Origin of the sequence: Pseudomonas sp. LAMO17WK12:I10, assembly GCF_900215185.1 — a bacterium.
Classification (GTDB): domain Bacteria; phylum Pseudomonadota; class Gammaproteobacteria; order Pseudomonadales; family Pseudomonadaceae; genus Aquipseudomonas; species Aquipseudomonas chlororaphis.
In genome coordinates, this window is the sequence record NZ_OBDX01000003.1 from 168,957 (window position 1) to 336,923 (window position 167,967).

Below are 167,967 nucleotides of genomic sequence, written 5' to 3' on the forward strand. Positions count from 1 at the left end.
AAACGCCTATTGTTTGTTTCCAGCAGCAGCGTATACGGGCAGAAAGACGGCGAGTGGATCGACGAGACCTCGCCGGCCCAGGCCGACGGCTATTCCGGGCGGCTGATGCTCGAGGCCGAGCAAGTGGCCTTGCAGAGTGGCATTCCAGCCAGCCTGGTGCGGTTGACCGGGATTTACGGCCCGGGGCGGGAATGGCTGTTGAATCAGGTGCGTCAGGGTTATCGCGTCGCCATCGATCCACCGCTGTATGGCAACCGCATTCATGCCGACGATGCCGCGGGGTTGCTGGCCTTCCTGTTGCAGGCCGATCGGCGCGGCGTGGTGCTTGAGGATTGCTATATCGGGGTCGACGATGCACCGGTGCCTTTGGCCGAGGTGGTGGGCTGGCTACGGGAGTACCTGGGCGTGACCGAGTGGGCGGACAGCTCGAGTGTGCGGCGTTCCGGCAGCAAGCGCTGCAGCAATGCCCGCGCCAGGGCCCTGGGCTGGGAGCCGCGTTATCCGAGTTTTCGCGAGGGGTATGCGCAGATTATCGAAGGGCAGGGCTGAGCCGCATCATGGATAAAGAAAAAGGAGCCTTTCGGCTCCTTTTTGCTGGGTCACTGTTTTTCCAGTAGCCACTGGCGCGTACCCGGGGTGAGGGAAGGTACCTCGTTCGCCTGGGAGGCGTTGATGGGCTGGAAGATCTCCAGTTGCTTGCCGTTGCGCGCAAAGATCCACGGGTTGCCCTGGCCGTTGAGCTGCAGCCACAGGTTGTCGTAGCCGCCGCTCATCGAAGCGCAGTCGCCGGCGAGGCACAATGCGTAGCGATCGGCGCCCGGCAGGCCCATGACCTGGCCGTTGGACTGGAACAGCACGGTGCCGCCTTCGCCCGGGCCGTTGACGATTTTCCATTCGCCGCCCAGGTAAGCCGAGTACAGGGCGCGCTCGAAGTTGGCGCCCAGTGGCGCGCCTTCCGGGGCCGGGTCCTTGGGACGATCGAAGACCTGCTCCGGTTCGTTGTCGTTGGCTTCTTGCAGCAGCTGTTTGCCGTCGCGTTTCAATTCGCTGGCGGAGCTGCCGTAGAAATCGATTTTCCAGGCGCCGGATTCTTCAGCCAGCACCTTGCCTTCGACGTTTTCGAAGCCGTTGGTGTAGCGCGCCTGGCTGGCCTTGGTGTTGACGTCCCATTCCAGGTTCGGGCCGTAGCCTTGCAGGGCTTCGCGCAGCGGTCCGCCTTTGGCGGCGGCGTCGATGGCGACCTGGTTGATCCAGGTACCACTGATGTCACGGTCGGCGGGATCGCTGGCGCAGCCACCGAGGAACAGGGCGCACAACGAGAGGGCTAGCGCTTTGCGCATGAGGAAATCCTTTCAGAACGGAGACGGCGCGGCCTGGGTAGCCGCGCCGGACGTGTTACTCGATGACCAGGATGGCATCCATTTCAACCTGCGCGCCTTTTGGCAGGGCGGCAACGCCGATGGCGGCGCGGGCAGGGTAAGGCTGCTGGAAGTACTTGCCCATGATCTCGTTGACCTTGGCGAAGTGGCTCAGGTCGGTGAGGAAAATGTTCAGTTTGACGATGTCCTTGAACGAACCACCGGCGGCCTCGGCCACGGACTTGAGGTTCTCGAATACCTGGACGGTCTGGGCTTCGAAGCCTTCCACCAGTTCCATGGTCTTTGGATCGAGCGGGATCTGGCCGGACATGTAGACGGTGTTGCCTGCCTTGATTGCCTGGGAGTAAGTGCCGATCGCGGCGGGTGCCTTGTCGCTGGTGATAACGGTCTTGGTCATGAATGACTCCTTGTAATGGGCGGGCTATATAGCGAGCTATGCACGCATGCGAGTGATGCGAATGACCCCGGTCAGGGCGCGCAGTTTCTTGATCACGCGGGCCAGGTGCACGCGGTCGTGCACGCTGACCACCAGTTGGACCACGCTGATGCGACCATCCCGTTCGTCCATGCTGATTTTCTCGATATTGCCGTCGGCCGCGTTGACGCTGCTGGCCAGCAGGGCGATCAGGCCGCGCTGGTGCTCCAGCTCAACGCGTAGCTCGACGTTGAATTCGCCGGTGACATCCTTGGCCCACGAAAGCTGGATGCATTTTTCCGGGTTGTGGCGGATTTCGCTGATGTTGCGGCAGTTGTCCAGGTGCACCACCATCCCTTTGCCCGCGGACAGGTGGCCGACAATCGGGTCGCCCGGGATCGGCGTGCAGCACTTGGCGTAGCTCAGGACCAGGCCTTCGGTGCCGCGAATGGCCAGCGGACCTTCCGGGCTTGGCAGCTGTTCACCTTCGCCGAGCAGGCGGCGGGCGACCACATAAGCCATGCGATTGCCCAGGCCGATGTCTTCCAGCAGGTCTTCGATCAGATCCAGGCGGTACTCGGTGAGCATCGCTTGCACGCGTTCGGCGGGGATCTTTTCCAGCGAGCTGTCGAAACCGTTGAGCACCTTGTTCAGCAGGCGTTCGCCCAGGCTGATGGACTCGGAGCGGCGTTGCAGTTTCAGTGCGTGGCGGATGTGGGTGCGAGCCTTGCCGGTGACCACGAAGTTGAGCCAGGCCGGGTTGGGGCGTGCGCCCGGGGCACTGACGATTTCCACGGTGGAGCCGCTTTGCAGCGGTTCGGACAGCGGCGCGAGGCGGCGATTGATCCGACAGGCGATGCAGCTGTTGCCGACGTCGGTATGCACCGCGTAGGCGAAGTCCACTGCGGTGGAGCCTTTGGGCAGCTCCATGATCCGGCCTTTCGGCGTGAACACGTAGACCTCGTCCGGGAACAGGTCGATCTTCACGCTTTCGATGAATTCCAGGGAGTTGCCGGCGCGTTGCTGCATCTCCAGCACGCCCTTGACCCATTGGCGAGCCCGGGCGTGGGTGCCCTTCGGCTGCTCGTCGCCGCTGGATTTGTAAAGCCAGTGGGCGGCGATGCCGTTGTTGGCCATCTCTTCCATTTCGCGGGTGCGGATCTGGATCTCGATCGGCACGCCGTGCATGCCGAACAGCGTGGTGTGCAGCGACTGGTAGCCGTTGGCCTTGGGAATCGCGATGTAATCCTTGAAGCGACCCGGCAGCGGCTTGTACAGGTTGTGTACGGCGCCGAGCACGCGGTAGCAGGTGTCGACCTTGTCGACGATGATCCGGAACGCGTAGACGTCCATGATCTCGTTGAAGGCCCGGCGTTTGCCGCGCATCTTTTTATAGATGCCATACAGGTGCTTCTGGCGGCCGCTGACCTCGCCCTGGATGCCATCGATGGCCAGGCAGTGGCTCAGGGATTCTTCGATCTTGTTGACGATTTCCTTGCGGTTGCCCCGGGCGCGCTTGACCGCCTGGTAGATCCGCGCGGAACGCATCGGGTGCATGGCCTTGAAACCGAGGTCTTCGAATTCGATGCGGATGCTGTGCATGCCCAGGCGGTTGGCGATGGGTGCATAGATCTCCAGGGTTTCCTTGGCGATCCGCCGGCGTTTTTCGCCGGACAGCACTTCCAGGGTGCGCATGTTGTGCAGGCGGTCGGCCAGCTTGACCAGGATCACGCGAATGTCGCGCGCCATGGCCATGGCCATCTTCTGGAAGTTTTCCGCTTGGGCTTCGGCCTTGGTCTCGAAATTCATCTGGGTCAGTTTGCTGACCCCGTCGACCAGTTCGGCCACGGTTTCACCAAACTGCGCTTGCAGCGCTTCTTTGGCGATACCGGTGTCTTCGATCACGTCATGCAGCATGGCTGCCATCAGGCTCTGATGGTCCATATGCATGTCGGCGAGAATGTTTGCGACCGCTAACGGGTGCGTGACGTACGCCTCGCCGCTGCGACGGCGCTGACCGTCATGGGCTTGTTCGGCGTAGAAATACGCTCGGCGGACCAGATTGACCTGGTCCGTGCCGAGATAGGTCGATAAGCGATCGGCGAGGGCGTCTATGCTCGGCATGATGACTCCTGCCGTAAGCTGTGATCCCGCGCCGTGCTACGTCGACCAGGCATAGGCTTAGACGGCCTCGTTGGACTCGTCCTCGAATGCAGCAAAAAGCGGTTCATCTTCAACGATTTCGGCTTCGGCGATAGCTGCGTAGTCGATCAGGCCTTCAGCGATTTCGCGCAGGGCGACGACGGTAGGCTTGTCGTTTTCCCATGCTACTTTCGGCTCTTTGCCGCCGGTTGCCAGTTGACGGGCACGCTTGGTAGAGAGCATGACCAGCTCAAAGCGGTTATCCACGTGTTCTAGACAGTCTTCAACGGTTACGCGGGCCATGGTCTTCCTCGTAGCAAATGCAATATGCGCGCTGCCCGGATGGGCGAGCGGACTCAACAGTTTAAAAAATCACCAGCGATTAGGGAAGCGCTGATTTTTTAACCAAGCTTTCCGACCCGCTACAAGTGCCAATGTAAAGCCCTTGCAGCGGTTTTGGGAAGTGCTATTCAGCCCAGCAATTCGGCGAGCAATTTGCCGAAACGCTGTTGCTGGCGCTTCTGATGCAGCTGGTTGGTGCGGAAAATCGCCTTCAGATCGTCCAGCGCGTGGGCGAAATCGTCGTTGATGATCAGGTAGTCGTAGTCGACGTAGTGGCTCATCTCGCTGACCGCTTCGCGCATCCGGCCTTCGATGATCTCGTCGCTGTCCTGGCCGCGGTTGGTCAGGCGCTGGCGCAAGGCCTGCTGGGACGGCGGCAGGATGAAGATCGAACGAGCCTGGGGCATCAGCTTGCGCACCTGCTCGGCGCCTTGCCAGTCGATCTCCAGGATCAGGTCGTGACCTTCGTCCAGGGTCTGCTGCAAGTGGCTTTGGGAGGTGCCATAGAGATTGCCGAAGACTTCGGCGCGCTCGAGGAAGTCGCCGTGTTCACCCATCTTCACGAACGCTTCGCGCGAGACGAAGTGGTAGTTCACGCCGTCCACTTCGCCCGGGCGCATGGCGCGGGTGGTGTGGGACACGGAAACGCGGATCGACGGATCGGCGTCGATCAGGGCCTTGACCAGGCTGGTCTTGCCCGCGCCCGAAGGGGCGGAAATGATGTAGAGGGTGCCGGTGCTGTGGTTCATGTCGGGGTAGCCTTACTCAATATTCTGTACTTGTTCGCGCATCTGCTCGATCAACACCTTGAGGTTGACCGCAGCCTGGGTACTGCGCGGGTCGAAGGCCTTGGAGCCCAGTGTGTTGGCTTCGCGGTTGAGTTCCTGCATCAGGAAGTCCAGGCGCCGGCCGGCGGCGCCGCCGGACTTGAGCACGCGGCGCACTTCGATGATGTGGGTGCTCAGGCGGTCCAGTTCTTCGGCGACGTCGCTCTTCTGGGCGAGCAGCACCATTTCCTGTTCCAGGCGCGTGGGGTCCAGCTCGGCCTGCATGTCGGCGAAGCGGTCGAGAACCTTCTGGCGCTGGGTGGCGAGCATCTGCGGGACCAGCTCGCGCAGGGTCACGACGTCTTCCTCAATGGAGGTCAGGCGGTCGTTGATCAGGCGGGCCAGCTCCGCGCCTTCGCGCTCGCGGCCGCTCTTCAATTCTTTCAGCCCCTGGTTGAACAGGCTCAGGGCCTCGTTGTTCAGCGCCTGTGGGTCGCTGGCATCGGCTACCAGGACGCCGGGCCAGGCCAGCACTTCCAATGGGTTCAGCGCTGCCGGCTGCTTGATCAGGCTGGCAACGGACTCGGCTGCCGCCACCAGTTGCGCGGCGCGCTCCCGGTCGACCTGCAGTGGTTTGCCGGTGGTTTCTTCGGTGAAGCGCAAGGTGCATTCGAGCTTGCCGCGCGACAGTCCCTGGCGCAGCGCCTCACGGACCGCGCCTTCCAGGTCGCGAAAGGATTCCGGCAAGCGCAGGTGCGGTTCCAGGTAACGGCTGTTGACCGAGCGCAGTTCCCAACTCAGGGTGCCCTGGGTGCCGGCCCGTTCTACCCGGGCGAAGGCGGTCATGCTGTGCACCATGGAGGTACCTCCGATACAGGTCCGCCGCCAACCGCGGAGGGTTGCACGGGCCCGATATGAATGAATTGAAGCCGACAGGCTGCGAAGGCGCAGGATTGTAGCGCAGTGCGGTGGATGCTCCCAAACTGCGGGTGTGACAAAGCGCTGCGGGGCGACCGGAGGGCCGTTCCAGAGGCGTCGCCGACGGGCCGGGGTTTTTAGAACTGCCCAGGCAGGGCCGCGGGCTCTATAATGATCGGCAGTTTTCCGTCCCCGTACAGGTATTTCCCTATGAAACGTCCAAGTGGTCGCGCTGCCGATCAGCTCCGCTCGATCCGCATCACCCGCAACTACACCAAACACGCCGAGGGATCTGTACTGGTCGAGTTCGGTGATACCAAAGTGATCTGCACGGTCAGCGTCGAGAACGGCGTGCCCCGCTTCCTCAAGGGCCAGGGCCAGGGTTGGTTGACCGCCGAATACGGCATGCTGCCGCGCGCCACCGGCGAGCGTAACCAGCGTGAAGCCAGTCGCGGCAAGCAAGGCGGCCGCACCCTGGAGATCCAGCGTCTGATCGGCCGTTCCCTGCGCGCTGCGCTGGACATGACCAAGCTGGGCGACGTCACCCTGTATGTCGACTGCGATGTGATCCAGGCCGATGGCGGTACCCGTACCGCGTCGATCACCGGTGCCATGGTGGCTCTGGTGGATGCGCTGAAAGTGATCAAGAAGCGTGGCGGCCTGAAGGGTGGCGACCCGATCAAGCAAATGATCGCGGCGGTGTCCGTGGGCATGTACCAGGGCGAGCCGGTGCTGGATCTGGATTACCTGGAAGACTCGGCGGCCGAGACCGACCTCAACGTGGTCATGACCAGCACTGGCGGTTTCATCGAAGTCCAGGGCACTGCCGAAGGCGCGCCGTTCCAGCCGGAAGAACTGAACGCCATGCTGGCGCTGGCCAAGAAAGGCATGAGCGAGATCTTTGAATTGCAACAGGCAGCCCTGGCTGACTGATTGCCCGGTAGCTTTCAGCAAGGAGAGCCGCATGAACGACGACCAGCTTCCGCAACCTGTCCCGAGCCATGAGGTGCGTCAGTGGGCGATGTTCTGTCACCTGTCGGCCTTGCTGGGCATCTGGATTCCGTTCGGCACCCTGATCGGTCCGTTGGTGCTCTGGCAGATGAAGCGCGAGACCGATCCATTCATCGATGCCCAGGGCAAGGAAGCGCTGAACTTTCAGATCACGGTGGCCCTTGCCTCGCTGGTCTGCTTCCTGCTGATGGTGGTGCTGGTGGGTTTCCTGCTTTTCGGTCTGCTGGCGATCGGCGCCCTGGTGCTGACCATCATCGCCGGGGTCAAGGCCAATGAAGGGGTGGCGTACCGTTACCCGTTCACCTGGCGATTGATCAAGTAGGCCGAGCGTCCACAAAAAAGCCGACACTGATGTCGGCTTTTTTGTGGCTGCGAAAAGACGCTTAGATGGTCAGCGTCCAGTCGTAGTCCACGATCAGCGGCGCGTGCTGCGAGAAGCGCGGCTGTCGTGGCAGGCGTGCGCTGCGCACGAAGCGACGCAGGCCCGGGGTCAGCAACTGATAGTCGAAGCGCCAGCCCAGGTTGAGCATCTCGGCCTGTTCGTTGTCCGGCCACCAGCTGTATTGATCGCCTTCGCGGCTGACTTCGCGCAGGGCGTCGACATAACCCATGTTGCCGACAATCTCGTCCATCCAGGCACGCTCAGGCGCCAGGAAACCCGGAGATTGTTGGCTGTCACGCCAGTTCTTGATATCCAGCTTCTGTTGCGCCACGTACAGCGAGCCACAATAAATGTACTCGCGACGTTTGCGCCGCTGTTTATCCAGGTAACGGGCGAAGTCGTCCATAAGCTTGAACTTCTGGTTCAAGTCTTCATCGCCGTTCTGCCCGGAAGGAAGCAGCAAGGTCGCGATGCTGACCTTGTCGAAATCGGCTTGCAGGTAGCGCCCGTAGCGGTCGGCCGTCTCGAAGCCGAGACCGCTGATGACAGCCTTCGGTTGCAACCGCGAATACAAAGCCACACCGCCTTGGGCGGGAACTTCGGCATCGCAGGCATAAAGGAAGTAGCCATCCAGTTGGAAGGCTGGATCGTCCAGTTCAAAGGCGGAGGCGCGGGTGTCCTGCAGGCAGATGACGTCGGCATTCTGTGCTTGCAGCCAACTGAGCAAACCTCGCTCCACTGCAGCCTGAATACCATTGACGTTCACACTGATGATCCGCATAAATGGCCCCAAAAATCACGTGCGTGTATGATACCCGAGGTCTACCTAATTAGCTAAATCCGTGGTATTTGGGGCTTTTTCATGCAGGCGTATCAGCGCGATTTCATTCGTTTTGCCATCGATCGCGGGGTTTTGCGCTTCGGTGAGTTCACCCTGAAGTCCGGGCGTACCAGTCCTTACTTCTTTAACGCCGGCCTGTTCAACAGCGGCTCGGCCCTGGCGCAGCTGGGGCGTTTTTATGCCGCGGCGATCGTCGACAGCGGCATTCCCTTCGATGTGCTTTTCGGCCCGGCGTACAAAGGTATTCCTTTGGCGGCGGCGACGGCCGTGGCCCTGGCCGAGCATCATCAGCGCGATCTGCCATGGTGTTTCAACCGCAAGGAAGCCAAGGCTCACGGCGAAGGTGGCAGCCTGGTTGGCGCGCCATTGACTGGCGACGTGCTGATCATCGACGACGTGATCACCGCGGGCACCGCGATCCGCGAAGTGATGCAGATCATCGGATCCCAGGAAGGCGCCAAGGCCGCGGGTGTGCTGATTGCCCTGAACCGTCAGGAGCGTGGCAACGGCGAGTTGTCGGCGATCCAGGAAGTCGAGCGCGACTTCGGCATTCCGGTGGTGAGCATCGTTTCCCTGACCCAGGTCCTGCAGTTCCTGGCGGACGATCCGGCGCTCAAGCAGCATCTGCCGGCGGTGGAAGCCTACCGCGCGCAATTCGGCGTCTGATACCGACCTGTAGAGATCGCACAGGCAAAAAAAGACCCCGCTCAGCCAGGCTGAACGGGGTCTTTTTATTTGCAGAGCTTAAGGACGCTTGCGATTGCTGATCAGGGTGCCGACACCGGTATCGGTGAAGATCTCCAGCAGAATCGCATTGGGTACGCGACCGTCGATGATCAACGAGCTGCCCACGCCACCCTGTACCGCTTCCAGCGCGCAACGAATCTTCGGCAGCATGCCGCCGTAGATGGTGCCGTCTTCGATCAGGGCATCGACCTGCTGGGTAGTCAGGCCGGTCAGGACCTTGCCCGACTTGTCCATCAGGCCGGCGATGTTGGTCAGCAGCATCAGCTTCTCGGCTTTCAGCGCCTCGGCCACCTTGCCGGCCACCAGGTCGGCGTTGATGTTGTACGACTCGCCGTTGGCGCCGACGCCGATCGGCGCGATCACCGGGATGAAATCACCTTTGACCAGCAGGTTCAGCAGGTCGGTGTTGATGCCGACCACTTCGCCTACGTGGCCGATGTCGATGATTTCCGGGGTGGTCATTTCCGGCGTCTTGCGGGTGACGGTGAGCTTCTTCGCGCGAATCAGCTCCGCGTCCTTGCCGGTCAGGCCGATGGCGCTGCCGCCATGACGGTTGATCAGGTTGACGATGTCCTTGTTCACCTGGCCGCCGAGGACCATCTCCACCACGTCCATGGTCGCCGCGTCGGTGACGCGCATGCCATCGATGAAGTGGCTTTCGATGGACAGGCGCTTGAGCAGGTCACCGATTTGCGGGCCGCCGCCATGCACGACCACCGGGTTGATCCCGACAGCCTTCATCAGCACGATGTCGCGGGCGAAGCCGGTCTTCAGCTCCTCGCTTTCCATCGCGTTGCCGCCGTATTTGATCACCAGGGTCTTGCCGACATAGCGGCGAATATAAGGCAGCGCTTCGGACAGGACCTTGGCGGTATTGGCGGCGGCATCGCGTTCGAGGGTCATTCAGGGCTCCGGCACTTCAATAAAGGCGCTTGAAGAAAATCAAAACGGTAGTTGGAGGTCAGGTGCAACACGTTTCAGCTGGGTGTGGAACACATCCTTGATGCGCTGCAGTTCGGCTTCGTCATCGGCTTCGAAGCGCAGTACCAGCACCGGCGTGGTGTTGGAGGCGCGAACCAGGCCCCAGCCTTTGGGGTAGTCGACTCGTACGCCGTCGATGGTGGTCAGGTCGGCGCCTTCACCCCATTGCGCGTCGTGCAGCGCATCAATGATGCTGAATTTGCTCTCTTCGGTCACATGGATATTGATTTCCGGCGTAGAAATATCGTTCGGGAAGGTGGCAAACAGCTCTTCCGCGTTGGATTTTTCCTTGCTGAGGATCTCCAGCAGCCGCGCGGCGCTGTAGATACCGTCGTCGAAACCGAACCAGCGTTCCTTGAAGAACACATGCCCGCTCATTTCACCGGCCAGCAACGCACCGGTCTGCTTCATTTTCTTTTTGATCAGCGAGTGACCGGTCTTCCACATGAGTGGGCGACCGCCATATTCCTTGATCAGCGGGATCAGGCGGCGGGTGCATTTGACGTCGAAGATGATCTCCGCGCCCGGGTTGCGCGCTACGACATCCTTGGCGAACAGCATCAACAGGCGATCGGGGAAGACGATGCTGCCGGTGTTGGTCACGACGCCAACGCGGTCGCCGTCACCGTCGAAGGCCAGGCCGATATCGGCGTTGGTCTCGGCGACCTTGGCGATCAGGTCTTCCAGGTTCTCCGGCTTGCCCGGGTCCGGGTGGTGGTTGGGGAAGTTGCCGTCCACTTCGCAGAACAGCGGGATGACTTCGCAGTTCAGCGCTTCGATCAGCTGAGGCGCGATGACGCCGGCCGCGCCGTTGCCGCAATCGACCACGACTTTCAGGCGGCGGGCGAGTTTGATGTCCTGAACGATTTCAGTGTTGTAGCGATCGAGGATGTCGACCTTGGTGATGCTGCCCTGGCCACTGCTCAGGTTGTTGGTCTTGAGGCGATCGTGCAGGGCCTGGATCTGTTCGTTGGCCAGGGTGTCGCCGGCAATGACGATCTTGAAGCCGTTGTAGTTCGACGGGTTGTGGCTACCGGTCAGCATCACCCCGGATTTGCCGGCCAGCACATTGGCCGCGTAATACAGTGCCGGTGTCGGTACCAGGCCGACATCGCTGACGTGGCAACCACTGTCGTGCAGGCCCTGGATCAGTTGCGCCACCAGCTCGGGGCCGGACAGGCGACCGTCACGGCCTACGCAAACATTGGGTTCGCCCTGGGCCAGGCTCTCGGAGCCAATGGCGCGACCGATCCAATAGGCGGTTTCAGCGTTCAGGGTTTCCGGAACGGTTCCGCGAATGTCATAAGCGCGAAAGATGCTTTCAGGGAACTTGGGTACGACTTGGGCTGCGTTGCTCATCACTGGGGGTGCTCCGTCTAAAAGGGGGCAGGACAGGCCGGAATACTGACCGGAAGGCTCAAACTGAAGGGTATGACGGCGTTTTTGCCCTTGGGTTCATGGTGCAAAAATGCCATCTGATGAGCGTCAGCTCTTTTTCGATCACCTTGTGCCGTGATTCCGGGTGGTCAAGTCCGCGAATAAACCTGCTGAGTTTTCGTGCTGAAACACAGCCTACCAATCTTAGGCGAGCCGCTGGCGCGGCCCGCTTTTTTTGTTCAATGGCTGCCGGAGTGACCGAAACCGCCCGCGCCGCGCTGGCTTTCGTCGAAGGCTTCGACCACTTCGAAGTGCGCCTGGACCACGGGTACCAGAACCAACTGGGCAATGCGTTCGCCCACCGCAATGTTGAAGGCGGTCTGACCGCGGTTCCAGCAGGAGACCATGAGTTCGCCCTGGTAATCGGAGTCGATCAGGCCGACCAGGTTGCCCAGGACGATGCCGTGTTTGTGACCCAGGCCGGAGCGCGGCAGGATCAGCGCGGCGAGGCCGGGGTCGCCGATGTAGACGGATAGGCCGGTAGGAATCAGCAGGGTCTGGCCCGGTTCCAGGAGGGTGTCCTGCTTGAGCATGGCACGCAGGTCGAGGCCGGCGGAGCCTGGCGTGGCGTACTGCGGCAGGGGGAATTCGTTGCCGATGCGTGGGTCGAGGATCTTGGCTTGTAAAGCGTGCATGCGAGTTAAACCTGGTTCAGCCGTTCGGCGATGAAAGAGATCAGTTGGCGGGCAATCTTGCCCTTGCTGGTCTGGGCGAAGAGAGTTGCGTGCAACTCCCGGTCAATCACGCTGCAGGCGTTTTCCTCGCTGTTGAAGCCAATGCTCGGGTTGGCCACGTCGTTGGCGACGATCAGGTCGAGGTTCTTGTCTTTGAGTTTGCGTGCAGCGTAGTCGAGCAAGTGTTCGGTTTCAGCGGCGAAGCCGACGCTGAACGGACGGTCGGGCCGGGTGGCGATGGTGGCCAGGATGTCCGGATTGCGCACCATCTGCAGTAGCAGGCCGTCACCGTTCGTAGGGTCTTTCTTCAACTTCTGTGGGGCGACGACTTCCGGGCGGTAGTCCGCGACCGCGGCCGAGGCGATGAACAGGTCGCACGGGATGGCGGCCTCGCAGGCAGCGAGCATGTCGCGGGCGCTGACCACGTCGATCCGTGTCACGCGATCCGGGGTCGGCAGGTGCACGGGACCGGTAATCAGGGTGACCCGGGCACCGGCTTCGACCGCGGCTTCGGCCAGGGCAAAGCCCATTTTTCCGGAGCTGTGGTTGGTGATGTAGCGCACCGGGTCAATGTTTTCCTGGGTCGGGCCGGCGGTGATCAGTACGTGTTTGCCGGTCAGTGCCAGGTGCTGGAAGCAGTCGGCGGCGCACAGCGCCAGATCGTTGGCTTCGAGCATGCGGCCCAAGCCGACGTCGCCACAGGCCTGGCTGCCGGAAGCCGGGCCGAAGACCTTCAGGCCACGGCTTTGCAGCAGCTGGGTGTTGGCCTGGGTGGCAGGGTCGCGCCACATGGCCTGGTTCATGGCCGGGGCGATGGCGACGGTGGCATCGGTGGCCAGGACCAGGGTGGTCAGCAGGTCGTCGGCGATGCCTTGGGCCAGGCGGGCGATCAGGTCGGCGGTGGCCGGGGCGATCAGCACCAGGTCGGCCCATTTGGCCAGTTCGATATGGCCCATGGCGGCTTCGGCCGCGGGGTCGAGCAGGTCCAGGTGGACCGGGTGCCCGGACAGGGCCTGCATGGTCAGCGGGGTGATGAACTCACTGCCGCCACGGGTCATGACCACACGTACTTCCGCGCCGTGGTCGAGGAGTCGGCGAACCAGCTCGGCGCTCTTATAGGCAGCGATGCCGCCGCCGACGCCGAGAACGATGCGTTTCCGATACAGCCGCTGCATAGGCCTGCCTTTCAGTTCAATGATTGCTGCGTGTAACACCCCCTCCCCAGGGGAAATTCCACGCAAAAAGATGGGCTAAGATAGCACAGCGACCGCTATGGAACAGCGGCGCCCACACACATGGAGGTGCTATGAGCATTCGCGACTGGCCTGCGGCGGAGCGCCCGCGGGAGAAGCTTCTCGAGCAGGGCGCGCTGGCCCTTTCCGACGCCGAATTGCTGGCGATTTTCCTGCGCACCGGGGTCGCCGGAAAAAGCGCGGTCGACCTGGCGCGACACCTGTTGCATCAGTTTGGCAGCCTGCGTGGTCTGCTCGAGGCGGACCAATTGACCTTCAGTCGGCAGCTTGGCCTGGGCCCGGCCAAGTTCGCGCAATTGCAGGCGGTGCTGGAAATGGCGCGCCGGCATCTGGCGGAAAAACTCAGTCGCAATTCGGTGCTGGAAAGCCCGGTGGCGGTCCGCGACTACCTCAAGGCGATGTTGCGCCATGAACCGCATGAGGTCTTCGGTTGCCTGTTCCTCGACTCCAAGCACCGGGTGCTGGCGTTCGAAGCGTTGTTCCAGGGCTCCATCAACACCACCAGCGTCTATCCGCGGCAGGTGGTCAAGCGTGCCCTGGCGCACAACGCGGCGGCGCTGATCCTGTGTCACAACCATCCTTCGGGCGTGTCCGAGCCGAGCCAGGCGGATCGGGTGCTGACCCGCAGGCTCACGGAGGCGCTGGACCTGGTGGATGTGCGCGTACTCGACCATTTCATCGTCGGCGAGGGTGAGCCGCTGTCGATGGCCGAGTACGGTTGGATGTAGCCGGGGTCAGGGCTTGAGGCTGACCTTCGAGTAGTCCTGGCGACCGAACGGGCTGACCTGATACCCATGGACATCCTTGCGCGTCAGGGCGAAGGCTGTCGGGTGGGCAAGCGGCAGCCACAGGGCCTGCTGCTGGATCTGGGTTTGCGCCTGCTGGTAAAGCTTGCTGCGCACGCCCTGCTCGGTGGTGGTCTTGCCGGCGGTGATCAGCTTGTCCAGGCCGGGGTCACAGTAGCGGGCGAAGTTGGTCCCGGACTTCACCGCCGCGCAGGTGAACTGCGGGGTGAGGAAGTTATCCGGGTCGCCGTTGTCGCCGGCCCAGCCCATGAACAGCAGGTCGTGCTCGCCGGCCTTGGCCCGACGGATCAGCTCGCCCCATTCGATCACGCGGATCTCCGCCTGGATCCCGACCTCCGCCAGGTCCGCTTGCAGCTGTTGCGCGCCCAGGCTCGGGTTGGGGTTCAGCAAGCTGCCGGAAGGGCGGGTCCAGATCGTGGTCTGGAAACCGTCTTTCAGGCCGGCCTTGGCCAGCAGCTGGCGGGCTTTCGCCGGATCGTGGGCGTACCCCGGTAACTCCTTGGCGTAGCTCCAGGTGTTGGGCGGGAAGGGGCCGTTGGCGGGTTCGGCGGTATTTTCGAAGACCGCTTTCAGGTAGTTGGCCTTGTCGAAGGCGAGGTTGATGGCCTGGCGCACTTCAGGTTTGTCCAGCGGTGGGTGCTGGCTGTTGATGGCGACGAATGCGGTCATGAAGGCTGCGGTTTTCTCGACCTTGAGCGCAGGCTCCTCAAGCGCGGCGCTCACGTCCAGCGGCTTGGGCGACAGGGCGATCTGGCATTCGTTGCGACGCAGCTTCTGCAGGCGCACGTTGGCGTCGGGGGTGATGGCGAAGATCAGCGAGTCCACCGCCGGCTTGCCAGCAAAGTAGTCGGGGTTGGCCTTGTAGCGGATCGATGCGTCCTTCTGGAAACGGCCGAAAACGAAGGGGCCGGTGCCGATCGGCTGGCTGTTGAGCTTGTCCTGGGTGCCGGTCTTGAGCAACTGGTCGGCGTATTCGGCGGAGTAGATCGACGCAAACCCCATGCTCAGGGTGGCGAGGAAGGTCGAATCGGCATGGTCAAGGGTGAAGCGCACGGTCAGTGGATCCAGGGCGTCGATCTTCTTGATCAGCGCCGGCAACTGCAGCGACTGGGCATGGGGATAGCCGCTCTGCGCCACTTTATGCCAGGGGTTGGCCGGGTCGAGCATGCGGTCGAAGCTGAACTTCACGTCTTCGGCGGTCAGCTCGCGGCTCGGATTGAAATACGCGGTGCGATGAAACTTCACTTTCGGGTGCAGCTTGAACACATAGGTCAGGCCGTCGGCCGAGACTTCCCAGCTGTCGGCCAGGCTCGATACCACCTTGCCGCTGCTGGCGTCGAACTCCACCAGGCGATTCATCAGCACGTCGGCCGAGGCGTTGGTGGTGGTCAGCGAGTTGTACTGCACTACGTCGAAACCTTCCGGGCTGGCCTCGGTGCACACGCTTAATGCGGCGGCGTGGGCCAGCGGGCTCAGAAGAAGAGGGGCGAACAGGAGCGGGAGGGCAGCGAGGCGCATGTTTGGCTTCCTTTGCAGATCGAAGGCCCATCTGCGAGTGCAGTCTGGAAAAAGGCTTACCCTAGTGGCCCCGTTGAAAAATGACTATCCCCTTTTTTCGCTCGTGGGCCGGATACGTTGGTATTTATTGCAGCGTCGAGCCTGTTGGCGGTCGGCAGTCATGGCCACATTAGGCATAAATTGACAGAGGTTTTTTCCATATATCGACGTGGAACGAGCGGTGCGGCGGCTGTGCATAGTGATTTTGCCGCCTGTTTCACCCTCGCAGAATTTATTCTGCGACGAGCGGTTAGCCATGGCGCCAGCCTTTGGTGCAGGCATCCGGAGCAAGAAAACAGGGACTTTTCGAAATCCAAAGCACACCGGCTGTTGTTGCTACGGGGTCTTTCTGGTATAAAGCAGCGCTCTTTTCTAGGGGCCCGGTTCCTTCGCTTGTAGGTGTAGCCGGTAAGACCCTAAAGAAACGCGGCGCCTGGCGCCAAATGACTGAGAGATTAAGCGGCCAACCCATGCCGGGTTGGGCATGTGGTTTTAGAGGGCTGAGGCATGTCGAGAGTCTGTCAAGTTACCGGTAAGGGTCCGGTGACTGGGAATAACATTTCCCACGCAAACAACAAAACCCGTCGTCGTTTCCTGCCGAACCTGCAGCATCACCGCTTCTGGGTTGAGTCCGAGAAACGTTTTGTGCGTCTGCGCGTATCTGCCAAAGGCATGCGTATCATCGACAAGCGTGGCATTGATGTCGTGCTGGCCGAACTTCGTCGCGATGGCAAGGTTTAAGGGAGCTAATCATGCGTGAATTGATTCGTTTGATTTCGAGCGCTGGTACTGGTCACTTCTACACTACCGACAAGAACAAGCGCACTACTCCGGACAAAATCGAGATCAAGAAATATGATCCGGTTGTTCGTAAGCACGTGATCTACAAGGAAGGCAAAATCAAGTAATTGATTTTTCTTCTGACATAAAAACCCGCCTTCAAGCGGGTTTTTTTGTGCCTGCGATTCAGGCTTTCGGTTCGAAGATCACATAGATCTTGCGGCACGGCTCCAGCACCTCCCAGGTGCCGCGAAAGCCCGCGGGAATGACGAAGCGATCGCCGGCACGCAAGGTCTTGGCATTGCCTTCGCCGTCACGCAGGACCGAAACCCCCTGCACGATCTCGCAGTATTCATGTTCGGTGTAGTTCACCGTCCACTGGCCGATCGCGCCTTCCCACACCCCCGCGTTCATCTGGCCGCACGGGCTGTTGTAGTGGTTGAAGACGGTCTGCTCAGGGTCGCCCTTGAGGACTTTTTCCTGGGCGGGGCGATACCGTTCGGGCGCAGTGTTGGCCTGATTGAAGTCGACGATGTCCTGGATGCTCATGCTGGTATTCCCCCCTGATTGCGCTGCGAATGGCTGGAAAGCCCAAAGTCTATGTTTATTAAAATGAACATAGCAATGGCGTTTGCCTGGCCACTGTCAAATATATTGAAACTTCGGGTGCCGCTGGTTTAGGGTGGCGAATGCCATGGGCCGAAGCAGGCTGGCCGGGCAGAATTCCTGAAGGTGCCGGCATCGATCGCGTGGCGCCTGTATCCAACAAGAGGAGGACACTCGCATGACCACCCTGACTCGAGCCGATTGGGAACAACGCGCCCGCGAGCTGAAAATCGAAGGCCGCGCCTACATCAATGGCGAATACACCGCCGCCGTTTCCAACGAAACCTTCGAATGCATCAGCCCGGTCGATGGCCGTCTGCTGGCGAGTATTGCCAGCTGTGACGCCGCCGACGCGCAACGCGCCGTGGAAAACGCCCGCGCCACTTTCAATTCCGGTGTCTGGTCGCGCCTGGCGCCGGCCAAGCGCAAAGCCACCATGATTCGTTTTGCCGGCCTGCTGAAGAAGCATGCCGAAGAACTGGCCCTGCTCGAAACCCTGGACATGGGCAAGCCGATCAGCGACTCGCTGGGTATCGATGTTCCCGGCGCGGCGCAAGCGCTGAGCTGGAGCGGCGAAGCCATCGACAAAATTTACGACGAAGTCGCCGCCACGCCCCACGACCAACTGGGCCTGGTGACTCGCGAGCCGGTGGGCGTGGTCGGCGCCATCGTGCCGTGGAACTTCCCGTTGATGATGGCCTGCTGGAAACTCGGTCCGGCGCTGACCACCGGTAACTCGGTGATCCTCAAACCGTCGGAAAAATCGCCGCTGACCGCTATCCGCATCGCCGCGCTGGCCGTCGAAGCCGGGATCCCGGCTGGCGTGCTCAATGTGCTGCCAGGTTATGGCCACACCGTGGGCAAGGCCCTGGCCCTGCACATGGACGTCGATACCCTGGTGTTCACCGGTTCGACCAAGATCGCCAAGCAGCTGATGGTCTACTCCGGCGAATCGAACATGAAGCGCGTCTGGCTGGAGGCGGGCGGCAAGAGCCCGAACATCGTGTTCGCCGACGCGCCGGACCTGCAGGCCGCGGCCGAGTCCGCGGCCAGCGCCATCGCCTTCAACCAGGGCGAAGTCTGCACCGCCGGTTCGCGCCTGCTGGTGGAGCGTTCGATCAAGGATAAATTCCTGCCGCTGGTGATCGAGGCCCTCAAGGCCTGGAAACCGGGCAACCCGCTGGACCCGGCCACCAACGTCGGCGCGCTGGTGGATACCCAGCAGATGAACACCGTGCTGTCGTACATCGAGTCCGGTCATGCCGACGGCGCCAAGCTGGTGGTGGGCGGCAAGCGCACCCTGCAGGAAACCGGCGGGACCTACGTTGAGCCGACCATCTTCGATGGCGTCAGCAACGCAATGAAGATCGCCCAGGAAGAGATCTTCGGCCCGGTGCTCTCGGTCATCGCCTTCGACACCGTGGAAGAAGCCATCCAGATTGCCAACGACACGCCTTATGGCCTGGCCGCGGCGGTATGGACGGCCAATATCTCCAAGGCTCACCTGACCGCCAAGGCGCTGCGGGCCGGCAGTGTCTGGGTCAACCAGTATGACGGCGGCGACATGACCGCACCGTTCGGCGGCTTCAAGCAGTCGGGCAACGGTCGCGACAAGTCGCTGCATGCGTTCGACAAGTACACCGAACTGAAGGCGACCTGGATCAAGCTGTAATTCAAGGGGCGCGGATGCCGGGCGTCTGAACAGACGCCATCGCGCGCACCGTTAGCCGATCCATATCGCAGCCGGACTTTCCGCAAGGGAGGTCCGGCTGCGTTGTCTCTGTATTAAAAAAATCCACAGGAGCGTGGAAATGCGCTGGGCAACGTATTTTGCCGTTTTGGCGGCTGTCCTGAGTGTGGGTCTGGCCTTGGGCGTGAGCATGCCGCTGGTGTCGTTCCGCCTGGAGAGCTGGGGTTATGGGCCCTTTGCAATCGGCGTGATGGCCTCGATGCCGGCGATTGGCGTCTTGCTCGGGGCGAAGGTTTCCAGCCGCCTGGCGGCACGCTTCGGCACGGCGGGGCTGATGCGCCTGTGCCTGTGGGGCGGGGCGATCTCCATCGGCCTGCTGGCGCTGTTGCCGAGTTATCCCCTGTGGCTGGTGCTGCGGCTGATGATCGGCGTGGTGCTGACCATCGTCTTCATTCTTGGCGAAAGCTGGATCAACCAGTTGGTGGTGGAGCAGTGGCGCGGTCGCCTGGTGGCGCTGTATGGCAGTAGCTATGCCTTGAGCCAATTGGCTGGCCCGCTGCTGCTGGGTGCCTTGGGTACCGAGCATGACTACGGTTTCTGGGTGGGCGTCGTGCTGCTGGTGGTGTCGCCTCTGTTGCTGATGGGCCGCGGCGGCGCGCCGAGCAGCGAGTCTTGCAGCGTGACCTTCGGTGACCTGTGGCGCTTCTGTCGTGGCCTGCCGGCCATTGGCTGGGCGGTGGCGCTGTTCGCAGCGTTTGAGGCGATGATCCTGACCCTGCTGCCGGTCTATTGCCTGCGCCAGGGGTTTACCGAGGACATCGCCCTGGCGATGGTCAGCACCGTTGTAGTGGGCGATGCCTTGTTGCAGCTGCCCATCGGCGCCCTGGCCGATCGCGTATCGCGGCGCGCCTTGTTCGCCGGTTGCGCGGTGATCCTGCTGCTGTCGAGCCTGGCCATTCCATTGCTGCTCGACACCCTGCTGATCTGGCCATTGTGGGTGCTGTTCGGCGCCAGCGCCGGTGGCCTGTTCACCTTGTCGCTGATTCTGATCGGCGAGCGCTACCGCGACGACGCGCTGGTGCGTGCCAATGCCCACGTCGCTCAGTTGTGGGGCATCGGCTGCCTGATCGGGCCGCTGGTGGCGGGGGCGGGCAGCCAGTGGGTCAGCGGGCATGCCTTGCTGTTGCTGATGGCGGCCGGGGCCCTGGGGCTGATTGTGCTGTTGTTACGCGAAGGCGCGTTTGGCGCGGCCCAGGCACAAACCCTGTAGCAGCGAGGTTTGCCCGCGACAAGGGGCTGACAGTCAACAGCCTGGCTGAGTGTGATTCCTCTATCGCGAGCCAGCTCGCTCCTGCGGGCGCTCAGAGCATCCGTTCGAGGCCGATGGTATTGCTCATCCAGGCATTGAAGCGCCGCCACCAGCTGCCTGGCTCGCGGGTCAGGGTGTGCAGTTGCTGGTTGTCTTCGGTGACCCAGACCAGCTTGCCGTCCTGCAGCTTCGCCTCGTAGCTCAGGGCCGGCGCCATGCCTTGCAGCGCCAGGCTGCGAACGCGCTCGGCCAGCTCGGGGCTGTCCACCAGCACCCCGACTTCGGTGTTCCACAGTACCGAGCGTGGGTCGAAATTGAAGGAGCCGATAAAGGACTTCTGGCGGTCGAAGATGATTGCCTTGCTGTGCAGGCTGGAGTCCGAGCCGGGATACGACGCGCTATGGAACAGATGAGGACCGCTGCCGCCGCCGTTACCGGGTTGGCGCCGCAGTTCATAGAGTTTCACGCCGTGTTGCAGCAGCGCCTTGCGATACGGCGCGTAGCCGCCGTGGACCGCTGGCACGTCGGTGGCTTCCAGGGAGTTGGTCAGCAGGCTCACCGCAACCCCGGCGTCGGCGCGTCCGGTGAGGTAGACCAGGCCTGGCTGGCCGGGGACGAAATAGGCCGAAACCATCATCAACTCTTTACTGACGCTTTGTAGCTCCGGCGCCAGCTGGGTGGTCAACAGCAGGTGCGGGTCGGGCTCGCCGTTGGACAGGACCTTGCTCGGGGCATCCCACAGCGCCTGGTTCCAGGCCCAGATCAGCTCTTTGCGCCAGACGTCCATGCGCGGCTGGGTCCGATAGGCCTTGAGCTCCTGGAACAGGGCGTGGTTCTGCTGCTGGGCGTCGTCCAGCGATTGCTGCAGGCGCAGCCGGGTGTTGGCCAGCTCCCTGGCCGATGGCAGGCGCGACAGAAACTCGCCGATGGGTTTGCTCAGGGCGCTGTTCCAGTACTGGTCGAAGCTGTGCCCGAGCTGTTCGGCCACCGGGCCGATACCAAGGATGTCGATGTCGGTGAAGTTCAGGTTGGGTTCGGCGTCGAAGTACTCGTCCCCCAGGTTGCGCCCGCCAACGATGGCCGCGCTGTTGTCCGCCAGCCACAGCTTGTTGTGCATGCGCCGGTGTTGCAGCGACAGGTTGAACAGGCGCCCCATGGTACGGGTCACGCCGGTGCTGCGCCCCAGGTGCAGGGGGTTGAACAGGCGGATCTGTATCCGCGGATGGGCGGCGAGGGTGGCCATGATCTGGTCCAGGCCGTCGCTGGTGGTGTCGTCCAGCAGAATACGGATGCGCACGCCGCGGTCAGCGGCCTTGAGCAGTTCGTCCACCAGCATCCGGGTGCTGATGCCGTCATGGACGATGTAGTACTGCAGGTCGAGGCTGCTTTGGGCGTTGCGGATCAGCTCGGCGCGGGCCATGAAGGCTTCGCTGCTGTCGGACAGCAGGCGAAAGCCCGAGCGTCCCTGGTAGGGGGTGGCCTGGGCGTGGATCGAACGACCGAAGGCCGAGTCGGCGGCCGGTAGTGCCTGGCTGGGCTCGTGAGGCACATCGAGGCTGACGCAGCCGCTCAGGCACAGCGCGATCAGCATAAGGAAGGCCAGGGCCTGTCTGGATCTCAAGTCAGCTCATCTCGAATCGCTGCGATGGTCTAGCTGTGACGCCGCTCCACTGGCAAAGGTCAGTCCGTTGCGCAATCTTCAGCCAGCAGCTTGATGGCGGCTGCGCCGACTTTGCGCACGGCTTCTTCGATCTGTGCCGTTGGCTTGGCAGCGTAGTTCATCCGCAGGCAGTTGCGGTACTTGCCCGAGGCCGAAAAGATGCTGCCCACGGCAATCTGCACGCCCTGGCCGAGCAGCGCGCGGTTCAGGCGCAGGGTATCGAAACCTTCCGGCAGTTCGACCCACAGCATGAACCCGCCCTGTGGCCGACTGGCGCGGGTACCGGTGGGGAAATAGCGGCTGACCCAGTCGATCATCAGGTCGCGATTGCGCTGGTACTGGGTGCGCATGCGCCGCAGGTGCGGCTCGAAATTGCCGCTCTTGAGGAACTCGGCGATGGCGATCTGCGGCTGTGGCGCGGTGGAACCGGTGCTGATGTATTTCATGTGCAGCACTCGTTCCAGATAGCGCCCGGGAGCGACCCAGCCGATGCGCAGGCCCGGCGCGAGGGTCTTGGAGAAGGAGCTGCACAGCAGCACCCGGCCATCGTCGTCGAACGACTTGATGGTCCGCGGGCGCGGGTAGGTGTAGGACAGCTCGCCATACACATCGTCTTCGATGATCGCCACGTCGAAGCGCTGGGCCAGGGTCAGCAGGGCCCGCTTGCGCGACTCCGGCATGATATAGCCCAGCGGGTTGTTGCAGTTTGGGGTCAACTGTATGGCCTTGATCGGCCATTGCTCCAGGGCCAGTTCCAGGGCGTCGAGGCTGATGCCGGTGATCGGGTCGGTGGGGATTTCCAGGGCCTTCATGCCCAGGCCCTTGAGGGTCTGCATGGCGCCATGGAAGCTCGGCGAGTCGACGGCGACGATATCCCCGGGCTCGCAGGTGGCACGGATGCTGGTGGACAAGGCTTCATGGCAGCCGGTGGTGATCACCAGGTCGTTGGCGCCGAGCTGGCAGCCGGAATCGAGCATCAGCCGCGCCAGCTGTTCACGCAGTTCGTGCACGCCGTAGATGGTGTCGTAATACAGACCGGGCATGTCCTGGCGCCGGCTGATGCGGGCGAGCCCGCGCAGCAGGGGCTTGAGGGTCGGGCTGGTGACGTCGGGCATGCCGCGGCCCAGCTGGACGATGTCCTTGCGCGGCACGCTGCGGATCAGTTCCAGCACCTGGTCCCACTGCGAAATCTCCACCGGCCGCTGCGCCGGGCGACCTACCGCGGGCAATGCCGGCAGCTCACGGCTGACCGGCACGAAATAGCCGGACTTGGGCTTGGGCGTCGCCAGGCCGCTGTCTTCCAGCACCCGATAAGCCTGCTGCACGGTACTCAGGCTGACCCCGTGTTCGACACTCAAGGCCCGTACCGACGGCAGTCGGTCGCCGGGGCGATAGAAGCCTTGTTCGATACGTGTGCCCAGCAGTTCGGCGAGATTGACATACAGGGTCATGGCGCAGCCTCGGGGTGATTGAATCGGGTAACCAGTACAGATGGCGCAAAATTACAGGATTCAGCCCGGATAGGGGAAATTCTGTATGGAAATAATAGCAGTGCTTTGAATCTGTAATGGTTTCTGGCGCCCGCGCATGATGTCTGCTCATAGCGACCCAAGTAAACAGGAGCAGCAAAAATGAACGGCTTGAGCGATGTGCGTCTGTCGTTACACAGTCAGGAACTGGCGGCTGGGCAGGAGCGGGCAGCAGGGGCGACGTCCGTCCACAATGCGCCGTCCGGCCTCGGTCTCTGGGGCTTGTACTGGCATCGACTGCGTACACGCAAGGCACTGCTTGAGCTGACCACCGAACAGTTGCGCGATATCGGCCTGAGTCGCGAACAGGCGCGGCAGGAAGGGCTCAAGCCGTTCTGGCGGCTGTAGCCGCTGGCGCAGCCTGCGATCGGTTGCGTAGCAATCGCAAAAAGGCCGCATCCGATTTCCCCGGATGCGGCCTTTTTCATACCTGTCGTGCGACGGCTACAAACGCCTTCAGACCAGTTCTTTCAACCGATGCCAGAGCATCCCCAGCGCCAGCAGCGGCGAACGCAGGTGCTTGCCGCCCGGGAAGGTGATGTGCGGGACCTGGGCGAACAGATCGAAACCACCGCCCTGCTGGCCGCTGATGGCTTCGGCCAGCAACTTGCCGGCCAGGTGCGTGGCATTCACGCCGTGGCCCGAGTAGGCCTGGGCGTAATACACATTGGGCTGGTCTTTTAGACGGCCGATCTGCGGCAGGCGGTTGGCGCCGATGCCGATCATGCCGCCCCATTGATAGTCGATCTTCACCGCCGCCAGCTGCGGGAACACCTGCAGCATCTTCGGTCGCATATAAGCGGCGATGTCCCGCGGGTCGCGGCCGGAATAGTGGCAGGCGCCGCCGAACAGCAAGCGCCGGTCGGCCGAAAGGCGGTAATAGTCCAGGGCCACCCGCTGGTCGCAGACCGCCATGTTCTGCGGCAACAGGGCGTGGGCCAGCTCTTCGCTCAAGGGTTCGGTGGCGATGATGTAACTGCCGGCGGGCAGCACCTTGCCACCCAGTTGCGGGTTGAGATCGTTGAGGTAGGCGTTGCAGCCCAGCACCAGGGCGTTGGCGCGCACCGAACCCTGGGCGGTATGGACTTTGACCTGCGGCCCGTAATCGATGCGGGTCACGGCCGAGTGTTCGAACAGGCGCACACCCAGTTGCTGCGCGACCGCGGCTTCGCCCAGGGCCAGGTTCAGCGGATGCAGGTGCCCCGAACCCATGTCGATCAGGCCGCCGACGTAACGGTCGGAGCCCACTACGCTGTGCATTTCATGGGCTTGCAGCAGGCGGGTTGCATGGCGATAGCCCAGATCGTGCAGCTCCTGGGCATCTTCGGCGAAACCTTCGAGGTCGCGCGGTTTGTTGGCCAGGTCGCAATAGCCCCAGGTCAGGTCGCAGGGAATCTGGAAACGCTCGATGCGCTGGCGGACGATTTCCACCGCTTCCAGGCCCATCAGTTTCATCTGGCGTACGCCGTCTTCGCCGATGACTGGGGCGAACTGCTCGAGGCCGTGACCCACCCCGCGAATCAGTTGCCCGCCGTTGCGCCCGCTGGCGCCCCAGCCGATCTTGCGCGCCTCCAGCAAAATGACGCTGAGCCCGCGCTCGGCCAGCTCGATCGCGGTATTGAGCCCGGAGAAGCCGCCGCCGACCACGCATACGTCCGCCTGATGCTCGCCGGCCAGCGCCGGATAGTCGGGCTGGGGCAGGCTGCTGGCGGCGTAGTAGGAGGCGGGGTGCGAATGGCCTGGCCCCGACGGCTGAACACGGGTGTTCATGTGGATCATCCTGATTCGTGTGTTTGGAAAATTTGACGGAGCATAAGCCGGACCTTTCCGGCGCGGCAACATTGGTCGGCCAGTGCTGTCTGCCATAGGGCTTTTAGGGCAAAATCGCGGCCTCTCCAGACTCCCGGTAAGCGCTTCGATGAGCTGCAACAGCCAGAAAATCCGCACGCTCCGACAGCAGATCCCCTCGTTCGAGTGTGTGCCCGGCTGTCACGACTGCTGTGGTCCGGTCACCACTTCGACCGAAGAGATGTCGCGCCTGCCGCGCAAGACCCGGGCCGAGCAGGACGCGGCGATGGAAGAGCTGAACTGTGTGCACCTGGGGCCCAATGGCTGCACGGTGTATGACGAGCGGCCGCTGATCTGTCGCCTGTTCGGCACCACGCCGAGCCTGCCATGCCCCAATGGCCGGCGCCCGGTGGAGCTGATCCACCCGCGGGTGGAGAAGCAGATCCATGAATACATGGCGAGCACCCGGCAGGTGCTGGTCTGACCCGAGGCCATCGCGGGCCTGTAGGCGCGAGGCTTGCCCGCGACAGCGATTGCCCTGACGACGGGGCCTGCGGGCCGTTGTGATCAATCCGGAATCGGCAGGCTCAGGCTCTCTTTCACCTCTTCCATCACGATATAGCTCTTGGATTCGCGCACGTGGGGCAGCTTGAGCAGGATGTCGCCCAGCAGTTTGCGGTACGAGGCCATTTCGGAAATCCGCGCCTTCACCAGGTAGTCGAAGTCCCCCGACACCAGGTGGCATTCCAGTACATGCGGCAGTTTCAGCACGGCGCGGCGGAACTCCTCGAAGGTGTCGCCGGACTTGTAGTCCAGGCTGATTTCGACGAACACCAGCAGGCTACCCTTGAGGTGCTGCGGGTTGAGCCGGGCGTTGTAGCCCATGATGATGCCTTCGCGCTCCAGGCGGCGGACCCGCTCGGTGCACGGTGTGGTCGACAGCCCGACCTTTTCCCCCAGCTCGGTAAAGGAGATGCGTCCATCGGCCTGCAGGATGCGCAGGATATTGCGATCTATCTTGTCCAGCTCACGCTTTGTCTGATGGTTGGTACGCATAGGGGATGCGCCTCCGTGAAAAGGGTTTTTGCCGAGAATTCTCGCCAAATATAGGCGTTTATATAGTGAAAAGCACTGGTCATTGCTTTTTATACTGCGCACATCTTCGCTCTGAATAACAAACGTCAGCGGTTATCCGCGATGAGGGATATGAAAATGCGCGTTCTGGTCTTGGGTAGCGGCGTGATCGGTACCACCAGTGCCTACTATCTGGCCCGTGCCGGTTTCGAAGTGACCGTCGTCGACCGTCAGCCGGCCGTCGCCATGGAAACCAGCTTCGCCAACGCCGGCCAGGTTTCTCCGGGTTACGCCTCGCCCTGGGCCGCGCCGGGCGTGCCGCTCAAGGCCATCAAGTGGTTGCTGCAGCGTCACGCGCCGCTGGCGATCAAGGCCACCGCCGACATCAATCAATACCTGTGGATGGCGCAGATGCTGCGCAACTGCACCGCTGCCCGCTATGCGGTGAACAAGGAGCGCATGGTCCGCCTGTCCGAGTACAGCCGCGACTGCCTCGACGAACTGCGCGCGGAAACCGGCATCGCCTATGAAGGCCGCAGCCTGGGGACCACCCAGCTGTTCCGCACCCAGGCGCAACTGGATGGCGCGGCCAAGGATATCGCCGTGCTCAAGGAATCCGGCGTGCCTTTTGAAGTGCTGGACCGCGAGGGCATCGCCCGCGTCGAGCCGGCCCTGGCCAGCGTGACCGACATCCTGGCCGGCGCCCTGCGCCTGCCGAACGACCAGACTGGCGACTGCCAGATGTTCACCACGCGCCTGGCGCAAATGTGCACCCAGCTGGGTGTGGAGTTCCGCTTCGACCAGGACATCCAGCGCCTGGACTTCGCCGGCGACCGCATCAACGGCGTCTGGATCGACGGCAAGCTGGAAACCGCCGACCGCTACGTGCTGGCCCTCGGCAGCTACTCGCCGCAACTGCTCAAGCCGCTGGGCATCAAGGCCCCGGTGTATCCGCTCAAGGGCTACTCGCTGACCGTGCCGATCACCAACCCGGCCATGGCCCCGACTTCGACCATTCTCGACGAAACCTACAAGGTGGCGATCACCCGTTTCGACAACCGTATTCGCGTTGGCGGCATGGCTGAAATCGCCGGTTTTGACCTCTCGCTCAACCCGCGTCGGCGCGAAACGCTGGAGATGATCGTCAACGATCTTTATCCTCAGGGCGGTGATCTGTCCCAGGCCAGTTTCTGGACCGGCCTGCGTCCCACCACCCCGGACGGCACGCCGATCGTTGGCGCCACGCCCATGCGCAACCTGTTCTTGAACACCGGCCATGGCACGCTCGGCTGGACCATGGCCTGTGGTTCCGGTCGTCTGCTGGCCGATCTGATGGCGAAGAAAAAGCCGCAGATCAGCGCCGAAGGTCTCGATATTTCTCGTTACGGTAATCCTCAGGAGCCTGCAAAACATGTCAATCCAGCGCCAGCTCACCAATGAGCGCATGAGTCAGATCGTCGCCCACAGCGGTACCGTGTATCTGGCCGGGCAAGTCGGCGACGACCTGAACGCGGGGATTGAGCAGCAGACCCGTGAAACCCTCGCCAACATCGAGCGTTTGCTGGACCTGGCCGGCACTGACAAGTCGCGCCTGCTGTCGGTGACCATCTACCTGAAGGACATCGATGCACACTTCGCCGGGATGAACAGCGTATGGGACCAGTGGCTGCCAAAAGGCGTCGCCCCGGCCCGCGCAACCGTCGAAGCCAAGCTCTGCGAACCGGAAATCCTGGTCGAGCTGTCCGTCGTGGCCGCTCTGCCTTAAGCAAGATCCCTCTCCCGGTGCTGTTAATGGATGGCTCACGCCATCCGCCAGCGCCGGTTTTTTCTTCCCACATGACCGCCTAGAAGTCTGCCGCCATGCGTCCTGCCCGTGCCCTGATCGATCTTCAAGCCCTGCGTCACAACTACCAACTGGCCCGCGAAGCCTCGCCGGGCGCCCGTGCGCTCGCGGTGATCAAGGCCGATGCCTATGGCCATGGCGCGGTGCGCTGTGCCCAGGCGCTGGAAGCCGAGGCCGACGGCTTTGCCGTGGCCTGTATCGAAGAAGCCCTGGAGCTGCGGGCGGCGGGGATTCGTGCGCCGATATTGCTGCTTGAAGGTTTTTTCGAGGCTGATGAGCTGGACCTGATCGTCGAACATGATTTCTGGTGCGTGGTGCATTCGCTGTGGCAGCTGGAGGCCATCGAACAGGCCACCGTCGCCAAGCCACTGACGGTATGGCTCAAGCTGGATTCGGGCATGCACCGCGTCGGCCTGCATCCCAAGGATTACCAGCCGGCCTATCAGCGGCTGCTGGCCAGTGGCAAGGTGGCGAAGATCGTATTGATGAGCCACTTCGCCCGCGCCGACGAGCTCAGCTGCAGCAGCAGCGACGAGCAGGTCGCGGTGTTCGAGGCGGCGCGCCAGGGCTTGTCCGCCGAGATCAGCCTGCGCAACTCGCCAGCCGTGCTCGGCTGGCCGCACATCCCCAGCGACTGGGTGCGTCCCGGCATCATGCTGTATGGCTCGACCCCGTTCGAAGAGCCGCATCCACTGGCCGCGCGCCTGCAACCGGTGATGACCCTGGAGTCGAAGGTGATCTGCGTGCGCGAACTGCCGGCCGGCGAGCCGGTGGGGTACGGCGCCAAATTCGTCACGCCACGGCCGATGCGGATCGGCGTGGTGGCCATGGGGTACGCCGACGGTTATCCGCGGCATGCGCCGACCGGTGCGCCGGTGCTGGTGGCGGGGCAGCGTACCCAACTGCTCGGCCGGGTTTCCATGGACATGCTGTGCATCGACCTGAGCGACGTGCCAGAGGCCGGGCTGGGTTCTACCGTCGAGCTGTGGGGCAAGAACATCCTCGCCAGCGAGCTGGCGGCCGCGGCTGACACCATCCCTTATCAGCTGTTCTGCAACCTGCGCCGGGTGCCACGCGTCTATTCCGGGGACTGAGCGGCACAGCGCACTGCCGAAAGTCGCCTTGCCCCCTGGGATTGGGGCCCAAGTGTTGTAAATACTGAACGCTATCGCCATGATAACGCTCAACTACAACAACGCCTGATCCCTAGGAGGCTGCCGCATTGGACGTCGGTGAACGACTGCAATCCATCCGTAAACTCAAAGGCCTTTCCCAGCGTGAACTCGCCAAGCGCGCGGGCGTCACCAACAGCACCATTTCGATGATCGAGAAGAACAGCGTCAGCCCCTCGATCAGTTCGCTGAGAAAGGTTCTTGGCGGCATTCCCATGTCGATGGTCGAGTTTTTCTCGGAAGAAATCCTCCAGGAAAAACCCACCCAGATCGTCTACAAAGCCAACGAGTTGATCGATATTTCCGATGGCGCGGTGACCATGAAGCTGGTGGGCCGGGCGCATCCGAGCCGGGCGATCGCTTTTCTCAACGAGATCTATCCGCCGGGCGCCGATACCGGTGAAGAGATGCTCACCCATGAAGGCGAGGAAACCGGGATTCTCGTGGAAGGACGCCTGGAGCTGGTGGTGGGGCATGAGACATTCGTGCTCGAAGCCGGTGACAGCTACTATTTCGAAAGCACCAAACCGCACCGTTTCCGTAATCCTTTCGATGCACCCGCGCGACTAATCAGCGCAGCCACGCCCGCGAACTTCTAATAGAAGAGGCGTCCTGCAAGGATTGCAGCGGTGCCCGAAGCCGCATTTCGCCTCTCTCTAATCCCCCTTTGAATCTAGGGTTGTTTCAGAGTGGCGGGCTAACCGCTATACTTGCGCCCGCCCGCGAAACCGTGGCCGTGGGCGTGACTAGCCACCATTGAGGGTGTACGCGTGAACCTAATTATGAAAATGCTGGCTGCACCAGCAACCGTATTGGCCCTCTGGGCTGTCAGCGCTCAAGCTGCGACCAACGACGACATTGCCAAGCGCCTCGAGCCGGTTGGCCAGGTCTGCGTCCAGGGTCAGGAATGCAAGGGTATGGAAGTCGCTGTTGCCGCCGGTGGCGGTGGTGCGAAGACTCCAGACGAAGTGATTGCCAAGCATTGCAATGCTTGCCACGGCTCCGGCCTGCTGGGTGCGCCGAAAATCGGCGACGCCGCTGCCTGGAAAGAGCGCGCGGATCACCAGGGTGGCCTCGACGGCATCCTGGCCAAGGCCATTACCGGTATCAACGCGATGCCGCCTAAAGGCACCTGCGCCGACTGCTCCGACGAAGAGCTCAAAGGCGCCATCCAGAAGATGTCCGGCTTGAAATAAGCACGGATCTTGCGCAAAAAAGCCGCTTACGAGCGGCTTTTTTCATGCCTGCGATTCGGCCGCTACTGTTCATTGCAGCAAAGACCCGGCAAGCTCGGTCCAACCTCAAATTCATGGAAGGTCCTGGAGGATCGGATGGTGCAGTCATGTTCTATCGAGCGGGCGGTCGATGAGGTCCTGGCACGCTTGCCGGCGCATATTCACATGGGTATGCCGCTGGGGCTGGGCAAACCCAACCGTTTCGCCAATGCCCTGTATCGTCGCATCGCGCAGCTGCCCGAGCGCCAGTTGACCCTCTATACCGCCCTGAGCCTGGGCCGCCCGCCGCTGGGCGATGGCCTGCAACGGCGCTTCCTCGAGCCTTTCATCGAGCAGGTCTTCGGCGACTACCCCGAGCTGGACTTCCTCGCCGACCTGCACCGCAACCAGGTGCCGGCCAATATTCATATCGAACAGTTCTTCATGCAGCCCGGCAGCCTGCTCAACAGCCCGGCGGCGCAGCAGGATTATGTCTGCAGCAACTACAGCCACGCCGCGCGCGACATCAATGCCGCCGGCCTGAACCTGGTCGCGCAACTGGTGGCCCGGGACCCGCAGCAAACCGACCGCCTGAGCCTGAGTTGCAACCCGGACATCACCCTCGACCTGTTGCCGATGATCGCCGAGCGACGTGCCGCCGGCGAAACCATCCTGCTGCTGGGCCAGGTGCATCGCGACCTGCCTTACATGCCGGGCGACGCCGAAATCGACTCCGCCACCTTCGACCTGTTGATCGACGAAGAGGAGAGCAGCACGCTGTTTTCCACGCCGAACATGCCGGTGGGGTTCCAGGATCACTTTATCGGCCTGCACGCCAGCACCCTGGTGCGCGACGGCGGCACCCTGCAGATCGGCATCGGCTCCATGGGCGACGCATTGACGGCGGCGTTGCTGGCACGCCAGGCGGACAACGACGGTTATCGGGCGCTGCTGGCGGACCTGGAGATCCAGTGCTGGAAGCCGCTGATCGAGCGCGAAGGCGGGGTGGAGCCTTTCGCCAAGGGCCTTTATGGCTGCAGCGAGATGTTCGTCAATGGCCTGCTGGCCCTGGCCGATGCCGGCATCGTACGGCGCAAGGTCTACCCTTCGGTGGCCCTGCAGCAACAGGCCAACGCCGGGACGCTGGATAAAGACCAGGCGCTGGGCGGAGTGTCGGTGCATGGCGGCTTTTTCCTCGGACCGCGCAGCTTCTACCAGCGCCTCAGGGACCTGCCCAAGAGCAAGCTCGGCGAGTTCAACATGACCGCCATCAGCTACATCAACGAGCTGTACGGCGACGAAGAACTCAAGCGCCTGCAGCGCCTGGACGCGCGCTTTATCAACAGCTCGATCATGGTCACCCTGCTGGGCGCCGGGGTGGCGGATCAGCTGGAAGACGGCCGGGTGCTCAGCGGCGTCGGCGGGCAATACAACTTCGTCGCCCAGGGCCATGCGCTGCGAGGCGCGCGCTCGATCCTGATCCTGCGCAGCTGGCGCGAATCCGCGGGCCTGGTCAGCTCCAACATCGTCTGGGAATACAGCCACTGCACCATCCCGCGGCACCTGCGGGACATCGTGGTCACCGAGTACGGCATCGCCGATCTGCGCGGCAAGACCGATGCGAAGGTCATCGAAGCGCTGCTCAATATCAGCGACTCGCGGTTCCAGCCGGGCCTGATCGAACAGGCGCAGAAGGCCGGCAAGTTGCCCAAGGATTTCCGCCTCGATCCGCGTTTTACCGACAACCACCCGCAACGCCTGCTGGCGATCCAGGCACGGCACCGGCACCTGTTCCCGGAATATCCGTTGGGCAGCGATTTCAGCGCAGAGGAGCGGGATTTGCTGCGGGCGCTGAACTGGCTGAAGAGCAAGTTCAAGCTCAGCGAGATTCTCGAATTGGGCAAGGCGGCGCTGGATGCGCCACCGCCCGAAGCCTTCCCGGCGCATCTGCAACGGATGCAACTGGTGAAGCCCGATGGCTGGCGCGAGGAGATCTATCAGCGTTTGCTGCTGGCCGCCTTACGCGAGACAGCGCAGGCATAAGGTAGACGCCTGGCAGCGTCATCGCGGGCAATCGAGCGTCGACCGGCTGCTCCTACAGAAGCGAGCGGCGTCTGTAGGTGCGAGGCTGGCTTGCGATTGAAGAGGCAACGCCTCTTTAGATAAAGCTCACCACGCCACCGGCCAGGGACTTGACCCGGGCCAGGGATTCCACGCGATAGCCTTGCGCGTCCAGTTCGGCGCGGCCGCCCTGGAACGATTTCTCGATCACGATGCCCAGGCCAGCCACGGTGGCGCCCGCCTGCTTGATGATCGAGATCAGCGCCTGGGACGCCTTACCGTTGGCCAGGAAGTCATCGATGATCAGCACGCGGTCGCTGCTGGTCAGGTGACGCGGGGAAATCGCCACGGTGCTTTCGGTCTGCTTGGTGAACGAGTACACGGTCGCCGACAGCAGGTTCTCGGTCAGGGTCAGGGACTGGTGCTTGCGCGCGAAGATCACCGGTACGCCCAGGTTCAGGCCGGTCATGATCGCCGGAGCGATGCCCGAGGCTTCGATGGTGACGATCTTGGTGATGCCCGAATCCTTGAACAGCGTGGCGAATTCGTCGCCGATCAGCTTCATCAAGGCCGGGTCGATCTGGTGGTTCAGAAAGGCGTCGACTTTCAGGACCTGGTCGGAAAGCACGATGCCTTCTTCGCGAATTTTCTTGTGCAGTGCTTCCATGAAGCTTTCCTCTGTTGACGCCTTGTGCGCCTGAGCTCTGATAAAAGGTGTTCGGTTAAAAATGCTGCGATTAAAAAATGGCCAATTCTAGCGCTTTAACATCGCCCGTATATCCGCCAGTGCGTTGTTGCCGCGCACGGCTTTGACTTCGGTCGGGGTGTCGTCGTTGCCTTCCCACGCCAGGTCGTCCGGCGGCAGTTCGTCGAGGAAACGGCTGGGGGCACAGTCGATGATTTCACCGTACTGCTTGCGCTTGGCGGCGAAGGTGAAGGCCAGGGTCTGGCGCGCGCGGGTGATGCCCACGTAGGCCAGGCGGCGCTCTTCCTCGATGGTGTCGGCTTCGATACTGGAGCGGTGGGGGAGGATTTCCTCCTCCATGCCCATGATGAACACATAGGGGAATTCCAGGCCCTTGGAGGCATGCAGGGTCATCATCTGCACGCCTTCGGCGCCGTCTTCCTCTTCCTGCTGACGCTCCAGCATGTCGCGCAGCACCAGCTTGCCGATGGCGTCTTCGACGGTCATTTCGCCGTCTTCGTCTTTTTCCAGGGTGTTCTTCAGCGCCTCGATCAGGAACCACACGTTACCCATGCGGTAATCGGCGGCCTTGTCGCTGGAGCTGTTGGTGCGCAGCCAGTTCTCGTAGTCGATGTCCATGACCATGCTGCGCAAGGCGGAGATCGGGTCTTCGCCGGCGCACTGCTCGCGCACCTTGTCCATGAAGCGCTTGAAGCGCGCCAGGCGGTCGGTGAAGCGGCTGTCCAGGTGTTCGCCCAGGCCGATTTCGTCGGTGGCGGCGTACATCGAGATCTTGCGTTCGGTGGCGTAGTTGCCGAGTTTTTCCAGGGTGGTCGAGCCGATTTCCCGGCGCGGCACGTTGATCACCCGCAGGAAGGCGTTGTCGTCGTCCGGGTTCACGATCAGGCGGAAGTAGGCCATCAGGTCCTTCACTTCCTGGCGCCCGAAGAAGCTGTTGCCGCCCGACAGGCGATAGGGAATCTGGTGATGCTGCAGCTTCAGCTCGATCAGCTTGGCCTGGTAGTTGCCGCGATAGAGGATCGCGAAATCGCTGTAGGGCCGGTCGGTGCGCAGGTGCAGGCTGAGGATTTCCATGGCCACCCGCTCGGCCTCGGCGTCCTCGTTGCGGCAGCGGATCACGCGGATCTCGTCGCCATGGCCCATCTCGCTCCACAGCTGTTTCTCGAACTCGTGGGGGTTGTTGGAGATCAGCACGTTGGCGCAGCGCAGGATGCGGCTGGTGGAGCGGTAGTTCTGCTCGAGCATCACCACCTTCAAGGACGGGTAGTCTTCCTTGAGCAGCATCAGGTTTTCCGGGCGGGCGCCGCGCCAGGCGTAGATCGACTGGTCGTCGTCGCCCACCACGGTGAACTGGTTGCGCTTGCCGATGAGCATTTTCACCAGCAGGTACTGGCTGGCGTTGGTGTCCTGGTATTCGTCCACCAGCAGGTAGCGCACTTTGTTCTGCCACTTCTCCAGGATGTCGGCGTGTTCCTCGAACAGCTTCACCGGCAGCAGGATCAGGTCGTCGAAGTCCACCGCGTTGAACGCCTTGAGCGTGCGCTGGTAGTGGGTGTAGACGATGGCCGCGGTCTGTTCCTTGGGGTTGCGCGCGTTTTCCAGGGCCTGGGCCGGCAGGATCAGGTCGTTCTTCCAGGCGCCGATCATGTTCTTGATCTCGTCGACGCCGTCGTCGCCCGAGTATTCCTTTTGCATGATGTCGGTCATCAGGGCCTTGACGTCGGTCTCGTCGAAGATCGAGAAGCCCGGCTTGTAGCCCAGCCGCACATGCTCCTTGCGGATGATGTTCAGCCCCAGGTTGTGGAAGGTCGACACGGTCAGGCCGCGGCCCTCGCCACTGCGCAGCAGGGTGCCGACCCGTTCCTTCATCTCCCGCGCGGCCTTGTTGGTGAAGGTCATGGCGACGATGTACTGCGCGCGAATGCCGCAGTTCTGGATCAGGTGGGCGATCTTGCGCGTGATTACACTGGTCTTGCCGGAGCCAGCACCGGCGAGCACCAAAAGAGGGCCGCCGACGTAGTTCACGGCTTCTTGCTGCCGGGGATTGAGTCGGGACATGACGAAAAAAGGGGTCTGTAGCGAAATGGGCGGGCATTTTAACAGGCTGGACGGATTCTGCTGCTCTCTCCGACTTGTGACGCAGCACGCTATCTAAATTTGCCGGTTTTGATACTTTCCCTCAGGATGCGCGCTGAATATGCGTCTAATGTTCGAGTTAGAGCGGTACAAGAAATTGCGCTTGATAATCAATATCATTTGTCATTGTTTATCTGCGCGTCATAATGCCCGCCGCCAACTTCTATTACAGAGTCTAGGGAGCTAGCTTGTCCAAGCCTGTCGAACCCTTGCGCTTGCTGCTGCTGGCCGAAGAGCCGGCGTGGGCAGCGTTGTTGCGCGAGTGTCTCGCTCCGTTGGGAGACTCGGTGGTGCTGATCAGTGCGCCGACCTGGGAATCTGTCAGCCGTCTGTTCGATGAAGACCGCTCTGCGATTCTGTTAACCGTTCCCCAACTGCAACCGGCTCCCGGTCGTTGCAGCCTGCCCACGGTATTGCTGCTGGAGCAGGAGCCGCTGAACACGCCCGCCGGCGCCAGCGACTGGCTGGTGAATAAAAACCTCACCACCGATACGGTGCGCCGTTGCCTGCGCCATGTGCGCGAGCGCGGGGTACTGGAAAGCACCCTGTTGCGCCTGGCCGAGCAGGACCCTTTGACCGGCATCGCCAACCGCCAGGGTTTCCAGACCCTGCTGGCGGCGCGCCTGGCGGAAAACGAAGGACGCGGGCTGGCGTTGGGGCACCTGGACCTGGACAACTTCCGCCATGCCAACGATGCGCTGGGCCACCAGGCCGGCGACCGGTTGATCCTGCAAGTGGTCTCGCGGCTCAAGAGCCAGCTTGAGGCCGGCGACCAGCTGGCGCGCCTGGGCAGCGACGAATTCGCCCTGCTGATCGATACCCGCCGGGCGCCGCAACGCGCCGAGTGGATGGCCGAACGCATCGCCGAAGTCATGGCCGAGCCGTACTGGATCGATGGCGAAAGCCTGCTGATCGGCTGCAGCCTGGGCATCGCCCACGCCAGGGCGAATGCCGGCGCCGACCCGCTGATGTGGCACGCGCACATCGCCATGCAGCAGGCCAAAAGTACCCAGGGCTGTACCTTTCACATCTTCAACGAACGCATCAACCGCAATGCCCGCAGCCTCGCCGACCTGGAAAGCGAACTGCGCCGGGCCTTGCGCCGCGACGAGCTGGAGTTGCACTACCAGCCGCGCCTGAATCTGCATGACGGGCAGATCGTCGGCCTCGAGGCCCTGGTGCGCTGGCGCCACGGCGAGCGCGGGCTGTTGCCGCCGAGCGAGTTCGTGCCCCTGGCCGAGCAGAGCGGCTTGATTGTGCCGCTGGGCTACTGGGTGATTTCCCGGGCGCTGCGCGACATGCAGGCCCTGCGCGAACGTGGCCTGGCGCCGCTGCACATGGCGGTCAACCTGTCGTTCCGCCAGTTCCAGGACAGCCAGCTGCTGTCGACCCTCAGCCGGCTGATTGCCGAGCGGGGTGTCGAGGCGCAATGGCTGGAATTCGAGCTGACCGAAACCGCGGTGATGCGCCGCAGCGACCTGGTCAAGCAGACCATGGATGCGTTGGGTCGGCTGGGGGTGCGGTTTTCCCTGGACGATTTCGGCACCGGGTTCTCGTCCTTCGTGCACCTCAACAGCCTGCCGATTGCCTTGTTGAAGATCGACAAAAGCTTTGTCGGCGGCATGGAGCAGCGCGAAGAGAACCGCAAGCTGGTGCACGCCATGATCAACCTGGCCCACAACCTCCATCTCGAGGTGGTGGCCGAGGGCGTGGAAACCCCCGAGCAACTGGCCTTGCTGCGCAGCTTCGGCTGCGACCAGGCGCAGGGCTACCTGATCAGCAAGCCGCTGCCGCTGGCGGAACTGGTGGAGTACCTGACGTTCGGCGCAAGCCAGCAGGTCCTGGTCGGCGAGGTCAGCTGACGGCACCCCGCTGTAGCGGCAGGAGCCCTCAAGCTCCTGCCGCTACAGGGAATCCCGGGCGGCCTGGAAGCTATCCTGCGGAGCAGGCTCCGCACCTTCCCGGCGAATCATCCGGCGCATCTTCCATTCGAAAGCCAGGGTCAGGCTGATGGCGGCGCACGCCAGCCCCGATGCCAGGCCCCACCACACGCCGGTCGCGCCCCAGCCCAGGGTGAAGGCCATCAGCCAGGCCGCCGGCGCACCGATCAGCCAATAGCAGCCCAGGCCCACGAGGAAGGTGGTCTTGGCGTCCTTGAGCCCGCGAATCGCGCCCATGGCGATGGTCTGCGTGCCATCGAACAGCTCGAACCAGGCTGCGACCGCCAGCAGGCTGACCGCGAGGTTGATCACCTCGCGAAAGGCCGGGTCGTCATGGTCGAGGAACAGCCCGATCAACTGGTTCGGCAGCAGCCAGAAGACCATGGCGAAACCCAGCATGGCCGCGCCGCCAAAGGCGATCCCGACCCGGCCGGCCATGCGCGCGTGCAACAGCTGCCCGGCACCGTAGTGCTGGCCGATGCGCATGGTGATCGCGTAGGAGATCCCGGCCGGCACCATGAAGGCCACGGAAACGATCTGCAGGGCGATCTGGTGCGCCGCCAGCTGGGTGCTGCCCATGGTGCCCATGCACAGCGCGGCGAAGGCGAACAGCCCGACTTCCACCGCGTAGGTGCCGCCGATGGGCAGGCCCAGGCGCCAGAGTTCCCGCAGGTAGTGGCGATTGGGCCGCGCCAGGCCCTGGCGCAGCGGGTAGGCGGCATAGGCCGGGTGGCGCTTGATGTGCCAGGCCAGCGCCAGGGCCATGCAGTTGGCGACGATCGCGGTGACCAGGCCGATCCCCACCAGCCCCAGCTTCGGCAGGCCGAACATGCCGGTGATCAAGGCGTAGTTGAGCAGGAAGTTGGCCACGGTGCCGGCCAGGCTGATGACCATCACCGGCGTGGCGCGGCCGATGGCGCTGGTGAAGCCGCGCAGGGCCATGAAGCTCAGGTAGCCGGGCAGGGCGAACGGCAGGATCAGCAGGAACTGGCCGGCTGACTGCACGTTGGTTTCGGTCTGGCCGAACAGCAGCAACACCGGCTTGAGGTTCCACAGCAGCAGGCCGGCGACCAGCGCCATCAGCCACGCCAGCCAGAGGCCGGCCTGGGTCAGGCGCGCGGCGCCTTCGATGTCGCCGGCGCCCTGGCGAATCGCGACCAGGGTGCCGACCGCCGCGATCACGCCGATGCAGAAGATCGACACGAACGAATAGGTGGCCGCGCCCAGGCCACCGCCGGCCAGGGCTTCCGGGCTGAGGCGGGCCATCATCAGGGTGTCGGTCAGCACCATCAGCATGTGCGCCAACTGTGAGGCGATCAGCGGCCCGGCCAGCCGCAGGATGGCCCAGAGTTCGGTGCGTGCTGGATGCTGCATGGTCATCGGTCTCGATAGGGGGAAGGGAGTCAAGAGGGTTGATTCTCGGCGCTCTCGTCGACTTTCACAAAGGGATAAAAACGATTGGTGGCATGATTAAAACTCATGCTTGCGGATTCTGGTAACTTGGCGCCATTGCGCCTGTGGAGTGCTGCCATGCCCCGTCGTCTTCCGCCCCTGTATGCCTTGCGCGCCTTTGAAGCCGCGGCGCGATACAGCTCGTTCACCCGCGCGGCCGAAGAGCTGTCGATCACCCAGAGTGCGGTCAGCCGGCATATCCGCACCCTGGAAGACCACTTCGCCTGCCGGCTGTTCCAGCGCAGCGGGCGCAACCTGCAACTGACCGAAGCCGCGCGCCTGCTGCTGCCAGGCATTCGCGAGGGCTTCACCGCCCTCGAGCGCGCCTGCGATACCTTGCGCGCCGAGGACGGCATCTTGCGCATGAAGGCACCCTCGACCCTGACCATGCGCTGGCTGCTGGCGCGCCTGAGCCGGTTCCGCCATCTGCAACCGGGCAACGAAGTGCAACTGACCAGCGCCTGGATGGACGTCGATTCGGTGGACTTCAACCAGGAGCCCTTCGACTGCGCGGTGCTGCTGAGCAACGGCCACTTTCCGCCGGACTGGGAAGCCAGCTACCTGTTTCCGGAACTGCTGATCCCGGTGGGCGCGCCGAACCTGCTCAACGACCAGCCATGGGATGTGGCGCGGCTGGCGGCCACCGAGCTGCTGCACCCGACGCCAGATCGCCGCGACTGGCGCAACTGGCTGGAGCGCATGGGCCTGTCCGAGCAGGTCTCGCTCAAGGGCGGGCAGGTGTTCGACACCCTGGAGCTGGGCATGATCGCCGCGGCCCGCGGCTACGGGGTTTCCATGGGCGACCTGCTGATGGTGGCCGAGGATGTGGCCCAGGGACGCCTGAGCCTGCCCTGGCCGACGGCGGTGGCCAGTGGCGAGAATTACTACCTGGTCTGGCCCAAGACCCGGCCTGGAGGTGAACGTTTGCGCCGCCTCAGCGATTTTCTCCAGAACGAGGTCCGCGCCATGCAATTGCCCGACGTAGAGCGTCTCGGCTGAAACGATGAAGGCCCCGTGACCAGGGGCCTGCGCGATACCCGTCCAGCGCGCTCAAGTATTGATCGGTGCCGCCGAATCCTTGGAAGTGGAACCTTCGTTCTGAGAGGTTCCGACACCTCATTCTTATTAGAACCATTGCCGAGCGTGTGACGCGATCAGGACGATCCGGTCTCTCGGCCAGGAGCTGTCATGCCTCAACCTCGTGCCCGGATCGCCTCGCAGCTTGGTCTCGCACTCGCCGTGGTACTGGCGATCGTGATCAGCGGCAGTACTGTCTTCGCCCTGCGCTCGCTGGACGCCGCCAACCTCGCCACCCGGGAAGAACACCTGGCCAGTGAGGCACGGCTGCTGGCCGACCAGCTCAATACCTTCCACGGCACCCTGCGCGAAAGCACCCAGCGCCTGAGCGGGCTGTTCGAAAAGCGTTTCAGCGGCGGCCTGAGCCTGCACCCGGACCAGCCGGTGACTGTGGCCGGTACCCAGACTCCGGGCCTGCACCTGGGCGACGTGGTGCTGAACAACAATTTCGAGGAGGTCGACGAGTTCAAGCAGATGACCGCCGGCGTGGCGACGGTGTTCGTGCGCAGCGGCGACGACTTCATCCGCGTCAGCACCTCGCTGAGCAAGCAGGACGGCAGCCGCGCCATCGGCACCCTGCTGGACCATGGGCACCCGGCTTACCAGAAACTCATGGCGGGGCAGAGCTATGTCGGCCGCGCGCTGCTCTTCGAGCGCCTGTACATGACCCAATACACGCCGGTGCGGGACAGCGCCGGCCAGGTGATTGCGGTGCTGTTCGTCGGCTTCGACTACACCGATGCGCAGAACGCCCAGTTCGACAACCTCAAGCGCTTCCGCATCGGCCAGACCGGTTCCCTGGCGTTGCTCGACGAACAGCAAAAGTGGCTGGTGCCGCCGGCCGGCGTGCAGGCCCTGGAGCCGGCGGGGGCGACCATCGCTGAACTGGCCAGGCAGCCGGGCAAGGGCCACTTCTGGAGCGACAAGAACGAGGACTTCTACAGTGTCGCCGTGCCCTTCGAAGGCGGGCCCTGGTCGGTGGTGGCGAGCATGCCGAAGGCCGAGATTCGCGCGGTGACCTGGAGCGTCGGTCTGCGGCTGGTCATTGGCAGCCTGTTGGCAATGCTGCTGGCGGTGGGCGCCACGGTCTGGCTGCTGCGCAGCAAGCTTGCGCCGCTGGGCGATCTGGTGCGCCAGGCCGATGCCTTGGGTAAAGGCGACCTGAGTGCGCGCCTGAATGTCTCCAGCCAGGATGAGATCGGCCAATTGGCAGGCAGTTTCAACCAGATGGGCCAGGCCCTGTCGACCATGGTCGAGCACATCCGCAAGGCCGCCGCGGAGGTCAACGGCCGGGCCCAGGCGTTGTCCGGGTTGTCGGGCGGGGCGTACGAGGGCATGGAACAGCAGTCGGGCGAGATCAGCAGCATGGCCGGGGCGGTGGAGGAGTTCAGCGCCACCTCGCTGAACATTGCCGACAACATGGGCAACACCGAGCGCCTGGCCCAGGAAAATGCCCAGCAGACGCGGATCGGCCGCACCTCGATGGAGGAAGCCTCGGCGTCGCTGGAGCAGATCGCCGGCGCCTTGAACAGCACAGCCAATGTGATCAATACCCTGGGCCAGCGCTCCGAGGAAATCGGCGGCATCGTCGGGGTGATCACCGCGATTGCCGACCAGACCAACCTGCTGGCGCTGAACGCCGCCATCGAGGCCGCGCGTGCCGGCGAGCAAGGCCGCGGCTTTGCCGTGGTCGCCGACGAGGTACGCAACCTGGCCTCGCGCACCCGCGAAGCCACCGATGAAATCTCTGGGATGATCAACAGCATCCAGCAGGAAACCGGCAACGCCATCGCCACCATGGAGCAGGGCAATGTGCTGATGCAGGAAGGCCTGTCGCGCAACGCCAATGTCGCCTCGGCCCTGGCGCGCATCGACGAGCAGAGCCGCTCGGCCGGCCAGCAGTTCGCCGCGATCACCACCGCGACCCAGGAGCAGAGCAGCACGGCGACCCTGCTCAGCAGCAACCTGCAAAGCATTGCCCTGGCCAACAGCGAACAACGCGAAGTGGTGTCGAACCTGGCGATCACCGCCAAGGAGCTGGAGAAGCTGGCGGCGGACTTGCGCCAGGAGGTCGATCGCTTCCGTTGATAGCGGTTGCGTGGTCGTTGACCGCGACTGGGGAGGCCGATTGCAAATGCGCGGGGCTGGGCTAAACCATAGGGGCGATTTCCCTACAGGATGCCTTCCCGGCAGGAGCTGACATGTCCCGTCTCACTCGCTTTGCCCTCCGTACCGCCGTGCTGCCCCTGGTGCTGGCCAGCCAGATGGCGTCCAGCCAGGAGGCTGTGGGATTCATTTCCCCGGCTTCCTGGTACACCGCCTTCAACGCTATCGCCCAGGTGGCGTGCCATAACTGCTACGAAAAACAGTACGCCGGCACCTTCACCAGCGTGCTCGACAGCGTGCGCACCCTGGAGCTGGACTTCTGGGACCAACGCGATGCGGTCACCGGAGGTTCGCCCCGCCACTGGTTCGTGCGGCACAACCCCGGCAGCCTGTTCCAGTCCGGCAATGACAACAATTGCACCGGCGACGGCAACGGCACCAACGATCTCGAGGCCTGCCTCAACGACATCAAGCTCTGGAGCGACAGCCATCCCGGGCACTTCCCGATTACCCTGATCCTCGACAAGAAGCAGGGCTGGTCGAAGGAAAGCTCCGGGCGTACGCCGAAAGACTTCGATGACCTGGTCAGCCGGATTTTCCAGGGCAAGCTCTACACCCCGGGCGACCTGGCCCAGCACCTGGGTGTCAGCAGCAGTGCCTTGCAGGGCTCGCTCAAGGGCAAGTCCTGGCCGACCGCCAGCCAACTGCAGGGCAAGGTGCTGTTGGTGCTCAACCACTCGGAGAACCAGAAGCTCTCGCAATACGCCGAGGCCCGCACCACCAGCGCCAAGGTGTTCATTTCCCCGGTCACCAACGGCCAGAACGATGTCAGTGGCGAGGTCAGCGGCATGTCGAGGACGTCGTCCGGCTACGTGGCCATGAACAACATGGGCAAGGGCGACAAGCAGTGGGCCGCGCAAGCCTTTGCCTACAGCCACATCGGTCGCGTGTGGGGCGATGACGGCGTGTCGTTCACCCAGCACATCGCCGAGAAGGTCAATCTGTCGGCGTATTACAAGTTCGCCGAAGCCAAGGATGGCAACGGCTATCGCATCCGGCCGTTCTGAGGTTTCAGCGGGGCTCGGCCGGTTCGGCGAGGCCCGGGTCCACCCGCTTGCCGATATCCCGCAGGCGCGCCAGTTGATCGACCATGGTCGGCGCTTCATCCAGGCTGCTGACAAAGGTCCACAGGTAGGTCATCACCGCGTACACATGGCCGGCCTTGACCCCCTCGGTCAGCGCTAGCTGGCTGATGGCGATCACGAACAGCAGCGCGGCCGCCGAGCCAAGCAGCAGATAGGCCGCGGCCTCGCGGTCCGATAACCAGATCCGCAGCCGCGACAGTAGCCGGTAGTGCCGTTGCAGGGAGGTGGCGCCGACCTTGGCCACCAGGCCGATTTCCTTTTCCAGCCGGTCGTTGAGGCGCTCATGCAGCTCCTGATTGCGTCGGGCGAAGCGCGGCAGCAGGGTGACGCACAGCAGCAAGGTCAGCAGGCAGGCCAGGCCGACCCAGGGTTCGATCACCAGCAGCATCACCGCCGCGCCGACAATCGAGACCAGCGCGGTGGCGATGGTCGGAACGTGTTTCTCGAAGAAGTCGACGAACTCCCGGGCCAGCACCACCCGCGCCGCAGCGGTGGAGGTGCTCTGGTTCTGCAGGCGCTGGTTGAGAATCACCGGCACCGCGAGGTCGGCGTAGATCCGCGTGAAGGTGCGGGTATCCACCGCCCGCCGCGCGGCCCCGACCACCCAGAACGCCAGCACCACCAGGGCGTAGACCAGGGCGCTGCCGGCGTCGCCGCGAATGATCGAGTCCACGGCGAACCCGGCAAACAGCGGGTAGGCCAACAGCAACGCGTTCTCCAGCGCCACCAGCGACAAGGTGCAGAACAGCTTGCCGGGGTAGGCGCGGGCGATGGCTTTCAGGGTCTGGCTGGCGGATTGCTGACCGATTTTTTTGCTTTCATCGATCAGGACTTGCGGGGTAACGGCTGGCATGAGTGCACCGGATGGAAGATAAACGCTATTATTGAGCGATCGCTCAATGATATTTGAGCGACCGCTCAAAATGCAAGCGCCATCCATCCACCGGCGCCCTGAGGTAATGCCCGCATGTCCCGTACCGACCGCAAAGACCAGATCATCGCCGCCGCCCTGGAGCTGTTTCTCAGCAAGGGCTTCGCCGCCGTTTCCACCCGCGACCTGGCGGACCACGCCGGCCTGTCCCGTAGCCACATCTATCACTATTTCAGCGATTGGAATGAATTGCGTCGTGAAGCCTTCGTGCGCTTCGCCACCGAGCAACTGGACGCCGTAGGCGCGCCCCTGGTTGGCTTGCCGCCGCTGGAGGCCCTGCATGGATTCCTGCGCGATTGCCTGCCGGTGTCTGCCGAAGACAGCTGGGCGCTGTGGCTCGATGCCTGGGATGAAGCCATGCACGACACCGCGCTGGCGGAGGCCTACCAGAGGGTGGATGAGCAGTGGCAGGCCCTGCTCGCCAGCATCATCGAAGCCGGCGTGCAGGCCCAGGTTTTCCAATGCGCATCACCCGCACGCGCAGCCCGGCAGATCTTCGCCCAGATCATGGGCCATGCCGACGGCCTGTTGCTGCGACCCTCGGCCGAGGCCGCCGCAGCGGCGATGGACGAGGTGATGGAAGTGGTTGAGCTGTTATTGAAGATTCGCTGAGCCCTGGAGAGGCGTTCGAGTGTGCCGGCCTGTTGCGGAAATTAGGTTGCTGAAACGTTTCATCAGCGCTATAAAAATCCCACAACTCCAATAAAGGCATACGCCCATGACTCCGCTCCGACTGCTGGTCGCTCTTTCCGCGTTCACCGCTGCTTCCCATGCCATGGCCTGGGACTATGTCCTGCTCGATACCGACAAGGCCGCCCAGGATTTCCATATCACCAGCCAACAGCTGGGAGTAAAGACCGAACAACCCTTTTCCGTGACCCTGCGCACCCTGCATGGCGGGCGGCAGGAAGGGGTAAGCATTGTCGACATCGACAACGGTGCGATGAAGCTCTCGGTGGTGCCGACCCGTGGCATGAACGTGCTGCAGGCTTCCGTCGGCAAGGTGCGCATGGGCTGGGATTCGCCGGTCAAGGAAGTGGTCAACCCGGCGTTCATCGAGCTTAACGGTCGCGGCGGCCTGGGCTGGCTGGAGGGTTTCAACGAACTGGTGACCCGCTGCGGCTACGAGTGGGTCGGGCACCCGGGGATGGATAACGGTGAGTTGATGACCCTGCACGGTCGCGCGGCGAACATCCCGGCGAACAAGGTCACCCTGCATATCGACGAGAAGCCGCCATACGCCATCAGCCTGCGCGGCGAGCTCAAGGAACAGGCGTTCAAGAAGGTCGATTTCTCGGTGGCCACCGAGCTGGTGACCGAGCCGGGCAGCGTCAGTTTCGCCCTCAACGACACCCTGACCAACAACGGCGACTATCCGAAGGAATACCAGGCGCTGTATCACAGCAACTTCAGCACGCCGTTCCTCGAAGAGGGGGCGAAGTTCGCCGCTGCGGTGAAGCAGGTGTCGCCGTTCAATGACAAGGCCAAGGCCGACCTTGCCGATTGGCAGACCTACCGCGGCCCGACCCGGGATTACGACGAGACTGTCTACAACGTGGTGCCGTACGCCGATGCCCAGGGCGATACCCTGACGGTGCTGCACAACAAGGCCGGCAGCCTCGGTGTGGCGGTGGGCTTCAATACCCGGCAGTTGCCGGTGTTCTCCCTGTGGAAAAACACCGATACCCAGGGCCAGGGCTACGTGACCGGCCTGGAACCGGGCACCAGTTTCTCCTACAACCGTCGCTACCAGCGTCCGCTGGGCCTGGTGCCGACCATCGAGGCCGGGCAGAGCAAGCAATTCCAGATCCACTACAGCCTGCTGGCCGACAAGGCGGCTGTGGATAAGTCCCTGGCCGAGATCAGCCAGATCCAGAACGGTCGGAAGACCGAAGTACAGCCGACGCCGCTGGTGGACCTGAGCAAGGAGTGATTCTCCTCAACTCGCGGCCGGCCGGTATTGCAGCGCTTCGGCCAGGTGCTCGCGGCTGATCTGCTCGGCCTGCTCGAGGTCCGCCAGGGTACGGGCGACCTTGAGCAGGCGGTGGGCGGCGCGCAGGGACAGGGTCAGGCGTTCGCAGGCGATTTCCAGCCAGCGCTCGTCGGCTGTGGATAACTGGCAATGCCGGCGCAGGCCCGGCAGGTCGAGAAAAGCATTGGCGCAACCCTGGCGCCGTTGTTGCCGCTCCCTGGCGCGGGCCACCAGGGCCGCGGCTTGCGCGGTGTTATCCCCAGCCTGGGGCTTGGGGTTGAGGGCGGTGCTTTCCCGGGCCACGGTCAGGTGCAGGTCAATGCGGTCGAGCAGCGGCCCGGAGAGTTTGTTGCGATAACGCTGGATCTGCTCCGGGGTGCAGCGGCAGCGGCCACTGGGCTCGCCAAGATATCCACAGGGGCAAGGGTTCATCGCCGCCACCAGCTGGAAACGCGCCGGAAAATGCACCCGGTCGCGAGCCCGGGCGATGACGATCTGCCCAGACTCCAGCGGCTCGCGCAGCACCTCCAATACCTTGCGATCGAATTCCGGCAACTCGTCGAGAAACAGCACACCGTGGTGGGCCAGGGTAATTTCCCCGGGTTGTGGTTTCGAGCCTCCACCCACCAGGGCTGGCCCTGACGCAGAGTGGTGCGGCTGGCGAAACGGTCGCTGCGGCCAATGGCTCAGCGGAGTATGGCTGGTGACCGACTGGATGGCGGCCACTTCCAGGGCTTCCTGCTCCTCCAGCGGCGGCAACAGGCCGGGCAGGCGGCTGGCCAGCAAGGTCTTGCCGGTGCCCGGCGGACCACTGAACAGCAGGTTGTGCGCACCGGCCGCGGCCACCAGCAGCGCGCGTTTGGCGGCCAGCTGGCCCTGTACTTCATTCAGGTCGGGGTAGGGCCGGTTCTGGTAGAGCAGGCCGTCCGAAACATAGGGTTCGATCGGTGTATGGCCGTTGAAATGCGCAACGGCTTCCAGCAAGTGCTCGACGGCAATCACCTTCAGTCCCGACGCCAGGCAGGCTTCCTCGGCATTCGCGCGCGGCACCATCAGCGTGCGTCCGGCCTGGCGCGCGGCCAGGGCCGCCGGCAGCACACCGCGCACCGGACGAACCGCGCCGGAAAGCGCCAGCTCGCCCAGGCATTCGACGTCCTCCAGGGCCAGGGTCGGCACCTGCACGCTGGCGGCGAGAATGCCCAGGGCAATGGCCAGATCGAAGCGCCCGCCGTCCTTGGGCAGGTCGGCCGGGGCGAGGTTGAGGGTGATGCGCCGGGCTGGAAAATCGAAGCCGGCATTGAGAATGGCGCTGCGCACCCGGTCCTTGCTTTCCTTGACCGCCGCTTCGGGCAGGCCCACCAGGGTCAGGGCCGGCAGGCCGTTGGCCAGATGGACTTCGACCGACACGGCCGGCGCTTGCACGCCGGTCTGGGCACGGCTGTGGACAATGGCCAGAGACATGACTCGTTCCTTGAGGCTGGGAAACCGCGTCCTGCGGTTGTGCAAGCCTAGCCCCGGCCGGAGCATCGCCGCGCCGGAAAATCGGCTCAGGATGTTGCGGCGAGTGGCTCAGCTGCGCCAGTCGTGGGACCAGCCCGGTTGGGCGATGCGCTGTTCGTACAGGGCGATGTCCGACTGATTGTCGACTTCCACCCAACCGCCACGAATGGCCACGGTGGCGATAGCGGTTCCGGCCTGGAGCAGGGCGCGCAGCAGGCTGGTCATGTCCAGTTTGTCGATCTGCTGCTCGCTCATGCCGGCCAGCAGCGCCCGGACCTGGCTCCAGCCCGCGGGGGTGAATTTCAGCAGGCCCATGTACTGGCCTTCGATTTCCTCGTGGCTGGCGACCCTTTCACCGATACCCAGCAGTTGGCCGGCCTGTTGGCGGAAGCTTTCGGCATCGCTGAGGGGGTCATCGAAACGCGTCGACCACAAGTCCCACCAGTCGAGATCGTAGGTGATGCTCAGGGGCGCCTGGGAGGCCATCAGGTCGCGGACGATGTCCGGTCGATAGACGATGTCGCCGTAGCACACCAGGGTCGGTTCGCTGGACAGCAGGGCGTCGGCGCGTATCAGGCTGCGCACCATGTTGCTGCTGGCCCAATGCGGGTTGTACAGCCGGCTCTGGCCGTAGCCTTCAAGGGCTTCGCTGCAATAACCGCTGACCAGATGCACCTCGTCGACCCCGGCGTTTTCCAGGGCCTGCAACTGCCATTCGAGCAGCGGCTTGCCAGCCAGGCGGGCCAGGGGCTTGGGTTGCGCGGCGGTCAGGTGTTTCAGGCGGGAGCCGCGGCCGGCGGCGAGAATTACGGCTTTCATGTCAGGTCACTCAAAGAGCCATTGGCACAGTTGTCGATCGGCTTTGTCCAGCGCTGCTTCGCGCTCGGGATGCCACATGATGCCGGCCACCTTGAGGTGGGTATGCACCAGGGCCTCGCAGGTCCCGGCAGCGTCCAGGGCCCAGGGGCGCAGGGCGGCGGGCAACGGGTCGAGCAACTGTTTGCCGTGGAAGGAATTGACCGATCGCGAAGCCGCCTGGCCTTGTAGCCAGGGCAGCTCGTCGGCGGCCAGCACGGTGATGAGGTGGCGTTGCGCGACGTGCACGTCACGATCGGCATCGGCCAGCCGGCCGCCGAAAAAGCTGTGGATCAGTTGCAACCCGCGGCAGACCCCCAGCACCGGCAGCCGCTCGGCCACGCAGTGGGCCAGCAGCGTCTGCTCGCTCTGATCGCGCAACGGGTCGCTGCCGAGATCGTCGCCGCCGCTGAAGATCACGCCTTGCACGCCCTGGGCCCGGGCATAGGCCACGGTGTCTTCGCCCAGGTTGGGCAGCAGCAGCCATTGGTGGCCGCAGCCGAGCTCGGTGAAAAAGCGGTACCAGTCCCTGGCCAGGCCATCGCGCGGTTCGTCGTAGGCCTGCGGGTTGCAGGTTCTCAGGGTGATGCCGAGACGTTTCATGGCTGCACCGGGCTCAGGGTCTTGTCGCGACAATTGAGGGCGATGCGCGGGCTGCGCAGGATCCGGTTGAACAGCTGTTCGCCGCAGCCGATGGCCGCCGGAATGCCGAACTCGGCGCAGCGGATGGCCATGTGCGAGTTGGCCCCGCCGTACTGGGTGACCAGCCCGGCGATGCCGCGGGTGAAGACCCAATCGTAGCCGGGGTCGGCATTCTCGATGCAGACGATCTTGCCCTTGAGCGGCGCCGAGGCCGGGGTGTCCTGGCGCAGTTCCATGCCGATGGCTTCGACGTTCTGCCGGGTGATGAAGTTGGGCAGGCTGCGATGCAGCGGCGCGACGAACACATCGTCGACCGCGCTGATCAGGTGCCCGAGCTTCAGCGAGATGCCCTGTTCATAACTGCGCCGGGCCTGGCTGGCCGACTCCAGCAGGACCCGATCAGTGTCATCCATCAGTGGCGCGGTGAGGCTGTCGAGCAGCGGGTGGATATCGAGAAAGGACAAGTCTTCCCTGGCCAGGCCGACGTCGGCGCCCCAGCTCACCAGCAATTGCAGGGCATCGGACAGGTCCCGGGTGAACACCAGCTTGGCGTATTCCCGGGCCTGGATGGCCTGGCTGGCGTAGTCCAGCAGGTGTTCGGTCGACAGCGGCCAGCCCTGCTCGTCAATCAGCCGTTGCAGGGCCTGGCGTTCTTCGGGTTGCAGCTGGAATGCCGTCTGCGGGCTCTCGCCGTGACCCAGCTCGACGGTCGCGGCAGCGAACAGGTCGTGGCGCTCGTCGTAGCGCAGTGAGGTGATGTCGTAGGTGCCGGGGCGCAGATGACCGAACTTGGCGACGAACGCCGGCAGGGTACGGGCATCGGCGCAGACCTGGGCGTATTCGCGCGTCAATTCGGTGGTTACGGTGTGGATCGATTGCTTCCAGGCCAGCAGGCGCTCGTTGCTCAGGGCGCCCCGGCGGCAGGCCGAACGCAGCAGGGCCTCGGCGATGAACGCATGCCGGGCAAGCATGGCGAACGGCAGCGTGCCTTGCTCGCGACAGTCCAGCAGCAGGCGGTGGATGCTGTCGAGGTCGGCCGGCAGGGCGTCGAGGCGCCGGCTTTGCTGCCGGCGCTCATGGGTGCGCACCCGATCGAGCAAGGGCGGCAGCGCGCCGGCTCCCTCACTGCTCAGCGCCCGCAGCGTCAGTTGGTCGAGGGCCGTGCGATAGGCCCGTTGTTCGACGGCGCTGAGGCTGTCGCCATAACGCTCGGCGAAGTCGGCGTCGAAGGTGAAGTCCAGGCAGGTCTGGACGACTTCGAACTCGACCTTGTCGTGCCATTGCGGATGGGTCTGCAGGCGCTGCAGCCAGGCATTGACCAGGCGAGTGCACAACCCCGGTTCCAGGCCCGCCGGCAGGAATGAGTTGAAGCTGCAGCGCACGTCGATATACGGGTGATGGCCGAGCATCACCATCAGGGCCTGGTGTCGCGGGTGGTGGTAACCCATCAGGGCGCGGGCTTCGCGCCAGGTCGAATCCGTCACCAGGCGCCGATACAGCGAGGCCGCCAACGGGCGCGGGGTGGTGCCGATGATTTCCGCCGGATTCCAGTCAGGCATCACCCCCAGCAGGGTGCTATCGCCATACAGGCCGGCCTGGGGCGCCAGGCGTTTGGCCAGGAAGCGCTGGATGTGCTCCAGCTGGCGCGCCACCCGCCGTTCGGTGACCGGGTGCCAGGTGTTGCACAGGGTGATGCGCCGCACCTGCAGGACATAGACCTGCTGGTGGTGGTCGACGGCGAACTCGATGTCCAGCGGCACGTTACCGCAGAGCGTTTCCAGCTCCCGGCAGGCATCGATCACTGCCTGCAAGCGCGGGGAGCGCAGCTGGGCGCTCTCGGTGTCGCGGTACACCAGCACGGTTTTCTGGATGCCCTGGCCGCCGGTAATGGTATCGGTCAGGCCGCTCTCGTCGTCGTAGTTCACCACGTAATAAGGGGCGCCATGCTCCAGGTCGTGGGTCATCACCACGCCGCTCATCTGGATCGAGGTCAGCATCGGCTGGATCAGGATCTGGTTGTCCTCGCAGCGGTGCTCGGCAAAAGACGCGATCACCTGTTCGATGGCGACGCTCAAGGCCCGAGGGTCGGTGATACTGACATTCAGGCAACTGGTGAACAGGCCGGCCATGGAACTGTTGACGCTGTCTTCGTTCTGCGCGCTGCTGCGCACGATCACGAAAAAGCCGTCAGGCTCCAGTCGGGCAATGTTCTGCAGCACGTCAGCGGGATCGTCCCGCCATTGCCGGGCGGTGAAAAAGTACAGCGGCAGGATGTGCGAACGGGTGACCCGCGGCTGCAGGCGCTCCAGGGTTTCGGACTTGGTCCCGAAACGAACGATGTTTTCGGCGACCGGGTTCATGGCGCGTCCTTGTGTTTGTCCACCGCCAGCAGGGCCAGGTGTTTGAGCAACGGGTGAATGATGAAGTAAGGCGGCTTTTCGGCTTCGGCCGGCAGGGGCCGCAGGGCTTGGGCGCCTTCGCGTCGCCAGTGGCCGAGGACTTCCACCAGCAGGTCGGCGCGGATCGCATTGTCATACAGGTAGTCGACATCCATGCCCGGCGGGGGCAGGGGATAGGTCTTGCGCGCCAGCACCGGGCCGGTGTCGATCTGCTCGTCGAGCAGCAGGGCGCTGGCGGCGCACTCACGCTGCTCGATGATCTGGTAGTACAGGGTGGTGCTGCCGCGATAGTCCGGCAGCCAGCCGGAGTGGATATGCAGCACCGGGTAGCGACTCAGCAGGGCCGCCGGCACCAGTTGCCCGCCGTAGCCGGAGTAGACGACCAGGTCCGGCGCCTGGCGGGCGATCAGCGCGAGCAGTTGTGGATCGTCGAGAGCCTGGGCCGGGCACACCTCGTGGGGCCAGTCCAGGGCCGCCAGGCAGGTGTCGAGGTCCTGGCTCAGGTCCGGGCAGAACAGCTCTGCGAGAGACTGTACCTGCAACTCGCGGGTGGTCTGTAACGAGCCGCCGCCCTGACCGTAGACAATCACCGCTTCAGGTTCGATCCCGGCTGCCGCCAAGCCTTGCAGGTAGGCGACCGAGCGTGCGGTGCGGGCGCAGAGGATCAGCAGGCGAGCGCGGTTCATAGGCCGGCCTCCCGGGCGACTGTGGCCAGCACCTGTTGTTCCTGGGTCAGCAGCCAGGCCAGGTAGGCGCCCTGGTCCGGGGCGAGGCGGCCCTGCTGCGACACCAGGGTATCCGTCAGCTTGAGCAGGCCGCTGAGGTAGTAGGCCGCGCCGCTTGCCTGCCAGCCGTGCAGCATGCACTCGGCCAGCAACAGGTAAGGCTGTGCGGACCCATAGCTGCCATGGGGCAGCGGACGGTGCGGAGCCGCGGCTTCGTAGCCGGCATACAGACGTTTGCTCACTTCGAATTTCTTCAGCAGGCGCGGCAGCCAGTAGGTCGCCAGCGGGCCGGAGACGCCAGCGCCCGCGCGCATTTCCAGGCACAGGTGGCCCAGCAGCGCCGTGCTGTCCCCGGCGTGCGCCGGGCCTTGCGGATATAGCGCAGGCAAGGCTGGCGCCGGCAGGTGGGCGCATGCAGCCAGGCGCGAGGCGCGCCAGGCGTCGACGAAGGCTTCACCCTGGAAACTGCTGTAGCGATAGGTCTGCGGGGTTTCCAGCAGGTCCCCGTCGCTGTAGGCGTAGTTCAGCATGATGGTGGATACCCACAGAGCTGGCGAATGCGTTCCACATAGCCCGGGATGTCGTCGGGCTCGTGACGGTTATGCAGCACCAGGTCCGGGCGTTGCGGCGGCGGATACTCGATGTCCACGCCCACCACGTTGCTCTGTTCGCCCCGCAGGGCGGATTGATACAAACCCTTGTTGTCACGGCTGATCAGGGTGCTCAGCGGCACCTCGACGAACACTTCACGGTAGCTGGAGAAACGCTGGCGGTTGTCGTCGCTGATGTCCTGGAACATCGATAGGATGCAGCAGACCACATCGATGCCCTGGCTATCGAGCCAGCCGCACAGGGCCTGGATCCGCTCGGCGTTGACCCGGCGTCCGGCGACGCTGTAGGCGTCCGCCTGCTGGTCATGGCGGAACAGCGCGCGAATCTCGTCGCCGTCGACGAATACGGTCTGCGGCCGTTGCGCTTTCAGGCTGGCATACAGGGCCCGGCCAATCGTGGTTTTGCCCGCGCCCGACATGCCGACCAGCCAGATCACCATGCTTTCACCCCTGCTTGAGTATGTTTTCGATGTTGCGCAGCGCCAGTACCGCCAGCTCCGCCGAGAAACCATAGCTGGGGGCGAAGTAATGGCGACGCAGGCGCTGACGGACCGCGGCCTGCCGTTGCCAGAGGCTCTCGTCCCCCAGCAGGTCGGCCAATTGCCAGCGCGCCTCGGGGTCGAGGTTGACGATGTCGTTGCGCAGCAGCACATCGGGCGATTCCTCGCCGGTCAGCGCGTCCTGCTCGGCGTCCGGTACGTTCAACAGCAGCAGGTTCTTGTCCAGGTACAGGGCGCCGAACGCGGTTCCGCCGTAGTCCGAAACCACATAGTCGGCGCAACGGAACAGGCTGAGGTTGTCGTAGACGCGGGTAATCACCGCAGTGAACGCGTATTGCTCGAGCAGTTTCAGCGCCTCGGGATCGGTTTCAACCGACAGCGGATGGGTCTTTACGATGACGTTGTAGCGATCGCACAACCCGGCCATGGCGTCGGCGAAGCGGCTGATCGACGACAGCTCCAGCCAGGTCGGCAGCCACAGCACGGTCTTTTTCGTCGGGTCCAGGGCCAGGTCCGCCGGATGCTGGCCTTGCAGCGAGGTTTCGCGGAAGTAGGCGTCGTAGCGCGGGTAGCCCATCTGGAAGGTCACGGCGTCGCAGCATTCGCGCAGGCGCTCGGCCTGCCAGGGGCCGAAGCACAGGATCAGGTCGTAATACCGGTTCCAGCTGGAGAAGTTGTGTTTGTACTTGCCCAGGGCGTACATGAAGCGCACCTGTCGATGGCCCAGCGCCTTGATCATCGGCTGCGAGCCGTGGTCGTACATGCTGTGGTTAGAGACCACCACGTCATAGCGGTGATTGGCCTTGATCACATCCAGGCTGCCGTGACAGCTGTAACCGAGGCCGCCGATGAGTTCGCGGCTTTGCGCGCGCTCTTCATGGGTGCCATGCAGGACCACATCGAAAGCGTCGGCCCCGAGCAGGCTCCAGACCGCCTGATAGTGATTGAGCATCTCGGCGGTATGAACGAAGAAGGCCAAGCGGCTGAAGGGTTTTGGCGCGGTCATAGGGCTACCTGGTGCACAACGAAGAATAAGTCGAGGCAAGCGTTGGCGTTGCTTGGCGGTGTCGTAGGGCATGGCTCGCCCAGAGGGTGGCCAGGATCGCAAACGCTGGACATGTTATCGGCGGAGCAGGCGGGAAATGAACGGGCAGGGCGGAAAATCTTTACTGGCGGGGCCGGCTCGACCGGCGGCAGGCACTGCACGGTCGAGCCTATGCACAAGGGCGCGGTCGAGGTGGTTATTGCTCGCTCGGGTTGAGCTTGGCTTCCAGCTCGGCGACCTTCGCCTCCAGGCTCTCCAGGCGGGCCCGGGTGCGGGCCAGGACGACCATCTGGCTGTCGAATTCTTCCCGGCTGACCAGGTCCAGCTTGCTGAAGCCGCTTTGCAGCAGGGCCTTGAACTGGCTTTCGATTTCGGCGCGGGGCAGTGGGGTATCGCCGCTGAACAGGCGGGCGGCATGGCCGCTCAGGGCATCGAGGAGGTCTTTGGGCGCGAGCATGGGAAGTGTCCTGAAAACAATGGCGGGCAGTGTATCACGCACTGTCTATAGTCAATTGGCAGGCGGGGACGCACGCTTTTCGCGCATCGCGCCGGGCAGTGGCGCACCGTTGTTGTGCGTATCCGTGGCGATGATGGTGAAGTGGTTTCTGTCGTGGCGGCCAAGGGACTGAAATCAGTGGGTTTTCGCGAGATGGCAAGGTTTCTGCTTAGTCCCCGATGACCCATGCACTGATGCAGTCGCTGTGACGAATGCAGTGCGGCAGGCGGAGCGGGGAAGTGTTTCGTCAGCAGCGGTTAGCTGGCGTCGGTCTGGTCGAGGAAGGCCGACGATGCGTTACAAAGCCAGGCACTGCGCTTAGACTTGAGTCGGGTTTGTTTTCCTGGGGCAAGTCCACCAATTCGGGAGAAAGTTTCATGAAGCTAGTCACTGCCATCATCAAGCCGTTCAAGTTGGACGACGTGCGCGAGTCGCTGTCCGAGATCGGCGTGCAGGGCATTACCGTTACTGAGGTCAAAGGCTTCGGCCGGCAGAAGGGGCACACCGAGCTGTATCGCGGCGCGGAGTACGTAGTCGACTTCCTGCCCAAGGTGAAGATCGACGTCGCCATCGACGACAAGGATCTTGATCGGGTCATCGAGGCGATAACCAAGGCCGCCAACACCGGCAAGATCGGTGACGGCAAGATCTTCGTGGTCAATCTGGAACAGGCTATTCGCATCCGTACCGGCGAAACCGATACCGACGCCATCTAAGCCGCCCCAAACCCAACGCCCCAGGAGAAAACAATATGACTCTGCGTAAAATCGCAGGGCTAGGAGCCCTGTTGTCCCTCGTAATGCCTGGCCTGGCCATGGCGGCGGACGAAGTGGCAGCCCCAGTCCTCAACTCCGGCGACACCGCCTGGATGCTGACCTCGACGGCCCTGGTGCTGTTCATGACCATTCCCGGCCTGGCGCTGTTCTACGGCGGCATGGTGCGCTCGAAAAACATTCTTTCCGTGATGATGCAGTGCTTCGCCATTACCGGTCTGATCAGCATCCTGTGGGTCATTTATGGCTACAGCATCGCGTTCGACACCACCGGCATGGAGCAGGGCGTCGTCAACTTCAACTCCTTCGTCGGCGGCCTGGGCAAGGCGTTCCTGGCCGGCGTCACCCCCGCGAGCCTGACCGGCCCGGCGGCGCTGTTCCCCGAGGCGGTGTTCATCACCTTCCAGATGACCTTCGCCATCATCACCCCGGCGCTGATCGTCGGTGCCTTCGCCGAGCGGATGAAGTTCTCCGCCATGCTGATCTTCATGGCCATCTGGTTCACCCTGGTCTACGCGCCGATCGCGCACATGGTCTGGTCCGGCAACGGTGGCCTGATGTGGGACTGGGGCGTGCTGGACTTCGCCGGCGGCACCGTGGTGCACATCAATGCCGGTGTCGCCGGCCTGGTGGCCTGCCTGGTGCTGGGCAAGCGTAAAGGCTTCCCGACCACCCCGATGGCGCCGCACAACCTGGGTTACACCCTGATGGGCGCGGCCATGCTGTGGATCGGCTGGTTCGGCTTCAACGCCGGTTCCGCCGCCGCCGCCAACGGCACCGCCGGCATGGCGATGCTGGTAACCCAGATCGCCACCGCCGCCGCGGCGTTGGGCTGGATGTTCGCCGAATGGCTGACCCACGGTAAGCCAAGCGCTCTGGGCATCGCCTCGGGTGTGGTTGCCGGCCTGGTGGCGATCACGCCTGCCGCTGGCACCGTAGGTCCGATGGGCGCCCTGGTGATTGGCCTGGCAGCGGGCGTGGTGTGCTTCTTCTGCGCCACCACCCTGAAACGCAAGCTGGGCTACGACGACTCCCTGGACGCCTTCGGTGTGCACGGTATCGGCGGCATCCTCGGCGCGATCCTCACCGGCGTGTTCGCCGCGCCATCGCTGGGCGGCTTCGGCACCGTGACCGACATCGCTGCGCAAGTGTGGATCCAGTGCAAAGGCGTGGGCTTCACGGTGATCTACACCGCGATCGTGACCTTTATCATCCTCAAGGTGCTGGATGTGGTCATCGGGCTGCGTGTCACCGAGGAAGAAGAGTCGGTCGGCCTCGACCTGGCGCAACACAACGAGCGCGGTTACAACCTGTAATCTCGCCCGAAAAAATGCCCGGCTTGCCGGGCATTTTTTTGTCTGCGTTTTGTCATTGAGAGACAGCTGAAAGGTTTTTTCCAGAGCGTGTCAGCCAGTTTGATGACTGCTTTTTTTTCGGGTCAATGACTTACAGCATTGGAGGAATATTCGGCACTTTGTTTTTTTCCAGAGCGCGCTAGAATGCGCGCCGAATGTGCGGAGAACTGTATGTGGCAACAGACTCTGATTACCCTGCGGGCAAGGTCCCGGGGCTTTCATCTGGTAACGGACGAGTTGCTCGCCGGCCTGCCTGAACTGAAGGCATGTCGGGTCGGTCTGTTGCATTTGTGGCTGCAGCATACCTCGGCCTCGTTGACCATCAACGAAAATGCCGACCCTGCGGTTCGTCGTGACTTCGAGCGTTTCTTCAACTCCCTGGTGCCTCAAGGCATGGCCGGGTATGAACATGACGACGAAGGGCCCGATGATCTGCCGGCGCACTTCAAGGCCAGTTTGCTAGGCTGTCAATTGAGCTTGCCGGTATCGGCGGGTCGCTTGGCGTTAGGCAGCTGGCAAGGCGTTTATCTGGGCGAGCATCGCGATCATGGCGGTGCCCGCAAAGTCCTTGCCACCTTGCACGGTGATAAGGCATAAGCCGCTGGTTATCAGTGGATGTTGATTTTTTTCCAGCGGCCTTCGACAGTCGGCTCAGCTGGGCTATAACTAATCTGCTTTTCGCAAGTCATGAGGTAGAACATGAGCGACGATGATCTGGAAAACGACGACCTCGAAGTAGGCGACGAAGACGAAACCGAAGAAGGTCTTGAAGCGGCCGCCGACGATGTGGCGGAAGACGACGGCAGTGATGTTCCTGCCCCGACCGCCAAAGGCAAGGCCAAGGCTGCCGTCTCGGTAGACGAGCTGCCGAGTGTCGAAGCCAAGAACAAAGAGCGTGATGCACTGGCGCGCGCCATGGAGGAGTTCCTGGCCCGTGGCGGTAAAGTGCAGGAAGTCGAGGCCAATGTGGTTGCCGATCCGCCCAAGAAGCCTGATAACAAGTACGGTAGCCGGCCTATCTGAGTGCCTGCTACTTGCTTGCTGAAAAAGCCCGCCGTCGCTGCGGGCTTTTTCATGGGCGTTTGTTGGCGAGATGCGGTGTTGCAGTGATTGCGACAGCGTCCGATCAGGCGCCGTTGTGCCAGCGCGCCAGCAGTTTCGGCAGCTCGGTCAGGCTGCGGATTTCCGCATCCGGCAACCGATCCGCTTCCCAGGTCTTGCCGGCCGGGTTGAACCAGATGGCCCGCAGGCCGGCCTGCTGCGCCCCGGCGATGTCGTCGCCCGGGTGATCGCCGATGTGCACGGCGGTGTCCGGCGTGGCTTCGCCCCGTTGCAGGGCCTCGTGAAACAGCCGTGCATCGGGCTTGGCGATGCCGATGTCTTCGGCGCACAGGGCGAACTTGAAATAATCCGCCAGCCCCAGGCGGCGCACGTCGGCGTTGCCATTGGTGACCACGCCCAGCGCGAAGTGGTTGGCCAGCGCCTCCAGGGTCGGCAGCACCTCGGGAAAGATATCCAGCTGGTGCCGCGCATGCAGGAACACTTCAAAACTCTGGTCGGCCAGGGCATTGGCCTGGCCCTGGTCGTAGCCGGCTTCCTCCAGCGCATGAAACAGCACCCGCCGGCGCAGCGCGCTGATGCGGTACTTGAGCCCCGGCTCGTTGTTCAGCACCCGCTCACGGATGGCCCAGAGATGCTCCACCGGTACGCCGCCCAGTTGCGGGGCATGGTCGGTCAGCCACTGGCGCAGCACGGCTTCGGCACTGACGATCACGGGCGCGGTATCCCACAGCGTGTCGTCGAGGTCGAAGGTGATCAGCTTGATCGTCATTACTCACCGCCTTTGTTGCGTTTGGCCCGTGGGTGGGCGCTGTCGTAGACCGCTGCCAGGTGCTGGAAGTCCAGATGGGTATAGATCTGGGTGGTCTTGATATCCGAGTGCCCCAGAAGTTCCTGTACGGCGCGCAGGTCCTGGGAGGATTCCAGCATGTGGCTGGCGAAGGAGTGTCGCAGCATATGCGGATGCAGGTTCTGTCCCAGCTCGCGCTCGCCGGCGGCCTTGACCCGCAGCTGGATCGCCCGGGGGCCCAGGCGTCGGCCCTGCTGACTGACGAACACCGCGTCGTCCGGTGGATTGCTCAGCGCCCGCAGCGGCAGCCACAGCTGCAGCGCCTCGCGGGCCTTCTTGCCAATCGGCAGGACCCGGGTCTTGCTGCCTTTGCCGTGGACCTGCACCAGGCCATCGGCCAGGTCCAATTGTTCGAGGTCGAGGCTGGTCAGCTCCGACAGGCGCAGCCCGGAGGAATAGAACAGCTCGAGAATCGCCTGGTCGCGGTGCGCGAGGAAATCATCCTCCACCGCGCCATCGAGCAATTGCAGCGCGCGATCGGTGTCCAGGGTCTTGGGCAGGCGGCGCTCGCCCTTGGGTGGCGCCAGGCCGTTGGCCGGGTCGTGATTGCACAGGCCTTCGCGGTTCAGGTAGTGGTACAGGCCGCGTACGGCGGAGAGCAGGCGCGCCAGGCTGCGAGAGGATTGGCCCTGCTGGTGCAGGCGCGCAATCATGCTGCGCAGGCCCTGGATGTCCAGGTCGGACCAGCTGCAAACCTGCTGCTTGGCGCAGAAGGCCAGCACTTTTTCCAGGTCGCGGCGGTAGGCTTGCAGCGTATGGGGCGACACTTGGCGCTCACTGCGCAGGTGCTCGCAGTAGGCGTCCAGTTGTCGTTCCATGGTCAGCGAACCGAGCGTAGCGAGTGAGTGAAACGCGGCAGCACGCGGCCCATGACTTCGGCGATATAGCTGAGGAACAGCGTCCCCACCGAGCTTTTGTAGTGCTGCGGATCGCGGCTGGCGATGGCCAGCACGCCGTGAATGCCCTGATGGGCGATGGCGACCACGGCGCTCGAGCCGATCTGCTGGCGCTGTTCTTCGCCGAACAGGAAGTCCAGCTCATGCTCGCGCAGGCTGCCGCTGATGCTCTTGCCTTCGGTCAACAAGCCGCCGATGGCGGTCTGGGCATCGGCCGCGGTGACCCAGCGGCCCACCGGCATGGCACTGTCGCTGAACAGGATCAGGCTCACGAAAGGCACCTGGAAGTCCTGGCGCAGGCTGTCTTCGACGCTCATCACCACGTCTTCCAGGCTGTTGGCATCCATCAGCGCGAGAATCAGGCGGCGGGTCTTCTCGAAGAGCCGGTCGTTGTCCCGGGCCACGTCCATCAACTGCGAAAGCCGGTGGCGCATCTCGATGTTGCGCTCGCGCAGGATCTTCATCTGCCGCTCCACCAGCGAGATGGTGTCACCGCGCTGATGGGGAATGCGCAACGCCGGGAGCAGTTCTTCATGCTCGACGAAGAAGTCCGGATGAGCCTCCAGGTACGCGGCAATCGCCGCCGCCTCGAGGTTTTCGGCAGGAGATTCGTCGCGCTTTTCGGCTGGAACCTGAGGCTGATCAGTCATGGTTTTCGCTCATTCAAAGACGCACCTGTCCTTCGTATACGCGCACTGCCGGGCCGGTCATCTTCACCGGTTGGCCAGGGCCTGCCCATTCGATGGACAGGCGCCCGCCCGGCAGGTCGATCAATAGCGGCGAATCCATCCACCCCTGGCTGATCGCGGCCACTGCGGCAGCGCAGGCGCCGGTACCGCAGGCCTGGGTTTCCCCGGCGCCACGTTCCCAGACCCGCAGCTGCGCGCGCTGACGGTCGATGACCTGGATGAAGCCGACATTGACCCGGGCCGGGAAGCGCGGGTGAAGTTCGATCTTCGGCCCCAGCTCATGCACCGGCGCGCTGTTGATGTCGTTGACCCGCAGCACCGCATGGGGGTTGCCCATGGACACCGCGGCCAATTCGACGGTCTGGCCATCGACTTCGACCTGGTAACTCAGGGCCTGGGCCGGCGCCACGAACGGAATCTGCTCGGGCACCAGGCGTGGCGCGCCCATGTCGACGCTGATCTGACCGTCGTCGCGCACATCCAGTTCGATGATGCCGCTTTTGGTCTCGACGCGGATCTGGCGCTTGGTGGTCAGGCGCTTGTCCAGCACGAAACGGGCGAAACAGCGCGCACCGTTGCCGCATTGCTCCACTTCGGAGCCGTCGGAATTGAAGATCCGGTAGCGGAAATCCACGTCCGGATTACTCGGCGCCTCGACGATCAGCAATTGGTCGAAACCGACTCCGGTGTTGCGATCGCCCCATTGCTTGGCATGTTTGGGCAGGATGTGCGCGTGCTGGCTGACCAGGTCGAGGACCATGAAGTCATTGCCCAGGCCGTGCATCTTGGTAAAACGCAGCAGCATGGTTTTACTCCGGCAGCAGGCTTTCGCCAGCAAACAACTCGGCTACCGTCTCGCGGCGACGCACTTCAACAGCCTGTTCACCATCGACCAGCACTTCAGCAGCGCGACCGCGGGTGTTGTAGTTGGAGCTCATGACGAAACCGTAGGCACCGGCCGAATGCACGGCCAGCAGGTCGCCTTCTTCCAGGGCCAGCTGACGTTCCTTGGCCAGGAAGTCGCCGGTTTCGCAGATCGGGCCGACGATGTCGTAGGTACGTGCCTGGCCATCGCGCGGGCGCACGGCGCTGACGTCCATCCAGGCCTGGTACAGGGCCGGGCGGATCAGGTCGTTCATGGCCGCGTCGACGATGGCGAAGTCCTTGTGTTCGGTGTGCTTGAGGTACTCGACCCGGGTCAGCAGTACCCCGGCGTTGGCGACGATGAAACGGCCGGGTTCGAAGACCAGTTCCAGGTCGCGGCCATCGAGGCGTTCGCGCACGGCCTTGACGTAGTCGGCGGCCAGCGGTGGCTCTTCATCGCGATAACGCACACCCAGGCCGCCACCGAGGTCGATGTGGCGCAGGTAGATGCCGCACTCGCCCAGGCGGTCGACCAGGTCCAGCAGACGGTCGAGGGCATCGATGAAGGGCGCTAGGGTGGTCAGTTGCGAGCCGATATGGCAATCGACGCCGACCACTTCCAGGTTCGGCAGCTGTGCCGCGCGGATGTACACGTCTTCGGCATCGGCGATGGCGATACCGAACTTGTTTTCTTTCAGGCCGGTGGAAATGTACGGGTGGGTGCCAGCATCGACATCCGGGTTGACCCGCAGCGAAACCGGCGCGCGAACGTTCAGTTCGGCGGCGACCTGTTGCAGGCGTTCCAGCTCGTCGCTGGACTCGACGTTGAAGCAGTGCACGCCGACTTCCAGGGCGCGACGCATGTCGTCACGGGTCTTGCCGACACCGGAGAAGACAATCTTGTCGGCCGCGCCGCCAGCGGCCAGGACGCGTTCCAGCTCGCCCCGGGAGACGATGTCGAAACCGGCGCCCAGACGCGCCAGGACATTCAGTACACCCAGGTTGGAGTTGGCCTTTACCGCGAAGCAGACCAGGTGCGGCATGCCGGCGAGGGCATCGGCGTACGCGCGGTACTGCGCTTCGATATGCGCTCGGGAATAGACGTAGGTCGGCGTGCCAAAGCGCTCGGCAATGGCGGACAACGCTACACCTTCCGCGAACAGCTGCCCGCCGCGGTAGTTAAAAGCGTCCATGGGGTTCCCTTAGTTGGTGTCGTGCTTATGCGACTGCGAGTGACCTTGGTCTTCAGGGGATTTGCTGTCATCGGGAAGATACAGCGGGCCTTTTTGACCGCAGGCAGTGACAAGGCAGGCAACCGCGACGAGCGCAGCAAGGGAAGAGATCAGGCGCTTCATGGCGAAATCCTTGAGAATGCGTTAATTGCGCCCGAGTATACCGGCCACCCGACGGCTTGCCTATGCGCTGGAACACCCGTCTGGCGGGCCTTTGCCCCGGGCGCAGGGGCTGGGCGTGGCGGCCGCGGGGATATTTTCTCTGCCGCCCGCGCCCTTGGACGGTATCCTTTGCATTCGCCCGGATGCGCCCGTATCTTGCGGCGCTTGAGCGTGAGTAGACACTTTTCGAGGTTCCCGCAATGAGTTTGACTGAAGCCCGTTTCCACGACCTGGTCGATGCCACCCAGCAGACGCTGGAGGACATTTTCGAGGAGAGTGACCTGGATATCGATCTGGAGAGCTCCGCCGGTGTGCTCACCGTCAAGTTCGAAAACGGCAGCCAGGTGATCTTCAGCCGCCAGGAACCGCTGCGCCAGCTGTGGCTGGCCGCGCGCTCCGGTGGTTTCCACTTCGACTACGACGAAGAAAGCGAGCGCTGGATGTGCGACAAGAGCGAAGAGCAGCTGGGCGAAATGCTCGAGCGCATCGTCCTCGAGCAGGCCGATATCAAGCTCGAGTTCGAAGGGCTCTGAAACCGTGACGCCAACCGCCCCGGCGCGCCCGCCCAAGCCGTTGTACAGCAATGTCAGCCCGGCCGTAGCCTCGCCCTGCATCAGCCTGTGCCGGCTGGATGAGGAAAAAGTCTGCAAGGGCTGTTTCCGGCATGTCGAAGACATTCGCGAATGGCGCTCGGCGGACGATGAGCGACGTCGAGTCATCTGTCGCCAGGCGCTGGAGCGCAAGCGGGCGGCGGCGCCCGGTATGGGCTAGCCCGGGCACAAAAGCCCGGCGGCTTGTTTATTTGTGCTGCTGTGGTAGTGTCCGGTTACGCCTCGCCACATCGAGGCCAGTGAAAACCCCGTCTTATCTGGACGGGGTTTTGCTTTTTTGTGCCGAAAAAAGGAGTCTGCCTGGATCATGAGCACCGCACCTTCCATCATTCTCACCCGCCTCGACGTGCAGCGTCTGGAGCGCCTGATCGACAGCCTGGACGACACGCTGCCTGGCGTCATTGCGTTGCAGACCGAGCTGGATCGCGCCGAAACCCTGGTGGGCCACGATGAAGTCCCGCCTGGTGTCGTGACCATGAATTCGCGTGTGCATTGCCGCGAAGAGGGCAGCGGCAAGGACTATCACCTGACCCTGGTGTATCCGCAGGACGCCAACGCCGACGAGGGCCGGATTTCTATCCTGGCGCCGGTGGGCAGCGCCTTGCTCGGTTTGCAGGTCGGGCAGTACATCGACTGGCCGGCGCCCGGCGGCAAGACCCTGAAGCTGACCCTGCTGGAAGTGGAATACCAACCCGAAGCGGCTGGCGACTTTCACCTCTGAAGGGCGCCGCTGACCGGCTAGACCTGCTCGAGTGCGTCGTTCAAGGCGCGCTCCAGGTCGGCCTTGTAGCGCAGGTAGAGATTGCTTGAGCCATGGTGGTCACCGAGCAGGCCGGACAGGTCCAGGTCGGTGATATAGCAGCGATAGCGCTCGGTTTCGCGACGCTGGCCGACAATCTCCTGGGCGACCGCGGCGAACAGCTGGTCGCCATGCTCCAGCTCGGAAAACTCCCGTTGATTGCAATACAGAGTGACCTGCACCTGCCCCGGTGCGGCTTTGCCGATGATGCCCTGCACGTCATAAAAGGCTTTGTTCGCTGGTGTCTGTGGTGCCGGGCGTGGCTCGATTCGACGGGCCCTGGTGCTGCCTGAGGGCAATATCTGGTAATACAAAATATCCAGCGGCACCAGAACCTGGGAGGCCTCCATTGGCAGTTGGGCATCGCGCCGGTAGAGGATCGACTGCAGGAAGCGTTGCAGGGGAACCAGCAGGCTCTGTTCGTCGTGGTAGGGCAGGCGTTGCTGCCAGAGCGCATCGAATTCATCCAGCACGTACAGCTCGGCCTGAGCCTCGACGACACGGTAGAACACCTGGATGCAGTCGGGCTGGCCCATCGGCAGGATCAGCGCCAGGTCGTGTTCTTCCAGAGCCATTGGGTCCAGGTGCAGCGGGCTGTAGCTCGACTGTTCTTCGCCGAGGTAGTCGATCAACGCTGGCAGGCTTGCCAGTGCCACATGATTGACCTGGCCCGGCACCAGCTCCAGCACGTGGTAATGCTGTTGGACCTGGATCAGGTAGCGGTGGTTGAGCTGGCTGAGCAACAGGTTCTGCGCCGTGTCGAACAGCTCTTCGACCCGTTGGGCAATGAACTGCGCGCGGTTGTGGCAGAAGCAGCGCACTCGCAGCTTCGGTTGCTCAGGGCCGCGCGGCAGGTTGTTGAGGTAGTCGCGCAGGCAGTCGAGCAGGGCATGGGCGCCGTCGTAACGGCCGACTAATACCTCGTTCCAGCTGTTGAGCGTCACCTGGTCGAGGGTCAGCACCAGGTTTTCCCGCACCCCGGCGTAGCTCAAAGAGTCGGTGCGCTCGGTGGTCATCAGGATGTTCAGGTCGCGGTGATGCTTGAGCGGGTCGCGGCCGACATTCACCAGGATCAGCACTTCGCTGGGCGCGCTGCTGTGCAGCAGGCGTTCTTCGCTGACGGTGCCCAGGGGCAGGGCGATGGTCTGTTGCAGGCTGCCCAGCAGATTGAACAGCTCGAACTCGCTCAAGTCGCTGCTGCCCGGGTGCAGTGCCAGGCGCGTGCTGCTGTCGATCACGCCGTTGCGATGGCACCAGGTCAGCAGCTCCAGGAGTTCGCGGCTGCGCTTGATCGGCGCGAAGTGTTCCCACTCCAGGGCAGTCAGGCTGCCGTTGTACAGGCCCCAGTGGGTTTGCCCCGGTTCTTTCTTGTTGGGCGACTGCACCAGGGTCAGGGTGTCTTCGGCCAGGTCCGGGGCAATGCCGGGGTTGATGAACTCGATCTTGCCGGCCTTGCGTTCAAAGGCCGCGTACAGGCGGCGGCCGAGGATATTCAGGTCGCGCTTGTTGACCAGGCCGAGGGTCTGCTCGCTACGGGCGAACTGCGTCAGGAAGCGGTAGCTGTAGTTCAGTTCGTTGACCAGGGCCCGGCGTTCGGCGCTGACCTGGCGGACTTTCCACTGGCTGCGGCTGTCGAGCATTGCCAGCTGGCGTTGATCCCAGCCCCATTCGTGGGCCAGCCGTTCGAGCAGCGAGCGCTGCCAGCTGGGGTTGCGCGCGCCGTTGTTGCCGGTGAGCTTGCGGTTGACCTTCAGATACAGGCTACGCCGTACCAGCTCCAGGCGCTCCGGTTCGCCACGGGCCTTGAGGTATTCCTCGATGCGCCGGTAGACCACGATGTACGGGTCCAGCTCGTCGAGGTCCAGGCGATTGGCGAACACCGCCTGTTTGAAGCGCAGGCTCAGGCATTCCACACGCGGGTGTTCGCTGGCGTAGACCTCGGTCAGCAGCAGCTTGAGCACCGACTTGTACGGCGACTCGATGCCCTTGAACAACTGCCAGAGCCCGGCGCCGATGAATTCGCCCGGCGGAATATGGGCCAGATGGCCAAGGTCGAGGTTTTCGTCGGCAGGGATGAAACGCTTGGACAAAAGCGTATGGGTGTACTGCTGGTAGCGGGCTTCTTCGTACACCGGCACCAGCCACCACAGTGGCGTACGCCCGGCCAGCCAGATGGCGGTGCGATAGAACTCGTCCAGCAGCAGATAGTGCTGAGTGGTGCCGCAATCGTCCGAGCTCAGTTGGGTGTCGCGATCGCCACGGACAAAGCGGCTGGGATCGATCAGGAAGAAGTGCGCCTCAGCGCCCTGGCTGGCAGCCCAGGTTTCCAGCAGCAGGCATTTCTTGCGCAGTTCGGCGAGTTCGTTTTCGCCGAGATCGGGCGCATGGCAGACCCATACATCCATATCGCTCTGGTCAGCCTGGGCCAGGGTACCCAGGCTGCCCATCAGGAACAGGCCATGGATAGGGCGTGGTGCGTTGCCGGGCCGGGCTTTATAGGAAAACGAACGGGTCAGGCGCTGGGCTTCGTTGAGCGTCGGCGTGTCGGGTTCGTAGTTCGACAGCCCGGCGGGCGTGCCGCCCGACACATAACCCGGCAATAACGGGTGGTTGACGTGAAAGAACAGCGGCAACAGGTTGAGCACCAGTTGCTGGCGCGGCGACAACCCCTCCATGGCCCGGCCCAGGCGCCCTTCGTTGAGCTTCAGAAAGCGCGCGCGCAGCTGGCTGAGAACCTTGCGATCGATTCCCTCGTCCAGATCTGGGCGGATTTCATGGGTGCGGGTCATTCAAACAGGCTCGAGAAGCTTGAACGTGGGAAGTCTTATAGGCGGAGGAGTTTACAGCCAGTCGAGGGCGAGCTTTAAGCTGAATTTTATTTTTGACGTCAGAGTTCCAGCGGGCAACTGGAGCTTGCCCGCGGAATCCGACAGGCGGGGATTCCGAGGGCCGTAGGGGAGAGCGTTCAGGCGGCTTCTTTGACCGTCAAAATGGTCAGCAGGCCTTGGGCATGCTCAGCGGCATCGCGGCCCAGGCTGGTCAGGTAACCACCATCGGGCTGGGTAATGAGCTCTTTTTCGAACAGGCGTCGTGCGGCGGCGATAGCTTGGGGGGCAGCGGTCTGATGGATTTTCAGGCCTTCCTGGGAACTGTCCAGGTTGAAGAGTGCAAGGATTTCCAGTTCGGCAACCAACTCAGGGGTATACGACATAAGGACTCCAGACTTTCTAGGAATTAGACGACAGCGTCCTTAAGGTGACCGCAGTTGGGCAGCCTGTCCAGTGTCCGCTGCGGACTTTTACGCCCCTGGGCGGCGGTATTTGGCCGCAGGGCGCGTACCAGTGTAGTCAAGGCTCGCCATCGCGCCGGCTAGGGGCGGACGCGAGGCGTGGCGGGCTTATTTCTTCTCGGGCGGCAGCTCGGGCAGGGCGCGCAGCGCGGCTTCGTACCATTGGGTGTCGAACGCGCGGTCTTCTTCGAGGATCGCGTCGATTTCCACCGCCAGGACGTGAGCCATGAGGTTGAGGATTTCGTCACGCTCATAGCCGACCAGGGTCAGCTTGTTGAAGGTGGCCTTGGCCGCGGGCGGGTTGTCGCTTTCGATCTGGTTTTCGATCGCTTCGATCAGAGTGTTTTCGGCGAACGCTTCTTCGTCGCTGTCGTCGTTGCTGGTACCGGGGGTTGGCTCGCTCATGGCAGGCTCCTCAAGGAAAGGTCGCCAGTTTACCCGTATTCAGGAGCCTGATGCTGCTGGCCAGTCGGCTGTCGAGGATCTATAAGAGTGGCTGCCAACCCCGCGCCCGGCCTGGAGGCTATGTGATGCTCAAGCTTTATGGATTCGCCGTCAGCAATTACTACAACATGGTGAAACTGGCATTGTTGGAAAAAGATCTGCCTTTCGAAGAGGTGCCGTTCTACGCCGGGCAAAGCCCTGAGGCGTTGGCCATCAGCCCGCGCGGCAAGGTGCCGGTGCTGGGGGTGGAGCAGGGTTTTATCAATGAAACCAGCGTGATCCTCGAATACCTTGAAAGCCAGCCTGGGCCGGCGCTGCTGCCCAGTGACCCGTTCGCGCGTGCCCAGGTGCTGGCGTTGGCCAAGGAGATCGAGCTTTACATCGAGTTGCCGGCGCGGGCCTGTTATGGCGAGGCGTTCTTCGGTATGGCGGTCCCCGAGGCCATCAAGGAGAAGTCCCGCAATGAGTTGGTGCTGGGATTCGCCTCGCTGGCCAGGCACGGCAAGTTCGCCCCTTATGTGGCGGGCGGCAGCCTGAGCGTGGCGGACCTGTATTTCCTGTACAGCGTGAGCCTGGCCTGCGCGGTAGGGCAGAAACTGTTCGGTGTGGATTATCTGGCCGAGATACCGGCAGCCAAGGCCTTGATGGCGCGCCTGGAGCAGATGCCCAATGTGCAGCGGGTCGCGGCGGACAAGGACGCGGCGATGCCGCAGTTCCTGGCGATGATCGCCAGCAAGAAGTAGGAAGGTTTCAGGTCACTGACTGCGGGCAAGCCGCGCTCTTAATCTGGAGCGTGGCTTGCCCGCGTTAGCTTTTAGCGGCTGCTCAGCAACGCCTGGCCGCGAACCACCGCCGCCTTGACCTGAGCCGGGGCCGTGCCGCCGATGTGGTCACGGGCGTTGACCGAGCCTTCCAGGGTCAGCACGGCAAACACGTCCTGGTCGATCTGGTCGCTGAACTTGCGCAGTTCCTCCAGGCTCATTTCCGCCAGGTCCTTGCCGGTCTCCACGCCATACTTCACGGCGTGGCCGACGATCTCGTGGCAATCGCGGAATGGCAGGCCACGGCGCACCAGGTAGTCCGCCAGGTCGGTGGCGGTGGAGAAACCGCGCAGTGCCGCTTCGCGCATCATCGCGTGCTTGGGCTTGATCGCCGGGATCATGTCGGCGAAGGCGCGCAGCGAGTCGCGCAGGGTGTCGGCGGCGTCGAACAGCGGTTCCTTGTCTTCCTGGTTGTCCTTGTTGTAGGCCAGGGGCTGGCCCTTCATCAGGGTCAGCAGGCCCATCAGGGCGCCGAACACGCGGCCGCTCTTGCCACGAACCAGCTCCGGAACGTCCGGGTTTTTCTTTTGCGGCATGATCGAGCTGCCGGTGCAGAAACGGTCGGGCAGATCGATGAACTGGAACTGCGCGCTGGTCCACAGCACCAGCTCTTCGGAGAAGCGCGACAGGTGCATCATGGCCACGCTGGCGGCGGCGCAGAACTCAATGGCGAAATCGCGATCAGACACATTGTCCAGCGAGTTGCCACCGACGGCGTCGAAACCCAGCAGTTGGCAGGTCAGCTCGCGGTCGATCGGGTAGGTGGTGCCAGCCAGCGCGGCGCTGCCCAGCGGCATGCGGTTGGTGCGCTTGCGGCAGTCGACCAGGCGCTCGTAGTCGCGGCTGAGCATCTCGAACCAGGCCAGCATGTGATGACCGAAGGTCACAGGCTGCGCGGTTTGCAGGTGGGTGAAGCCCGGCATGATGGTGCCGGCTTCGCGCTCGGCCTGCTCCAGCAGGCCTTTTTGCAGGCGGGTGATTTCCGCCAGGATCAGATCGATTTCGTCGCGCAGCCACAGACGGATATCGGTGGCGACCTGATCGTTGCGGCTGCGGCCGGTGTGCAGCTTCTTGCCAGTGACGCCGATGCGGTCGGTCAGGCGTGCTTCGATGTTCATGTGCACGTCTTCCAGGTCGACGCGCCAGTCGAAGGTGCCGGCCTCGATTTCGCCCTGGAGGGTTTTCAGGCCGTCGATGATGCTGTCGCGTTCGGCATCGGTCAGTACGCCGACCTTGGCCAGCATGGTGGCGTGGGCGATCGAGCCCATGATGTCGTGACGATAGAGGCGCTGGTCGAAAGTGACGGAGGCGGTGAAGCGGGCGACGAAGGCGTCGACGGGCTCACTGAAGCGGCCGCCCCAGGACTGATTGGTCTTGTCAGTGCTCATGAATTCGCTCGTGATCGGCTGGAAGGGAAATGAGGTGAAAAGTTGCCGCGGATAATAACAGGGTTGCCAATCCTGTAGCTGGCACCGGTCGGCAGGTTTTTATTTCTGCCATGGGGGCCGCGGGCGCTTGTCGCCGACCTCGGGCGCGCAGAGACTAGGCGAGCGAAGGCGGGGTGCGAGGAGTGATGTAACGATATTTATCGATAGAGCAATATCGTCTTGGCAACCGTCTACAGTTGGACTGAAGGAACAGCGCAATCCCGGATGTTTCATCGAGTCTGGTCGCTGATCACGCAACCGTTGTCGCATGCGCTCCGGTCCCGCCGCCACCTCGCGATTCGCGAGGGAGGCGATCGGGGTGGAAGCCGACTATAAGAAAGGGGGTGTTTGTGTCCTGTATCAGCAGTCCCCATGACCATGTCGTGCAGTGGCGGGCCTTGAACGGTATCGAGCAGGCCCGGGTAAATAATGGTGCCCGTCGTGGGGCACTTTTTGGCCCTCGCACTAGTCTTAGCGTGGATCGCCGTGACGGACGTCACTTCACCTGTCTACGCTATCCTTGTGCGAGACTCACGCAGGAATCCAGCGCAATATGAATGTCCTGATCGTTGATGACGAACCCCTAGCCCGCGAGCGACTGAGCCGCATGGTCAGTGAGCTTGAGGGATACAGTGTCCTGGAGCCCAGCGCCACCAATGGCGAAGAGGCATTGGCCCTGATCGACAGCCTGAAGCCGGATATCGTGCTTCTCGACATCCGCATGCCGGGTCTCGATGGCCTGCAGGTTGCCGCCCGTTTGTGCGAGCGCGAAGCGCCGCCAGCCGTGGTGTTTTGTGCCGCCCCTGATGAATTCGCCCTTGAGGCTTTTGATGTCAGCGAGGTAGGTCACCTGCTCAAACCGGTGCGTTCCGAGCATCTGCTCGAGGCGCTGAAAAAGGCCGACCGCCCTAACCGGGTCCAACTGGCGGCCTTGACCCGGCCCGCCGCGGAAAGCGGTAGCGGCCCTCGCAGCCATATCAGTGCGCGGACCCGCAAAGGCATCGAGCTGATCCCGCTGGATCAGGTCGTCTATTTCATTGCCGACCACAAATACGTGACCTTGCGCCATGAAAGCGGCGAAGTCCTGCTGGACGAACCCCTGAAGGCACTGGAGGACGAGTTTGGCGAGCGTTTCGTACGCATCCATCGCAACGCCCTGGTGGCCCGTGAACGCATCGAACGCCTGCAGCGTACGCCGCTGGGGCATTTCCAGCTGTTCCTCAAAGGTCTCAATGGCGATGCGTTGATCGTCAGCCGACGGCATGTGGCCGGCGTGCGCAAGATGATGCAGCAGCTCTAGATCCGGGCGGCCGGGCGGGTCATGCGCCCCGCCGCAATGTTCCTGCAGCCAGGGAGGGGTTGTAGTTCCTGATACAAGTCAAAGCTGATTTGGCTGAGCTGTTATCATCTGCCGTATTTTCATCAGTACGGATTGATCCATGTCCTCTCGCGAAATCCGCATCGCTACCCGCAAAAGTGCCTTGGCCTTGTGGCAAGCCGAATACGTCAAAGCTCGTCTGGAAGCCGCTCACCCGGGGTTGATCGTGACGCTGGTGCCCATGGTCAGTCGCGGCGACAAGCTGCTCGACTCGCCGTTGTCGAAAATCGGCGGCAAGGGACTGTTCGTCAAGGAGCTGGAAACCGCGCTGCTGGAAAACGAAGCGGATATCGCCGTGCATTCGATGAAAGACGTGCCCATGGACTTCCCCGAAGGCCTGGGCCTGTTCTGCATCTGCGAGCGTGAAGACCCGCGCGATGCCTTTGTCTCCAATACCTATTCCAGTCTCGACGACCTGCCCGTGGGCAGCGTGGTGGGCACCTCCAGCCTGCGTCGCCAGGCGCAACTGCTGGCTCGTCGTCCGGACCTGCAGATCCGCTTCCTGCGCGGCAATGTCAATACTCGCCTGGCCAAGCTCGACGCCGGTGAGTACGACGCCATCATCCTGGCCGCCGCGGGCTTGATCCGTCTTGGCTTCGAAGATCGCATCAGCTCTTCGATCAGCGTCGACGACAGCCTTCCGGCTGGCGGCCAGGGCGCGGTGGGCATCGAATGCCGCACGGCCGACAGCGAGATCCATAAGCTGCTGGCGCCACTGCATCATGTCGATACCGCGGATCGAGTCACCGCCGAGCGAGCCCTCAACAAGCATCTGAATGGTGGCTGCCAGGTACCGATCGCCTGCTATGCGATACTTGAAGGCGATCAGCTGTGGTTGCGTGGCCTGGTCGGCGAACCGAGCGGCGGTGTGCTGCTCAGCGCCGAGGCCCGTGCTCCACGTAGCGCGGCGGCGGCGCTCGGCGTGCAGGTCGCGGAGGATCTGCTGGCCCAAGGCGCCGACGATATTCTGCGCGCGGTCTATGGCGAGGCTGGCGAAGAGTGAGCGACTGGCGTGTGCTGCTGACCCGGCCCACGGACGAGTCGGCGCTGCTGGCTGAGGTTCTGGGCGAAGCGGGGGTGTTCAGCAGCAGCCTGCCGTTGCTGGAAATCCAAGCCCTGCCTTTTGGCGATACCCAACGCGCCACAGTGCTTGATCTACACCTGTACTGTGCGGTGATCGTGGTCAGCAAGCCGGCCGCGCGAATGGCCGTGCAACTTCTCGAGCAGTTCTGGCCGCAGCCGCCGAGCCAGCGCTGGTTCAGTGTGGGCGCCGGCACGGCGCAGATTCTGGCCGATCACGGCCTGGATGTTTTTTTCCCCGAGCAAGGCGATGACAGCGAAGCCTTGCTTGAACTTCCCCAGTTGCGCGAGGCTATTGCACGGCCCGACCCGCGGGTGCTGATCGTGCGCGGGGAGGGTGGCCGCGAGCTGCTGGCTGAGCGTTTGCGCGGCCAAGGTGCTAGTGTCGATTATCTGGAGTTGTACCGCCGCGACCTGCCGCGCTATGCCGACGGGGTCCTGATGCAACGCATCCGAGCTGAACGCTTGAATGGGCTGGTGGTCAGCAGTGGGCAGGGTTTCGAGCACTTGCAGCAGTTGGCCGGCGAGGCCTGGCCACAGGTGGCGCGGCTGCCGTTGTTTGTACCGAGCCCCCGGGTCGCCGAGATGGCGCGTGCCGCCGGGGCCGAGAAAGTTGTGGATTGTCGTGGCGCCAGCGCCGCGGCCTTGCTAACGGCGCTATGGGAGCAACCCGTGCCCGTTCTCTAAATGCAAAGGATGGATACGTGAGCGAAACAGCCTTGCCTAAAGATGATGTCCAGCCGGTAGTCGACGCACCGGCTGAACCCGCAACCCCTGCTCCGCAGCGCCGTGGCAACGGGTTGGCGATCCTCGCCCTGCTGCTGGGGGCGGCCGGCGTCGCTGCCGGCGGCTGGGGTGTCTGGCAGGTGCGCAGCCTGCAGGCCAACAATCAACAGCAGTTGGGGCAGTTGCAGGCCCTGGGTGACGAGGCGCAGAGCCTGAAGCTCAACGAGCAGCGCCTGACGGCGCGTCTGGAGCAGTTGCCGGCGGCCGATGAGCTGGAAGAGCGTCGCCGTCTGGTCGCGCAGTTGCAGGGCGACCAGCAGCGACTCAGTCAGAAGCTCGAGAGCGTGCTGGGTGCCAGCCGCAAGGACTGGCGTCTGGCCGAGGCGGAACATCTGTTGCGTCTGGCCAGCCTGCGTCTTTCGGCCTTGCAGGACATCAGCAGCGCCCAGGCCCTGGTGCAGGGGGCCGACGAGATCCTGCGCGAGCAGAACGATCCCGGTTCTTTCGCCGCGCGCGAACAGCTGGCCAAGAGCCTCGCGGCCCTGCGCAGCACCGAACAACCGGATCGCACCGGGCTGTTCTTGCAGCTGGGCGCACTGCGCGACCAGGTGACCGAGCTCACCGAGTTGGCCCCGGAGTACCGCGACCGTGGCGATTCGCTGCTGGGCCTGACCGCCGACGGCGACGGCGCCAGCCGCTGGGCGCAATGGTGGGATCAGATCTCGCGTTACATTCGTATCGACTTCAACGCGGACAAGAATGTGCGGCCGCTGCTCGCCGGGCAAAGCCTGACGCAGGTGCGCCTGGCCTTGAGCCTGGCCCTGGAGCAGGCGCAATGGGCGGCCCTGAACGGCCAGGCACCGGTGTACACCCAGGCCCTGGCGGAAGCTCGCGACGTGTTGAAGGGCAATTTCAATCAGGACAACCCGCAAAGCAAACTCATGCTCGAGCGCGTGTCCGAGCTGAGCAAACAGCCGGTCACTGTGCAAACGCCGGACCTGGCCAAGACCCTGAGCGCCGTTCAGGCCTACCTGGAGCGACGCAACCTGAGCGCTGAAGAGTCGGTGAAACCACTGGCCAAACCTGCTGCGAATGCCCCGCAGGAGACCAGCCCATGAAGCGCCTGTACGTGATTCTGTTCCTGGTGATCGCCGCCTCGGGATTGCTGGGGTTGGCGATTGCCGAGCACTCCGGGTACATCCTGATTGCCTACGACAGCTTCCGTTATGAGTCGAGCCTGTGGGCGACCTTGGCGCTGCTCGCGGTGATCTGGCTGGTGATCTGGGGTATCAAGGCACTGATCGAACTGGTGATGGCCTCCAGCGGCGTGGTCAATCCCTGGTCGCGGCGCAACCGGAGCCGTCGCGTGCAGATTGCCATCGAACAAGGCCAGATGGATCTTGCCGAAGGCCGCTGGGCCAGCGCCCAGAAGCACTTGCATCGTGCCGCGGAAGCCGAGCGCCAGCCTCTTTTGTACTACCTCGGCGCCGCGCGGGCGGCGAACGAGCAGGGAAACTACGAGCAGTGCGACAGCCTGCTGGAGCGTGCCCTCGAGCGCCAGCCCCAGGCTGAGTTGGCGGTGGCCTTGAGTCATGCCCAGCTGCAGACCGATCGCGGTGATACCGAAGGCGCCCTGAGTACCCTGCAAGCCATGCACGAGCGTCATCCGCACAGTGTCCAGGTGCTGCGGCAGTTGCAGCGTCTGCACCAGCAGCGGGGCGATTGGTCGGCGGTGATCCGCCTGCTGCCCGAGCTGCGCAAGGACAAGGTCCTGCCCGCCAACGAACTGGCCGAGCTGGAACGTCGGGCCTGGGGCGAGAACCTGACCCTCGCGGCGCATCGCGAAGAGGACGGTACGGTCGGCCTGCAATCGCTCAACCGCGCTTGGCAGCAACTGACCGCGGCCCAGCGTCAGGAACCGCAGCTGGTGCTGGCCTACGCCGAACAACTGCGGCAATTGGGCGCCGGGGCCGAGGCCGAAGAAGTGCTGCGCGTCGCTCTCAAGCGCAAGTACGACAGCCATCTGGCGCGGCTTTACGGCTTGCTGCGGGGCAGTGACCCGGCGCGGCAACTGCAGTTCGCCGAGCAGTGGCTCAAAGACCACCCGAACGATCCGAGCCTGCTGCTGACCCTGGGTCGCCTGTGCCTGCAAACCAGTCTCTGGGGCAAGGCGCGGGACTACCTGGAAAGCAGCCTGCGCCTGCAGCGCAACCCTGAGGCCTGTGCCGAGCTGGCCCGGTTGCTGGCGCAACTGGGCGATACCGAGCGCAGCAACCAGCTGTTCCAGGAAGGCCTGGGGTTGTTGGACGAGCGCCTCCTGGCATCGCCGCTGCCGGTGCCCGCCAGGGTATAAACCTGCAAGACTGGGCCGCCCCCGGAGGGGCGGCCCGCCCCGCGACTCCCCCCGATCTGGCCTCTGTGCCGGTTTGCCGCGTTCGATCTTGTCATGGCGCGCCTTGAAAGGGCCGAGCGCTTTCTCTACCGTGGCAGCCTGTTTCTTCCGTTGTGGATACACCATGTCGCTGGCCGGCTCACGCTTGCTGTTCTCCCTTGTGTTTTTTACCGGTGCCTTGGCCCTGTGGGCCTCGTTTCACCTGGAGTTCGGGATTGGGCTCGAGCCTTGCCTGTTGTGGGTGGCGCAACGTTTCTTCGTGTTGCTGTTGACCTCGATCAGCCTGGTCGCGGTCCTGCAGGGGCCACAATACCCGGCGAGTGCCCTGTACTGGCTGCTGGAACTGCTCTGCAGCCTGGCGGGTGTCGTTACGGCAGGGCGCCATGTGCTATTGCAGAACATTCCTTCGGATCAGTTGCTGGCGTGCTTGCCGGACATGCCGTTCATGCTCGGCAACCTGTCCTGGGGGCGTGCCTTGCAGCTGGTTTTCACCGGGACCGCGCAGTGCGCGGAGGTCACCTGGACGCTGCTGGACATGAGCGCCGCGGAGTGGAGCCTGCTGTTTTTCATCGCTGTGATGATTTTGAGTGCCTATCGTCTGGCGCGGCTTCTACCATGGGGCCGGCGCAGGGCGGCCGCGACCTGAATCGGCGATTTACAATGGGACGCAAGATTAAACACTTGTATGAACTTTATCTCCTGCGTACCTTGAAGCGGCTGTCGAGCGGGCATAATCTGGCCCGCACGTGTCACCGCAATTACGTTGCTCGATGCTGTTCTGCCTGGCCGGATGCTGATGTTCAGTCCTGTGGCGGATTCAGAGCGGCATGACCCATAAGGGAAGAGAGATCGCCATGCTCGAAAGTTGTCAGAATGCTCAGGAACGCTGGGGTGGAGTGCATCTGCTGATCGATCGCTGGTTGCAGGAGCGTCACGAACTGGTTCGGGCCTATGATGCTCTCGGCGCGGAGCCTGAGACGCTGGCTGAAAATCGACAGCCGCTGCAGGAGTTCTGCGCAATCCTGGTGGACTACGTCTCCGCCGGCCATTTTGAAATCTACGAGCAGTTGACTGGCGAGGCCAAGGCCTTCAATGATCAGCGCGGGCTCGAACTGGCCGAAACCATTTATCCTCGGATCGATGTCATCACTGAAAAGCTGCTGGCGTTCAACGATCTGTGCGACGAAGGAAAATGCGTGGCGGAGAAGTTCAAGGAGCTGGGTGGTCTGCTGCATGAGCGCTTCGAGCTGGAAGATTGCCTGATCGAAGTGCTGCACAACGCTCACAAGGAAGAGGCCGCCGTTCAGGCCTGACTTGCAGCGAAAGCTTTACCGGAACGGTGCGCATTGCGCACCGTTTTTCGTTTCTGCGCCCCTTAGCCGGTAGCCCCCAGCAGCTCGATTTCAAACACCAGGGGCGTGTAAGGCGCGATCAGGTCGCCCGCGCCGTCGGCACCGTAAGCCTGGGCCGAAGGAATCACCAGGCGCCACTTCGCCCCCGTCGGCATCTGCTGCAAAGCGCTGCGCCATCCGGCAATCACACTGTCCAGACGAAACCACTGCGGCTGCTGATTCTGATCGAACACCGTGCCGTCAGGCAGGCGTCCGATATAGCGAACCTGTACCGAACCATTGGCTCCCGGCCGTGCTCCACTGCCGGGTGCCAGCTCGGTCAGCAGGATGCCGTTCTCCAGTTCGCGTACGCCCGGCTTGGCCTTTTCGGCCGAGAGAAAGCGCTGTTCGTTTTCCAGCGCCACTTCGATTCGCGGCTTGTCCGCTTGCTCGCCAACCTGTGCTTCATGCTGGGCGAGGATCTGTTCGATACGCTCGTCCTTGAGTGCCAGGGGCTTGCCTTGGTAGGCCTGTTTCAAGCCCTCCACCAATGCCTGGATCTGCAGGTCCGGCACCTCCTGGCGCAGGCGTTCGCCGAGGCTGGCGCCCAGGCTGTAGGCGAGATCGTGGGCATCGTTTTTCTGCGAATCTTCGGCGGCCTGAGCCAGTGGCAACAACACACACAAGGATAAAAAAAGGTAACGCGACATGGGCGTTCTCCGGCCTGAGACGAGGTGGATTATGCCAGCGTGGATGTGGTGGCTGGTGAGTAACTTTCTTGTGCGCGAAGAACATTTTCGATCCTCTGCAACGCATGGCATTCGATACTGTCAACATGCCCTAGCGGCGGTAGCAGCAGAGGTCTAGTATGAGCCGCAACTCACGTCAGCCAGGAGGTAAACCATGTCGGCCAATAAGAAGCCTGTAAGTACTCCGTTGCATTTGCTCCAACAGCTTTCGGGCAGTCTGCTCGAGCACTTGGAAAACGCTTGTTCCCAAGCCTTGGCTGATGCTGAAAAACTGCTCGCCAAACTGGAAAAGCAACGCGGTAAGGCACAGGAAAAACTGCACAAATCGCGGACCAAATTGCAGGACGCCGCGGCGGCCGGCAAGGCCAAGGCACAAGCCAAAGCCAAGGACGCAGTGAAAGAACTTGAAGACCTGCTCGATGCACTCAAGGCACGTCAATCCGAAACCCGCGCCTATATTCTGCAACTCAAGCGCGACGCTCAGGAAAGCCTGAAACTGGCCCAGGGCGTCGGTCGTGTGAAAGAAGCCGCAGCCAAGGTGCTGAGCACTCGCTCCGCCAAACCGGCCGCCGCTCCAGCGCAGAAAGCCGCAGCCAAGCCCAAGCCGGCGGCAAAAGCCCCGGCCAAACCTGCCGCTAAAGCACCGGCAAAAGCTGCCAGCAAACCGGCTGCTAAACCTGCCGCCAAGCCAGTGGCAAAAACCGCCGCAGCCAAACCTGCAGCTGCCAAGCCAGCGGCTAAACCGGCTGCTGCAAAAGCCCCTGCGAAACCTGCTGCCAAACCGGCTGCGAAAACAGCGGCTGCCAAACCGGCTGCAGCGAAACCCGCTGCCAAGCCAGCAGCAAAACCTGCGGCCAAATCCGCCGCCAAGCCCGCAGCTAAAACTGCAGCGGCCAAGCCTGCTGCTGCCAAGCCTGCGGCTAAACCGGTAGCGGCAAAACCTGCTGCGAAGCCGGCCGCCAAACCGGCTGCGGCAAAAGCTCCGGTGAAGGCGGCAGCTAAACCTGCAGCTAAACCAGCAGCCAAGCCCGCGGCCAAACCTGCAGCAGCCAAGCCGGCGGCTTCCACTGCCGCCAAGCCAGCAGCGGCTAAACCGGCTGCAGCAAAACCAGCCGCCAAGCCTGCGGCAAAACCCGCAGTAAAACCTGCTGCCAAGCCGGCTGCAAAACCAGCCGCGAAGAAGCCTGTCGCCGCCAAACCTGCCGCAGCCAAACCGGCCACCGCTCCAGCGGCCGCCAAGCCAGCCACCCCGGCAACCCCGGCAACCCCGGCTGCCAAGCCGGCGGCACCGGTATCTTCGCCCGCTCCAGCGGCGGCTGCGCCAGTTTCGGCTCCGACTGTCGCGCCTGCCAGCACCACGCCAACCAGCGCTTCCTAAGCGCCGGTCACCGCGACGCGCAGCGCCTGCAGCGCGTCGCGGTTGAGGTTGGCGGCTTCGGCCGCCAGTCCTTCCAGCCAGTTCGTCAGATCCTGCGCTTCACCCTCCGACCATCCCCCCGCCAGCGCTTCCAGGCGCAGCAGCAGTTGCCGTTCGGCCTCGAGTTCCAATGCCTTGACCTGTTCGCGCAAGATCGCCAGTTCCGGATCCGCGCTCGCGGCCGGGCGCCATTGCGTGCGCAGCTGGCGCAGCGGCCTGACGACTTCGTCGTGCCAGGGCTGGCCCAGGGCTCGCAGCTGTTGCAGGCGCTGCGAAGTGCAGACCACCCCGCGTGCGCCGAGCCAGGCCGCGCAGAGTAGAAGGCAGACATTGGCCCCGGCCGCCTGAAGGTCCAGGCAGGCTTCTTCGACGCCCGGGCGGGCGTAGGTCTTGAGGGTGAAGCTCCACAGGTCAGAGGACATAGTGCTACTCGCGCCAGTTGCGAACGAAGCTGGTAGACTCCGCCGCCATTATGATTCGACTTCAGAACCTGACTTTACAGCGTGGTCCGCAACGTCTGCTAGAAGACGCCGAGCTGACCCTGCACGCCGGCCAGAAAGCCGGCCTGATCGGTGCCAACGGCGCCGGCAAATCCAGCCTGTTCGCCTTGCTGCGTGGCGAGTTGCACCCGGATTCGGGCGACTGCTTCCTGCCCGCCGACTGGCGCATCGCCCATATGCGCCAGGAGGTCGATACCCTTGAGCGGCTGGCGGTCGACTACGTGCTCGATGGCGACCTGCGCCTGCGCCAGGTGCAGCGTGAGCTGGCCGCCGCCGAAGCGGCCCATGACGGTGCGGCCCTGGCGCGCCTGCATGCCGAGCTGGACAGCGCCGACGGTTATACCGCCGACGCCCGGGCGCGCAAGCTGCTGGCTGGCCTGGGTTTCAGCAACGAGCAGATGGACCGTCAGGTCGGCGACTTCTCCGGTGGCTGGCGGATGCGCCTGAACCTGGCGCAGGCGCTGATGTGCCCGTCGGACCTGCTGTTGCTCGACGAGCCGACCAACCACTTGGACCTCGATGCGATCCTCTGGCTGGAGGACTGGCTCAAGGGCTACCCCGGCACTTTGCTGCTGATTTCCCACGACCGCGATTTCCTCGATGCCGTGGTCGACCATGTGGCTCACGTCGATCAGCGCAAGATCACCCTTTATCGCGGTGGCTACAGCGCCTTCGAGCGCGCCCGTGCCGAACGTCTGGCGCAACAGCAGCAAGCCTACGAGAAGCAGCAGGCGCAACGCGCGCACATGGAAAAGTACATTGCGCGCTTCAAGGCCCAGGCCACCAAGGCCCGCCAGGCCCAGAGCCGGATCAAGGCCCTGGAACGGATGGAAGAGCTGTCCGCCGCCCACGTCGACTCGCCGTTCGACTTCGTTTTCCGCGAGTCGGAAAAGATCTCCAGCCCGCTGCTCGACCTGTCCGATGCCCGCCTGGGTTACGGCGAAAAGACCGTGCTGGAGAAGGTCAAGCTGCAACTGACCCCGGGTGCGCGCATCGGTCTGCTCGGCCCCAACGGTGCGGGCAAGTCGACCCTGATCAAGAACCTCTCCGGCGAGCTGTCGCCGCTGGGCGGTCGCCTGACCCGCGGCGAGAACACCGTGGTCGGCTACTTCGCCCAGCACCAGTTGGACTCGCTCGATGCCAAGGCCAGCCCGTTGCTGCATTTGCAGCGCCTGGCGCCGACCGAGCGCGAGCAGACCCTGCGCGACTTCCTCGGCGGTTTCGACTTCCGCGGCGCGCGTATCGACGAGCCAGTGCTGAATTTCTCCGGTGGCGAAAAGGCGCGCCTGGCCCTGGCCCTGATTGCCTGGGACCGCCCGAACCTGCTACTGCTCGACGAACCGACCAACCACCTGGACCTGGAGATGCGCCTGGCCCTGACCATGGCCCTGCAAGAGTTCAGCGGCGCGGTACTGGTGGTCTCCCACGACCGTCACCTGCTGAAAAGCACCACCGACAACTTCTACCTGGTGGCCGACGGCAAGGTCGAAGAGTTCGACGGCGACCTGGACGACTACGCGCGCTGGCTGGTGGACTACCGCCAGCGCAACGCGCCGGTCAGCACGACCACGGTCAACCCGGACAAGACCGACAAGAAGGCCCAGCGCCAGGCCGCCGCGGCCCTGCGCCAGCAGTTGGCGCCGCACAAGCGCGAAGCCGACAAGCTGGAAACCAAGCTGGGCAAGGTCCACGAGCGGCTGGCGAAAATCGAAGCCAGCCTTGGCGACAGTGGCATCTACGAAGCCGCGCGCAAGGACGAGCTGCGTGACCTGCTGGCCGAGCAGGCCAGGTTGAAGGTGCGTGAAGGCGAGCTGGAAGAGGCCTGGATGGAAGCCCTGGAACTGCTGGAAAGCATGCAGGCGGAACTGGAAGCCTTGTCCTGATGGACGCGTTCAAGCTGCCTGTGCCTATCACGTGGGTCGAGCCGCTGTGGGTCACCGTGCAAATCCTGCTGATCCTGCTGGCTGGCTACATCACCCAGCGGTTTGTCGCCCGCTGCCTGACCCGCCTGGGTGAACGTTACCCGTTCCCGCCGCAGCTGCTGATGCCGCTGCGTGGCGGCTTGCGCTGGCTGATCATGGGCAGCGCGCTGATCTTCGTCCTGGAGCGACTCGGGGTGTCGGCGACGGTGCTCTGGACTGCCCTGTCCGGTTTTGTCGCGGTGGCGGCGGTGGCCTTCTTCGCCATGTGGAGCGTGCTGTCCAACCTGCTCTGCGCCATCCTGATCTTCACCGTGGGCCCGTTCCGCATCGGCGATGTGGTCGAGCTGGTGGACACCCTCGACAAGCCGGGTATCAAGGGCCGGGTGGTGGCAATCAACCTGCTGTACACCTCGCTGATCGAGGCCGAGGAAGCCGGCACCGGCGGCGTCATGGTGCAAGTGCCCAACAGCCTGTTCTTCCAGTGTTCGGTGCGCCGCTGGCGTGGCAGCGATGCGCTGTCGATAGGCTCCGGCGAGAAATAGTCCTCCTGCGCCGTCTCTGTAGCCGCTGCCGAGCATCGCGAGGCTGCGATCGGCTGCGAAGCAGGCGTGCTCTTGAGATCGCAGGGAGCTCCTGCGGGCCTTAGCGCAGCCTTCGGCAGCGGCTACAGTTGGCCGGCGATGTCTGTCCGACAAAAATCTATGGTCATCCGCCCGCCGGCGCATTAGCTTAGGCGTCTACGACGAATTCGAGCCGAGGTGTGCGATGGTTCTTGAGACATGGCTGGCGTTTTTTGCCGCCTGCTGGGTGATCAGCCTTTCCCCCGGGGCCGGCGCGATTGCGTCGATGTCCTGCGGTCTGCAATACGGTTTCTGGCGTGGTTACTGGAACGCCCTGGGCCTGCAACTGGGCCTGGCCATGCAGATTGCGATTGTCGCCGCCGGCGTAGGGGCGATTCTCGCGGCATCCTCGACCGCCTTTTACGCGATCAAATGGTTCGGCGTGGCTTATCTGGTCTACCTCGCGGTCAAACAGTGGCGCGCGCTGCCCAGCGACCTGAGCGACGACGCCGCGATCCGGCCGATCGGCAAACCCCTGGCGCTGGTGTTCCGCGGGTTCTTGGTCAACATCAGCAACCCCAAGGCGCTGGTGTTCATGCTGGCGGTCCTGCCGCAGTTCATCGATCCCCACGCACCGCTGGTGAAGCAGTATCTGATCCTCGGCGCGACCATGATTGCCGTCGACCTGATCGTCATGGCCGGCTACACCGGCCTGGCCTCCAAGGTCCTGCGCCTGCTGCGCACGCCTACCCAGCAACGGCGCATGAACCGCACCTTCGCCGGTCTGTTCCTCGGCGCCGCCGGGTTGCTGGCGACCATTCGCAAAGCGCCGGTCTAAGAGGCTGGTCACAGCAAAAAGGCGCCCATCGGGGGCGCCTTTTTTGTACGTGCGCCTCAGGGGATTCGAGAGCATGGGCTAGTCCCGACCACGCCCGGATTTATTTCATTTTTGTTCAGGAAACCCCGGACCCCAGGCGATTCAAGGCTTTGGCCCGGCACGAGGCACGACTGCGCCTGGGTGTCGCGTGTGACAATGCTTGAGTGAAACTCATTGGAAGTGAACAATGTGTTACTTCGTATTTCCATTTGAGATTCGTTCATGACTGCCCCCTCCCGTTTCCTGGCGTGGCTCGTGCTGCCGGTATTGGCCCTGTGCAGCGCCAACCTGCTGGCGGACACCGTAGAAGGCGCGCCCAAGGCGCTGCACCTGCTCGACTATATTGGCGCGGACTATCCACCGACGGTCGAGGCGGGCAAGGTCATTGACGACTCCGAGTACCGTGAGCAGGTCGAGTTTCTCGGCGTGTTGCAGGGACTGGTCGCCGATTTGCCGGCCAAGCCGGAGAAGGCCGAGCTGGAGCAGGGCATCGCCAGCCTGAACGACGCGGTCAAGGCCAAGGCGGACGGCGCCCTTGTCGCCCGTCAGGCGCGGCACCTGGGAGCCCGGCTGGCGGTGGCGTATGAGGTCAGCCAGGCGCCGATCATCACCCCGGACCCGAGCCGTGGCGTGCCTTTGTATGCCCAGCATTGCTCGGTGTGTCACGGCGATACCGGTGCCGGCGACGGCCCGGCCGGCGTCGGCCTGACGCCACCGCCGGCCAACCTGCGGGATGCGGCGCGCCTGGATCACCTGAGCCTCTACGCGATCTACAACACCCTGGGCCTGGGCGTCGAAGGCACCGACATGCCGTCTTTCGCCGATCAGCTGGATGACCGCCAGCGCTGGGATCTGGCGACCTATATCGCCGGCTTCACCGCCGACCCGGCCGCGGCGAAGGGCGACAAGAGCTACAACCTCGCCGACCTGGCCCGCCAGACTCCAAGCGAAGTAGAGGCCGCCGAAGGCCCGCAGGCCGCGGCCACCTTCCGTGCCCAGCGCGCCCAGCCGCCACAGGTCAAGCGCGGCCCGGCGCAACTGCTCGACTACACCGCCTCGACCCTGGACAAGAGCCTGGCCGCCTACCGCGCCGGTGACCACGAACAGGCCTACGACCTGTCGGTGGCGGCGTACCTGGAAGGCTTCGAGCTGGTGGAAAGCTCCCTCGACAACGTCGATGCCAATGTGCGCAAGGACACCGAGAAAGCCCTGATGGCCTACCGTCAGGCGCTGCAGGACGGCTTGCCGGCAGAGCAGGCCGAGCAGCGCCTGAATGCCGCCAAGGCCAAGCTGAAAGAATCGGCGGGCCTGCTGGGCAGCGATGGCCTGAGCTGGTCCCTGAGCTATATTTCCGGCCTGCTGATCCTGCTGCGCGAAGGCCTGGAAGCGATCCTGGTGCTGGCGGCGATCCTGGCCTTCCTGCGCAATACCGGCCAGCAATCGGCGGTACGCAGCGTCAACGTCGGTTGGGGGCTGGCGTTGCTGGCCGGTCTGGCGACCTGGGCGCTGGCGGCGTATGTGATCGACGTCAGCGGCTCCCAGCGCGAGTTGCTGGAAGGCGCCACGGCCTTGTTCGCCAGTGTCATGGTGCTGTGGCTCGGCGTGTGGATGCACGACCGTCGGCACGCGGCGGCCTGGCAGGACTACATCAAGAGCAGCCTGGTGGGCGGTGGCGGCCGTTTCGGTTTTGCGGTGCTAGCGTTCTTCTCGGTCTATCGCGAGCTGTTCGAAGTGATCCTGTTCTACGAAACCCTGTGGCTGCAGGCCGGCCCGGCAGGCCACAACGCAGTGCTGGCCGGCGGCGCCACGGCGCTGGTGCTGCTGGTCGGCCTGGCCTGGGTGATTCTGCGCGGTTCGGCCAAGCTGCCGCTGGCGCTGTTCTTCGGCATCAACGCGGCGTTGCTGTGTGCCTTGTCGGTGGTGTTTGCCGGGCATGGCGTCAAGGCGCTGCAGGAGGCTGGAATCTTCGGTACGCGGCCGGTGGCGCTCTTCGATTTCGACTGGCTGGGCATTCACGCCGATGCCTACTCGCTGACGGCACAGGCGGTGGCGATCGTGGCGATCATCGTGCTCTACAGTCGCAGCCGCATCGCCGAGAAACGGCGGGCCCAGGTTTCCTGAGGCATCCGCTTCGCTCATCATCGCGGGCAAGCCTTGTTCCTACGGTTCATCGAGAACCGTAGGCGCGCGGCTTGCCCGCGATGCTTTTCAGGAGGAGTCACGCAATGCGTGTGTGGATCGATGCCGACGCCTGCCCCAAGGCGGCGAAGGATCAGGTGGTGAGGTTTGCCCTCAAGCGCCAGTTCGAGCTGGTGCTGGTGGCGGGGCAGCCGCAGATCAAGCCGGCCTTTGCCTGCGTCAAGCTGATCGTGGTGCCCAGCGGCCCGGATGCGGCTGACGATTATCTGGTGGAGCACGCAGTGCCGGGTGAACTGGTGATCTGCAGCGATGTGCCTCTGGCCGACCGGCTGGTGAAGAAGGGCGTCGCCGCCCTCGACCCGCGGGGCAAGGAGTTCGATGCGCAGAACATGGGCGAGCGGCTGGCGGTGCGTAACCTGTTTACCGATCTGCGCGAGCAGGGGCAGGTCGGCGGTGGGCAAGGCCCTTATGGGGATCGCGAGAAGCAGGCCTTCGCCAATGCCCTGGACCGGATCCTGACGCGGCTGGCGCGTCAGGCCTGACAATTGCCGCGAGGCGAGGGCGCTTGCCGCTCGCCACGGCTTTTGGGTTATTCGTCGTTTTCGTGGGTCAGTTCCAGCACCCGATCCACCAGCTTATTGATGCCGGCCGCGGCTTCGCTGATGGACTGCGCGAGCATGTAGGCCGGGGTGCTGACCAGCTTGCGCGCCTTGTCCTCGATGATGTCGCCGACGGTGCACTCTGCATGGGTCGCGCCCATCTTGCTGACGGCGGCCGCGGTGTCGGCGTCGTTGCCGATGGTGCAGGTGACGCCCGGGCCGTAGATTTTCGCCGCCAATGCCGGCGAGATGCAGATCAGGCCCACCGGCTTGCCGGCTTCGGCGAAGGCTTCGGTCAGTGCCAGGACATCCGGCTGGACTGTGCAGCCGGCCCCTTCCACGGCGAAGTTGGAAAGGTTTTTCGCCGCGCCAAAGCCGCCCGGCACGATCAGCGCGTCGAAGTCTTCGGCGTTGGCCTCGCGGATGTCCTTGACCTGGCCGCGGGCGATGCGCGCCGATTCCACCAGGACATTGCGCGACTCGGGCATCTCTTCGCCGGTCAGGTGGTTGATCACATGCAGCTGGGCGATGTTCGGGGCGAAGCACTGCACCTGGGCGCCGCGCTGGTCCAGGCGCAGCAGGGTAATGACGCTTTCATGGATCTCGGCACCGTCATAGACGCCACAGCCGGAAAGGATCACTGCAACTTTTTTGCTCATGGTTTTTTCTCCAGATTCATGGCGTTAAATGTCCACTAATTTGTCGCCCGTTGCCATAGGGTTATCCCGCTGCCCGACCTAATCTCCGATCAGGATTGCGATCAGGCCGTGTCATGAATTTCATTCTGTATGCGGTGCCGTTCTTCTTCGTGCTGATAGCCCTCGAGCTGCTGGCCGACGCTGGCGGGGGTGAACAGCTATCGGGTCGCGGACGCTTTCTACATGGATCGCAACTACGGCGGGGTGTTCATTATTTGGGTATTGGGGTGGCGCTGGAGAATCGCCCGTGGGCGCTGCAGATGGAGCTGCTGCGGCTGGCGTCGAACCTGCCGCTGGTGTGGCTGGCGCCTCTGGTCGGGCTGTGGCCGGCCAGCGCCTTGGGTTGGGTCGGCCTGTCAGCTACAGCCTGCTCAGTGGCATAGCGCTTTACTGCTGCCGGGGTCGTCTTACTCGACTGGCGTCTTAGACTTGCAGCAATCGCTCTGCTCGTTCTGCTTGACCTGTTCGGCTTCGTAGATCGCCTTGGCCAGTCGCGCATTCTTCAAGCGGCGGCGCAGCCACAGGGCAAAACCCAGGACCAGCAAGGCGCCGAGCACCCACAGTTCGTACTTCTTGATGCTGCCCAGCATGCCTTCGAGCACGGCGCCGAAGTGATAGGCCGCGGCGGCCAGGGCGGCGGCCCAGATCGCCGCGCCAATGCCGTTGAGCAACAGATAACGTCCCGGCGGATATCCCGACAGGCCGATGGCCACCGGCATCACGGTGCGCAGGCCGTAGACGAAGCGAAAGCTCAGCACCCAGATGTCCGGATGCTTACGGATATGCTCCAGCGCCCGATCGCCCATCAATTGCCAGCGCGGCTTGCGCGCCAGCAGCTTGCGCCCGTGCTTGCGTCCCAGGAAGTACCACAGCTGGTCGCCGGCATAGCTGCCGAAGAACGCCACGACCACCACCAGGTTGATGTCCATGTATCCGCGAAACGCGAGGAAGCCGGCCAGGACCAGGATGGTCTCGCCTTCGAAGAATGTGCCGAGAAAGAGGGCGAAGTAGCCGAATTCCTGAAGAAATTGTTGGAGCATTGTCTGGATGCTGGCGAAATGAACGCGCAGCCTAACCCTTCGGGCCCATGGAGGAAAGTATCCAAATGTGTCTCGACGTGAACAAATGCTGGCTGGACAATAGCTGCGACTACCGGTCACAGGGTTAAGCACAACTGTCATCCGTTCGTCATAATGGGCGCTTATAACTGTCACGCTCGCCCGCCTGTGCGGGCTCAGGAGTCTGTCGTGAGCTTTACCCCAGCCAACCGTTTGTTTCCCGCCACTCGCCTGCGTCGCAATCGCCGTGATGACTTTTCTCGTCGCCTGGTGCGTGAAAACGTCCTGACCACCGATGACCTGATCCTGCCGGTATTCGTGCTCGACGGTGAGAGTCGTCGGGAGGCGGTGGCCTCGATGCCGGGCGTCGAACGCCTGACCATCGACCTGCTGCTGGAGGAAGCGGCGAAATGGGTCGAGCTGGGGATTCCCGCGCTGGCGTTGTTCCCGGTGACCCCGGCGGATCTCAAGTCGCTGGACGCCGCCGAAGCCTGGAACCCGGAAGGCATTGCCCAGCGCGCCACCCGCGCGCTGCGTGAGCGTTTCCCCGAGTTGGGCGTGATCACCGACGTGGCGCTCGACCCGTTCACCACCCACGGTCAGGACGGCATCCTCGACGAAGAAGGCTATGTGCAGAACGACGTCACCGTCGATGCACTGGTCAAGCAAGCCCTGTCCCATGCCGACGCCGGCGCCCAGGTGGTCGCGCCTTCGGACATGATGGACGGCCGCATCCAGGCGATCCGCGAAGCCCTGGAGCTGGCCGGGCACGTCAACGTGCGGATCATGGCCTATTCGGCCAAGTACGCCAGCGCCTATTACGGCCCGTTCCGCGATGCGGTCGGCTCGGCGCTGAACCTGGGCAAGGCCAACAAGGCCTCCTACCAGATGGACCCGGCCAACAGCCACGAAGCCCTGCATGAAGTGGCCGCCGACCTCGCCGAAGGCGCGGACATGGTCATGGTCAAGCCGGGCATGCCGTACCTGGACATCCTTTGGCGGGTCAAGGATGAATTCAAGGTGCCAACCTTTGTCTATCAGGTCAGCGGCGAATACGCCATGCACATGGCGGCGATCCAGAATGGCTGGTTGAGCGAAGGGGTTATTCTCGAATCCTTGACCGCCTTTAAACGCGCGGGTGCCGATGGCATCCTGACTTACTTTGCCGTTCGTGCTGCTCAATTGTTACGAGAGCAAAAATAGCCCTCCCAGGAACACGCGATGAATACCGAAGGACTCACTGAAGTTGCCGTAAAAGAAGCTCAACCCGTGGTCGAGCAGGTCGTTGAAACACCACCGGAGCTGGAAGCCCCGCCGGTGCAAGCGGACGCACCGCATGTGGCGATGCCGACCCTGGTCATCCCGAGCCTGGATGACAGCAGCCTGTATATCCATCGCGAGCTGTCGCAACTGCAGTTCAACATCCGCGTGCTGGAACAGGCGCTGGATGAGTCCTATCCGTTGCTGGAGCGCCTGAAGTTCCTGCTGATCTTCTCCAGCAACCTGGACGAGTTCTTCGAGATCCGCGTCGCCGGCCTGAAGAAACAGATCACCTTCGCCCGTGAACAGGCCGGTGCCGATGGCCTTCAGCCGCACCAGGCCCTGGCGCGCATCAGCGACCTGGTGCACGGTCACGTCGACCGCCAGTACGCGATCCTCAACGACATCCTGTTGCCGGAGCTGGAGAAGCATCAGGTCCGCTTCATCCGTCGCCGTTACTGGACCACCAAGCTCAAGACCTGGGTTCGTCGTTACTTCCGCGACGAGATCGCGCCGATCATCACCCCGATCGGCCTCGACCCGACGCACCCGTTCCCGCTGCTGGTGAACAAGAGCCTGAACTTCATCGTCGAACTCGAAGGGATCGACGCCTTTGGTCGCGATTCCGGCCTGGCGATCATCCCGGCGCCGCGCCTGCTGCCGCGGATCATCAAGGTGCCGGAAGAAGTCGGCGGCCCTGGCGACAACTATGTATTCCTCTCGTCGATGATCCACGCCCACGCCGATGACCTGTTCCAGGGCATGAAGGTAAAGGGCTGCTATCAGTTCCGCCTGACCCGCAACGCCGACCTGGCGGTGGACACCGAGGACGTCGAAGACCTGGCCCGCGCCCTGCGCGGCGAGCTGTTCTCCCGTCGTTACGGCGATGCGGTGCGTCTGGAAGTGGCCGACACCTGCCCGAAACACCTGTCCGACTACCTGCTCAAGCAGTTCAACCTGAGCGAGACCGAGCTGTACCAGGTCAACGGTCCGGTGAACCTGACGCGCCTGTTCAGCATCACCGGCCTGGACAGCCACCCGGAGCTGCAATACACGCCGTTCACCCCGCAGATTCCCAAGCTGTTGCAGAACAGCGAGAACATCTTCAGCGTGATCAGCAAGCAGGACATCCTGCTGCTGCACCCGTTCGAGTCCTTCACCCCGGTGGTCGACCTGCTGCGTCAGGCGGCCAAGGATCCGCACGTGCTGGCGGTGCGCCAAACCCTGTACCGCTCCGGCGCCAACTCGGAAATCGTCGATGCGCTGGTGGATGCGGCGCGTAATGGCAAGGAAGTCACCGCGGTGATCGAGCTGCGCGCGCGCTTCGACGAAGAGTCCAACCTGCAACTGGCCAGCCGCCTGCAAGCGGCCGGCGCGGTGGTGATCTACGGCGTGGTCGGCTTCAAGACCCACGCCAAGATGATGCTGATCCTGCGGCGCGAAGCCGGCGAGATCGTGCGCTACGCCCACCTGGGCACCGGCAACTACCACGCCGGCAACGCCCGCCTGTATACCGACTACAGCCTGCTGACCTCCGACGACGCTTTGTGCGAGGACGTCGGCAAGCTCTTCAGCCAGTTGATCGGCATGGGCAAGACCCTGCGCATGAAGAAACTGCTGCACGCGCCCTTCACTCTGAAGAAGGGCATGCTCGACATGATTGCCCGGGAGACCCAGTTCGCCCTGGATGGCAAGCCGGCGCACATCATCGCCAAGTTCAACTCGCTGACCGATCCGAAGATCATCCGCGCGCTGTACAAGGCCAGCCAGTCGGGCGTGCGCATCGACCTGGTGGTACGTGGCATGTGCTGCCTGCGTCCGGGGATCGCCGGCGTGTCGCACAACATCCATGTGCGCTCGATCATCGGCCGCTTCCTGGAGCACACCCGGGTGTTCTACTTCCTCAATGGCGGCGAGGAGCAGATGTTCCTCTCCAGCGCCGACTGGATGGAGCGCAACCTCGACAAGCGCGTCGAGACTTGCTTCCCGGTCGAGGGCAAGAAGCTGATCCTGCGGGTCAAGAAAGAGCTGGAAAGTTATCTCACCGATAACACCCACAGCTGGAGCCTGCAGTCGGACGGTCGCTACATCCGCAACACCCCGACCGGCAACCAGAACCCGCGCAGCGCCCAGGCCACACTGCTGGAGCGCCTGAGCAACCCGGTGCTGGCGGTGCGCTGAGCCGGGGCTTATTCAGCCCATGAAAAAGCCGGCTTGCCGGCGATGGTGCCCTTTAGAAGGAGCCCATCGCCGGCAAGCCGGCTTTTTTGTGCGGGGCGTTTCAGTGCACGTTGAGGGTGATCCCGACCCGGGTCAGCCACTCGGCTTCCAGGGCGAAGTCGGCCTGGGTCAGCTGGTTCTCGTCGAGCCAGTTTGCCGGGAACATCACCTCCAGGCTGTCGCCAGCGGCGTGCAGCTTCACCTGGGGCATTTCCTGGGTGCCGCGGATATGGTGGAACAGGATGGCGAAACGCAGCAGCACGCACAGGCGGATCAGCTTGCTGCCTTCCTCGCCGAATTCGGCGAACTTGTCCTTGGGAATGTTGCGACGGTGGCCGCGTACCAGTAGCGCGAGCATTTGCTGGTCTTCGCGGGAGAAACCGGCGAGGTCGGAGTGCTCGATCAGGTAGGCGCCGTGCTTGTGGTAATGGTAGTGGGCGATATCCAGGCCCACTTCATGGACCTTGGCGGCCCAGCCCAGCAGTTCGCGCCAGACGCCGTCCTCCAGGTCCCAGTCCTCGGCCACTTGGTCGAAGGCGTGGAGCGCCTTGCGCTCGACCCGGGCGGCCTGTTCCAGGTCGACGTGATAACGCTCCATCAGCGAGCCCAGGGTGCGCTCGCGCACGTCTTCGTGGTGATGACGGCCCAGCAGGTCGTAGAGCACGCCTTCGCGCAGGGCGCCTTCGCAATGGTCCATGCGCTGCAGTTCGAGGGCGTCGAAGATGGCTTCGAGAATCGCCAGGCCGGCGGGGAAGATCGCCCGGCGGTCCGGCTTGATGCCTTCGAAGTCGATTTTCTCGGCATCGCCCAGCTTGAACAGCCGACGCTTGAGCCAGGCCAGGCCTTCGGCGTTGACTTCACCGCTGCCGTGGCCGCCGGCCTTGAGTGCCAGGCCGATGGCGCGGATGGTGCCCGAGGAACCGATGGCTTCATCCCAGGTCAGGCGATGCAGGGCGTGTTCGATGCTCATGATTTCCAGGCGCGCCGCAGTGTAGGCCTGGGCGTAGCGCGCCGGGGTGATCTTGCCGTCGCGGAAATAGCGCTGGGTGAAGCTGACGCAGCCCATCTGCAGGCTTTCGCGCAGCAGCGGCTCGAAGCGCTGGCCGATGATGAATTCGGTACTGCCGCCGCCGATGTCGGCGACCAGGCGCTTGCCCGGGGTATCGGCGAGGGTATGGGACACGCCCAGGTAGATGAGGCGGGCTTCTTCACGACCGGAGATGACTTCCACCGGGTGGCCGAGGATTTCCTCGGCGCGGCGGATGAATTCGCCGCGGTTGCGCGCTTCGCGCAGGGCGTTGGTGCCGACGATGCGCACCGCGCCCAGGGGCATGCCGTTGATCAGTTGGGCGAAGCGCTTCAGGCAATCGAGCCCGCGCTGCATGGACTCTTCGTTGAGTTGACGGTCTTCGTCGATCCCGGCGGCCAACTGCACCTTTTCACCGAGCCGCTCGAGAATGCGGATTTCATTATGGTGAGCCTTGGCCACGACCATGTGAAAGCTGTTGGAGCCCAGGTCGATGGCGGCGATCAGGGACAGATTCTTGGCTTGGGATTGCGGCATGGTTTGGGGGTCTCGGTCGATAACCTTGCCATCCTGCCACGATCAATCGCTCGCGCCAACGCACAGCGTCCAATGCGTTGATTCAACGCATGAATCCTTGCGCCACAGTTCCCTGTAGCCGCTGCCGCAGGCTGCGACCGACTGCGAAGCAGGCGCTGTTCTTGAGGGCCCAGGAAGGCCCTGCGACCAGCGTGGCCCGGACCATCGCAGCCTGCGGCAGCGGCTACAGGCGGGCGATCAGGCGCTTTCATTGGTTCCGATGAAATTCGCCAGTTCCGGCGTCTGCGGGTTGGCGAACAGCACTTTCGGGTCGCCCACTTCATGCACCTTGCCCTGGTGCATGAACACCAGCTTGTCGCCTACTTCCCGGGCGAAACGCATCTCGTGGGTCACCATGATCAGGGTCATGCCGTCCTTGGCCAGCTGGCGCACCACGCTCAGGACCTCGTTGACCAGTTCCGGATCCAGGGCCGAGGTGATCTCGTCGCACAGCAGCACCTTGGGCGACATGGCCAGGGCCCGGGCAATCGCCACCCGCTGTTGCTGGCCGCCGGACAGGCGGTCGGGGAAGGCGTCGAACTTCTCCTCCAGGCCGACCCGTTTCAGCATCTTGCGCGCCAGTTCGGCGGCCCTGGCCTTGGGCACCTTCTGTACCACCTGCGGGGCGAGCATGACGTTCTCGCCGACGGTCAGGTGCGGGAACAGGTTGAACTGCTGGAACACCATGCCGACCTTCTGCCGCAGGCTGCGCAGGTCGGCGCGGGCGGCGTCGAGGTATTCGCCGTCGACTTCGATGACCCCGTCGTTGATCGACTCCAGGCCGTTGAGGGTGCGCAGCAAGGTGCTCTTGCCCGAGCCGCTGCGCCCGATGATCGCCACCACCTGGCCTTCCTCGATACTGAGGTCGATGCCCTTGAGCACATGATGGTCGCCGTAATATTTATGCAGGGCGGAAATTCTAAGCAGAGGCATGCAGTCTCCTTTCCAGGTAGCGCGCACTGAGGGACAGGGGGTAGCACAGCAGGAAGTAACCGAGCGCCACCAGGCCGTAGACCATGAAGGGCTCGAAGGTGGCGTTGGCGAGCATGCCGCCAGTCTTGGTCAGCTCGGTGAAGCCGATGATCGAGGTCACCGCGGTGCCTTTGACCACCTGCACCGAGAAGCCCACGGTAGGCGCCACGGCAATCCGCAGCGCCTGCGGCAGGATCACATGGCGCAGCTGTTCATAAGGGTTGAGCGCCAGGCTGGAGGAGGCTTCCCACTGGCCGTTGGGGATCGAGTCGACGCAGCCGCGCCAGATCTCCGCCAGGTAGGCGCTGGTGAACAGCGTCAGGGCGATGGCCGCCGCCAGCCAGGGCGAGATATCCACCCCCAGCAGGGCGATGCCGAAGAACACCAGGAACAGCTGCATCAACAGCGGCGTGCCCTGGAACAGCTCGATGTACAGGCGGGCGAAACCATTGGGGAAAGCCTTCTTGGAAATGCGCAGGGTCATGATCAACAAACCGATCAGCCCGCCGCCGACAAAGGCCACCAGCGACAGCAGCAGGGTCCATTGCAGGCCGGTGAGCAGGTTGCGCACGATGTCCCAGAAGCTGAAATCACTCATTGGCTGCTCCTCGCGATATAGCGTCGCCCGACCCAGTTCAGCAACTGCCGGATCAGCAGGGCCATGCACAGGTAGATCAGCGTGGTCAGGGCGTAGGTTTCAAAGGCGCGGAAGTTGCGCGACTGAATGAAGTTGGCGGCGAAGCTCAGCTCCTCGGTGGCGATCTGCGAACACACCGCCGAACCGAGCATGACGATGATGATCTGGCTGCTCAGGGCCGGCCACACCTTGCCCAGCGCCGGCAGCAATACCACATGGCGGAAGGCCTCCAGGCGCGTCATGGCCAGGGCCGCCGCGGCCTCCAGCTGGCCGCGGGGGATGGCCTGGATCCCGGCGCGGATGATTTCCGTGGAGTAGGCGCCCAGGTTGATCACCATCGCCAGCACCGCCGCCTGCCACTCGGATATCTGCAGCCCCAGGGACGGCAGGCCGAAGAAGATGAAGAACAGCTGCACCAGGAACGGGGTGTTGCGGATCAGCTCGACGTAGACGCCGAAGAGGGCCGAGAAGGGCTGGATCTTCCAGGCCCGCACCACCGCGCCGACTATGCCCAGACCGACCCCGAGCAATGCGCCGATGGCGGTCAGCTCAAGGGTGAACAGGGCGCCGCGCAGCAGCAGGCTGGTGTTTTCCAGCACCGGTAGAAAGTCGAACTGATAAGCCATGGATAACCTCCGCGACCGCGATCAGAGGCCAGCCGGCAATGGCTGCTTGAGCCACAGCTGGGCGTTCTTTTCCAGGCTGCCGTCGGCCTTGGCGGTGGTGAGGATCTGGTTGACCTTGTCCAGCAGCTCCGGCTGGTTCTTGTTCACGCCGACGTAGACCGGGGAATCCTTGAGCTTGACCTTCATCGCCGGGATGCGTTTCGGGTTGCGCTCGCTAATGGCGACCATTACCACGTTGCCGCTGGCGATCAGGTCGACCTGGCCGGCCAGGTAGGCGGCGATGGTCGAGTTGTTGTCCTCGAAGCGCTTGATGGTCACGCCTTGCGGGGCCACGGCGGTCAGTTCGATGTCTTCGATGGCGCCACGGGTGACGCTGATGGTCTTGCCCTTGAGGTCGTCGAGGGTGGCAATAGGCGCTTCGGGTGGGCCGAATACCGCCAGGTAGAAGGGCGCGTAGGCCTGGGAGAAATCGATGACCTTCTCGCGCTCCGGGTTCTTGCCGAGGCTGGAGATCACCAGGTCGACCTTGCCGGTGGTCAGGAACGGAATGCGGTTGGTGCTGTTGACCGGGGTCAGTTCGAGCTTGACCTTGAGCTGGTCGGCCAGCAGTTTCGCGGTGTCGATATCCAGGCCGCGGGGTTTCATGTCCGGACCGACCGAGCCGAAGGGTGGGAAGTCCTGGGGCACGGCCACCTTGAGGGTGCCACGGGCGACGACATCGTCCAGGCCGTTGGCGTGGGCGGGCGTCTGGCTCAGCATCAGACTGGCAAACAGGGCAGAGAGCAGGGCGCTGAAACGCTTGGTCATGGCAAATCTCCGGATTCACGGGAAGTGATTTCTGCGCAGCGACACAGCACAGGCCGTGCCAAACGCCGGTAAAAGCCCTGGAGTGCTGGGTTTTGCTGGTTTTGTTCGGTCTTACTGGTCTGAACAGTTGCTGGCGTTTCTGCCCCCTTATCGAGCGTCCGGAGAGGCGCCCGAACCCCCTTGGGGCACGACTTGCCGGGCTCGGCGAATAGCTTTACAACTAGCCTTTTCCTGGACCGGCCAGCCTGCATTTTATGAACTCGATCTCCCGCGCCGTACCCGAGGTGGCGCTGCAAGCCATCCGCCAATTGATCAACGAGCGCGGCTTCGGCCCGGGCGATGCGCTGCCGTCGCAGCGCGATCTGGCCGTACAGCTGGGGGTCAGCCGGGCCTCGTTGCGCGAGGCGCTGTCGTCCTTGAGCGCCTTGGGCGTGATCAGCGTGCAGCCTGGCAAAGGTGTTTTCGTGCAGGCCGCGGAATTGCCGGTCAATGGCGCGGGGCTGAGCTGGCCGTTCGCGGCCCAGGCGTCGCCAACGGACATCTTTCAGCTGCGTTACGCCCTGGAAGGCTTCGCCGCGGGGCTGGCGGCCGTGACCCTGACCGCCGATGAGCTGGATGCGCTGCAGGATAATGTCGAGGCCATGCGCAACGAGCTGCGGGCGGCGGATTTCGAGGCGGCGGCGCGGCTGGATTTCGAGTTTCACCAGAAGATCCTGCAAGCCAGCGGCAATCAGGCAATGGTGAGCATTCTCAGTACCAGTGCCGAGATCTTCCTGGAGAGCCAGAAGCTACCGTTCATCCGGCCCGAGCGGGCCATGGAAACCTGGCAGGAGCACCGCAAGATCCTGCGCGGGCTGGCCCGGCATGCGTCTGGGGCGGCGCAGAAGGCCATGCAGGAGCATGTGCGCGGCGCGGCATTGCGCACCGGAATCGCCTTCGTCACCCCCGCATAGTTTCCAGTTGAGCTATACCCAAATTCATCGGGCACCATAGCGAGAGTCAATCAACTCCGGCTTCCTGAACGCGGGAAGGGCGGCTATGATGGGCCACGTTTTTTTGCTTACAACCTGGAGACTTCCATGAGCAGCGATCTTATCAAACACGTTAGCGACGCTAGCTTCGAGGCTGACGTACTCAAGGCCGAAGGCGCTGTACTGGTCGACTACTGGGCTGAGTGGTGCGGCCCATGCAAAATGATCGCTCCGGTCCTGGACGAAATCGCTGAAACCTACAAAGGCAAGCTGACCGTTGCCAAGCTGAACATCGACGAAAACCAGGAAACCCCGGCCAAGCATGGCGTACGTGGTATCCCGACGCTGATGCTGTTCAAGAACGGCAACGTCGAAGCCACCAAGGTCGGCGCACTGTCCAAGTCGCAACTGGCTGCGTTCCTCGACGCCAACATCTAAGTATCGTTGTAAATCGCATCAAAAAAGCCCCGTAAATAGCGGGGCTTTTTCATTATTCAGGGCTAGACGCTCAGAAACTCAGGTGTTACATTCGGCCCCGCACTGGTTTCTCCTCTGCCCCCTGCAAGCCGTCGCCGACGCTCTCCTTTTCGAATAAGTACGCGATCCTGTCGCCTTCTCCGCGGCGCGGCATCATTAAGCCAAAAGCTTAATTTCCCCCCTCCATAAATGATTACGTCATTCCTATATGAATCTGACTGAACTCAAGCAAAAGCCGATTACCGAACTGCTCGAATTGGCCGAACAGATGGGCATAGAAAATATGGCCCGTTCGCGCAAGCAGGACGTGATTTTCTCCCTGCTGAAAAAGCACGCTAAAAGCGGCGAGGAAATCTCCGGTGATGGCGTGCTGGAGATCCTCCAGGACGGCTTCGGCTTTCTTCGCTCCTCCGACGCCTCCTATCTGGCCGGCCCAGACGATATCTACGTCTCCCCGAGCCAGATCCGTCGTTTCAACTTGCGCACCGGTGACACCATCGTTGGCAAGATCCGCCCTCCAAAGGAAGGCGAGCGTTACTTCGCACTGCTGAAGGTCGACACGATCAACTACGATCGTCCCGAGAACGCGAAGAACAAGATCCTGTTCGAAAACCTGACGCCGCTGTTCCCGACCGTGCGCATGAAGATGGAAGCCGGCAACGGCTCCACCGAAGACCTGACCGGTCGTGTCATCGACCTGTGCGCCCCGATCGGTAAAGGCCAGCGCGGCCTGATCGTTGCTCCGCCGAAAGCGGGCAAGACCATCATGCTGCAGAACATCGCGTCGAACATCACCCGTAACAACCCTGAAGTTCATCTGATCGTGCTGCTGATCGACGAACGTCCGGAAGAAGTGACCGAGATGCAGCGCACCGTGCGCGGCGAAGTGGTCGCCTCCACCTTCGACGAACCGCCAACCCGCCACGTGCAGGTTGCCGAAATGGTGATCGAGAAGGCCAAGCGCCTGGTCGAACACAAGAAGGACGTGGTGATCCTGCTCGACTCCATCACCCGTCTGGCCCGTGCCTACAACACCGTGATCCCGAGCTCCGGCAAGGTGCTGACCGGTGGTGTCGATGCCCACGCCCTGGAAAAGCCGAAGCGTTTCTTCGGTGCCGCGCGGAACATCGAAGAAGGCGGCTCGCTGACCATCATCGCCACGGCGCTGGTCGAGACCGGCTCGAAGATGGACGAAGTGATCTACGAAGAGTTCAAGGGCACCGGCAACATGGAGCTGCCCCTGGACCGCAAGATCGCCGAGAAGCGTGTCTTCCCGGCCATCAATATCAACCGTTCCGGCACCCGCCGCGAAGAGTTGCTGACCGCCGACGACGAGCTGCAGCGCATGTGGATCCTGCGCAAGCTGCTGCATCCGATGGATGAAGTCGCCGCCATCGAGTTCCTGGTCGACAAGCTGAAACAGACCAAGACCAACGATGAGTTCTTCCTGTCGATGAAACGCAAGTAAGTCGAGCGGGACCGCAAAAGCCGGGGAAACCCGGCTTTTTGCTATCTGATTATTGATGAACGGCAGTTCACTGTTCTGAACAGTCGGGTTCGGCGCTAAACTGCCAGCCCCGAACGCCACGGCCAAAACGAGGCTCACGCATGCAGTATCGCGACTTGCGCGACTTTATCAGCGGTCTGGAACAGCGCGGCGAACTCAAGCGCATCCAGGCTCCGGTGTCCCCAGTGCTGGAAATGACCGAGGTCTGCGATCGCACCTTGCGTGCCAAAGGTCCGGCCCTGCTGTTTGAAAATCCCACCGGCTACGACATTCCGGTGCTGGGCAACCTGTTCGGCACCCCGGAGCGCGTGGCGCTGGGCATGGGTGCCGAGGCGGTCAGCGAACTGCGGGAAATCGGCAAGCTGCTGGCGTTCCTCAAGGAGCCCGAGCCGCCCAAGGGGCTGAAGGATGCCTGGTCCAAGCTGCCGATCTTTCGCAAGATCATTTCCATGGCGCCAAAAGTCGTCAAGGACGCGATCTGCCAGGAAGTGGTCATCGAAGGCGACGACGTCGACCTGGCGATGCTGCCGGTGCAGACCTGCTGGCCGGGCGATGTCGGCCCGCTGATCACCTGGGGCCTGACCGTCACCAAGGGGCCGAACAAGGACCGGCAGAACCTCGGTATCTATCGCCAGCAGGTGATCGGCCGCAACAAGGTGATCATGCGCTGGTTGAGCCACCGTGGCGGCGCGCTGGATTACCGCGAGTGGTGCGAGAAGCACCCGGGCCAGCCGTTCCCGGTGTCCGTGGCCCTGGGCGCCGATCCGGCGACCATCCTCGGCGCCGTGACGCCGGTGCCGGACAGCCTCTCCGAATACGCCTTCGCCGGCCTGCTGCGGGGCAACCGCACCGAATTGGTGAAATGCCGCGGCAACGACCTGCAAGTGCCGGCCACTGCGGAAATCATCCTGGAAGGGGTGATCCATCCGGGCGAGATGGCCGATGAAGGCCCGTATGGCGACCACACTGGCTACTACAACGAAGTCGACAGCTTCCCGGTGTTCACCGTCGAGCGCATCACCCACCGGATCAAGCCGATCTACCACAGTACCTACACCGGTCGTCCGCCGGATGAGCCGGCGATTCTCGGCGTGGCGCTGAATGAAGTATTCGTGCCTATCCTGCAAAAGCAGTTCCCGGAAATCACCGATTTCTACCTGCCGCCCGAAGGCTGCTCGTACCGCATGGCGGTGGTGACCATGAAGAAGCAGTACCCCGGCCACGCCAAGCGGGTAATGCTCGGTGTCTGGTCGTTTTTGCGACAGTTCATGTACACCAAGTTCGTTATTGTCACTGACGACGATATCAACGCGCGCGACTGGAACGACGTGATCTGGGCCATTACCACGCGCATGGACCCCAAGCGCGATACGGTGATGATCGATAACACGCCGATCGACTACCTCGACTTCGCCTCGCCGGTCTCCGGCCTGGGCTCGAAGATGGGGCTCGATGCCACGCATAAGTGGCCCGGTGAAACCACCCGCGAGTGGGGCCGGGTGATCGTCAAGGATGAGGCAGTGACCCGCCGGATCGATGCCATCTGGAATCAGTTAGGAATAGATTGATGCGTGTAACCTTGCAGCCCTCCGGAGCGGTGCTTGAGACGCTGCCCGGCGAGCGGATTCTCGATGCGGCGCGGCGCCTGGGCTATGAATGCCCGCAAAGCTGCCGCAATGGCAACTGTCATGTGTGCTGCGCCCTGCTGGTGGAGGGCCGCGTCCTGCAGGCCGGCGATGTGCGCGATCATGGCGAGTTCTACACTTGCATTGCAGAGCCGCTGCAAGACTGCATTGTGCTGTGGGATGGCGTCCTTGCGCTGGGAGAGCTGCCGGTGCGCAGTCTGTCGTGTCAGGTCACCGAGTGTCTGGAAGTCGGCGGCGATGTCTGGCGGGTCCGCCTGCGGGCGCCCGCCGGCAAGCCACCGCGTTATCACGCCGGCCAGTACCTGATGCTCGAGCGGGAGAATGGCGAGAAGTCGGCGTTCTCCCTGGCCTCGGCGCCACACGCCGGGCGCGATCTGGAGCTGCACGTACTGGTGCGCGAAAGCAGTGCACAAAGCCTGATCGAACAGTTGCAGCGCAATGGCAACGTGCGCGTCGAGCTGCCGTTTGGCGATACCCACCTGGCCGAGCTGCCGGACGGGCCGCTGGTGCTGATCGCCGCTGGTACCGGCATGGCGCAGATGCACAGCCTGATCGAGCATTGCCGGGCCAAGGGCTTCAAATACCCGGTGCACCTGTACTGGGGTGTGCGCCGGCCGGACGACTTCTACCAGATCGAACACTGGGACGAATGGAAGAAGCTGCCCAACCTGTTCCTGCACAAGGTGGTCAGCGACCTCTGTGGCTGGGAAGGGCGCTGCGGCATGCTGCACGAGGCGGTGAGCGAGGATATAGCCGACCTGTCGGCGGTGCATGTCTACGCCAGCGGTTCGCCGGCGATGATCTACGCGACCCTCGACGCGCTGGTCGAAGCGGGCATGGATGCGCACCAGATGCGCGCCGATGTATTTGCCTACGCTCCTCGGTCCTGAGTTCTCGGGGCTGTCCCTCGTTATAACTTCCTATATAGCCCATCGGTATTTATTTAATTAGATAAATACCGGTAGGTTATATGTCACGCATTATTGAAAGTTAAAACTCTTCGATGGCACTTAACTTGCTTTGAAACATATGTGTCTTGGAGTTACAGCCGTGCGTTCTATTAAGTAATTCTTTATACGCGGGGAGCCGAACGCTATTCGCCATGACAGCCATTGAATCCAGTTTTTTGAATCTGGCTTACCCTCCGCGGCTCGACCTGGGGCCGCAGCTCACCCACGAACAGCTTCTCAGCTCGATGCAATCCACCATGGCGCGCCACAAGGGCGGGCCGGTCTGGCTGTTTGCCTACGGTTCGCTGATCTGGCGCCCTGAATGTTCGGCGGTCGAGCGTATGCGCGGGCGGGTGCATGGCTATCATCGCGGTCTGTACCTGTGGTCCCACGAGCACCGTGGCACGCCGGAGAAACCGGGGCTGGTCTTTGGCCTGGATCGTGGCGGTTCCTGCAGCGGCTTCGCCTACCGCCTACCGCAAGAGCAGCTGGAAACCTCGCTGTATGCGCTGTGGCAGCGCGAGATGCCATACCCGTCCTATCGCCCGCACTGGCTCAACTGCCGCCTCGAAGACGGTAGCCGGGTTCAGGCTCTGGGGTTCGTTCTGGAGCGACACCTGCCCAGCTATGCCGGCAACCTGCCGGACCATGTGCTGAGCCAGGTATTTGAAAACGCTTGCGGGCGCTACGGCACTACTCGCGATTATGTCGAGCAGACTGTGCACGCCCTGCGTAGCCACGCCATGCCAGACCGTAATCTGGAGGCGCGGCTCAAGCGCTGTAAGTCAGCCACCCATTAGGCAATGGCTTCGCGACTTTGGCTGGCGACCTGTTTGTGCCACAGGGTCGGGGCCAGGAAGGCCATCGACAGCAGGCAGGCGCCTACCAGCAGGACAAAACCGCCGTCCCAGCCAAAGTGGTCCACGGTGTAGCCCATCGCCGCGCTGGCCGCGACCGAACCACCCAAATAGCCGAACAGACCGGTGAAGCCCGCGGCGGTGCCGGCGGCTTTCTTCGGCGCCAGTTCCAGGGCCTGCAGGCCGATCAGCATCACCGGGCCATAGATCAGGAAGCCGATGGAGAACAGCGCGATCATGTCGATGGTCGGGTTGCCGGCCGGGTTCAGCCAGTACACCAGGGTCGCCACGGTCACCAGGGCCATGAACACCATGCCGGTCAGGCCACGGTTGCCGCGGAAGATCTTGTCCGACATCCAGCCGCACAGCAGCGTGCCCGGGATCCCCGCCCACTCGTAGAAGAAGTACGCCCACGAGGTTTTATCCACGGTGAAGTGCTTGGCTTCCTTGAGGTAGGTCGGCGCCCAGTCGAGTACGCCGTAGCGCAGCAGGTAGACGAAGACGTTGGCCATGGCGATGTACCAGAGCATTTTGTTGCGCAGCACGTATTTGACGAAGATTTCCTTGGCGCTGAATTCTTCTTCGTGGCTGGCGTCGTAGCCTTCCGGGTAGTCGTTCTTGTACTTCTCGATCGGCGGCAGGCCGACCGATTGCGGGGTGTCGCGCATGGTGACGAAGGCGAACAGCGCCACCATCAGGGCCACGACGGCCGGGACGTAGAACGCCGCGTGCCAGTCGTTGAACCAGCCCATGCCGAGCAGGAACAGCGGGCCGATCAGGCCACCGCCGACGTTGTGCGCCACGTTCCATACCGAAACCACGCCGCCGCGTTCCTTCTGCGACCACCAGTGCACCATGGTCCGTCCGCTTGGCGGCCAGCCCATGCCCTGGGCCCAGCCGTTGATGAACAGCAGGATAAACATCATGGTCACGCTGGACGTGGCCCAGGGCGCGAAACCGAAAATGAACATCACCCCGGCCGACACCAGCAGGCCGAAGGGCAGGAAGTAGCGCGGGTTGGAGCGGTCGGACACCAGGCCCATGAGGAACTTGGACAGGCCGTAGGCGATGGCGATCGCCGACATGGCCAGGCCCAGCTGACCGCGGGTGTAACCCTCTTCGATCAGGTACGGCATGGCCAGGGAGAAGTTCTTGCGCAGCAGGTAGTAGCCGGCGTAACCGATGAAGATCCCGGCGAAGATCTGCCAGCGCAGGCGGCGGTAGGTACTGTCTATTTTTTCGTCAGGCAGGGGCGCCTGATGTGCGGCAGGTCGAAAGAAAGCAAACATTCAAGAGCTCCAAATTTCTTGTTTTGACTGCGGATGCGAATGTTACAGTTTCGTTACCGAAAATAGCACTGCATCTTATCTGGGGGCACGCAACGCAGGAGCATTTGCATGTTCTTTTACGAACATGTCGCTTAAAGGCAGATAGGGGGCGTTTCTGGTGCCGGCGGCTGCGGTTGGGGGAGAAGAGCGCTTGCTCGCGAGTCACCGTTGCGGCTGACGGTCAGCCCGTTACCGCGAGCAAGCTTCTATAAAGAGGAAGGGATTCAGCGAACCTGGACCACCACCTTGCCCACCGCCTTGCGCTGGCCAAGATCGTTGATGGCGCTGGCGGCGTTGCTCAGCGGGTAGACCTGAGAGACCAGCGGCTTCAACTTGCCTTCGGCGAACCAGCCGAACAGCTGCTGGAAGTTCGCCGCATTGTCCTGGGGCTGGCGCTGGGCGAACGAACCCCAGAACACGCCAATCACCGCGGCGCCCTTGAGCAGCGCCAGGTTGACCGGCAGCTCGGGAATTCGCCCGCTGGCGAAACCCACCACCAGCAGCCGGCCGTTCCAGGCGATGGCGCGGATGGCCTGGTCGAACAGGTCGCCGCCGACCGGGTCGTAGATCACATCGGCGCCCTGGCCGTCGGTCAGGCGCTTGATCTCGTCCTTCAGGCTGGTTTCGCTGTAGTTGATCAATTCGTCGGCGCCGGCGGCCTTGGCCACCGCGAGTTTCTCGCCGCTGCTGGCGGCGGCGATGACCCGGGCGCCCATGGCCTTGCCGATTTCCACCGCCGCCAGGCCGACACCGCCGGAAGCCCCGAGCACCAGCAGGGTTTCACCCGGCTGCAGGTTGCCGCGTTGCTTGAGGGCATGCATCGAGGTGCCGTAGGTCATGCTGAAGGCGGCGGCGGTGTTGAAGTCCATCGACGGTGGAATCGGCAGCACGTTGTAGCCCGGTACCGCCACTTCCTCGGCAAAGCTGCCCCAGCCGGTCAGCGCCATGACCCGGTCGCCGACCTTGAGGTGGCCCACCTTCTCGCTGACGGCGCCGACCACCCCTGCGGCCTCGCCACCGGGCGAGAACGGAAAGGGCGGCTTGAACTGGTATTTGCCCTCGATGATCAGCGTGTCCGGGAAGTTCACCCCGGCCGCGTGCACCTGTAGCAGGATCTCGTTCTTCTTCGGCACAGGACTCGCGACGTCTTCCAGCACCAGCGTTTCGGCGGGGCCGAAGGCTTTGCACAGCACGGCTTTCATCAGGGCTATTCCTTTGGGAGTGATGGCCGATAAGTGTAGGTGGGTGAATAACGCGGTCAACGAGCATGCCCCGGCCTGATAACCAGCCATAAGCTTTGTGCTTGGGCACGGGCGCAGGGGCCTTTATGCTAGACCGCCTACCGGATAAGGAGCGAACTGTGAAAGCGTGGATCATGTTGATGCTGGCCCTGTCTCTGCCAATGGCAGCCATGGCCGAGGAAGCCAAAGAGGGCGAAGCACCGAAAGTCAGTTACATCAGCCTGAACCCGCCGTTCGTGGGCAACTACGGTCTGGATGGTGGCCCGAAGCTCAAGGTGTACAAGGCCGACGTCGCCCTGCGGGTGACCGGCGATGCCGCCGCCCAGGCGGTGAAGGCCAACGAGCCGTTGATCCGCAACCAGCTGGTGGCGCTGTTCGCCCAGCAGACCACGGAAACCATGAACAACGTCGAAGCCAAGGAAAAACTGCGCCAGGAAGCCCTGAAGCAGACCCAGCAGGTGATGAACGACGAAACCGGCAAGCCGGTGGTGGAAGACCTGCTGTTCAACAACCTGATCATCCAGTAATGCTGGATCTGCAGGAGCGAGCTGGCTCGCGATAGCGATATTGCAAGCTCCGCCGCATTTCAGCCGGGCGGCTGATCGCGAGCAAGCTCGCTCCTGCAAGTTGGCACCCTGAGGCAACCTCAGGACGCTAGGCTCTTGCGGAACCGCGCCAAGGCGATACCGAAGAACAGCAGGCCGATCACTGCCAGGGCCAGCAGGTCTGGCCAGACCACCTCGATGCCGGCGTCGCGAAACAGAATCGCGGCGCTGAGGCTGACGAAGTGGGTCGACGGCGAGCCCTGCATTACCCATTGCAGCCATTGGGGCATGCTGTCCAGCGGGGTGCTGCCGCCCGACAGCAGCAACATCGGGATGATCACCGGAATCGCCAGCAGGCCGAATTGCGGGGTCGAGCGCGCCAGCGTGGCGAGAAAGATCCCCAGCGCGGTGCTGGCGAACAGGTAAAGCCCGGTCACCGCGAGGAACAGCGCCAGCGAGCCGGCCAGCGGCACGCCCAGCACGCCCTTGACGATCACCTCCAGCGACATCCAGGTGCAGAGCACCACCACCAGCATGTTGCTCCAGATCTTCGCCAGCATGATCTCCAGGGCAGTCAGCGGCAGCACCAGCAGATGGTCGAGGGTGCCGTGCTCGCGTTCGCGTAGCAGCGCCGTGCCGGTCAGGACAATGGCCAGGATGGTGATGTTGTTGACGATCTGGATCACCGCGAGAAACCAGCCGCCCTGCAGATTGGTGTTGAACAGCGCGCGACTGGTCAGCAGTGCCGGCATCCGGCTCGCCGGGTCGGCCTGGCTGTAGTTGAGCAGTTCGCGCTGGAAAATCCGCCCGATATAACCGGCGCCCATGAAGGCCTGGCTCATGGCCGTGGCGTCGACATTCACTTGCACGCTGGGTTGGCGCCCGGCCAGCAGATCGCTCTGGAAGTTGGCCGGCACATTGATGACGAAGGTGAACTGGCCGTTGTCCAGGACCTGGTCCAACTGGTCGTAGGGCAACTGCACCGGGCTCTGGAATTCCGGTGGTTGCAGGGCCTCGGCCAGCTGGCGCGAGAGCTGGCTGTGGTCTTCGTCCACCAGCGCCACGCTGGCGTTGTGCACGCCGATCACCGAACCGGCCGCCGGCATGTAGATGGCCACGGTGAAGGCGTACAGCAGAAACAGCAGCAACACGCTGTCGTGTCGCAGGCTGGTGAGCTCCTTGAGGCCCAGGCGCAGGATGTGGCTGAACCGGTGCATCAGGCCTCCTGTTTTTTCAGCATCGCCAGGCTCAGCCCGGTGAACCCGAGGAAGAACCCGAACAGCGCCAGGCACTGCGGCCACAGCTGGCGCAGGTCCAGGGCCTTGGTGAAGGTGCCGACGGCAATGTCGAGGAAGTAACCGGCGGGGAACAGCTGCCCCATCAGCGCCGCGGCGCCGTCCAGCGACGAGCGCGGCACGATCAGCCCGGAGAACTGGATGGTCGGCAGGCTGGTGATGATCATGGTGCCGAGGATCGCCGCGATCTGGGTGCGGGTGAACGCGGAAATCAGCAGGCCCAGGCTGGTGGTGGCCAGCACGTACAGCAGGCCGCCGAAGGCCAGGGTCAGGCCGCTGCCCTTGAAGGGCACGCCGAACAGCCAGCGATTCATCGCCACCAGCAGCGCCAGGTTGATCAGGCTCAGGCCCAGGTAGGGCGCCTGTTTACCCAGGAGAAATTCCAGGCGCTTGAGTGGCGTGGCGTAGAAGTTGGTGATCGAGCCCAGTTCCTTCTCGCGCACGATGCCCAGCGCCGTGAGCATCGCCGGGATGAACGCGAGGATCAGCGCCATCACCCCGGGGCCGATGGCATTCACGCTGACCACGTCCTGGTTGTAGCGAAAGCGCGTTTCCAGCCGGGCCGCGGGTGCTCGCCCGAGGGCCGGGCTGCTGTGTTCGGCGAGCAATTCCATATTGGCCTGATGCACCGCCTCGACATAGTTGCGGCTGGTCTCGGCGCGAAACGGCATGCCGCCGTCGAGCCAGGCGGCCACCGCGGGCTGGCGCCCGGCGTACAGGTCGCGACCGAAACCGGGGGGAATCTCCAGGGCCAGCTTGATCTGTGAGCGTTGCAGGCGCCGATGCAGTTCGGCGGCGTCGCGGATCGGCTGCTGCTCCTTGAAGTAGCGGGAGCTGCGGAAGGCTTCCAGGTAAGCGCGGCTTTGCGGGGTCTGGTCCTGGTCGTAGACGGCGAAGGCGAGGTTTTCCACGTCCAGGGAAATGCCGTAGCCAAAGATCACCATCATGAACAGCGCCCCGAGCAAGGCGAAGCCCAGGCGCACCCGGTCGCGCAGCAGCTCCTTGCCTTCGCGGGTAGCCACGGCGATCAGGCGTGACAGGCGCAAGCGCCGACTGTCGCTGTGAATGGCGCTGCTGACCTCGGGCTGGGCGGTCGCCGGGGGAGGTGCTTGCGGCGCGCCCTGGGCGTCTTCCAGGCAGCGGACAAAAGCGGCTTCCAGGGTTTTGCCGGCGAACTGTTGCTGCAGGGCGGCCGGCGTATCGCAGGCCAGTACCTTGCCGGCGTGCATCAGCGAGATGCGGTCGCAGCGCTGGGCTTCGTTCATGAAGTGGGTGGACAGGAAGATCGTCACCCCCTGTTCCCGCGACAGCTCGATCAACAGCCGCCAGAAGTCGTCGCGGGCCGCCGGGTCCACTCCCGAGGTCGGCTCGTCGAGAATCAACACTTCCGGGCGGTGCAGTACCGCCACCGCCAGGGACAGGCGTTGACGCAAGCCCAGGGGCAGGGCGCCGGAGGGTTGGTCGGCGATCTCCTGGAGAGCGAAGCGGCGGATCAGCTCTTCGATCCGCGGGCCGCTCTCGGCCTTGGGCAGGTCGAACAGCCGGGCGTGCAGCACCAGGTTCTGGCGCACGCTGAGTTCGCCGTACAGCGAAAAGCTCTGGGACATGAAACCCACGCGCTTGCGGGTGGCCAGGTCCCTGGCGTCCACCGGGTTGCCCAGCAGTTTGGCGCTGCCCTCGGTGGCCGGCATCAACCCGGTCAGGACCTTCATGGTGGTGGTCTTGCCGCAGCCGTTGGAGCCGAGAAAACCGAAAATCTCGCCCCGGCCAATGGCGAAGCTGACTTTGTTCACGGCGGTGAAATCGCCGAAACGCAAGGTCAGCTCATGGGCCTCGATGGCGATTTGCTGGTTATCCGTGGTTCTTGGCGGGATCACCAGCGGCTGGTTGTCGTGCCCACTGTCACCTTGAAAGTGGGTGAAGGCATCGTCGAGCTTGCCGCTGGGCGTGGCGATGGCCAGTTCCCGGCTCAAGCCCTGGGCAATCAGCCGGCCGCGGTCGAGCATCAGGCAGTGCTCGAACTGCTCGGCTTCCTCCATATAGGCGGTGGCCACCAGCAGCGTCAGTTGCGGGCGCTGGCGGCGAACCTCGTCCACCAGTTCCCAGAAGCGCCGGCGGGACAGCGGATCGACGCCAGTGGTGGGTTCGTCGAGGATCAGCAGGTCCGGCTCATGGATCAATGCGCAGCACAGCCCGAGCTTCTGCTTCATCCCGCCGGACAGCTTGCCCGCGGGCCGTTCGGCGAAACGCAGCAGGTCGGTGGCCAGCAACAGGTTGTGCATGCGCTGTTCGCATTCGGTTTTCGACAGGCCGAACAGGGTGGCGAAGAAGCGGATGTTTTCCTCGATCGACAGCTCGGGATACAGGTTGCCGCCCAGGCCCTGGGGCATGAAGGCAATCCGCGCGTACAGGCTGTTGCGATGGCGGCGTTGTTCGATGGAGCCGCCGAGCACCTGCAGTTGGCCCTGCTGCAGCTTCTTCACCCCGGCGATCAGGCCCAGCAGGCTCGACTTGCCGGCGCCATCCGGGCCGATCAATCCGCAGCGGGTGCCGCCGGGCAGGCTGAAGGCAAGATCGACCAGGGCCTGTTGCGAGCCATAACGGTGGTTGATGCCCGTGGCCTGCAGCGCCAGTTCGTTCATTGCAGGTTGGCCGGCCAGGCCACGGTCGCGGTGCGCACGTAACCGGCCCCGGGCATACCCGGCTTGGCCTGCGGTACGGCGCTGGGTTGGGTCAGCCGCAGCTTGACGCGGAACACCAGTTTTTGACGCTCATCGCGGGTTTCCACTTCCTTGGGGGTGAATTGGGACTTGGCCGCGACGAAGCTGATCTTCGCCGGCAGCGGCTGATCGGGCAGGGCGTCGAGCAGGATCCGCGCCTCGCTGCCGACAGCCAGGCGGCCGGTCACCGAGGCAGACAGGTAGAGGTTCATGTACTGGTCGCTCGGGTCGATCAGCAGCAACACCCGCCCGCCGGCGCCCAGCACCTCGCCCGGTTCGGCCAGGCGCAGCTGGATGATGCCGTCGATGGGCGCGCGCAGGCTGCTGTCGTCGATCTCGCTGGTCAGTTGGGCGACCATGGCCTTGGCCGAGCCAATGGCGGCGCGCACCGCGGCGACCTGGGCCTGGGCTGCCTGGACGGCGGCGTTGCCGGTGTTCAGGCGCGCCTGTTGCTGGTCGATGATCTGCTGGCTGGCGTAACCACGGTTGAACAGTTCCCGGGAGCGCTTGAGTTCCTGGTTGGCCAGCAGCAGTTCGCTCTGGCGCAGCTGCACATTGGCTTCGGCCGCCGCGAGGTTTTCCCGGGTGCGCACCACATCGGCCTCGGCCTGGGCGCGCTGGGCCTCCAGGGTGCGGGTGTCCATGCGGGCCAGCAATTGGCCCTTGGACACTTTGTCGCCTTCGTCGACGAGCACTTCGGCCAGGCGTCCGGGCGTCTTGCTGGCGATCTGCACTTCGGTGGCTTCAAGCCGGCCGTTGCCCATGCTCAGGCCTTCGGGCAGGCGGTCCAGGGTGGACTTCCAGTAACCAAAGCCGCCCGCGATCAGCAGCAATGCCAGCAAGGCGAAGGCAAAAAGGCGGGAGGAGCGGTGATTCGTCGGCATTGGGGGGCATCCCTGCGGCTATAGCGTCCTGGGCTCTGTACGAAAAGTGGCTGCGCTCGGCCATGCTGCGTTAAAAACAGGCTCGGAATGCTCATGTAGGTCCCTACACTCCGCTTCCTCGCCTGTTTTTGCCTTGCCTGACCTTCGCTCGCCTACTTTTCGTACAGGCCCCAGTCTGGCGGCTCAAGCCGTTGGGCGACTTGATGTCCGTCAAATGAACGGGCAAGCCTAGTACGATGTGCGCGGGATGCCTGCCTGAGTATCGCTTGCGGCCTGTTCAGCGCAGCGCGAGTACCGCCGCCCACTGTTCGGCGGTCACTGGCATCACGGACAGCCGGCTGCCTTTCTGCACCAGAGGCAGTTCGGCGAGGGCGCTTTGCTGCTTCAGATAATCCAGGCGCAGCACCTTGGGGAAGGTTTCGACATGGGCGACGTCGACGGCGCTCCAGGCATTTTTCTCGGCGCTGGCCTTGGGATCGAAATGCGGGTTTTCCGGTTCCAGGGCGGTCGGGTCGGGGTAGGCGGCCTCGATGATCCGGCCGATCCCGGCGATGCCCGGCTCGGGACAGCTGGAGTGATAAAAGAAGAATTGGTCACCCACCGCCATGCTGCGCAGGAAGTTTCGTGCCTGGTAGTTGCGTACGCCGTCCCAGCGCGCCTGTTTCTTGAGCGCCAGGCCCTCGATCGAGAGTTCTTCCGGTTCGGATTTCATCAGCCAATAGGCCATTTTCTGTGCTCTCCAGAGGGACGTGGGCAAGTTGTCGGGCAATTTTATGACAAACCGACAGTCGGTTGACGTCAGCATTTGCGTGTCGGTTCACGTTATCGCAGAATGCCGGGATTTTAAGCTTGACGCTGCTGCACGGCCTGTTATGGAAACCGTCGCTGTCATCGTGTGGGATTTGCCTGAGGGGGGCAATCGATGCAACGCAAACCGGATTTACTATGGATTTTGGTTATTTTGTTCGGTTTGGGCGTAGTGACAACCGGTTATGCGCAGAGCCTGTGGGCCAACAAGACCGACGCACCGGTCGAGCTCGCGCAACAGCAGCAGCCTTACAAGCGTTGATTCCTTCCAAGGCGCCGCTCTCTCCTGGTGGCGCCTATTTCGCGAAATACCATTTCTTGTCAGTCACCGTTCCTTGCAGCGGTACATCCCAGCTCGCCTGATCCAGTTTCGCGACTTTCTGACATTCGTGGGCCAGCCCCAGTAGCGTCGGCTTGCGCCAGCTTTTGCGCCGTGCCAGATAGGCCAGGCTGCGATCATAGAAACCACCGCCCATTCCCAGGCGTCCACCCGCCTCATCGAAGCCGACCAGCGGCAACAGCACCAGGTCCAGGGCCCAGACCTTGCGTTGCCGGGCCAGGCTCACCCGTGGCTCGGGAATGCGGAAGCGGTTGGGGCGCAGTTTCTCCCCGGGGCGAACCCGCTGAAACACCATCTTGGTCCGTGGCCAGGCGCTGAGCACCGGCAGATAAGTCGCCTTGCCCCGGCGTTGTGCGGCCAGCAGCAGCGGGCGCGGGTCGATTTCACCGTCCATGGGCAGGTAAAGGGAGATGTGCCTGGCGCGGCGGAACAGCGGATGCTGCGCCAGTTGCCGATACAGCCCACGAGAGGCCTGGCGTTGTTCGCTGGCGGTGAGGGCGCGGCGGGCTTTGCGCAGTATGCGTCGAAGTTGCGGGCGGGAAAGCGGCGCCGGTTCGGTCATGGTCGCTCGGGTCCGGGAGGGGTACGGCAGGACAGCGTACCAAATAACCCCTGATCGAAAAAAACAGAGCCGAAAAAAACGGAGCCCCAAAAAAACAATGCCAGCTATTTGCATAGCTGGCATTGGTCTGGAATTCAGGCTCCCCGGATGAACCGCTGTCGACTTAGCCCTTGAACCCGAAAGTTCAAGGCGGAAGACGCAGTAGGCGTTAAGGCTTTCCGTCTAGCGGACATGCACACCGGCCCAACGTGCAACTTCCAGGGTAGTGCGAATCGGCTCAGGGACATCGCCAACTGGCAAGCACCCCAGGGAGTGGTGGGGATTATACCGCAACCACCCTCAGGAATCAGCCTTGGTTGTATCGGTGTCGGTGGCGAGCACCAGATCCACGCGCTCGAGCAGGTCGCGCACCTGTTCGCGGGTCGAACCGCTGGCTTGCACGTCAGGGCGGTCCTGCTTGTGCAGCAGATCGTGGGTGATATTGAGGGCGGCCATCACCGCGATACGATCGGCGCCAATGACTTTGCCGCTGCTGCGGATCTCGCGCATCTTGCCATCCAGGTACCGGGCGGCGCTCACCAGATTGCTACGTTCTTCCTGGGGGCAGATGATCGAATACTCTTTGTCGAGGATCTGCACAGTAACGCTATTGCTTGAACTCATGAGTCTTGCTCCAGGGCCTTGAGGCGCGAAATCATCGATTCGACCTTACGCCGGGCGATTTCGTTTTTTTCAATGAGGTGCGCGCGTTCCTCGCGCCAAGTCTTTTCCTGAGCTAATAAGAGTGCGTTTTGACTCTTTAGTTGCTCGACCCGGCCAATTAGCAGTTCGAGTCTAGCCATCAGCGCTTGCAGATCGGTGTCTTCCATTGGATCCCACTGGATTTGTCTGATGAGTGGCAACTGCCTGGGCAAACGAGTTGACGGCCTCGATGGTCTTGGCGCGTCTGCCGATGCTAGGATACAAGGCCTCCATTCTAGACATTGCGCCGCTTGGCGCCTAGCTACCCATGCCCATTCAGAATTCCCCGTACAACGCCTTCGCCACCCTGCTCAGCAGCAGCGGTCACCCTGTCTCGCCCGCCGAATTGCATGGCCTGTTGTTGGGTCGCAGCTGCGCCGGCGCCGGCTTCGAAGTCGACGGCTGGCTGATCGACGCCGCCGAGCTGCTCGAAGGCGAGCCGCAGGACAATGTTCGCAACGCCTTGATCGGCCTGCAGGAAATGGTCAAGGGCGAGCTGACCAGCGACGACATGACCGTCGTCCTGTTGCTGCCCACCGACGACGCCCCGCTGGCCGAGCGCGCCGCGGCCCTGGGTCAGTGGTGCCAGGGTTTCCTCACCGGCTTCGGCCTGAACTCCCGCGACAGCAGTGCCCTGAGCACCGAGGCCACGGAAGTGCTGCAGGACCTGGCGGCGATCGCCCAGGTACAGGACGCGCTGGAAGAGTCCGACGACGGCGAAAGCGACTACATGGAAGTGATGGAATACCTGCGGGTCGCTCCGCTGCTGCTGTTCACCGAGACCAACAAGACGGTTGAACCGGCCGCCAAGCCTTCTCTGCACTGATCGCTCGATAGGGAAATCCGTCTGCCCATGATCCATATCCCGAAATCGGAATACACCCGCCGCCGCAAGGCGCTCATGGCGCAGATGGAACCCAACAGCATCGCGATCCTGCCGGCTGCCGCGGTGGCGATCCGCAACCGCGACGTCGAGCATGTCTACCGCCAGGACAGCGATTTCCAGTACCTCAGCGGCTTTCCCGAACCTCAGGCGGTGATCGTGCTGATGCCCGGTCGCGAGCATGGCGAGTACATCCTGTTCTGCCGTGAGCGTAATGCCGAGCGCGAACTCTGGGACGGCCTGCGGGCTGGCCAGGACGGCGCGATCCGCGATTACGGCGCCGACGATGCCTTCCCCATTACCGATATCGACGACATCCTGCCGGGCCTTATCGAAGGCCGCGACCGGGTGTATTCGGCCATGGGCAGCAACCCCGAGTTCGATCGCCACCTGATGGAATGGATCAACGTGATCCGCTCCAAGGCGCACCTGGGCGCCCAGCCGCCGAACGAATTCGTTGCCCTGGATCATCTGCTGCACGACATGCGCCTGTATAAATCGGCGGCGGAAGTGAAGGTGATGCGCGAGGCCGCGCGGATTTCCGCCCAGGCCCATATCCGGGCCATGCAGGCCAGCCGCGCCGGCCTGTACGAGTTCAGCCTGGAAGCCGAGCTGGACTACGAGTTCCGCCGGGGCGGGGCGAAGATGCCGGCCTACGGCTCGATCGTCGCCGCCGGGCGCAACAGCTGCATCCTGCATTACCAGCAGAACGACGCGTTGCTCAAGGACGGCGATCTGGTGCTGATCGACGCCGGTTGCGAGATCGACTGTTATGCCAGCGATATCACCCGCACCTGGCCGGTGAACGGCAAGTTTTCCGCCGAGCAGAAGGCGATCTACGAGCTGGTGCTGGCCGCCCAGGAAGCCGCCTTTGCCGAGATCGCGCCGAACAAGCACTGGAACCAGGCCCATGAAGCGACCGTCAGGGTGATCACCACCGGGCTGGTCAAGCTGGGTCTGCTCGAAGGCGAGGTGGACGAGTTGATCGCCAGCGAAGCCTACAAGGCGTTTTACATGCACCGCGCCGGCCACTGGCTGGGCATGGATGTGCATGACGTCGGCGAGTACAAGGTCGGCGGCGAGTGGCGGGTGCTGGAAGTCGGCATGGCCCTGACGGTCGAGCCGGGCATCTACATCGCGCCGGACAATCAGAACGTGGCGAAGAAATGGCGCGGCATTGGCGTGCGCATCGAGGATGACGTGGTGGTAACCAAGCAAGGCTGTGAAATTCTCACCGGTGGCGTGCCCAAGACCGTGGCCGAGATCGAGGCCCTGATGGCCGCCGCCCGGAGCCATGCAGCATGAACCGGGTCAATCTGGCGATCATTGGCGGTGGCCTGGTCGGTGCCAGCCTAGCCCTGGCCTTGCAGGCCGGCGCCAAGGAGCGTGGCTGGAAGATCGTGCTGATCGAGCCTTTCGCTCCGGGCGATACCTATCAGCCCAGCTACGATGCGCGCTCTTCGGCGCTGTCGTTCGGCGCGCGGCAGATCTATCAACGGCTGGGTGTGTGGCAGGAAATCTCCCGCCGCGCCGAGCCGATCAAACAGATCCATGTCTCCGACCGTGGGCGGTTTTCCACCGCGCGGCTGTCGGCCATGGAGGAGGGCGTTCCCGCCCTGGGTTATGTGGTGGAAAACGCCTGGCTCGGCCAATGCCTCTGGCAGGGGCTGGACAAGGACGTGGTGAGCTGGCGCTGCCCGGCCGAGGTCACGCGCATGGAGCCGCTGGAAGACGGCTACCGCCTGACCCTCAACGATGAAACCAGCCTGGATTGCGAACTGGCGGTACTGGCCGACGGCGGTCGCTCCGGGCTGCGCGAGCAACTAGGGATAGGGGTGAAAAAGCGCCCCTACAACCAGAGCGCGCTGATCGCCAATATCACCCCGAGCGAAGCCCATAACGGCATGGCCTTCGAGCGCTTCACCGACGACGGCCCGATGGCCCTGCTGCCGCTGCCGGACAACCGCTGCGCACTGGTCTGGACCCGCCTGGGCATGGACGCGCAGCGCCTGGCCGCGCTGGACGAACGCAGCTTCCTCAGCGAATTGCAGGGAATATTCGGTTATCGCCTGGGAACCCTGAAACAGGTCGGCGCGCGGCATCTTTACCCGCTGGCGCTGGTGGAGGCCGAGGAGCAGGTGCGTCCTCACCTGGTGGTGCTGGGCAACGCCGCCCATAGCCTGCACCCGATTGCCGGGCAGGGTTTCAACCTGTCGTTGCGCGACACCCAGGCGCTGGCCGATGCCTTGCTGGTCAGCCCGACGCCGCCGGGCGATTTCAGTATCTTGCAGGCTTACCGCGAGCGGCAGCGCCTGGACCAGGACCTGACCGTGGGCTTCTCCGACCAGGTCACCCGGCTGTTCGGCAGCAAGCTGCCGCTGGTGTCCCTGGGGCGCAATATCGGGCTGCTGGGCCTGGACCTGCTGCCACCGGCCAAACGCTGGTTCGCGCGGCAAGCCATGGGCCTGGGTACCCGTCCCGATGCGTGAGTGGTTGAGCCCGCGACCGGGCATGGAAATCCAGCACAGTGTCGGCAGCCAGGTAGCGCGGTTCGACAAAACCCTTTACGTGCGGCTCAAGCCGCAAGCGAGACAGGCTTAAAGCATGGAAATGCGTGCAGATCTGCTGATTGTCGGGGCCGGAATGGTCGGGAGCGCCCTGGCGCTGGCGTTGCAGGACAGCGGCCTGGAAGTGCTGCTGCTCGATGGCAGCCCGCTGAAGGTCAAGCCCTTCGACGACGAAGCACCGTTCGAGCCGCGGGTGAGCGCATTGTCGGTGGCCAGCCAGCGGATTCTCGAGCGCCTGGGTGTCTGGGAAGGGGTGACCCGGCGGCGCAGCAGCCCGTATGCCGAAATGCAGGTCTGGGATGGCAGCGGCACCGGGCAGATTCACTTCTCGGCCGCCAGCGTGCATGCCGAGGTGCTGGGCCACATCGTGGAAAATCGCGTGGTCCAGGACGCGCTGCTGGAGCGCCTGCACAACTGTGACATCGGCCTGCTGGCCAACGCCCGCCTGGAGCAGATGCGCCGTTCCGGCGATGACTGGCTGCTGACCCTGGCCGATGGCCGCCGCCTGCGCGCCCCGCTGGTGATCGCCGCCGATGGCGCCAATTCGGCGGTGCGGCGCCTGACCGGCTGCGCCACTCGCGAATGGGATTACCTGCATCACGCCATCGTCACCAGCGTGCGTTGCGCCGAGCCGCACCAGAGGACCGCCTGGCAGCGTTTCACCGACAACGGCCCGCTGGCGTTCCTGCCGCTGGAGCGCGACGGGCTGCACGATTGGTGTTCGATCGTCTGGTCGACCACGCCCAGCGAGGCCGAACGCCTGATGGCGCTGGACGACAGCGACTTCTGCCGAGAGCTGGAGCGCGCCTTCGAAGGCCGCCTGGGCGCGGTGTTGAGCGCCGATCCGCGGCTCTGCGTGCCTTTGCGCCAGCGCCATGCCAAGCGTTACGTGGCGCAAGGCCTGGCCCTGATCGGCGACGCGGCCCATACCATCCATCCGCTGGCCGGGCAGGGGGTCAATCTGGGCTTCCTCGATGCCGCGGTGCTGGCCGAGGTGCTGCTGCAGGCGGCCAGCCGTGGCGAACGCCTGGCCGACACCAAGGTGCTCAGCCGTTACGAGCGGCGGCGCATGCCGCACAACCTGGCGTTGATGGCGGCGATGGAAGGCTTCGAACGGCTGTTCCAGGCCGATCCGCTGCCGCTGCGCTGGTTGCGTAATACCGGGCTGAAAATGGTCGACCAGATGCCCGAGGCCAAGGCGCTGTTCGTGCGCCAGGCGTTGGGCCTCAGCGGGGATCTGCCGGAACTGGCCAAAGCCTGACCGTTATCGCGAGCAGTCGAACCGCTCAACCGGCGGCTCCCGCAGGAGCCGCGCGGACATGTGTGTGGGCGCGTCTGCTCTGAACCGACGTTGGCGATGCATCAGCAACATCTCGTAACGCCTCGGCCTCCGGTTCAGTTTGAGAAGCTAAATAGTAGTCCTTATCATTTACTCCCCTTTGATTTCGAGAGACCGCTCCCATGTTGGCACCGAAGCGTCTACTGACCGCCCTGGCCCTCACCCTCATTGGCGGTACTGTCCAGGCAGCCGACGAAGTGGTGGTCTACTCCTCGCGTATCGACGAGCTGATCAAGCCGGTCTTCGATCTCTACACCCAGAAAACCGGGGTCCAGGTGAAGTTCATCACCGACAAGGAAGCGCCGCTGATGCAGCGGATCAAGGCCGAGGGCGAGAACGCCACCGCCGACCTGCTGCTCACCGTCGATGCCGGCAACCTGTGGCAAGCCGAGCAGATGGGTATCCTGCAGCCGTTCACCTCCAAGGTGATCGACACCAACATCCCCCTGCAATACCGCGCCGCCTCGCACGCCTGGACCGGCCTGAGCCTGCGGGCGCGGACCATCGCCTACTCCACCGCGCGGGTGAAACCGTCCGAACTGACCACCTACGAAGCCCTGGCTGACAAGCAGTGGGAAGGCCGCCTGTGCCTGCGCACGGCGAAGAAGGTCTACAACCAGTCGCTGACCGCGACCCTGATCGAAACCCATGGCGCGGCGAAAACCGAAGAAATCGTCAAGGGCTGGGTCAACAATCTGTCCACCGACGTATTCTCCGACGACGTCGCGGTGCTCGAGGCGATCAGCGCCGGCCAGTGCGACGTGGGCATCGTCAACACCTACTACTACGGCCGCCTGCACAAGCAGAAGCCGGATCTGCCGGTCAAGCTGTTCTGGCCGAACCAGGGCGACCGCGGCGTGCACGTCAACCTGTCGGGCATCGGCCTGACCAAGCACGCACCGCATCCGGAAGCCGCCAAGGCCCTGGTGGAGTGGATGACCACCGAGGAAGCGCAGAAGATCTTCGCCGACGTGAACCAGGAATTCCCGGCCAACCCGAGCGTGCCGCCGTCCGCCGAAGTGGCCGCCTGGGGCAAGTTCGTGGCCGACACCCTGCCGGTGGAAGTCGCCGGCAAGCGCCAGGCCGAGGCCATTCGCCTGATGGACCGTGCTGGCTGGAACTGATCCGCTGGTTATACTGCGCCCCGCCTTTGCGGGGCGTTTTGTTTAACCGGTTTGTCATTGCCTTTTATTGATCCATCTCGTTCGAGAGTCTTTCGTGGCCCATCCCGCCCAACGTCGCTGGTACCCGCTGGTTTTTGCCGTCGCCGCCCTGGTGCTGCTGCCGCTGAGCGTGCTGCTGCTGTCGTGGCAGGTGATCGACCAGCAGATCTGGTCGCACCTGTGGGAGACCCAGATGCCGCGCCTGCTGGGCAACACCCTGACTCTAGTGCTGGGCGTCGGCGTCGGCGTGACGCTGCTGGGCGTGAGCCTGGCCTGGCTGACCAGCCTCTGCGAGTTTCCCGGAAGGCGCTGGCTGGACTGGGCGCTGATGCTGCCCTTTGCGATTCCGGCCTACGTGCTGGCCTTTGTCTTCGTCGGGCTGCTGGATTTTTCCGGCCCGGTGCAGACCCTGCTGCGCGAATGGTTCGGCACGGGCCTGCGCCTGCCGCGGGTGCGTTCCACCGGCGGGGTGATCCTGGTCCTGGTGCTGGTGTTCTATCCCTATGTGTATCTGTTGGCGCGCACCGCGTTCCTGGCCCAGGGCAAAGGCCTGATGGAAGCCGCGCGGGTGCTTGGGCAGACGCCCTGGCAGGCGTTCTGGCGCGTGGCCCTGCCCATGGCGCGGCCGGCCATCGGTGCCGGTGTGGCCCTGGCGCTGATGGAAACCCTGGCGGACTTCGGCGCGGTGGCGGTGTTCAACTTCGACACCTTCACCACCGCCATCTACAAGACCTGGTATGGCTTCTTCAGCCTGTCCAGCGCCGCGCAGCTGGCCAGCCTGTTGCTGCTGGCGGTGATGCTGGTGCTGTACGGCGAGCGTCGCGCCCGTGGTGCCAGTCGCTCGGGTAACGAGCGGCCGCGGGGCAAGGTGCTGTACCACCTGCATGGCATCAAGGCCCTGGCGGCCACGGGCTGGTGCGCGTTGGTGTTTGCCTGTGCCTTTGTCATCCCAGTGCTGCAACTGCTGGTGTGGTTCTGGCAGCGTGGCCGTTTCGACCTCGACGAGCGTTATGCCGGATTGATCCTGCACACCCTGTACCTGGGCGCCATGGCGGCCCTGATCACGGTCAGCGTGGCCCTGCTGCTGGCGTTCGCCCGACGGCTGGCGCCGACCCGGGCGATCCGTTCCGGCGTCAGCCTGGCCAACCTGGGGTATGCCTTGCCGGGCTCGGTGCTGGCCGTGTCGATCATGCTGGCCTTCAGTTATCTGGACCGCGAACTGGTGATCCCGCTGTCGGGTTGGCTGGGTGGGGCGGGCAAGCCGTTGCTGCTGGGCAGCCTGGCGGCGTTGCTGCTGGCCTATCTGGTGCGGTTTATCGCGGTGGCCTACGGGCCGCTGGAAAGCAGCCTGGCGCGGATCCGCCCGTCGTTGCCGGAAGCGGCGCGCAGCCTGGGGGTCAGCGGACCGCGGCTGTTTTTCAAAGTGTATCTGCCGCTGTTGCTGCCCGGCACCCTGAGCGCGGCGTTGCTGGTGTTCGTCGATGTGCTCAAGGAAATGCCCGCCACCTTGCTGATGCGCCCGTTCGGCTGGGACACGCTGGCGGTGCGGATCTTCGAGATGACCAGCGAGGGCGAGTGGGCGCGTGCCGCGTTGCCGGCCCTGACCCTGGTCCTGGTGGGATTGCTGCCGGTGATCGGACTGATCCGACGCTCCGCTCATCGAATCGGTTAGGTGCCAGTGTCACACCTTGCGGCTACAATGCGCGGCATTCGGTGCGGTCGATCTTTCTGATCGGGTCTCTTGAATTGTCTGAGAGCTATCTATTTCAAGGCTTCCAGCTCATACGGCGACCGCCCGCACCTTCGCCACGCCCGGAAGGAGAAACCCATGGGACAGCGCACGCCTCTGTATGACCTTCATCTCGCCCTGGGCGCGAAGATGGTCGATTTTGGCGGTTGGGATATGCCTCTGCATTACGGCTCGCAGGTCGAGGAGCACCATCAGGTGCGACGCGATTGCGGGGTTTTTGATGTATCCCACATGACCGTGATCGATGTCGACGGCCCCCAGGCCAAGGCCTGGCTCCAGCACCTGCTGGCCAACGATGTCGAACGCCTGCAAAGCCCCGGCAGGGCCTTGTACAGCGCCATGCTCAACGAGCACGGCGGTATCGTCGACGACATGATCGTCTACCGCACCGAAGCCGGTTACCGGCTGGTGGTCAACGCCGCCACCCGTGACCAGGACATGGCCTGGATGCAGGCGCAGCTGGGCGCTTTCCAGGTACAACTGCACGAACGCTCCGAGCTGGCGATGCTGGCGATCCAGGGCCCCCACGCCCGCCACAAGATCGCCGAGCTGGTGACCCAGTCGCGCGGTACGCTGATCCAGCAACTCAAGCCCTTCGAAGGCCAGGCCGATGGCGACTGGTTCATCGCGCGCACCGGCTACACCGGTGAGGATGGCTTGGAAATCGTCCTGCCGGCCGACCAGGCACCGGCGTTCTTCAACGATCTGGTGGGCGCGGGCATCTCGCCGATCGGCCTCGGCGCCCGCGATACCTTGCGCCTGGAGGCCGGCATGAACCTGTACGGCCAGGACATTCACCAGGAGGTTTCACCGCTGGTGGCCAACATGGCCTGGAGCATCGCCTGGGAACCGGCGTCGCGTAAGTTCATCGGGCGCACCGCGCTGGAGGCCGAGCGCGCGGGTGGGGTGAAGCACAAACTGGTCGGCCTGGTGCTGGAAGAACGCGGCGTGCTGCGTGCCCATCAGGTGGTTCGCATCGCCGATGTTGGCGAAGGAGAGATCACCAGTGGTAGTTTCTCTCCTACGCTTAGCAAATCGATCGCCCTGGCGCGGGTGCCCATGGCTACCGCCGACCGCGCAGAAGTGGAAATCCGTGGCAAGTGGTACCCGGTCCGGGTAGTAAAACCGACCTTCGTGCGTCATGGCAAAACCTTGATCTAACTTATTTCCGGCGGGATCTACCGCTGACATTTCTTCTTGAGGACACAGAACATGAGCGATATCCCTGCTGACCTGCGTTTTGCCGAAAGTCACGAATGGGCCCGTCTGGAAGCCGATGGCACCGTGACCGTGGGCATCAGCGACCACGCTCAGGAAGCCCTGGGCGACGTGGTGTTCGTCGAGCTGACCGAAGTCGGCAATGTCTTCGGCGCTGGCGACCAGGCCGGTGTGGTGGAATCGGTGAAGGCCGCTTCCGACATCTACGCGCCAGTGGCCGGCGAAGTGATCGCGGTCAATGAAGACCTGAGCGGCAGCCCGGAGCTGCTCAACAGCGACCCGTACGGCGCCTGGATCTTCAAGCTCAAGCCGGCCAACGCTGCTGATCTTGAGAAGCTGCTCGACGCAGCCGGTTATAAGGCCGCTATCGGCGAATAATCCCTGCCAGACGCGAATCCGCTACAAGAGCGCCGTGTTGCCCTTATCGGGTACGCGGCGTTTTTTGTTTGCAGGAGGCGACACCTGGGGGTTGGCCTAGCGGCGGAGCGATCTGGCCCGCAGCACGGCTTTGTTCACCCTGATGTGAAGCTCTGCCACTTCTTCTGCCGTCAAACTCGTCGCGGGCTCGCCGCTAACCCAGGCGCCCTGATTGGTGTAGGTGACGGTTTTGGTTTCTCCGTCGTTCACACTCATGTTGTAAGGGTTGGACAGGCTGCTGGGGATCAGCGAACCCGCCGCTTGGGCCGGACCGAACCATAGTTGAAACTCGTTTTGGGGGGTCATGGTGGCAATGCCTGTATTCATGCCGCCTGAGCGGTTCACCCAGAGACTAAGTCCGGTGGAGTCCAATAATATATTGCTGGGGTTGGCCGGAAGTTCGTTATTTATTGAAACATCTCCTGGCGTTCCAGCATTTTTTGCCGGGCTGAATACACCATATTGATCCAGAGTGGTTATCTGGCCTGTGTTGATGGGTAGGTTCTTTCCGCCTGAAGTAAAGTTGACGTCTCCTTCTTGTAGCGGGGTGTTGGTGAAATTCACCATGTAGGAATCATTGGTGATATTGAAGATATTCTTGTATTGATAAGTCGGTTGGTTGGGGGTGGCGAATGGGGGCTTTGAAAGCCAGATGACAGTGAAGGAACTGTTTACTTTCTTGGCCAGGTAGAGGCTGTAGTTATTTACCTTTTGTGCAACAAGTTGCTCTTCTTCAATATAGATAATTATGGTTTGCTTGCTCATGGCTAATCTCACGCTCATCCGGTGGATGATTTAGGTGCAGAGTCTCGACTCCACCTGGCCCGTTCGACGATGAGTTTGACGCCATCAATAAAAAACCCTGTAGATCTACGATATACAGGGTTTTTCTTGCATGAGCGCAACGTGCGAACGGAAGACTGCCAATGGCATCGCGCAGTGCTCTAAGTCCTTCGCGCAACCGATGCTCGATCCGCCCGGCGGACTATGCCGCGATCCCGAGCCTGGCGTGCAGCGCCCTGACTTCAGAGGCGCTCAGGACTCTGGCCGGTTCGCCGGTCACCCAGACACCACTGTCGTTATAGGTGATGGTGACGCTGCCGCCATCCTGCAGGGTCGCTACATAGGGGTTGGACAGGTTGGTGGCGATCAACGAACCGGTTTCCTGAATGTTGCCGAACCAGAGTTGATATTGGCTTTTTGGGGTCAGCGTCGCAGTACCGATGTTCATGCCGCTCTGACGGTTCACCCAGATGTTGTTGCCACTGGAATCCAGGAGGATTTCATGCGGATTGCCTTGCAGCAGGTTGTTGATGAGCACATCCGAGGCTACGCCGCCATTCTTGGCCGGTGTGAACACGCCGTTCGCATCGAGCGTCGTGGTCTGGCCGGTGCTGATGGGCAGGTTTCTTCCGCCGGAGGTGAAGGTGACATCGCCACTGCTGACCGGGTCATTGGTGAAGTTGACCATGAAGGACGGGGTAGCGATATCAAAGGTGTTTCTATATTGGTAACTAGGGTTGTTGACTGTGGCAACAGGGCCTTTTGATTGCCAGATGACCGTAAAGTCATTGTTTACTTTCTTGGCCAGATAGAGGCTGTAGTTGTTGTTCTTTTGCGCAATCAACTGTTCTTCTTCGATGTATACAACTATTTGTTGGCTGCTCATTTCTTTGAACTCCATTTCGAGTAGATTGAAACATGGATTTTTGTAACGGTCTTTGCAGGTTGTAACTTGCAACTGCGTAGTGATTTTTTGCCTCCCTTGCGCAGTCACAAGTAAACATAGCAGGCGGAAAGTGGACCTATAGAATGATTGGCTATTGTTTTAAATTCGTCTGTATTTCGGAAATTTTATGTATGGGTTCGTGCTGATTTATCATGTGCTTATATGTGCGGTTAAAGTGAGTGCTGCCGGGAGTCTGGTTTTTGGCGCAAAGGATCAGACAAGTGGACATTTATATAACTATTGGCAACTGTATTTATTGCTGAAATAAAAAACGCCCAATACGGGATATTGAGCGTCTTGAATAGTGCAGAAACCAGCCGTTCAAGGGCTGGGTATCTATTTATGTATCTTGCAAGACAGCCTTCACCGTCGCTACCGAGCGTTCGACATCGCCCTTGCTCATGGCCGTGAACATCGGCAACGAGACGATCAGGCGTCCCACCCGTTCCGCCACCGGGAACATCCCTTCCTTGAAACCGCGCTCGCGGTACAGGCTCAGCAGGTGAATCGGCGGGTAGTGATAGCCGATGCCGATCCCACGTTCCTGCATCTGCTCCATGAAGGTCGCCCGCGCCGGCTTGCCGTCATGCCGCTCCGGCAGTACCAGCTGGAACAGGTGCCAGTTGCTGTTGCTGAAGTCCGCCGGGGGCAGCTGGGCGCCGTAGCGGGCTTCGAAGTCGCTGCCCAGGCATTCGAAGTAATGCCGGGCCAGCTCGCGGCGGTGAGCGGTGAGGGTTTCGAGGTGGGCGAACTGGCCCAGGCCGATGGCGGCCGCGACATCGGTCATGTTGAATTTGCCGCCCAGCACGTCCACGTCCAGGCCGTCGAAGCCGTGGCGGGTCACGCCCTGCAGTCGGTACTTCTCCGCCAGGCGAGCCTCTTCGGCGGTGTTCAGCACCAGGGCGCCGCCTTCGCTGCAGGTGATGTTCTTGTTGGCCTGGAAACTGAAAGAGACCAGGTCGCCGCCAGCGCCGATGCGCTCGCCATTCCAGCTTGAGCCCAGTGCCTGGGCGGCGTCTTCCACGACCCGCAGGCCGTGCTTGCGCGCCAGGGCGTAGAGGCGTGCCATATCGACCGGCAGGCCGGCGAGAAACACCGGGATGATGGCCTTGGTCCGGGGCGTGATGGCTGCTTCCACCTGGGCCAGGTCGATGTTGCGGGTGATCGGGTCGATGTCGGCGAACACCGGGGTGGCGCCGACTTCGAGAATCACGTTGGCCGTGGCCACCCAGGAGATCGGCGTGGTGATGACTTCATCGCCAGGGCCGATACCGGCGATACGCAGGGCGATCTCCATGGTGCATGTGCCGGAATTGAAGGTGCGCACCGGGCGCCCGCCGCAGTACTGCGAGAGTTGCGCCTCGAAGGCCTGGACCTTGGGCCCGCTGGTGATCCAGCCCGAACGCAGCACTTCGCCGACGCTGGCGATGGTGGCTTCATCGATGGTGGGTTTGGAGAACGGCAGGAAAGGCAGCTGGCTCATGACGATGGGATACCCGATAAGCAGTGGTCGAGGCAGGGCGGCGGGCCGCGCCGGAGTCGAGCATCATGCTACCGGTTCGCCCGGGGTGCCACACCGTCGGCGTCCGGGATCGGCTGCTATGCTGCTTTGACCGTGTTCCATCGACGCCGAGCGCCGCCTGAGAGAGAGCCCGTCATGTCCCAGTTGCCGTCCTTGAGCCAGTTACGCGATCCCAATGCCTTTCTGCGGCGTCACCTCGGGCCCGACGCCGCCGAGCAGCAAGCGATGCTCGACAGCCTGGGCCTGGGCAGCCGGGTCGAGCTGATCGAACAGACCGTGCCGCCGGGCATCCGTTTCAACCGTCCGCTGGACCTGCCGCCAGCGCTGGACGAGCAGGCCGCCCTGGCCAAATTACGCGGTTATGCCGAGCAGAACCAGGTCTGGACCAGCCTGATCGGCATGGGTTATCACGGCACTCTGACCCCCACGGTGATCCTGCGCAACGTGCTGGAAAACCCCGGCTGGTACACCGCCTACACGCCTTACCAACCGGAAATCGCCCAGGGCCGGCTCGAAGCCCTGCTCAATTTCCAGCAACTGACCATCGACCTCACCGGCCTGGAACTGGCCAACGCCTCGCTGCTGGACGAAGCCACGGCCGCCGCCGAAGCCATGGCCCTGGCCAAGCGCGTGGCCAAGTCGAAAAGCAATCTGTTCTTCGTCGACCAGAACTGCCATCCGCAGACCCTCTCGGTGGTGCAGACCCGCGCCGAAGGGTTCGGCTTCGAACTGGTGGTCGACAGCCTGGACAACCTCAAGCGGCACCAGGTGTTCGGCGCCTTGTTGCAGTACCCGGACACCCATGGCGAGATTCGCGACCTGCGGCCGCTGATCGATCATCTGCACGCGCAGCAGGCGCTGGCCTGCGTGGCGGCCGATCTGTTGAGCCTGTTGCTGCTGACGCCGCCGGGCGAGCTGGGGGCCGACGTGGTGTTCGGTTCGTCCCAGCGCTTTGGCGTGCCCATGGGCTACGGCGGGCCCCACGCGGCGTTCTTCGCTAGCCGCGAGGAGTACAAGCGGGCGATTCCGGGACGGATCATCGGCGTATCCAGGGATGCCCGGGGCAACGTGGCGCTGCGCATGGCCCTGCAGACCCGCGAACAACATATCCGCCGCGAGAAGGCCAACTCGAACATCTGCACCGCCCAGGTGTTGCTAGCCAATATCGCCAGTTTCTACGCGGTCTATCACGGCCCGGAAGGCTTGCGGCGCATCGCCCAGCGCGTCCATCGCCTGACCTGCATCCTCGCCGCCGGCCTTGAACGCAAGGGCATCGAGCGGCTGAACCGGCAGTTCTTCGACACGCTGACGCTGGAGGTCGGCGGTAGCCAGACGGCCATCATCGAGAGCGCCAAGGCCGCGCAGATCAATCTGCGGATCCTCGGGCGCGGGCACCTGGGCCTGAGCCTGGATGAAACTTGCGACGAGAGCACCGTCGCCCGGCTGTTCGATGTATTCCTCGGCGCCGACCACGGGCTGGACGTCGCGCAACTGGATGCTGAAACCCTGGTCCCGGGCATTCCCCAGGATCTGCTGCGCAGCACGTCTTACCTGAGCCATCCGGTGTTCAACAGCCATCACAGCGAAACCGAAATGCTGCGCTATCTCAAGCAGCTGGAGAACAAGGACCTGGCGCTGAACCAGTCGATGATCCCGCTGGGTTCCTGCACCATGAAGCTCAATGCCAGCAGCGAGATGATCCCCATCACCTGGCCCGGCTTCGCCAACCTGCATCCCTTTGTCCCGCCGGAGCAGGCCCTCGGCTATTCGCTGATGATCGAGGAGCTGGAGCGCTGGTTATGTGCCATTACCGGCTTCGATGCGATCTGCATGCAGCCCAACTCCGGGGCCCAGGGCGAGTACGCCGGGTTGCTGGCGATCCGCAAATACCACGAGAGCCGCCAGCAGGGAGAGCGCAATATCTGCCTGATTCCCGCCTCGGCCCACGGCACCAACCCGGCCTCGGCGCAGATGGCCGGCATGCAGGTGGTGATCGTCGATTGCGACGCCGCCGGCAACGTCGACCTGCAAGACCTGAAGGACAAGGCGCAGATTGCGGGCGGACACCTGGCGTGCCTGATGGCCACTTACCCTTCGACCCACGGGGTGTACGAAGAGGGCATCAGTGAGATCTGCGAGGTGATCCACAGTCACGGCGGCCAGGTGTACATGGACGGCGCCAACCTCAATGCCCAGGTCGGGCTGACGCGGCCGGCCGATATCGGCGCCGACGTTTCCCACATGAACCTGCACAAGACCTTCTGCATTCCCCACGGCGGCGGTGGCCCGGGCATGGGGCCGATCGGCGTGCGGGCGCACCTGGCGCCGTTCGTGGCCAACCACCCGGTGGTGGCCATCGACGGGCCGCTGCCGCAGAACGGCGCGGTCAGCGCGGCGCCCTGGGGCAGCGCCAGCATCCTGCCGATCAGTTGGATGTACATCGCCTTGATGGGCCCGCAGCTGGCGGATGCCAGTGAGGTGGCGATCCTCTCGGCGAACTACCTGGCCGAACACCTGAGCGGGGCCTTTGCGGTGCTCTACAGCGGGCGCAACGGCCGGGTCGCCCACGAGTGCATTCTCGACCTGCGGCCGCTCAAGGCGCAGACCGGCATCAGCGAAGAGGACGTGGCCAAGCGCCTGATGGACTACGGTTTCCACGCGCCGACCATGTCGTTCCCGGTGCCGGGCACGCTGATGGTGGAACCCACCGAAAGCGAGTCCAAGGCCGAGCTGGACCGTTTTATCGAGGCCATGCTGAGCATTCGCGCCGAAATCGCCCAGGTCCAGGAAGGCAACTGGCCGGCCGAAGACAACCCGCTCAAGCGCTCGCCCCATACCCTGGCAGACATCGCCGGGGTCTGGGAGCGGCCCTACAGCATCGAGCAGGCGGTAATCCCCAGCCCCCACGACAGGGCGCACAAATATTGGCCGACGGTGAACCGGGTCGACAATGTCTACGGCGACCGCAACTTGTTCTGTGCCTGCGTACCGGTGGATGCCTACCGCTGAGCTCGAACGGCGGGCAAAAAAATGCCGCTCTCGTGAGCGGCATTTTTCGTTGCGTCAGCCTGGCTAGAGGCTGGCGGTCACTGCTGGGCGACGGCGTTTTTCGCCAGGATCGCGTTGGCCAGCTCCATGTCGGTGGCCTGCAGGCCAGGGTTGTCGGCACGGACTTTCTGCATCGCGGCTTCCAGATACGGACCGCGGATGTTGCCTTCGCTGGCGACGAAGCTGTTGGCGTCGTCCTGGGCGGCGCCGATCAGCTTGTGATCCTTGGAAGTCAGGTAGGTGGAAGCGGTGGTGGCGCCGGTGGAAAGGACGTTACGCCAGAAGCTGTCGGCCATTGCCGAACCTACAGGCAGGGAAAGCAGGGCCAGGGTGGCGACAGCTGTTTTGAGACGCATGGTGGGTGACTCCAAAACTAGGGGGGAAAACTGAGCCCTTTGATAGGCGTTGGCCTGATTGAGTTCCCTGCTGCTCCAACAAGCTTTCGCCTGTGTGGACAGGGGCTGAGCGGTGCTTCGGCGTCGAGTCGGCGCACTGGAACGCAGCAGTCGTATTTGTCACCATGGGCGACTTTCTCGACTGCACGGATGCTTGCCTTGATTCTTGGCGCGATGATGTATGGAACCCTGCTGAACCTGATGTTGCTGTCCTTTATCGGACTTCCCTTGCTGTTGATTGCCTTGCTCATTCCGGCCTGCCGACACCGGATGCGTCGTCAGCCCCTGCACTTCGGTGTGCTTGCAGGGGTATGCGCAATCATCGTGGTTTGCGTACTGTGGAAAATCCACCGGGACAATCAACTGAATAAGGCGCACCACCCGCAACTTGAGCAGGACGTACAGCTTGATGGCCTGCAATTGCCCGCAGGCGCCAAGCTGAATCTGAGAACGCTTGAACCTCTGGATGCGCAAGGCCGGCCGCAACCCCATGGACTGCGCAGCCTCTATTACGCCAAATTCGCTTCGCCACACGCGATCAACGGTGTGGAGGTTACAGAGTTGCAGATGTACGGCAGCGGCCCTTTCTCAAAGATGCTGCTGAGCCGTGACCAGGTCGTTGCGGGCTGGCCCTGCGCCGGCGGCACCTGGGTAACGCTGGACATTGCCGACGAGGACCGCTTGCAACCCAGCCGCTGGCGTTTCTCTGCCTGCAGGCTGGTGACCGGGGCCGATGTGGCAGGGGTGAAGTGGCCTGACTCCAGCGAGGTCAGGCAGTACGACGGCAGGTTCAGCATCGACACCATCGGTCTGGCTTCACCGGCGGTGGTTATCCAGGGGATAGCGCTGTCGAGCCTGAGCCTGGACCTCGACGAGCAGCGGCAACCCGGACATTGGAATGGGCAACTGGCGCAAGACCTGACCCTGGGCGATTGGCACTACCCCCGCGGCATGAGGGTTCGCCAGGACACGCCGGGGACCCTGATGTTCAGCCCGAGCAAGTCGGACTGCGCGCAGAACCTGCGTACGGGGGAAACGCTCGACGCGGGGCGCTCGATACAGCAACGCCGGGAAAGCGGCGCGGTGCTGTGGATCAAGCCCAATGCCGGGTTGGGTGTACTCGACTGGTAGCGGGATAGCTCATCGCTGCTCGCTTTGTGGCGTGACCCGCAATATCTCCTCGAGGGTGGTCAGCCCGGCCGCGACTTTCTGCGCCCCGGACAGGCGCAGGCTGCGCATGCCTTCCAAGAAGGCCTGGCGGCGTATGGCGAGCAGGTCGGCGTCGGCGCTGATCAGGGCTTTGAGGCTGTCGCTCAACTGCATGATTTCATACACCCCGGCGCGGCCCCGGTAGCCGGTATCGCGGCATTCCAGGCAGCCGGTGGCGCCGTGGGCATGGCTGGGCAGCGGTGCCTGCCAGGGCCGGGTCAGGCTTTGCCAGTCGCCTTCGTCCAGGGTCAGCGGGGTCTTGCAGTGCGGACACAGGGTGCGCACCAGGCGCTGGGCCATGACTCCCAGCAGCGTGGCCTTGATCAGGTAAGGCGCGACGCCCAGTTCCAGCAGGCGGCTGATGGCGCCGGGCGCGTCGTTGGTGTGCAGGGTCGACAGCACCAGGTGGCCGGTGAGTGCGGCCTGGATCGCCATCTCCGCGGTTTCCAGGTCACGGATCTCGCCGATCATGATGATGTCCGGGTCCTGGCGCATCAGCGCGCGCACGCCGCTGGCGAAGGTCAGCTCGATGTTGTGCTGGACCTGCATCTGGTTGAACGCCGGCTCGACCATCTCGATCGGGTCCTCGATGGTGCAGAGGTTGACCTCCGGCGTCGCCAGCTTCTTCAGGGTGGTGTACAGGGTGGTGGTCTTGCCCGAACCGGTGGGGCCGGTGACCAGGATGATGCCGTTGGGCTGGCGGGTCATTTCCTGCCAGCGCCGCAGGTCGTCGCTGGAGAACCCCAACTGGTCGAAGTCCTTGAGCAGCACCTCGGGGTCGAAGATGCGCATGACCATTTTTTCGCCGAAGGCGGTGGGCAGGGTCGACAGGCGCAACTCCACTTCGCCGCCTTCCGGGGTCTTGGTCTTGACCCGGCCGTCCTGGGGTTTGCGTTTTTCCGCGACGTTCATCCGGCCCAGGCTTTTCAGGCGGCTGACCACGGCCATGGTGACCTGGGGCGGGAACTGATAGACGTTGTGCAGCACCCCGTCGATGCGAAAGCGCACGGTGCCTTGTTCGCGGCGCGGTTCGATGTGGATATCGCTGGCCCGTTGCTGGAACGCGTACTGGAACAGCCAGTCGACGATGTTGACGATGTGCGCGTCGTTGGCGTCGGGCTCCTGATCGCTGGCGCCGAGGTTGAGCAGTTGTTCGAAGTTGCCCGGGGCGTGGCTTTTCTGGTCGGCGCTGGCGCCGGTGACCGACTTGGCCAGGCGGAAGAACTCCACGGTCAGGCGCTGGATTTCCACCGGGTTGGCCACCACCCGCTTGATCGGCAGTTTCAACACGTGGGTCAGGTCGGCTTCCCAGGCACTGACATAAGGCTGGGCGCTGGCCACCGTGATCGCCTCGGCATCGATCGACACCGCGAGGATCTTGTGGCGCTGGGCGAAGGCGTAGGACATCAGCGGAGTGACGGCGGCGACGTCGATTTTCAGCGGGTCGATGCGCAGGTACGGCTGGCCGGCCTGTTGCGCCAGCCACAGGGTCAGGCTTTCCAGGTCCAGGCGCCTGCCGGGCCGGCTGAGGTCGTCCAGGTGCTGGCTGGCGAGAAACTCCAGCGGGTGCAGCTGGCTGTTGGCGGCATTACGACGGGTGGTCAGGGCGTGTTCGGCCGAGTCCTGGCTGATGAAACCCTGGGCGACCAGGTCGCGCAGCAGATCGTTGAGATCCAGCCAGTGGTCCTGGGTAACGAGAGGAACGGACATGCGGGCTCCTTGTGAACAATCCGGCAGCAGGCGGGTTAGATGCGCCTCTGACCACGCAATGCCAAGAATAGTCCCGGGATGGCGACCGCCAGTCGCCCAAGCGTTGCAGGGTTTTGCCTGGCGCCTTCAGCCGGCGGCTTGCAGCGGCTCGCGCTCGGCCAGTTGCAACTGTACCGAACACACGCTGATCAGGTTGCGCAGTTTTTCCGCGATGACCTGGGCGCGGTGCCAGCTCAGGCCGTCGAGCAGCACTTCCATCAGCAGCGAACCGTCCTGCTGTTGCACCTGGACCTGCTGCGGCAGCAGGGACTGCAAGGCGAAATGGTTGAGCACCCGGCACAGCACATCGGCTTCGGCGTCGGTGACCAGTTGGTAATGCACCCGGCAATGGGTGTTGGCGACATTCCACACATCGGCGCGGGAACTGACGGCTTCGAGAGAGGGCATGGGGTTCTCCAGATCAATGGAGAAATTTTTACATTCGGTTGCGGGTATTTCTTATCTAAGATGAACGTATTTTCCGGATTATCGAATTGGATGATTCGTCTTTAAGGATTATGGAGGGTTTTCTATGCATGGCGAGCTGGACGCTTACGACCGTCGCATTCTGGCGCTGCTGCAAGAGGACGCTTCGCTGTCCAGCGCGCAGATCGCCGAGCAGGTGGGCTTGTCGCAGTCACCTTGCTGGCGGCGGATCCAGCGGCTCAAGGAGGAGGGGGTGATCCGTGGCCAGGTGACCTTGCTCGACCGCAAGAAGATCGGCCTCAACACGCAGATCTTCGCCGAGGTCAAACTCAACGCCCACGGCCGTTCCAACTTCACCGAATTCACCGAGGCGATCCGCGGTTTTCCGGAAGTGCTGGAGTGTTATGTGCTGATGGGTGCGGTGGATTTCCTGTTGCGCATCGTCACGGCGGACATCGAGGCGTATGAGCGTTTCTTCTTCGAGAAACTGTCGATGGTGCCGGGGATTCAGGAAGTGAATTCGATCGTGGCGCTGTCGGAGATCAAGTCCACGACCAGCCTGCCCGTCCTGCGTTGATGCAGTTGGCGCTATCGCGAGCAAGCTCGCTCCTACAAGGGGTTACCGCCAACCTGTAGGAGCGAGCTTGCTCGCGATCAGGCCGTTACATGCGCAGCAAGGTCTTCCATGCGCGGTTCTGGAACACCGTGATCGCCTGTTGCTTGCGGGCATCCAGAGTTTCGTCGGTGATCGGCTCGTTGGCCAACTGCGCCAGCTTGTTCAACTCGCCGTACAGGCGATCCAGCTCCGGGATTTCCAGCACGTTGCGCGCGTGATGCAACCAGGACTGGATGCGTTCGATGCGCGGCAGTTGCTCGGCCAGGTCTTCCGGTTGCTGCTGGTAGCGTGGCAGTTGCAGGGCGCTGGCTTCGTCGGCCAGCAGGCGCGGCAACCAGCTGCCCAGTTGCGCCGCACCCTGACGGTTGCCACGGGTATTGCGCTCGGCGGTCCAGCTGCGGGCCAGCAACCAGCGCGAGGTGTTCAGCGAGAACAGGCCCCAGCGCACGTCCTGCAACTCTTCGATGAACTGCTCGGGCGCGGCCTTGCGCACGTCTTCGTCGTCCAGGCCGGCTTGTACCAGCGGACGCCAGTCTTCCAGCAGGCCGTCCAGCGACGCGCGCAACTCGGCGGTCGCCTGGCGCGGCGCGGCCTGGCCCAGGCTGCTGACCAGGGCGCGCAGTTCCGCCAGGTTCTCGACCCAGTCCTGCAGCAGGCGCCAGTGGCCGTTGAAGCGATATTGCTCGGCCAGGCGCTGGCTGCTGCCCAGCAGGTGCCAGGTCAGCGCCGCGAAGGCGTCGTCCAGCGGCGTTTCCGCGCTCAGTTCCGGGGCCGGCAGGCTCAGGGAGTAGCTGTTGGCGTCGAACAGGCGGTAGCCGCGCTCGGCCTTGCTGATGTCGCAGGGCATCAGCGGCAGGGTGGCGGCCAGCTCGGCGGCCAGTTCCAGCAGGGCGGCCGGTTCGCCTTCGCGCAGTTCCAGTTCCAGCTCGCAGATCTCTTCCTTCTGCTTGCCGGCGATCACGTGGCCCAGGTCCAGGGCGGCCTCGATCACCACCTTGGCCTTGCCGCGGCCCCAAGCGATTTCCGCGCGTTCGCGGACGAAGTCGGTGGTGAAGATCGGCTTGAGGGTCTTCTTGTCCAGCTCGGCCAGTTGCTCGGGCCAGCATTCGCCATCGAGTTTCTTCAGGTCGAGCTTGGCTTTGGCCAGGTGCCAGTCGTACTCGTTGCGTTCCGACAGGCCGGCGACGCTCTGGCCGCGGGTCTTGAGGGTCTGGATCACTTCTTCGCCGTCGCGGCGCAGGCGCAGGGCGACCTTGGCGCGGGCCAGGTCGCGCTCGGGCGTGTCGAAGTACTGGTTCATCAGTTCGCGGTGTTCCCAGCCACTTTTGTTGCGTTTTTTCAGGAGCGGGTGCTCACGCAGGGCGGCGAGGGTTTCGCGGCTGACGCGGAGTTTGATTTCGGTTTCTTTCTGCATGGCCGGAAAATCCAGGATCGGGAGCGCAGCCGGGGGAAATGTGTGGCTGCCAAGGTCGTGCAGTGTACAGGACTCGCCGCGTCGAGGTGCCGTGGCGGTTTATTCCTGTCGCAGGATGGCTCTATGATGGACTTCATCTTGGAACCCTGGAGCCAGCGCATGCCATTGCCGTCCATGAAAGAGCAGTTCGCTGCGCTGATTGCCACACCTTCGGTCAGCTGTACCCAGCCGGCGCTGGATCAGTCCAATCGTGCGGTCATAGACCTGCTGGCGAGCTGGCTTGGCGACCTGGGTTTCGCCTGCGACATCCAACAGGTCAGCCCCGGCAAGTTCAATCTGCTCGCCAGTTTCGGCAGCGGCCCCGGCGGCCTGGTGCTGGCCGGGCACAGCGATACCGTGCCCTACGACGGCGCGCTGTGGCAGACCGATCCGCTGAAGCTCACCGAGGTCGACGGACGCTGGGCCGGCCTGGGCAGCTGCGACATGAAAGGCTTTTTCGCCCTGGTCATCGAGGCGGTCCGGCCGCTGCTGGATCAGTCCTTCAAGCAACCTCTGCTGATTCTCGCCACCTGTGACGAGGAAAGCTCCATGGCCGGCGCCCGGGCCCTGGCCGAAGCTGGCCGGCCGTTGGGGCGCGCCGCGGTGATCGGCGAGCCGACCGGGCTGCGGCCGATCCGTATGCACAAAGGCGTGATGATGGAGCGCATCGATATCCTCGGGCGCAGCGGCCATTCCTCCGACCCGAGCCTGGGCCATAGCGCCTTGGAAGCCATGCACGATGCCATCGGCGAACTGCGCGGCCTGCGCCTGGCGTGGCAGCGCGAATTCCGCAATCCGCAGTTCAGCGTGCCGCAGCCGACCCTGAACCTTGGGTGTATCCATGGTGGCGACAACCCGAACCGGATCTGCGGCCAATGCTCGCTGGAGTTCGACCTACGGCCGTTGCCGGGCATGGACCCGCAGGCGCTGCGGGCGGCCATCCGACAGAAGCTGGTGCCCGTGGCCGAGCGGCATCAGGTGCAGATCGACTACGCGCCGCTGTTCCCCGAAGCGCCGGCCTTCGAGCAGGCCGAAGACTGCGAACTGGTGCGGGTGGCCGAGCGTCTGACCGGCCATCGCGCCGAAGCAGTGGCGTTCGGCACCGAAGCGCCTTATCTTCAGCGCCTTGGCTGCGAGACAGTGGTGCTGGGCCCGGGCGACATCGCCTGTGCTCACCAGCCGGGGGAATACCTCGAAATGTCACGCTTGCAGCCTACCGTGCATCTACTACGTGAACTGATTAACCATTACTGCCTGACGCCGGCCTGATTTCTACTAAATCACCGACGGCCAAGCCCGTACCTCAAGGAGAGCGAGCGTGTCGCCAAGCCTGTTCCGACGATAACCACCAGCCCGCTGTGCGTTTTCCCGTTTCGTCCTTTTATAGGCTGCTTCTTATTTACAGGCTCAGGTTATGCCCGATTACGTCAATTGGCTTCGTCACGCTTCTCCTTATATCAATGCCCACCGCGACTGCACCTTCGTGGTCATGCTGCCCGGCGACGGCGTAGAACATCCGAACTTCGGCAACATCGTCCATGACCTGGTGCTGCTGCACAGCATGGGCGTGCGCCTGGTGCTGGTGCACGGCTCGCGTCCACAGATCGAAGCCCGCCTGGCCGCCCGTGGCCTGACCCCGCATTACCACCACGGCATGCGCATCACCGATGCGGCGACCCTGGAATGCGTGATCGACGCCGTCGGCCAGTTGCGCATCGCCATCGAAGCACGGCTGTCCATGGACATGGCGTCCTCGCCGATGCAGGGTTCGCGGCTGCGGGTCGCCAGCGGCAACCTGGTGACCGCCCGGCCGATCGGCGTGCTCGAAGGCGTCGACTATCACCACACCGGCGAAGTGCGCCGGGTCGATCGCAAGGGCATCAACCGCCTGCTCGACGAGCGCTCGATCGTACTGCTATCGCCCTTGGGCTACTCGCCGACCGGAGAAATCTTCAACATCGCCTGCGAAGACGTCGCCACCCGCGCGGCCATCGACCTGGCCGCCGACAAGCTGCTGCTGTTCGGCGCCGAGCGTGGCCTGCTGGATGAAAGCGGCAACCTGGTACGCGAACTGCGCCCGCAGCAGGTGCCGGCGCATTTGCAGCGTCTGGGCGGCAACTATCAGGCGGAACTGCTGGATGCCGCGGCCGAGGCTTGCCGGGGCGGAGTAGGGCGCAGCCATATCGTCAGCTACGCCGAAGACGGCGCGCTGCTGACCGAGCTGTTCACCCGTGACGGTGGCGGTACGCTGGTGGCCCAGGAGCAGTTCGAACGGGTCCGCGAGGCGGCCATCGAGGACGTCGGCGGTCTGCTGGATCTGATCAGCCCGCTGGAAGAACAGGGGATTCTGGTGCGGCGTTCCCGCGAGGTGCTGGAGCGTGAGATCGAACAGTTCAGCGTGGTCGAGCGCGAGGGGATGATCATCGCCTGTGCCGCGCTCTACCAGATCGCCGATTCCGACGCCGGGGAGCTGGCCTGTCTGGCGGTGAACCCCGAATACCGCCACGGTGGTCGTGGCGACGAACTGTTGGAAAGGATCGAAACCCGGGCCCGGGCCCAGGGCCTGAAAACCTTGTTTGTCCTCACCACCCGTACCGCCCACTGGTTCCGCGAACGCGGTTTCGCGCCTAGCAGTGTCGAGCGTCTGCCTTCCGCGCGGGCGTCGCTGTACAACTATCAGCGCAACTCGAAGATCTTCGAAAAAGCCCTCTGAGCATCACTTCCTTCGGCAACCCGCTCTTGACAGGAGCGGGTTTTTGCTGCGCCCGCCGCAAACGATTTGTGTTTCAGAAAAGTAAATCTGCGTGACACAAAAACTGTAACAAATTGACGCGACCATTGGCGCAAAGCCATTATTGCGTCGCCTTTTTGATACGGGTTGACGTATCTGGCTTATGTTTTAACTGATCGATCTAAAGATCAGCGGGGAAATACCATTCAGGAATCAGACAGTACGCCGATACCTTGTGCCACGGCTCAAGTAGGCAGACCTGGATATATTCCTGAGCGGTATGAACAAGAATGAAATAATTCTTTTTGGGATTATGGAAAACTCATTACCCTGCAAGGCGCAAATCATCGCGATTAGACCTTGGTCGTAGACACAGTTGGTTACGATTGACTTATGAGTCACGGTCTGGCGCTAATCGCCCACCGATGGACCCGGGGCATCAGACCCTGGGCCTGAGTACACAAGAATTAGAAACGAGAGGAGCGAAACATGAACAAGTCCACCTTGGCCCTGGCTGTGGCCGTTGGGGTTCTGGCGCAGCAGGCAGGCGCCGCCGGTTTCATCGAAGACAGCAAGGCCAGCATCACCGCCCGTAACTTCTATATCAACACTGACAACCGTGACGGCACTGCCAAGCCTTCCAAGCAGGAAGAATGGGGTCAGGGTTTCATCTTCAACTTCGCTTCCGGCTACACCGAAGGCACCGTAGGCTTCGGCGTCGACGCCATCGGCCTGCTGGGCATCAAGCTGGATTCCGGTAAAGGTACTGCCTATAACGCCGGTAGCGCGAACAAGGGCGGCACCGTTTTCCCAAGCGACAGCGACGGTCGTGCGGTAGACGACTTCAGCAGCCTGGGCCTGACCGCCAAGGTCAAGGTTTCGAAAACTGAGCTGCGTCTGGGCACCCTGTTGCCAAAACTGCCGGTTGTAACCTCCAACGACGGTCGCCTGCTGCCACAGACCTTCGAAGGTGGCCAGATCACTTCCAACGACATCGACAACCTGACTCTGGTTGGCGGTAAGCTGGAACACGCCAAGGGCCGTAACTCGACCAACAACGACTCGCTGACCATTGCCGGTTCCAACGGTGCGACTACCACCGCTACCTCGAACAAGCGCAGCAATGAGTTCTACTTTGCCGGTGGTGACTACAAGATCACCAAGGATCTGACCGCGCAGTACTACTACGGCAACCTGGAAGACTTCTACAAGCAGCACTTCTTGGGCCTGACCCACAACTGGGCACTGCCAGTGGGCAGCCTGAAGACCGACCTGCGTTACTTCAACAGTGACTCCGACGGCAAGAACTCCAGCCAGGAAGGTCGTTTGGCCGGCTACCGCTCTTCTGGCTACCAGAACAACGGCGGTGAAGTGGACAACCGCACCTGGAGTGCGAAATTCACCTATAGCCTGCAAGGCCACGCGCTCAGCGCCGGCTACCAGCGTGTGAATGGCACCAGCGACTTCCCGTTCCTGAACCAGGGTGACGGTGCATCCGCCTACCTGATCACCGACGTGCAGATCGGCAAGTTCCAGCGTGCCGGCGAGCGTACCTGGTTGGCCCAGTACGCCTACGACTTCGCAACTATCGGTTTGCCAGGTCTGACCACCTCCGTGATGTACCTCAAGGGTGACAACGTTGCCACCTCCACCGGCGACAAAGGTGAGTGGGAGCGTGACTTCTCCCTGGGCTACGTAGTACCGGAAGGCACCTTCAAGGGCCTGGGCCTGACGTGGAAAAACGCTTCGCTGCGCTCTGAAGTCGCCAGCCAGCGTAACCAGGACGAGAACCGTCTGATCGTGAGCTACACCCTGCCTATCCTGTAATCCGACGTTAAAACCTCGCCCGGCGCAATGCCGGGCGAGGTGTTGTCATCCAGGTCGGACCCACCCCCGCAGGTCCTCCCCGAAACCCCTCTTTACAGCTACTCAAGGCCTTCTCGAACCTTGTCGAGGATGGTGTGCCCTGGGCGTGTGCGAATCCAGTGAAGAGATTTTTAATATTCCTTTACCGTCTAAATAAATCGATATTTATTCTTTTTAAATATTCCCAGGCGCAGGCACAGTAGGGCCCATAACGCACTCACAGGAGCAGCAACATGAGCCTCAGACTTGGCGACATCGCCCCCGACTTCGAACAGGATTCCAGCGCCGGCAAGATTCGCTTCCACGAGTGGCTCGGCGACAGTTGGGGCGTGCTGTTTTCCCATCCGGCGGACTTCACCCCGGTGTGCACCACCGAACTGGGATTCACCGCCAAGCTCAAGGAGCAGTTCGCCCAGCGCGGCGTGAAAGCCATTGCCCTGTCGGTGGACCCGGTGGACTCGCACCACAAGTGGATCGAGGACATCAACGAAACCCAGAACACCCTCGTCAACTTCCCGATCCTGGCCGACGCCGACCGCAAGGTCTCGGACCTGTACGACCTGATCCACCCGAATGCCAACGACACCCTGACCGTACGTTCGCTGTTCGTCATCGACCCGAACAAGAAGGTGCGTCTGACAATCACTTATCCGGCCAGCACCGGGCGCAACTTCCACGAGATCCTGCGGGTGATCGACTCGCTGCAGCTCACCGACAACTACAAGGTGGCCACCCCGGCCAACTGGCAGGACGGTGATGAAGTGGTGATCGTGCCGTCGCTCAAGGACGAAGAGGAAATCAAGAAGCGCTTCCCCAAAGGCTATCGCGCGGTCAAACCCTACCTGCGCCTGACTCCGCAACCGAATCGCTGACACCATGGCCCGCAGGCGTGAGCCGGCATTGCCGCTGCCTGCGGGTCAGGTACCGCTTCCACAAAGCAGGGGTTTTAAGGCCGTTTCGACGGCCTATTTTTTTGCCTGGAAAACAGCTTTTCTTATATTCATTTAAAGAATAAACAAATGAAAAAATAAGATTTATGGATATATAAATAGACTGTTAAGGTCTGCTCAGCTCAGCGAGATCGCAAACCGCGAATCGCCCATTACCGCTAAAGGAAACCTCTGCATGCTGGTCGTCTCACTCGGTGGCAGTCCCAGCCAACGCTCCCGCTCCGGGGTGCTGCTGGAACACGCCAAACGCTGGTTGCAGCAACAAGGTGTGGAAGTGGTCGACTATCAGGTGCGGGATTTCCCGGCCGAGGACCTGCTCCACGCGCGCTTCGACAGCCCGATGGTGATCGACCTGTTGCAACAGATCGAACAGGCCGACGGCCTGCTGATCGCTACCCCGGTCTACAAGGCATCGTTTTCCGGCGCGCTGAAAACCGTGCTCGACCTGCTGCCGGAACGCGCCCTGAACCACAAGGTGGTGCTGCCGATGGCCACGGGCGGCAGCATCGCCCACATGCTGGCGGTGGACTACGCGCTCAAGCCGGTGCTGTCGGCCCTCAAGGCCCAGGAGATGCTCCAGGGCATCTTCGCCGAGGACAGCCAGATCGCCTACGGCGAAGGCAGCGCCCAGGCGCAACTGGCGCCGGCGCTGGAGCAGCGTCTGCGCGAAGCCCTGGAACAGTTCCACAGCGCCATGGCGCGGCGTCCCAAGCCGCTGGACCCGAATCTGTTGAATGACCGTTTGTTGAGTGCTCGCTGGAGCATTTGAGTCCTACCCGATTCTGAAGTACTGGCCTTACTTAGCCGCCAACGGCCTAGCAGGTGCAGCCAAAACCCAACAGCAAAAAGGAGAGCGCCATGCGCCCTGTGATTTTGCGTCGTGGTCTGGTCGCTCTGTTTGCTGCGGCTGTGTCCTTCGGCGCCATCGTTCAAGCCCAAGCGGCCGAAACCCTGCGTATCGGCTATCAGAAATACGGCACCCTGGTGCTGCTCAAGGCCAAGGGCTCGCTGGAGAAGCGTCTGGCGGAGCAGGGCGTGCAGGTGCAATGGACCGAATTCCCCGGCGGCCCGCAGCTGCTGGAAGGGCTGAACGTCGGCTCCATCGACTTCGGCGTCACCGGCGAGACCCCGCCCGTATTTGCCCAGGCCGCCGGTGCCGACCTGTTGTACGTGGCTTACGAGCCACCGGCACCGACCAGCGAAGCGATCCTGGTGCCCAAGGATTCGCCGATCAAGTCGGTGGCGGAGCTCAAGGGCAAGAAGGTGGTCCTCAACAAGGGCTCCAACGTGCACTACCTGCTGGTCCGCGCCCTCGAAGACGCCGGCCTCAAGTACAGCGACATCCAGACCGTCTTCCTGCCGCCCGCCGATGCCCGCGCCGCCTTCGAGCGTGGCAGCGTCGATGCCTGGGTGATCTGGGACCCCTATCAGGCGGCGGCCGAGAAGCAGCTGCAAGCCCGCACCCTGCGTGATGGCAGCGGCATCGTCGACAACCACCAGTTCTACCTGGCGACCAAACCCTACGCACAGCAGCACCCCGAGGTGATCAAGACCCTGGTGGAAGAGGTGCGCGCGGTGGGCGAGTGGTCCAAGGCCAACCCGGACGAAGTGACCCAGCAGGTGGCGCCACTGCTTGGCCTGCCGGCGGACATCACCCTGACCTCGGTGAAGCGCCAGGGCTATGGCGCGCACTTCCTGACCCCGGACGTGGTGGCGGCCCAGCAGAAAATCGCCGACAGCTTCCACCAGCTCAAGCTGATTCCCAAGCCCCTGAGCATCAAAGACGTGATCTGGACGCCTCCAGCCGCCGTTGCCAAAGCGCCGTAACTCGATCCCCTTAGGAGACAACTCCATGAGCCTCAATATTTTCTGGTTCCTGCCTACCCACGGCGACGGCCATTACCTTGGCACCGCCGAAGGCGCTCGCGCCGTCGACCACGGCTATCTGCAGCAGATCGCCCAGGCGGCCGACCGCCTCGGTTTCGGCGGCGTGCTGATCCCCACCGGACGTTCCTGCGAGGACTCCTGGCTGGTGGCGGCCTCGCTGATCCCGGTGACCCAGCGCCTGAAGTTCCTGGTCGCCCTGCGCCCCGGGATCATTTCTCCGACGGTGGCGGCGCGCCAGGCGGCGACCCTGGATCGCCTGTCCGGTGGCCGGGCGCTGTTCAATCTGGTGACCGGCGGCGATCCGGACGAACTGGCCGGCGACGGCCTGTTCCTCAGCCATGAAGAGCGCTACCAGGCTTCGGTGGAATTCACCCGCATCTGGCGCCGGGTGCTGGAAGGCGAAACCGTCGATTACGACGGCCAGCACATCAGCGTGAAGGGCGCCAAGTTGCTTTATCCGCCGATCCAGCAACCGCGTCCGCCGCTGTACTTCGGTGGCTCCTCGGAAGCCGCGCAGGACCTGGCCGCCGAGCAGGTGGACATGGTCCTGACCTGGGGCGAACCACCGGCCGCGGTGGCCGAGAAGATCGAGCAGGTCCGGGCCAAGGCCGCCAAGCAGGGGCGCAGCGTGCGCTTTGGCATTCGCCTGCATGTGATCGTGCGTGAAACCAACGCCGAGGCCTGGAAAGCGGCCGAGCGCCTGATCTCCCATCTGGACGACGACACCATCGCCCGCGCCCAGGCGTCCCTGGCGCGCTTCGATTCGGTCGGCCAGCAACGCATGGCGGCCCTGCACAGCGGGCGCCGTGACAAGCTGGAAGTCAGCCCCAATCTCTGGGCCGGTGTCGGCCTGGTGCGTGGCGGCGCGGGCACCGCGCTGGTCGGCGATGGCCCGACCGTGGCGGCGCGGATGCAGGAGTACGCGGACCTCGGTATCGACACCTTTATCTTCTCTGGTTATCCCCACCTGGAAGAGTCGTACCGGGTGGCCGAGCTGCTGTTCCCGCACCTGGATATCGAACGTCCCGAGTTGCCCAAGGGTGCCGGGTACGTCAGCCCGTTCGGCGAAATGGTCGCCAACGACATCATCCCCAAAGCTGCGTCCCAGAGCTGAGGCGTGGCCATGAACAGACAAGCTTTGTTCCATCGCCTGGCGCCCTGGGCCCTGCCACTGCTGTTACTGGCGGTATGGCAGTTGTCGGTCTCGGCCGGCTGGCTGTCGACGCGGATCCTGCCGGCACCCAGCGCGGTGATCGAAGCCGGGGTCGGCCTGGTGCGCAGCGGCGAAATCTGGACCCACCTGGCTATCAGCGGCTGGCGCGCGGCGATCGGTTTCCTGATCGGCGGCGGCATCGGCCTGGCCCTGGGCTTTATCACCGGCCTGTCGAAGTGGGGCGGACGCCTGCTGGACAGCTCGGTGCAGATGATCCGCAACGTGCCGCACCTGGCGCTGATTCCCCTGGTGATCCTGTGGTTCGGCATCGATGAGTCGGCGAAAATTTTCCTGGTGGCCTTGGGCACTCTGTTCCCGATCTACCTGAACACTTATCACGGCATCCGCAACGTCGACCCGGCGCTGGTGGAAATGGCGCGCAGCTATGGCCTGTCCGGCTTCGCCCTGTTCCGCCAGGTGATCCTGCCGGGCGCCTTGCCTTCGATCCTGGTAGGCGTGCGGTTTGCCCTGGGCTTTATGTGGCTGACGCTGATCGTCGCGGAAACCATCTCCGCCAGCTCCGGCATCGGTTATCTGGCGATGAACGCCCGGGAGTTCCTGCAGACCGACGTGGTGGTGCTGGCCATCGTCCTGTATGCCGTGCTCGGCAAACTGGCGGACCTCGCCGCGCGCGGCCTGGAGCGTGCCTGGCTGCGTTGGCATCCGGCCTATCAAGTGGTCAAGGGAGGTGCGCAATGACGGCTCAACAACCTCCACGCCTGCTGCGCGGTATTCCGCTGGCGGTGCGCAAGCTGCAAAAGACCTTCGGTTCGCGCCAGGTGCTGCGCGAGATCGACCTGCATATTCCGGCCGGGCAATTCGTCGCGGTGGTCGGCCGTAGCGGCTGCGGCAAGAGCACCTTGCTGCGCTTGCTGGCCGGCCTCGACAAACCCACCGGCGGCGAATTGCTAGCCGGTGCCGCGCCGCTGAGCCAGGCCATCGAGGACACCCGCCTGATGTTCCAGGAGGCGCGCCTGCTGCCCTGGAAGAAAGTCATCGACAACGTCGGCCTGGGCCTCACGGGCGACTGGCGCCCCCAGGCCCTGCAAGCCCTGGAGGCGGTGGGCCTGGCCGACCGCGCCAATGAGTGGCCGGCTGCCTTGTCCGGTGGCCAGAAGCAGCGGGTGGCCCTGGCCCGGGCGCTGATCCACCAGCCACGCCTGTTGCTGTTGGACGAGCCCCTGGGCGCGCTGGATGCCCTGACCCGGATCGAGATGCAGCAACTGATCGAGCGCCTGTGGCAGCAGCATGGCTTCACCGTCCTGCTGGTGACCCACGACGTCAGCGAAGCGGTGGCGGTGGCCGACCGGGTGATCCTGATCGAAGAAGGCGAGGTCGGTCTCGATCTGCTGGTGGAGCTGCCGCGCCCACGGGTGCGTGGCTCCCATCGATTGGCGGCGCTGGAAGCCGAAGTCCTCAGCCGCGTGTTGTCGCTACCCGCCTCGCCGCCCGAGCCGGAACCCGTTTCACCCTTGCCCACGCAATTGCGCTGGGCTCAGTAACAACCTCACACCCTCTACCACGACAGGAATCAACATCATGACTATCAAGGCCATCAACGTTCGCAACCAGTTCAAAGGCACCATCAAGGAAATCGTCGAAGGCGACGTGCTCTCTGAAATCGACGTGCAGACCGCCTCCGGCATCGTCACGTCGGTGATTACCACCCGTTCGGTCCGGGAGCTGGAACTGGCGATCGGCAGCGAAGTGATCGCGTTCGTGAAATCCACCGAGGTGTCGATCGCCAAGTTGTGACTGGTGCGCGACAACCGGCCCCGGATGGCGTGAGCCCTTCGGGGCTTTTTTATGGGCGATGACGGCTGTAGTCGCTGCCAAGCCTGCGAGGCTGCGATCGAGGTGGGCGGCATTCCGACGCAGCCTTCGCCAGCCGGTCTATCTGAAGGAATGCATGGCCAGGTTTCACGGCCGCGTTGCGGCCGGGCGCAGCCTCGCTAGCTCGGCAGCGGCTACAGGGCAGGGCGCTTGGGCAGGTAAGGCGGGAGGTACAGCCCCAGGTAGGCATCGAACACCCGCATGCCTTCCTCGGCCATGCGTTCGGTGATCTGCCCATGTTGCTGGACCGAGCGTGCGTAGACGCGGTCGCCCAGTTCCATGGCCAGGGCGAACACATCCACATCCGTGGGCAGCGCAGGCAGCTGGAAGTGCTGGTCGAACAGCTTGTGCATCAGGTCGCCCAGTTCGATGTCGTGCTGGCGGTCGGCCTGGGTGACCTCGGTGAGGCCATGCTGGGCCAGGATCAACTGGCGGGCCGCGGCGTCGGCGCTGTAGATGGCGAGCATGCGCTGTTCGACCAGCCGCGACAGGTCGTGCCAGCTGCCCAGGGCTGCGTGGTCGATGGGCTCTTGCAGGCAGGCGCGGAAGGCCGCGTGGACGTCGGCGGTCAGGGCTTCGAGCAGGGCGGGAACGCTGGCGAAGAAGTGGTAGACCGAGGAGGGCGGGATCTCCGCGCGCTCGGCCACGCTGTAGATCGACAGGCTGGCCACGCCCTCGGCGGCAAGCAGGGTGCGGGCGGCATCGAGTATCGAGTCGATCCGGGCCTGGCTGCGTGCGCGGGGTTTGCGGGGGGTGGCTACGCGTGTCATGGGAGTCTCCTGCGGGGCAGCGGGCATTGTACGCGAGGTCATAGGCACGGTCAGGCGCGATCGTTGTAGCCGCTGCCGCAGGCTGCGACAAGGCCCGAAGGGCCTTCCGAGGCCCTCAGCGTCTCCCGCGGAACCGGTCGCAACCTGTGGCAGCGGCTACAGCGGTCATAAAAAAACGCCACGGGCCTTTGCGGCCGGTGGCGTTTTTTTTGCTGCAGCCGCTTACACGGTGTGCAGGTACCAGTTGTACTCGAGGTCGGAGATCGAGTGCTCGAACTCCTCCAGCTCGCTTTCTTTACAGGCCACGAAGATATCGATGTATTTCGGATCGATGTACTTGGCCATGACTTCGCTGTCGTCCAGCTCGCGCAGCGCATCGCGCAGGTTGTTCGGCAGGCTCTGCTCGTTCTGCTCGTAGGAGTTGCCTTCGGTTGGCGCGCCCGGTTCCACCTTGTTGACCAGACCGTGGTGCACGCCCGCCAGCACCGAAGCCATCAGCAGGTACGGGTTGGCATCGGCACCGGCGACACGGTGTTCGATGCGCACGGCATCGGAAGAACCGGTCGGTACGCGAATGGCCACGGTACGGTTGTCCAGGCCCCAGCTCGGCGAGTTCGGCACATAGAACTGCGCGCCGAAACGACGGTAGGAGTTGACGTTCGGGCAGAGGAAAGCCATCTGCGCCGGTAGGGTCTCGAGCACACCGCCGATCGCGTGACGCAGTGCGGCGTTCTGCTCGGGATCCTCGCTGGCAAAAATATTCTTGCCGTCTTTGTCCAGGACCGAAATGTGGACGTGCAGACCATTACCCGCCTGGCCTGGGTAAGGCTTGGCCATGAAGGTGGTGTCCATCTCATGGTCGTAGGCGATGTTCTTGATCAGACGCTTGAGCAGTACCGCATAGTCGCAAGCCTTGATCGGATCGGCGACGTGGTGCAGGTTCACTTCGAACTGCGCCGGAGCACTTTCCTTGACGATGGCGTCGGCCGGGATGCCTTGTTCTTTCGCGCCTTCGAGAATGTCCTGCAGGCAGTCGACGTACTCGTCGAGGTCGTCGATCAGGTAGACCTGGGTCGAATGCGGGCGTTTGCCGGAGATTGGCGAGCGTGGTGGCTGTGGCCGGCCATTCACGTTCTCCTGGTCGATCAGGTAGAACTCCAGCTCGAAAGCCGCGCAGATGGTCAGGCCCAGCTCGTCAAACTTGGCAACGACCTGGCGCAGCACTTCGCGCGGGTCGGCGAAGAAAGGGTCGCCTTCGAGTTCGTGCATGGTCATCAACAGTTGCGCGGTGGGGCGTTTCTGCCAGGGTTCATTGCACAGGGTATCGGGGATTGGATAGCAGATTCGATCGGCGTCGCCGATGTCCAGGCCCAGGCCGGTGCTTTCCACCGTCGAGCCATTGATATCCAGAGCAAATAAAGAGGCCGGCAGGTTGATGCCTTTCTCGTAAACCTTGTGGAGGCTGGTGCGTTCGATGCGCTTGCCGCGCACCACACCATTCATATCCGCAATCAGAAGGTCAACGTACAGAACCTCAGGATGTTCCTTAAGGAACGCGTTCGCTTCGTTAAGCTGAACGGCACGCGGGGGTACCGACATGATGCAACACCTTTGTTGTTAAAAATATCAATCATTGATCTTTTCAGGTTTCAGTCAACCCGAACAGCATGCCGAAGTCAAGCGAGGCCTTTTTTGCCCTAAAAAAGCGCCTGCGGGGCATTTTTGGGGCGCTTTTCTGGCTTCGGAGGGCTTGGCCGCCACGGCCTTGAGCGGGCCGTGTTGTATTTTTTACGGGGGTGTTGTGTAAAAAAATGAACAAGGCTAAGCTCGATTTAAACCCATAACAGCAATAATACCGGGGTGTTTCATGTCTCGCCTGCCGTTAATCGGCGTCACCGCCTGCTCCAGGCAGATCGGTCTGCATGCTTATCACATCAGTGGCGACAAATACGTCCGCGCAGTGGCAGTAGCAGCCAAGGGCGTGCCCATGATCCTCCCGTCCCTGGCCGATATTCTGAGCCCGTCCGATATTCTGGACGGTCTGGATGGCATCCTCTTTACCGGTTCACCCTCCAATATCGAACCTTTTCACTATAGCGGTCCCGCCAGCGCGCCGGGAACCGCGCACGACCCTGCCCGTGATGCCAGCACCCTGCCGCTGATCCGCGCCGCGGTGGCGGCCGGGGTTCCGGTACTGGGGATCTGTCGCGGCTTTCAGGAAATGAACGTGGCCTTCGGCGGCAGCCTGCATCAGCGGGTCCACGAAGCCGGCCCGTTCATGGACCACCGCGAGGACGATAGCCAGCCGGTGGAAGTGCAATACGCTCCGGCCCATGCGCTGCATGTACAGCTGGGCGGGGTGCTGGCCGGCCTCGGCCTGCCGGCGCAGATTGAAGTCAATTCGATTCATGGCCAAGGCGTTGAACGTCTGGCGCCGGGCCTGAAGATAGAGGCCCTGGCACCCGACGGGTTGATCGAAGCCTTCTCCGTCGAGGGGGCGCCGATCGAGGGAGGCAAGGCTTTTGCTTTGGGGGTGCAATGGCACCCCGAATGGCAGGTAAGCTCTAACCCTCACTACCTCGCCATCTTCCAGGCATTTGGCGATGCCTGTCGCCAGCGGGTAATGCAACGCGACGCCAATGCGTCACAAAAACCTGGCTTATAAGAGCCAGGAAACTCACGCCTAGAGGCATTTATGAGTAACAACCTCGACCAGCTCACCGATTGGTTGAAAGACCACAAGATCACAGAAGTCGAATGCATGATTGGCGACCTGACCGGGATTACCCGGGGCAAGATCTCGCCGACCAACAAGTTCATCGCCGAAAAAGGCATGCGCCTGCCCGAGAGCGTGCTGTTGCAGACGGTGACCGGCGACTATGTCGAAGACGACATCTATTACGAACTGCTGGACCCGGCCGACATCGACATGGTCTGCCGCCCGGACCAGAACGCGGTATTCCTCGTGCCCTGGGCCATCGAGCCGACCGCCCAGGTGATCCACGACACCTACGACAAGCAGGGCAACCCGATCGAGCTGTCGCCGCGCAACGTGCTCAAGAAGGTCCTGAAACTCTACGCCGACCACGGCTGGCAGCCGATCGTGGCTCCGGAGATGGAGTTCTACCTGACCAAGCGCAGCGACGACCCGGACTACCCGTTGCAGCCACCGGTCGGCCGCTCCGGGCGCCCGGAAACCGGTCGCCAGTCGTTCTCCATCGAAGCGGCCAACGAATTCGACCCGCTGTTCGAGGACGTCTACGACTGGTGCGAACTGCAGGAACTGGACCTCGACACGCTGATCCACGAAGACGGCACGGCGCAGATGGAGATCAACTTCCGTCACGGCGACGCCCTGTCCCTGGCCGACCAGATCCTGGTGTTCAAGCGCACCATGCGCGAAGCCGCGCTCAAGCACGAGGTGGCCGCCACCTTCATGGCCAAGCCGATGACTGGCGAGCCGGGCAGCGCCATGCACCTGCACCAGAGCATCATCGACATCGAGACCGGCAAGAACGTCTTCTCCAATGAAGACGGGACCATGAGCCAGCTGTTCCTCAACCACATCGGCGGCCTGCAGAAGTTCATCCCCGAGCTGTTGCCGCTGTTCGCGCCCAACGTCAACTCGTTCCGCCGCTTCCTGCCGGACACCTCGGCACCGGTGAACGTGGAGTGGGGCGAAGAGAACCGCACCGTGGGCCTGCGCGTGCCGGATGCCGGGCCGCAGAACCGCCGGGTGGAAAACCGCCTGCCGGGCGCCGACGCCAACCCTTACCTGGCCATCGCCGCCAGCCTGCTGTGCGGGTTCATCGGCATGGTCGAAGGCCACAACCCGAGCGCGCCGGTGGTTGGCCGCGGTTACGAGCGTCGCAACCTGCGCCTGCCGTTGACCATCGAGGACGCCCTGGAGCGCATGGAAAACAGCAAGACCATCGAGAAGTACCTGGGCAAGAAATTCATCACTGGCTACGTCGCGGTCAAGCGGGCCGAGCATGAAAACTTCAAGCGCGTCATCAGTTCGTGGGAGCGGGAATTCCTGCTCTTCGCCGTCTGATGCGCGGGGCGCCGCCGTCACCGGCGGCGCCCTCACCGGAAAATCAGGAGAGTTCCAATGATCAGCAACAACCCGCAAACCCGTGAGTGGCAAACCCTCAGCAGCGAGCACCACCTGGCCCCGTTCAGCGACTTCAAGCAATTGAAGGAGAAGGGCCCGCGGATCATCACCAACGCCGAGGGCGTTTATCTCTGGGACAGCGAGGGCAACAAGATCCTCGACGGCATGGCCGGGCTGTGGTGCGTGGCCATCGGTTATGGCCGCGAAGAACTGGCCGACGCCGCCAGCAAGCAGATGCGCGAGCTGCCGTACTACAACCTGTTCTTCCAGACCGCCCACCCGCCGGCGCTGGAACTGGCCAAGGCCATCTCCGATGTGGCCCCCAAGGGCATGAACCATGTGTTCTTCACCGGCTCCGGTTCCGAAGGCAACGACACCATGCTGCGCATGGTTCGCCACTACTGGGCGATCAAGGGCCAGCCGAAGAAGAAAACCATCATCAGCCGGGTCAACGGTTATCACGGCTCCACCGTGGCCGGCGCGAGCCTGGGCGGCATGACCTATATGCACGAACAGGGCGACTTGCCGATCCCGGGCATCGTGCATATCCCGCAGCCTTACTGGTTCGGTGAAGGTGGCGACATGACCCCGGACGAGTTCGGGATCTGGGCGGCCAACCAGCTGGAAGAAAAAATTCTCGAAGTCGGCGTCGATAACGTCGGTGCCTTCATCGCCGAGCCGATCCAGGGCGCGGGCGGCGTGATCGTGCCGCCAGAAAGCTACTGGCCGCGGATCAAGGAAATCCTCGCCAAGTACGACATCCTGTTCGTCGCCGACGAGGTGATCTGTGGGTTCGGGCGGACCGGTGAGTGGTTCGGTAGCGATTTCTACGACCTCAAGCCGGACATGATGACCATCGCCAAGGGCCTGACCTCCGGCTACATCCCCATGGGTGGCCTGATCGTGCGCGACGAAGTGGTGGCGGTGCTCAACGAGGGCGGCGATTTCAACCACGGTTTCACCTATTCCGGGCACCCGGTGGCCGCCGCCGTGGCCCTGGAAAACATCCGCATCATGCGCGACGAAAAAATTATCGAGCGCGTCAAGGCAGAAACGGCACCTTATTTGCAGAAACGCCTGCGGGAACTGAACGATCACCCGCTGGTGGGTGAGGTTCGCGGAGTCGGCCTGTTGGGCGCCATCGAGCTGGTTCAGGACAAGGCCACCCGTGCGCGGTATGTCGGAAAAGGCGTCGGCATGATCTGCCGGCAGTTCTGCTTCGACAACGGCCTGATCATGCGCGCCGTGGGCGACACCATGATCATTGCTCCGCCCCTGGTGATCACCAAGGAGGAGATCGATGAGCTGGTGAGCAAGGCCCGCAAGTGCCTGGACCTGACCTTGAGTGCGTTACAGGGCTAAGTGCTAGGCTCTGAGCGGAGTACCCCACGGTACTTCGCTCGGGGCGGCCATAAAGGATGGGGTCTTCTGTTGAAAGCCCGCCTTGGAACTTGCCAGACTACCGCCTGTTTTTAGTTGCCTGGCAACCGGTCGCTGAACACAAGGTTAAAAAGAATAATTGGAGCATGACGCATGAAGGCAATAGGTATGAAGAAAGCTGGCAAGACCCTCCTCGCCATGTCCCTGATGGGCGCGATAGCGGCAGTGGCCCAGGCAGACGACAAAGTGCTGCACGTTTACAACTGGTCCGACTACATCGCACCTGACACCATCGCGAACTTCGAGAAAGAGTCCGGGATCAAGGTGGTCTACGACGTTTTCGATAGCAACGAGACCCTGGAAGCCAAACTGCTGGCAGGCAAGTCCGGTTACGACGTGGTCGTGCCGTCGAACAACTTCCTGGCCAAGCAGATCAAGGCCGGTGTTTATCAGGAGCTGGACGTCTCCAAGTTGCCCAACTGGAAAAACCTGAACCAGGATCTGCTCAAGGCGGTTTCGGTCAGTGACCCGGGCAACAAGCACGCTTTCCCATACATGTGGGGTTCCATCGGCATCGGTTACAACCCGGAGAAGGTCAAGGCTGCGCTGGGCGTCGACAAGATCGATTCCTGGGACACCCTGCTCAAGCCCGAGAACATTGCCAAGCTCAAGGGCTGCGGCGTGAGCTTCCTCGACTCGCCAACCGAAATGATCCCGGTCGCCCTGCATTACCTGGGCCTGCCGACCGACAGCCAGAAGAAAGACGACATCAAGAAAGCCGAAGAGCTGTTCCTCAAGATCCGTCCTTCGATCACCTACTTCCACTCCTCCAAGTACATCTCGGACCTGGCCAACGGCAACATCTGCGTAGCGGTCGGCTACTCGGGTGACGTGCAGCAGGCCAAGTCCCGCGCCGCCGAAGCCGGCGACAAGGTGAAAGTCAGCTACGTCATTCCGAAAGAAGGCGCCGGCAGCTTCTACGACATGGTCGCTATCCCCAAGGATGCGGAAAACGTCGAGGGCGCCTACAAGTTCATGACCTTCCTGCAGAAGCCTGAAGTCATGGCCGGCATCACCAACGCCGTGCGTTTCCCGAACGGCAACGCCGCCGCAACGGCACTGGTAGAAAAAGACATCACCAGCGATCCGGGCATCTACCCACCAGCAGACGTGCAGGCCAAGCTGTATGCGATCGCCGATCTGCCGGCCGCCACCCAGCGTGAGCTGACCCGCAGCTGGACCAAGATCAAATCCGGCAAATAAACCGGTTTGAGGCAGCAACCGCTGGCCGTCGTCCCCGCGAGGGCGGTCAGCGGTGCAATTAAATGACAGAAAGTTTTGCTGGATCGGTTTATCGAAGGTAAGTTGCGCGCCGGTTTTGTTGCCGGGCAGCTCTTGGCTGTCATGTAGTGCGGGCAACTCAGGCCCAATTGTTGAGAGGACCTCCACTTGCCTATTTCTTTATTTCGCAAAGCCATGCTGGTGGGCGCCGGGCTGACGCTGGCCGTCAGCGCTTATGCCGCGCCGACCGTGCATATTTATAACTGGTCTGACTATATCGGTCAGAGCACATTGGCGGACTTCGAAAAGGCCACCGGCATCAAGCCGCTGTATGACGTGTTCGACTCCAACGAAACCCTGGAAGGCAAGTTGCTCGCCGGTCGTACCGGTTATGACGTGGTCGTGCCGTCCAACCACTTCCTGGGCAAGCAGATCAAGGCCGGGGCGTTCCAGAAGCTCGACAAGGCGCAGTTGCCCAACTATTCCAATCTCGATCCGGTGCTGCTCAAGCGTCTGGAAAAGAACGACCCGGGTAACCAGTACGCCGTGCCTTACCTGTGGGGCACCAACGGCATCGGCTACAACGTCGAGAAGGTCAAGGCCGCGCTGGGCGTGGACAAGATCGACTCCTGGGCCATGCTGTTCGAGCCGGAAAACATCAAGAAGCTGTCGAGCTGCGGAGTGGCTTTCCTCGACTCCGCCGATGAAATGCTCCCGGCGGTGCTCAACTACATGGGCCTGGACCCCAACAGCCAGAACCCCGACGACTACAAGAAGGCCGAAGCCAAGTTGCTGGCGGTGCGGCCTTACGTGACCTACTTCAACTCCTCGAAATACATCTCCGACCTGGCCAATGGCGAAATCTGCGTGGCCGCGGGTTTCTCCGGCGATGTGTTCCAGGCCAAGGCGCGCGCCGCCGAAGCTGGCAAGGGCATCGAGATCGCCTATGTGATTCCCAAGGAAGGCGGCAACCTCTGGTTCGACATGCTGGCCATTCCCAAGGATGCCGGTAACGTCAAGCAGGCCCATGCCTTCATCAATTACCTGCTCAAGCCTGAGGTGATCGCCCAGGTCAGCGATTCCGTCGGTTATGCCAACCCGAACCCCAAGGCGGGCGAGCTGATGGACCAGTCGGTCCGCAAGGACGAAGCCGTTTACCCGGCGCAGGAGATTGTCGACAAGCTGTACGTCAACTCAGAGTTGCCGCCCAAGATCCAACGACTCATGACCCGCAGCTGGACCAAGGTCAAGTCGGGCAAATAGCGTCAATCGCTCAAACTATCCAGAGTTCGCCCGCATGGGGCGAACTGCAAATTCTGTTGGGAGTTTCGTAAATGGCAGTTGCCTCCGGCGCCTACAAGAAAGCCCTCGAGGGCGACCAGACACCGAAGCAGGTGTTGGTCAAGATCGACCGGGTCACGAAGAAGTTCGACGAGACGATTGCCGTGGACGATGTGTCCCTGGAAATCAAGAAAGGCGAGATCTTCGCCCTGCTCGGCGGTTCTGGCTCGGGTAAGTCCACCCTGCTGCGGATGCTCGCGGGGTTCGAACGGCCCACGGAGGGGCGCATCTACCTGGACGGTGTGGACATCACCGACATGCCGCCCTACGAGCGGCCGATCAACATGATGTTCCAGTCCTACGCACTGTTCCCGCACATGACCGTGGCGCAGAACATCGCCTTCGGCCTGCAGCAGGACAAGATTCCCAAGGCCGAGATCGATGCCCGCGTGGCCGAGATGCTCAAGCTGGTGCAGATGAGCCAGTACGCCAAGCGCAAGCCGCACCAGCTGTCCGGCGGCCAGCGCCAGCGCGTGGCCCTGGCCCGTTCCCTGGCCAAGCGGCCGAAGCTGCTGCTGCTCGACGAACCGATGGGCGCCCTGGATAAAAAGCTGCGCTCGCAGATGCAACTGGAGCTGGTGGAGATCATCGAGCGCGTCGGCGTGACCTGCGTGATGGTGACGCACGACCAGGAAGAAGCCATGACCATGGCCGAGCGCATCGCGATCATGCACCTGGGCTGGATCGCCCAGATCGGCAGCCCGATCGATATCTACGAAACCCCGACCAGCCGCCTGGTCTGCGAGTTCATCGGCAACGTCAACATCTTCGAGGGTGAAGTGATCGACGACGCCGAAGGCCACGCGACCATCACCTGCAAGGACCTGGACCGCAACATCTACGTGGGCCACGGCATCAGCACCTCGGTGCAGGACAAGTCGGTGACCTACGCCATCCGCCCGGAAAAACTCCTGGTGACCCCGGACATGCCGACCTGCGAATACAACTGGTCGAGCGGCAAGGTGCACGACATCGCCTACCTGGGCGGCCACTCGGTGTTCTACGTCGAGCTGCCGAGCGGCAAGCTGGTGCAGTCGTTCGTGGCCAACGCCGAGCGTCGCGGCGCGCGTCCGACCTGGGGCGACCAGGTGTACGTCTGGTGGGAAGACGACAGCGGCGTGGTACTGCGCTCATGAACATGCGAAAGCTCAAGCGCCGCCTCAATCGAATAATTCCCGGTGGCCGCCAGATGGTCATCGGGGTTCCGTTCCTCTGGCTGTTCCTGTTCTTCATGCTGCCGTTCTTCATCGTCCTGAAGATCAGCTTCGCCGAAGCGGACGTGGCCATTCCGCCGTACACCGAGATCTACAGCTTCATCGACCAGAAGCTGCAGGTGCTGCTCAACCTGGGCAACTACGCGATGCTCGGCGACGACGAACTGTATATCGCCGCCTACCTCGGCTCGCTGAAGATGGCGTTCTTCAGCACGCTGCTGTGCCTGCTGATCGGCTACCCGATGGCCTATGCCATCGCCAGCGCCCGCAAAGAGCTGCAGACCGTGCTGGTGCTGCTGATCATGATGCCGACCTGGACCGCGATCCTGATCCGCGTCTATGCCTGGATGGGCATCCTCAGCAACAACGGCCTGCTCAACGGCTTCCTGATGAGCATGGGTTTGATCGACGAGCCGCTGCAGATCCTCAACACCAACCTGGCGGTGTATATCGGCGTGGTCTATTCGTACCTGCCGTTCATGATCCTGCCGCTCTACGCCAACCTGGTGAAGCACGATACCAGCCTGCTGGAAGCCGCTTCGGACCTGGGTTCGAGCACTTTCAACAGCTTCTGGAAAATCACCGTGCCGCTGTCGAAGAACGGCATCATCGCCGGCTGCATGCTGGTGTTCATCCCGGTGGTGGGCGAGTTCGTGATCCCGGAACTGCTCGGCGGTCCGGAAACCCTGATGATCGGTAAAGTGCTCTGGCAAGAGTTCTTCAACAACCGTGACTGGCCGGTGGCATCGGCCCTGGCAGTGGTGATGCTGGCGATCCTGATTGTGCCGATCATCCTCTTCAACCGCAGTCAGGCCAAAGAAATGGAGGGCAAGGAATGAAGCGCTTCAGTTTCTCGAATCTGATGCTGGTGGTGGGTCTGCTGTTCATCTACCTGCCGATGCTGATCCTGGTGATCTACTCGTTCAACGCCTCCAAGCTGGTGACGGTCTGGGGCGGCTGGTCGGTGAAGTGGTACGTCGGCCTGCTGGACAACTCGCAACTGATGGGCTCGGTGGTGCGCTCCCTGGAGATCGCCTGCTACACCGCGATCGCCGCGGTGGCCCTGGGTACCCTGGCGGCCTTCGTCCTGACCCGTATCACCCACTTCAAGGGCCGCACGCTGTTCGGCGGCCTGGTCACCGCGCCGCTGGTGATGCCGGAAGTGATCACCGGCCTGTCGCTGCTGCTGCTGTTCGTGGCCATGGCGCAACTGATCGGCTGGCCGCAGGAGCGCGGCATCGTCACCATCTGGATCGCCCACACCACGTTCTGCGCGGCCTATGTGGCGGTGGTGGTGTCGGCGCGTCTGCGTGAGCTGGACCTGTCTATCGAAGAGGCGGCTATGGACCTCGGCGCGCGGCCGTGGAAGGTGTTCTTCCTGATCACCATTCCGATGATCGCGCCATCGTTGGCGGCGGGCGGCATGATGTCCTTCGCCTTGTCCCTGGACGACCTGGTGCTGGCGAGCTTCGTCTCCGGCCCGGGTTCCACCACCTTGCCGATGGAAGTGTTCTCGGCGGTGCGTCTGGGGGTGAAACCGGAAATCAACGCCGTGGCCAGCCTGATCCTGCTGGTGGTGTCGCTGGTGACCTTCCTGGTCTGGTACTTCAGCCGCCAGGCCGAAGAGCGCCGCAAGCGCGCCATCCAGCAAGCCATCGAAGAGGCCGCGGCCGATTCCTGGAAGCAGCCGGACGTGCGCCGCGCACAGGCCCCGGAAGCGGCCTGATACGCGACAGCCGGAAGGTCTTGACCGCGACAAGACATCGCCCCTGTTCAGGGGCGATGTCGTTTTCGGGGGGAGCCGCTGCCGCAGGCTGCGATCGACCGGAACGGTCGCAGCGGTCTCAAGGTCGCCGAGGTCCTTCGGACCTATCGCAGCCTGCGGCAGCGGCTACAGCAGAAAACGCCTCGGCTCTTCAGCGAGTCGTATGCCGCCAGGGCGTGCAGTAAATAGACATAGGCCGTTCCGGCATTCAGTGAGATGGCGGTGGCCAGGGTGGCGGCAATCTCTTCACGGGTGGCCCCGGCCTTGAGTGCCGCGTCGACTGGATTGCCAGCCAAGCTGACTGCTGCGGGTCAGGCGCCGTTCACCACGGGGGTTACTGCGCCGTCCGCGCCGGCAACAACTTCAGGGTGCTGCGGGTATTGGCCGTGACCTCTTCTTCGTTGAAGTGCGCCTGCTGGTACACCCCTTCGATATAGGCCTCGGCCTGATCCTGATAGTGCTTGTCGAACAGCACGCCGCTTTGCCCGACCGGGTTGACGCTCAGGCTGTGGGCCGGGTCGGCGAAGTCGATCAGGCGCCGGGTGGACGGACCATAGGTCACCGGCCAGGGCGCGGGGCCGATCTTGGCCGATTGATTGTTCGGCACTTCGTGGGTGCCGGGCGCGGCGAACGGGCCGACGTTGAACACCCGGTCCAGGGGCTTCTGCAGGCCCAGCGGATGACCGTGGGTCAGGGTATGCGCCTGGCCCCACAGCCACTTCGTCGAGTCGTCGCCAAAGGTCGCCTTGAGATGAGCGAGGCTGGCGCGCCAGGCGACCCTGACGGTGTCGGCGCGGCTTTCCTGGCCCAGGGTGTTGCGGTTGTCCCACCACGGCGAATCGGCGGAGGCGGCCAGGCGTGGCAGCGCGGCGTCGATCACCCGGGTGGACAGCAGGGTGTCGAAGAAGGCGTCGCCCAGCTCGTCGTGGAAGGCGGCGTCGGTGAGGTTGAACAGGAACTGGTTGAACAGGGTGGCGCTGGTGGAGTCCAGCGGGTAGTCGCCTTTCCACTGCGCCAGTTGCTCCACCAGCTTGAGCTCCTGCGGGTCGCTCACCACCTCGCGCAGGACCGGCAGCAGCGGCGCCAGCAGGCGCGGGCCATAGGCGGTGGTGGTGCCCAGCTGGAGTTTCTGGCTGGCTTCGATATCCCATTTCACGCTCTTGTCGCCGAGCTGGCGGTCCAGTTGCTGGCCACGGTCGGCGAGGTTGTAGTAACCGGGAATCTCCATGCCGCTGGGCGAGACCGGCTGGAAGTTGGCCGAAACGATATAGCCGCGCGCCGGGTTTTCTTCCTGGGGGTTGGCGCTGAACGGGTAGAAGCCCTCTTTGTCCGCCAGCGAGGTGCTGCCGTCGAGGATGAACGTGCCCTTGGCGCCGATCGGGCGTTTCGGCAACAGCGCCGCGGCCCACCAGCCGATGTCGCCCTTGGCGTTGGCCCAGACGATGTTCAAGCCCGGCGCCTGGACCTTGGACGCGGCACTGCGGGCCTTGGCCAGGGTGTCGGCGCGGTTGAGCTGGTAGAAGCCGTCGAGGATCGGGTTCGGCGTCTCGAGGAAGGCCCACCACATGGCGATCGGCGTCTTGCCGGCATTGGCCCCGAGCACGTCGTTGACGATCGGCCCGTGGGGCGACTGGCGCAGGATCTGGGTGACCGGCGGCTGGCCCTTCACCGCGATCTGCTGCTCGCTGTTGACCAGGTCGACCCACTTGCCGTGGTACCAGACCTGGTTGGCGTTGTTCGGGTTGACCTTCTCGGCGATCAGGTCCAGATCGTCGTTCTGGAACATGGTCAGGCTCCAGCCGAAGTCCAGGTTGTGGCCGAGAAAGGCGAAGGGCACCAGCGCCTGGTGATGACCGTAGAGTTCGAAGCCCGGTGCCGACAGCTGGGCCTCGTACCACACCGACGGCACCGCGAAGCGGATGTGCGGGTCGCCGGCCAGCAACGGTTTGCCGCTCTTGGTGCGGCTGCCGGACACCGCCCAGGCGTTGCTGCCCTCGAATTGCGGCAGGCCGGCGTCGGCCAGGGCCTGTTCGCTCAGCCGGGCGATGGCGCCCAGGTCCTGCCAGTCGCTGGCGGCCAGGCTTGGCGCCAGCGGGCCGCGGCCCTTGGCCAGGGCGCCCTTGGGCTGCCAGTCGAGGTCGAAGACTTTCAGGTAGTCGCTGCCGAGCTGGTCGCGCACGTAGGTCAGCAGCGGTTCGGTGCGGAAGGCCGCGGCGAAGCTGTAGGCCATGTAGCCGGCAACGCTGATGCTGTCTTCGGCGGTGAAAGAACGCTTGGGAATCCCCAGGACATCAAATTCGATCGGTTGCGGATGGCTGTTCTGATACTGGTTGACCCCGTCCAGGTAGGCTTGCAGGCCCTTCCAGGCAGGGGACTGGCGATCCAGCCCGGCGACGTAGCTGTCGGCGCGCTCGCGGATGCGCAGGCTGCGGAATAGCTTGTCGGTGTCGAGCAATTTGGGGCCGAGTATCTCGGCCAGCTCGCCGCGGGCCAGGCGCCGCATGACTTCCATCTGGAACAGCCGGTCCTGGGCGTGGACGTAACCCAGCGCGCGGTACAGGTCGGTTTCGTTTTCCGCGCGGATATGCGGCACGCCGCGTTCGTCGTAGCGCACCGTGACCGAGCCCTGCAGGCGCTCCAGCTCGACCTGGCCCTGGCGCGACGGCTGCTTGCTGTACAGGTACCAGCCCCCTCCCGCGGCAAGGGCGAGGATCAGGACGACGAGTACGGTCAGGCTGCGTTTCATGGTGACTCCTTGTTCTTACTGCGATTTGCCTGCCGTGGGGAAGGCAAACATTTAGCACAGGCCTTCTGTGCCGGGCATCCGTTGTCTGCGAAAAGTCAGGAATGCCTTAATCCGTCTGTTTCGGCCATGGACAATAACAGCCCACCGCCAAGGTGTGGGTGGCGCTGACCGCGCGGCCTTCGTGCAGGGCCTGGAGGATAGGTTCGATAAAACTGTTGCTGGAATTGCAGGTCAGGCCTTCGCTGTAGGGGCCGAAATAGGCCAGGGTGCCGTTGCGGTCCCAGATCGCCACGGCCGGGCTGGCGGGGATCTGCTCCGAGCCGGGCAGGCCGTCGAGGATTTTCAGGCGGCTCAGGGTGGCGGGCAACTGGCCGTGGCTGTCGGCCTTCTGTACCGAGTAGAACTCCACGCCCTGCGGGCCGTAGTGTTCGATCAGCTCGGCCAGGTGCTGCTGGTTGCCGACATTGCACGGGCAGGCCGGGTCCCAGAAATGCACCAGGCGGATGGCGCCTTTGCCGGCCAGCCCGGGCGGCAGTTGCAGGGGGTCGCCGGAAAACACCGCGGTGTGTTCGCTGAAGGTGCGCAGAAAACGTCCCTGGAACCAGTCGTAGGCGACCCACAGCACCCCGGCGCACAGGAGGGCGAGCAGGCTGGCAAGCAGGGTCGTGCGGTAGGGCAGACGCATACGGATCATTCCTCGAAGGTCGCGTAGCTTGCCATGCTTGCCCCGACAGATGAATATCGCAGGCCGATAAAGCCTGTTTCGCGTTCCGCGCCACCCTGGGAAAACCCTTATGCCTGCGACCTTCGACCCCGACCTTCTGCGCGCCAGCCTGCGGCCCCTGGCCGAGGCGCAGCCGCTCTCGGCCCAGGCGCAGGCCTATCAGCGTTTCTATGGGCTGGATCTGCCGGTCAAGCGTGGGCTGGGGCGTTTCGCGGTCGGCGGTTTTGAGGTGGTCGGCCAGGTCTGGTGGCCCGAGCAGCCGGTGGCGACCTTGTTTCTGTTGCACGGTTTCTACGATCACATGGGCTTGTACCGGCATGTGATCGAGTGGGCGCTGCAGCGGCAGTGGGCGGTGATTGCCTGCGACCTGCCGGGTCATGGCCTGTCCAGCGGCGAGCGCGCCAGCATCGATGATTTCGCGGTGTACCAGGCGGTGCTGCAAGGCTTGTTCGACGAAGCCCGGTCTCTTGATCTGCCCCAGCCCTGGCACCTGTGCGGGCAAAGCACGGGCGGGGCGATCGTGATCGATCACTTGCTCAACCAGGGCGCACAGAGCCCGGCCCAGGGCCAGGTGATCCTGCTCTCGCCGCTGGTGCGCCCGCGCGCCTGGGGCTGGTCGAAGCTCAGCTATTACATGCTCCGGCCTTTCGTCAAAGGCATCGCCCGGCGCTTCAGCGAGAACTCCACCGACCCCGATTTCCTGCCGTTCCTGCAGCGCGACCCGTTGCAACCCCTGCGCCTGCCGACCGCCTGGGTCGGGGCGTTGGCGCAGTGGATCAAGCGCATCGAGCTGGCCCCGCGCAGCAGCCGGCAGCCGCTGATCGTTCAGGGGCAGGCGGACATGACAGTGGATTGGCAGCACAACCTGCAGGTGATCCGGCAGAAGTTCCAGCAGCCCCAGGTGCTGATGCTGCCCGAGGCGCGGCATCACCTGGCGAACGAGGCGGCGCGCATTCGCCAGGAATACTTCGCCTTCCTGAACCAGCATCTTTGAATGGATTCACGCGCCTGTAGCCGCTGCCGAAGGCTGCGATAGGTCCGCAGGACCTCAGCGGTCGACCGTACCGGTCGATCGCAGCCTCCGGCAGCGGCTACAAGAGGCGCTTAGGGCGTGAGGCTCGAAGTGCTCTGGCCGACGGCCAGCCCGGCGCGGATCGCGGCGAGGGCGGCCTGGTAGTAGGCCTTGCCTTCGGCGGACTCGGCGAAGTTGGCGAACTCTTCCAGCTCGGGGTCGGACAGGTCGCGATAGACGTACAGCAGGGTGTTGTTCAGGTCGTTGCCGATCTGAGCCATCAGCCGCTGGCGCTGGCCGTTGAGCATGTTCTGCGCCTGGCCGGCACCCAGCAGGCCGGGGATCATCTGGCTCAGGCTGTCGGCAGCCACGCCGGCGATCGCCAGGCTGACTTCCGCTCCGGCTTCACGGGCCGGCAGCGCCTGGGCCAGGTGGCCGATGATCAGCTGACGGGTATCGCTGGCCTGCATCTTCGGCAGGCCCTGGGCGTTTTTCGCCAACTGGTCGCGGCGGGTTGCCAGCAGTTCGGCGGCAACGATCTTGCGCCCCAGCGGCGACTGGAAAAACGCCAGGGCCGGTTTCGGATCAGCGAGATTCTGCCGCAACTGCGCCTGGGCGCGGCGGTCCATGGCCTGCGGCGCGAAGCGCTGGTTGCTGTTGTTGACCAGGGCCTGATAGACCGCTGGCGGCAGGCTATTCTGGTAACGCTGCTGGGCGGCGGTGAGGGCATCGTTGAAATGCGCGCGTTGTTCCGGCCAGCCGGCGACCTTGTATAACTGGTCGTGGCCGTCTGCCCAGGCGGGCAACACACAGAACATCAACAGTGAAAAAAGCAAACGGCGCATAAGGACTCCTGTCGGCAGCCCACTATTCTCCGGGGCGAGGCGATGGTTGTCGAGAATTCGTATCAGGTTCAGTACGCAAACTGTCCGATCGAACGACGAACAGAGGCGGCGCCAGGCTGCTTGGTCAGAATTCTCTCGCGGATCTGTCGGATTCATCTGGGTGTGGATACTATGCGCGCCATGCAAATACCCTCTGATCACCCGCTGCTGTTACGCATTGTCGATGACCTGGCCACCCGTGGCTGGTCACAGCAGAACATCTTCCTGCCAGAAGCCCTGACCCTGGAACTGGCGGCCGAGTGCCGTAAGCGCGCGGCCGAAGGCGAGCTGGCGCCAGCGGCGGTTGGCCGTGGCCCGGCGCAGGAGATTCGCGAGGGGATCCGTGGCGATCATATCCAGTGGCTCGAGCCCGGCCAGGCCGACTGCTGCGATACCTACCTGGGCTTGATGGACAGCCTGCGCGAGGCGCTGAACCGTGGGCTGTTCCTCGGTCTGGAAGACTTCGAAAGCCATTTCGCGCTGTACCCGCCAGGGGCGTTCTACCTCAAGCACGTCGACCGTTTCCGCGACGATGACCGGCGCATGGTGTCGGCGGTGATCTATCTCAATCAGGACTGGCTGCCGGAGCAGGGCGGGCAACTGCGCATGTACTTCGATGGCGAGACCGAATACGACGTGGATCCCGCCGGCGGCCGGTTGGTGGTGTTCCTCTCCGGCGAGGTGCCCCACGAAGTCCTGCCCGCGACCCGGGAGCGCCTGTCCTTGACGGGCTGGTTCCGCCGTCGTGGCAACGAGCCGTTCTGATCATGCACAAGATCCTGGTCAGTCGCTGCCTGTTGGGCCACCGCGTGCGTTACGACGGGGCGGCCAGCGGGCCGTTCGATCAATTGGTGCGCTGGCAGGCCGAAGGCCGGGTGGTTGCGTTGTGCCCGGAAGTCGCCGGCGGCTTGCCGACGCCACGGGCGGCCGCGGAAATACCCGGCGGGCAGGGCGGTGAAGTGCTCGATGGCCTGGCGCGGGTTATCACCAGCGAGGGCGAGGATGTCAGCGCCGAGTTCCTCAGTGGCGCCCGGCAGGCGCTGGAGCTGGTGCGCGAACACGGGATTCGCATCGCCGTGCTCAAGGCCAACAGCCCATCCTGCGGCAACCTGTTGACCTACGATGGCAGCTTCAGCGGGGTCAAGGTCAGCGGCGAGGGCGTCACCGCCGCCTTGCTCAAGCGCGCCGGGGTGCAAGTGTTCAGCGAGCTGGAACTGGCCGAGGCCGCCGCGGCCCTGGCGGCGCTCTAGCCCCTGTAGCCGCTGCCGCAGGCTGCGAAAGGTCCGCAGGACCTCGGCGATATCACCTTTTGCGCAGCCGCAGCCTTCTGCAGCGATTACAGCATCAAGGCTTGGGCGGCTTGCTCGCATCCATGCCGAACCATTTTTCCGACAACGCCATCAGCCGGCCATCGGCCTTGATGCGCTGCAGCGCGCCGTCGAGGCTCGCCTGGAACGCCGGATTACCTTTCTGGAACGGGATCGCCAGGCTCAGGGTCGGCCCGACCTTGGCGCCTTCCTTCACCGGCAGGCGGCTGTCGCGAATGGCGTAGGGGATCAGCAGGCGGTCGCTGATGGCCGCGTCGAGCTGCTTGTCGGCCACATCCTTGATGGGTTGCTGGGCGTTCGGGTAGCTGCGCAGGTCGATGCCTTCAACAGTGCGTGCCTGCTCGGCGAACTGGCTGCCCTGGGCCACGCCGAGGGCCTGGCCCTGGAGCGCCTGCAGGCTGCCCAGCGCGCGCTGTTCTTCCTTGCGTACGATCAATTGTGCGCTGGAATAACTGTAAGGCTCGCTGAAGTCGAAACGATCCTTGAGTTCCGGGGTCATTGCTACGTGATTGATGGCGATGTCGTAGCGGCCGCTTTCGACGCCAGGTAGCAGGTCGGCAGCGTCGGCGACCACGAAGTCAGCCCGCACATCCAGTTCCCGGGCGAGCAGTTGGCCCAGCTCGACTTCGAAGCCGGTGAGTTTGCCGTCGTCCTTGAAGTTGAAGGGCGGGGTGTTGGCTTCCAGCGCGATACGCAGTTCCCCGCGATCGTTCACATCGTCGATCAGTTCGGCTTGAGCGTAAGTGCTCACAAGAGGTAGCAAAAGTATCAGGCCAGGCAGGAAACGCATGGTCACTCCTTGAATTTATATGTGCGATGCGCTGTTCAGGCTCGCTTTGCTATGGTGTTGATTGCCCTTCGACAACGATATGCCACGAAGTTGTCATAACCGTACCGATTTTGCGGAAAAACTGGAGAATAGAATGAAAACCTTTATATCTCGTGCTACATTGGCCGGCCTGATGCTGGGGGCTTCGATGCTGGCTTGTGCGGCGGATATTCCTCGCACCAAGGCGCCGGAAGGCGCTTCTGTATTTATCGTCACCCCGGTCAATGGCGATACCGTGGCCAAGACCTTCAAGGTCAAGTTCGGCGTCAGCGACATCTCCCTGGCGCCCGCCGGCGACCAGACTCCGCACACCGGGCACCACCACCTGCTGGTCGACGTCGACAAGCTGCCAGCCGAAAACATGCCGATCCCGGCCGACGCCCAGCATATCCACTTCGGCAAGGCCCAGACCGAAACCGAGCTGACCCTGGCCCCGGGCAAGCACACCCTGCAGCTGGAGCTGGGCGACAAGAACCACGTACCGTTCGACCCGCCAATCGTTTCGGAAAAGATCACCATCACCGTCAAGTAAGCGCGGACGGTAAAAACTGCCTGTAAACGAAACTGCCTGTAAATAAAAAGGGAGGCCCCAGGGCCTCCCTTTTTTATTGCCAGCGAGTGCTTAGAACAGCACGCGGCTGCGGATGGTGCCGTTGACGTGTTGCAGCTTCTCTTGCGCCAGCTCCGAGTATTCGGCGTCGACGTCGATCACCACGTAGCCCACCTTCTCGTTGGTCTGCAGGAACTGACCGGAGATGTTGATGCCGTTTTCGGCGAAGACCTTGTTGATCTCGCTCATCACACCCGGGATGTTCTCGTGGATGTGCAGCAGGCGGTGCTTGCCAGGGTGAGCCGGCAGGGCCACTTCCGGGAAGTTCACGGACGATACCGAAGTACCGTTGTCGCTGTACTTGACCAGCTTCTCCGCCACTTCCAGGCCGATGTTGGCCTGGGCTTCGGCGGTCGAACCGCCGATGTGCGGGGTCAGGATCACGTTGTCCAGGCCGCGCAGCGGGCTTTCGAACTCTTCGTCGTTGGAGCGTGGCTCCACCGGGAACACGTCGATGGCGGCGCCGATCAGGTGCTTGTCCTTGATCGCTGCGGCCAGGTGGTCCAGCTCGACCACGGTGCCGCGGGCGGCGTTGATCAGGATGCCGCCTTTCTTGATGGCGCGGATTTCCTTCTCGCCGATCATCCACTGGGTGGCAGCGGTTTCCGGAACGTGCAGGGTGACGATGTCGGACATGCCCAGCAGCTCGTGCAGGTTGCCGACCTGAGTGGCGTTACCCAGTGGCAGCTTGGTCACGGTGTCGTAGAAGAACACTTGCATGCCCAGGCCTTCGGCCAGGACCGACAGTTGGGTGCCGATCGAGCCGTAGCCGACGATGCCCAGCTTCTTGCCACGGATCTCGAAGGAGTTGGCCGCGCTCTTGATCCAGCCGCCACGGTGGCAGGAGGCGTTCTTCTCCGGGATACCGCGCAGCAGCAGGATCGCTTCGGCCAGCACCAGTTCGGCTACGGAACGGGTGTTGGAGTACGGTGCGTTGAACACCGCGATACCGCGCTCGCGAGCCGCGTCGAGGTCGACCTGGTTGGTGCCGATGCAGAAGCAGCCAACAGCGACGAGCTTCTTCGCGTGATCGAAGATTTCTTCAGTCAGCTGGGTGCGGGAGCGAATGCCGATGAAGTGCGCATCGGCGATCTTTTCCTTCAGCTGGGCTTCCGGCAGAGAACCGGTGAGGTACTCGATACTGGTGTAGCCCGCGGCCTTGAGGACGTCGACAGCCGATTGGTGGACGCCTTCGAGAAGAAGGAACTTGATCTTGCTCTTATCGAGAGAAGTCTTGCTCATCTGCGTAAACCTGTGTCCCGGAGAAAAATGGCAGGAAATGGTCAACAGATGCTGACCCGGACGGCAGGAAAGCCGTCGCCGCAGAACGCCCTTCGGCACTATTCTGCGGGGGGTCGTATGCTAGCATACGGACCCCGCGAAACACTCGTTCCTGCGACGTGAAGCGTTCTCAGGATGGCCATGAATTGTTCGAGAGTTCTGTCGATGACCAATCCTGCGCTGATTGATGAGCTGAAGACCCTGGTCGAGGCTGGCAAGGTCCTGACCGATGCCGACTCCCTGAATGCTTATGGCAAGGATTGGACCAAACACTTCGCCCCGGCGCCGAGCGCCATCGTCTTTCCCAAGACCGTCGAGCAGGTCCAGGCCATCGTGCGCTGGGCTAACCGGCACCAGGTCGCGCTGGTGCCGTCCGGCGGCCGCACCGGCCTGTCGGCCGCCGCCGTGGCGGCCAATGGCGAAGTGGTGGTGTCTTTCGACTACATGAACCATATCCTCGACCTGAACCTGACCGACCGCACCGCGGTCTGCCAGCCGGGCGTGGTGACCGAGCAGTTGCAGAACCGCGCCGAAGAAAGCGGCCTGTATTATCCGGTGGACTTCGCTTCCGCCGGCTCCAGCCAGATTGGCGGCAATATCAGCACCAATGCCGGCGGGATCAAGGTGATTCGCTACGGCATGACCCGCAACTGGGTGGCCGGCCTGAAAGTGGTCACCGGCAAGGGCGACCTGCTGGAGCTGAACAAGGACCTGGTCAAGAACGCCACCGGCTATGACCTGCGCCAGCTGTTCATCGGCGCCGAGGGCACCCTGGGCTTCGTGGTCGAGGCCACCATGCGCCTGGAACGCGCGCCGAACAACCTCACGGCGATGGTGCTCGGTACACCGGATTTCGACTCGATCATGCCGGTGCTGCATGCCTTCCAGGGCAAGCTCGACCTGACCGCCTTCGAATTCTTCTCCGACAAGGCCCTGGCCAAGATCCTCGGCCGCGGCGACGTCCCGGCGCCGTTCGAGACCGACTGCCCGTTCTATGTGCTGCTGGAGTTCGAAGCCAGCAACGAGGACGTGGCCAACGACGCCCTGGCCACCTTCGAGCATTGCGTGGAGCAGGGCTGGGTGCTGGACGGCGTGATGAGCCAGAGCGAGCAGCAACTGCAGAACCTGTGGAAATTGCGCGAGTACATCTCCGAGACCATCTCGCATTGGACCCCGTACAAGAACGACATTTCGGTCACGGTGTCGAAGGTGCCGGCTTTCCTGAAGGATATTGACGCGATCGTCGCGAAAAATTACCCGGACTTCGAAGTGGTCTGGTATGGCCACATCGGCGACGGCAACCTGCACCTGAACATCCTCAAGCCGGACGACCTGAGCAAGGACGAGTTCTTTGCCAAGTGCGCCACCGTCAACAAATGGGTGTTCGAAACCGTCGAGAAGTACAACGGCTCGATTTCCGCCGAGCACGGGGTGGGCATGACCAAGCGCGATTACCTGACCTACAGCCGTTCGCCGGTGGAAATCGACTACATGAAGGCGGTCAAGGCGGTGTTCGACCCGAACGGCATCATGAACCCGGGCAAGATTTTCGCTGTTTGACCCCAGGGTCACTCAAGCAGCGGTACCTGATGAACCAAACGAGCAGGAGTCGGTAATGAGCTATCAGCACCAGTATGTCGACGGTACCCGTATTCATTTCCCGGTCGGCAAGATCGTGTGCATCGGGCGCAACTATGCCGAGCACGCCAAGGAACTGGACAATCCGGTGCCGACCGAGCCGCTGCTGTTTATCAAGCCGGGCAGTTGCGTGGTGCCGCTGGAAGGCGGTTTTGCCATCCCCACGGAGCGTGGCTCCGTGCATTACGAGGCGGAAATCGCGGTATTGATCGGCAAGCCACTGTCGACCCAACCCAGCCGCGAAGAAGTGCTGGATGCCATCTCCGGTTTCGCCCCGGCCCTGGACCTGACCCTGCGCGACAAGCAGGCCGAGCTCAAGGCTAAGGGCCTGCCCTGGGAAATTTCCAAGTGCTTCGACGGCGCCTGCGTGCTGGCGCCCTTTGTGGTCGGCAGTACGTTCCCGGACCTGACCGACATCAATATTCGCCTGACCATCAACGGCGAGGTCCGTCAGGACGGCAACAGCAGCATCATGCTCAACCCGATCGTACCGATGATCCAGTACATGGCCGGCTGCTTCTCCCTGCAGGCGGGCGACGTGATCCTGACCGGTACGCCGGTGGGCGTCGGTCCGCTGAATGTGGGCGACGAGCTGGTGCTGGAGCTGCCGGGCGTCAGCCGCTTCGAAAGTCGCGTTAGCTGACTCAGCGGGGCCCGCCTGCAATGGGCGGGCCTCTCCTAAGAGGGTGTAGACAAAATAAACTAAAGTTACCATTTCTTCTGCCTGGACAGCCTCGAAGTCATGCCTAGAATCGGACGCCCGCCCGCGATTACCGC

At 63.1% G+C, this 167,967-nt stretch carries 160 protein-coding genes, 1 other RNA gene and 2 pseudogenes (1 of these 163 cut by a window edge); 90 read left to right on the forward strand and 73 right to left on the reverse strand.

Annotated features, from left to right (window positions below):
* Positions 1-549, forward strand: the 3' portion of a protein-coding gene (locus tag CRO75_RS05250; protein ID WP_097134642.1) for an SDR family oxidoreductase. It extends 309 nt beyond the left edge of the window; only the last 549 of its 858 coding nucleotides appear in the window; its start codon lies off the left edge, out of view; it ends in the stop codon at positions 547-549.
* 50 nt (positions 550-599) lie between these two features.
* Here CRO75_RS05250 and CRO75_RS05255 read toward each other — a convergent pair whose 3' ends face one another.
* From CRO75_RS05255 to CRO75_RS05280, 6 genes are all read right to left on the reverse strand, one after another.
* Positions 600-1,340, reverse strand: coding sequence for a hypothetical protein (locus tag CRO75_RS05255; protein ID WP_007921135.1), 741 nt, complete (start codon positions 1,338-1,340; stop codon positions 600-602).
* A 55-nt stretch (positions 1,341-1,395) separates the two neighbouring features.
* The gene (locus tag CRO75_RS05260; protein WP_007921133.1) at positions 1,396-1,776 is read right to left on the reverse strand and encodes a Rid family detoxifying hydrolase; all 381 of its coding nucleotides are present in this window, start codon (positions 1,774-1,776) and stop codon (positions 1,396-1,398) included.
* 36 nt (positions 1,777-1,812) lie between these two features.
* Positions 1,813-3,918: a bifunctional GTP diphosphokinase/guanosine-3',5'-bis pyrophosphate 3'-pyrophosphohydrolase gene (gene spoT, locus CRO75_RS05265; protein ID WP_097134643.1), complete on the reverse strand. Its 2,106-nt coding sequence runs from the start codon at positions 3,916-3,918 to the stop codon at positions 1,813-1,815.
* A gap of 57 nt (positions 3,919-3,975) precedes the next feature.
* Entirely contained in the window at positions 3,976-4,239 is a 264-nt protein-coding gene (gene rpoZ / locus CRO75_RS05270; RefSeq protein WP_007921129.1) for a DNA-directed RNA polymerase subunit omega, read from the reverse strand.
* A gap of 167 nt (positions 4,240-4,406) precedes the next feature.
* A complete protein-coding gene (gene gmk / locus CRO75_RS05275) occupies positions 4,407-5,027 on the reverse strand; it encodes a guanylate kinase (protein WP_007921126.1) in 621 nt (206 codons plus the stop codon).
* Positions 5,028-5,039: 12 nt separating this feature from the next.
* The gene (locus tag CRO75_RS05280) at positions 5,040-5,903 is read right to left on the reverse strand and encodes a YicC/YloC family endoribonuclease (protein WP_009046187.1); all 864 of its coding nucleotides are present in this window, start codon (positions 5,901-5,903) and stop codon (positions 5,040-5,042) included.
* Between the two features lie 270 nt (positions 5,904-6,173).
* On the opposite strand from CRO75_RS05280, the gene rph reads away from it, so the two are divergent.
* Both rph and CRO75_RS05290 read left to right on the forward strand, forming a co-directional pair.
* On the forward strand, positions 6,174-6,896 hold the full coding sequence (rph, locus tag CRO75_RS05285) for a ribonuclease PH (protein WP_007921124.1): 723 nt from the start codon (positions 6,174-6,176) through the stop codon (positions 6,894-6,896).
* Positions 6,897-6,927: 31 nt separating this feature from the next.
* Entirely contained in the window at positions 6,928-7,296 is a 369-nt protein-coding gene (locus CRO75_RS05290) for a DUF4870 domain-containing protein (RefSeq protein ID WP_007921123.1), read from the forward strand.
* 61 nt (positions 7,297-7,357) lie between these two features.
* On the opposite strand, the gene CRO75_RS05295 is transcribed toward CRO75_RS05290, so the two are convergent.
* Positions 7,358-8,137 (reverse strand): exodeoxyribonuclease III, encoded by a 780-nt coding sequence (locus tag CRO75_RS05295; RefSeq protein WP_003176915.1) that lies wholly within the window; start codon positions 8,135-8,137, stop codon positions 7,358-7,360.
* 81 nt (positions 8,138-8,218) lie between these two features.
* Between CRO75_RS05295 and pyrE the strand changes: the two genes are divergently transcribed.
* Positions 8,219-8,863 (forward strand): orotate phosphoribosyltransferase, encoded by a 645-nt coding sequence (gene pyrE / locus CRO75_RS05300; RefSeq protein WP_097134644.1) that lies wholly within the window; start codon positions 8,219-8,221, stop codon positions 8,861-8,863.
* A gap of 78 nt (positions 8,864-8,941) precedes the next feature.
* Here the strand turns inward: pyrE and argB are convergent, their stop codons facing one another.
* The 4 genes and pseudogenes from argB to coaBC form a co-directional block, all read right to left on the reverse strand.
* On the reverse strand, positions 8,942-9,847 hold the full coding sequence (argB, locus tag CRO75_RS05305; RefSeq protein WP_007921120.1) for an acetylglutamate kinase: 906 nt from the start codon (positions 9,845-9,847) through the stop codon (positions 8,942-8,944).
* A gap of 39 nt (positions 9,848-9,886) precedes the next feature.
* Positions 9,887-11,245, reverse strand: a pseudogene (locus CRO75_RS05310) (phosphomannomutase/phosphoglucomutase); the annotation flags it as partial.
* Positions 11,246-11,541: 296 nt separating this feature from the next.
* Entirely contained in the window at positions 11,542-11,997 is a 456-nt protein-coding gene (dut, locus tag CRO75_RS05315) for a dUTP diphosphatase (RefSeq protein ID WP_009046184.1), read from the reverse strand.
* 5 nt (positions 11,998-12,002) lie between these two features.
* Positions 12,003-13,211 carry a bifunctional phosphopantothenoylcysteine decarboxylase/phosphopantothenate--cysteine ligase CoaBC gene (coaBC, locus tag CRO75_RS05320; protein ID WP_007921117.1) on the reverse strand — a complete coding sequence of 403 codons (1,209 nt, stop codon included), beginning with the start codon at positions 13,209-13,211 and terminating at the stop codon, positions 12,003-12,005.
* A gap of 131 nt (positions 13,212-13,342) precedes the next feature.
* Between coaBC and radC the strand changes: the two genes are divergently transcribed.
* The gene (gene radC, locus CRO75_RS05325) at positions 13,343-14,017 is read left to right on the forward strand and encodes a DNA repair protein RadC (protein WP_007921116.1); all 675 of its coding nucleotides are present in this window, start codon (positions 13,343-13,345) and stop codon (positions 14,015-14,017) included.
* 6 nt (positions 14,018-14,023) lie between these two features.
* On the opposite strand, the gene CRO75_RS05330 is transcribed toward radC, so the two are convergent.
* Entirely contained in the window at positions 14,024-15,613 is a 1,590-nt protein-coding gene (locus CRO75_RS05330; RefSeq protein WP_097134645.1) for an ABC transporter substrate-binding protein, read from the reverse strand.
* 546 nt (positions 15,614-16,159) lie between these two features.
* On the opposite strand from CRO75_RS05330, the gene rpmB reads away from it, so the two are divergent.
* Both rpmB and rpmG read left to right on the forward strand, forming a co-directional pair.
* Positions 16,160-16,393 carry a 50S ribosomal protein L28 gene (gene rpmB, locus CRO75_RS05335; protein WP_007921114.1) on the forward strand — a complete coding sequence of 78 codons (234 nt, stop codon included), beginning with the start codon at positions 16,160-16,162 and terminating at the stop codon, positions 16,391-16,393.
* A gap of 11 nt (positions 16,394-16,404) precedes the next feature.
* Positions 16,405-16,560, forward strand: a complete 156-nt coding sequence (rpmG, locus tag CRO75_RS05340) for a 50S ribosomal protein L33 (protein WP_003177274.1) — start codon at positions 16,405-16,407, stop codon at positions 16,558-16,560.
* 58 nt (positions 16,561-16,618) lie between these two features.
* Here the strand turns inward: rpmG and CRO75_RS05345 are convergent, their stop codons facing one another.
* A complete protein-coding gene (locus CRO75_RS05345) occupies positions 16,619-16,981 on the reverse strand; it encodes a cupin domain-containing protein (RefSeq protein WP_038574716.1) in 363 nt (120 codons plus the stop codon).
* A gap of 235 nt (positions 16,982-17,216) precedes the next feature.
* Between CRO75_RS05345 and CRO75_RS05350 the strand changes: the two genes are divergently transcribed.
* Both CRO75_RS05350 and CRO75_RS05355 read left to right on the forward strand, forming a co-directional pair.
* Positions 17,217-18,710, forward strand: a complete 1,494-nt coding sequence (locus tag CRO75_RS05350; RefSeq protein ID WP_097134646.1) for an aldehyde dehydrogenase — start codon at positions 17,217-17,219, stop codon at positions 18,708-18,710.
* Between the two features lie 139 nt (positions 18,711-18,849).
* Positions 18,850-19,998 (forward strand): MFS transporter, encoded by a 1,149-nt coding sequence (locus CRO75_RS05355; RefSeq protein WP_097134647.1) that lies wholly within the window; start codon positions 18,850-18,852, stop codon positions 19,996-19,998.
* A 91-nt stretch (positions 19,999-20,089) separates the two neighbouring features.
* Here CRO75_RS05355 and CRO75_RS05360 read toward each other — a convergent pair whose 3' ends face one another.
* Together CRO75_RS05360 and CRO75_RS05365 are read right to left on the reverse strand one after the other, a co-directional pair.
* Entirely contained in the window at positions 20,090-21,658 is a 1,569-nt protein-coding gene (locus tag CRO75_RS05360; protein WP_097134648.1) for a phospholipase D family protein, read from the reverse strand.
* Positions 21,659-21,717: 59 nt separating this feature from the next.
* Positions 21,718-23,148, reverse strand: a complete 1,431-nt coding sequence (locus CRO75_RS05365; protein WP_097134649.1) for a PLP-dependent aminotransferase family protein — start codon at positions 23,146-23,148, stop codon at positions 21,718-21,720.
* A gap of 180 nt (positions 23,149-23,328) precedes the next feature.
* Here CRO75_RS05365 and CRO75_RS05370 point away from each other — a divergent pair, with 180 nt between their 5' ends.
* Positions 23,329-23,574 (forward strand): DUF1127 domain-containing protein, encoded by a 246-nt coding sequence (locus tag CRO75_RS05370; RefSeq protein ID WP_007921094.1) that lies wholly within the window; start codon positions 23,329-23,331, stop codon positions 23,572-23,574.
* 108 nt (positions 23,575-23,682) lie between these two features.
* On the opposite strand, the gene CRO75_RS05375 is transcribed toward CRO75_RS05370, so the two are convergent.
* A complete protein-coding gene (locus tag CRO75_RS05375) occupies positions 23,683-24,996 on the reverse strand; it encodes an FAD-binding oxidoreductase (protein ID WP_097134650.1) in 1,314 nt (437 codons plus the stop codon).
* Positions 24,997-25,144: 148 nt separating this feature from the next.
* On the opposite strand from CRO75_RS05375, the gene CRO75_RS05380 reads away from it, so the two are divergent.
* Positions 25,145-25,498, forward strand: a complete 354-nt coding sequence (locus tag CRO75_RS05380; protein ID WP_007932445.1) for a YkgJ family cysteine cluster protein — start codon at positions 25,145-25,147, stop codon at positions 25,496-25,498.
* Positions 25,499-25,581: 83 nt separating this feature from the next.
* Here the strand turns inward: CRO75_RS05380 and CRO75_RS05385 are convergent, their stop codons facing one another.
* Entirely contained in the window at positions 25,582-26,070 is a 489-nt protein-coding gene (locus CRO75_RS05385) for an Lrp/AsnC ligand binding domain-containing protein (RefSeq protein ID WP_007932443.1), read from the reverse strand.
* A gap of 156 nt (positions 26,071-26,226) precedes the next feature.
* On the opposite strand from CRO75_RS05385, the gene dadA reads away from it, so the two are divergent.
* From dadA to CRO75_RS05415, 6 genes are all read left to right on the forward strand, one after another.
* The gene (gene dadA / locus CRO75_RS05390) at positions 26,227-27,528 is read left to right on the forward strand and encodes a D-amino acid dehydrogenase (protein WP_097134725.1); all 1,302 of its coding nucleotides are present in this window, start codon (positions 26,227-26,229) and stop codon (positions 27,526-27,528) included.
* Positions 27,500-27,853: a RidA family protein gene (locus CRO75_RS05395; protein WP_097134651.1), complete on the forward strand. Its 354-nt coding sequence runs from the start codon at positions 27,500-27,502 to the stop codon at positions 27,851-27,853. The genes dadA and CRO75_RS05395 overlap by 29 nt, the downstream gene beginning before the upstream one ends.
* Before the next feature lie 95 nt (positions 27,854-27,948).
* Entirely contained in the window at positions 27,949-29,025 is a 1,077-nt protein-coding gene (gene alr, locus CRO75_RS05400; RefSeq protein WP_097134652.1) for an alanine racemase, read from the forward strand.
* A gap of 128 nt (positions 29,026-29,153) precedes the next feature.
* Entirely contained in the window at positions 29,154-29,702 is a 549-nt protein-coding gene (locus CRO75_RS05405; protein WP_097134653.1) for a cupin domain-containing protein, read from the forward strand.
* A gap of 183 nt (positions 29,703-29,885) precedes the next feature.
* Complete coding sequence (locus CRO75_RS05410; RefSeq protein ID WP_009046174.1) at positions 29,886-30,299, forward strand: c-type cytochrome; 414 nt, start codon at positions 29,886-29,888, stop codon at positions 30,297-30,299.
* A 135-nt stretch (positions 30,300-30,434) separates the two neighbouring features.
* Positions 30,435-32,360: an acetyl-CoA hydrolase/transferase C-terminal domain-containing protein gene (locus CRO75_RS05415; protein ID WP_097134654.1), complete on the forward strand. Its 1,926-nt coding sequence runs from the start codon at positions 30,435-30,437 to the stop codon at positions 32,358-32,360.
* Between the two features lie 115 nt (positions 32,361-32,475).
* Here the strand turns inward: CRO75_RS05415 and CRO75_RS05420 are convergent, their stop codons facing one another.
* Positions 32,476-33,045 (reverse strand): xanthine phosphoribosyltransferase, encoded by a 570-nt coding sequence (locus CRO75_RS05420; RefSeq protein ID WP_009051549.1) that lies wholly within the window; start codon positions 33,043-33,045, stop codon positions 32,476-32,478.
* A gap of 87 nt (positions 33,046-33,132) precedes the next feature.
* The gene (rep, locus tag CRO75_RS05425; protein WP_009046172.1) at positions 33,133-35,142 is read right to left on the reverse strand and encodes a DNA helicase Rep; all 2,010 of its coding nucleotides are present in this window, start codon (positions 35,140-35,142) and stop codon (positions 33,133-33,135) included.
* 266 nt (positions 35,143-35,408) lie between these two features.
* Between rep and CRO75_RS05430 the strand changes: the two genes are divergently transcribed.
* Positions 35,409-37,082 (forward strand): bifunctional diguanylate cyclase/phosphodiesterase, encoded by a 1,674-nt coding sequence (locus CRO75_RS05430; RefSeq protein WP_097134655.1) that lies wholly within the window; start codon positions 35,409-35,411, stop codon positions 37,080-37,082.
* 42 nt (positions 37,083-37,124) lie between these two features.
* On the opposite strand, the gene CRO75_RS05435 is transcribed toward CRO75_RS05430, so the two are convergent.
* Positions 37,125-38,534: a NorM family multidrug efflux MATE transporter gene (locus CRO75_RS05435; RefSeq protein WP_177409723.1), complete on the reverse strand. Its 1,410-nt coding sequence runs from the start codon at positions 38,532-38,534 to the stop codon at positions 37,125-37,127.
* Positions 38,535-38,690: 156 nt separating this feature from the next.
* Here CRO75_RS05435 and CRO75_RS05440 point away from each other — a divergent pair, with 156 nt between their 5' ends.
* The 3 genes from CRO75_RS05440 to CRO75_RS05455 all read left to right on the forward strand — a co-directional run bounded on the left by CRO75_RS05440 (position 38,691) and on the right by CRO75_RS05455 (position 42,862).
* Positions 38,691-39,611, forward strand: coding sequence for a LysR substrate-binding domain-containing protein (locus CRO75_RS05440; protein ID WP_007926627.1), 921 nt, complete (start codon positions 38,691-38,693; stop codon positions 39,609-39,611).
* Between the two features lie 189 nt (positions 39,612-39,800).
* Positions 39,801-41,777 carry a methyl-accepting chemotaxis protein gene (locus tag CRO75_RS05450; protein WP_097134657.1) on the forward strand — a complete coding sequence of 659 codons (1,977 nt, stop codon included), beginning with the start codon at positions 39,801-39,803 and terminating at the stop codon, positions 41,775-41,777.
* Positions 41,778-41,890: 113 nt separating this feature from the next.
* Positions 41,891-42,862 carry a Ca2+-dependent phosphoinositide-specific phospholipase C gene (locus CRO75_RS05455; RefSeq protein ID WP_085532854.1) on the forward strand — a complete coding sequence of 324 codons (972 nt, stop codon included), beginning with the start codon at positions 41,891-41,893 and terminating at the stop codon, positions 42,860-42,862.
* Positions 42,863-42,866: 4 nt separating this feature from the next.
* On the opposite strand, the gene CRO75_RS05460 is transcribed toward CRO75_RS05455, so the two are convergent.
* Complete coding sequence (locus CRO75_RS05460) at positions 42,867-43,793, reverse strand: ABC transporter six-transmembrane domain-containing protein (RefSeq protein ID WP_177409724.1); 927 nt, start codon at positions 43,791-43,793, stop codon at positions 42,867-42,869.
* A gap of 114 nt (positions 43,794-43,907) precedes the next feature.
* Here CRO75_RS05460 and CRO75_RS05465 point away from each other — a divergent pair, with 114 nt between their 5' ends.
* Positions 43,908-44,483, forward strand: coding sequence for a TetR family transcriptional regulator C-terminal domain-containing protein (locus CRO75_RS05465; RefSeq protein WP_097134659.1), 576 nt, complete (start codon positions 43,908-43,910; stop codon positions 44,481-44,483).
* Between the two features lie 106 nt (positions 44,484-44,589).
* Positions 44,590-45,804, forward strand: coding sequence for an aldose 1-epimerase family protein (locus CRO75_RS05470; RefSeq protein WP_097134660.1), 1,215 nt, complete (start codon positions 44,590-44,592; stop codon positions 45,802-45,804).
* Positions 45,805-45,810: 6 nt separating this feature from the next.
* On the opposite strand, the gene CRO75_RS05475 is transcribed toward CRO75_RS05470, so the two are convergent.
* The 9 genes from CRO75_RS05475 to CRO75_RS05515 form a co-directional block, all read right to left on the reverse strand.
* Complete coding sequence (locus CRO75_RS05475; RefSeq protein WP_097134661.1) at positions 45,811-47,304, reverse strand: YifB family Mg chelatase-like AAA ATPase; 1,494 nt, start codon at positions 47,302-47,304, stop codon at positions 45,811-45,813.
* A 108-nt stretch (positions 47,305-47,412) separates the two neighbouring features.
* Entirely contained in the window at positions 47,413-48,162 is a 750-nt protein-coding gene (locus CRO75_RS05480; protein ID WP_097134662.1) for a phosphocholine cytidylyltransferase family protein, read from the reverse strand.
* 6 nt (positions 48,163-48,168) lie between these two features.
* Positions 48,169-48,801 (reverse strand): gamma-glutamyl-gamma-aminobutyrate hydrolase family protein, encoded by a 633-nt coding sequence (locus CRO75_RS05485; RefSeq protein WP_097134663.1) that lies wholly within the window; start codon positions 48,799-48,801, stop codon positions 48,169-48,171.
* Complete coding sequence (locus CRO75_RS05490) at positions 48,798-51,200, reverse strand: PEP/pyruvate-binding domain-containing protein (protein WP_097134664.1); 2,403 nt, start codon at positions 51,198-51,200, stop codon at positions 48,798-48,800. Before CRO75_RS05490 ends, CRO75_RS05485 begins: the two co-directional genes overlap by 4 nt.
* Positions 51,197-51,925: a formyltransferase family protein gene (locus CRO75_RS05495; protein WP_097134665.1), complete on the reverse strand. Its 729-nt coding sequence runs from the start codon at positions 51,923-51,925 to the stop codon at positions 51,197-51,199. Before CRO75_RS05495 ends, CRO75_RS05490 begins: the two co-directional genes overlap by 4 nt.
* Entirely contained in the window at positions 51,922-52,494 is a 573-nt protein-coding gene (locus CRO75_RS05500; RefSeq protein ID WP_097134666.1) for a hypothetical protein, read from the reverse strand. The genes CRO75_RS05495 and CRO75_RS05500 overlap by 4 nt, the downstream gene beginning before the upstream one ends.
* Positions 52,488-53,015: an adenylyl-sulfate kinase gene (locus tag CRO75_RS05505; RefSeq protein ID WP_097134667.1), complete on the reverse strand. Its 528-nt coding sequence runs from the start codon at positions 53,013-53,015 to the stop codon at positions 52,488-52,490. The genes CRO75_RS05500 and CRO75_RS05505 overlap by 7 nt, the downstream gene beginning before the upstream one ends.
* A 4-nt stretch (positions 53,016-53,019) precedes the next feature.
* Complete coding sequence (locus tag CRO75_RS05510; protein WP_097134668.1) at positions 53,020-54,081, reverse strand: CDP-glycerol glycerophosphotransferase family protein; 1,062 nt, start codon at positions 54,079-54,081, stop codon at positions 53,020-53,022.
* A 235-nt stretch (positions 54,082-54,316) separates the two neighbouring features.
* Positions 54,317-54,577, reverse strand: coding sequence for an accessory factor UbiK family protein (locus CRO75_RS05515; protein WP_007926648.1), 261 nt, complete (start codon positions 54,575-54,577; stop codon positions 54,317-54,319).
* Between the two features lie 416 nt (positions 54,578-54,993).
* On the opposite strand from CRO75_RS05515, the gene glnK reads away from it, so the two are divergent.
* The 4 genes from glnK (at position 54,994) to sutA (ending at position 57,767) form a co-directional block, all read left to right on the forward strand.
* Positions 54,994-55,332: a P-II family nitrogen regulator gene (gene glnK / locus CRO75_RS05520; RefSeq protein WP_002555808.1), complete on the forward strand. Its 339-nt coding sequence runs from the start codon at positions 54,994-54,996 to the stop codon at positions 55,330-55,332.
* 35 nt (positions 55,333-55,367) lie between these two features.
* The gene (locus CRO75_RS05525) at positions 55,368-56,705 is read left to right on the forward strand and encodes an ammonium transporter (protein WP_097134669.1); all 1,338 of its coding nucleotides are present in this window, start codon (positions 55,368-55,370) and stop codon (positions 56,703-56,705) included.
* A 210-nt stretch (positions 56,706-56,915) separates the two neighbouring features.
* Positions 56,916-57,341 carry a secondary thiamine-phosphate synthase enzyme YjbQ gene (locus tag CRO75_RS05530; RefSeq protein WP_097134670.1) on the forward strand — a complete coding sequence of 142 codons (426 nt, stop codon included), beginning with the start codon at positions 56,916-56,918 and terminating at the stop codon, positions 57,339-57,341.
* Positions 57,342-57,443: 102 nt separating this feature from the next.
* On the forward strand, positions 57,444-57,767 hold the full coding sequence (sutA, locus tag CRO75_RS05535; protein WP_007926654.1) for a transcriptional regulator SutA: 324 nt from the start codon (positions 57,444-57,446) through the stop codon (positions 57,765-57,767).
* 103 nt (positions 57,768-57,870) lie between these two features.
* On the opposite strand, the gene CRO75_RS05540 is transcribed toward sutA, so the two are convergent.
* Genes CRO75_RS05540 through CRO75_RS05565 form a run of 6 tightly spaced genes read right to left on the reverse strand, consistent with a single transcriptional unit; the run spans position 57,871 to position 62,457 of the window.
* On the reverse strand, positions 57,871-58,575 hold the full coding sequence (locus tag CRO75_RS05540) for an HAD-IA family hydrolase (RefSeq protein ID WP_097134671.1): 705 nt from the start codon (positions 58,573-58,575) through the stop codon (positions 57,871-57,873).
* Positions 58,575-59,471, reverse strand: a complete 897-nt coding sequence (gene xerC, locus CRO75_RS05545; RefSeq protein WP_007926657.1) for a tyrosine recombinase XerC — start codon at positions 59,469-59,471, stop codon at positions 58,575-58,577. Before xerC ends, CRO75_RS05540 begins: the two co-directional genes overlap by 1 nt.
* Before the next feature lie 2 nt (positions 59,472-59,473).
* Entirely contained in the window at positions 59,474-60,199 is a 726-nt protein-coding gene (locus CRO75_RS05550) for a DUF484 family protein (RefSeq protein WP_097134672.1), read from the reverse strand.
* A 13-nt stretch (positions 60,200-60,212) separates the two neighbouring features.
* Positions 60,213-61,043 (reverse strand): diaminopimelate epimerase, encoded by an 831-nt coding sequence (gene dapF, locus CRO75_RS05555; protein ID WP_097134673.1) that lies wholly within the window; start codon positions 61,041-61,043, stop codon positions 60,213-60,215.
* 4 nt (positions 61,044-61,047) lie between these two features.
* Positions 61,048-62,295: a diaminopimelate decarboxylase gene (lysA, locus tag CRO75_RS05560; RefSeq protein WP_062824263.1), complete on the reverse strand. Its 1,248-nt coding sequence runs from the start codon at positions 62,293-62,295 to the stop codon at positions 61,048-61,050.
* A 9-nt stretch (positions 62,296-62,304) separates the two neighbouring features.
* Positions 62,305-62,457, reverse strand: a complete 153-nt coding sequence (locus CRO75_RS05565) for a lipoprotein (RefSeq protein WP_007926668.1) — start codon at positions 62,455-62,457, stop codon at positions 62,305-62,307.
* A gap of 239 nt (positions 62,458-62,696) precedes the next feature.
* On the opposite strand from CRO75_RS05565, the gene cyaY reads away from it, so the two are divergent.
* The 3 genes from cyaY to rnk all read left to right on the forward strand — a co-directional run bounded on the left by cyaY (position 62,697) and on the right by rnk (position 63,828).
* On the forward strand, positions 62,697-63,029 hold the full coding sequence (gene cyaY, locus CRO75_RS05570) for an iron donor protein CyaY (RefSeq protein WP_007926670.1): 333 nt from the start codon (positions 62,697-62,699) through the stop codon (positions 63,027-63,029).
* Between the two features lie 4 nt (positions 63,030-63,033).
* Positions 63,034-63,267, forward strand: a complete 234-nt coding sequence (locus tag CRO75_RS05575) for a DUF1289 domain-containing protein (protein WP_053263079.1) — start codon at positions 63,034-63,036, stop codon at positions 63,265-63,267.
* A gap of 147 nt (positions 63,268-63,414) precedes the next feature.
* A complete protein-coding gene (gene rnk / locus CRO75_RS05580; protein WP_007926672.1) occupies positions 63,415-63,828 on the forward strand; it encodes a nucleoside diphosphate kinase regulator in 414 nt (137 codons plus the stop codon).
* Between the two features lie 17 nt (positions 63,829-63,845).
* On the opposite strand, the gene CRO75_RS05585 is transcribed toward rnk, so the two are convergent.
* The 3 genes from CRO75_RS05585 to CRO75_RS05595 all read right to left on the reverse strand — a co-directional run bounded on the left by CRO75_RS05585 (position 63,846) and on the right by CRO75_RS05595 (position 67,600).
* Positions 63,846-66,695 (reverse strand): class I adenylate cyclase, encoded by a 2,850-nt coding sequence (locus CRO75_RS05585; protein ID WP_097134674.1) that lies wholly within the window; start codon positions 66,693-66,695, stop codon positions 63,846-63,848.
* A gap of 176 nt (positions 66,696-66,871) precedes the next feature.
* Complete coding sequence (locus CRO75_RS05590) at positions 66,872-67,117, reverse strand: TIGR02647 family protein (RefSeq protein ID WP_007926676.1); 246 nt, start codon at positions 67,115-67,117, stop codon at positions 66,872-66,874.
* A 186-nt stretch (positions 67,118-67,303) separates the two neighbouring features.
* Positions 67,304-67,600 carry a hypothetical protein gene (locus CRO75_RS05595; protein ID WP_007926685.1) on the reverse strand — a complete coding sequence of 99 codons (297 nt, stop codon included), beginning with the start codon at positions 67,598-67,600 and terminating at the stop codon, positions 67,304-67,306.
* Positions 67,601-67,725: 125 nt separating this feature from the next.
* Here CRO75_RS05595 and CRO75_RS05600 point away from each other — a divergent pair, with 125 nt between their 5' ends.
* Positions 67,726-68,382, forward strand: coding sequence for a glutathione S-transferase (locus CRO75_RS05600; protein ID WP_097134675.1), 657 nt, complete (start codon positions 67,726-67,728; stop codon positions 68,380-68,382).
* A 71-nt stretch (positions 68,383-68,453) separates the two neighbouring features.
* Here CRO75_RS05600 and argH read toward each other — a convergent pair whose 3' ends face one another.
* Entirely contained in the window at positions 68,454-69,848 is a 1,395-nt protein-coding gene (gene argH / locus CRO75_RS05605; protein WP_097134676.1) for an argininosuccinate lyase, read from the reverse strand.
* A gap of 592 nt (positions 69,849-70,440) precedes the next feature.
* Here argH and CRO75_RS05610 point away from each other — a divergent pair.
* From CRO75_RS05610 to CRO75_RS05640, 7 genes are all read left to right on the forward strand, one after another.
* Positions 70,441-71,187, forward strand: coding sequence for a LytTR family DNA-binding domain-containing protein (locus CRO75_RS05610; RefSeq protein ID WP_016703190.1), 747 nt, complete (start codon positions 70,441-70,443; stop codon positions 71,185-71,187).
* Positions 71,188-71,326: 139 nt separating this feature from the next.
* Positions 71,327-72,268, forward strand: a complete 942-nt coding sequence (gene hemC / locus CRO75_RS05615) for a hydroxymethylbilane synthase (RefSeq protein WP_097134677.1) — start codon at positions 71,327-71,329, stop codon at positions 72,266-72,268.
* The gene (locus CRO75_RS05620) at positions 72,265-73,032 is read left to right on the forward strand and encodes a uroporphyrinogen-III synthase (protein ID WP_097134678.1); all 768 of its coding nucleotides are present in this window, start codon (positions 72,265-72,267) and stop codon (positions 73,030-73,032) included. Before hemC ends, CRO75_RS05620 begins: the two co-directional genes overlap by 4 nt.
* A gap of 17 nt (positions 73,033-73,049) precedes the next feature.
* Positions 73,050-74,189, forward strand: coding sequence for a uroporphyrinogen-III C-methyltransferase (locus CRO75_RS05625; protein ID WP_053263073.1), 1,140 nt, complete (start codon positions 73,050-73,052; stop codon positions 74,187-74,189).
* Positions 74,186-75,424 (forward strand): heme biosynthesis protein HemY, encoded by a 1,239-nt coding sequence (locus CRO75_RS05630; RefSeq protein ID WP_097134679.1) that lies wholly within the window; start codon positions 74,186-74,188, stop codon positions 75,422-75,424. Before CRO75_RS05625 ends, CRO75_RS05630 begins: the two co-directional genes overlap by 4 nt.
* 163 nt (positions 75,425-75,587) lie before the next feature.
* A complete protein-coding gene (locus CRO75_RS05635; protein ID WP_097134680.1) occupies positions 75,588-76,109 on the forward strand; it encodes a disulfide bond formation protein B in 522 nt (173 codons plus the stop codon).
* 208 nt (positions 76,110-76,317) lie between these two features.
* Positions 76,318-76,776, forward strand: coding sequence for an Rsd/AlgQ family anti-sigma factor (locus CRO75_RS05640; RefSeq protein WP_007926697.1), 459 nt, complete (start codon positions 76,318-76,320; stop codon positions 76,774-76,776).
* Positions 76,777-76,838: 62 nt separating this feature from the next.
* On the opposite strand, the gene CRO75_RS05645 is transcribed toward CRO75_RS05640, so the two are convergent.
* Entirely contained in the window at positions 76,839-77,504 is a 666-nt protein-coding gene (locus tag CRO75_RS05645; RefSeq protein ID WP_097134681.1) for an FKBP-type peptidyl-prolyl cis-trans isomerase, read from the reverse strand.
* Between the two features lie 193 nt (positions 77,505-77,697).
* Here CRO75_RS05645 and CRO75_RS05650 point away from each other — a divergent pair, with 193 nt between their 5' ends.
* Positions 77,698-78,921 (forward strand): AlgP family protein, encoded by a 1,224-nt coding sequence (locus tag CRO75_RS05650; RefSeq protein ID WP_097134682.1) that lies wholly within the window; start codon positions 77,698-77,700, stop codon positions 78,919-78,921.
* Here the strand turns inward: CRO75_RS05650 and CRO75_RS05655 are convergent.
* On the reverse strand, positions 78,918-79,382 hold the full coding sequence (locus CRO75_RS05655; RefSeq protein WP_097134683.1) for a TIGR02444 family protein: 465 nt from the start codon (positions 79,380-79,382) through the stop codon (positions 78,918-78,920). The two genes, CRO75_RS05650 and CRO75_RS05655, sit on opposite strands and share 4 nt — an antisense overlap.
* 50 nt (positions 79,383-79,432) lie before the next feature.
* Between CRO75_RS05655 and CRO75_RS05660 the strand changes: the two genes are divergently transcribed.
* The 5 genes from CRO75_RS05660 (at position 79,433) to CRO75_RS05680 (ending at position 85,500) form a co-directional block, all read left to right on the forward strand.
* The gene (locus tag CRO75_RS05660) at positions 79,433-81,343 is read left to right on the forward strand and encodes an ATP-binding cassette domain-containing protein (RefSeq protein ID WP_097134684.1); all 1,911 of its coding nucleotides are present in this window, start codon (positions 79,433-79,435) and stop codon (positions 81,341-81,343) included.
* Positions 81,343-81,924, forward strand: coding sequence for a mechanosensitive ion channel family protein (locus CRO75_RS05665; protein ID WP_097134685.1), 582 nt, complete (start codon positions 81,343-81,345; stop codon positions 81,922-81,924). The genes CRO75_RS05660 and CRO75_RS05665 overlap by 1 nt, the downstream gene beginning before the upstream one ends.
* 223 nt (positions 81,925-82,147) lie before the next feature.
* Positions 82,148-82,780 (forward strand): LysE family transporter, encoded by a 633-nt coding sequence (locus CRO75_RS05670; RefSeq protein WP_007926706.1) that lies wholly within the window; start codon positions 82,148-82,150, stop codon positions 82,778-82,780.
* A 261-nt stretch (positions 82,781-83,041) separates the two neighbouring features.
* Positions 83,042-84,940, forward strand: a complete 1,899-nt coding sequence (locus tag CRO75_RS05675) for a cytochrome c/FTR1 family iron permease (protein WP_097134686.1) — start codon at positions 83,042-83,044, stop codon at positions 84,938-84,940.
* A 104-nt stretch (positions 84,941-85,044) separates the two neighbouring features.
* The gene (locus CRO75_RS05680; RefSeq protein ID WP_044465693.1) at positions 85,045-85,500 is read left to right on the forward strand and encodes a YaiI/YqxD family protein; all 456 of its coding nucleotides are present in this window, start codon (positions 85,045-85,047) and stop codon (positions 85,498-85,500) included.
* 47 nt (positions 85,501-85,547) lie between these two features.
* Here the strand turns inward: CRO75_RS05680 and elbB are convergent, their stop codons facing one another.
* Positions 85,548-86,216, reverse strand: a complete 669-nt coding sequence (gene elbB, locus CRO75_RS05685; protein WP_007926709.1) for an isoprenoid biosynthesis glyoxalase ElbB — start codon at positions 86,214-86,216, stop codon at positions 85,548-85,550.
* A 260-nt stretch (positions 86,217-86,476) separates the two neighbouring features.
* Here elbB and CRO75_RS05690 point away from each other — a divergent pair.
* Positions 86,477-86,682 (forward strand): annotated as a pseudogene (locus CRO75_RS05690) (hypothetical protein); the annotation flags it as partial.
* On the opposite strand, the gene CRO75_RS05695 reads toward CRO75_RS05690, so the two are convergent.
* On the reverse strand, positions 86,663-87,295 hold the full coding sequence (locus CRO75_RS05695) for a DedA family protein (RefSeq protein ID WP_097134687.1): 633 nt from the start codon (positions 87,293-87,295) through the stop codon (positions 86,663-86,665). The pseudogene CRO75_RS05690 and the gene CRO75_RS05695 sit on opposite strands and share 20 nt — an antisense overlap.
* A gap of 207 nt (positions 87,296-87,502) precedes the next feature.
* On the opposite strand from CRO75_RS05695, the gene hemB reads away from it, so the two are divergent.
* Both hemB and ppk1 read left to right on the forward strand, forming a co-directional pair.
* Positions 87,503-88,516 (forward strand): porphobilinogen synthase, encoded by a 1,014-nt coding sequence (hemB, locus tag CRO75_RS05700; protein ID WP_097134688.1) that lies wholly within the window; start codon positions 87,503-87,505, stop codon positions 88,514-88,516.
* Positions 88,517-88,534: 18 nt separating this feature from the next.
* Entirely contained in the window at positions 88,535-90,754 is a 2,220-nt protein-coding gene (gene ppk1, locus CRO75_RS05705) for a polyphosphate kinase 1 (RefSeq protein ID WP_009046131.1), read from the forward strand.
* 100 nt (positions 90,755-90,854) lie between these two features.
* Here the strand turns inward: ppk1 and ppx are convergent, their stop codons facing one another.
* From ppx to CRO75_RS05730, 5 genes are all read right to left on the reverse strand, one after another.
* Positions 90,855-92,357 carry an exopolyphosphatase gene (gene ppx / locus CRO75_RS05710; protein ID WP_007926717.1) on the reverse strand — a complete coding sequence of 501 codons (1,503 nt, stop codon included), beginning with the start codon at positions 92,355-92,357 and terminating at the stop codon, positions 90,855-90,857.
* Between the two features lie 237 nt (positions 92,358-92,594).
* On the reverse strand, positions 92,595-93,329 hold the full coding sequence (locus CRO75_RS05715) for an amino acid ABC transporter ATP-binding protein (RefSeq protein WP_097134689.1): 735 nt from the start codon (positions 93,327-93,329) through the stop codon (positions 92,595-92,597).
* Positions 93,316-93,966 carry an amino acid ABC transporter permease gene (locus CRO75_RS05720; RefSeq protein WP_097134690.1) on the reverse strand — a complete coding sequence of 217 codons (651 nt, stop codon included), beginning with the start codon at positions 93,964-93,966 and terminating at the stop codon, positions 93,316-93,318. The genes CRO75_RS05715 and CRO75_RS05720 overlap by 14 nt, the downstream gene beginning before the upstream one ends.
* The gene (locus CRO75_RS05725; RefSeq protein ID WP_053263061.1) at positions 93,963-94,631 is read right to left on the reverse strand and encodes an amino acid ABC transporter permease; all 669 of its coding nucleotides are present in this window, start codon (positions 94,629-94,631) and stop codon (positions 93,963-93,965) included. The genes CRO75_RS05720 and CRO75_RS05725 overlap by 4 nt, the downstream gene beginning before the upstream one ends.
* Positions 94,632-94,652: 21 nt before the next feature.
* Positions 94,653-95,438 (reverse strand): transporter substrate-binding domain-containing protein, encoded by a 786-nt coding sequence (locus tag CRO75_RS05730; protein ID WP_009046127.1) that lies wholly within the window; start codon positions 95,436-95,438, stop codon positions 94,653-94,655.
* A 254-nt stretch (positions 95,439-95,692) separates the two neighbouring features.
* Between CRO75_RS05730 and CRO75_RS05735 the strand changes: the two genes are divergently transcribed.
* The 6 genes from CRO75_RS05735 (at position 95,693) to CRO75_RS05760 (ending at position 101,789) form a co-directional block, all read left to right on the forward strand.
* Positions 95,693-96,391 (forward strand): FadR/GntR family transcriptional regulator, encoded by a 699-nt coding sequence (locus CRO75_RS05735; RefSeq protein WP_009046126.1) that lies wholly within the window; start codon positions 95,693-95,695, stop codon positions 96,389-96,391.
* A 126-nt stretch (positions 96,392-96,517) separates the two neighbouring features.
* Positions 96,518-96,847: a thioredoxin TrxA gene (trxA, locus tag CRO75_RS05740; protein ID WP_003206727.1), complete on the forward strand. Its 330-nt coding sequence runs from the start codon at positions 96,518-96,520 to the stop codon at positions 96,845-96,847.
* A 247-nt stretch (positions 96,848-97,094) separates the two neighbouring features.
* A complete protein-coding gene (gene rho / locus CRO75_RS05745; protein WP_007926725.1) occupies positions 97,095-98,354 on the forward strand; it encodes a transcription termination factor Rho in 1,260 nt (419 codons plus the stop codon).
* A 140-nt stretch (positions 98,355-98,494) separates the two neighbouring features.
* Positions 98,495-99,961 (forward strand): 4-hydroxy-3-polyprenylbenzoate decarboxylase, encoded by a 1,467-nt coding sequence (gene ubiD, locus CRO75_RS05750; RefSeq protein ID WP_097134691.1) that lies wholly within the window; start codon positions 98,495-98,497, stop codon positions 99,959-99,961.
* Positions 99,961-100,929, forward strand: coding sequence for a CDP-6-deoxy-delta-3,4-glucoseen reductase (locus CRO75_RS05755; RefSeq protein ID WP_009046124.1), 969 nt, complete (start codon positions 99,961-99,963; stop codon positions 100,927-100,929). The genes ubiD and CRO75_RS05755 overlap by 1 nt, the downstream gene beginning before the upstream one ends.
* Before the next feature lie 212 nt (positions 100,930-101,141).
* The gene (locus CRO75_RS05760) at positions 101,142-101,789 is read left to right on the forward strand and encodes a gamma-glutamylcyclotransferase (protein ID WP_007926730.1); all 648 of its coding nucleotides are present in this window, start codon (positions 101,142-101,144) and stop codon (positions 101,787-101,789) included.
* On the opposite strand, the gene glpT is transcribed toward CRO75_RS05760, so the two are convergent.
* Together glpT and CRO75_RS05770 are read right to left on the reverse strand one after the other, a co-directional pair.
* Positions 101,786-103,135 (reverse strand): glycerol-3-phosphate transporter, encoded by a 1,350-nt coding sequence (gene glpT / locus CRO75_RS05765; RefSeq protein ID WP_097134692.1) that lies wholly within the window; start codon positions 103,133-103,135, stop codon positions 101,786-101,788. The two genes, CRO75_RS05760 and glpT, sit on opposite strands and share 4 nt — an antisense overlap.
* 263 nt (positions 103,136-103,398) lie before the next feature.
* The gene (locus tag CRO75_RS05770; protein ID WP_097134693.1) at positions 103,399-104,376 is read right to left on the reverse strand and encodes an NADPH:quinone oxidoreductase family protein; all 978 of its coding nucleotides are present in this window, start codon (positions 104,374-104,376) and stop codon (positions 103,399-103,401) included.
* Between the two features lie 158 nt (positions 104,377-104,534).
* Between CRO75_RS05770 and CRO75_RS05775 the strand changes: the two genes are divergently transcribed.
* A complete protein-coding gene (locus CRO75_RS05775; RefSeq protein WP_007926735.1) occupies positions 104,535-104,942 on the forward strand; it encodes a flagellar basal body-associated protein FliL in 408 nt (135 codons plus the stop codon).
* A 119-nt stretch (positions 104,943-105,061) separates the two neighbouring features.
* On the opposite strand, the gene CRO75_RS05780 is transcribed toward CRO75_RS05775, so the two are convergent.
* The 4 genes from CRO75_RS05780 to CRO75_RS05795 form a co-directional block, all read right to left on the reverse strand.
* A complete protein-coding gene (locus CRO75_RS05780; protein ID WP_092419269.1) occupies positions 105,062-106,177 on the reverse strand; it encodes an ABC transporter permease in 1,116 nt (371 codons plus the stop codon).
* Entirely contained in the window at positions 106,177-108,897 is a 2,721-nt protein-coding gene (gene rbbA, locus CRO75_RS05785) for a ribosome-associated ATPase/putative transporter RbbA (RefSeq protein ID WP_097134694.1), read from the reverse strand. The genes CRO75_RS05780 and rbbA overlap by 1 nt, the downstream gene beginning before the upstream one ends.
* Positions 108,894-109,859: an efflux RND transporter periplasmic adaptor subunit gene (locus CRO75_RS05790; protein WP_097134695.1), complete on the reverse strand. Its 966-nt coding sequence runs from the start codon at positions 109,857-109,859 to the stop codon at positions 108,894-108,896. The genes rbbA and CRO75_RS05790 overlap by 4 nt, the downstream gene beginning before the upstream one ends.
* 277 nt (positions 109,860-110,136) lie before the next feature.
* A complete protein-coding gene (locus tag CRO75_RS05795; protein ID WP_009046118.1) occupies positions 110,137-110,586 on the reverse strand; it encodes an EVE domain-containing protein in 450 nt (149 codons plus the stop codon).
* Between the two features lie 195 nt (positions 110,587-110,781).
* On the opposite strand from CRO75_RS05795, the gene CRO75_RS32970 reads away from it, so the two are divergent.
* Entirely contained in the window at positions 110,782-110,928 is a 147-nt protein-coding gene (locus CRO75_RS32970) for a hypothetical protein (protein ID WP_007926740.1), read from the forward strand.
* Positions 110,929-110,962: 34 nt separating this feature from the next.
* Here CRO75_RS32970 and CRO75_RS05805 read toward each other — a convergent pair whose 3' ends face one another.
* The 4 genes from CRO75_RS05805 to CRO75_RS05820 form a co-directional block, all read right to left on the reverse strand.
* Complete coding sequence (locus CRO75_RS05805) at positions 110,963-111,568, reverse strand: 5-formyltetrahydrofolate cyclo-ligase (protein ID WP_009046117.1); 606 nt, start codon at positions 111,566-111,568, stop codon at positions 110,963-110,965.
* A 136-nt stretch (positions 111,569-111,704) separates the two neighbouring features.
* Positions 111,705-111,883: non-coding RNA, 6S RNA (ssrS, locus tag CRO75_RS05810), on the reverse strand.
* Positions 111,884-111,907: 24 nt separating this feature from the next.
* On the reverse strand, positions 111,908-112,231 hold the full coding sequence (locus tag CRO75_RS05815) for a cell division protein ZapA (protein WP_007926742.1): 324 nt from the start codon (positions 112,229-112,231) through the stop codon (positions 111,908-111,910).
* Complete coding sequence (locus tag CRO75_RS05820; protein ID WP_007911197.1) at positions 112,228-112,437, reverse strand: TIGR02449 family protein; 210 nt, start codon at positions 112,435-112,437, stop codon at positions 112,228-112,230. Before CRO75_RS05820 ends, CRO75_RS05815 begins: the two co-directional genes overlap by 4 nt.
* A gap of 140 nt (positions 112,438-112,577) precedes the next feature.
* Here CRO75_RS05820 and CRO75_RS05825 point away from each other — a divergent pair, with 140 nt between their 5' ends.
* From CRO75_RS05825 to gcvH, 8 genes are all read left to right on the forward strand, one after another.
* A complete protein-coding gene (locus CRO75_RS05825; protein WP_007926743.1) occupies positions 112,578-113,135 on the forward strand; it encodes a YecA family protein in 558 nt (185 codons plus the stop codon).
* A gap of 27 nt (positions 113,136-113,162) precedes the next feature.
* On the forward strand, positions 113,163-114,497 hold the full coding sequence (pepP, locus tag CRO75_RS05830) for a Xaa-Pro aminopeptidase (protein WP_097134696.1): 1,335 nt from the start codon (positions 113,163-113,165) through the stop codon (positions 114,495-114,497).
* Entirely contained in the window at positions 114,494-115,681 is a 1,188-nt protein-coding gene (gene ubiH, locus CRO75_RS05835) for a 2-octaprenyl-6-methoxyphenyl hydroxylase (protein ID WP_097134697.1), read from the forward strand. The genes pepP and ubiH overlap by 4 nt, the downstream gene beginning before the upstream one ends.
* A gap of 121 nt (positions 115,682-115,802) precedes the next feature.
* Positions 115,803-117,020 (forward strand): 2-octaprenyl-3-methyl-6-methoxy-1,4-benzoquinol hydroxylase, encoded by a 1,218-nt coding sequence (locus tag CRO75_RS05840; protein ID WP_177409726.1) that lies wholly within the window; start codon positions 115,803-115,805, stop codon positions 117,018-117,020.
* A 200-nt stretch (positions 117,021-117,220) separates the two neighbouring features.
* Positions 117,221-118,222, forward strand: a complete 1,002-nt coding sequence (locus tag CRO75_RS05845) for an extracellular solute-binding protein (RefSeq protein ID WP_053263050.1) — start codon at positions 117,221-117,223, stop codon at positions 118,220-118,222.
* Between the two features lie 94 nt (positions 118,223-118,316).
* The gene (locus tag CRO75_RS05850; protein WP_097134699.1) at positions 118,317-119,933 is read left to right on the forward strand and encodes an iron ABC transporter permease; all 1,617 of its coding nucleotides are present in this window, start codon (positions 118,317-118,319) and stop codon (positions 119,931-119,933) included.
* A 156-nt stretch (positions 119,934-120,089) separates the two neighbouring features.
* A complete protein-coding gene (gcvT, locus tag CRO75_RS05855) occupies positions 120,090-121,172 on the forward strand; it encodes a glycine cleavage system aminomethyltransferase GcvT (RefSeq protein WP_085532918.1) in 1,083 nt (360 codons plus the stop codon).
* Positions 121,173-121,223: 51 nt separating this feature from the next.
* The gene (gene gcvH / locus CRO75_RS05860; RefSeq protein ID WP_009046109.1) at positions 121,224-121,607 is read left to right on the forward strand and encodes a glycine cleavage system protein GcvH; all 384 of its coding nucleotides are present in this window, start codon (positions 121,224-121,226) and stop codon (positions 121,605-121,607) included.
* 96 nt (positions 121,608-121,703) lie between these two features.
* On the opposite strand, the gene CRO75_RS05865 is transcribed toward gcvH, so the two are convergent.
* From CRO75_RS05865 to CRO75_RS05875, 3 genes are all read right to left on the reverse strand, one after another.
* Positions 121,704-122,411: a hypothetical protein gene (locus tag CRO75_RS05865; protein WP_097134700.1), complete on the reverse strand. Its 708-nt coding sequence runs from the start codon at positions 122,409-122,411 to the stop codon at positions 121,704-121,706.
* A 220-nt stretch (positions 122,412-122,631) separates the two neighbouring features.
* Entirely contained in the window at positions 122,632-123,315 is a 684-nt protein-coding gene (locus CRO75_RS05870; protein WP_097134701.1) for a hypothetical protein, read from the reverse strand.
* Between the two features lie 400 nt (positions 123,316-123,715).
* A complete protein-coding gene (locus CRO75_RS05875; RefSeq protein WP_097134702.1) occupies positions 123,716-124,858 on the reverse strand; it encodes a DegT/DnrJ/EryC1/StrS aminotransferase family protein in 1,143 nt (380 codons plus the stop codon).
* Positions 124,859-125,032: 174 nt separating this feature from the next.
* Here CRO75_RS05875 and gcvP point away from each other — a divergent pair, with 174 nt between their 5' ends.
* The gene (gene gcvP, locus CRO75_RS05880; protein ID WP_097134703.1) at positions 125,033-127,906 is read left to right on the forward strand and encodes an aminomethyl-transferring glycine dehydrogenase; all 2,874 of its coding nucleotides are present in this window, start codon (positions 125,033-125,035) and stop codon (positions 127,904-127,906) included.
* 77 nt (positions 127,907-127,983) lie between these two features.
* Here gcvP and CRO75_RS05885 read toward each other — a convergent pair whose 3' ends face one another.
* On the reverse strand, positions 127,984-128,301 hold the full coding sequence (locus tag CRO75_RS05885) for a DUF2388 domain-containing protein (RefSeq protein ID WP_097134704.1): 318 nt from the start codon (positions 128,299-128,301) through the stop codon (positions 127,984-127,986).
* A gap of 39 nt (positions 128,302-128,340) precedes the next feature.
* Between CRO75_RS05885 and CRO75_RS05890 the strand changes: the two genes are divergently transcribed.
* On the forward strand, positions 128,341-129,471 hold the full coding sequence (locus CRO75_RS05890) for a hypothetical protein (RefSeq protein WP_239990562.1): 1,131 nt from the start codon (positions 128,341-128,343) through the stop codon (positions 129,469-129,471).
* A 9-nt stretch (positions 129,472-129,480) separates the two neighbouring features.
* On the opposite strand, the gene CRO75_RS05895 is transcribed toward CRO75_RS05890, so the two are convergent.
* Positions 129,481-131,259, reverse strand: a complete 1,779-nt coding sequence (locus tag CRO75_RS05895) for a GspE/PulE family protein (RefSeq protein ID WP_085532928.1) — start codon at positions 131,257-131,259, stop codon at positions 129,481-129,483.
* Between the two features lie 126 nt (positions 131,260-131,385).
* Positions 131,386-131,706: a hypothetical protein gene (locus CRO75_RS05900; RefSeq protein WP_009046101.1), complete on the reverse strand. Its 321-nt coding sequence runs from the start codon at positions 131,704-131,706 to the stop codon at positions 131,386-131,388.
* Between the two features lie 124 nt (positions 131,707-131,830).
* Here CRO75_RS05900 and CRO75_RS05905 point away from each other — a divergent pair, with 124 nt between their 5' ends.
* Complete coding sequence (locus tag CRO75_RS05905; protein WP_097134706.1) at positions 131,831-132,301, forward strand: Lrp/AsnC family transcriptional regulator; 471 nt, start codon at positions 131,831-131,833, stop codon at positions 132,299-132,301.
* Between the two features lie 85 nt (positions 132,302-132,386).
* On the opposite strand, the gene CRO75_RS05910 is transcribed toward CRO75_RS05905, so the two are convergent.
* Positions 132,387-133,754, reverse strand: coding sequence for a CYTH domain-containing protein (locus tag CRO75_RS05910; protein WP_009046100.1), 1,368 nt, complete (start codon positions 133,752-133,754; stop codon positions 132,387-132,389).
* 159 nt (positions 133,755-133,913) lie between these two features.
* On the opposite strand from CRO75_RS05910, the gene argE reads away from it, so the two are divergent.
* From argE to CRO75_RS05960, 10 genes are all read left to right on the forward strand, one after another.
* A complete protein-coding gene (argE, locus tag CRO75_RS05915; RefSeq protein ID WP_097134726.1) occupies positions 133,914-135,062 on the forward strand; it encodes an acetylornithine deacetylase in 1,149 nt (382 codons plus the stop codon).
* A gap of 145 nt (positions 135,063-135,207) precedes the next feature.
* Positions 135,208-136,506 (forward strand): amino-acid N-acetyltransferase, encoded by a 1,299-nt coding sequence (argA, locus tag CRO75_RS05920; RefSeq protein WP_097134707.1) that lies wholly within the window; start codon positions 135,208-135,210, stop codon positions 136,504-136,506.
* 507 nt (positions 136,507-137,013) lie between these two features.
* Positions 137,014-138,351, forward strand: coding sequence for an OprD family porin (locus tag CRO75_RS05925; RefSeq protein ID WP_097134708.1), 1,338 nt, complete (start codon positions 137,014-137,016; stop codon positions 138,349-138,351).
* Between the two features lie 272 nt (positions 138,352-138,623).
* Positions 138,624-139,262, forward strand: coding sequence for a peroxiredoxin (locus CRO75_RS05930; protein ID WP_007928285.1), 639 nt, complete (start codon positions 138,624-138,626; stop codon positions 139,260-139,262).
* Between the two features lie 253 nt (positions 139,263-139,515).
* Positions 139,516-140,109 carry an NADPH-dependent FMN reductase gene (ssuE, locus tag CRO75_RS05935; protein ID WP_007928287.1) on the forward strand — a complete coding sequence of 198 codons (594 nt, stop codon included), beginning with the start codon at positions 139,516-139,518 and terminating at the stop codon, positions 140,107-140,109.
* A gap of 89 nt (positions 140,110-140,198) precedes the next feature.
* Positions 140,199-141,167, forward strand: coding sequence for a sulfonate ABC transporter substrate-binding protein (locus CRO75_RS05940; RefSeq protein WP_009046094.1), 969 nt, complete (start codon positions 140,199-140,201; stop codon positions 141,165-141,167).
* Between the two features lie 25 nt (positions 141,168-141,192).
* Positions 141,193-142,341, forward strand: coding sequence for an FMNH2-dependent alkanesulfonate monooxygenase (gene ssuD / locus CRO75_RS05945; protein ID WP_097134709.1), 1,149 nt, complete (start codon positions 141,193-141,195; stop codon positions 142,339-142,341).
* Between the two features lie 3 nt (positions 142,342-142,344).
* Positions 142,345-143,139, forward strand: a complete 795-nt coding sequence (gene ssuC / locus CRO75_RS05950; RefSeq protein WP_177409725.1) for an aliphatic sulfonate ABC transporter permease SsuC — start codon at positions 142,345-142,347, stop codon at positions 143,137-143,139.
* Positions 143,136-143,942, forward strand: coding sequence for an aliphatic sulfonates ABC transporter ATP-binding protein (ssuB, locus tag CRO75_RS05955; RefSeq protein ID WP_097134711.1), 807 nt, complete (start codon positions 143,136-143,138; stop codon positions 143,940-143,942). The genes ssuC and ssuB overlap by 4 nt, the downstream gene beginning before the upstream one ends.
* A 37-nt stretch (positions 143,943-143,979) precedes the next feature.
* Positions 143,980-144,195 (forward strand): TOBE domain-containing protein, encoded by a 216-nt coding sequence (locus CRO75_RS05960; RefSeq protein ID WP_007928303.1) that lies wholly within the window; start codon positions 143,980-143,982, stop codon positions 144,193-144,195.
* A 212-nt stretch (positions 144,196-144,407) separates the two neighbouring features.
* Here CRO75_RS05960 and CRO75_RS05965 read toward each other — a convergent pair whose 3' ends face one another.
* Positions 144,408-145,043: a TetR/AcrR family transcriptional regulator gene (locus CRO75_RS05965; RefSeq protein WP_009046091.1), complete on the reverse strand. Its 636-nt coding sequence runs from the start codon at positions 145,041-145,043 to the stop codon at positions 144,408-144,410.
* Between the two features lie 222 nt (positions 145,044-145,265).
* Entirely contained in the window at positions 145,266-146,642 is a 1,377-nt protein-coding gene (locus tag CRO75_RS05970; protein WP_007928314.1) for a glutamine synthetase family protein, read from the reverse strand.
* 268 nt (positions 146,643-146,910) lie between these two features.
* Here CRO75_RS05970 and CRO75_RS05975 point away from each other — a divergent pair, with 268 nt between their 5' ends.
* The 8 genes from CRO75_RS05975 (at position 146,911) to CRO75_RS06010 (ending at position 156,099) form a co-directional block, all read left to right on the forward strand.
* Positions 146,911-147,708 carry a gamma-glutamyl-gamma-aminobutyrate hydrolase family protein gene (locus CRO75_RS05975; protein WP_097134712.1) on the forward strand — a complete coding sequence of 266 codons (798 nt, stop codon included), beginning with the start codon at positions 146,911-146,913 and terminating at the stop codon, positions 147,706-147,708.
* A gap of 30 nt (positions 147,709-147,738) precedes the next feature.
* Positions 147,739-149,097 carry a glutamine synthetase family protein gene (locus tag CRO75_RS05980; RefSeq protein WP_007928318.1) on the forward strand — a complete coding sequence of 453 codons (1,359 nt, stop codon included), beginning with the start codon at positions 147,739-147,741 and terminating at the stop codon, positions 149,095-149,097.
* A 57-nt stretch (positions 149,098-149,154) separates the two neighbouring features.
* Positions 149,155-150,519 (forward strand): aspartate aminotransferase family protein, encoded by a 1,365-nt coding sequence (locus CRO75_RS05985; RefSeq protein ID WP_062824303.1) that lies wholly within the window; start codon positions 149,155-149,157, stop codon positions 150,517-150,519.
* A gap of 186 nt (positions 150,520-150,705) precedes the next feature.
* Entirely contained in the window at positions 150,706-151,800 is a 1,095-nt protein-coding gene (locus CRO75_RS05990) for a polyamine ABC transporter substrate-binding protein (RefSeq protein ID WP_097134713.1), read from the forward strand.
* Positions 151,801-151,986: 186 nt separating this feature from the next.
* Positions 151,987-153,081 (forward strand): polyamine ABC transporter substrate-binding protein, encoded by a 1,095-nt coding sequence (locus tag CRO75_RS05995; protein ID WP_009051375.1) that lies wholly within the window; start codon positions 151,987-151,989, stop codon positions 153,079-153,081.
* A 71-nt stretch (positions 153,082-153,152) separates the two neighbouring features.
* Positions 153,153-154,295 (forward strand): polyamine ABC transporter ATP-binding protein, encoded by a 1,143-nt coding sequence (gene potA / locus CRO75_RS06000; RefSeq protein WP_007928322.1) that lies wholly within the window; start codon positions 153,153-153,155, stop codon positions 154,293-154,295.
* A gap of 35 nt (positions 154,296-154,330) precedes the next feature.
* Positions 154,331-155,212, forward strand: coding sequence for an ABC transporter permease subunit (locus tag CRO75_RS06005; RefSeq protein ID WP_169916015.1), 882 nt, complete (start codon positions 154,331-154,333; stop codon positions 155,210-155,212).
* Positions 155,209-156,099: an ABC transporter permease subunit gene (locus CRO75_RS06010; RefSeq protein WP_062824305.1), complete on the forward strand. Its 891-nt coding sequence runs from the start codon at positions 155,209-155,211 to the stop codon at positions 156,097-156,099. Before CRO75_RS06005 ends, CRO75_RS06010 begins: the two co-directional genes overlap by 4 nt.
* Before the next feature lie 373 nt (positions 156,100-156,472).
* Here the strand turns inward: CRO75_RS06010 and CRO75_RS06020 are convergent, their stop codons facing one another.
* Together CRO75_RS06020 and CRO75_RS06025 are read right to left on the reverse strand one after the other, a co-directional pair.
* A complete protein-coding gene (locus CRO75_RS06020) occupies positions 156,473-158,884 on the reverse strand; it encodes a penicillin acylase family protein (RefSeq protein WP_097134715.1) in 2,412 nt (803 codons plus the stop codon).
* A gap of 106 nt (positions 158,885-158,990) precedes the next feature.
* Positions 158,991-159,569, reverse strand: a complete 579-nt coding sequence (locus CRO75_RS06025) for a DUF6436 domain-containing protein (protein ID WP_097134716.1) — start codon at positions 159,567-159,569, stop codon at positions 158,991-158,993.
* 109 nt (positions 159,570-159,678) lie between these two features.
* On the opposite strand from CRO75_RS06025, the gene CRO75_RS06030 reads away from it, so the two are divergent.
* Positions 159,679-160,602, forward strand: coding sequence for an alpha/beta hydrolase (locus CRO75_RS06030; protein WP_097134717.1), 924 nt, complete (start codon positions 159,679-159,681; stop codon positions 160,600-160,602).
* Positions 160,603-160,712: 110 nt separating this feature from the next.
* Here the strand turns inward: CRO75_RS06030 and CRO75_RS06035 are convergent, their stop codons facing one another.
* On the reverse strand, positions 160,713-161,465 hold the full coding sequence (locus CRO75_RS06035) for a DUF2059 domain-containing protein (RefSeq protein WP_009046081.1): 753 nt from the start codon (positions 161,463-161,465) through the stop codon (positions 160,713-160,715).
* 171 nt (positions 161,466-161,636) lie between these two features.
* Between CRO75_RS06035 and CRO75_RS06040 the strand changes: the two genes are divergently transcribed.
* Positions 161,637-162,269 carry a 2OG-Fe(II) oxygenase gene (locus CRO75_RS06040; RefSeq protein ID WP_037034054.1) on the forward strand — a complete coding sequence of 211 codons (633 nt, stop codon included), beginning with the start codon at positions 161,637-161,639 and terminating at the stop codon, positions 162,267-162,269.
* 2 nt (positions 162,270-162,271) lie between these two features.
* Positions 162,272-162,754, forward strand: coding sequence for a DUF523 domain-containing protein (locus CRO75_RS06045; RefSeq protein ID WP_097134718.1), 483 nt, complete (start codon positions 162,272-162,274; stop codon positions 162,752-162,754).
* 94 nt (positions 162,755-162,848) lie between these two features.
* Here the strand turns inward: CRO75_RS06045 and CRO75_RS06050 are convergent, their stop codons facing one another.
* On the reverse strand, positions 162,849-163,622 hold the full coding sequence (locus CRO75_RS06050; protein WP_009046078.1) for a transporter substrate-binding domain-containing protein: 774 nt from the start codon (positions 163,620-163,622) through the stop codon (positions 162,849-162,851).
* A gap of 133 nt (positions 163,623-163,755) precedes the next feature.
* Here CRO75_RS06050 and CRO75_RS06055 point away from each other — a divergent pair, with 133 nt between their 5' ends.
* Complete coding sequence (locus CRO75_RS06055) at positions 163,756-164,193, forward strand: DUF4399 domain-containing protein (protein ID WP_097134719.1); 438 nt, start codon at positions 163,756-163,758, stop codon at positions 164,191-164,193.
* A gap of 90 nt (positions 164,194-164,283) precedes the next feature.
* Here CRO75_RS06055 and serA read toward each other — a convergent pair whose 3' ends face one another.
* Positions 164,284-165,513, reverse strand: a complete 1,230-nt coding sequence (serA, locus tag CRO75_RS06060) for a phosphoglycerate dehydrogenase (protein WP_007932850.1) — start codon at positions 165,511-165,513, stop codon at positions 164,284-164,286.
* A 204-nt stretch (positions 165,514-165,717) separates the two neighbouring features.
* On the opposite strand from serA, the gene CRO75_RS06065 reads away from it, so the two are divergent.
* Positions 165,718-167,112: an FAD-binding oxidoreductase gene (locus CRO75_RS06065; protein ID WP_097134720.1), complete on the forward strand. Its 1,395-nt coding sequence runs from the start codon at positions 165,718-165,720 to the stop codon at positions 167,110-167,112.
* Positions 167,113-167,167: 55 nt separating this feature from the next.
* Entirely contained in the window at positions 167,168-167,833 is a 666-nt protein-coding gene (locus CRO75_RS06070; protein ID WP_007932846.1) for a fumarylacetoacetate hydrolase family protein, read from the forward strand.
* Positions 167,834-167,967: the final 134 nt, after the last annotated feature.

Excerpts from the sequence above, each read along its gene's own strand:
- CRO75_RS05660 (WP_097134684.1), top strand. The coding sequence starts at position 79,433 with ATGATTCGACTTCAGAACCTGACTTTACAGCGTGGTCCGCAACGTCTG.
- CRO75_RS05330 (WP_097134645.1), bottom strand. The coding sequence starts at position 15,613 with ATGCGCCTCGCTGCCCTCCCGCTCCTGTTCGCCCCTCTTCTTCTGAGC.
- rho (WP_007926725.1), top strand. The coding sequence starts at position 97,095 with ATGAATCTGACTGAACTCAAGCAAAAGCCGATTACCGAACTGCTCGAA.
- CRO75_RS05670 (WP_007926706.1), top strand. The coding sequence starts at position 82,148 with ATGGTTCTTGAGACATGGCTGGCGTTTTTTGCCGCCTGCTGGGTGATC.
- gmk (WP_007921126.1), bottom strand. The coding sequence starts at position 5,027 with ATGAACCACAGCACCGGCACCCTCTACATCATTTCCGCCCCTTCGGGC.
- CRO75_RS05695 (WP_097134687.1), bottom strand. The coding sequence starts at position 87,295 with ATGCTCCAACAATTTCTTCAGGAATTCGGCTACTTCGCCCTCTTTCTC.
- ppx (WP_007926717.1), bottom strand. The coding sequence starts at position 92,357 with ATGCCGCAATCCCAAGCCAAGAATCTGTCCCTGATCGCCGCCATCGAC.
- CRO75_RS05565 (WP_007926668.1), bottom strand. The coding sequence starts at position 62,457 with ATGAAGCGCCTGATCTCTTCCCTTGCTGCGCTCGTCGCGGTTGCCTGC.
- CRO75_RS05470 (WP_097134660.1), top strand. The coding sequence starts at position 44,590 with ATGACTCCGCTCCGACTGCTGGTCGCTCTTTCCGCGTTCACCGCTGCT.
- rnk (WP_007926672.1), top strand. The coding sequence starts at position 63,415 with ATGAGCACCGCACCTTCCATCATTCTCACCCGCCTCGACGTGCAGCGT.
- radC (WP_007921116.1), top strand. The coding sequence starts at position 13,343 with ATGAGCATTCGCGACTGGCCTGCGGCGGAGCGCCCGCGGGAGAAGCTT.
- CRO75_RS05630 (WP_097134679.1), top strand. The coding sequence starts at position 74,186 with ATGAAGCGCCTGTACGTGATTCTGTTCCTGGTGATCGCCGCCTCGGGA.
- CRO75_RS05715 (WP_097134689.1), bottom strand. The coding sequence starts at position 93,329 with ATGCCTCTGCTTAGAATTTCCGCCCTGCATAAATATTACGGCGACCAT.
- rbbA (WP_097134694.1), bottom strand. The coding sequence starts at position 108,897 with ATGAACGAACTGGCGCTGCAGGCCACGGGCATCAACCACCGTTATGGC.
- CRO75_RS05500 (WP_097134666.1), bottom strand. The coding sequence starts at position 52,494 with ATGCTGAACTACGCCTACAGCGACGGGGACCTGCTGGAAACCCCGCAG.
- CRO75_RS06055 (WP_097134719.1), top strand. The coding sequence starts at position 163,756 with ATGAAAACCTTTATATCTCGTGCTACATTGGCCGGCCTGATGCTGGGG.
- CRO75_RS05595 (WP_007926685.1), bottom strand. The coding sequence starts at position 67,600 with ATGAGCGAGCCAACCCCCGGTACCAGCAACGACGACAGCGACGAAGAA.
- CRO75_RS05585 (WP_097134674.1), bottom strand. The coding sequence starts at position 66,695 with ATGACCCGCACCCATGAAATCCGCCCAGATCTGGACGAGGGAATCGAT.
- ssuE (WP_007928287.1), top strand. The coding sequence starts at position 139,516 with ATGCTGGTCGTCTCACTCGGTGGCAGTCCCAGCCAACGCTCCCGCTCC.
- CRO75_RS05645 (WP_097134681.1), bottom strand. The coding sequence starts at position 77,504 with ATGTCGCGTTACCTTTTTTTATCCTTGTGTGTGTTGTTGCCACTGGCT.
- dut (WP_009046184.1), bottom strand. The coding sequence starts at position 11,997 with ATGCACGCTTTACAAGCCAAGATCCTCGACCCACGCATCGGCAACGAA.
- CRO75_RS05450 (WP_097134657.1), top strand. The coding sequence starts at position 39,801 with ATGCCTCAACCTCGTGCCCGGATCGCCTCGCAGCTTGGTCTCGCACTC.
- potA (WP_007928322.1), top strand. The coding sequence starts at position 153,153 with ATGGCAGTTGCCTCCGGCGCCTACAAGAAAGCCCTCGAGGGCGACCAG.
- ssuD (WP_097134709.1), top strand. The coding sequence starts at position 141,193 with ATGAGCCTCAATATTTTCTGGTTCCTGCCTACCCACGGCGACGGCCAT.
- CRO75_RS05395 (WP_097134651.1), top strand. The coding sequence starts at position 27,500 with ATGTCAATCCAGCGCCAGCTCACCAATGAGCGCATGAGTCAGATCGTC.
- ubiD (WP_097134691.1), top strand. The coding sequence starts at position 98,495 with ATGCAGTATCGCGACTTGCGCGACTTTATCAGCGGTCTGGAACAGCGC.
- CRO75_RS05460 (WP_177409724.1), bottom strand. The coding sequence starts at position 43,793 with ATGCCAGCCGTTACCCCGCAAGTCCTGATCGATGAAAGCAAAAAAATC.
- CRO75_RS05960 (WP_007928303.1), top strand. The coding sequence starts at position 143,980 with ATGACTATCAAGGCCATCAACGTTCGCAACCAGTTCAAAGGCACCATC.
- xerC (WP_007926657.1), bottom strand. The coding sequence starts at position 59,471 with ATGGAACGACAACTGGACGCCTACTGCGAGCACCTGCGCAGTGAGCGC.
- spoT (WP_097134643.1), bottom strand. The coding sequence starts at position 3,918 with ATGCCGAGCATAGACGCCCTCGCCGATCGCTTATCGACCTATCTCGGC.
- CRO75_RS05760 (WP_007926730.1), top strand. The coding sequence starts at position 101,142 with ATGACAGCCATTGAATCCAGTTTTTTGAATCTGGCTTACCCTCCGCGG.
- argB (WP_007921120.1), bottom strand. The coding sequence starts at position 9,847 with ATGACCCTCGAACGCGATGCCGCCGCCAATACCGCCAAGGTCCTGTCC.
- CRO75_RS05290 (WP_007921123.1), top strand. The coding sequence starts at position 6,928 with ATGAACGACGACCAGCTTCCGCAACCTGTCCCGAGCCATGAGGTGCGT.
- rph (WP_007921124.1), top strand. The coding sequence starts at position 6,174 with ATGAAACGTCCAAGTGGTCGCGCTGCCGATCAGCTCCGCTCGATCCGC.
- CRO75_RS05475 (WP_097134661.1), bottom strand. The coding sequence starts at position 47,304 with ATGTCTCTGGCCATTGTCCACAGCCGTGCCCAGACCGGCGTGCAAGCG.
- CRO75_RS05675 (WP_097134686.1), top strand. The coding sequence starts at position 83,042 with ATGACTGCCCCCTCCCGTTTCCTGGCGTGGCTCGTGCTGCCGGTATTG.
- ubiH (WP_097134697.1), top strand. The coding sequence starts at position 114,494 with ATGAACCGGGTCAATCTGGCGATCATTGGCGGTGGCCTGGTCGGTGCC.
- CRO75_RS05440 (WP_007926627.1), top strand. The coding sequence starts at position 38,691 with ATGCCCCGTCGTCTTCCGCCCCTGTATGCCTTGCGCGCCTTTGAAGCC.
- CRO75_RS05655 (WP_097134683.1), bottom strand. The coding sequence starts at position 79,382 with ATGTCCTCTGACCTGTGGAGCTTCACCCTCAAGACCTACGCCCGCCCG.
- pepP (WP_097134696.1), top strand. The coding sequence starts at position 113,163 with ATGATCCATATCCCGAAATCGGAATACACCCGCCGCCGCAAGGCGCTC.
- rpoZ (WP_007921129.1), bottom strand. The coding sequence starts at position 4,239 with ATGGCCCGCGTAACCGTTGAAGACTGTCTAGAACACGTGGATAACCGC.
- CRO75_RS05870 (WP_097134701.1), bottom strand. The coding sequence starts at position 123,315 with ATGAGCAGCCAACAAATAGTTGTATACATCGAAGAAGAACAGTTGATT.
- CRO75_RS05590 (WP_007926676.1), bottom strand. The coding sequence starts at position 67,117 with ATGTCGTATACCCCTGAGTTGGTTGCCGAACTGGAAATCCTTGCACTC.
- argE (WP_097134726.1), top strand. The coding sequence starts at position 133,914 with ATGCCATTGCCGTCCATGAAAGAGCAGTTCGCTGCGCTGATTGCCACA.
- CRO75_RS05540 (WP_097134671.1), bottom strand. The coding sequence starts at position 58,575 with ATGACGATCAAGCTGATCACCTTCGACCTCGACGACACGCTGTGGGAT.
- CRO75_RS05465 (WP_097134659.1), top strand. The coding sequence starts at position 43,908 with ATGTCCCGTACCGACCGCAAAGACCAGATCATCGCCGCCGCCCTGGAG.
- rep (WP_009046172.1), bottom strand. The coding sequence starts at position 35,142 with ATGTCCCGACTCAATCCCCGGCAGCAAGAAGCCGTGAACTACGTCGGC.
- CRO75_RS05725 (WP_053263061.1), bottom strand. The coding sequence starts at position 94,631 with ATGGCTTATCAGTTCGACTTTCTACCGGTGCTGGAAAACACCAGCCTG.
- CRO75_RS06035 (WP_009046081.1), bottom strand. The coding sequence starts at position 161,465 with ATGCGCCGTTTGCTTTTTTCACTGTTGATGTTCTGTGTGTTGCCCGCC.
- CRO75_RS05255 (WP_007921135.1), bottom strand. The coding sequence starts at position 1,340 with ATGCGCAAAGCGCTAGCCCTCTCGTTGTGCGCCCTGTTCCTCGGTGGC.
- glpT (WP_097134692.1), bottom strand. The coding sequence starts at position 103,135 with ATGTTTGCTTTCTTTCGACCTGCCGCACATCAGGCGCCCCTGCCTGAC.
- CRO75_RS05840 (WP_177409726.1), top strand. The coding sequence starts at position 115,803 with ATGCGTGCAGATCTGCTGATTGTCGGGGCCGGAATGGTCGGGAGCGCC.
- argA (WP_097134707.1), top strand. The coding sequence starts at position 135,208 with ATGCCCGATTACGTCAATTGGCTTCGTCACGCTTCTCCTTATATCAAT.
- CRO75_RS05925 (WP_097134708.1), top strand. The coding sequence starts at position 137,014 with ATGAACAAGTCCACCTTGGCCCTGGCTGTGGCCGTTGGGGTTCTGGCG.
- CRO75_RS06025 (WP_097134716.1), bottom strand. The coding sequence starts at position 159,569 with ATGCGTCTGCCCTACCGCACGACCCTGCTTGCCAGCCTGCTCGCCCTC.
- CRO75_RS05790 (WP_097134695.1), bottom strand. The coding sequence starts at position 109,859 with ATGCCGACGAATCACCGCTCCTCCCGCCTTTTTGCCTTCGCCTTGCTG.
- CRO75_RS05905 (WP_097134706.1), top strand. The coding sequence starts at position 131,831 with ATGCATGGCGAGCTGGACGCTTACGACCGTCGCATTCTGGCGCTGCTG.
- CRO75_RS05900 (WP_009046101.1), bottom strand. The coding sequence starts at position 131,706 with ATGCCCTCTCTCGAAGCCGTCAGTTCCCGCGCCGATGTGTGGAATGTC.
- dapF (WP_097134673.1), bottom strand. The coding sequence starts at position 61,043 with ATGCTGCTGCGTTTTACCAAGATGCACGGCCTGGGCAATGACTTCATG.
- CRO75_RS05260 (WP_007921133.1), bottom strand. The coding sequence starts at position 1,776 with ATGACCAAGACCGTTATCACCAGCGACAAGGCACCCGCCGCGATCGGC.
- CRO75_RS06020 (WP_097134715.1), bottom strand. The coding sequence starts at position 158,884 with ATGAAACGCAGCCTGACCGTACTCGTCGTCCTGATCCTCGCCCTTGCC.
- CRO75_RS06040 (WP_037034054.1), top strand. The coding sequence starts at position 161,637 with ATGCGCGCCATGCAAATACCCTCTGATCACCCGCTGCTGTTACGCATT.
- cyaY (WP_007926670.1), top strand. The coding sequence starts at position 62,697 with ATGAGTTTGACTGAAGCCCGTTTCCACGACCTGGTCGATGCCACCCAG.
- CRO75_RS05525 (WP_097134669.1), top strand. The coding sequence starts at position 55,368 with ATGACTCTGCGTAAAATCGCAGGGCTAGGAGCCCTGTTGTCCCTCGTA.
- CRO75_RS05635 (WP_097134680.1), top strand. The coding sequence starts at position 75,588 with ATGTCGCTGGCCGGCTCACGCTTGCTGTTCTCCCTTGTGTTTTTTACC.
- pyrE (WP_097134644.1), top strand. The coding sequence starts at position 8,219 with ATGCAGGCGTATCAGCGCGATTTCATTCGTTTTGCCATCGATCGCGGG.
- CRO75_RS05680 (WP_044465693.1), top strand. The coding sequence starts at position 85,045 with ATGCGTGTGTGGATCGATGCCGACGCCTGCCCCAAGGCGGCGAAGGAT.
- ssuB (WP_097134711.1), top strand. The coding sequence starts at position 143,136 with ATGACGGCTCAACAACCTCCACGCCTGCTGCGCGGTATTCCGCTGGCG.
- CRO75_RS05530 (WP_097134670.1), top strand. The coding sequence starts at position 56,916 with ATGTGGCAACAGACTCTGATTACCCTGCGGGCAAGGTCCCGGGGCTTT.
- CRO75_RS05550 (WP_097134672.1), bottom strand. The coding sequence starts at position 60,199 with ATGACTGATCAGCCTCAGGTTCCAGCCGAAAAGCGCGACGAATCTCCT.
- CRO75_RS05435 (WP_177409723.1), bottom strand. The coding sequence starts at position 38,534 with ATGCAGCATCCAGCACGCACCGAACTCTGGGCCATCCTGCGGCTGGCC.
- CRO75_RS06045 (WP_097134718.1), top strand. The coding sequence starts at position 162,272 with ATGCACAAGATCCTGGTCAGTCGCTGCCTGTTGGGCCACCGCGTGCGT.
- gcvP (WP_097134703.1), top strand. The coding sequence starts at position 125,033 with ATGTCCCAGTTGCCGTCCTTGAGCCAGTTACGCGATCCCAATGCCTTT.
- gcvH (WP_009046109.1), top strand. The coding sequence starts at position 121,224 with ATGAGCGATATCCCTGCTGACCTGCGTTTTGCCGAAAGTCACGAATGG.
- CRO75_RS05975 (WP_097134712.1), top strand. The coding sequence starts at position 146,911 with ATGTCTCGCCTGCCGTTAATCGGCGTCACCGCCTGCTCCAGGCAGATC.
- rpmG (WP_003177274.1), top strand. The coding sequence starts at position 16,405 with ATGCGTGAATTGATTCGTTTGATTTCGAGCGCTGGTACTGGTCACTTC.
- CRO75_RS05665 (WP_097134685.1), top strand. The coding sequence starts at position 81,343 with ATGGACGCGTTCAAGCTGCCTGTGCCTATCACGTGGGTCGAGCCGCTG.
- CRO75_RS05990 (WP_097134713.1), top strand. The coding sequence starts at position 150,706 with ATGAAGAAAGCTGGCAAGACCCTCCTCGCCATGTCCCTGATGGGCGCG.
- CRO75_RS05650 (WP_097134682.1), top strand. The coding sequence starts at position 77,698 with ATGTCGGCCAATAAGAAGCCTGTAAGTACTCCGTTGCATTTGCTCCAA.
- CRO75_RS06010 (WP_062824305.1), top strand. The coding sequence starts at position 155,209 with ATGAAGCGCTTCAGTTTCTCGAATCTGATGCTGGTGGTGGGTCTGCTG.
- CRO75_RS05985 (WP_062824303.1), top strand. The coding sequence starts at position 149,155 with ATGATCAGCAACAACCCGCAAACCCGTGAGTGGCAAACCCTCAGCAGC.
- CRO75_RS06065 (WP_097134720.1), top strand. The coding sequence starts at position 165,718 with ATGACCAATCCTGCGCTGATTGATGAGCTGAAGACCCTGGTCGAGGCT.
- CRO75_RS06030 (WP_097134717.1), top strand. The coding sequence starts at position 159,679 with ATGCCTGCGACCTTCGACCCCGACCTTCTGCGCGCCAGCCTGCGGCCC.
- argH (WP_097134676.1), bottom strand. The coding sequence starts at position 69,848 with ATGAGCACTGACAAGACCAATCAGTCCTGGGGCGGCCGCTTCAGTGAG.
- CRO75_RS05780 (WP_092419269.1), bottom strand. The coding sequence starts at position 106,177 with ATGCACCGGTTCAGCCACATCCTGCGCCTGGGCCTCAAGGAGCTCACC.
- elbB (WP_007926709.1), bottom strand. The coding sequence starts at position 86,216 with ATGAGCAAAAAAGTTGCAGTGATCCTTTCCGGCTGTGGCGTCTATGAC.
- CRO75_RS06050 (WP_009046078.1), bottom strand. The coding sequence starts at position 163,622 with ATGCGTTTCCTGCCTGGCCTGATACTTTTGCTACCTCTTGTGAGCACT.
- CRO75_RS05770 (WP_097134693.1), bottom strand. The coding sequence starts at position 104,376 with ATGAAAGCCGTGCTGTGCAAAGCCTTCGGCCCCGCCGAAACGCTGGTG.
- CRO75_RS05375 (WP_097134650.1), bottom strand. The coding sequence starts at position 24,996 with ATGAACACCCGTGTTCAGCCGTCGGGGCCAGGCCATTCGCACCCCGCC.
- lysA (WP_062824263.1), bottom strand. The coding sequence starts at position 62,295 with ATGGACGCTTTTAACTACCGCGGCGGGCAGCTGTTCGCGGAAGGTGTA.
- CRO75_RS05365 (WP_097134649.1), bottom strand. The coding sequence starts at position 23,148 with ATGACCCTGTATGTCAATCTCGCCGAACTGCTGGGCACACGTATCGAA.
- CRO75_RS05825 (WP_007926743.1), top strand. The coding sequence starts at position 112,578 with ATGCCCATTCAGAATTCCCCGTACAACGCCTTCGCCACCCTGCTCAGC.
- CRO75_RS05505 (WP_097134667.1), bottom strand. The coding sequence starts at position 53,015 with ATGGTGATCTGGCTGGTCGGCATGTCGGGCGCGGGCAAAACCACGATT.
- CRO75_RS05885 (WP_097134704.1), bottom strand. The coding sequence starts at position 128,301 with ATGCGTCTCAAAACAGCTGTCGCCACCCTGGCCCTGCTTTCCCTGCCT.
- CRO75_RS05380 (WP_007932445.1), top strand. The coding sequence starts at position 25,145 with ATGAGCTGCAACAGCCAGAAAATCCGCACGCTCCGACAGCAGATCCCC.
- CRO75_RS05755 (WP_009046124.1), top strand. The coding sequence starts at position 99,961 with ATGCGTGTAACCTTGCAGCCCTCCGGAGCGGTGCTTGAGACGCTGCCC.
- CRO75_RS32970 (WP_007926740.1), top strand. The coding sequence starts at position 110,782 with ATGCAACGCAAACCGGATTTACTATGGATTTTGGTTATTTTGTTCGGT.
- coaBC (WP_007921117.1), bottom strand. The coding sequence starts at position 13,211 with ATGCAGCGGCTGTATCGGAAACGCATCGTTCTCGGCGTCGGCGGCGGC.
- CRO75_RS05940 (WP_009046094.1), top strand. The coding sequence starts at position 140,199 with ATGCGCCCTGTGATTTTGCGTCGTGGTCTGGTCGCTCTGTTTGCTGCG.
- rpmB (WP_007921114.1), top strand. The coding sequence starts at position 16,160 with ATGTCGAGAGTCTGTCAAGTTACCGGTAAGGGTCCGGTGACTGGGAAT.
- sutA (WP_007926654.1), top strand. The coding sequence starts at position 57,444 with ATGAGCGACGATGATCTGGAAAACGACGACCTCGAAGTAGGCGACGAA.
- CRO75_RS05420 (WP_009051549.1), bottom strand. The coding sequence starts at position 33,045 with ATGGAAGCACTGCACAAGAAAATTCGCGAAGAAGGCATCGTGCTTTCC.
- hemC (WP_097134677.1), top strand. The coding sequence starts at position 71,327 with ATGTCCTCTCGCGAAATCCGCATCGCTACCCGCAAAAGTGCCTTGGCC.
- CRO75_RS05415 (WP_097134654.1), top strand. The coding sequence starts at position 30,435 with ATGGTGCAGTCATGTTCTATCGAGCGGGCGGTCGATGAGGTCCTGGCA.
- CRO75_RS05385 (WP_007932443.1), bottom strand. The coding sequence starts at position 26,070 with ATGCGTACCAACCATCAGACAAAGCGTGAGCTGGACAAGATAGATCGC.
- gcvT (WP_085532918.1), top strand. The coding sequence starts at position 120,090 with ATGGGACAGCGCACGCCTCTGTATGACCTTCATCTCGCCCTGGGCGCG.
- CRO75_RS05735 (WP_009046126.1), top strand. The coding sequence starts at position 95,693 with ATGAACTCGATCTCCCGCGCCGTACCCGAGGTGGCGCTGCAAGCCATC.
- CRO75_RS05970 (WP_007928314.1), bottom strand. The coding sequence starts at position 146,642 with ATGTCGGTACCCCCGCGTGCCGTTCAGCTTAACGAAGCGAACGCGTTC.
- CRO75_RS05820 (WP_007911197.1), bottom strand. The coding sequence starts at position 112,437 with ATGGAAGACACCGATCTGCAAGCGCTGATGGCTAGACTCGAACTGCTA.
- CRO75_RS05355 (WP_097134647.1), top strand. The coding sequence starts at position 18,850 with ATGCGCTGGGCAACGTATTTTGCCGTTTTGGCGGCTGTCCTGAGTGTG.
- CRO75_RS05490 (WP_097134664.1), bottom strand. The coding sequence starts at position 51,200 with ATGAACCCGGTCGCCGAAAACATCGTTCGTTTCGGGACCAAGTCCGAA.
- CRO75_RS05515 (WP_007926648.1), bottom strand. The coding sequence starts at position 54,577 with ATGCTCGCGCCCAAAGACCTCCTCGATGCCCTGAGCGGCCATGCCGCC.
- CRO75_RS05350 (WP_097134646.1), top strand. The coding sequence starts at position 17,217 with ATGACCACCCTGACTCGAGCCGATTGGGAACAACGCGCCCGCGAGCTG.
- CRO75_RS05865 (WP_097134700.1), bottom strand. The coding sequence starts at position 122,411 with ATGAGCAAGCAAACCATAATTATCTATATTGAAGAAGAGCAACTTGTT.
- CRO75_RS05640 (WP_007926697.1), top strand. The coding sequence starts at position 76,318 with ATGCTCGAAAGTTGTCAGAATGCTCAGGAACGCTGGGGTGGAGTGCAT.
- CRO75_RS05805 (WP_009046117.1), bottom strand. The coding sequence starts at position 111,568 with ATGACCGAACCGGCGCCGCTTTCCCGCCCGCAACTTCGACGCATACTG.
- CRO75_RS05815 (WP_007926742.1), bottom strand. The coding sequence starts at position 112,231 with ATGAGTTCAAGCAATAGCGTTACTGTGCAGATCCTCGACAAAGAGTAT.
- CRO75_RS05875 (WP_097134702.1), bottom strand. The coding sequence starts at position 124,858 with ATGAGCCAGCTGCCTTTCCTGCCGTTCTCCAAACCCACCATCGATGAA.
- CRO75_RS05295 (WP_003176915.1), bottom strand. The coding sequence starts at position 8,137 with ATGCGGATCATCAGTGTGAACGTCAATGGTATTCAGGCTGCAGTGGAG.
- CRO75_RS05965 (WP_009046091.1), bottom strand. The coding sequence starts at position 145,043 with ATGACACGCGTAGCCACCCCCCGCAAACCCCGCGCACGCAGCCAGGCC.
- CRO75_RS05485 (WP_097134663.1), bottom strand. The coding sequence starts at position 48,801 with ATGAAACGTCTCGGCATCACCCTGAGAACCTGCAACCCGCAGGCCTAC.
- CRO75_RS06070 (WP_007932846.1), top strand. The coding sequence starts at position 167,168 with ATGAGCTATCAGCACCAGTATGTCGACGGTACCCGTATTCATTTCCCG.
- CRO75_RS05600 (WP_097134675.1), top strand. The coding sequence starts at position 67,726 with ATGCTCAAGCTTTATGGATTCGCCGTCAGCAATTACTACAACATGGTG.
- trxA (WP_003206727.1), top strand. The coding sequence starts at position 96,518 with ATGAGCAGCGATCTTATCAAACACGTTAGCGACGCTAGCTTCGAGGCT.
- CRO75_RS05795 (WP_009046118.1), bottom strand. The coding sequence starts at position 110,586 with ATGGCCTATTGGCTGATGAAATCCGAACCGGAAGAACTCTCGATCGAG.
- CRO75_RS05845 (WP_053263050.1), top strand. The coding sequence starts at position 117,221 with ATGTTGGCACCGAAGCGTCTACTGACCGCCCTGGCCCTCACCCTCATT.
- CRO75_RS05730 (WP_009046127.1), bottom strand. The coding sequence starts at position 95,438 with ATGACCAAGCGTTTCAGCGCCCTGCTCTCTGCCCTGTTTGCCAGTCTG.
- CRO75_RS05480 (WP_097134662.1), bottom strand. The coding sequence starts at position 48,162 with ATGAAAGCCGTAATTCTCGCCGCCGGCCGCGGCTCCCGCCTGAAACAC.
- CRO75_RS05410 (WP_009046174.1), top strand. The coding sequence starts at position 29,886 with ATGAAAATGCTGGCTGCACCAGCAACCGTATTGGCCCTCTGGGCTGTC.
- CRO75_RS05495 (WP_097134665.1), bottom strand. The coding sequence starts at position 51,925 with ATGAACCGCGCTCGCCTGCTGATCCTCTGCGCCCGCACCGCACGCTCG.
- CRO75_RS05895 (WP_085532928.1), bottom strand. The coding sequence starts at position 131,259 with ATGTCCGTTCCTCTCGTTACCCAGGACCACTGGCTGGATCTCAACGAT.
- CRO75_RS05280 (WP_009046187.1), bottom strand. The coding sequence starts at position 5,903 with ATGGTGCACAGCATGACCGCCTTCGCCCGGGTAGAACGGGCCGGCACC.
- CRO75_RS05930 (WP_007928285.1), top strand. The coding sequence starts at position 138,624 with ATGAGCCTCAGACTTGGCGACATCGCCCCCGACTTCGAACAGGATTCC.
- serA (WP_007932850.1), bottom strand. The coding sequence starts at position 165,513 with ATGAGCAAGACTTCTCTCGATAAGAGCAAGATCAAGTTCCTTCTTCTC.
- CRO75_RS05980 (WP_007928318.1), top strand. The coding sequence starts at position 147,739 with ATGAGTAACAACCTCGACCAGCTCACCGATTGGTTGAAAGACCACAAG.
- CRO75_RS05345 (WP_038574716.1), bottom strand. The coding sequence starts at position 16,981 with ATGAGCATCCAGGACATCGTCGACTTCAATCAGGCCAACACTGCGCCC.
- CRO75_RS05370 (WP_007921094.1), top strand. The coding sequence starts at position 23,329 with ATGAACGGCTTGAGCGATGTGCGTCTGTCGTTACACAGTCAGGAACTG.
- CRO75_RS05610 (WP_016703190.1), top strand. The coding sequence starts at position 70,441 with ATGAATGTCCTGATCGTTGATGACGAACCCCTAGCCCGCGAGCGACTG.
- alr (WP_097134652.1), top strand. The coding sequence starts at position 27,949 with ATGCGTCCTGCCCGTGCCCTGATCGATCTTCAAGCCCTGCGTCACAAC.
- ppk1 (WP_009046131.1), top strand. The coding sequence starts at position 88,535 with ATGAATACCGAAGGACTCACTGAAGTTGCCGTAAAAGAAGCTCAACCC.
- CRO75_RS05720 (WP_097134690.1), bottom strand. The coding sequence starts at position 93,966 with ATGAGTGATTTCAGCTTCTGGGACATCGTGCGCAACCTGCTCACCGGC.
- glnK (WP_002555808.1), top strand. The coding sequence starts at position 54,994 with ATGAAGCTAGTCACTGCCATCATCAAGCCGTTCAAGTTGGACGACGTG.
- dadA (WP_097134725.1), top strand. The coding sequence starts at position 26,227 with ATGCGCGTTCTGGTCTTGGGTAGCGGCGTGATCGGTACCACCAGTGCC.
- CRO75_RS05910 (WP_009046100.1), bottom strand. The coding sequence starts at position 133,754 with ATGCAGAAAGAAACCGAAATCAAACTCCGCGTCAGCCGCGAAACCCTC.
- CRO75_RS05455 (WP_085532854.1), top strand. The coding sequence starts at position 41,891 with ATGTCCCGTCTCACTCGCTTTGCCCTCCGTACCGCCGTGCTGCCCCTG.
- CRO75_RS05510 (WP_097134668.1), bottom strand. The coding sequence starts at position 54,081 with ATGACCGCGCCAAAACCCTTCAGCCGCTTGGCCTTCTTCGTTCATACC.